Source organism: Bariatricus sp. HCP28S3_A7 (assembly GCF_052066375.1).
Taxonomy (GTDB): Bacteria; Bacillota; Clostridia; order Lachnospirales; family Lachnospiraceae; genus Allocoprococcus.
On the sequence record NZ_JBQHSG010000002.1, the window covers coordinates 1 to 230,686 of the forward strand.

Annotated in this window: 207 protein-coding genes, 3 tRNA genes, 1 other RNA gene, 2 pseudogenes, 1 riboswitch and 2 other annotated features; of the genes and pseudogenes, 37 read left to right on the plus strand and 176 right to left on the minus strand. The window is 45.2% G+C overall.

Annotation, left to right across the window (positions count from 1 at the left end):
• Positions 1–248: 248 nt before the first annotated feature.
• Positions 249–506 carry a hypothetical protein gene (locus ACTNA4_RS01370; protein WP_441017743.1) on the minus strand — a complete coding sequence of 86 codons (258 nt, stop codon included), beginning with the start codon at positions 504–506 and terminating at the stop codon, positions 249–251.
• 314 nt (positions 507–820) lie between these two features.
• On the opposite strand from ACTNA4_RS01370, the gene ACTNA4_RS01375 reads away from it, so the two are divergent.
• The gene (locus tag ACTNA4_RS01375) at positions 821–1,378 is read left to right on the plus strand and encodes an ECF transporter S component (protein WP_441017745.1); all 558 of its coding nucleotides are present in this window, start codon (positions 821–823) and stop codon (positions 1,376–1,378) included.
• Positions 1,379–1,534: 156 nt separating this feature from the next.
• Here ACTNA4_RS01375 and ACTNA4_RS01380 read toward each other — a convergent pair whose 3' ends face one another.
• The 10 genes from ACTNA4_RS01380 to ACTNA4_RS01425 all read right to left on the minus strand — a co-directional run bounded on the left by ACTNA4_RS01380 (position 1,535) and on the right by ACTNA4_RS01425 (position 10,336).
• The gene (locus ACTNA4_RS01380) at positions 1,535–1,687 is read right to left on the minus strand and encodes a hypothetical protein (protein WP_427819853.1); all 153 of its coding nucleotides are present in this window, start codon (positions 1,685–1,687) and stop codon (positions 1,535–1,537) included.
• Positions 1,688–1,830: 143 nt separating this feature from the next.
• A complete protein-coding gene (locus tag ACTNA4_RS01385) occupies positions 1,831–2,841 on the minus strand; it encodes a GGGtGRT protein (protein ID WP_427807183.1) in 1,011 nt (336 codons plus the stop codon).
• Between the two features lie 75 nt (positions 2,842–2,916).
• The gene (locus ACTNA4_RS01390; RefSeq protein ID WP_427807182.1) at positions 2,917–3,609 is read right to left on the minus strand and encodes an iron-sulfur cluster assembly scaffold protein; all 693 of its coding nucleotides are present in this window, start codon (positions 3,607–3,609) and stop codon (positions 2,917–2,919) included.
• 110 nt (positions 3,610–3,719) lie between these two features.
• Positions 3,720–5,150: a GNAT family N-acetyltransferase gene (locus ACTNA4_RS01395; protein ID WP_441028231.1), complete on the minus strand. Its 1,431-nt coding sequence runs from the start codon at positions 5,148–5,150 to the stop codon at positions 3,720–3,722.
• 18 nt (positions 5,151–5,168) lie between these two features.
• Complete coding sequence (locus ACTNA4_RS01400; protein WP_427819855.1) at positions 5,169–6,431, minus strand: competence/damage-inducible protein A; 1,263 nt, start codon at positions 6,429–6,431, stop codon at positions 5,169–5,171.
• Position 6,432: 1 nt separating this feature from the next.
• The gene (gene pgsA / locus ACTNA4_RS01405) at positions 6,433–6,975 is read right to left on the minus strand and encodes a CDP-diacylglycerol--glycerol-3-phosphate 3-phosphatidyltransferase (protein WP_427807179.1); all 543 of its coding nucleotides are present in this window, start codon (positions 6,973–6,975) and stop codon (positions 6,433–6,435) included.
• Positions 6,972–8,312 carry a 30S ribosomal protein S12 methylthiotransferase RimO gene (gene rimO / locus ACTNA4_RS01410; RefSeq protein ID WP_427807178.1) on the minus strand — a complete coding sequence of 447 codons (1,341 nt, stop codon included), beginning with the start codon at positions 8,310–8,312 and terminating at the stop codon, positions 6,972–6,974. The genes pgsA and rimO overlap by 4 nt, the downstream gene beginning before the upstream one ends.
• A 155-nt stretch (positions 8,313–8,467) precedes the next feature.
• Positions 8,468–8,710 carry a DNA-directed RNA polymerase subunit omega gene (rpoZ, locus tag ACTNA4_RS01415; protein ID WP_427807177.1) on the minus strand — a complete coding sequence of 81 codons (243 nt, stop codon included), beginning with the start codon at positions 8,708–8,710 and terminating at the stop codon, positions 8,468–8,470.
• 50 nt (positions 8,711–8,760) lie between these two features.
• Complete coding sequence (gmk, locus tag ACTNA4_RS01420; protein WP_427807176.1) at positions 8,761–9,384, minus strand: guanylate kinase; 624 nt, start codon at positions 9,382–9,384, stop codon at positions 8,761–8,763.
• A gap of 73 nt (positions 9,385–9,457) precedes the next feature.
• Positions 9,458–10,336: a YicC/YloC family endoribonuclease gene (locus ACTNA4_RS01425; protein WP_427807175.1), complete on the minus strand. Its 879-nt coding sequence runs from the start codon at positions 10,334–10,336 to the stop codon at positions 9,458–9,460.
• 270 nt (positions 10,337–10,606) lie between these two features.
• Here ACTNA4_RS01425 and ACTNA4_RS01430 point away from each other — a divergent pair, with 270 nt between their 5' ends.
• Complete coding sequence (locus ACTNA4_RS01430; RefSeq protein WP_427807174.1) at positions 10,607–12,346, plus strand: Rqc2 family fibronectin-binding protein; 1,740 nt, start codon at positions 10,607–10,609, stop codon at positions 12,344–12,346.
• An 18-nt stretch (positions 12,347–12,364) separates the two neighbouring features.
• Here the strand turns inward: ACTNA4_RS01430 and ACTNA4_RS01435 are convergent, their stop codons facing one another.
• Genes ACTNA4_RS01435 through ACTNA4_RS01445 form a run of 3 tightly spaced genes read right to left on the minus strand, consistent with a single transcriptional unit; the run spans position 12,365 to position 15,213 of the window.
• Positions 12,365–13,501 carry a M23 family metallopeptidase gene (locus ACTNA4_RS01435; RefSeq protein WP_441028233.1) on the minus strand — a complete coding sequence of 379 codons (1,137 nt, stop codon included), beginning with the start codon at positions 13,499–13,501 and terminating at the stop codon, positions 12,365–12,367.
• A 57-nt stretch (positions 13,502–13,558) separates the two neighbouring features.
• On the minus strand, positions 13,559–14,350 hold the full coding sequence (gene murI / locus ACTNA4_RS01440) for a glutamate racemase (protein WP_427807172.1): 792 nt from the start codon (positions 14,348–14,350) through the stop codon (positions 13,559–13,561).
• A complete protein-coding gene (locus ACTNA4_RS01445; protein ID WP_427807170.1) occupies positions 14,347–15,213 on the minus strand; it encodes a 4Fe-4S binding protein in 867 nt (288 codons plus the stop codon). Before ACTNA4_RS01445 ends, murI begins: the two co-directional genes overlap by 4 nt.
• Positions 15,214–15,427: 214 nt before the next feature.
• Here ACTNA4_RS01445 and ACTNA4_RS01450 point away from each other — a divergent pair, with 214 nt between their 5' ends.
• From ACTNA4_RS01450 to ACTNA4_RS01460, 3 genes are all read left to right on the plus strand, one after another.
• Positions 15,428–16,258, plus strand: a complete 831-nt coding sequence (locus tag ACTNA4_RS01450) for a transporter substrate-binding domain-containing protein (RefSeq protein ID WP_427807168.1) — start codon at positions 15,428–15,430, stop codon at positions 16,256–16,258.
• A 109-nt stretch (positions 16,259–16,367) separates the two neighbouring features.
• Positions 16,368–17,054, plus strand: a complete 687-nt coding sequence (locus ACTNA4_RS01455; RefSeq protein WP_427807167.1) for an amino acid ABC transporter permease — start codon at positions 16,368–16,370, stop codon at positions 17,052–17,054.
• Positions 17,055–17,069: 15 nt separating this feature from the next.
• A complete protein-coding gene (locus ACTNA4_RS01460; protein WP_427807165.1) occupies positions 17,070–17,855 on the plus strand; it encodes an amino acid ABC transporter ATP-binding protein in 786 nt (261 codons plus the stop codon).
• An 89-nt stretch (positions 17,856–17,944) separates the two neighbouring features.
• Here ACTNA4_RS01460 and ACTNA4_RS01465 read toward each other — a convergent pair whose 3' ends face one another.
• From ACTNA4_RS01465 to ACTNA4_RS01520, 12 genes and pseudogenes are all read right to left on the minus strand, one after another.
• Complete coding sequence (locus tag ACTNA4_RS01465; RefSeq protein ID WP_427807164.1) at positions 17,945–18,229, minus strand: DUF5685 family protein; 285 nt, start codon at positions 18,227–18,229, stop codon at positions 17,945–17,947.
• A gap of 130 nt (positions 18,230–18,359) precedes the next feature.
• Positions 18,360–18,533 (minus strand): annotated as a pseudogene (locus ACTNA4_RS01470) (ATP-binding protein); the annotation flags it as partial.
• Positions 18,455–19,033 carry a response regulator gene (locus ACTNA4_RS01475; RefSeq protein ID WP_441028235.1) on the minus strand — a complete coding sequence of 193 codons (579 nt, stop codon included), beginning with the start codon at positions 19,031–19,033 and terminating at the stop codon, positions 18,455–18,457. The pseudogene ACTNA4_RS01470 and the gene ACTNA4_RS01475, both read right to left, overlap by 79 nt.
• Positions 19,034–19,197: 164 nt before the next feature.
• Entirely contained in the window at positions 19,198–19,467 is a 270-nt protein-coding gene (locus ACTNA4_RS01480) for an acylphosphatase (RefSeq protein WP_427807161.1), read from the minus strand.
• Between the two features lie 9 nt (positions 19,468–19,476).
• On the minus strand, positions 19,477–20,112 hold the full coding sequence (locus ACTNA4_RS01485) for a lactate utilization protein (protein ID WP_427807160.1): 636 nt from the start codon (positions 20,110–20,112) through the stop codon (positions 19,477–19,479).
• Positions 20,112–21,137: a branched-chain amino acid aminotransferase gene (locus ACTNA4_RS01490; RefSeq protein ID WP_441024714.1), complete on the minus strand. Its 1,026-nt coding sequence runs from the start codon at positions 21,135–21,137 to the stop codon at positions 20,112–20,114. Before ACTNA4_RS01490 ends, ACTNA4_RS01485 begins: the two co-directional genes overlap by 1 nt.
• Before the next feature lie 159 nt (positions 21,138–21,296).
• Positions 21,297–21,806 carry an acetolactate synthase small subunit gene (gene ilvN, locus ACTNA4_RS01495; RefSeq protein ID WP_427807158.1) on the minus strand — a complete coding sequence of 170 codons (510 nt, stop codon included), beginning with the start codon at positions 21,804–21,806 and terminating at the stop codon, positions 21,297–21,299.
• Positions 21,807–21,818: 12 nt separating this feature from the next.
• Complete coding sequence (gene ilvB, locus ACTNA4_RS01500; protein ID WP_441028237.1) at positions 21,819–23,549, minus strand: biosynthetic-type acetolactate synthase large subunit; 1,731 nt, start codon at positions 23,547–23,549, stop codon at positions 21,819–21,821.
• 53 nt (positions 23,550–23,602) lie between these two features.
• Positions 23,603–23,859: a binding site (T-box leader), on the minus strand.
• A 98-nt stretch (positions 23,860–23,957) separates the two neighbouring features.
• Positions 23,958–24,443, minus strand: coding sequence for a dihydrofolate reductase (locus ACTNA4_RS01505; RefSeq protein WP_441028239.1), 486 nt, complete (start codon positions 24,441–24,443; stop codon positions 23,958–23,960).
• A 33-nt stretch (positions 24,444–24,476) separates the two neighbouring features.
• Positions 24,477–25,325, minus strand: a complete 849-nt coding sequence (thyA, locus tag ACTNA4_RS01510) for a thymidylate synthase (protein ID WP_427807155.1) — start codon at positions 25,323–25,325, stop codon at positions 24,477–24,479.
• A 36-nt stretch (positions 25,326–25,361) separates the two neighbouring features.
• Positions 25,362–25,793: a MarR family winged helix-turn-helix transcriptional regulator gene (locus ACTNA4_RS01515; RefSeq protein ID WP_427807154.1), complete on the minus strand. Its 432-nt coding sequence runs from the start codon at positions 25,791–25,793 to the stop codon at positions 25,362–25,364.
• 28 nt (positions 25,794–25,821) lie between these two features.
• A complete protein-coding gene (locus ACTNA4_RS01520) occupies positions 25,822–27,105 on the minus strand; it encodes a homoserine dehydrogenase (RefSeq protein WP_427819870.1) in 1,284 nt (427 codons plus the stop codon).
• 168 nt (positions 27,106–27,273) lie between these two features.
• Here ACTNA4_RS01520 and ACTNA4_RS01525 point away from each other — a divergent pair, with 168 nt between their 5' ends.
• On the plus strand, positions 27,274–28,161 hold the full coding sequence (locus tag ACTNA4_RS01525) for a hypothetical protein (RefSeq protein ID WP_441028241.1): 888 nt from the start codon (positions 27,274–27,276) through the stop codon (positions 28,159–28,161).
• A 102-nt stretch (positions 28,162–28,263) separates the two neighbouring features.
• Here the strand turns inward: ACTNA4_RS01525 and ACTNA4_RS01530 are convergent, their stop codons facing one another.
• The 4 genes from ACTNA4_RS01530 to ACTNA4_RS01545 form a co-directional block, all read right to left on the minus strand.
• Positions 28,264–28,395, minus strand: coding sequence for a hypothetical protein (locus tag ACTNA4_RS01530; RefSeq protein ID WP_441028243.1), 132 nt, complete (start codon positions 28,393–28,395; stop codon positions 28,264–28,266).
• Positions 28,392–28,769 carry a CarD family transcriptional regulator gene (locus ACTNA4_RS01535; RefSeq protein WP_441028245.1) on the minus strand — a complete coding sequence of 126 codons (378 nt, stop codon included), beginning with the start codon at positions 28,767–28,769 and terminating at the stop codon, positions 28,392–28,394. Before ACTNA4_RS01535 ends, ACTNA4_RS01530 begins: the two co-directional genes overlap by 4 nt.
• Positions 28,770–28,850: 81 nt before the next feature.
• Positions 28,851–29,306 (minus strand): hypothetical protein, encoded by a 456-nt coding sequence (locus tag ACTNA4_RS01540; RefSeq protein WP_441028247.1) that lies wholly within the window; start codon positions 29,304–29,306, stop codon positions 28,851–28,853.
• A gap of 26 nt (positions 29,307–29,332) precedes the next feature.
• Positions 29,333–29,405 (minus strand) — tRNA-Gly (locus ACTNA4_RS01545).
• Between the two features lie 232 nt (positions 29,406–29,637).
• Here ACTNA4_RS01545 and ACTNA4_RS01550 point away from each other — a divergent pair.
• Positions 29,638–29,710, plus strand: a tRNA-Gly gene (locus tag ACTNA4_RS01550).
• A gap of 142 nt (positions 29,711–29,852) precedes the next feature.
• On the opposite strand, the gene aspS is transcribed toward ACTNA4_RS01550, so the two are convergent.
• From aspS to ACTNA4_RS01630, 16 genes are all read right to left on the minus strand, one after another.
• Complete coding sequence (aspS, locus tag ACTNA4_RS01555; protein WP_441028249.1) at positions 29,853–31,658, minus strand: aspartate--tRNA ligase; 1,806 nt, start codon at positions 31,656–31,658, stop codon at positions 29,853–29,855.
• Between the two features lie 26 nt (positions 31,659–31,684).
• Positions 31,685–32,956, minus strand: coding sequence for a histidine--tRNA ligase (gene hisS, locus ACTNA4_RS01560; protein WP_427819874.1), 1,272 nt, complete (start codon positions 32,954–32,956; stop codon positions 31,685–31,687).
• A complete protein-coding gene (gene hemZ, locus ACTNA4_RS01565; RefSeq protein WP_441028251.1) occupies positions 32,941–34,485 on the minus strand; it encodes a coproporphyrinogen dehydrogenase HemZ in 1,545 nt (514 codons plus the stop codon). The genes hisS and hemZ overlap by 16 nt, the downstream gene beginning before the upstream one ends.
• 46 nt (positions 34,486–34,531) lie before the next feature.
• Complete coding sequence (locus ACTNA4_RS01570; protein ID WP_427807147.1) at positions 34,532–35,155, minus strand: MBL fold metallo-hydrolase; 624 nt, start codon at positions 35,153–35,155, stop codon at positions 34,532–34,534.
• Between the two features lie 33 nt (positions 35,156–35,188).
• Entirely contained in the window at positions 35,189–37,513 is a 2,325-nt protein-coding gene (locus ACTNA4_RS01575) for a RelA/SpoT family protein (RefSeq protein WP_427819876.1), read from the minus strand.
• Positions 37,514–37,532: 19 nt separating this feature from the next.
• Entirely contained in the window at positions 37,533–38,057 is a 525-nt protein-coding gene (locus tag ACTNA4_RS01580; RefSeq protein WP_427807145.1) for an adenine phosphoribosyltransferase, read from the minus strand.
• A gap of 71 nt (positions 38,058–38,128) precedes the next feature.
• Positions 38,129–39,910: a single-stranded-DNA-specific exonuclease RecJ gene (gene recJ / locus ACTNA4_RS01585; protein ID WP_441028253.1), complete on the minus strand. Its 1,782-nt coding sequence runs from the start codon at positions 39,908–39,910 to the stop codon at positions 38,129–38,131.
• Positions 39,911–40,000: 90 nt separating this feature from the next.
• Complete coding sequence (secD, locus tag ACTNA4_RS01590) at positions 40,001–42,175, minus strand: protein translocase subunit SecD (RefSeq protein WP_441017771.1); 2,175 nt, start codon at positions 42,173–42,175, stop codon at positions 40,001–40,003.
• A gap of 3 nt (positions 42,176–42,178) precedes the next feature.
• Positions 42,179–43,579 (minus strand): thioether cross-link-forming SCIFF peptide maturase, encoded by a 1,401-nt coding sequence (gene scfB, locus ACTNA4_RS01595; protein WP_441028255.1) that lies wholly within the window; start codon positions 43,577–43,579, stop codon positions 42,179–42,181.
• A 90-nt stretch (positions 43,580–43,669) separates the two neighbouring features.
• Positions 43,670–43,813 carry a six-cysteine ranthipeptide SCIFF gene (gene scfA / locus ACTNA4_RS01600; RefSeq protein WP_008369659.1) on the minus strand — a complete coding sequence of 48 codons (144 nt, stop codon included), beginning with the start codon at positions 43,811–43,813 and terminating at the stop codon, positions 43,670–43,672.
• Positions 43,814–43,902: 89 nt separating this feature from the next.
• Complete coding sequence (locus tag ACTNA4_RS01605) at positions 43,903–44,274, minus strand: TIGR04086 family membrane protein (protein WP_427807141.1); 372 nt, start codon at positions 44,272–44,274, stop codon at positions 43,903–43,905.
• Positions 44,275–44,666: 392 nt separating this feature from the next.
• Positions 44,667–45,311: a pyroglutamyl-peptidase I gene (pcp, locus tag ACTNA4_RS01610; RefSeq protein ID WP_441028257.1), complete on the minus strand. Its 645-nt coding sequence runs from the start codon at positions 45,309–45,311 to the stop codon at positions 44,667–44,669.
• A 78-nt stretch (positions 45,312–45,389) separates the two neighbouring features.
• Entirely contained in the window at positions 45,390–46,379 is a 990-nt protein-coding gene (locus ACTNA4_RS01615; RefSeq protein WP_441028259.1) for a peptidase, read from the minus strand.
• 27 nt (positions 46,380–46,406) lie between these two features.
• Positions 46,407–47,360: a DUF979 domain-containing protein gene (locus tag ACTNA4_RS01620; RefSeq protein WP_427807138.1), complete on the minus strand. Its 954-nt coding sequence runs from the start codon at positions 47,358–47,360 to the stop codon at positions 46,407–46,409.
• 13 nt (positions 47,361–47,373) lie between these two features.
• A complete protein-coding gene (locus ACTNA4_RS01625) occupies positions 47,374–48,069 on the minus strand; it encodes a 5-oxoproline transporter, DUF969 family subunit (protein ID WP_441028261.1) in 696 nt (231 codons plus the stop codon).
• Between the two features lie 26 nt (positions 48,070–48,095).
• Positions 48,096–51,359, minus strand: coding sequence for a M14 family metallopeptidase (locus tag ACTNA4_RS01630; RefSeq protein WP_441028263.1), 3,264 nt, complete (start codon positions 51,357–51,359; stop codon positions 48,096–48,098).
• A gap of 234 nt (positions 51,360–51,593) precedes the next feature.
• Between ACTNA4_RS01630 and ACTNA4_RS01635 the strand changes: the two genes are divergently transcribed.
• Positions 51,594–52,181, plus strand: a complete 588-nt coding sequence (locus ACTNA4_RS01635) for a TetR/AcrR family transcriptional regulator (protein WP_441028265.1) — start codon at positions 51,594–51,596, stop codon at positions 52,179–52,181.
• An 80-nt stretch (positions 52,182–52,261) separates the two neighbouring features.
• On the opposite strand, the gene ACTNA4_RS01640 is transcribed toward ACTNA4_RS01635, so the two are convergent.
• Together ACTNA4_RS01640 and ACTNA4_RS01645 are read right to left on the minus strand one after the other, a co-directional pair.
• Positions 52,262–54,016: an ABC transporter ATP-binding protein gene (locus ACTNA4_RS01640; protein ID WP_441028267.1), complete on the minus strand. Its 1,755-nt coding sequence runs from the start codon at positions 54,014–54,016 to the stop codon at positions 52,262–52,264.
• A 4-nt stretch (positions 54,017–54,020) separates the two neighbouring features.
• Complete coding sequence (locus tag ACTNA4_RS01645; RefSeq protein ID WP_441028269.1) at positions 54,021–55,757, minus strand: ABC transporter ATP-binding protein; 1,737 nt, start codon at positions 55,755–55,757, stop codon at positions 54,021–54,023.
• Between the two features lie 384 nt (positions 55,758–56,141).
• On the opposite strand from ACTNA4_RS01645, the gene ACTNA4_RS01650 reads away from it, so the two are divergent.
• From ACTNA4_RS01650 to spoVT, 3 genes are all read left to right on the plus strand, one after another.
• Complete coding sequence (locus ACTNA4_RS01650; protein WP_441028271.1) at positions 56,142–56,963, plus strand: hypothetical protein; 822 nt, start codon at positions 56,142–56,144, stop codon at positions 56,961–56,963.
• On the plus strand, positions 56,941–57,756 hold the full coding sequence (locus ACTNA4_RS01655) for a hypothetical protein (protein ID WP_441028273.1): 816 nt from the start codon (positions 56,941–56,943) through the stop codon (positions 57,754–57,756). The genes ACTNA4_RS01650 and ACTNA4_RS01655 overlap by 23 nt, the downstream gene beginning before the upstream one ends.
• A gap of 152 nt (positions 57,757–57,908) precedes the next feature.
• Entirely contained in the window at positions 57,909–58,457 is a 549-nt protein-coding gene (spoVT, locus tag ACTNA4_RS01660; protein ID WP_441028275.1) for a stage V sporulation protein T, read from the plus strand.
• A 21-nt stretch (positions 58,458–58,478) separates the two neighbouring features.
• Here the strand turns inward: spoVT and ACTNA4_RS01665 are convergent, their stop codons facing one another.
• The 5 genes from ACTNA4_RS01665 to glsA are packed head-to-tail and all read right to left on the minus strand — an operon-like array spanning position 58,479 to position 62,609.
• Complete coding sequence (locus ACTNA4_RS01665) at positions 58,479–58,721, minus strand: hypothetical protein (protein ID WP_441028277.1); 243 nt, start codon at positions 58,719–58,721, stop codon at positions 58,479–58,481.
• A gap of 17 nt (positions 58,722–58,738) precedes the next feature.
• On the minus strand, positions 58,739–60,094 hold the full coding sequence (locus ACTNA4_RS01670) for a CapA family protein (RefSeq protein WP_441028279.1): 1,356 nt from the start codon (positions 60,092–60,094) through the stop codon (positions 58,739–58,741).
• A gap of 2 nt (positions 60,095–60,096) precedes the next feature.
• Positions 60,097–60,753 (minus strand): YkgJ family cysteine cluster protein, encoded by a 657-nt coding sequence (locus ACTNA4_RS01675; RefSeq protein WP_427807122.1) that lies wholly within the window; start codon positions 60,751–60,753, stop codon positions 60,097–60,099.
• A gap of 7 nt (positions 60,754–60,760) precedes the next feature.
• Positions 60,761–61,654 carry a radical SAM protein gene (locus ACTNA4_RS01680; RefSeq protein WP_427807121.1) on the minus strand — a complete coding sequence of 298 codons (894 nt, stop codon included), beginning with the start codon at positions 61,652–61,654 and terminating at the stop codon, positions 60,761–60,763.
• Between the two features lie 31 nt (positions 61,655–61,685).
• Positions 61,686–62,609, minus strand: coding sequence for a glutaminase A (gene glsA / locus ACTNA4_RS01685; protein WP_427807119.1), 924 nt, complete (start codon positions 62,607–62,609; stop codon positions 61,686–61,688).
• A 213-nt stretch (positions 62,610–62,822) separates the two neighbouring features.
• Between glsA and ACTNA4_RS01690 the strand changes: the two genes are divergently transcribed.
• Complete coding sequence (locus ACTNA4_RS01690; protein WP_427807118.1) at positions 62,823–63,269, plus strand: GatB/YqeY domain-containing protein; 447 nt, start codon at positions 62,823–62,825, stop codon at positions 63,267–63,269.
• Between the two features lie 76 nt (positions 63,270–63,345).
• Here ACTNA4_RS01690 and ACTNA4_RS01695 read toward each other — a convergent pair whose 3' ends face one another.
• The gene (locus ACTNA4_RS01695; protein ID WP_441028281.1) at positions 63,346–67,260 is read right to left on the minus strand and encodes an efflux RND transporter permease subunit; all 3,915 of its coding nucleotides are present in this window, start codon (positions 67,258–67,260) and stop codon (positions 63,346–63,348) included.
• A gap of 214 nt (positions 67,261–67,474) precedes the next feature.
• Here ACTNA4_RS01695 and ACTNA4_RS01700 point away from each other — a divergent pair, with 214 nt between their 5' ends.
• Positions 67,475–68,626 (plus strand): DUF4317 domain-containing protein, encoded by a 1,152-nt coding sequence (locus ACTNA4_RS01700; protein WP_441016712.1) that lies wholly within the window; start codon positions 67,475–67,477, stop codon positions 68,624–68,626.
• A 42-nt stretch (positions 68,627–68,668) separates the two neighbouring features.
• Here ACTNA4_RS01700 and ACTNA4_RS01705 read toward each other — a convergent pair whose 3' ends face one another.
• From ACTNA4_RS01705 to ACTNA4_RS01735, 7 genes are all read right to left on the minus strand, one after another.
• A complete protein-coding gene (locus ACTNA4_RS01705) occupies positions 68,669–71,047 on the minus strand; it encodes a transglutaminase domain-containing protein (protein WP_441028283.1) in 2,379 nt (792 codons plus the stop codon).
• A gap of 22 nt (positions 71,048–71,069) precedes the next feature.
• Positions 71,070–72,242, minus strand: coding sequence for a DUF58 domain-containing protein (locus ACTNA4_RS01710; RefSeq protein WP_441028285.1), 1,173 nt, complete (start codon positions 72,240–72,242; stop codon positions 71,070–71,072).
• 33 nt (positions 72,243–72,275) lie between these two features.
• Complete coding sequence (locus tag ACTNA4_RS01715) at positions 72,276–73,223, minus strand: AAA family ATPase (protein ID WP_427807265.1); 948 nt, start codon at positions 73,221–73,223, stop codon at positions 72,276–72,278.
• Positions 73,224–73,243: 20 nt separating this feature from the next.
• Positions 73,244–73,948: a site-2 protease family protein gene (locus ACTNA4_RS01720; RefSeq protein WP_441024688.1), complete on the minus strand. Its 705-nt coding sequence runs from the start codon at positions 73,946–73,948 to the stop codon at positions 73,244–73,246.
• 298 nt (positions 73,949–74,246) lie between these two features.
• Entirely contained in the window at positions 74,247–74,555 is a 309-nt protein-coding gene (locus ACTNA4_RS01725) for an RpiB/LacA/LacB family sugar-phosphate isomerase (RefSeq protein WP_441016858.1), read from the minus strand.
• Positions 74,534–74,683: a hypothetical protein gene (locus ACTNA4_RS01730; RefSeq protein WP_427807263.1), complete on the minus strand. Its 150-nt coding sequence runs from the start codon at positions 74,681–74,683 to the stop codon at positions 74,534–74,536. Before ACTNA4_RS01730 ends, ACTNA4_RS01725 begins: the two co-directional genes overlap by 22 nt.
• Before the next feature lie 114 nt (positions 74,684–74,797).
• Complete coding sequence (locus tag ACTNA4_RS01735) at positions 74,798–75,559, minus strand: SseB family protein (protein ID WP_441028287.1); 762 nt, start codon at positions 75,557–75,559, stop codon at positions 74,798–74,800.
• A gap of 366 nt (positions 75,560–75,925) precedes the next feature.
• Here ACTNA4_RS01735 and ACTNA4_RS01740 point away from each other — a divergent pair, with 366 nt between their 5' ends.
• On the plus strand, positions 75,926–76,621 hold the full coding sequence (locus ACTNA4_RS01740; RefSeq protein WP_441028289.1) for an MBL fold metallo-hydrolase: 696 nt from the start codon (positions 75,926–75,928) through the stop codon (positions 76,619–76,621).
• A 60-nt stretch (positions 76,622–76,681) separates the two neighbouring features.
• On the plus strand, positions 76,682–77,044 hold the full coding sequence (locus ACTNA4_RS01745; protein ID WP_441028291.1) for a VOC family protein: 363 nt from the start codon (positions 76,682–76,684) through the stop codon (positions 77,042–77,044).
• A gap of 169 nt (positions 77,045–77,213) precedes the next feature.
• Here ACTNA4_RS01745 and ACTNA4_RS01750 read toward each other — a convergent pair.
• From ACTNA4_RS01750 to ACTNA4_RS01765, 4 genes and pseudogenes are all read right to left on the minus strand, one after another.
• Positions 77,214–77,609 (minus strand): annotated as a pseudogene (locus ACTNA4_RS01750) (group II intron maturase-specific domain-containing protein); the annotation flags it as partial.
• A gap of 225 nt (positions 77,610–77,834) precedes the next feature.
• A complete protein-coding gene (locus tag ACTNA4_RS01755) occupies positions 77,835–79,481 on the minus strand; it encodes a glycoside hydrolase family 43 protein (protein WP_441028293.1) in 1,647 nt (548 codons plus the stop codon).
• 23 nt (positions 79,482–79,504) lie between these two features.
• Positions 79,505–81,160 (minus strand): glycoside hydrolase family 5 protein, encoded by a 1,656-nt coding sequence (locus tag ACTNA4_RS01760; protein ID WP_441028295.1) that lies wholly within the window; start codon positions 81,158–81,160, stop codon positions 79,505–79,507.
• 20 nt (positions 81,161–81,180) lie between these two features.
• Positions 81,181–82,536 (minus strand): MFS transporter, encoded by a 1,356-nt coding sequence (locus ACTNA4_RS01765; RefSeq protein ID WP_441028297.1) that lies wholly within the window; start codon positions 82,534–82,536, stop codon positions 81,181–81,183.
• A gap of 191 nt (positions 82,537–82,727) precedes the next feature.
• On the opposite strand from ACTNA4_RS01765, the gene ACTNA4_RS01770 reads away from it, so the two are divergent.
• The gene (locus tag ACTNA4_RS01770; RefSeq protein ID WP_441028299.1) at positions 82,728–83,621 is read left to right on the plus strand and encodes an AraC family transcriptional regulator; all 894 of its coding nucleotides are present in this window, start codon (positions 82,728–82,730) and stop codon (positions 83,619–83,621) included.
• 20 nt (positions 83,622–83,641) lie between these two features.
• Here the strand turns inward: ACTNA4_RS01770 and ACTNA4_RS01775 are convergent, their stop codons facing one another.
• Complete coding sequence (locus ACTNA4_RS01775; protein ID WP_441028301.1) at positions 83,642–85,654, minus strand: beta-galactosidase; 2,013 nt, start codon at positions 85,652–85,654, stop codon at positions 83,642–83,644.
• A gap of 485 nt (positions 85,655–86,139) precedes the next feature.
• Between ACTNA4_RS01775 and ACTNA4_RS01780 the strand changes: the two genes are divergently transcribed.
• Positions 86,140–86,709 carry a peptidylprolyl isomerase gene (locus tag ACTNA4_RS01780; protein WP_441028303.1) on the plus strand — a complete coding sequence of 190 codons (570 nt, stop codon included), beginning with the start codon at positions 86,140–86,142 and terminating at the stop codon, positions 86,707–86,709.
• Between the two features lie 256 nt (positions 86,710–86,965).
• Here ACTNA4_RS01780 and ACTNA4_RS01785 read toward each other — a convergent pair whose 3' ends face one another.
• The 5 genes from ACTNA4_RS01785 to ACTNA4_RS01805 form a co-directional block, all read right to left on the minus strand.
• On the minus strand, positions 86,966–87,517 hold the full coding sequence (locus tag ACTNA4_RS01785) for a M48 family metallopeptidase (protein ID WP_441024682.1): 552 nt from the start codon (positions 87,515–87,517) through the stop codon (positions 86,966–86,968).
• Positions 87,517–87,918: a type II toxin-antitoxin system HicB family antitoxin gene (locus tag ACTNA4_RS01790; RefSeq protein ID WP_441028305.1), complete on the minus strand. Its 402-nt coding sequence runs from the start codon at positions 87,916–87,918 to the stop codon at positions 87,517–87,519. Before ACTNA4_RS01790 ends, ACTNA4_RS01785 begins: the two co-directional genes overlap by 1 nt.
• A gap of 162 nt (positions 87,919–88,080) precedes the next feature.
• Positions 88,081–89,919: a DNA helicase RecQ gene (recQ, locus tag ACTNA4_RS01795; protein ID WP_441028307.1), complete on the minus strand. Its 1,839-nt coding sequence runs from the start codon at positions 89,917–89,919 to the stop codon at positions 88,081–88,083.
• A gap of 11 nt (positions 89,920–89,930) precedes the next feature.
• Complete coding sequence (locus ACTNA4_RS01800; RefSeq protein ID WP_427807253.1) at positions 89,931–90,869, minus strand: TIGR03943 family putative permease subunit; 939 nt, start codon at positions 90,867–90,869, stop codon at positions 89,931–89,933.
• Between the two features lie 16 nt (positions 90,870–90,885).
• Positions 90,886–91,983, minus strand: coding sequence for a CobW family GTP-binding protein (locus ACTNA4_RS01805; protein ID WP_427819906.1), 1,098 nt, complete (start codon positions 91,981–91,983; stop codon positions 90,886–90,888).
• 172 nt (positions 91,984–92,155) lie between these two features.
• On the opposite strand from ACTNA4_RS01805, the gene ACTNA4_RS01810 reads away from it, so the two are divergent.
• Positions 92,156–92,578 carry a hypothetical protein gene (locus ACTNA4_RS01810; protein WP_441028309.1) on the plus strand — a complete coding sequence of 141 codons (423 nt, stop codon included), beginning with the start codon at positions 92,156–92,158 and terminating at the stop codon, positions 92,576–92,578.
• A 110-nt stretch (positions 92,579–92,688) separates the two neighbouring features.
• On the opposite strand, the gene ACTNA4_RS01815 is transcribed toward ACTNA4_RS01810, so the two are convergent.
• The 4 genes from ACTNA4_RS01815 to ACTNA4_RS01830 form a co-directional block, all read right to left on the minus strand.
• The gene (locus ACTNA4_RS01815) at positions 92,689–94,296 is read right to left on the minus strand and encodes a CvpA family protein (RefSeq protein WP_427807249.1); all 1,608 of its coding nucleotides are present in this window, start codon (positions 94,294–94,296) and stop codon (positions 92,689–92,691) included.
• Between the two features lie 11 nt (positions 94,297–94,307).
• Positions 94,308–95,753, minus strand: a complete 1,446-nt coding sequence (locus ACTNA4_RS01820) for a TrkH family potassium uptake protein (protein ID WP_441028311.1) — start codon at positions 95,751–95,753, stop codon at positions 94,308–94,310.
• Positions 95,754–95,769: 16 nt separating this feature from the next.
• Positions 95,770–97,125, minus strand: a complete 1,356-nt coding sequence (gene trkA / locus ACTNA4_RS01825; protein ID WP_427807247.1) for a Trk system potassium transporter TrkA — start codon at positions 97,123–97,125, stop codon at positions 95,770–95,772.
• 157 nt (positions 97,126–97,282) lie between these two features.
• Entirely contained in the window at positions 97,283–99,361 is a 2,079-nt protein-coding gene (locus tag ACTNA4_RS01830; protein WP_427807246.1) for an elongation factor G, read from the minus strand.
• Positions 99,362–99,555: 194 nt separating this feature from the next.
• On the opposite strand from ACTNA4_RS01830, the gene ACTNA4_RS01835 reads away from it, so the two are divergent.
• Complete coding sequence (locus ACTNA4_RS01835) at positions 99,556–100,653, plus strand: prephenate dehydrogenase/arogenate dehydrogenase family protein (RefSeq protein WP_441016744.1); 1,098 nt, start codon at positions 99,556–99,558, stop codon at positions 100,651–100,653.
• Positions 100,654–100,686: 33 nt separating this feature from the next.
• A complete protein-coding gene (aroA, locus tag ACTNA4_RS01840; RefSeq protein ID WP_277647229.1) occupies positions 100,687–102,000 on the plus strand; it encodes a 3-phosphoshikimate 1-carboxyvinyltransferase in 1,314 nt (437 codons plus the stop codon).
• A gap of 49 nt (positions 102,001–102,049) precedes the next feature.
• On the opposite strand, the gene ACTNA4_RS01845 is transcribed toward aroA, so the two are convergent.
• From ACTNA4_RS01845 to cbiD, 25 genes are all read right to left on the minus strand, one after another.
• Positions 102,050–106,387 (minus strand): SNF2-related protein, encoded by a 4,338-nt coding sequence (locus tag ACTNA4_RS01845; protein ID WP_441028313.1) that lies wholly within the window; start codon positions 106,385–106,387, stop codon positions 102,050–102,052.
• 219 nt (positions 106,388–106,606) lie between these two features.
• Positions 106,607–107,803 carry a glycine C-acetyltransferase gene (locus ACTNA4_RS01850; RefSeq protein ID WP_427807242.1) on the minus strand — a complete coding sequence of 399 codons (1,197 nt, stop codon included), beginning with the start codon at positions 107,801–107,803 and terminating at the stop codon, positions 106,607–106,609.
• A 20-nt stretch (positions 107,804–107,823) separates the two neighbouring features.
• Positions 107,824–108,876 carry an L-threonine 3-dehydrogenase gene (tdh, locus tag ACTNA4_RS01855; RefSeq protein WP_427807241.1) on the minus strand — a complete coding sequence of 351 codons (1,053 nt, stop codon included), beginning with the start codon at positions 108,874–108,876 and terminating at the stop codon, positions 107,824–107,826.
• 270 nt (positions 108,877–109,146) lie between these two features.
• Positions 109,147–109,599: a precorrin-2 dehydrogenase/sirohydrochlorin ferrochelatase family protein gene (locus ACTNA4_RS01860; protein ID WP_427807240.1), complete on the minus strand. Its 453-nt coding sequence runs from the start codon at positions 109,597–109,599 to the stop codon at positions 109,147–109,149.
• Between the two features lie 3 nt (positions 109,600–109,602).
• A complete protein-coding gene (locus tag ACTNA4_RS01865) occupies positions 109,603–110,244 on the minus strand; it encodes a precorrin-8X methylmutase (RefSeq protein ID WP_427807239.1) in 642 nt (213 codons plus the stop codon).
• Positions 110,241–110,630, minus strand: coding sequence for a bifunctional adenosylcobinamide kinase/adenosylcobinamide-phosphate guanylyltransferase (locus ACTNA4_RS01870; RefSeq protein ID WP_441028315.1), 390 nt, complete (start codon positions 110,628–110,630; stop codon positions 110,241–110,243). The genes ACTNA4_RS01865 and ACTNA4_RS01870 overlap by 4 nt, the downstream gene beginning before the upstream one ends.
• Entirely contained in the window at positions 110,627–111,178 is a 552-nt protein-coding gene (locus ACTNA4_RS01875) for a bifunctional adenosylcobinamide kinase/adenosylcobinamide-phosphate guanylyltransferase (RefSeq protein ID WP_427807236.1), read from the minus strand. The genes ACTNA4_RS01870 and ACTNA4_RS01875 overlap by 4 nt, the downstream gene beginning before the upstream one ends.
• A 4-nt stretch (positions 111,179–111,182) precedes the next feature.
• Complete coding sequence (locus ACTNA4_RS01880; RefSeq protein ID WP_441028317.1) at positions 111,183–112,790, minus strand: peptide ABC transporter substrate-binding protein; 1,608 nt, start codon at positions 112,788–112,790, stop codon at positions 111,183–111,185.
• Between the two features lie 17 nt (positions 112,791–112,807).
• Complete coding sequence (locus ACTNA4_RS01885; RefSeq protein WP_441028319.1) at positions 112,808–114,589, minus strand: dipeptide ABC transporter ATP-binding protein; 1,782 nt, start codon at positions 114,587–114,589, stop codon at positions 112,808–112,810.
• Between the two features lie 3 nt (positions 114,590–114,592).
• The gene (locus tag ACTNA4_RS01890) at positions 114,593–115,381 is read right to left on the minus strand and encodes an ABC transporter permease (RefSeq protein WP_427807233.1); all 789 of its coding nucleotides are present in this window, start codon (positions 115,379–115,381) and stop codon (positions 114,593–114,595) included.
• The gene (locus ACTNA4_RS01895; RefSeq protein WP_427807232.1) at positions 115,378–116,295 is read right to left on the minus strand and encodes an ABC transporter permease; all 918 of its coding nucleotides are present in this window, start codon (positions 116,293–116,295) and stop codon (positions 115,378–115,380) included. The genes ACTNA4_RS01890 and ACTNA4_RS01895 overlap by 4 nt, the downstream gene beginning before the upstream one ends.
• Before the next feature lie 2 nt (positions 116,296–116,297).
• The gene (cobA, locus tag ACTNA4_RS01900) at positions 116,298–117,902 is read right to left on the minus strand and encodes a uroporphyrinogen-III C-methyltransferase (protein WP_427807231.1); all 1,605 of its coding nucleotides are present in this window, start codon (positions 117,900–117,902) and stop codon (positions 116,298–116,300) included.
• Complete coding sequence (hemC, locus tag ACTNA4_RS01905) at positions 117,892–118,779, minus strand: hydroxymethylbilane synthase (protein WP_427807230.1); 888 nt, start codon at positions 118,777–118,779, stop codon at positions 117,892–117,894. The genes cobA and hemC overlap by 11 nt, the downstream gene beginning before the upstream one ends.
• Positions 118,767–120,293, minus strand: coding sequence for a cobyric acid synthase (locus ACTNA4_RS01910; protein WP_441016756.1), 1,527 nt, complete (start codon positions 120,291–120,293; stop codon positions 118,767–118,769). Before ACTNA4_RS01910 ends, hemC begins: the two co-directional genes overlap by 13 nt.
• Positions 120,256–121,362 (minus strand): pyridoxal phosphate-dependent aminotransferase, encoded by a 1,107-nt coding sequence (locus ACTNA4_RS01915; RefSeq protein WP_441028321.1) that lies wholly within the window; start codon positions 121,360–121,362, stop codon positions 120,256–120,258. The genes ACTNA4_RS01910 and ACTNA4_RS01915 overlap by 38 nt, the downstream gene beginning before the upstream one ends.
• A gap of 44 nt (positions 121,363–121,406) precedes the next feature.
• Complete coding sequence (gene cbiB, locus ACTNA4_RS01920) at positions 121,407–122,363, minus strand: adenosylcobinamide-phosphate synthase CbiB (RefSeq protein ID WP_427807227.1); 957 nt, start codon at positions 122,361–122,363, stop codon at positions 121,407–121,409.
• Positions 122,360–122,941: a histidine phosphatase family protein gene (locus tag ACTNA4_RS01925; protein WP_441028323.1), complete on the minus strand. Its 582-nt coding sequence runs from the start codon at positions 122,939–122,941 to the stop codon at positions 122,360–122,362. The genes cbiB and ACTNA4_RS01925 overlap by 4 nt, the downstream gene beginning before the upstream one ends.
• Entirely contained in the window at positions 122,932–123,693 is a 762-nt protein-coding gene (locus ACTNA4_RS01930; protein ID WP_427807225.1) for an adenosylcobinamide-GDP ribazoletransferase, read from the minus strand. The genes ACTNA4_RS01925 and ACTNA4_RS01930 overlap by 10 nt, the downstream gene beginning before the upstream one ends.
• A gap of 18 nt (positions 123,694–123,711) precedes the next feature.
• Complete coding sequence (gene cobT / locus ACTNA4_RS01935) at positions 123,712–124,797, minus strand: nicotinate-nucleotide--dimethylbenzimidazole phosphoribosyltransferase (RefSeq protein ID WP_441024663.1); 1,086 nt, start codon at positions 124,795–124,797, stop codon at positions 123,712–123,714.
• On the minus strand, positions 124,782–126,185 hold the full coding sequence (locus tag ACTNA4_RS01940; protein ID WP_427807223.1) for a cobyrinate a,c-diamide synthase: 1,404 nt from the start codon (positions 126,183–126,185) through the stop codon (positions 124,782–124,784). Before ACTNA4_RS01940 ends, cobT begins: the two co-directional genes overlap by 16 nt.
• Positions 126,186–127,403 carry a precorrin-6y C5,15-methyltransferase (decarboxylating) subunit CbiE gene (gene cbiE, locus ACTNA4_RS01945; RefSeq protein ID WP_441028325.1) on the minus strand — a complete coding sequence of 406 codons (1,218 nt, stop codon included), beginning with the start codon at positions 127,401–127,403 and terminating at the stop codon, positions 126,186–126,188.
• Positions 127,396–128,127 carry a precorrin-3B C(17)-methyltransferase gene (gene cobJ, locus ACTNA4_RS01950; protein ID WP_427807221.1) on the minus strand — a complete coding sequence of 244 codons (732 nt, stop codon included), beginning with the start codon at positions 128,125–128,127 and terminating at the stop codon, positions 127,396–127,398. Before cobJ ends, cbiE begins: the two co-directional genes overlap by 8 nt.
• A gap of 9 nt (positions 128,128–128,136) precedes the next feature.
• Entirely contained in the window at positions 128,137–128,895 is a 759-nt protein-coding gene (gene cobM / locus ACTNA4_RS01955) for a precorrin-4 C(11)-methyltransferase (protein WP_427807270.1), read from the minus strand.
• Positions 128,895–129,641 (minus strand): precorrin-2 C(20)-methyltransferase, encoded by a 747-nt coding sequence (gene cobI, locus ACTNA4_RS01960; protein ID WP_441028327.1) that lies wholly within the window; start codon positions 129,639–129,641, stop codon positions 128,895–128,897. Before cobI ends, cobM begins: the two co-directional genes overlap by 1 nt.
• 18 nt (positions 129,642–129,659) lie before the next feature.
• Positions 129,660–130,799, minus strand: coding sequence for a cobalt-precorrin-5B (C(1))-methyltransferase CbiD (gene cbiD / locus ACTNA4_RS01965; protein WP_441028405.1), 1,140 nt, complete (start codon positions 130,797–130,799; stop codon positions 129,660–129,662).
• A 186-nt stretch (positions 130,800–130,985) separates the two neighbouring features.
• Here cbiD and ACTNA4_RS01970 point away from each other — a divergent pair, with 186 nt between their 5' ends.
• The gene (locus ACTNA4_RS01970) at positions 130,986–132,290 is read left to right on the plus strand and encodes a glycosyltransferase family 2 protein (RefSeq protein ID WP_441028329.1); all 1,305 of its coding nucleotides are present in this window, start codon (positions 130,986–130,988) and stop codon (positions 132,288–132,290) included.
• A 118-nt stretch (positions 132,291–132,408) separates the two neighbouring features.
• Here ACTNA4_RS01970 and ACTNA4_RS01975 read toward each other — a convergent pair whose 3' ends face one another.
• From ACTNA4_RS01975 to ACTNA4_RS02000, 6 genes are all read right to left on the minus strand, one after another.
• Positions 132,409–132,933, minus strand: coding sequence for a hypothetical protein (locus ACTNA4_RS01975; protein ID WP_427807216.1), 525 nt, complete (start codon positions 132,931–132,933; stop codon positions 132,409–132,411).
• 488 nt (positions 132,934–133,421) lie between these two features.
• The gene (yfcE, locus tag ACTNA4_RS01980) at positions 133,422–133,976 is read right to left on the minus strand and encodes a phosphodiesterase (RefSeq protein WP_427807215.1); all 555 of its coding nucleotides are present in this window, start codon (positions 133,974–133,976) and stop codon (positions 133,422–133,424) included.
• Between the two features lie 59 nt (positions 133,977–134,035).
• Positions 134,036–134,563: a cob(I)yrinic acid a,c-diamide adenosyltransferase gene (locus ACTNA4_RS01985; protein ID WP_427807214.1), complete on the minus strand. Its 528-nt coding sequence runs from the start codon at positions 134,561–134,563 to the stop codon at positions 134,036–134,038.
• On the minus strand, positions 134,548–135,678 hold the full coding sequence (locus ACTNA4_RS01990) for an ABC transporter ATP-binding protein (protein ID WP_441028407.1): 1,131 nt from the start codon (positions 135,676–135,678) through the stop codon (positions 134,548–134,550). Before ACTNA4_RS01990 ends, ACTNA4_RS01985 begins: the two co-directional genes overlap by 16 nt.
• On the minus strand, positions 135,678–136,730 hold the full coding sequence (locus ACTNA4_RS01995) for a FecCD family ABC transporter permease (protein ID WP_427820597.1): 1,053 nt from the start codon (positions 136,728–136,730) through the stop codon (positions 135,678–135,680). The genes ACTNA4_RS01990 and ACTNA4_RS01995 overlap by 1 nt, the downstream gene beginning before the upstream one ends.
• 30 nt (positions 136,731–136,760) lie before the next feature.
• Positions 136,761–137,969 carry an ABC transporter substrate-binding protein gene (locus tag ACTNA4_RS02000; RefSeq protein ID WP_441024655.1) on the minus strand — a complete coding sequence of 403 codons (1,209 nt, stop codon included), beginning with the start codon at positions 137,967–137,969 and terminating at the stop codon, positions 136,761–136,763.
• Between the two features lie 128 nt (positions 137,970–138,097).
• Positions 138,098–138,296: riboswitch (cobalamin riboswitch) on the minus strand.
• 147 nt (positions 138,297–138,443) lie between these two features.
• On the opposite strand from ACTNA4_RS02000, the gene ACTNA4_RS02005 reads away from it, so the two are divergent.
• Positions 138,444–140,000 (plus strand): ABC-F family ATP-binding cassette domain-containing protein, encoded by a 1,557-nt coding sequence (locus tag ACTNA4_RS02005; RefSeq protein WP_441028330.1) that lies wholly within the window; start codon positions 138,444–138,446, stop codon positions 139,998–140,000.
• A 52-nt stretch (positions 140,001–140,052) separates the two neighbouring features.
• Here the strand turns inward: ACTNA4_RS02005 and cobK are convergent, their stop codons facing one another.
• The 13 genes from cobK to ACTNA4_RS02070 all read right to left on the minus strand — a co-directional run bounded on the left by cobK (position 140,053) and on the right by ACTNA4_RS02070 (position 152,195).
• On the minus strand, positions 140,053–140,835 hold the full coding sequence (gene cobK / locus ACTNA4_RS02010) for a precorrin-6A reductase (RefSeq protein ID WP_427807209.1): 783 nt from the start codon (positions 140,833–140,835) through the stop codon (positions 140,053–140,055).
• Positions 140,836–140,870: 35 nt separating this feature from the next.
• Complete coding sequence (locus ACTNA4_RS02015; RefSeq protein WP_427807208.1) at positions 140,871–141,308, minus strand: zinc ribbon domain-containing protein; 438 nt, start codon at positions 141,306–141,308, stop codon at positions 140,871–140,873.
• 216 nt (positions 141,309–141,524) lie between these two features.
• Positions 141,525–142,604, minus strand: a complete 1,080-nt coding sequence (locus ACTNA4_RS02020) for a cobalt-precorrin 5A hydrolase (protein ID WP_427807206.1) — start codon at positions 142,602–142,604, stop codon at positions 141,525–141,527.
• Complete coding sequence (locus ACTNA4_RS02025; protein WP_441028332.1) at positions 142,604–142,942, minus strand: cyclic-di-AMP receptor; 339 nt, start codon at positions 142,940–142,942, stop codon at positions 142,604–142,606. The genes ACTNA4_RS02020 and ACTNA4_RS02025 overlap by 1 nt, the downstream gene beginning before the upstream one ends.
• A 530-nt stretch (positions 142,943–143,472) precedes the next feature.
• On the minus strand, positions 143,473–143,652 hold the full coding sequence (locus ACTNA4_RS02030; RefSeq protein ID WP_441028333.1) for a hypothetical protein: 180 nt from the start codon (positions 143,650–143,652) through the stop codon (positions 143,473–143,475).
• A 126-nt stretch (positions 143,653–143,778) separates the two neighbouring features.
• Entirely contained in the window at positions 143,779–146,304 is a 2,526-nt protein-coding gene (locus ACTNA4_RS02035) for a heavy metal translocating P-type ATPase (protein ID WP_441028335.1), read from the minus strand.
• Between the two features lie 76 nt (positions 146,305–146,380).
• Positions 146,381–146,686, minus strand: a complete 306-nt coding sequence (locus ACTNA4_RS02040) for a metal-sensing transcriptional repressor (protein WP_427807200.1) — start codon at positions 146,684–146,686, stop codon at positions 146,381–146,383.
• Between the two features lie 147 nt (positions 146,687–146,833).
• Entirely contained in the window at positions 146,834–147,454 is a 621-nt protein-coding gene (locus ACTNA4_RS02045) for an AAA family ATPase (RefSeq protein ID WP_427807199.1), read from the minus strand.
• Positions 147,455–147,465: 11 nt separating this feature from the next.
• A complete protein-coding gene (locus ACTNA4_RS02050) occupies positions 147,466–148,176 on the minus strand; it encodes an ABC transporter ATP-binding protein (RefSeq protein WP_441028337.1) in 711 nt (236 codons plus the stop codon).
• Between the two features lie 14 nt (positions 148,177–148,190).
• Positions 148,191–148,949 carry an ABC transporter ATP-binding protein gene (locus ACTNA4_RS02055; protein ID WP_427807197.1) on the minus strand — a complete coding sequence of 253 codons (759 nt, stop codon included), beginning with the start codon at positions 148,947–148,949 and terminating at the stop codon, positions 148,191–148,193.
• Between the two features lie 2 nt (positions 148,950–148,951).
• On the minus strand, positions 148,952–150,031 hold the full coding sequence (locus tag ACTNA4_RS02060; RefSeq protein ID WP_427807267.1) for a branched-chain amino acid ABC transporter permease: 1,080 nt from the start codon (positions 150,029–150,031) through the stop codon (positions 148,952–148,954).
• Between the two features lie 9 nt (positions 150,032–150,040).
• The gene (locus ACTNA4_RS02065; RefSeq protein ID WP_427807196.1) at positions 150,041–150,925 is read right to left on the minus strand and encodes a branched-chain amino acid ABC transporter permease; all 885 of its coding nucleotides are present in this window, start codon (positions 150,923–150,925) and stop codon (positions 150,041–150,043) included.
• 91 nt (positions 150,926–151,016) lie between these two features.
• On the minus strand, positions 151,017–152,195 hold the full coding sequence (locus ACTNA4_RS02070) for an ABC transporter substrate-binding protein (protein WP_427807195.1): 1,179 nt from the start codon (positions 152,193–152,195) through the stop codon (positions 151,017–151,019).
• A gap of 265 nt (positions 152,196–152,460) precedes the next feature.
• Between ACTNA4_RS02070 and ACTNA4_RS02075 the strand changes: the two genes are divergently transcribed.
• A complete protein-coding gene (locus ACTNA4_RS02075) occupies positions 152,461–153,081 on the plus strand; it encodes an HAD family hydrolase (protein WP_441028339.1) in 621 nt (206 codons plus the stop codon).
• Here the strand turns inward: ACTNA4_RS02075 and ACTNA4_RS02080 are convergent.
• The 9 genes from ACTNA4_RS02080 to thrC all read right to left on the minus strand — a co-directional run bounded on the left by ACTNA4_RS02080 (position 153,078) and on the right by thrC (position 163,251).
• Positions 153,078–154,433 carry an MATE family efflux transporter gene (locus tag ACTNA4_RS02080; RefSeq protein ID WP_427820830.1) on the minus strand — a complete coding sequence of 452 codons (1,356 nt, stop codon included), beginning with the start codon at positions 154,431–154,433 and terminating at the stop codon, positions 153,078–153,080. The two genes, ACTNA4_RS02075 and ACTNA4_RS02080, sit on opposite strands and share 4 nt — an antisense overlap.
• A 25-nt stretch (positions 154,434–154,458) precedes the next feature.
• A complete protein-coding gene (gene queA, locus ACTNA4_RS02085) occupies positions 154,459–155,484 on the minus strand; it encodes a tRNA preQ1(34) S-adenosylmethionine ribosyltransferase-isomerase QueA (RefSeq protein WP_441028341.1) in 1,026 nt (341 codons plus the stop codon).
• 82 nt (positions 155,485–155,566) lie between these two features.
• Positions 155,567–157,987 (minus strand): phenylalanine--tRNA ligase subunit beta, encoded by a 2,421-nt coding sequence (pheT, locus tag ACTNA4_RS02090; protein WP_441016800.1) that lies wholly within the window; start codon positions 157,985–157,987, stop codon positions 155,567–155,569.
• Positions 157,988–158,349: 362 nt separating this feature from the next.
• A complete protein-coding gene (gene pheS, locus ACTNA4_RS02095) occupies positions 158,350–159,369 on the minus strand; it encodes a phenylalanine--tRNA ligase subunit alpha (protein ID WP_441028343.1) in 1,020 nt (339 codons plus the stop codon).
• 78 nt (positions 159,370–159,447) lie between these two features.
• Positions 159,448–159,666: a binding site (T-box leader), on the minus strand.
• A gap of 39 nt (positions 159,667–159,705) precedes the next feature.
• Complete coding sequence (locus ACTNA4_RS02100; protein WP_427820197.1) at positions 159,706–160,539, minus strand: YihY/virulence factor BrkB family protein; 834 nt, start codon at positions 160,537–160,539, stop codon at positions 159,706–159,708.
• A 67-nt stretch (positions 160,540–160,606) separates the two neighbouring features.
• A non-coding RNA gene (ssrS, locus tag ACTNA4_RS02105) (6S RNA) lies at positions 160,607–160,786 on the minus strand.
• A 72-nt stretch (positions 160,787–160,858) separates the two neighbouring features.
• Positions 160,859–161,371: a cyclic pyranopterin monophosphate synthase MoaC gene (moaC, locus tag ACTNA4_RS02110; protein WP_427808566.1), complete on the minus strand. Its 513-nt coding sequence runs from the start codon at positions 161,369–161,371 to the stop codon at positions 160,859–160,861.
• A 13-nt stretch (positions 161,372–161,384) separates the two neighbouring features.
• Complete coding sequence (locus tag ACTNA4_RS02115; protein ID WP_427808568.1) at positions 161,385–161,738, minus strand: hypothetical protein; 354 nt, start codon at positions 161,736–161,738, stop codon at positions 161,385–161,387.
• Between the two features lie 22 nt (positions 161,739–161,760).
• Positions 161,761–163,251 (minus strand): threonine synthase, encoded by a 1,491-nt coding sequence (gene thrC, locus ACTNA4_RS02120; protein WP_441028345.1) that lies wholly within the window; start codon positions 163,249–163,251, stop codon positions 161,761–161,763.
• Between the two features lie 215 nt (positions 163,252–163,466).
• On the opposite strand from thrC, the gene ACTNA4_RS02125 reads away from it, so the two are divergent.
• Together ACTNA4_RS02125 and ACTNA4_RS02130 are read left to right on the plus strand one after the other, a co-directional pair.
• A complete protein-coding gene (locus ACTNA4_RS02125) occupies positions 163,467–163,979 on the plus strand; it encodes a DUF6512 family protein (RefSeq protein ID WP_441024643.1) in 513 nt (170 codons plus the stop codon).
• A 114-nt stretch (positions 163,980–164,093) separates the two neighbouring features.
• Positions 164,094–164,447: a sporulation initiation factor Spo0A C-terminal domain-containing protein gene (locus ACTNA4_RS02130; RefSeq protein ID WP_427808574.1), complete on the plus strand. Its 354-nt coding sequence runs from the start codon at positions 164,094–164,096 to the stop codon at positions 164,445–164,447.
• Between the two features lie 33 nt (positions 164,448–164,480).
• Here the strand turns inward: ACTNA4_RS02130 and ACTNA4_RS02135 are convergent, their stop codons facing one another.
• The 20 genes from ACTNA4_RS02135 to ACTNA4_RS02230 form a co-directional block, all read right to left on the minus strand.
• A complete protein-coding gene (locus ACTNA4_RS02135) occupies positions 164,481–166,553 on the minus strand; it encodes an ABC transporter permease (protein WP_441028347.1) in 2,073 nt (690 codons plus the stop codon).
• Positions 166,543–167,310 (minus strand): ABC transporter ATP-binding protein, encoded by a 768-nt coding sequence (locus ACTNA4_RS02140; RefSeq protein ID WP_441028349.1) that lies wholly within the window; start codon positions 167,308–167,310, stop codon positions 166,543–166,545. Before ACTNA4_RS02140 ends, ACTNA4_RS02135 begins: the two co-directional genes overlap by 11 nt.
• 101 nt (positions 167,311–167,411) lie before the next feature.
• On the minus strand, positions 167,412–168,425 hold the full coding sequence (locus ACTNA4_RS02145) for an ATP-binding protein (RefSeq protein ID WP_441028351.1): 1,014 nt from the start codon (positions 168,423–168,425) through the stop codon (positions 167,412–167,414).
• Between the two features lie 31 nt (positions 168,426–168,456).
• Positions 168,457–169,128 carry a response regulator transcription factor gene (locus ACTNA4_RS02150; RefSeq protein WP_427808582.1) on the minus strand — a complete coding sequence of 224 codons (672 nt, stop codon included), beginning with the start codon at positions 169,126–169,128 and terminating at the stop codon, positions 168,457–168,459.
• Between the two features lie 4 nt (positions 169,129–169,132).
• Complete coding sequence (locus ACTNA4_RS02155) at positions 169,133–169,897, minus strand: hypothetical protein (RefSeq protein ID WP_427820200.1); 765 nt, start codon at positions 169,895–169,897, stop codon at positions 169,133–169,135.
• 250 nt (positions 169,898–170,147) lie between these two features.
• Positions 170,148–170,218: transfer RNA gene (locus tag ACTNA4_RS02160), tRNA-Gly, on the minus strand.
• Positions 170,219–170,378: 160 nt separating this feature from the next.
• Complete coding sequence (locus tag ACTNA4_RS02165) at positions 170,379–170,546, minus strand: hypothetical protein (RefSeq protein WP_427808586.1); 168 nt, start codon at positions 170,544–170,546, stop codon at positions 170,379–170,381.
• 38 nt (positions 170,547–170,584) lie between these two features.
• Positions 170,585–171,199, minus strand: a complete 615-nt coding sequence (locus ACTNA4_RS02170; RefSeq protein WP_441028353.1) for a tocopherol cyclase family protein — start codon at positions 171,197–171,199, stop codon at positions 170,585–170,587.
• A gap of 365 nt (positions 171,200–171,564) precedes the next feature.
• Complete coding sequence (locus ACTNA4_RS02175) at positions 171,565–172,167, minus strand: hypothetical protein (protein ID WP_441028355.1); 603 nt, start codon at positions 172,165–172,167, stop codon at positions 171,565–171,567.
• A complete protein-coding gene (locus ACTNA4_RS02180) occupies positions 172,125–172,316 on the minus strand; it encodes a hypothetical protein (protein WP_427808592.1) in 192 nt (63 codons plus the stop codon). Before ACTNA4_RS02180 ends, ACTNA4_RS02175 begins: the two co-directional genes overlap by 43 nt.
• A 496-nt stretch (positions 172,317–172,812) precedes the next feature.
• Positions 172,813–172,950: a hypothetical protein gene (locus ACTNA4_RS02185; protein WP_427808594.1), complete on the minus strand. Its 138-nt coding sequence runs from the start codon at positions 172,948–172,950 to the stop codon at positions 172,813–172,815.
• A 626-nt stretch (positions 172,951–173,576) separates the two neighbouring features.
• On the minus strand, positions 173,577–174,587 hold the full coding sequence (locus ACTNA4_RS02190) for a glycosyl hydrolase 53 family protein (RefSeq protein WP_441028358.1): 1,011 nt from the start codon (positions 174,585–174,587) through the stop codon (positions 173,577–173,579).
• A gap of 32 nt (positions 174,588–174,619) precedes the next feature.
• A complete protein-coding gene (locus ACTNA4_RS02195; protein ID WP_441028360.1) occupies positions 174,620–174,838 on the minus strand; it encodes a hypothetical protein in 219 nt (72 codons plus the stop codon).
• Complete coding sequence (locus ACTNA4_RS02200; protein WP_441028362.1) at positions 174,811–176,643, minus strand: hypothetical protein; 1,833 nt, start codon at positions 176,641–176,643, stop codon at positions 174,811–174,813. Before ACTNA4_RS02200 ends, ACTNA4_RS02195 begins: the two co-directional genes overlap by 28 nt.
• A gap of 58 nt (positions 176,644–176,701) precedes the next feature.
• Complete coding sequence (locus ACTNA4_RS02205) at positions 176,702–177,508, minus strand: carbohydrate ABC transporter permease (RefSeq protein WP_427808612.1); 807 nt, start codon at positions 177,506–177,508, stop codon at positions 176,702–176,704.
• 16 nt (positions 177,509–177,524) lie between these two features.
• Positions 177,525–178,424: a carbohydrate ABC transporter permease gene (locus ACTNA4_RS02210; RefSeq protein ID WP_427808600.1), complete on the minus strand. Its 900-nt coding sequence runs from the start codon at positions 178,422–178,424 to the stop codon at positions 177,525–177,527.
• Positions 178,425–178,509: 85 nt separating this feature from the next.
• A complete protein-coding gene (locus tag ACTNA4_RS02215) occupies positions 178,510–179,817 on the minus strand; it encodes an ABC transporter substrate-binding protein (protein WP_441028364.1) in 1,308 nt (435 codons plus the stop codon).
• 217 nt (positions 179,818–180,034) lie between these two features.
• On the minus strand, positions 180,035–180,544 hold the full coding sequence (locus ACTNA4_RS02220) for a hypothetical protein (protein WP_441016847.1): 510 nt from the start codon (positions 180,542–180,544) through the stop codon (positions 180,035–180,037).
• Between the two features lie 4 nt (positions 180,545–180,548).
• Positions 180,549–181,481 carry an AraC family transcriptional regulator gene (locus tag ACTNA4_RS02225; RefSeq protein ID WP_441016850.1) on the minus strand — a complete coding sequence of 311 codons (933 nt, stop codon included), beginning with the start codon at positions 181,479–181,481 and terminating at the stop codon, positions 180,549–180,551.
• A gap of 23 nt (positions 181,482–181,504) precedes the next feature.
• Positions 181,505–182,332, minus strand: coding sequence for an AraC family transcriptional regulator (locus ACTNA4_RS02230; protein WP_441016853.1), 828 nt, complete (start codon positions 182,330–182,332; stop codon positions 181,505–181,507).
• A 205-nt stretch (positions 182,333–182,537) separates the two neighbouring features.
• Here ACTNA4_RS02230 and ACTNA4_RS02235 point away from each other — a divergent pair, with 205 nt between their 5' ends.
• Entirely contained in the window at positions 182,538–185,636 is a 3,099-nt protein-coding gene (locus ACTNA4_RS02235; RefSeq protein ID WP_441028365.1) for a glycoside hydrolase family 2 TIM barrel-domain containing protein, read from the plus strand.
• Between the two features lie 134 nt (positions 185,637–185,770).
• Here ACTNA4_RS02235 and ACTNA4_RS02240 read toward each other — a convergent pair whose 3' ends face one another.
• Both ACTNA4_RS02240 and ACTNA4_RS02245 read right to left on the minus strand, forming a co-directional pair.
• The gene (locus tag ACTNA4_RS02240) at positions 185,771–186,349 is read right to left on the minus strand and encodes an N-acetyltransferase family protein (protein WP_441028367.1); all 579 of its coding nucleotides are present in this window, start codon (positions 186,347–186,349) and stop codon (positions 185,771–185,773) included.
• A 21-nt stretch (positions 186,350–186,370) separates the two neighbouring features.
• Positions 186,371–187,270, minus strand: coding sequence for an N-acetylmuramoyl-L-alanine amidase family protein (locus tag ACTNA4_RS02245; protein ID WP_441028369.1), 900 nt, complete (start codon positions 187,268–187,270; stop codon positions 186,371–186,373).
• A gap of 199 nt (positions 187,271–187,469) precedes the next feature.
• Between ACTNA4_RS02245 and ACTNA4_RS02250 the strand changes: the two genes are divergently transcribed.
• Positions 187,470–188,030, plus strand: a complete 561-nt coding sequence (locus ACTNA4_RS02250) for a TetR/AcrR family transcriptional regulator C-terminal domain-containing protein (RefSeq protein WP_441028370.1) — start codon at positions 187,470–187,472, stop codon at positions 188,028–188,030.
• A gap of 48 nt (positions 188,031–188,078) precedes the next feature.
• On the opposite strand, the gene ACTNA4_RS02255 is transcribed toward ACTNA4_RS02250, so the two are convergent.
• Together ACTNA4_RS02255 and ACTNA4_RS02260 are read right to left on the minus strand one after the other, a co-directional pair.
• Positions 188,079–188,501 (minus strand): hypothetical protein, encoded by a 423-nt coding sequence (locus ACTNA4_RS02255; RefSeq protein WP_441028372.1) that lies wholly within the window; start codon positions 188,499–188,501, stop codon positions 188,079–188,081.
• Positions 188,501–189,820: an MATE family efflux transporter gene (locus ACTNA4_RS02260; RefSeq protein ID WP_441028409.1), complete on the minus strand. Its 1,320-nt coding sequence runs from the start codon at positions 189,818–189,820 to the stop codon at positions 188,501–188,503. Before ACTNA4_RS02260 ends, ACTNA4_RS02255 begins: the two co-directional genes overlap by 1 nt.
• A gap of 230 nt (positions 189,821–190,050) precedes the next feature.
• Between ACTNA4_RS02260 and fucO the strand changes: the two genes are divergently transcribed.
• Together fucO and ACTNA4_RS02270 are read left to right on the plus strand one after the other, a co-directional pair.
• Complete coding sequence (gene fucO, locus ACTNA4_RS02265) at positions 190,051–191,196, plus strand: lactaldehyde reductase (protein ID WP_427807347.1); 1,146 nt, start codon at positions 190,051–190,053, stop codon at positions 191,194–191,196.
• 297 nt (positions 191,197–191,493) lie between these two features.
• Positions 191,494–191,724 carry a hypothetical protein gene (locus ACTNA4_RS02270; RefSeq protein ID WP_441025705.1) on the plus strand — a complete coding sequence of 77 codons (231 nt, stop codon included), beginning with the start codon at positions 191,494–191,496 and terminating at the stop codon, positions 191,722–191,724.
• Positions 191,725–192,008: 284 nt separating this feature from the next.
• Here ACTNA4_RS02270 and yihA read toward each other — a convergent pair whose 3' ends face one another.
• The 7 genes from yihA to ACTNA4_RS02305 form a co-directional block, all read right to left on the minus strand.
• On the minus strand, positions 192,009–192,599 hold the full coding sequence (gene yihA / locus ACTNA4_RS02275) for a ribosome biogenesis GTP-binding protein YihA/YsxC (protein ID WP_441018077.1): 591 nt from the start codon (positions 192,597–192,599) through the stop codon (positions 192,009–192,011).
• Positions 192,600–192,614: 15 nt separating this feature from the next.
• A complete protein-coding gene (gene lon / locus ACTNA4_RS02280; RefSeq protein ID WP_441028374.1) occupies positions 192,615–195,005 on the minus strand; it encodes an endopeptidase La in 2,391 nt (796 codons plus the stop codon).
• Between the two features lie 105 nt (positions 195,006–195,110).
• Complete coding sequence (clpX, locus tag ACTNA4_RS02285) at positions 195,111–196,361, minus strand: ATP-dependent Clp protease ATP-binding subunit ClpX (protein ID WP_427807354.1); 1,251 nt, start codon at positions 196,359–196,361, stop codon at positions 195,111–195,113.
• 116 nt (positions 196,362–196,477) lie between these two features.
• The gene (gene clpP, locus ACTNA4_RS02290) at positions 196,478–197,059 is read right to left on the minus strand and encodes an ATP-dependent Clp endopeptidase proteolytic subunit ClpP (RefSeq protein ID WP_427807356.1); all 582 of its coding nucleotides are present in this window, start codon (positions 197,057–197,059) and stop codon (positions 196,478–196,480) included.
• A 67-nt stretch (positions 197,060–197,126) separates the two neighbouring features.
• Positions 197,127–198,413 carry a trigger factor gene (gene tig / locus ACTNA4_RS02295; RefSeq protein WP_427820209.1) on the minus strand — a complete coding sequence of 429 codons (1,287 nt, stop codon included), beginning with the start codon at positions 198,411–198,413 and terminating at the stop codon, positions 197,127–197,129.
• An 83-nt stretch (positions 198,414–198,496) separates the two neighbouring features.
• Positions 198,497–199,168, minus strand: a complete 672-nt coding sequence (locus tag ACTNA4_RS02300; protein WP_427807359.1) for a hypothetical protein — start codon at positions 199,166–199,168, stop codon at positions 198,497–198,499.
• Positions 199,169–199,726: a DJ-1 family glyoxalase III gene (locus ACTNA4_RS02305; protein WP_427807361.1), complete on the minus strand. Its 558-nt coding sequence runs from the start codon at positions 199,724–199,726 to the stop codon at positions 199,169–199,171.
• 185 nt (positions 199,727–199,911) lie between these two features.
• Here ACTNA4_RS02305 and ACTNA4_RS02310 point away from each other — a divergent pair, with 185 nt between their 5' ends.
• Complete coding sequence (locus ACTNA4_RS02310; RefSeq protein WP_427807363.1) at positions 199,912–200,373, plus strand: CYTH domain-containing protein; 462 nt, start codon at positions 199,912–199,914, stop codon at positions 200,371–200,373.
• Positions 200,374–200,492: 119 nt separating this feature from the next.
• A complete protein-coding gene (locus tag ACTNA4_RS02315; RefSeq protein WP_441025698.1) occupies positions 200,493–200,876 on the plus strand; it encodes a helix-turn-helix domain-containing protein in 384 nt (127 codons plus the stop codon).
• Positions 200,877–200,962: 86 nt separating this feature from the next.
• On the opposite strand, the gene ACTNA4_RS02320 is transcribed toward ACTNA4_RS02315, so the two are convergent.
• From ACTNA4_RS02320 to ACTNA4_RS02375, 12 genes are all read right to left on the minus strand, one after another.
• Entirely contained in the window at positions 200,963–202,171 is a 1,209-nt protein-coding gene (locus ACTNA4_RS02320) for an aspartate kinase (RefSeq protein WP_427807367.1), read from the minus strand.
• Between the two features lie 9 nt (positions 202,172–202,180).
• Positions 202,181–203,383, minus strand: coding sequence for a cofactor-independent phosphoglycerate mutase (locus ACTNA4_RS02325; protein ID WP_427807369.1), 1,203 nt, complete (start codon positions 203,381–203,383; stop codon positions 202,181–202,183).
• A gap of 26 nt (positions 203,384–203,409) precedes the next feature.
• Entirely contained in the window at positions 203,410–204,624 is a 1,215-nt protein-coding gene (locus ACTNA4_RS02330) for a homoserine dehydrogenase (protein WP_441018085.1), read from the minus strand.
• 7 nt (positions 204,625–204,631) lie between these two features.
• Positions 204,632–205,075 carry an ACT domain-containing protein gene (locus tag ACTNA4_RS02335; RefSeq protein WP_441028411.1) on the minus strand — a complete coding sequence of 148 codons (444 nt, stop codon included), beginning with the start codon at positions 205,073–205,075 and terminating at the stop codon, positions 204,632–204,634.
• Positions 205,065–206,175, minus strand: a protein-coding gene (prfB, locus tag ACTNA4_RS02340) for a peptide chain release factor 2 (RefSeq protein ID WP_427807372.1) whose coding sequence is annotated in 2 segments (ribosomal slippage) — positions 205,065–206,099 and positions 206,101–206,175 — 1,110 coding nt in all. Because the reading frame shifts where the segments join, the coding sequence is not laid out codon by codon here. The genes ACTNA4_RS02335 and prfB overlap by 11 nt, the downstream gene beginning before the upstream one ends.
• 37 nt (positions 206,176–206,212) lie before the next feature.
• Positions 206,213–208,780 carry a preprotein translocase subunit SecA gene (secA, locus tag ACTNA4_RS02345; RefSeq protein ID WP_427820212.1) on the minus strand — a complete coding sequence of 856 codons (2,568 nt, stop codon included), beginning with the start codon at positions 208,778–208,780 and terminating at the stop codon, positions 206,213–206,215.
• 121 nt (positions 208,781–208,901) lie between these two features.
• Positions 208,902–209,675 (minus strand): phosphoribosylformimino-5-aminoimidazole carboxamide ribotide isomerase, encoded by a 774-nt coding sequence (gene hisA, locus ACTNA4_RS02350; RefSeq protein WP_427807376.1) that lies wholly within the window; start codon positions 209,673–209,675, stop codon positions 208,902–208,904.
• Between the two features lie 198 nt (positions 209,676–209,873).
• Positions 209,874–210,260 carry a hypothetical protein gene (locus tag ACTNA4_RS02355; protein ID WP_427807377.1) on the minus strand — a complete coding sequence of 129 codons (387 nt, stop codon included), beginning with the start codon at positions 210,258–210,260 and terminating at the stop codon, positions 209,874–209,876.
• 85 nt (positions 210,261–210,345) lie between these two features.
• Positions 210,346–212,298, minus strand: coding sequence for a fructose-1,6-bisphosphatase (locus ACTNA4_RS02360; protein ID WP_427807379.1), 1,953 nt, complete (start codon positions 212,296–212,298; stop codon positions 210,346–210,348).
• A gap of 27 nt (positions 212,299–212,325) precedes the next feature.
• Positions 212,326–213,084, minus strand: coding sequence for a 4-hydroxy-tetrahydrodipicolinate reductase (dapB, locus tag ACTNA4_RS02365; RefSeq protein WP_427807381.1), 759 nt, complete (start codon positions 213,082–213,084; stop codon positions 212,326–212,328).
• A 139-nt stretch (positions 213,085–213,223) separates the two neighbouring features.
• Positions 213,224–214,114: a 4-hydroxy-tetrahydrodipicolinate synthase gene (gene dapA, locus ACTNA4_RS02370; RefSeq protein ID WP_427807383.1), complete on the minus strand. Its 891-nt coding sequence runs from the start codon at positions 214,112–214,114 to the stop codon at positions 213,224–213,226.
• A gap of 98 nt (positions 214,115–214,212) precedes the next feature.
• Positions 214,213–214,839 carry a single-stranded DNA-binding protein gene (locus ACTNA4_RS02375; RefSeq protein WP_427807385.1) on the minus strand — a complete coding sequence of 209 codons (627 nt, stop codon included), beginning with the start codon at positions 214,837–214,839 and terminating at the stop codon, positions 214,213–214,215.
• A gap of 230 nt (positions 214,840–215,069) precedes the next feature.
• Here ACTNA4_RS02375 and typA point away from each other — a divergent pair, with 230 nt between their 5' ends.
• From typA to hpf, 4 genes are all read left to right on the plus strand, one after another.
• The gene (typA, locus tag ACTNA4_RS02380; RefSeq protein WP_427807387.1) at positions 215,070–216,893 is read left to right on the plus strand and encodes a translational GTPase TypA; all 1,824 of its coding nucleotides are present in this window, start codon (positions 215,070–215,072) and stop codon (positions 216,891–216,893) included.
• Positions 216,893–217,789, plus strand: a complete 897-nt coding sequence (locus tag ACTNA4_RS02385; protein ID WP_427820215.1) for a phosphatase PAP2 family protein — start codon at positions 216,893–216,895, stop codon at positions 217,787–217,789. The genes typA and ACTNA4_RS02385 overlap by 1 nt, the downstream gene beginning before the upstream one ends.
• Positions 217,790–217,913: 124 nt before the next feature.
• Positions 217,914–218,525, plus strand: coding sequence for a transporter (locus ACTNA4_RS02390; RefSeq protein ID WP_441028376.1), 612 nt, complete (start codon positions 217,914–217,916; stop codon positions 218,523–218,525).
• 153 nt (positions 218,526–218,678) lie between these two features.
• Positions 218,679–219,218: a ribosome hibernation-promoting factor, HPF/YfiA family gene (gene hpf, locus ACTNA4_RS02395; RefSeq protein WP_427807392.1), complete on the plus strand. Its 540-nt coding sequence runs from the start codon at positions 218,679–218,681 to the stop codon at positions 219,216–219,218.
• An 83-nt stretch (positions 219,219–219,301) separates the two neighbouring features.
• On the opposite strand, the gene ACTNA4_RS02400 is transcribed toward hpf, so the two are convergent.
• Entirely contained in the window at positions 219,302–219,961 is a 660-nt protein-coding gene (locus tag ACTNA4_RS02400; protein WP_427807394.1) for a YigZ family protein, read from the minus strand.
• Positions 219,962–220,186: 225 nt separating this feature from the next.
• On the opposite strand from ACTNA4_RS02400, the gene ACTNA4_RS02405 reads away from it, so the two are divergent.
• Positions 220,187–222,775, plus strand: coding sequence for a transglycosylase domain-containing protein (locus ACTNA4_RS02405; RefSeq protein WP_441028378.1), 2,589 nt, complete (start codon positions 220,187–220,189; stop codon positions 222,773–222,775).
• Between the two features lie 99 nt (positions 222,776–222,874).
• Here the strand turns inward: ACTNA4_RS02405 and ACTNA4_RS02410 are convergent, their stop codons facing one another.
• The 4 genes from ACTNA4_RS02410 to ftsH all read right to left on the minus strand — a co-directional run bounded on the left by ACTNA4_RS02410 (position 222,875) and on the right by ftsH (position 228,852).
• Entirely contained in the window at positions 222,875–223,810 is a 936-nt protein-coding gene (locus tag ACTNA4_RS02410) for an ROK family glucokinase (protein WP_427820218.1), read from the minus strand.
• Positions 223,811–223,831: 21 nt separating this feature from the next.
• Positions 223,832–224,755: an HPr(Ser) kinase/phosphatase gene (gene hprK / locus ACTNA4_RS02415; protein ID WP_441028380.1), complete on the minus strand. Its 924-nt coding sequence runs from the start codon at positions 224,753–224,755 to the stop codon at positions 223,832–223,834.
• 19 nt (positions 224,756–224,774) lie between these two features.
• A complete protein-coding gene (gene uvrC / locus ACTNA4_RS02420) occupies positions 224,775–226,664 on the minus strand; it encodes an excinuclease ABC subunit UvrC (RefSeq protein WP_427807402.1) in 1,890 nt (629 codons plus the stop codon).
• 91 nt (positions 226,665–226,755) lie between these two features.
• Positions 226,756–228,852, minus strand: a complete 2,097-nt coding sequence (ftsH, locus tag ACTNA4_RS02425) for an ATP-dependent zinc metalloprotease FtsH (RefSeq protein WP_441028383.1) — start codon at positions 228,850–228,852, stop codon at positions 226,756–226,758.
• 151 nt (positions 228,853–229,003) lie between these two features.
• Between ftsH and ACTNA4_RS02430 the strand changes: the two genes are divergently transcribed.
• A complete protein-coding gene (locus tag ACTNA4_RS02430) occupies positions 229,004–230,482 on the plus strand; it encodes a DUF1846 domain-containing protein (protein WP_427807406.1) in 1,479 nt (492 codons plus the stop codon).
• Positions 230,483–230,686 lie beyond the last annotated feature (204 nt).

Sequence of the window (230,686 nt, forward strand, 5' to 3'; positions counted from 1 at the left end):
CTTTGCCGTTACTATAAGTATACAGAACGGCATAAACAAACTCAATACCTTCCGGCTTACACAGTTTCATTTATGGTGGTGCCAAGTGTGCGGGCATGGGAGTTTAGGGTAAAACAGCATTTTTACCGCAATATAGTTTGTACAATATCCGATGACTGCCCCAATAAGAGGTCCTGCCAATTTTTCCAGTATCATCCCTCAGTTCCTCCGATACATTTCATTTTCCTATTTTTTCACATCAAGAAGATCTATTCAGCCAACTGAACATTTCTTAGATCGATCCATCCAAATCCATCTTTTAATCTTCCCCAGAGAACATTTCCCTTACCGCGTCGGATTTCTTCCAAGTCAACCGGAATCTTCTTGTCCTGTATACTCCACAAATCAACATATTCTTCACCCGGACCAGTATAAGTCTTTTTTGAATCGCAGAATAAGTTTACTTTACATGGTGCCCCATGTTCTTCAATTGTGTCCCACATCTTTTCATCATCAGTCAGTGCCATTTCAATTTCCTCCATTTCACTTTTTTATGAATCGGTTTTTATTTCGTTTTTAAATTATTTACAATTAAATTATTATAGCATTAATTATATGCTTGTCAAGTAGTAATGTAAGGAGAAATCATTGTATTTTGAAAGAGAAATGACCAATCTCAGTCGGACAGAAATAACCTGAGCGGGTGACTATGTACACGCCCCCCAATCACCCAAAACTGGACTGTAAAAATTACATAAAATTGGCTATTCTTATTTATATACTTTCCATGTATAATATTTTTCATTATTTTATAAAGGAAATCAACCGGGAGGTATATAGAATGGTTACGAATAAAGTAAAGGAATTAGTTATCACAGCATTTTTCGCTGCAATTACATTCCTTGGAATACAAGCATTTCGAATTCCGCTGCCGGCAGCGATAGGCACACCCTTTGTACATTTTGGTCATGTTTTCGTAGTGATGGGTGTTCTTCTGCAGAACGGTAAAAAAGGCGCTGTATCGGGAACGCTTGGACTTATCATCTTTGATATCCTAAATGGATATATGCAGGATGTTCCTCAGGTATTTATCGAAACAGTTGTCAAATGTCTGATCATCGGAGTGATATTTGCTTCTCTTAAGAAAAAAGCGAACGGCGATAAGAAAAAAGAATACACAGGTGCAATTATCAGTGCAGTCATCTACGGATGTATGAATGTTCTGATCGAGCTGGTCATGGGTACTGTAAAGATGATGATCCTGGGAAATGGACTCGCAGCTGCAATTGCAGGCTCTGTAATCTCAATTCCTGCAACTGTCATCAATGCTGTATTTATGGTTATTGCAATTGCAATATTATATCAGCCTGTGAAAAAAGTATATGGGAGAATCAGTTAATTACAGGATTCAAATCATTCTGTATCCTCAGATTTGTTATGTATGTTCTATTTATTACTTCTATCTATTGACGCGCCAACATCAATAAATATGTTAGTAGCCAGAATTAGAACTGTATATTCTGACCGTTTCTATCATGTTATACACATAACCCTCCTACTGATGCTTCTTCATATGCTTAGAATCATCTACCCATTTTACAGTACCGCCTTTAAATTTAATCTCAGGCTGATAAATTACTGAACGCCCTATCTGAGTAACGACACCATTTTTAGTCACTACTGCAAACTCTGCCGTCTGTTTTTTCATGATATTCACCTCCATTCTACAGATTGAACACGTCATATGACGTGAGCCTATATTTTAAGGTGAAAAAAAATAGACACGTCACAGAGCTTTTTGTTCTTATGACGTGTCTAATATTATATTTTATGAAATTGTGCTAAAACCGCTTAAAAACGCCCAGCCTTCTTAGCTTCCTCAATGGAAACTGCAACTGCAACTGTCATACCAACCATCGGGTTGTTACCTGCTCCGATAAGTCCCATCATTTCTACATGAGCCGGTACGGAAGAAGATCCTGCGAACTGTGCGTCAGAGTGCATACGTCCGAGTGTATCCGTCATACCATAGGAAGCCGGTCCTGCTGCCATGTTGTCCGGGTGAAGGGTACGTCCTGTACCGCCGCCTGAAGCAACTGAGAAGTATTTCTTGCCCTGTTCGATACATTCTTTCTTGTATGTACCTGCAACCGGATGCTGGAAACGTGTCGGGTTTGTAGAGTTACCTGTGATAGAAACGTCTACGCCTTCTTTGTGCATGATTGCAACACCTTCACGTACATCGTTTGCTCCGTAGCAGTTTACTTTAGAACGAAGTCCGTCAGAGTAAGCGATTCTCTGAACTTCTTTCAGTTCTCCTGTATAATAATCGTATTCTGTCTGAACGTATGTGAATCCGTTAATTCTGGAAATGATCTTTGCAGCGTCTTTTCCGAGACCGTTCAGGATAACACGAAGCGGTTTTTTACGAACTTTGTTTGCTTTTTCAGCGATACCGATTGCGCCTTCAGCTGCTGCGAATGATTCATGACCAGCAAGGAATGCGAAGCAGTCTGTATCTTCTTCCAGAAGCATCTTTCCAAGGTTACCGTGTCCGAGACCTACTTTTCTCTGGTCTGCTACAGAACCCGGGATACAGAAAGCCTGAAGGCCTTCACCGATTGCTGCTGCAGCTTCTGCTGCTGTGTCAACATTTTTCTTAATTGCGATTGCTGCACCTGTGATATATGCCCAGCATGCATTTTCAAAACAGATCGGCTGAATAGCCTTAACCTGATTATAAACATCAAGTCCGGCATCCTTTGTAATCTTTTCTGCTTCTTCCAAAGAAGCAATGCCATAGCTGTTTAATACTTCATTGATTTTATCAATTCTTCTTTCATATGATTCAAATAAAGCCATTTACTTGTCCTCCTGATTTATTTTAAGTTACCTGATATGTACAAGCGGCACCAATTCTTAAGGCGACACTAATGATTAAGCTTTACGTGGGTCGATGATCTTAACAGCGTCAGCTACACGGCCATACTGTCCCTGAGCTTTCTCCCATGCTACGTTTGGTTCGTCTCCGCCTTTGATGAAATCTGTGAATTTGCCAAGGCTTACGAATTTGTAACCGATGATCTCATCATGCTCGTCCAGTGCGATACCTGTAACATATCCTTCTGCCATTTCAAGATAACGAGGACCTTTTGCAAGTGTTCCATACATTGTACCAACCTGAGAACGAAGTCCTTTACCAAGGTCTTCCAGACCTGCGCCGATCGGAAGTCCGTCTTCAGAGAATGCACTCTGAGTTCTTCCGTAAACGATCTGTAAGAATAACTCTCTCATTGCTGTATTGATAGCATCACATACAAGGTCTGTATTCAGTGCTTCCAGAATTGTCTTGCCCGGAAGAATTTCAGATGCCATAGCTGCGGAATGAGTCATTCCTGAACATCCGATCGTCTCAACCAGTGCTTCCTGGATAATACCATCTTTAACATTCAAAGTCAGTTTGCATGCTCCCTGCTGCGGTGCACACCAGCCAATTCCGTGTGTCAGACCAGAAATATCCTTTACTTCTTTTGCTTTAACCCATTTCGCTTCTTCCGGAATCGGAGCCGGTCCGTGATTTGCACCCTGAGCTACCGGACACATCATTTCTACTTCATGTGAATAAATCATGTTAAAACTCCTTTCAAATGTAAATGATTTCTTCCTATAGTGTGTTTGACATATTTTTAACACCCCATATATGTCTTTATTTTCGCATAATTTTCGACATTCGTCAATCATTAGTTTGTACAAAGATTCCAAAAATCACTGTCTGTTTTGTAGGCTTTTATCTCCTCCATTGTAAATGGTGCGGTGATCCAGCCACGCTCTTCCTTCTGCTGTTCATCATCCCGATAATGATAGGTCATACCGATTTCAATACCGTCCTTGTCCACGAAGAAATTGTCATAATAACGGTTATCAAGGATCTCTCCGCTCAGGATTTTCCGATACTGTGACGTCTTCAGCGCATCTACTACGATCGAATTCGGTGCTTCTTCTTTCATCCGTTTCTTCCATTCTTTTATAAATTCCGTATCTACATTGATGATTTCACTCGTTTCATAGATTTTTCCGTCTGACAGGCGGATGTTTCTCGTTCTTAGATCCTGATATCTTGCATTTTTGTTTCCTGCATAATAATCATCCGAGAAGACTACGCTGATAAAATCTTCTCCCGCGTATGTCACACGATAAGTCACCTTACTTGCGAGGATCGGAGAGTCTTCTTTCATCACCGCCGCTTTCATATCATCGCTGGCCTTAAGATACAGCGCATTGACCGTACTCATCGCACAGTTTTTCAGTTCCTCATTGACCTTCGCAATCTGTTCTCCTTCCAGCCCCTGGATCTGCGGATACTTCACATCGAACTGAGATGTGATGCTTCCCTCACTTTTCGAGGATTCATAAGAATAAGACTCCTCCGTAATCGTGTAGGGCAGGTTCTCCGCCTGGTAACATTCGATTCCATCAATTCCTTCCCCGGTCTCTTTTTTCATCTCTTTCTCCGTTTGATCCGTTTGCCCCCCATCGCTTAGGAATGGATTTTTCATTCCTCCGCCATCCATAATTCCATCCTGAACCATCGTAAATACTCTATACGCTGTCGTTCCGACACCTATTCCCAGAAGTACCACAAGAGCCAGGATAGCCAGCATCAGGAATTTTCCTCTGCGTTTTGCTTTTTTCTGAAGCCGGATTTCTTCCGCACTCATCGCTCTTTCCATCGGAACGTAACGGACTTGGTTTTTCACCTGCTCCGGAGCCACTTCATGGAATCCAAGCCGCCTGTAAAATCCTTCGGCCTGAGGCGCCGCATGAACCGTCATCTTCGTTATTCCAAATGCCACAATACAGAACTGCTGCAGGGCAACAAAGAGCAGCCTTCCGATTCCCCGTCTCTGCCAGTTCTTCCCGACAAACAGAAGCGCAATGTGCCCGTCAGTCTGCACAGCACCGACTCCGCAGAGCTCCTGTCCTTCCATTGCTCCGAACACAATCAGTTGTCCGCTCTGCACCTTCGGCATAAAATTCTCATATTTAATAAATTTCTGAAATTCTTCTACACCTTCCCTCGAATACGTCGGTGCAATATCAGCAGCAAACACATCCCATACCAGATGCAGTCCTTCCAGTATTTCCTCATTTTCCAGTCTTTTAATTATCATACGCTTTACCTCTTTATGTTATTTCTGCTGCTGTCCTGCCGCCAGCAATTCCTCCCTCAAAAGTGTAAGCGCCCGCACAACCGCATAATCCCGATTTTTCTCCCGGTTTCCGGTGAAATGACATTCCCGGGTCGTCACGCGTCCGTTCACCGCACATCCGATATAGACCAGTCCGACCGGCTTTTCCTTGGTCCCGCCGCCCGGTCCCGCGATTCCGGTCACACTCAGAGCCGCATCAGCCTCTGCTGCCTTTGCCGCACCTCGCGCCATTTCTTCGGCTGTCTGTGCACTTACCGCGCCGAATTCTTCCAGTGTCTCATGCTTCACACCCAGAATCTTTTCCTTGGATGCATTTGCATAAGTAATATACCCTTCATTGAACACCTCAGAAGCTCCGGCCGCATTCAGAAGCCGTCCGGCCAGCTTGCCCCCGGTACAGGATTCTGCGGTCGAAAGTGTCATGCCCTTTTCTTTCAAAAGTGCCACAAGATTCTCTTCCAGTGTCTCCTGCTCATTGATCGTATACACCGCATCGCCGAAGCGTCGATACATTTCCTCGATCATCGGCTTCATGAGCTCTTCTGCCTCTTCCTCGGATTTCGCCTTCGCAGTCACCCGGAAATGAACTTCTCCCGTCTTTGCATAAGGTGCCAGCGTCGGATTCGTCTGTGCGTCCATGAGATCCGCCACCATCGTTTCGGCCCGGCTCTCTCCGATACCACATATTTTCACCATATGAGAATAAATTCCTTCCGGCTGCAGTTTATTCAGGTACGGAGCAATGTCCTGTTCGAACATGGGTTTCATCTCATTCGGTGGTCCCGGAATCAGAATCGCTGTCTTTCCCTTTTCCGGATCTTCAATGATCAGTCCAGGAGCGGTGCCGTTATGGTTATCGATCACGATCGCACCTTCCGGAACCAACGCCTGTTTCCAGTTGTTCTCCGTAATCCGGCTGCTCCCTATCCGATCGAAATACGCTTCGATCCGCTCTTTAGAATGCTCATCCAGATACAGTTCTCTTCCGAATACACGTGCAGTCACTTCTTTCGTCAAATCATCCTTCGTAGGTCCAAGTCCCCCTGTCAGGATCACGATATCCGAGCGGTCAAGTGCCTGACGTATCGCGTCCTCCATACGCTCCTCATTATCGCCCACCACCGTCTGATGATATAAAGAACAACCTAGCAGAGCGCATTTCTCTGCTAGGTAAGCCGCATTCGTATTTACAATATTTCCAAGTAAAATTTCAGTTCCTACGGAAATCAGTTCCACAACCATGTTACATGCCTCCCTGTGTCAATACCTGCTTGTTCTTCGCTATATAATCCACCAGTGATACAACGGTCAGAATCAGTGCCACCCAGACAAGCACATTGCCGATCATTTCGAACACGCCTCCCAGATCCATAATCAACACGATGACCATCGCCATCTGGGACACCGTTTTAAATTTGCCCCAGTAACTCGCCGCAATGACGATTCCGTTGTCGGAAGCCACCAGCCGGAACCCGCTGATGATAAATTCTCTTGCAATAATAACCAGAACGACGATCACGTTCAACTTGTCCATGGAAACCAGACAGATCATCGCGGTACACACCAGAAGCTTATCTGCAAGCGGATCCATAAACTTTCCGAAATTCGTCACCAGATTGTATTTTCTCGCGATCTTTCCATCCAGCATATCTGTCAGGCTGGCCGCACAGAAAATGGCAAGTGCGATCCATTTATCTGCCGCGCCTGTGATGTCAAACAGCAAAAATGCCACAAAAAACGGAATCATAACCACACGAAGTACAGTCAGTTTATTTGGTAAATTCATAATAATTCTCCTATCAAATCATAATCCATAGCCCCGGTCACTTTCACTTTCGCGAAATCCCCGGAAACCAGTTCCTCATCTGTATTTACAAAGATCAGTCCGTCCACGTTCGGCGCATCGCGGTAGGTTCTTCCCACATACGCGTTCTCATCGGCTACCTTTCCCTCGATCATGACGAGCATTTCTTCTCCGATCAGATCTTCATTCCGATCGAACACGATGTCCTGCTGAAGCTCCATCAGTTCAGCCTGACGATCCTGCTTGATTTCTTCTGAAATCTGATCCGGCATCTCGGCTGCCGGCGTATCCTCCTCCGGTGAGTAAGTAAAGACACCCAGGCGTTCGAATTCCATCTGATCCACAAAATCCATCAGCTCTTCATGCTGTTCGTCCGTCTCTCCCGGGAATCCCGTAATCAACGTTGTCCGAAGAGTGATGTCCGGAATCTCTTCCCGAAGTTTTCCGATAATGGAAATGAGCTGTTCCTTCGATGTTTTTCTTCCCATCCGCTTCAGGATTGCATCGCTTGCATGCTGGATCGGAAGATCCAGATAATGGCAGATCTTGGGTTCTTCCTTGATTACCTGGATCAGCTCATCCGTGATTTCCTCCGGATAACAGTAGAGAATGCGAATCCACCGAAGTCCCTGAATCTTACAGAGCGCTTTCAAAAGACGCGGGAGCGACTTCTCTCCGTAAATGTCTTTGCCGTAAAGGGTGGTCTCCTGGGCTACCAGAATCAGTTCTTTAACCCCCTGATCGGCAAGCTCTTTTGCCTCATCAATCAGTTCCTCCATCGGTACACTGCGGAAATTTCCGCGGATCTTCGGAATGATACAGTACGTGCAATGCTTATCGCACCCTTCCGCGATCTTCAGATAGGCAAAATGTCCGCCGGTCGTAACCAGCCTTCCCTTTTGCGTCTCGGGAAGATAATCCACATCCTTCATGATCATTCTGGCATCCGCCCGTTCCATCGGGCTGTCACTGAACAGTCCGTCGATCACTTCCGCGATCTCATCGTAGGATGTGGTTCCGAGCACCGCATCCACTTCCGGGATTTCCTCCAGGATCTCCTCTTTATAACGTTGTGCCAGACAGCCTGTCACGATCAGTTTCTTAAGGACAGCCGTCTCTTTAAGCTGAGCCATTTCCAGAATAGTCTGAATACTCTCTTCCTTGGCATCGTGGATAAAACAGCAGGTATTAACGATCACAATATCCGCCTGCGTCTCATCATCGATCATCTGATGCCCCTTCTTTGCCAGAAGTCCCAGCATCACTTCCGTATCCACCAGATTCTTATCGCAGCCCAGTGAAACAAATAAAATGTTCATGGCATGTTCTCCTCGTATCAATAATTTCCAAGCCGCCAAAGGCAGCTCCTGTCGCCTTATTCTCTTCCCAAATAAAGCTCAGCAAGGCAGACACAGTCGCCTGCTTCTGCCTTGGGATTCAAGTACGCCCCGGCGTACTTGCTGCATCGTTCTTTTTACTCTTCCGTATCCTCTGCAATGATCTTCAGCTTTGCGTTGTTCAGCTCATCGATTGCAATGGAAAGCGGCTTCTCGCCCGGCTTCGTGTCAACAAGAGGCATCTCACCGTCGATCAGCTGTCTTGCACGCTTTGCAGTGGCAAGCACGATGGAATAACGGCTGTTAACGATCTTGGTTGCTCCCTCTTCCACATCCTGGTTTACTACTTTCATCAAATCGCTATAAGATGGATGTAACATAAATTCTGCTCCTTTCAGTCTCTCTTCGTATCTTATCTGCATCCCGAACTTTATAATTCTTCCAGTTCTTTTCTGATCCTGCCGATAAATTCTTCATTCCGGCATACGCGATCATGTTCCGCACGGATGATCCGGTGCATTTCCTTCACGCAGGTGTCAAGGTCATCATTGATGACCAGGTAATCGTACTGATCCATGCCTTCCGACTCCTCCACCGCACGCTTCATCCGGCTTTCGATCACTTCCATGGTCTCCGTACCTCTTCCAACCAGACGCTCTTTCAATTCCCTGGCTCCCGGCGGTGTGACGAACAGAAGCAGGGTGTCCGGATACTTCTCCTTAACCTTCAGTGCTCCCTGGATCTCGATCTCAAGGATCACATCTTTCCCTTCTTCAAGCTGCTGCATCACATATTCTTTCGGCGTACCATAGTAGTTGTTAACATATTTAGCATACTCGATCAACTCATCCTGTGCAATCATTTTTTCAAATTCCTCAACGGACTTGAAAAAATATTCTCTTCCGTCTTCTTCTCCCGGACGGGGACTTCTGGTAGTTGCCGAAACAGAAAGTGCATAATCATCATAATCTTCCAGCAGTCTCTTCATCAGCGTTCCTTTTCCGGCACCGGAAAAGCCGGAAACTACAATAAGTATTCCCTTTTTTTTACTCATAATCAGCTCTCCTGCCATTTTCTATATAAGCAAATATTTATTTTACCATAAAACCGAAGATTTTTCAAAGCTTTTATTCAATATTCTGAATCTGTTCCCGAACCTTCTCAATCTCAGTCTTCAGATCAATGGCATGATTGGAAACTTCCAGGTCATTTGCCTTGGAAAGTATGGTATTTGCCTCCCGGTTCATCTCCTGGGCAATGAAATCCAGCTTGCGTCCGATTCCATCTGCAGATTCCAGCGTTTCTTTCATATGCTTGATATGGCTCTTCAGGCGGACTACTTCTTCATCCGTACAGATTTTATCCGCAAAGATCACGACCTCTGCCGCGATTCTCCCCTCATCCATCTGTGTATCTGCGAGAAGCTCCTTCACCTTCGTCTCCAGCTTCTCACGGTATTCCGCCACGATCTGCGGCGAACGTTCTTCGATGCATGCCACCGTCTCCAGCATACCGTCCAGTTTTGCGATGATATCCTTCTTCAGATTCTCGCCCTCTGCCGTTCTCGTCTCAACAAACTGTCTGCAGGCTCCCTCCAGCGCCTTGGAAAGTCCGTTCCAGAGCTCCTCTTCATCCACGACCTGTTCTTCCATTGTGAGCACTTCCGGACATCTGGAAAGTGTAGATACACGGATGTCATTGTCCAGATGAAAATCCTCTTCCATCTTTTTGAAATAGTCCATATATTCACTTGCCAGCTTCTGATTATATTTTAAAGTAACCTGAGCCTCTGACATATCTTCATATGTAATAAACAGATCCACCTTGCCGCGCTGGATATATTTCTTCAATAAGTTGCGGATCGATGTCTCGAAGAAGTTCAGCTTTTTCGGCATCCGGATTCCCACGTCCAGATAACGATGATTGACTCCTTTCATTTCTACCGTAAACTTGCGTTCTGCCTCGGATACCTCACAGCGTCCGAAACCTGTCATACTCTTTATCATCTGATTTTCCCTCTTCTTACCGGCCGCTCTGCGACCAAATTTCGCTACGTTATATTATAGCCCTTTCCCCTTTGGCATGTCAACCTTTCTAAGTCAGTTCAGCCGCTCATCCGAGTTTCTTTATAACTATGCAGAACCGTTCCCCGTACATTTGCAAATCGCGCGGGAGCATGGTATGATGGTACAAGGGTCATAATCCGGGCGGTTCATTTTCCACCCGCACCGGTCTTTACCTTATGATCCTTTAAAACTTCAAAACGAGGTGTAACTATGGCTTTTGACGGCATTACAATCGCAAATATAGTAAAAGAACTGAATCAAACCATTTTAGACGGAAGAATCTATAAAATCGCCCAGCCGGAAACCGACGAGCTTCTGCTCACAATCAAGACTCCGAAAGGACAGAAAAGGCTCTGCATTTCCGCAAGCGCCTCCCTTCCTCTGATCTATCTGACGGAAGAAAATAAACCAAGTCCCATGACGGCACCGAATTTCTGTATGCTGCTCAGAAAATATGTAGGAAACGGAAGGATCGTGTCGATCAGTCAGCCGAAGCTGGAACGGATCATCCATTTCGATATTGAGCATCTGGATGAGATGGGTGACCTTTGCAGGAAGACGCTGATCGTAGAAATCATGGGCAAACACAGCAACATCATTTTCTGTAATGACAAGGGCATGATCCTGGACAGTATCAAGCATGTCTCCGCCCAGATGAGTTCTGTGCGTGAAGTCCTTCCCGGAAGAGACTATTTTATCCCTGACACGATGAGCAAGCTGGATCCGCTGGATGTAACGGAATCGGTGTTCCGTGACGGACTTATTTCCAAACCGATGCCTCTCGCAAAGGCGATCTATAACAGTTTTACCGGCGTCAGCCCGGTCGCTGCCGAGGAGATCTGCCATCTTGCGGGTGTTGACTCTGCGCTCCCACCACGGGAACTCTCCGAGGATGTGCTGGCACATCTGTACCGGCAGTTCACCTATTTCTTCGAGCAGGTGGCAAACGGAGACTTCTCCCCTCAGATTTATTATGAAGGAGATGACCCGGTGGAATTTTCATCCATCCCGCTTACTCATCTGGAAAATTACCGTGTCCGGACCTTCGACTCTATTTCCGAGGTGATACGGACCTATTATGCTTCCCGCGACACGATCACCCGGATCCGCCAGAAATCGTCGGATCTAAGGCGCGTGGTCCAGACGGCTCTGGAACGGAACCGGAAGAAATACGATCTGCAGCAGCGCCAGTTACGGGACACACAGAACCGGGACAAATTCAAAGTTTACGGGGAACTGATCCATACCTACGGCTACAATTTGGAGGAAGGCGCTAAAAAGCTGGAAGCGCTCAACTATTACACCAATGAAATGGTTACGATTCCGCTGGATCCGCAGAAGACTCCACAGGAAAATGCAGCCCGCTATTTTGAGAAATACAACAAGCAGAAGAGGACCTATGAAGCACTGACCGGTCTGATTCAGGAGACTCACGACGAGATCACCTATCTGGAATCCATCGTAAATGCACTGGAAATGGCACGCGGGGAGGACGACCTGACGCAGCTCAAGGAAGAGCTGGTCTCTACCGGATACATCCGGCGCAAATTTACCAAAAAGAAAGTCAAGATCACCAGTAAGCCACTCCACTATATTTCTTCGGACGGCTATCACATGTATGTCGGGAAGAATAATCTCCAGAACGATGAACTGACTTTCCACTTTGCCACAGGGAACGACTGGTGGTTCCACGCCAAAGGAGCGCCCGGCTCCCACGTTATCGTAAAGACCGGCGGAGACGAAATGCCGGACCGCACTTTCGAGGAGGCGGCCCGCCTGGCTGCCCATTACTCCAAGAATGCGAAATCCGAAAAGGTGGAGATCGACTATGTGGAGAAAAAACATGTCAAAAAACCAAATGGAAGTAAACCGGGATTCGTGGTGTATTATACCAACTATTCCATGATGATTGATTCGGATATTTCCGGAATTCAAGAGGTGCAGGGATAACCCCTGCACCTCTTATATTTATTCACTATGTGTCTTCTGATGCTCCTTCAGATACGCTTCTGCAGCCGGATCAACGAAAGCATATTTTCTCGTCCATTCTTTTGTCGCGTCATTTCTGACCGCTTCCGAGCGGTTCATGGAGAGGAACCGCACAAGTTCATATCCGCTGACCCAGATCTCATGATTTCCTTCTCTCTGTGATTCGTCAAAAATAAGCTGCAGCCCAAAATGAAGATGATATTCATCAATATTGTTGACATTTTCTTCCGAGCTGTATCCGGTGCGGCCGAGATAGCCGATCACATCCCCCGCCTGCACCACATCTCCTTCTTTCAGCCCTTCGGCATACGGACGGTTCTGCCTTAGATGTGCGTAATAGTAATATCTCTTTTTATCAAAACTGTCGATTCCGATCCTCCAGCCGCCATACTGGTTCCATCCGAGCGCTGAAATCACGCCGGATTCTACTGCTATAACCGGTGTCCCCACCTGTCCCATCATATCATGTCCCAGATGATTTCTGCGGTATCCGTAGCTTCTGGAAACTCCGAAATCGTCATAATCCGAATATGAAAATCCTTTCGCGATCGGGTTAAATGCCTTGAGCCCATAAAAACTTTTCATACTCCCATCGGACTGTTCCAGACGGTACTCTCCCACCATCCCGTCCAGAACCGCCCCATAAGCTTCACGGTAATATGCAAAGTACTCCATCGTGTCTTCCAGTTCTTTCACCGATAACTCACCCATCTGCAGCTTTTCAGCCGTTTCGGCAAGATCCGAGCTTCGGTAACGGGAGAAATCTCCCCCGTATTTTGCTCCCAGGTATGCAAGAAGATCGACCCAGTTCAGGTGAACATCGCCGTCATATGTATCCAAATCATATTGATATGCCTGCTTCATTGCCTCTGATGTCACATGAAATTCCACCCACTTGATGTAATCCTTTTCATCCCCGTTTTCTTCTGCATTTTCTTCGGGTTCCTCTTCAAGAAGATAGGCCGTAAAGGTATCCTGTACCAGACTTTCTGCTGCATGACCGGTGTTTCCTCCTACGTTTACGGTTTGCTCACTCCAATATGCGGTTCCAAGAATACAGGCTGCTACTGCGGTTGTTATCACAAATCCTTCCGGCGAAATTTTCTGTTTTCCCATGCATGATCTCCTGCTGCGCCTTCATCACATTCTATGCGGATCGACCAGAGGAAATGTCTATACTATGTCGTACATCTCGTCCAGGCGTTTCATGCAGCGTTCCACCAATTCTATCTGCGCGTCGTCTGCCGGTACTCCCGAAAAAAAGTATTGTACAGAAGCCGAGTTTTCTTCCTTTTGATCGGTCAGATCCCCCGGCAGAACGCGAAGAAGCTGCCGGAGCGTCCCTTCATTACCGTCCACGAAATGAATCTCTTCCGGGAAAACATTTCGAAAGTTCTGTTTAAAATAATTAAAATGGGTACAGCCCAGTACGACTGCCGCATAATCTTCCAGGTCGAATTTGGAAAGTTCTTCGCATAGATATGCTTCGATCCCTCCGGATGTAAAATCACCTTTTTCCGCGAATCGCACCAATTTCGGAAGCGGGAGCAGATCTACATCATGCTCCTTATCCACCCGCTCAAGGAGATTATGAAGCTTATCCGAGGCAATCGTAATCGGTGTTGCCGCCACAAGGATCCGTTTCCCGGTGTCACAATACTGCTCCACTGCTTTCTTGACCGCCGGTTCCATCCCCACGATTGGCACCGGAAAGCCGGCGCGAAATTCCTTCGTGGCAACACTCGTAGCTGTATTGCAGGCGATCACGACCGCATCTACCCCCTGATCGATCAGGAAATTCAGATTATGTTCGTCAAATTCCCGAATCTGCTGCACCGTCTTTTCTCCGTATGGCACATGCTCGGTGTCCGCATAATAGACAAAACTCACGTTCGGCATCATTTTCATCGCGCGGTGAAGAACGGATAATCCGCCGATTCCCGAATCAAAAATTCCAATTTTCATATGTATAACCTCGAATCCACCGTTTTCTTTTCCGGTATCCTGCTCTCGCAGGGTACACCGGTCTGGCATTTTCCGCAGCCAAGGCGCGGGGCAAAATCTCTCTTCGTCTGCATCAGTTTCTGATGACACAGCGGATGCTTCTTTCCTTCTTCGAAGGAGATCGCCTGCACCGGACAGCGCCTGATACATGCACCGCAGAAAATGCAGTAATCATAAAGTCCGGAATACTTCCGCACATCCGGCTCCGCCTCCATCACCGTAACCAGACTGCCGAAGCGCCCTGCCATTCCTTTTTCTGTAATGATCCCTTTGGAAAGCCCGAACGTTCCCAGACCACACACATAAGCCGCATGTCGTTCCGACCATCTGCTTCCGTAGGTCTTCTCATTGATATTCTCGTATCCGGTAATTCCCTGGCCTCCCATAACACTTTGGAACCGCTCGTCCTGCGCCGGTACAAGAGTTGGTACATTCTGTTCGTTCATCCATGCAGCCAGCTCACGCATTGTATCGGCCAGAAAGGCCTGCCCTTCGATCCTTCCATGAAGCCATTCAGCTGAGGGCTCTCCTTCCGTCTCCCGGTTGCTTCTTCGCACTTCTTCTGTAAACGGGAAAAAAACAGAAACCACTGTATTGGCTTCCGGCATCCATTCTTTCGGACTGAGATGCCACGGTCCGATCACACCCTCTTTTTTATACTCATCAAACAGAGGATCCTCTGCACTTCCGATTCCCACCAACGGCTCATCAAAAAAGTGAACCCCTACAAGCTCTGGCCTGATAGCAAAATCTGCCGAAATCACATTGCCCGGATGATCCTTCATGCGGTTCCCCAGCCAGTTTTCTATCCTTTCCTTCGTCATATTCTGCCTCCATTTCCTCAATGTAATTTCTATTCCCATTATAATGTTGAAACCAATGGATTTCAACCCTGCCTTTTAAGCACACACGACTCGATCTGCCGAATTGGCTCACTTTCTTTACTTTTATTCGTTTTTCGCTTGACTTTACTTTAGTAAATTGATAATATTGTGAAGTAAATCGCATTACATATTTAATATAAGGAGAGAATTAAGCATGAAAAAGTTAATTTCAATGGGCCTTACTCTTGCCATGATTCTTTCGCTTGCAGCCTGCGGCGGTTCCGGATCGAAGACAGAGGAAAATAAGGAAACAAAGACAGAAAATACTTCCAGTGAACAGACCGATATGGAATATGTGAAAGAAAAAGGAACTCTGGTTGTTGGTATCACCGATTTCGAGCCGATGGACTATAAAGATGAGAACGATGAATGGATCGGTTTCGATGCTGATATGGCAAAAGCTTTTGCAGAAAGCCTGGGTGTTGATGTTGAATTCGTCGAGATCGACTGGGATAACAAGATCATGGAGCTTGACGGAAAGACGATCGATTGTGTATGGAACGGTATGACTCTTACAGATGAAGTAACAAGTTCTATGGAATGTTCCAACGCTTACTGCAACAATGCACAGGTTGTCATTGTTCCAGCTGACAAGAAAGACCAGTATCAGGATGCAGACAGTATTTCCGGACTTACGTTCGCAGTAGAATCAGGAAGTGCCGGCGAAGCCGCAATCAGCGACCTTGGAATCAATTACACATCCGTAAAATCTCAGGCTGACGCACTGATGGAAGTTGCTGCAGGAACATCAGATGCTGCCGTGATCGACTCTCTGATGGCAGCTGCCATGGTCGGTGAGGGAACCGGATATGAGAACCTGGCCTACACATTCGGACTGAACAGCGAAGAATACGGCGTTGGATTCCGTAAGGGTTCTGACCTTGCCAAGGCTCTGAACGATTTCTTCTCATCCAGCTATGCGGATGGCAGCATGATGGAATGTGCTGAGAAATACGGTGTTCAGGCAGCACTTATTGAACAGTAATGATTTTCCGGATAGAGAGCGGTTCCTCCGCTCTCTATTCATTTACATTCCACTTACGTATCATAATGCGTAAAATACAATCTATTTTTGGAGAAAGCAGGGTATCCCTATGAATCAGATTATGGAACAGATGCCGATTGTCATCAACGCTTTGAATGTCGGCTTTTTACAAACATTAAAACTTTTCTTTGTGACACTGATCGGCGCATTTCCGCTCGGACTTATCATCGCCTTCGGTTCCATGTCACGTTTTAAACCACTTAGCTATTTGACCAAGCTTTTCGTCTGGATTATCCGTGGTACTCCTCTGATGATCCAGCTTCTCATTATCTTTTACTTTCCGGGGCTGGTCCTTCACAATCCTATCTGGGGCGGCGGTGAAGGAGGACGTTTCCTGGCAGCTTCCGTTGCGTTCATTATCAACTATGCATGCTATTTTTCGGAAATCTACCGCGGCGGGATCCAGGGTGTTCCGGTAGGTCAGGAAGAAGCCGGACTGGTACTTGGTATGACAAAAAGTCAGATTTTCTTCAAAGTAACGCTTCTCCAGATGATCAAACGTATCGTTCCTCCGATGTCCAATGAGATCATCACCCTTGTAAAAGATACTTCTCTTGCCCGCATTATCGCACTGCAGGAGATCATCTGGGCCGGTCAGGCGTTCATGAAAGGATCCCACGGTATTTCCGGTCAGATCTGGCCGCTGTTCTTTACAGCTGTTTATTACCTTATATTCAACGGTATTGTAACGGTACTGTTGGGCCGCTTAGAGAAAAAGCTGGATTATTTCAGATAAAGGAGAAAGAAAACAATGGCAATCTTAGAAGTAGAACACATTGGTAAAACGTTTAATCATACAGAAGTTCTGAAGGATATCAGTTTCTCTCTCGAAAAAGGGAAAGTCGTATCCATCATCGGTTCTTCCGGAAGCGGTAAGACGACTCTTTTGCGCTGTCTCAATTTTCTGGAAAAACCGGATGAAGGCGTCATCCGCGTAAATGGTGAAACGCTTTTTGATTCCGCAGATCCTTCGACCTGGCAGGAATCCTCTGTTCGGAAGAAACGTCTGCATTTCGGTCTCGTCTTCCAGTCATTTAACCTGTTTCCGCAGTATACTGCTCTGGAAAATGTCATGCTGGCGAAGGAACTCCTTGCCAAAGAACAGCCGGATTACAAGTCACGCAAAAAGGAGATCCACGACGAGATCCGCCTGCTGGCGGAAGATCTTCTTGCACAGATGGGACTTTCAAACAGGATGAACAATTATCCGCACCAGCTTTCAGGCGGTCAGTGTCAGAGGGTCGCAATCGCCCGTGCTCTTGCGCTGAAACCGGATATTCTTTGTTTTGATGAGCCCACTTCCGCACTGGATCCGGAACTGACCGGTGAAGTGCTGAAGGTAATCAAAGAACTCGCCGACAAAGAAACCACAATGGTGATCGTAACGCATGAAATGGCCTTTGCAAGGGATGTCGCACATCAGGTCATTTTCATGGATGACGGATATATTGTAGAACAGGGTGATCCGAAGGAAGTGTTTGAAAATCCGAAAGAAGAACGGACCAGACAATTCCTTTCACGATTTAATCAGGGATAAATTTCAGCGTGCCTTTTATAAGCATCTAATTAGCGGCACGCAGAAAAAACAGGACGATAAGCGTTGTGGCGCCTGTCGTCCTGTTTGTATTAAAGCAGTCTTTCAACCTCTTCTTTTGCACATTTCAGTTTATTGATATCTTCCTGTGTTACTTTATCTACGCGGAGCCTGGACAGACATTTCTGGAGCGCCGCATTTGCACTCTTCAGCTGCTTCTTGACAGCTTTGTCCATCTGCTTTCCTTCTTCTTTTAATTTCTTCTGTGCCTGGATGACGATCTGATTTGCTTCGTCTTTCCAGTCATCCTTGCATTTATAGTAAGCAAGAAGAATCGTCATATCTGCAGCATAGTCTATATATTGATTTTCAAACATCCTTTATGTCCTTTCGTAAATTTCAAGATAAATATCAATTCTTCCGAATCTTCCACTCATCATATCGGAGAAATCTAAACTGAAACGAAACTCAATTGCCATTTCACAAAAATTTCATAAACGCATATCACTACCTGGCGTCTTTCGGAAGTTCCACATAGAAGGTTGTGATCCCGTTTCTGCATTCTGCATCGATATCACCATAATGCAGCTCGACCACGCGCTTCACGATCGCATGCCCGATCCCGTTTCCTTCGGAAGAATGTGATTCATCAGCCTGATAAAATTTGTCAAATATCTTCTTCTGACTTTCCGGCGGTATCTCCGGTCCTTCATTCGCAATAGAAATCTGGTAATTCTCTCCTTCGTCCATGCATTCTCAAGGAGCAGAACGCTGGAACGAATCTGCTCGGACAGATTGAATTTGGTAATATCAGTCAGAATCGTCTGATTCTCCACCTTTGTCATGTTCATGACATTGGTTGCCATCGCCGAAAGGCGCAGTGCCTCCTCCTCTATAATATCCAGATATTCTTTCTTTTTGTCTTCCGGAAGATGCTTCGCAGAAACCATCAGGATCGGAAGCGTATTCTGTGATTCCCTGAGTACTTTAGTAAACTCATATCCGTCCATTTTCGGCATCATGACATCCAGTACAACAAGATCAATGTGCTCCCGATCCATCAATCCAAGCGCTTCCTCCCCATTCTCAGCCGTGTACACCGTATAATTCTCACTTTCCAGTACCGCTTTATATAAACGACGCGTATTCTTATCATCGTCGACAACAAGTATATGAACCATTTTCTGCCTCCTCAAATATTCTGTTATGATTATATAATAATAGCCGGAAAAACTAAACTGAGTCTAAACATTCTTTCATTTTTCATCCCTATTACACCATTAAAAGAAAAAAAGCACTCTGCATGTTTCCCATACAAAGTGCTCTCTTTCATCTCACTATATTATCATCTCACATGAAATCCCAGTTCTTCCACCAACGGAATTTCCAACTCCGCCGCATAATCGATCCGGATAAAATTCCGTGTTCTGAGCTTCTGCACCAGAAGATCAAGCTGTTCTCTCGTTCCCTGCGCTTCCATTACCACGGTGCCGTCCCATTCATTTTTCACCCAGCCGGTCACGCCGATCGCCTGCGCAAGATACTGGGCGCTGTACCGGAAACCGACTCCCTGTACATGGCCGGTAAATGTATACTGTTTTCTGATCTTTTCCATCTGAAAATCCTAGAATCCAAGTTCTTCATTAACCAGAATGATCTTGATTCTCTTCGGAATCTGACTGAATCTGGTAATCATCGTCTGACAGCAGATGCATCCCGGAGACTTGCAGTCGGAGCATTGTCCGGTAACGGTACAAGGTGTCTTTCCGAAACGCTGTGCGTTGACCGGCGCCGCAATATGTTTTGCGCGCGCTCTGGCATCTTCCTCGGAACGCACGACCTTATTCATTCCGATGATCATAAGTACATTCTTCGGTCCGTATGCAATGGCAGCTACACGGTTGGCATATCCGTCAATATTGACCAGGATTCCGTCTTCCGTGATCGCATTGGAGCTTGCCAGGAAGAAATCGCTGAAAAATGCCTTTTTGGTAATCTCGGTTCTTTCTTCCGGAGTCTTTGCCAGATCCCGGTCATAGACTTCGTAATTTCTTTCATGAACAGCCTTGATAAGACCGATTTCCTTTACACTCATGGAACCGCCCCATGCAACAGAGCTTCCTTCCGGCATGAGCTCCAGAGCCTTACAAAGCGCTTCTTCTTTATTTTCCGCATAATAAGCTTCCATATTGCGGGATTCCAGTGCTTTTATCATCTGCTGTGCCAGCAGTTCATTTCTCTTTTTTGCATTCTGATCCATTATTCAACCACCTTGATCCATCCTTCCGGTGCTTCCAGATGTCCCATCTGAATTCCGGTCAGGGTTTCATACAGCTTCTTGGTAACAGGTCCCATCTCGTCCATTCCGCTCGGGAAGCAGATCTCTTTGCCGTGATCCACGATCTTGCCTACCGGTGAGATAACTGCTGCGGTTCCGCAGAGTCCGCATTCTGCGAAATCTTTCACTTCGTCAAAGAATACTTCTCTCTCTTCTACTTCCAGTCCGAGATATTCTTTTGCCACATGCAGGATCGAACGTCTTGTGATAGACGGCAGGATACTGTCTGACTTCGGTGTAACGACTTTATTGTCCTTTGTTACAAAGATAAAGTTTGCTCCGCCGGTCTCTTCCACTTTCGTTCTGGTCGCAGCGTCCAGATACATATTCTCTGCAAATCCTTCTTCATGAGCGGTCACGATTGCATGAAGGCTCATCGCATAATTCAATCCGGCTTTGATGTGTCCTGTTCCGTGCGGTGCTGCACGGTCAAAATCGGAAACCTTGATCGTAATCGGCTTTGCACCGCCTTTGAAATACGGACCTACCGGTGTTGTAAATACACGGAACTGATATTCATCCGCCGGCTTTACACCGATAACCGGATTGGTTCCGAACATATACGGACGTACATATAAGGTTGCTCCTGAACCATACGGAGGTACATAAGCTGCATTTGCCTTTACAGTCTGTGCAACTGCCTCAATAAATCTGTCTTCCGGGAAAACCGGCATTTCCAGTCTTCTTGCGGAATCTGCCATACGTTTTGCATTCAGATCCGGACGAAACATTACAATATGTCCATCTTCTGTTGTATACGCCTTCAGGCCTTCAAATACAGTCTGTGCATACTGAAGCACTCCTGCGCACTCATTCAACACTACATTCGCATCCGGTGTAAGTTCACCTTCATCCCACTTGCCGTCCTTAAAATTAGAAACATAACGCATGTCAGTCTGTACGTATCCAAACCCGAGATTTGACCAGTCAATCTGTTTCTTTTCCATTGTAATTCCTCCATTCCGCTGTCCTTCGGCAGTTGTATTTTTATTATTTTTACTTATTTAATGCTATGGATTTCACACTCTCGAAATCTAAACTTCATTATAATACGACTCCGCCTAAAATTCAAGAGTGCGCTCTGTTTTTTGTTTTGATCTGTTTTCCTATCTCTTCGGCATGGTAATCGCTTCGATTCCCACAGTTCCGCCTCTTACCACTTCGATTGACTGGAACTCCGAACGAAGGAACTGAATGATCGCACTGTTTTTGTGCGCCGTGTGAACAAATTCCAAAAGCACACTGTCTTTTCCGTAATCGCGTACCTTTGCCTGATAGGTTTGTGCAATCTGGAACAGTTCCGTTTTATCTTCCGGCGTGCAGTTCTTTACTTTGACAAACATAAGCTCCTGCATGACTACAGAAATCTCCGTGAAATCAATGACTTTGATCACTTCTACCATTCGGTTCAGCTGTTTCTTGATCTGTTCGTATGTTTCTTCATCACTGATCGTTTCGATCGTCATACGGGAGATCGTCGGATCCTCCGTCTTTCCTACAGTCAGGCTCTCCAGATTGTAGCATTTTCCCGAAAACAGGCCGGAAATCTTGGACAGGACACCCACCTGATTTTCTACATATAATGAAATCCATCTTTTCTTCATTGTATTATCCATGTCTGCTCCTCCTTAATTATCCAGAATCATCTCTTCCAATGTTCCGCCCGGCTGTACCATCGGATAGACCTGATCTTCCGGATCCAGAATGAATTCGATCAGTGTCGGTACCTTAAGAGCGCGGTTTCTCTTTGCTTCTTCAAATGCCGGCTTCATTTCTTCCGGACAGGTTACACGGATTCCCTTTGCTCCGTAACTTTCAGCCAGTTTCACAAAATCAGGCGTATATTTCACCGGAGGTTCTTCCCCTCTTCTGGTCGCCGCACCGGAGCGGAGATCCGTCATGGAATAACGTTTGCCATAGAATAATTTCTGCCACTGGCGAACCATTCCCAGATATGTGTTGTTAAATACACAAAGGATCAGCGGCAGCTCCTCCAAAACTGCAGTTGCAAATTCCTGAATATTCATCTGCATTCCTCCGTCACCGGAAATTGCAATCACGGTGCTGTCCGGATTGCCGATTTGTGCGCCGACTGCACCAGGCAGTCCATATCCCATTGTACCAAGTCCGCCTGACATATACATTCTTGTTTTTTCATTGACTTCCAAATATTGGGAAGTGAACATCTGATGCTGTCCTACATCCGTCACAACGATTGTATCATCCTCTTTAAATACTTCATTGATCGTTTCGATAATATCCTGAGCCTGCATCACGCCGTATTTTGGTTTCATCTTCAGCGGATGCTCCTGTTTCCACTCTCCGATTCTTTCCAACCATGCCGCATTGTCGCCCGGTTCCACATACTCAAGAAGCTTTTCGATGGCCTCCTTCGCATCGGCGACAATCGGGACATCTACTTTGATATTTCTGGAAATCGACGCCGTATCAATGTCAATATGCACGATCTGCGCGTTCGGTGCAAATGCATGCAATTTTCCGGTAATACGGTCATTAAATCGGGTACCGATGGAGAAAAGGAGATCGCATTCACCCACAGCCATATTGGAAGCATAGGAACCGTGCATTCCGAGATTGCCGATAAAGAGCGGGTGATCGGTCGGAATCGCACCTCGTCCCATAATCGTTGTCACCACCGGAACATTTGTGATCTCAGCAAGTTTACGAAAGCATGCATTGGCTCCGGAAATATTAACACCTCCGCCCGCAAGGAGCAACGGGCGTTTTGCTTTACCGAGCATCTTGATTGCCCTCTTAAGCTGGCCGATATGTACACCTGTGCTCGGTTTATACCCACGGATATTCACAGTCTGCGGATATTCCGGACTTCCCAGCTCTGCCATCACATCTTTCGGGAGATCCACAAGTACCGGACCCGGGCGTCCTGTTCTTGCAATATAAAACGCTTCTTTGATGATGCGCCCGAGATCCTCTCTCCTGCTTACCGTCACACCGTATTTGGTAATACTTCTTGTGATTCCTACAATATCAACTTCCTGAAAGGCATCATTTCCGATCAGAGCTCTGGCCACCTGACCGGTAAAGCATACCAGAGGAACACTGTCATAGTTGGCTGTTGCAAGTCCTGTTACCAGATTCGTCGCACCCGGGCCGCTGGTTACAAGACATACGCCTACTTTCCCTGTCGATCTCGCATAGGCATCTGCCGCATGAACCAGTGCCTGTTCATGTCTTGGAAGGATCACCTTTGTATGGTTCTGCTTATAAAGTTCATCGCTGATATCGATCGTGCAGGCGCCCGGATATCCGAACATGACCTCTACTCCTTCTTCTTTCAGCGCTTTTACCAATAATTTGTTCCCCGAAATTTTCTTCATGTAACTACCTCCTTTGTTCTATAAAGCAAAAAAACCGCCCCAAACTATTACTAGCTTAGGGCGAATCATCATCCGTGTTACCACCTAAATTCAGGAACCGCAGTTCCTGCACTCTGTCAGTACGGGACATTTCTCCTGTCCGATACCGTTCCCATGTAACGTCGGAATCACGTCGAAGTCTACTGAGGCATCAGCCCGTTGGGTTCGCTGCTCGAAGGCTACTTCCATAATTCCATCCCGAAAGCTTACACCGACCGCTTTCTCTCTATGCATCCGGAAATTATGTACTCCTCCTTGTCATTGCATTTCACATATTCTTGCTTGTTTCTTTACTGATTGAATCTATTATACTTACCATTACCAGTCTTTGTCAATGATAGTTCTTGCATATTTTCTTGATGTTTTTTGTTATTTGCGTTCATATCTGGTAAAGGCATACTCCAGATCAAAACAGGTCTGTTCTTCCCCTTCATCTGTCAGCTCCCACTCTTCATCCTCATCCAGATTCGGGAACCAGGTATCGGCTTCGTAAGCATAATCGATCCGCGTCACGAGCGCCGTATCACAATAAGGAAGCATTGCCCGGTAAATGCTCTCCCCGCCGATCACAAATACGTCTCCGTCATATTTCCTGCTCTCCTCAATTGCTTCCTCCACACTGTGAACGACGACCGCATCCTTGACTTTGTAGGACGGATTTCTCGTAATTACAATATTTACCCTGTTCTTCAGGGGCTGTCCCTGCGGAAAGCTTTCCAGTGTCTTTCTTCCCATGATCACAACTTTTCCCTGTGTCGTCTCACGGAAGAATTTCATATCAGCCGGAATACTCCACATCAATTTATTGTTTTTCCCAATGGCCCAATTTCTATCAGCCGCTACAATCAGTTTCATATTTGCTTCTCTCCTTTATCCCGTATTTCGCCTCTACACAGCGATTGGTATATCCTTGATCTGAGGTCCCGTTACATAGTTATCAAGACGGACATCATCTTTTGTAAATGCATAGAAATCTTTAATTTCCGGATTCAGCCAGAACGTCGGTGCCGGATGCGTCTCTCTGGTGATCAGTTCCTCGATCAGCGGGATATGACGATCGTAAATGTGCGCATCCGCAATCACATGTACGAACTCTCCAACCTGCATATCGCAGACCTGCGCCAGCATATGCAGAAGAACCGCGTACTGGCAGACATTCCAATTGTTTGCCGCAAGCACATCCTGAGAACGCTGATTCAGAATCCCGTTCAAGGTAAGTTTGTCACTTCCTTTTTCCTTCGTCACATTAAACGTCATGCTGTACGCACACGGATAAAGATTCATCTCATGAAGATCCTGATGCACATAGATATTGGTCATGATTCTCCGACTGTACGGATTGTTCTTCAGATCGTAAATCACCCGGTCCACCTGATCCATCATTCCTTCTTTATACTGATGCTTGACGCTCATCTGATAACCGTAGGCTTTCCCGATGGATCCGTCCTCATCCGCCCAACTGTCCCAGATATGGCTGCTTAGATCATGAATATTATTCGACTTTTTCTGCCAGATCCATAACAGTTCATCGGTACAGCTCTTGATCGCTGTCTTTCTGAGCGTGATTGCCGGGAATTCCTTACGCAGGTCATAGCGGTTCACAACACCGAATTTTTTGATCGTGTATGCCGGTGTTCCGTCCTCCCATCTCGGACGAACCTTCTCCCCTTCCGTGCTGGTTCCGTGATCAATAATGTCCCGGCACATATCTATAAAAACTTTGTCTGCATAACTCATGTCTCTTTCTCCTTTACCACTTAGAATCTGTCCGATTTACGGTTCAGAAATATTATATAGTACTTTTTCCAGCGCTTTTTTGAGCGCCTGTACTTCTTTCTGTGTCATTCCCATCGTAAGCTGCCTGTCACTCTTCTTCCTGCTTGCCTCCATCTTCTTCTGAATATCGTAGGCCTTCTCAGTCAGATAAATGTTCTTGCAACGTTTATCCGTCGTACTGGGCACGGATAAAATGAATCCCTTCTCATCCAGCCGTTTCAAAAGACCTGTCACCGTCGGATTCTTCAGACTTAAGTGCCGTTCGATATCACGCTGTGTGATCTCTTCCTTGCTGCTGTGAAATAAATAATCCAGTACCGCGCACTGTGAGGAAGTGATGCCGATCGACTTCAGCATCCGGTTGAAATCTTTTTCATAAATATTATTAATCTGTTTCACCAAAAAGCCTATCGTCGTACGCTCACGCATTGCTCCACTTCCTTTCTCTATGATTCCCTTAATATTCCCGGATGATACTGCTGATTTCTTTTACGATCGGCATTTCCTTAAGAGCATCCACTGCATCCTTCATATGATATTCCTTAACTGCCGCGGTTCCGATAACCAGTTCGGCATGCATTTTCTTCGCTTCTCTTTGTACGACCCGTTCGATGCTGACCTTGTGATCGCCAAATACTTTCGCGATTTGCGCAAGAACGCCCGGCTCATTCGTTACCTGCATTCTCAGGAAAAAGCGGTTCTTGACTTCTCCAAACTCTTTGACCGGCAGTTCTTTATAACATCCGCATCCGATTCTTCCCATGCAGCCGTATTGCATATTCCTTGCCACATCCAGAATATCTCCTACTACCGCGCTTGCCGTAGGCATCTCACCTGCTCCTCTTCCATAGAACATGGTGTCTCCTACCGCGTCTCCATGCACGAACACTGCATTGAAGGATTCTCTTACCGTAGCCAGAGGATGATTCTTATCAATGATCATCGGATAGACACCGACTTCGATACCCTCTGGCGTATTTCTTGCTACCCCAAGCAGCTTGATAACACAGTCAAATTCTCTGGCATATGCGACATCTCTTGCTGAGATCTTTGTAATTCCTTCCGTATACACATCGTCGAATACGACTCTGGAATGGAATGCAGCGGAAGCCATGATCGCCATTTTACGTCCTGCATCCAGGCCCTCGACATCTGCGGTCGGATCCGCCTCCGCATAGCCCAGCTCCTGCGCCTGTGCCAGAGCCTCACCGAAGTCCATTCCCTCTTCAAACATTTTCGTTAAAATATAGTTTGTCGTTCCGTTTACGATTCCGACGACTTCATCAATCTCATTTGCCGCAAGACATTGTTTCAACGGCCGGATAATCGGAATTCCTCCGGCAACCGCCGCTTCAAAGAGAAGATCTACCTTATGTTCCCTGGCGGCTTCCAACAGCTCTCTTCCATGTTCCGCAATCAGATCCTTATTCGCCGTAACCACACTTTTACCTGCTGCAATCGCCTCCAGAATCATCGTTCTGGCCGGTTCAATTCCTCCCATCGCTTCAATGACGATCCGAATTTCTTCATTTCCGATAATATCCTCCCAACGGTCCGTCAGAAGGCTCTGTTCGATTCCATGGCGTGTCTTTTTCAAATTATGTACAAGAATCTTCTCGATCTCAAGATTTGCTCCAATCTTCTGTTCCATCTCATCACTGCGGCGTCCAATCAACTTATACACACCTGTTCCGACTGTCCCCAGTCCAAGCAGTCCGATTTTAATCACCTTATTGTCCATCGTATTTTAATCCTTTCCTGTATCTCGAGTAAATAGTCATTAATTGGTTCTATTCTATCACTTTTTTGAATACGTGCAAAGAAGTTTCTTGACTTCTTTTCCAGAAGTGATAACATTATATATGTATGGACATTAAGACTATGAAAAGCCAAAGAGGAGAGATAACGAATGAAATGCCCCATTTGTAACAAAGAACTTGAGATCAGAAACAAGAAAGTCGGTGAGACTGCAGACGGTGAGGCTATCTACAACGAATTTGCCATTTGCCACGATTGCAAGAAACAGTGGAATTTAGATAAACAACGTGCCAAGAAGGAAGTTGATACAGAAACGCCAAAGCCAAAGCGCAAAAAACGCCCGGTGAATCCGAATCCTGTTCCGGGAAATGAAAACCCGGTGAGAAAGGCACCTGTCTCCGAGTCTTCTGCCAAACCGGCAGCCCCTGCCAGGAAAAAGAAACCTGTTCCTTCCGGGTCTGAGGCAAACACCCAGGAACTCCCACAGGCAAAGGCTGCAGCGACTGAGAAGAAGGCAGCTCCGAAGAAGAGACCTGTTTCTCCGGAAGCTAAAGAAGCAACACCCAGAAAGAAACCTGCTGCTCCGGTAAAAGAGAAAACTATGCCTGAGAAGAAAACCGTTCCTGCCAAAAAGAAAAAAGCAGCTCTGGATGAGACTGTTGCAATTGAACGTCCAGGCTTTGATGAAGAAGCACCGCGTCCGAAGAAAAAACCACGTCCGGTAAAACCGGCACCGCGCGCAATGGAAGATCCGATCGAGGAATTTTCCGATGCACTGGACAGTGCCTTTGAGGATCAGCCGAAACCGGTCAGACGCAAACAGATCGATAACAGAAAGTCAGAACAGACTTACTCCAACATTCCGCCGAAGCATGTGCGTGAATCCCGTGAAAAAGAAATGCGTGAGAATTACCAGAATATGCTTGATGAAGATGACGAGGATGAAGGCGGACGTTTTCCGGTCGTACTGGTCGTGATTCTTGTCATTCTGATCCTTGCTGCAGCTGCATTTGCCGGATACTGGTTCTTCCTCCGGTAATCGGATTTTGCTTTTCGTATATTTTAGTGAATGAAATTCATTACATAAAAGAGGAGTCTGCCTCAGCCATTAACCGGCAATGCAGACTCCTTTTTTCTGATTCTATTTTTTCTTTCGTTTTACCGACTCTTCAATAATCCGGCACACTTCATCCTTGTTTTTCCCGAGTGCAAAACCAAGTTCTGAATACAGGCTCTGTTCCGCCTTTTGAAAATAGCGCTCATCTACCATCATCGTTTTTTGCCCTGGGCCATTCTTTTCTGATTGCGCAAGTATATCATTTTAATAATACTGATCAGAGATTCCGGATCGCCGCTTCGAACCGCTTCCTTATATCGCTGCTCCCTCATTTTTTCATTGTCCACCCACATTTCCTCAATCTCGGGTATTTTGTCGATCAGTTTCAAAGCTTCCTCTTCCGTCATAGCCTTTCTGATATTGGTTTTTGTGTCGACAGGGACATATATTTTTTCGGCCTTCTCTCCAACCGGTATCAATAAATAGTACTCTTTCTTGCAATCAACTCCAGACATGTTCAAATGCAGGATGTCTTCCACTTTGCATACACCATCTGTAGATTTTACAATGTAATCTCCAATTTGATACACAATCATACCTCCTTCATTCTCCGCTCGATATTCGCTGTGTCTACTTCGATTTCTACAACCGACACATTCCAAAACAGCACCTTATAATATATGATACCATTTTTTTCGTCCAAATTTCAAAGGTATAAATTCACAAAAAATAAAAAGTATCCGTGCACACAGAATCGTGACAGGAATCATTACAAGAATCAGAATACCGGCCAAACCGGTAGACGCAATCCCCATGACAGTCAGGATTGATATCAAAACAGCAGGAACAACCATGATGAGCAGTTTATTCTTTACATATGTAGGTCCATTTCCACATCCGATCATACCGAGTGTCATACATCCGAAAAGTGCCGGTAAGAGGTAATTACTGGCTGTTGAAAAATACTCATTCTGAAGGATTCCTTTCAATGGTGCAATCAATAATACACCGACAAACAGAACGATCAGTGTTACGATTCTTGCGCGCTTATCTTCGTTGTTAACAATAAATGTCCAGAAAACTTTACTAGCATTACTTCTGAGCAAAGAATTACATAAAAAAAACAATGGAGCATAAACCCCATTGTTTCCAGAGCGACAGACGGGACTCGAACCCGCGACCTCCACCTTGGCAAGGTGGCGTACTACCAGCTGTACTACTATCGCATGTATGAATTTGCGTTCCTCTGAACAAAATATAGTATACCCTATATGCATGCACTTCGTCAACCCTTTTTTTCGTTTTGCATGTATGACTTTTCATTTGTTTCAAACGAATTGTCAGCAAAATATCCACAAATCCTCAAAAAGTTGAACATGCATTTCTTCACAAATCAGTTGACAAATGTTCATTCATAAGGTATAGTATATATTGTTCTGAGGAACGACAATTACACATGCGATAGTAGTACAGTTGGTAGTACGCCACCTTGCCAAGGTGGAGGTCGCGGGTTCGAGTCCCGTCTGTCGCTCTTTAACCACTGAGATATCCCAGTGGTTTTCTTTTATACAATTTTTTTTGCAAGTCTAGATTATTCGTCATGGAAGTGAAGTTTTCTATAGAAAAAAGCACGTCATCCATTTTCTGGACAACGTGCTTCTCGTTTTTTATTCTTATTCTTCTTCCTTCTCTTCCTTCGTGCCCGCAAGTTCCAGTCCCAGCTCTTCCAGCTGTTTTTTGTCAACTGCTGCCGGAGCCTCGGTCATCAAATCAGATGCATCCTTCACCTTCGGGAATGCGATTACGTCGCGGATGCTGTCCTGTTTTGCCATCAGCATAACCAGACGATCCAGTCCGTAAGCAAGTCCTGCGTGCGGCGGTACACCGTATTTAAACGCATTCAATAAGAATCCAAACTGTTCTTCGGCCTGCTCGGGTGTGAAACCGAGCACTTCAAACATCTTACTCTGGATTTCCTGATTGAAGATACGCACACTTCCTCCTCCGATCTCGTTTCCGTTCAGAACGATATCGTATGCTTTGGCACGTACTCTTCCCGGATCAGAATCGATGTACTGAAGGTCTTCTTCCATCGGCATGGTGAACGGATGATGCATCGCTGTGAAACGATTCTGCTCTTCACTCCACTCAAGAAGCGGGAATTCCGTTACCCAGAGGAATTTGTATTCGTTTTTATCCAGAAGTTCCATCTGTCGTGCGAGCTCCAGGCGGAGTGCTCCGAGGACATCCCATACCACTTTATTCTTATCAGCAGCAAAGAGAAGCAGGTCGCCGTTTTCTCCTCCCATAGCCTCGATCAATGCTTTCTGTTGTTCTTCATTCATGAATTTAGCAAAGGAAGATTTCACGGTACCGTCTTCCTGGATTGCAATGTAGGCCAGTCCTTTTGCACCATAGTCCTTTGCGAAATCAACCAGCTTGTCAATTTTCTTTCTCGGCATCGCGCCCTGTCCTTTTGCGTTAATGCCACGGACAGTTCCGCCTTTTTCAATCGCATTCTTAAAGACTACAAAATCAAAATCTTTTACAACTTCTGTCACATTCTGAAGTTCCATACCGAAACGAATGTCCGGTTTGTCGGATCCGAAGCGGTCCATGGCCTCCTGCCAGGTCATTCTCTGGATCGGAAGCTCAACATCGATATCCAGCACTTCTTTGAACAGCTTTGCAAGAAGACGTTCATTGACATCGATCACATCGTCTACATCAACAAAAGACAATTCCATATCGATCTGTGTAAATTCCGGCTGACGGTCAGCACGGAGATCCTCGTCACGGAAACACTTTACGATCTGGAAATAACGGTCATATCCGGAACACATCAAAAGCTGTTTGAAAATCTGCGGTGACTGCGGAAGTGCATAGAAATTTCCCGGATGAACACGGCTCGGAACAAGATAATCTCTTGCGCCTTCCGGTGTACTCTTGATCAGGAAAGGAGTCTCAATCTCAAGAAATCCTTCTTCTGCAAGGAACTGACGAGTCAGCGTTGCCACACGGCTTCTCATCATCAGATTTCTCTGAATATCCGGTCTTCGAAGATCAAGGAAACGATATTTCAAACGCAGATCTTCCTTTGTCTTGGAATTCTCTTCAATCGGGAACGGAGGTGTCTCGGATTCGGACAACACCCTGAGTTCTTCCGGTTTGATCTCGATGGCACCGGTTGCCAGATTTTCATTGACCGCACCGGAACGAGCTTCTACTTTTCCTACAACCGCAATGACAAATTCACTTCTCAGCTTCGCAGCCTTTTCAATAATCTCCGGAGCTGTGCTTCCCTCTTCACATACGACCTGAATGATTCCTGAACGGTCACGCACATCGACGAAAACCAGTCCTCCTTTATTTCTGTTCTTCTGAACCCATCCCATGATGGTCACTCTCTCACCAATATTTGCCTCGGAAAGTTCCGCACAACGGTGCGTTCTTTTCAGGCCCATCATTGATTCTGCCATGATTTCTTCCTCCTGTTTTTATCTATTTACAGTTCCATTACGGAATCTTTATAGCAATCCGTAATATCCTCATACCCATCCGCGATCAGCTGATCCTTCTGGAATTTTTTATTCTTCTTCATGTTGGCGATCAGAACCTGCTTTCCGTTTGCACGGTCTTCTTTCGCCATAGCAAGTACTTTCAGAATTCCTTCCTGATGCATGCCTTTCTCCAGAAGGTATGCCTTCTTCTGACGCTTTGACGGGATCTCATATCCATTCTCCAGAAGAAGCATAACAATACGCTCAAATCCAATCGAGAATCCACATGCCGGGGTGTCCTGGCCGGTAAATTTACCGATCATCTTATCATAACGCCCGCCTCCGGCGACTGCACCGCCAAACTCATCCATCGTAACCTCGAAAATAGTTCCGGTATAATAAGACTGTCCGCGCACCAGAGTCGGATTAAATTTCACTTTAAAATCTGCCTCCTTAGCACTTTCCACGCAGGAAATGATCGTTTCCATGCTGTCTGCCACCTTCTCATCCAGGAATCCTGCCAGCTTCTTGCGGCAGAAACGGATTCCTTCCACATCCGGGCTGATCTCATCAAAAAGCCCCAGATAGGTGTCAACATTTTCTTTGGTATACCCCATCTCCTGGAGTTCAGCTCCGACACCTTCAGCTCCGATCTTATCCATCTTATCCAGAATAATAAAAACTTCATCGAAATCTTCTTCTTTAAAGCCGCTGTATGCTGCCATGGCTTTCAGAATATTCCGGTCATTAATATTGACGGTGAAATTATGGAAATCCATCTTCCCAAGCATCGTTGTGGTCGCCAGAATCAGCTCGATCTCGGCCAGATTGCCCGGTTCTCCGAGAATATCGATATCACACTGCATGAACTGGCGGAACCGGCCTCTCTGCGGACGGTCAGCACGCCATACATTTCCGATCTGAAGCGCCTTAAATGGAGACGGTAGTTCATTTGCATGGTTTGCGTAATATCTTGCGAGCGGTACAGTCAGATCATAGCGGAGTCCTCCGTCCACCAGATCCGCCTCTTCTTTCGCCTCATCGATCTTAAGCTTCTCACCACGTTTCAAAATCTTGAAGATCAGTTTTTCGTTATCTCCACCCTGTTTACTGCAGAGATTCTCAATATGTTCCACACATGGAGTCTCCATGGAGGTAAACCCGAAAGTTTTGTAAGTGTCTTTGATCATCTGGATTACGTAATCCCGGATCTCCATCTCCTTCGGGAGCATGTCCTTCATACCGGTAACCGGTTTCTTCTTTAACGCCATAGCCATTCTCCTTTTCGTTCTATCATCTCATGGACTCGTGAAATATACTCTCCCACGTCCCTGACATTTTCTATTCTGATCAGATTCGTCATTCTGCCGTTCCTGCTGCCCGGCGCCGGAATCTCATAGGGAAGTACGATCTTGGTGGAAGCACCCGCCCCCGCTGCAATGATCGATTGTTTTTCCTCCATAATTAGTATATTGTAAATTCCGGCTTTGTCAACCTTTGCATAGCCCACATTTTCAAAATTTCCGGCGATATTCTTCTGCCGATACAGATAATACGGATGCAGATCCATCTCTCTCGCAGCCACAGACGCCATATCGATCATTTCTTCCAGCTCACGGGCCATCTGTGCATTCTTCATCTGCTCCTCTCCCGCGTTTCCGCCGCCCGTCTGCTGGGCCTTCTCCCTTGTAAGCCGGGAACCATGCTTCATTGCAAGCGCATGTACAGTCAGGCTGTCCGGCTCCAGCTGCCGTATCTGACGCAGTGTGTCTTCCATATCACAGGGATGCTCTCCCGGGAGACCGGCAATGAGATCCATATTGATGTTGTCAAATCCGATTTCGCGGGCCATTTGATAGACGCGTACGATATCTTCTACTGTGTGATGACGTCCGATCGCATCCAGAGTCCTCTGCTGCATCGTCTGTGGATTGATGGAAATCCGCCCAACGTTGTGCCGGTATATAACTTCCAGTTTTTCCTTCGTGATACTGTCCGGACGCCCTGCCTCGATTGTAAACTCTTTCAGCTCTTCATAGCTGAATTTTTCTTCCAGATGGGTAAGCACCCGATCCATCTGCTCTGCGCTCAGCGTCGTAGGCGTTCCTCCTCCCATATAGATCGTGTTCAAATTTTTATTGCGTGACATTTCGGCAATGCCGGTCAGTTCCTCCAGAAGCGCATCCACATACTCATCCGTACGTTTTTCCCATTTTGCGATCGGATAAGACGTGAAGGAACAATAACTGCAGGTCGTGGGGCAAAACGGAATTCCGATATAGAGGCTGTATCCATTTTCATAATCCAGCTTTCCAAGCTGTTCCTTCTCCCGTTTTGCGATTTCGATACCGAGGCGTGCCTTCTTCTCACCTACCACATAAGTATCTGCCATAAATCTGACGATTTCGTCATCAGAAAATCCTTCCTCCAGCTTCTCCATGAGCATTTTCGTCGGACGTACTCCTGTCATATCCCCCCATGCATGGCTTTCTCCTGTGAGTTCTGACAACCATATATATAATTTTTTATTGATATATCTCTTTTTTTTCCTTTTATCTGCAATCGGATCCGTTTCAGACGGTTCAACCGTAAAGATTCCCGGTTCGTTACTACCTAAAAAGGTTCCGCGAACCTCTTCGTCGTTTGCTTGGCAACAAAAACAAGAATCACCATCCACTCTGATCTGAATCAGTGATTCTTGTTCTGCATCCACCGTCTGGTTTATCACGGCATCCGGAAAGAACGATTTTACGATATGATACATGTCGTAGGTATACCGCTCATTCTGACATATAATCTGAATCATGCCTTATTAAACCTCTTCTGCCTGTGTTTTTCTATCCATTTTCATGTTACACATAAGGATTATTTACCTTTTCATTCCCGATCGTTGTTGCACCCATATGTCCCGGATACACGATCGTCTCGTCCGGGAGAAGGAACAGCTTCTCCTTAATCGAACGGATCAGATCCGAAGTACTGCTCGTCGCGAAATCAGATCTTCCCACGGAGCAGCAGAACAGCGTGTCTCCGCTGAAAAGTACATTTGCATCTTTCACATAATAACAGACACCTCCTGCCGTATGTCCCGGTGTATGAATCACCTGAAATTCATATCCGATCAACGACAGCACATCTTTGTCATGAATCACCTCACCGCCTGCATAGCTGTATCCCGCCGTATAGGTCGTAGATTCGTTCAGTTCCGCTTTGTGAAGGAGGTCCAGATCATTTTCTTCCACATAAACCGGGATTTCCCCAAACATGGCTATAATCTTATCAATTCCCATAATATGATCAAAATGCGCATGCGTCAGAAGGATGGCTTTGGGTTTTAATTGTTCCTCTTCCATATAACTCACCATTTTCCGTGAAAGATTCGCCGGATCAACGATGACCGCTTCCTTCGTGTCTTCATTTGACAGAATATAACAATTGGTACTGATAATACCTGTTACAAACTTCTCTATTTTCATATTCATATCCTCTTCTTACGATATATTTTCTATTTAACCGACTGCACGTTCAATATCCAGCACACCTTGAAGCTGACGGAGCTTTTCAATCACTTTCGCCAGTTCCTCACGCCCATGTACGACAAAACCTGCTTCGATCGTTGCCGTTCCCTGCTTGCTGGTGCGCACATTCATAGACTTCACATCAATATTCATTTCCGTCAGGACTTTGGACATATCCATCAGCAATCCCTGACGATCATTTGCATACATCTTGATTTCGGCCAGATAACTTCCGTTGCCTTCACCGTCCGCCGGTTTTTCCCACTCAGCCGGTATTAGTCGTGCACGTTCCGGCTCTGATAAATGAATCATATTCACACAATCCGTCCGATGGATCGACATGCCGCGGCCTCGAGTGATAAATCCGACGATCTCGTCACCCGGAACAGGATTACAGCATCTGGAAAAGCGCACTGCCATATCGTCAATTCCCTTAACAACGATTCCACTTTTCGATTTTGCAATGTGAACCTTATTCTTGGATGCCTCCGCGATCTTTTCCATTACGATCTCGTCGGTGATCTCTTTTTTGTGATCCTTGCCGTATTCTTCAACAAGACGGTTGATCACCTGACCTTCTTTCAGGCCGCCGTGTCCGACCGCCGCCAGAATAGAATCCCAGTCACGAAATCCGTATTTTTCCTGCACGATCTGCATGTATTTCGGCTTCAAAAGATCAGCCAGTACAAATCCTTTCGCCTTGCTGTAGGCCAGCATCATTTCTTTTCCGCGTACAATATTTTCTTCGCGGAACTCTTTCTTGAACCACTGATTGATCTTATTCTTCGCCTGTGTACTTTTGACGATATTCAGCCAGTCCCGGCTGGGACCTTTGGAATTCTGTGAAGTCAGGATCTCGATCCTGTCACCGTTTTGTATCTTATAATCAATATTGACCAGCTTACCGTTCACACGCGCACCGACCATTTTATTGCCGACTGCAGTGTGGATCGCATAGGCAAAGTCAATCGGCGTAGAACCATTCGGAAGGTTCTTCACGTCTCCGTTCGGGGTAAAGCAATATACATCCTCCGCAAACAGGTCCAGATCTCCTTTGAGGAGGTTCATAAATTCCCGGTTGTCGGACATATCTTTCTGCCACTCCAGGATCTGTCTGAGCCAACTCAGCTTCTCCTCTTCCTTCGCTTCTACGCTCTTCTTACCGTCATTTGATTCCTTATATTTCCAGTGTGCGGCAATACCATATTCTGCCGTTTTGTGCATTTCTTTGGTTCGGATCTGAATTTCAAACGGCTGGCCGACCGAGCTCATCAAAGTCGTGTGAAGCGACTGATACATATTTGCCTTCGGCATAGCAATATAATCCTTGAATCTTCCCGGAACCGGTGTGTACATCTCGTGAATGACTCCCAGCGCAGCGTAACAGTCTTTCACAGAATCTACAATGATCCGGACTGCGAACAGATCATAGATCTGATCCACGGTTTTATCCTGGTTGACCATCTTTTTATATATACTGAAGAAATGTTTCACTCGACCGTTGACTTCCGCCTCAATGTTCGCATTTTCCATATGAGCGGAGACCTCATCCACGATCTGCTGAACGAACTCCTCTCTCTCTGTCTTTCTCGCATTGATCTGTTTCACCAGATCATAGAATACTTCCGGTTGAGAGTATTTCAGTGCCAGGTCATCCAACTCTGTCTTTATTTTAGAAATACCAAGCCTCTGCGCGATCGGCGCGTAGATGTCCATGGTCTCTTTCGCCTTTTCCTTCTGCTTCTCCGGCCGCATATACTGCAGAGTCCGCATATTATGCAGACGGTCTGCAAGTTTAATAATGATAACGCGGATATCTTTTGCCATAGCAAGGAACATTTTCCTAAGGTTCTCCGCCTGAACATCCAGCTTATCCGCCGAATAGGATAACTGTCCCAGCTTCGTCACACCGTCCACCAGAAGTGCGACTTCGTCTCCGAATTCTTCCTTGATCTCATCATACGTCATGACCGTATCTTCCACAACATCGTGAAGGATTCCTGCTGTGATCGTCTCCTTATCCATCTCCAGCTGCGCCAGAATGATTCCAACCCAGAGCGGATGAATGATATAGGCTTCCCCGGACTTTCTCTTCTGACCTTCATGCGCGTTTTTCGCGATACAATATGCTTTTTCGACCATTGAGATGTCCGCCGACGGATGATATTTCTGAATCCGCGCAATTAAACTATTATACAATTCATCCGGGTTCTGATAGTCTGCAGGTGCCTTTACCGCATGGCCATCGACGATATCCAGTTTTTTATTACTCGCTTCAATCAGCGGCTCCTGACTGATGTCCCATCCATCTGCCATATCTTCCCCCTCCTTTTCCTTAGTTTCCGGGATATTGGATTACGGACTCAACCGGATAACCTTCCAGTTTGCTCCGTCCCTTCAATCCTTCCAGCTCAATCAGACAAAGAAAGCCTACAACTTCTCCGCCCAGTTCCTCGACCAGCTTAATGATTGCTTCTGCGGTTCCTCCTGTTGCAAGAAGATCATCCACTATGATCACTTTATCTCCCGGCTTGATGGAGCGCTTGTGAATCTCGATTTCCGCGGTGCCGTACTCCAGCTCATAGGAAGCAGATATCGTCTCACATGGAAGTTTTCCCTTCTTTCGCACCGGCACAAATGCCTTGTGATGGTTGTACGCGATCGGCATTCCGAAAATGAAACCTCTGGATTCCGGTCCGACAATCACATCAAATTCTCTGTCACCTATTTTTTCTTCCAGACCATCAATTGCAAGATGAAGTCCATCCGCATTTTCCAATACACTTGTCACGTCTCTGAAAATAATTCCCTCCTGCGGGAAATCCGGAATACTTACTACATAATCTTCTAACTTTTTCATGAAACCTTCCACCCTTTGTACGCATAATAAAATATTATTAATTATATCACAAAATTCTGAATTTTCAAAATCTATTTATAATTTTGAATCACAATCTGTGGAGTTTTTATTCCCTGGTATTCATTGATATCGGGATAATATGTAAATGCCATTTCGATTCCCTTCTCTGCGCGGTTTCTTGGCACATTCATGCCGCTCAGCATATCCTGATATGCCCGATCCCCGAACTTCTGTTTTATATAATTCAAAAAGCCTTCTATATCACCGAAATACATTGCATCGATCCCGGTTCCGTTCGTATCTTCCACGCGAAGTTTCAACACATTCCGATTTTTTCCCAGGATCCGCGCTCCAAGAACATGTACTTTTCGTTCTGCAAACAGCGGCTTCGCGTTAGCCTTTCCGAATGGTTCCAGAACCTTTATATCTCCGACAAATTTCTCCGTCACCGCAGAAAAAGGAAGCTGCATATCAATCTGTATCTTTTCCACGAGGTCTTCCTCTGATAGCTGTGATTTCCGGTTGATCTCCTGGCGGAACTGCTCCAGATTCTCTTCCGGAAGCGAGAGACCTGCCGCCATCTTATGTCCGCCAAACCGCGTCAGAAGATGCGCACAGCGATTCAATCCTTCATACATGTGCCATGTCTCAATTGATCGACCGGATCCTTTCAGCCCTTCCTGAGCGCGGGTCAGGACAAACACCGGTCGGTAATATTTCTCCCTGACTCTTCCTGCCACGATTCCCGCAAGACTCTCATGACACTGCGGAAGATAGATTACCAGAACATCATCATCCCGGATCTCCGTATTCTCAACCTGAATAAACGCTTCCTCCACCGCCTGGGCCGTCATGTCCTTTCTGCTGTCATTCAAAGCCTTCAAATCCCCTGCCAGCACATCTGCCTCTTTCTGCGTTCTTGCTTCCAAAAGCTCCAGCGCCCGCTTCGCTGTATCCAGACGGCCGCTTGCATTCATGCACGGTCCCAGGACAAATCCAATATGATAGGTATTCAGGTTCGCAGCATTGACTCCTGTACATTCAATCAGCGCTTTTAATCCCTTATTCTTCGTACGCTTCAGCATTTCCAGGCCCTGCTTTACGAAAATACGATTTTCATCCACGAGATCCACCACATCTCCAACCGTGGCAATGGCGACATTTTCCATCAAATAATCCAACTCACATACATCACTGTCCATTGCTTCTGCCAATGCTTCCACAAGCTTATAGGCGACTGCAGCTCCGCAGAGACCTTTAAATGGATACAGACAATCCGCTCTTTTGGGATCAACAACCGCATCCGCCTCCGGGAGAAGATATGCTCTTTCGCCTTCCTCTTCGCGATAAGGTACTTCATGATGATCTGTCACAACCACCGTCATCCCCATGCTTTTTGCATAAGCTATTTCTTCTGCCGCCGCAATCCCATTGTCGCAGGTCACAATGGTGTCAACATCCGCGTCAAGTGCCCGGTCGATCAGGTGGCGATTTAATCCATATCCGTCTTTCATTCGATCCGGAATATCACTGTCCACATCAGCTCCCAGATAACGGAACCCTTCCAGGAGAATGTAGGTCGACTGTATTCCGTCTATGTCATAATCCCCGATAACACGGATACGCTTTCCTGCCCGGATCCGCTCCACAAGGACATTGACAGCCTTATCCATATCCTTCATCAGCATTCCATCATAGAGATCCGCAATCGTTCCGTTCAAATATTTCGCAATCGCCTCATCCCCGATGACATCTCTGTTTCGAATCAGTGAAGCGATTCGCGGACTGATATGAAATTTCTCACTGATATGTGCAAAATCCGCACCTTTTCTCAAAAGTACCCAGTTTTCCATCTTATCGTTTCCTTTCAATCTTATCCTGATATATGGAAAAGGTGTCGGAAAACTCCAACACCTTTTCTCTATCAAATTTCATAATACAATTTATTTTTTCTTCTTTCCGCCTGCCGGAACTTCTTTCTTCTTCCATTTGGTCTTCATCATATACCACAGGGCTCCTGTGATGCATACAGAAGAATATCCGCCGCATACGATACCTACCATCAGAGGGCTTGCGAATTCCTTAATCGAACTTACGCCCAGGATGTAGATCACTGCAACCATGACAAAGGTAGTGAGTGAAGTATAAATACTTCTGGTAAGTGTATTGGTGATACTCTTATTTACTACGTCTGCCAGGCTTTCATCCCGTTTCTTCAAATGTATTTCTTCACGGATACGGTCGAATATAACGATCGTCGCATTGATGGAGTATCCGACAATAGTAAGCATACATGCGATGAATGTATTTCCTACGGAGACTCTTGCCACTGCGTAGAAAGCCAGTACTACAAGAACATCGTGCAAAAGTGCAATAACCGCGCTGGTTGCGAAACGGATGTCTTTGAAACGGAACCAGATGTAGATCAGCATACAGATCGTAGCGATAATTACCGCGATGATCGCATCCGTTCTCATCTCTTTGCTGACAGTAGAACTGATATTTTCTGCTGTAATCAGAGATTCATCTACTCCGAATTTATCTACAAGTGCCTGATTCAACGCTTCTCTCTGTTCCAGATCCAATGTCGTAGTCTTAATGATCACCTGTGTGCTGTCTTTCACCTTCTGCGTCTGAACATTCTTATCGCCGGTCACCTCTTCTACAACCGGTACGATGAGAGAATCAATTTCCTTGATATCATAATCTTCATTGAAGGTCACATTGGTAGCCGTACCACCCTTAAATTCCAAGCTGTAATTCAGAGCGCCGTTTCCGCCTGCTGACTGCACACCCATTGTAATCAGGCCAACCGCAATGACTGCAATCGAAATTGCGAAACAAAGATTCTTTTTGCCAAGGAAATTGAATACCTTTGTCTCTTTCTTCTTTTTTGCATAGAATTTCTCATCACGGATTCCAATTGCATAGAAGGAAAATACAATTACTCGAGTGATCACAAGTGCTGTGAACATGGAAATCACGATACCAAGAGCAAGTGTCTGAGCAAATCCTTTGACAGAACCGGAGCCCTTAAGTCCCAGTACGATTGCCGCGATCAAAGTAGTCACGTTACCATCCACGATCGCGGACATTGCCTTCTTAAATCCGTTTCTGAGTGATGATCTCACACTCACTCCGGCAGCAATCTCTTCCCTCACACGCGCGAAGATAATAACATTCGCATCAACTGCCATACCGATACCGAGGATAATACCCGCGATTCCAGGAAGAGTCAGTGTAATGTCAAATGCGTTCAAAAGTACAATGACCAGTCCTGTATAAATGAGAAGTGCAAGTCCTGCAGCAAAACCAGGAAGCAGGTATACAATACACATGAAGATAAAGACTAACGCAAGACCGATCGCTCCTGCTTTCAAGCTTGTACTGATTGCTTCCTCACCAAGCTGTGCCCCCACTACATTGGAACGGAGTTCTTCCAGTTCCAGCTTCAGTCCACCGATTCGGATCGTTGAAGCAAGTGTGTCAGCTTCCTCATAATCTGCCATACCTTCGATGACAGCCTGTCCATTTTCAATCACAGAATTAACCACCGGTGCACTGATCGTTTCGCCATCATAAACAATGGCGATCTGCTTTCCAAGATTTTCTTCCGTTGCCTTTGCAAATTTCTCTGCGCCTTCGTCCGTAAGCTCCAGAGCCACAACATACTCATTATTCTTTGTCGTGCTGTTCTGCTGAGTCTGTGCCTGAGCACTCTTCACATCAGAACCACTTAATACGACTTCTCCGTTCGGATCCTGGAATTCCAGTGAGCCCGGTTTTCCGAGTTCTTCCAGAACAGTATTTGCATCGGAAACACCCGGAATCTCAATGCTGATCCGGTCATCGCCTTCCTGATAAACAGAAGCCTCTGTACTGTACTGTTCCACACGTTTCTGTAATTTGTAGATGGTATCTGCCATCTCTTCTTTGGTCGGATTCTTGTCCTTTGCCTGATAGGTAATGCTGACACCGCCGGCAAGATCAAGACCCAGGTTAATGTTCTTTGCTGCACCGGAATGTGAGGATCCGAATCCCTGAGCACAGGTAAATCCAAGCAGTCCCATAAGTGCAGCGATCAGAACAAGGCTGATAATCCCTTTACTTTTCTTCATGTCCTACTTCCTTTCTTCTGCCAAAGCAGCCTTTATCATGATTGCACATTCTACCCGCTTACGCTCCATCTCGCATCCGATGTCATAGGAGTCGTTCAGACCGCCTGCATATTTATATGCATTCGCCATACAGCCTCCGCTGCAATAGAATCTGGCAAAACATTTCTTGCATTTTTCCTTGGTATATACATTACAGCACCGGAATGCGTCCGCAATCTCCGGTTTTGTAATTCCTTCATCCACATTTCCCATCAGGAAATCTTCATCTCCGACAAACTGATGGCACGGATAGAGATCGCCCCACGGAGTTACCGACAAATACTCTGTTCCGGATCCGCATCCGGACAATCTCTTATACAGGCACGGTCCGCCTTCCAGATCGATCATAAAATGGAAGAAATTAAAGCCTTCGCCCTTTCTTTCCTTCTCAATCACGAACTGCGCCAGCTTATCATATTCTTCAAAAATCTTCGGCAGATCCTCTTCACGGATCGCATACGGATCCGAAGCATCCCCGACAACCGGTTCGATGGACATCTGTTTGAACCCAAGCTCTGCAAAATGCTTTACATCCTCGGAGAAGTCCAGATTATTTCTGGTAAATGTTCCCCGGATATAGTAACGCTCCTGATTTCTGGAATCCGCAAGTTTCTGGAATTTCGGCACGATCAGATCATAACTGCCCTTCCCGTTTCGGAACGGTCTCATACGGTCATTGACTTCTTTTCTTCCGTCGAGACTCATGACCACGTTATCCATCTCTTTATTGATAAACTCCTGGATCTCATCATTCAGCAGAACACCATTCGTCGTCACTGTAAAACGAAAATGCTTATTATGTATCTTCTCCTGTTCTCTTCCGTATGCAACAAGCTCCTTGACAACCTGCCAGTTCATCAGCGGTTCCCCGCCGAAGAAATCCACTTCCAGATTACGTCTGCTGCCCGAATTGGCAATCAGGAAATCCAGGGCTTTCTTTCCCACTTCAAAGCTCATCATGGCTCTTCTTCCATGATATTCTCCTTCTTCTGCAAAGCAGTATCTGCATGCCAGATTGCAGTCATGCGCAATATGCAGGCACATTGCCTTCACAACCGTCTTGCGTTTCACGACCTCACCGATGAGCGGCTCATAAGTATCCTTCACAAATAACTGCCCCGACTCCGTGAGTTCTGTCACATCCTCTAATATTTCTCTTAATTCTTCTTCCGGATATTTATCCTTCAGCTCCGCTTTCACTGCCTCCCAGGTCTCATCCTGACGAAGCGTCTCGGCTGTCTGGTTCTCATTCCTTGCATTCAGACATGCAATCACGTCATATGCTGCCTGATCCACCGTATGAACGCATCCGCTGTTGATATCCATCACGATCAAATATCCGTTATTCTGGTACTGATGAATCACAACCGGTACCCCTTTCTAATTTGTTTTCCATAACGCCAATAGACAGCGGCTTTTAGCCGCTGCCTTGATTCATACTAAGATAAAATTCTCTTATTTGCTGTGCTCACAAGTCTGATTTCCTACGGTACAGGATGTCTTACAAGCAGACTGGCAAGATGTCTGGCATTCTCCACATCCGCCTTTTTTTACTGTATTGTTCAGAGTCTGTGTATTCAATGTCTTAATATGCTTCATTGCAATCTCCTCCTTACTTTTCACTATGCACTATAGTATATCACAACACCCTTGACAGCGTCAACGTCAAAGTGTTACAAGTTTTCTTCTCATGAGAGCATACCTCCCAGCATCCCCCCCGCCACACAAAGTGCAAATGAAACCAGCATACTGCTTCCTCCCTGGATTGTGCGGTATACACCGATTGAAATCATGAGAAGCAGTGCAAAATACAGGATTCCGATCAGAGTCCCCCACAGGAACCGCCTCGTTCCTGCCAGCTTGCCTGCTATCATTCCTCCGATAAAAGCAGATACCAGATACACGATCAGGATTCCGATCTCTACTTTCTTCTCATCCAGTCCAAACTTATACAGCAAAAACGTCAGAAGCAAAAGAAGCAGGGCTGTCACGATATAAGAAGCAAGCAATGCCTTCAGTATTTGAATCGGTTTGATCACAGAATTCACTTTCTTTTCCATGTTCTGTTCCTCCTTATCTAAAACATGTGTATGCAGATAAGTTTAAAATCAGAACGAAAAGCTGTTTCTAATCGTACAGGAACTTTACATAAATGATGGATTGTTGTCGGAGCAGACATATCACAGAACACACCGTTGAGCATCTCTCTTTTTTCCGTTTTATTATCCCTTTTAGGGTTCTTCAATATTTATTACAAATGTTTACCTGGGTATTTGGGCAATAATACCGGATAATAGTTCTGCCTTGCGAGTGAACTATGGCAATTAGTATTATCATAAATCAAGTTTAGAATAAGGTCAGCTGCAGTCTTTCCCTATGTAAAAAGGAATGCCCACCATCCGGTAAGCATTCCTCTGATAATTCCATATTTTCTGCCAGAATGATTCTTTTCCTAATGGGTCGTTCCCATTGCTTCTTCAATGTCTTCTGTATTGTTTACAGTAGCCTCAATCGCATATTCAAGGCACTTCGCAATCATTTCCAGAGACATGAACGGAGTTCCGTTCGGCTTATCGACCACCTGCTCAGTAGCAAATGGTACATGAATAAATCCGGCACGAATGTTGGTATATTTTGTTGCTGCCATATGAAGTACGTTATACATCACACAGTTGCATACATAGGTTCCTGCTGTATAGGAAATATGGCAGGGGATTCCATGATCACGGATGTTCTTTACAATTGCCTTCACCGGAATCGTCGCAAAATATGCCGGTGCGCCGTCCACCTGAAGCGGTTCATCCATAGGCTGCTCTCCGGCATTATCCGGAATACGCGCTTCTGCAAGGTTCACTCCCACCTGTTCGATGGTAACACAAGAGCGACCGCCTGCCTGTCCGACATTGATGACAACGTCCGGCTGATATTTCTGGATCCCTGCTTCTACAGCCGGACCACTCTTTGAAAACACCGTCGGAATCTCCAGTTTAATGATCTCTGCCCCCGCGATCGTATCCGGCAATAATTTTACTGCCTCATATGCAGGATTTACTTTTTCTCCCCCAAACGGGTCAAAACCTGTTACTAATACCTTCATGTTCGTTTCCTCCTTACGACTTTTTCTGACCATTGACAAAAAGTTCCGCATGCGGAACTTTTTGTACCACCGCCGGCACTAATATACCACCGGTTCTGGTATGATAATCTTCCCTTGCTGCATAATCTGTCTATTATCAGTATAAATGTCCGGTTCCAGACACACAAGGTCAAAATGACCATTTGCGTTCTGCTTGCCTCCCAGCGCCAGATTCCTTCCCAGGCCAATATGAAAAGTTCCGTATGCCGATTCGTCTTCGATATAACAATTTCCCAGACACCGGGAATAAGAATTCAGACCAATCCCAAATTCTCCTCCGATATAGATTCTCGGATCCCTGTATTCTTCCATATAGTCTTTCAGTTTTATGCCGGTATGCGTTTCTTCTATATCTGTTATCCGCCCCTCGTGAAACAGAATCCGGGTCGGCTCATTTGCACGCCCTATATAACCGAGAGAACCGTCCAGCATCATAACGCCTTCTGTCTTCGTCTCCTCGATCGGAACGTATACCTCAATGCTGGCAGAAGAATATCCTTTTCCATCTTTGATCACACCGTTGAAGAAGCCCGGATTCCGGTTTTCTTTATACATGACCAGATCCGTTCCCGCCGATGTCGTCACATGGATTTTTTCAGAACTGCGAAGGTATTTCATGATCACCTTCGCCATCAGACGGCTTTTCTTCGTATCCATCGTCATGAAATCATATTCCAGCATGGATCTGCCATCATTTGTAGAAAGCGGGAGGGACAGGAACTTCTTGTGCTTCTGAATCGCACGTTTTGCCGCTTTTGTGGTCACAAGTGAATAATCGGTCGCAGCGATTATGGCCGTATACGGGTCGAACACTTCCTCATTCGTGTCAAAAAATACCCCTACCAGCCTTCCTGCATCTTCCACAGTCAGCGTATTGACCGATCTTGCTCTTCCGATCGCACATTTCCGCAGCATTCTCGCTTCCGGCAAATGCTCTCTTGTCGTCACGATCAGCAGCTTGTCCCACGGCTTTACCCGGACCCAGTCACAAATCACAATTTGGGCTCCCCGCTCCATATCCCGATTCATCTTTCCATCATCCTTTTTCGTAAATGCTTATTTGAATAAGATCATATAGCAGATCTGGAATACCAGCATGATCATAGCTATAAGAACCTGATTCTTAATAACACCCCAGCGATCCTTCATATTCAGAATAGCAACCGGAACGATATTGAAGTTTGCAGCCATAGGTGTACAGAGCGTTCCACAATATCCGCATGTAAGAGCAAGCATACCGATTATAACCGGATTTGCTCCATAAGCAAGTACGAACGGTGCGCCGATACCAACTGTCATAACTGTGATCGCTGCAAATGCGTTACCCATGATCATAGTAAATAATACCATACCTACTGCATATACAATAATACCTAAATTTACATTTCCCTTCGGAACGATATTTTCTACGATACCCGCAATCACTTCGCCGACACCTGCTGCAGTGAACACGCCACCCAGACATCCAAGAAGCTGAGGAAGCATACAGAGAGGTCCCATCAGAGAAAGGAAACGCTCTGATTCTTTCAAAAATACATCCGGTTTGTTTTCAGACGGATTGTAAACCATCAGAATGATAACAGCTACTAATGTACCGAGTGTTACTGCAAGCATGGAACTGATATTGGTAAACAAAGCCATGCAAAGTGAGAAGATACCAACGCAGACAGCCGGGAAGAAGATCTTCATACCAACTTTCTTGTACTGCTTCTGTGTATATTCTTTGGTCGGAACTTCTGCTTTTCCGACTTTTACCTTCTTGAAGATCGGCGGGATACACATGATAATAACCAGTGCACCGGAAACCTTCGCCGGCAGCCATGTACCAAATGCACACACGATACCGAATGAACACCAGAAAACGGCTGTTCCGATTCTGGAAGGATTTTCTTTGTCAAGTAAGTTCTTAATACCTGCGTAAATTGTAACAAGTCCGATTATGATCCAAACGATATTAACCAGATTTGTGTTTAAAGTAGGGTCAATCTGAATAAATTTTAAAGCACTCATTTATGTCTCCTCCCTATTTCTTTGTTGTCTTTGCTGAATTGCCATAGTATTTCTGCTGCATTTTCTTATCCTTGATCACTACAAATGCACATGCAAGGATCAAAGCAAAGATTGCAACCGGAATTTCTGTTACAGCAAGATCGATCAGTTCTACTTCGTATCCGAGTCCGGCTAATGTAGTCTGTACAAGAATACCGCCGGCTCCACCTACAAAGAGCACCTGGAAGAAGAACCATGTAACGTTTTCCATTGCAGATGCCATACCTTTTACCTCTTCAATATGTTCCTCTGTTGCTTTGTTTCCGCCATTTTCAATCGCAGCTTCTGCCATTGGAAGAACAACCGGACGGATGAATCCGGCAACACCACCGAATCCTACGTTGAACGCTCCGAAGATACCACGCATGATACCGTATGCAGCAACAACCTTACCTGCAGTAACACCTTTCACCTTCTTAATCAGGTCTGCAGCTGCCTCACGTAGTCCGTTTCTCTCCAGTACACCGGTTACCAGAAGAATCATGATGAAAATTGCCATACTTCTGTTGGCAACAAAGTTTGTTCCAATTGTTTCCAAAAGTCCACCGATTCCAAGACCTCCCACAAGACCTGTTGTGATCAGTGCAAGGAAAATAATGAGGATTGAATCCAATTTCAGCGCAAATCCTACAATTACGATTAAAACGCCAAGTAATTTGATGAGTTCCATAGAAATCTCCTCCTTTAGAATATATTTTATTTATTTTTTCCAGATCCGCCGACAATCATTGGCCGTAATCGACAGTATCTGGCAAAAACCGCATTGTCACGTAAGCCGCAATCACAGTCGAAGACATTCTCTGCCTTCATAAGCATCTGCAGTGTCGCTTCGTCATGAGCCACATGAGCCCGGGCGCATAAATTCAAGTATTCTCCCTGTGCCGTCTCATCCGCCACTTCACTTGTGTAAGCAACCGTGGTGATCCATGGGAAACGGATCGACGGATACCGATGAGTCGGATCCGACGCAAACGGGATCCAGTAATTGATCATATTTTTATAGTAATTTGCCGGGAAAAGCTTCGGCATCCATGCATGTGCATATTTTTCAAACTGCGCACTCCACTCGAGATTCCATCTCGTCATCTCTTCATCCTCGGCAATCTTGTCTGCGATCACATCTTCCATCTCTTTGTTCACTGGATAATTATCCTTGTATTCCGGATTGGTAACATACCAGAAATATCCATACAGCAGAGATCTCGGAAGCCAGAATCCTTTGTAGGAAGGTGAAGTATAACCTGAAAACTGCTGTTCCCACTCATGGCTCGGTACACCGTGATTATCTACGATCATATCCGGCACAAATTTTTCAAACAACCGTGTCAGTCCCATCGCTTCACTATGTATCGTATCCGGGCGGAAACTCTCATAATAAAATTCTTTACCAATTGAATTAAATCTTGCCACATGCAGTTTCCAGTTTGGATGTTCCTTCTGAAGCTCGTAATGAATTGCAGCGCCATCCACATTTTCCATCGGAACAAGTACCAGGTTCAGCTTCTCGGGAAGATCCCTGTAAATATCTTCCGTCAACAGTTTCTTCAAAAGAATCAGGGAAGCATTCGTACTGGACACCTCGTTTGCATGATGGCGGGCATTGATAACCTCACTCGGGCATCTGGTCAGCCGCTTCGTCATAGACAGATATCCCTTGTACTCTGGTTTAAGCCAGATCGCATATACTTCTCTTCCGGCATAAGATGCCGCTGTACGGAACACATCGATTCCTTCTACCTGCTTTAATTCTTCAATAATCTCACAATAGGTATCATAACCAATCAGTTCCTGTTCATGCAGGTCAATCTCGGTAATCTTCTTCACCGGGCGGTCTTTTTTTTCAGGGACTGCCGCTTCGTAGCTGTGTCCGTTTTCATCCCGGAGTACAATACAATAACATGGATCCAAACGATTCGCAAGATCAAGAATGCCTTTATCAAAAAGCTCGGCATAAGCAGAAAGTACCATTTCCGGAACGCCTTCTGTTCGAATCAAAAGTTCCAACCGGTCTCCGCACATCCGTATACGTTCTGCCCATACCTGTACATCTTCTCTGTTCTTCTGTGAAACCACTTCATTACCTTCACACAGAATGCAAGCCGATTCCCGCAGCTGCTCATAAAGCGTCACTTTAAATACCGGTGCTCCTTCCCGGTTATGGATCTCAGGAAGGATCAGTCCCGGTGCATCCAGCATGACATCTGCTCTTTGTACGCCGTAATTCTTAAAATAGTCACTTCCGACAAAATACATATCTTCATGCAGCGCATCCAGAGAGGAAATCAGATCTTCTCTGCTCCCGGTTCTGTAATCCGGCTCACTTACCGTAACATCCAGCGAAAGTTTATGGAAGAACGGCTGCAGATCAGAACGGATTTCTCCGCCAGTCTTCTTCTCGATATATCTGCGGCAGTCAGGCAGCACTTCTGCCTGATAGATATCCCAAACTTCTTCCAGATCTGTCTTGATCTCTTCGGAAAGCTTTTCTTCTCCATTTACCCACACCCGGACATAACCGGTCGCCGGATGAACCTTTCCCATCTGCGGATATTCATCCATATACGGACGTTCCTCATAATGTACCAGATACCGGAATTCACGACTTTCTTCTCCCGCAGCAACACGGCAGAGATAGGTGATATTCTCATCACCTTCGTACGGAAGGAACACCACATCCTCACATGCGATTCCCAGTTTTTCTGTGATGATATCCTCAATCGGATAAAGCTCCTGCAAATAGCGGATCGGAAGGTCATACCATTTATCCGGATTATCGGCCTTCAAATTATGATAAGACGGTGTTGCACCGTTCTCATCAAGCCACTCGGTCTGCCCTTCCGGAAGAAACGGTTTGAAATAAATCTCAACCTTTGTCGTATCTACCTTTGCAGCTTCCGGAATGACAACTTCTTCCATCCACGAAAATCCCTGCTTGTAAGCACAGATCAGCTGCGCCTGTTCCAGCACTGCTCCTTTTTCTTCAAGATGTTTCGCTACATCTGCAACGATCCTGCTGCGCACTTTTTTGTCCTCACTGAGCGCGCCTTCGATTCTGACCCGATCTCCGCATCCGATGCATGGATAGATCTTCTCTTCCAGAACCTTTGTAAATGTATCCACTTCCCACGGAAGCTCATATACTTTTTCATAGACCTTGCGGCCGGATTTATAATTGTAAAATACAGAATCCGGGAATTGTTCTTTCTGTTGATCGGTAATCTCCGGAGATCCATACAGTTCATATGCTCCCGGCTCCGTCTGCTCATACGCGCTCAGATAGGCGAGCTGTCCGTCTGCATTTCTCAAAGCGAAATCATCCGCCATATCCATCAGCACATCCCGCCAGCTTCTCCATGCATCGACAACCGGGAATTTCTCACAGACAAGGGCGGACAGCTTCTCCAGTTCTTCGCCGCGTCCTCTTACATACAGGCGAACCGCATTCTCTTCCTGCTCCACTGCCATCTCTGCACTCTTGGCATCTTCAAACACGATCGCATTCCCCTGATAGGTCTCATCTGCAAGGATCTTGCCCTCATAGGCAGTGGTCTCCATTCCCAGACGAAATGCAATGTTACACGCCGCCGTGATCATAGACAGATCCGCTTCCTTGGGCAGGATTATCCGAACATCCAACTTGTCCGGCAGAAAGTCATAATCCTCATCTTTCAGGAACTCCCCGGTTCCAAACAGAGTCTCAAGACCTTTCTTCTTTCGGAAATCAGTATCAAAAATCGGTCCTTCTTTCTTTGCCGGCAGATATCCTTCCGGTGCTGCTTTGGCTTCCAGTCTCCATAAAGCGGTCAGTTCGTCTTCGGTTCCCGGAACCTCGATTTCTCCGTCCAGTGCCGCTATCGGAAATTCTGCTGTCTCCGTCTGGAATCCATAAAGCAATGCTGCCTCAATGGCTAGCTGTTTCTCCTTCCATTCCATGGAATGCTCCAACCTCAATCTCTTCATCCCGCAACCTCCTCGCAGTCAAAATAGTACCGAATTCCGTACTGCGTTCTCTTTTTTGATTTTATCATTGTAACAGAGATATGAAATTAAGTCAAGTAAAGCCTTTTTTTACCACTGTTTTTGTGCATTTTTGCCAATTAGCTTGAAATTTGCGTTTTTACTATGTTATGATATGGAAGCTAATATTTTTACTTTCGAATTAGCATCCAATTCTTTACAAAAGAGAGACGTATTATGAGAAAACCGTACAAAAGTAAAACAAAAGAAAAAATTATGCAGGCTGCGTGGGAGCTTTTCTATGAACAGGGCTACGAAGAAACAACCATTTCACAGATTATCGAGAAATCCGGGACCTCACGCAGCGCCTTTTATCATCACTTTCACGGAAAAGAAGAACTTCTTTTTTCGGTCGCTTATACTTATGACATAATCTACGAAGACTGGCAGAAGCAAAATCTGGATTCCTCTCTTCATTCCGTGGAAAAACTGAAAATATTTAATGTATTCGTTATGCGTTCCGTTGAGGATTCCCCATATCGAAGTTTTTATCCTACCCTTTACGGACTCCAGGTCATGACAAGTGGAATGCGCCATATTCTGAATCCTGACAGAAAATATTATCAGATCATGCGTTCCCTGGTGAAAGACGGACTGGAATCCGGCGAGATCACCTCGCCCCATTCTTATACCACTCTGGCAGACATGATCTGTGGTTTCCAGATCGGTCTTACCTATAACTGGTGTCTTCAGCAGCAGCGTTATTCCCTTCTGGAATATGCACAGACGATCATGGATCCATTTTTCGAATCACTGATATCCTGATTCATTTGATTTATTATGCATAGAAACAAAAAGAGGAAACCTCCGCTCACAACTTGCGTGTTTCCCCTTTTTTATTTCTTCTATACACCTGCAAACTGACTGTAATACAGCTGATGATAGAATCCGCCTTTCCGGATCAGTTCTTCATGATTTCCCTGTTCCACGATCTTACCGTCTCTCATGACCAGGATTACATCCGCTTCACGGATCGTGGATAATCGGTGTGCAACGATGAAACTGGTCCTTCCCTCCATCAGACGTGCAAATGCCTTCTGGATCTGCACTTCGGTTCTGGTATCAATGGAAGAAGTCGCCTCATCCAGAATCAGCATCGGCGGTCTGCAGAGCATAACACGGGTGATGCAGAGCAGCTGCTTCTGTCCCTGCGACAGGCTTCCGCCGTCCTCCGTGATCCAGGTATCATACCCCTTCGGAAGACGTTTGATAAAACTGTGCGCATGGGATGCTTTGGCTGCCTCGATGATCTCTTCCTCCGTCGTATCCGGCTTCCCCATAATAATATTGTCGCGAATCGTGCCGGTCTTCAGCCAGGTATCCTGAAGCACCATACCGTATCCTGCGCGAAGACTTCTTCTGGTCACTTCCCGGATATCTTCTCCTTCCACACAGATTTTTCCTCCGGTCACATCATAGAAACGCATCAGCAGGTTGATCAGCGTGGTTTTCCCGCACCCGGTCGGTCCCACAATTGCTACTTTTTGTCCCGGTCTTACTTTCAGGCTGAAATGTTCGATCAGCTTCTGTTCCGGTACATAAGAGAATGACACATCCTCAAGACGGACATTTCCTTTGATATCTGTCAACACTTCTGCATGTTCTTTTTCCGGAATCTGTGGTTCTTCCTCAATGAGATCAAAGATTCTCTGCGCACAGGCAATCGCATTCTGCAGTTCTGTGATCACTCCGGATATCTCATTGAACGGTTTCGTATACTGGTTCGCATAACTGAGGAAGCAGGATAACTGACCAACAGTCAGCGACCCGTTCAGTACCGCAAATGCTCCCGTAATTCCCACACCGGTATACACCAGGCTGTTAACAAATCTGGTGGCCGGATTCGTGATGGATGAGAAAAATGTTGCCTTCAACGAGCAGTCTTTCAGTCTTTCGTTGATCTCGTCGAACTGTTCGACCACCTTATCGCCCTGTCCAAAAGCCTGCACCACTTTCTGATTCCCGATCATCTCATCGATCAGCCCCGTCTGTTCTCCTCTTGTCTCAGACTGAAGCTTGAACATGGTAAATGTACGACTCGCGATAAAGTTTGCCACCAGGAAAGATACCGGCGTGATCAGCACAACCACCAACGTGATCTTCACATTTACAGAAAGCATAAATCCCAGCGTCCCGACGATCGTTGCCACTCCGGTAAACAACTGTGTGAATCCCATCAAAAGCCCATCTGCAAATTGATCCACATCGGCAATAACACGGCTCACGATTTCACCGTAAGCATGCCCATCAATATATTTCAGTGGTAGAATCTCTATTTTCTTAAATGCTTCATTTCGAATATCCTGGACTACCTGATAGGTCATCTTATTATTGCAGATACTCATGATCCACTGTGCCAGTGCCGTGATCAATACGCAGACACCGATCTGCAGCATCACCAGGAAAACTCCTGTAAAATTAACCTGCCCCTTGGTTATGATATAGTCCACCGCCTTACCCGATAGCTTCGGAATATACAAAGTCAGTGCGACGGTCAAGGCAGCAAGGAAAATGGAGATCACAACAAAAATCCGGTATTTTCCAAGATAACGAAATACTTTTTTCAATGTTTCCGACTGTTTTTTCTTCTTATCTTCCACCTGCTTACGCCTCCTTCTCTTTCGGGAACTGTGAATAATAGATTTCCTGATAAGCAGGACAATTCTCCAGAAGCTCCCTGTGGGTTCCGACGCCTGCCAGCTCTCCGTCATCCAGCACCAGAATCTGATCCGCATACTGGATGGAAGACGCTCTCTGGGATACGATGAACACCGTAGGCTGCTCTTTCATTTCCCGGATCGCCTTTCTTAATTTTGCATCCGTCGCAAAATCCAGTGCCGATGCACTGTCGTCCAAAATCAAAATCTCCGGCTTCTTCACCAGTGCTCTGGCAATCGTCAGACGCTGTTTCTGTCCGCCGGAAAGGTTCCGCCCGCTCTGCTCGATTTTAAAATTTAAACCTTCTTTTTTCGAATCCACAAATTCCTTCGCCTGCGAAATCTCAAGCGCTTCTTCAATCTCCGCATCGGTTGCATCTTCTTTTCCCCAACGGATGTTCGCTCCGATCGTACCTTTGAACAGAACAGCTTTCTGAAGGACCATACCGACCCGTTCCCGCAGGGAATCCATCTGATACTCTTTTACATTCCGGCCGTCGATGCGGATCTCCCCCCGGGTCGCATCATAAAACCGCGGAATCAGATTTACCAGAGACGATTTCCCGGAACCGGTACCTCCGATAATTCCGATCGTCTGTCCCTGATATGCTTTAAAAGAAATATCGCTTAAAGACTCCGCACCTGCACCCTGGTACGTAAGCGAAACATGCTCAAATTCCACTCTCGGGATCTGTTTTTCATCCGAATCCGCCTTCCACACAAGCGTTCCGTCCTGCATATCCGGCTTTTCTTCAAACACGCTCTGGATCCGGTTCGCACACGCCAGTGCTTTCGTGATCGAAATGATCAGATTCGCAAGCTTCACCAGTTCCACCAGAATCTGGGACATATAGTTGAGCAGCGCCACAACCTGACCCTGCGTCAGTTCCCCGATATTGACCCGGACCGCACCGGTGTATATAAGCACGATCACCGCCCCGTTGATCACAATATAAGTAAGCGGATTCATCAGTCCCGAAATACTTCCGACAAACTTCTGTGCCCTGGTGAGAAGCTGATTATTCTCCTCAAACCGGCGTTTTTCATCCTCTTCTTTGTTAAATGCCCGAATCACTCTCGCCCCCGTCAGATTCTCTCTCGTCACCAGAAGGACCTGATCCAGATGCGCCTGCACCTTCTTATAGAGCGGCATCGTCATCAGCATGATGGAAAATACGATCACAGCAAGCAGCGGAATCGCTACTACAAACACAAGAGCCGCTTTGATATCGATCATAAACGCCATGATCATCGCCCCAAAAACAATGAACGGGGAACGAAGCAGCAGACGAAGCGTCAGATTCAGCCCGGACTGCACCTGATTCAAGTCACTCGTCATCCGGGTGATAAGGGTCGATGTCCCAATCGTATCCATCTCCGAAAATGTAAACTTCTGCACATGCGCAAATAGCGCATGTCTCACCTCCGCCGCAAATCCGGTTGCCGCCTTCGCCGCAAAATACTGCGCCGTGATCGAACAGGTCAGTCCGATGATTCCAAGCGCGATCAGAAGCAGGCACATCCGCACGATGTAGCTCTGATCACTTCTGGCGATTCCTTTGTCGATCACCGCCGCCATGACAAGCGGCACAAACAAATCAAATAACGCTTCCAGCATCTTAAACAAAGGCGCCAGAACCGTTTCCTTCTTATAGTTTTTCAAATATATCATAAGAGATCTCATAGTCTTCTCTCCTCTCAACCTCATTTTCTCCAGATTTTGTATTGATTATATTCTGTTTCTTTAAATCCGTGTTCTATGATACCACAAACCGGGCGAGATAGGAATGGGCATTTTGATTTGATTGTCAAATGCATTTGCTCAATCCTGCTGAAGAATGTACAGAGATTTATTTCTAAACAGGAGAAGGCACAAAACTGATACTGAGGGGGAAAAAAGAATCTACCAGTAATTGGGAAAGTCCCGAGTAGTAATCATAAAAAAACTGATTTTATTTATAATTTCCCGAAAATGAATAATACTATTATTAACAAATTATTTTTATTTGACGTGCGTCAAATAAAAATATATAATAATACTAAAATACTGAATTTGGAGATGACGAGCATGCAGCAAAAAGTAATTGTAGAGAAGCAAGATCTTACATATCTCAAATGGTCCCATGCAAGAAATTCCAGTGGTACAGCCGGAACATTTTTAAAATCCCAATCAGTGGTATCCGGAGAAAAAATATACTATAAATTATCAGGTTTTGACAGTGAAAAGGGAATTGTTGGTCATGAATGCGTGAATGAAATCATTGTAGATCGTTTGCTTACCATTTTAGGGGTAGAACATTTAGAATATCAGCTTATACATGCTGATATAGAGATAGATGGAAAAGTCTATGATACATGGTTATGTGCATCAAAAGATTTTAAAAAACGAGGAGAAACAAAATCTGCACTGGATAATTTCTATCAAATTAATAAAATATCTAATGAATCTCATTATGAATTTTGTGTTAATAATGGATGGAAAAAATACATTGATACTATGTTAGCGATAGATTATCTGATATTAAACCGAGATCGTCATGGTGCTAATATAGAAGTACTACGAAATGGACGTAAACATACGATAAGGATTGCACCGCTATTTGACCACGGCTTATCCTTCTTATGTTCCTGTTACAGTGATGAGGAAATAGAAAAGTTTGATATATTGGATGATAAACCATGTCAGAATTTCATTGGCAGCCGTTCAACTTTTGAAAACTTAAGTTATATTACAAATAAAAATACTATATTTAAATCAAAATTAAAACCACAGGACAAAGAAATATTATTCTCAGATTTGTCATCTGTACTTTCCGAGACACATTTGAAAAAGATATGGGATATGCTCTGGGCAAGGTGGTGTGTATATGAAAAGTTATGCAATTTATGATGGAGATCTGGATAGGGGATCTGCTATTGGTTATCTGTTTTATTATGAAAAATCACAAAGCTTTATAATAGAATTATGTGAGGATTTAGGCGAATGGGATGCCCCCTTACTGTTTCAGGGGTTAGTCAGGAAAAAAATATATACAGTTTCTGAAGACATCAGTCTTATGTGGGTAAAGGAAAGAGTGATTCCAAGTGGAAGACAAAATATTGGAAGCATTCTGAAGAATTACAAATTGAAAGAATATAGCGAGATGGCTCTTTTAAGTTTGTCAAAGGGAAGATGCTCTCAGGATAACTGCTATATTGAGGAAATCTCAGAAACAGATATTCCAGAAAATATCAAAGAAAGAATGCGCAAGAATGTACGGGAATGCTTTCCGACAGAAGACAAACAGCTCGTATGCATGTTTAATGACAATACTGTAAGAAAAGTGGATCTGACAAAGCTTGTTGATAAATATATGGATATTTCATATGTCTTAAAGAATAGAAAATTGCTTGACAGTGTGAAAGTGGGTGTTGGTGGTTACAGCGTTGTTTTCAATGAGTCTATTAAAATACAAGTTTCCGATTTGAGAGCAATCGGTCTGTTATTGCCCTTGACAGCAAATGATTTTCATAATTTTGTATATAGGAATGTAGTAAATACAACGAAAGCCTGTGATACATTACAGTGTTCGAGACAAAATTTGTCTTATTTGGTTAAAGAAGAAAAAATAAAGCCGGTTATTTGCGGAAGTAAAGAAAAACTATATCTTAAAGGGGAAATTGAAAGGGTTCTGAATGATTAAAAACCGACCATGCACATGACAGAATCAGAGTTCTTTCACTTTCTTCAAACGCCTTCATTTTTTACAAGCGCATAAAATTCCTCCTATTTACAAATACTATGGAAAGAAACGGAAAGTAAATTCAAAAGATACTGTTAATGGAGGATTTTATTATGAAAGCAACCGGAATTGTAAGACGAATTGATGACCTCGGTCGTGTTGTAATTCCCAAAGAAATCCGCCGCACTCTAAGAATTCGGGAATGCGACCCTTTGGAAATATTTACAGACCGCAAAGGTGAGATTATTTTAAAAAAATATTCTCCAATCGGAGAACTTAGTACATTTGCAAAACAATATGCGGAAAGTCTGGCACAGACGCTGGGATACCTTGTATGTGTAACTGATATGGATCAGGTGATTGCTGCCGGAGGACCGGGAAAAAAGGAATTTCTTGAGCAATCGATTACCCGTCAGCTAAGTGAGGCAATTGCAAAACGCCAGCAGTTTCTCTCCTTCGCAGGAGAAAAGAATTTTACAAGAATTATAACGGCACAGCCGGAGGAATACGATAGTCAGGTCATCAGCCCGATCATTTGTGAAGGAGATGCCATCGGATCGATCGCCATCCTTGCCAAAGAAGGGAAAAAAAAATTGGGTGACACGGAATTAAAAATGGCGCAATGCGCGGCCGGGTTTTTGGGAAGACAGATGGAGCAATAATAAAATTGCTCCATCTTCCTTCTATTTTATATCGTCTTCATCAAATTCACACACCACATAGAACCCCCGCGGAGTCTCCTTCACATCCACAACTTTTCCTTTCTTTGACTGAAGTCGTTCCCAGGATCTGAAGTTGGCGCTCATCGCCACAGCCGGTTCGATTGTATAATAAAAATAGGCTGCGACCTTTCCTTCCGTGACATCCACCTCCTGCCCTGCTTCCACAAGTCCGGGACGTTCCATTTTGAATTCCATTTGTCTCATAGACATCACTCCTCTTTCTATTTTGCCGCAATCGGGAGGGCTGCCTCAATCTTTGCCGCTCCTTCTCCAATGATTGCATTAGTCCGCGCCAGGGATTGCTTCGCCTCTGTCTCGATTCCCAGATCTGCCGTCTCTTTCAGCAAAGTCTCCATATCATTCAATGGTAAGATATAATAATTCGGATTATCGCTGCTGCCTGACTTGTACACCCACGTCGGTATAAACTCCATGCCCGTAAGGGAAACCTGACCATAGTCTGATTTTTCAAGTATCAGTTCCACCATCAGCCCGTCTTCTGTATGTCCCTCGGGAGCAAAATCAATCCGTTCTTTTCTCTGGTCTGATAAATGATTTCCCAGAGAGTAGACGCATACCATCTGATGGGTTCCTGCTTCATTTGTGAGAAGATCTACCGGCTGTACCACATGCGGATGCCCGCCGATCAGCGCATCGATTCCCAGTTCACAAAGCTCTTTTGCAATATTTTGCTGACGTTCATTTTCCGTTGTTTCGTACTCTGTTCCCCAGTGCAGATAGGCGATTGTGTATTCTACGCCTTGCGTTTCCAGTTCTTGGAGGCCTTCTTCGATCTCGCTGTAAAGATAATGTTCCAACCCTCCGTAATTAAAGGTATTGATCCGCTGCGCATCTTCATCGCTGACCGGAATCGAGTTGATGGATATCTCCTGACCATCAACGCTTCCTGAATCAAATACATAGTTAAAGATTCCGATTTTAATTCCGTCAATTTCTGTTACATAATAGTTTTTTTCAGAAGTATCTTTGCGCACTCCGGTGTAAAGCAGATGATTCTCTTCCATCGCCTGAATGGTTTGCATCAATCCTGTCGTCTGATTATCATAAATATGGTTATTCGCCAACAGGCACAAATCAACATAATTATCAGAAAGTGCTGTTGCAATCGCCTCCGGAGATTTGAATCTTGGGTAGGCCGTGTAGTCGCCATCCGCAATTGTTGTCTCGAAATTCACAACTGCAAGATCCGCCGCCTCATACTCACCGGCTATATATTTGAAAACGGAATGGTAATCATATGTGCCGTCTTCATGCAGATACTGATTCGATACCAGCATTGGATCATGCATCATGATATCACCCGACGTCAGAATCGTGGAAGACTCTTTTTGAATGACCTCTTCTGATACGACAGGCTGGCTTTCCTGATTTTCTTTTGTGTCCTCTCGAAAGAAAAGGAACCGAACGAGACTGACCGCTCCGACAATAAGCAGGATGAAGATCAGAAGCATTCCGGCCAGTACCCCGAGCCGGATCATTTTTTTGATCCGCCGGCGGCGTCTTCGCTGCTTACGCTGCTCTATTTTCTTTCTTCTCATGTATTCTTCTTTTGTCATATCTACTCCAATCCCAGTTCTTCATAACCTCTGGCCAGCCTTTTTGCAAACTGTGTATAGAAATTCTCAGCCTCCTCATATGGAGAAAGATAAAATTGCTGCAGTATGTACATACTGACCGCCTTTTGCTCTTCCGGATTCTCGGAAACATATTTTTCAAGTGCAAGAAGAAAATTATGCCAGTCATTTACGAATGCTTCATACGATTTCAGATCCGGTGTATCGATCCATTTTTTCACTTTGACCTTGGAACGGTTTTCCTTGCGGCATTCGTTCACCTGAAGAAAATACCTGAATCCTCCGTTTTCATAATAACGCCCGAGCGGGAACAGCCGGCAGATTCCCGGACGGATGGGATGAATGCAGCAGCGCCCCTCTTCGTTCAGAAAGCCGCATTTTTCTTCCACCATTTTCAGATTTGGAAGAATCAGGCCGTCCACGACATTCAACTCCACGTTTTCGGACAGCAGTTCCTCGAACGTCATCTGAAGTCCACATGCAAGACGATTGACATCCAACGGGTCCAGTACGATCGATGTCCCCATGCCCCTGCAGCAAGCCGAACATCCCTCACAATCGCCGCAATCTGCCTTTACCATATCATTGCTCCCGTACAATTTCCCATCGGAAATTTCGTTCATATTCACTTGCCTTTTCATCTTTCTTTTATACCCCTTCCAGTGTAAATGGAGGGATGAAGCTTTCTTTTGCCGTCTCTCCCTCCTGAATAAATGCCTGTTCAATCCCCAGCGAGATCGCATAATCCACCAGCCGTTCATAAGCATGATCCGGCACCTTCCGCGCCAGTTCCGGATAGCGTTCCTGATCCAGTGCCTCCACCGGAGTATACTGATTCATCAGACTGAGATAAATCCGGTTCCCATAAGTCTGATACAGATATTCCACGATCCGCTTTGCATCCGCAAGACATCCCGGCAGGAGCAGATGGCGCACAATCACGCCCTTTCTCATGATCCCCCGCTCATCAAACTCAGGGGAGCCTGCCTGTCTTACCATCTCGGCAACTGCTGCCTTCGCCACGTCCGGATAGTCTTCCGCCATCGAATATTTCTTCGCATGCAATGGATTTAAATACTTAAAATCCGGCAGAAACACGTCTACATAACCTTCCAGCATTTTCAGTGTCTCCTGCCGCTCATACCCGCCGGAATTCCACACAATGGGAAGCTTCATCCCCTCATTCTTGGCTAGATCCAGTGCCCGGATGATCTGCGGCGCGAAATGTCCCGGCGTCACGAGATTGATATTATTTGCTCCCTTCTCATTCAGCTCATGAAAAATGTCCGCCAGCCTTCTTACAGATATGATCTTTCCCACCTCTCCATCGGAAATGACGTGGTTCTGGCAGAACACACACCGGAGCGTGCAGCCGGTAAAAAAAACCGTTCCGGAACCATTTTCTCCGGAAATGCACGGTTCTTCCCACATATGAAGCGCCGCCCGCGCGACTCTGATTTCTGACGTTTCACCGCAGAAACCCTTTATTCCATTTTCCCTGTCCGCCCCGCATCTTCTGGGACAAAGTTCACACACTGCCATAATTCCTTATCCTATATTCCACTTTTTGCGCTTATACCAAATGATTCGCCTCAAACATATGAAGCCTTAGTTTCTCCGATATTTCTCTGAGCACATACTGCCCCGCGACACTGTTTCCTTTCTCATCAAGTGCAGGTCCGAATATTCCGATTCCCATCCGCTTATCCGCAACCGACAGAATTCCGCCGCCAACTCCGCTTTTGGACGGTACGCCTACTTCCACAGCAAATTTCCCGGAACCGTCATACATCCCACAAGTCAGCATGATCGTTTTCACTGTCCTCACTACATTGCTGGCGAGCAGCCTTTTCCCTGTGACAGGATGAATCCCATCTGATGCCAATACAAGGCCGAAGCCTGCCAGACTTGCCGCTGTTACACTCAGCGAACACATTTTCACATAAAAGTCTATTGTCTCCTCAACACTGTTTTCCAGAATTCCTTTGCTTTCAAGCAAATATGCGATTGCTTTATTTCTTGAAATATGATTCATCTCTGACTGATATACCTTCTCATCCAGCACAATCTTATCGTCCAGACAAAGTATCTTTGTAAAATCAAGCATTTCTTCAAAGTTCACAAGGGAAACCAGATAATTCGTAACCGCAATCGCTCCGGAATTGATCATCGGATTAAAAGGATGATCACTCGTCAGATCCAATTTTATCAGTGAATTGAATGCGTCCCCCGACGGTTCCATCCCGACACGTGCAAAAACTTTCTCGAATCCGCATTTCTCCAATGCAACTGCGAGTGTAATAACCTTTGATATACTCTGGATCGTAAATCTTACATCTGAATCTCCGCTCTGCCAACGTTTTCCTTCTTTTGTAAATACACATACCCCAAGATAATCCTTATTGACTCTTCCCAATTCAGGAATATAATCCGCCGTCTTCCCCATCGACGTCAGATCTCTGCCTTCCCGAACGGCATCATCCAGTATCTTCTGCATTTTGTTTTCCTCTCTTTATACATTATTTTAGAAGCTTCTGTGATTGCTTCAGACATACCTTATCATGGAACATTTTCCCTCCTACATTATATTAGTTGTAATGCCCGGGTGTCAATCATCTCCAAATGATTTGATTATCGCGCATATTTCCTCTGGTATTTTTTTCACATTCATGTATAATAATGGTTATATAATAAATGGAGGGATCGTAACATGAGCAAAATTGACGAAGTAAGAAGCGCAATGGTCGCTGCAATGAAAGCAAAAGACAAAGACACCAAGGAAACCTTATCTGCTCTTCTGGCTGCTCTTAAGAACAAAGCGATCGACAAACGTGCCGATTTGACTGAAGAAGAAGAGGTTCAGGTAATCCTCAAAGAGATCAAACAGGTGAAAGAAACTCTGGAGATGACTCCGGAAGACCGTACCGATATCAAGGAAGAATGTGAGAAACGCCTTGCTGTTCTGGAACAGTATGCACCGAAGATGATGGACGAAGCCGAGATCAAAGAAGTGATCGCTTCTGTTCTTTCCGAACTTGGAATTGCAGAGCCGACCGGTAAAGATAAAGGCAAGATCATGAAAGAGCTGATGCCGAGAGTGAAAGGAAAAGCGGACGGCAAGCTTGTCAACCAGGTATTGATGGGAATGCTGAAATAATACTTGAATATCATAAAGAGAGATGCCGTTTTTTATCCGGCATCCCTCTTTTTCAGTATACCTTTTTAGCCGCGTTTTATATTACAGCGGATTCTGCATCCAGATCCACATCTGAATCCACATCGATTTCTTTCAGTTCTCTGCGGAAGAAAATATCATACATCACCGGTACAATATAAAGGGTCATCAGGGTTGCATAGGCCAAACCGCCGATCGTTACGGTTGCCATTCCCTTTCCGATTGCAGAGGCCATATCCCGCGAGAATGCCATGGTTGACATTGCAAGGATCGTCGTCATCGCCGTCATCAGAATCGGGCGCATACGGGTCTTGCCGGTCATCACCAGTGCTTCTTTCTTCTCCATACCGGAGAGACGAAGCTGGTTCACATAATCCACAAACACGATACCATTATTTACAACCACACCTGCCAGCACGAGGAAACCGATCATCGCAACCATGGAAAGAGTCTGTCCGGTTCCCCAGAGTGCCAAAAGTCCTCCGGTAAATGCCAGCGGGATCGTGAAGATTACGATGAACGGTGACAACAGACTCTGGAACTGTGCAACCATGATCATATAAATGAACACAACCGCCAGCGCAATCATCTGGATCAGATCCGTCATGGTATCCTGTACACTGACTACTTCACCTGCCATCTCTACGATATATCCTTCCGGCACATCGTACTCGTCCAGAAGCTTCTGGACTTTTCTTCCGATCAGGGATGTATTATAGCCATCCTGCGTCACTGCACTGACCGAAATCTGTCTTGCCTGATTTTCTCTGTGGATCGAAGCAATGCTGTTCGCATCTTCCTTTTTGGCAAACTCGCTCAGCTTGTGCTCCTCGGTCACATCATTTCCCTCTTCATCCTTCGAAGTCGTTTCAAAGGTGTAGTCCATCAGATTTTCCGCCGTCAGCATATCCGATTCATCGACAATGATCACACTGTACTCATTTCCCTCCAGAGTCAGGGAAGTTGCCGTTTTCTCCGTAGTCAGCGCCGATGCTAGTTCGGAATAGATCTGTGCAACCGTCAACCCGTTTCTCATGGCAGCATCCTTGTCCAGAGCGATCTTGATACCCGGATCCTGCTCCTCCTGACCATTCGTAATCTCCTCCAGGCCCTCGACCTGTTCCAGCATGCCTTTCACATCCTCACTAATGGCAAGGAGTGTATCCAGATCCTGTCCTTGAATATCGATTTCGATTCCGCTTCCTCCGAGAGAGGACATATCCATTCCGGACGAAGAGACCTCCATCTCATATTTTTCTTCCTGACCGCTTCCAAGCTCTGCGATCTGTTTACCGATCGCATCACCGTCATTTTCATGCTCTTCGTCCAAAAGTGCATAGAACGTGAACTGCGTTTGTTTTTCTCCGGTCGAAGTGCCACTCAGCGACATAACACTCATGGCAGTTCCTCCCGACATGGCGCCGACTGTTTCTACGCCCTCGATATCTGCAATTTGTGCTGTCAGTTCATCGACGTTCCGATAAATGGTATCCTGATCCATTTCCTCATTCATTGCCAGAGAAACGCTGATCGTATTGCTGCTCATATTCGGGATCAGCTCCAGTCCCATTTTCGTGGTTCCATATACGGCGCCGACCAAGAGTGCAATCGCAAGGCCAAGCGGAACAATTTTCCATTTCAGACAGAAACGAAGTGATTTATCATAAAGGATCATCACTTTATCAAACAGTGGGTGCTTTTTCGCAGTACTCTTCTTCAGCACGGTCGAACTCATGGCCGGCACAACGGTAAGTGCCACGATCAGGCTGGCGATCAGCGAATAAGCAATGGTAAGCCCCATATCCGTAAATAGTTCCCGAGTCATACCTTTTGTAAATACGATCGGAAGAAAGACACAGATAGTGGTCAAAGTTGAAGCAAAAATTGCACCGGACACCTGTTTTGCTCCCTGAACCGCGGCTTTCGGGGCCGGAACTCCCATACTTCTGAGCCGGTAAATATTTTCAATCACGACGATCGAGTTATCCACCAGCATTCCGACTCCAAGCGCCAACCCGGACAGAGAAATAATATTCAGTGTTACATTTGAGAAATACATCAATACAATCGCAAATAATACACTGAGCGGAATACTGAACGCAACCACGATCGTCGGCTTCACATCCTTCAAGAACAATACCAGCACAATGATTGCCAGAATCGCACCGTAGATCAGATTCTTTAAAACAGACTGAATGATCAGTTTAATATAATCTCCCTGGTCCATCAATGAAGTGATATGTAGTCCCTCATACGTTTCTTCCAGTTCCTTTATCACATCATTCAGATTGTTGGAAACATCCGAGGTCCCTGCCGTGGATGATTTCATGATACTCAGCATAACCGCATCATTTCCGTTGATCCTTGCATAACTTTCGCCGGAATTATCGATCATCGTCACATCCGCCACGTCCGACAGCCTGACATCACCGATTCCGTCCAGACCGCACAGAAGGGTATTCTTGAGTTCATCCAGCGTGTCGAAATTGTCACCGATTTTCAGAAGGAATTGTTTCTCGCCTTCCTTTATGTAGCCTGCCGGCATTTCGAAATTCTGCGCATAGATCAGTCCGGACAAAGTATCCATATCTACAAGCGCATCAATATTGGCGTTCTTCATCGCCGTCTCTCTTGCCGTCTTATACTGCTCTCTTGCCTCATCAAGCTGAGCCTGTGCCGATGCAAGCTGGCTCTCTCCCGCCGAAAGCTGTGCGGAAGCCGCGCCAAATGCAGCTGCAGCGGAAAGCTTTCCTTTCTCCACGGAAGCGTAATTGTTCTTTGCTTCAGCGACCTGACTGTTCACCTGAGCAAGCACGGCCTGCGCCGCAGCGATCTCGGTATCCAGATTGGCAAGCTCCGTATCGATCTGCGGAAGCCGTACCGTTACCTTCTCTTCCATCATGGAAAGATTCTCCCATGTGAAATTCTCTACCATCGTCTGAAGCTCCGGATTATCCGGCTGCATCTGTGCCATATTTGCCAGAGTCATCTTCACCTGCTGATAGGTTGTCTGGCTCTCATCGGCAAGAATCGCAGAAATACTGAGATCCGGAACTCCCATCATGGCACCAACCTGCGCCAACACTTCATTCAGTTGATTATATACCGGGACGACCTGCTCATGATAAGCATCCTTTTCTGCCGAAAGCGCCGCCTGGCTGGTCTGAAGTCCGGTCACCTGCGCCTGATAGGCAGACGCTGTTGCCATCGCTTCATCCATCAGCTGGCTGTATTTTGCCAGTTCATCATAGGTGGAATCCTGCTGGCTCTCCAACTCTTTCTTACCGCTGGCGATCTCACCCTTCGCTGCGTTTAATTCACTCTCTTTTTCATCCAGCGTCGCCTTAGCCTCGGCAAAAGTACTGTCCATTTTCGCCAGAAGGCGGTCATTTACTTGATCGATCTTTGCCTGGTTCAGACGGATCTCTACTTTTTCCTCGGTAAGCCCCGTGCTGTTCACGCTCGCCACGCCGTCCTGACGTTCCAGATAAGGAATCAATGCGTCCTCCGCGAACTTGCTGAGTTCTTTCACATCCATTCCATCATAATCAAGGCTCACCGTCATCGTAGGGATCATATCCGGCGACAGTTCCATCAGCATCGGCGTTCCCGCTTCGTCCGGGAGGACGCTGCTCAGCTGTTCCACGGCAGTTGACAGCTTGACCATCGCGCTGTCCATATTCGTATCCTCTTCGAATTCCAGTATGACCAGACTGTAATTCTCCGCGGAATTACTGGTCACATTCTTTACACCATTCACCGTACCGAGCGAACTCTCCAATGGTTCTGTCACAGAGTTTTCCACCTTTTCCGGCGTCGCCCCCGGGTAAGTCGTTATCGCCATAACATAGGGCAACGTGATGCTCGGCAGCAGATCGGTCGTGATCCTGGTGAAACTGATAAATCCCAGAACAAGCACCATCACGATACCTACCAATACGGTATATGGCTTTTTTACACAAAATTTCGACATCTTGTCTAGTCCTCCTGTCGTCTCTATTAACCCCTCAATTCTGCAGATGATTTCTGCCTATTGTTTTATTTTATTCTTAGAGAAATCAAGAATCAATGAAGAATTTTCTCTTTTAATCAATTTAATAAATATTTTATATTTGTCTATCTACCCGATTTGCGCTATACTATTAATCACGCTGACAAAATTCTTTTGACAAAGGAGAAATCTACATATGAATAAAAAAGAAGTGACTGAAATCAAGAAACAATTCACCCCACATAACTGCGCGATCACCCGGATCTGCGGATGTTATGTAGACGGGGAAAAAGAGAAAAAAACGGAACTGAAAGAAGCATTCCTTTCCCTTCCCGAGGAGGAAATGTTTAAATATTTTGATATTTTCCGCAAAAGCCTCTCCGGAACTATCGGAAAGAACCTGTTAAACATGGAATTCCCGCTTGAGACAGAATCCGAAGGCGGCACACAGGAATTTCTCCTGAAACTGCGTAACAGCCGTCTTACCGACGATGACCTTCTCACGGAATTCTACAACCGGGTGATTGATTCCTATGATTTCCCGGAAAATTATCTGATTTTGCTGATACACGCTGTTTATGATATTCCCGGAAAAGCTTCAGACGGAACAGAAATGTTTGACGCATCGGATGAAGTCTTTGACTACATCCTCTGCTGCTTCTGTCCGGTCAAACTCTCCAAACCGGCGCTCAGCTATCACGCCGATGAAAACAGTTTCCATGAAAGGATCCGCGACTGGATCGTGGAAATGCCGGATGCCGGATTTTTATTCCCGGCATTTAACGACCGAAGCACCGATATCCACAGTCTCCTGTATTATTCCAAGAATGCAGAGAACCTTTCCAACGGCCTCACCGATGTCCTGCTCGGCTGCGTACCTCCGCTCACAGCCGGAAGCCAGAAGGAAACCTTCAAAGCTCTGATCGAGGAAACACTTGGTGACGACTGCGAATATGAAGTAGTCAAAAATATCCATGAGAACCTGAACGAACTGATCGAACAGAACGCAGAAAATCCGGAACCGCTTGAACTCGATAAAGCCGAGGTGAAATATCTGCTCGCCAAAAGCGGCGTGGAAGAAGCAAAACTGGAAACATTCGACGAACACTTTGATGCTGCCGCCGGTGAAAACACTTCTCTTCTTGCCGCAAATGTAGCGAACACGAAGAAATTCGAGATCAAGACACCGGACATCACCATTCAGGTGAACCCGGAATGCGCCGATCTGGTCGAGACCCGCATCATCGACGGCCGAAAATGCCTGGTCATCGCAGTCGACGACCGTGTTGAGATCAACGGCATCAGTGCCAGAACCGCAACGACCAAAACAGAGCCATCAAAAGAATAGAACAATACCGGGCGGCGCTCTGCCGACCCGGTATTTTTACATCTACAATCCTTTCCTATATAAGAACCAGAATTTCTTTTTTCTGTTCAACGTCTTCAGGTATGCCCTGCGGAATTTCTGGTACAACCGGAACATCTGCTTCTGTTCCTCTTTATCGATCTGTTCACCAGAGAACGCAGCTCTTTCCGCGCACAGATACATCCATTCCCACTCTTCCCCGGAAAGCTGGGAAAAATGTGCTTTCATCCTCTCCAGAGTCATCCTCTCATCTTGCTGATCCGGCTCCATGCCGTCAAACAGACAAATTTCATATACGGCCTGATACAGGTTGGCGATTCCCCGATTCTCTTTTCTCCTTCGGAAACCGGCATATCGTTTCTGCCTTACAAGACCTCCAAATACCATGAAAATGCACAGCACCAGAATGATCACTCCCAACGTCGTTGCTGCGACAACTGCCGTTATCTTTCCGATTGTCTGAATAATCCCCGGCTTATTTTCTCTTTCTCCGTTATCAGTCTTTCCCCCGTCATCCGTCTTCTGATCTGCCACATTTCCCCCTTTATTTTCTTCCGTCTCCGGTTGTGTCGTCAGATCTTCTTCCTCTTCCTGAGCTGTGTGATCCGCTTCTTCATGTTCCACAATATCCGGTGTTTCGTCTTCCCGGTCATCAGGAGTACCTGCCGCATCAGTCTCTTCCATATACGACGGCGTGTGTTCCCTCACCACCCAGCCGGTCTTCTCATCAAACGTCTCACACCATGCATGTGCCATATCATCCGTCACCACAGCACGGTACGTTCCGTCATCTAATCGTACAAATTCATTGGAAGGGACTGCATATCCTTCCACAAACCGTGATGAATAGCCACACATCCTGTAGATAAGCGCTGAGGCTGACGCAAAATGGACACAGAATCCTTTCCGGTTCTCTGTCAAAAAGTATTCCGTAAATTCTTCACCTTCCGGAACCTCTCCCGGTGTCTTACTATAACGAAGTCCCAGTGTATCTTCAAAAAGCCGGTTGATCTCATTTGACACCTGTTCCACATTTCCTTGATCCATCGAACGGGTTAATGCTTTCAATTGATTCAGTCCGTCCGGAGCCGTACTGTACTCTTCCTTAACAAATGTCCTGTATTCATTCCAGATATCCGACTCTTTGGCAAGCTCTCCCGATGAGATGTTCTTGACCTCTGCCGCCGAAAAGTAACTATACTCCTGATCCTTCGTCCATCGTCCTTTCACCCAGGCATCCAGATAGATTTTGCCATCCTGATTCACTTTCGCAAAATACGGTATATAAGAAAACTCAGAGGAAGCTCCTTCTCTGCGGATCCGGATCTTCTGTTGTTCCAAACCGGCCGCCCCGTCACTGATCCTTGTAAATGGTTCATTCATCAGTGCTCTGCGGCCGGACTCTCCGAAAATGGACGGCACGCCTTGCCGGAACGCCAAAACCGTCTCTTTCTCCCATGCCCTTCCGGTATAGTTCACCCCGGTATATGCTCTTAGATACAGTGTTTCCCTGGGTTTTTCCGTCACTATGACTTCCAGTGCTTTCTCGCCGGTGGGCTTGAATTCACTCAGATGTTCCAGATTTCCTTTTCCGATCCCTCCTCCCGAGTAAGATCCCTCTTTGCCAAAACGGGCTTCCAGAATCCCCTGCATATCGATCTGCTGCATCTGGGTCAGTCTGTCATAGATCTCAATCAGGCGATCCTCATGCTCCAGTTTATATGTCCGGATATACGGCATGCATGCCTGCGTACACCCAAACAGAACGCCCAGCATCATAAGGATTCCGGCTGCTTCTCTTAGTGGCACACATTTGCATATTTTCCATCTCATGTAAAAGAGCGTTCCGCCAAGCAGACACCAGGAAGCGGCTGTCGAAGGCATTTTCCCGACCGTGGCGGCCATTGCCACCGGCAGAACGATTACCAGCAGCACCAGAACATTCCCTCGTGCCCCATGCTTACACTTACCCGCCAGTTGCAGAAGAAGAGCCAGAATAATCTGGATTCCAAACAGAGCTGCCAGAATATCTGCCGAAATCTCATTCACCTTAAGAAGCGGCTGGCTCCCCCCATAGAACTCATTATTCAGCCGGATATAGGCATTAGCCAAAACAGAAATCCCATTTAAGAAATTCCAGGGCGTTAGCACAAGCATTGCCGAAGCAGCCACTGTCAGAATCGGGATCCATTTCCTTCTCCCCCATCTCCCCGCCCAGACTGCGATTCCTGCTGCCGGTAAAGGCAGAAGAAAAAGTGCCGCGATCGGGTTATGGACCTCAAAGACAGAAAAATATGCGGCAAAAACCAGCACCAGCATTCCGTACATTGCTGCCGCTTCTTTTACCGCATATCCTGCTGTCTGTTCTCTATTTGAACGGTCAATAATCTCTAATCCATTCATCTTGTCCCCTCATGAACCAGAACTATACAATCAGATACATCTCTTCCCATGCGATCTTTTCCTCGTCTAACGGAACAACGCACCTTTTCTCCCCATGTATCAGCAACGTACCGTCTGAACATAATTCCGCATTCGTACTGAACAGTTCTCCGCAGAAGGCTTCTTCATACAAAGCTTCCACTTCATCTGCATTATCGTATTCCTCCACAAAAATCAGCCGGTTCATCAGCTCATAAACATGTTCCATCCGGCTGATCCTCTTTTTACAGATTCTCTGATTGGCCTTCTCATACCATGCTGCCATATGCACACACTCTGCTTCCACCAGGGAGAATGAAATCGAGGCTGCCGTCTCCAGAACCCCAGAGGCGATCCGTTTCTCTTTTCTGGAGTCTTTGTTCCGGCGCGTTCTCCTTTGCCCGGGTTTCTTTTCCAGATTCAGCCAGAGCAAGACCACACAGCCAAGCGGTCTTCCATGTTCCTTGACCAGAAGCTCATCGGCTTTTGCCGACAGTTTCCAGTGAATATCATGAATCGAATCCTGCTCCCTATACGCTCGGATCTGATACGTCTCTGACGGATCGTCTCCGCTCTCCCGCTCCGAGTACTCATCTGCATCCGCGGGAAATTCCCGTGTGCGTCTCGTCACCTCCACCGGAATCAGATGGCAATCGGGAAGAATTCCCACCGACTGCCGCTGTACCGCCATCTCCCGGCGTCGCCGAAACGCAGCTCTTCTCCCGTTTAGCAAAGCTGCCCTCAATATTCCCAGGCTGTCATAGAGCCAGCACTTTTCCAGTCTGATGATCAGATTTCCACATCTGGACGAACGTAGCAGAAGTACTTCCTTCTCTTCCTGCCCCGCCTTCACCGTCCCGCTCACTTCATGCCGGAACGCTTCCCCGGTAAATTCATTTTCCACGGACAGTTCAATTCGATACCGCGCCACAGCCCAGGATGAAGCATTTTTCATGCTCAGCCGAACCGGAATTTCCTGATTCTTTTCCGCAATTGGCAGAACGTCATCCAGACCGACAATGATCTTCCTCTTCTGCAGCATCAGATACCCGAACGCCAGCGGAAAATAGATCAATTCGGCCACCAGCATGGCCGCCACGATTTCATCCTCATACAGGAAAAAACAATATAATGTCAGCAATACCGCCGCCATATAAATACATGCACGTTTGATCATAGTCTCCCCATGCTCCCCGCTTTTATCGAAACATTATCTCTTCCTTACATTCGGTTCCTTCACCTGCATTAAGACCTGCTCCAGGATCTCCTCAGGCCTTGCATGTCCCACTTTCGCTTTGGTATTCAGGCGGATCCGGTGAAGCGCAACGCTTCCAAATACCGTTTGGATATCTCCCGGCAGAACATAATTTCTCCCTTTCAGCCATGCTCTTGCCCTCCCCATCGCCGCCAGTGCCACTGTTCCTCTCGGGCTGAGTCCGGCAGTCAGAAGCTCATGTTCTCTGGTTGCCTTTGCAAGATTGGCGATATATTCAAACACGGAATCGTGGATAAACACCTGAGATGCCTCTTCCTGCATCCAGAGGATCTGCTCCGCTCCCGTCACATTCTGCACTTCATTCACCGGGTTGCCCATCTGACGGCGCTTTAGAATCTCTACCTCTTCCTCTACCGTCGGATACCCCATCCGGATACAGATCATAAAGCGGTCCAGCTGCGATTCCGGCAGAAGCTGTGTCCCCGCCGACCCCTCCGGATTCTCGGTCGCAATAACTACGAACGGCCTTCCGGTGCTTCGCGTCACACCGTCCACCGTCACACATCCTTCCTCCATAACTTCCAGAAGCGCTGACTGCGTCTTCGGAGAAGTACGGTTGATCTCATCCGCCAGAAAAAGATTGCACATCACAGCTCCCGGCTGGTAAACAAATCTTCCGGTTTCCTTTTGATACATGGAAAAACCGGTCAGATCCGCCGGCATCACATCCGGCGTAAACTGTACTCTCTTTTCCTGAATTCCCATCGCTTTGGAAAATGCCAGTGCCATCGTCGTTTTCCCGACCCCCGGCATATCCTCGATCAGAATGTGGCCGCCTCCTATGATCGCAGTCATGATCTGCTCGATCACATCATCCTTTCCGACAACAGCTTTCTTGACTTCGCGGATGATCTCCACTGCATGATTCTGTAATTCCCCCATCTTCACTCCCCCTTAGTCCACTATAAAATGGTTCCTCCGCCGCTTCCCACAACAACGCCGATCCGCAGTATGAACCATACCACATTCTTCAGCACACTCAGTATCGCACTCATCAGCGCTTCCATCGGAACATACAGCACTCTTGTTCCGAGAAGAAGCAGCAGAATCAGCCATCCATATTGCCGGAAACGGCTGTAAAATCTGTTAACCGCAGGCACGATCTCTGCCAGAATATTTGCCCCGTCAAGCGGCGGCACCGGAATCAGGTTGAATACCCCAAGTCCCACATTCAGCTGTGCCCCATAATAACTCAACACATATAGATAATTCAAGAGCACTCCGCTGGTTCCGAATTTGTAGATCAGACCGTAAAGCAGCATGAACAGAAACGCCAGAATAAAATTCATCAGAGGCCCCGCTGCTGCCACCAGAATCATATCTCTTCGTTTATTTTTATAATTCCGTGTATTGACCCGGATCGGCTTTGCCCATCCGACATGAAAAACCAGCAGGCACAAGGTTCCCCATACATCCAGATGACGGAACGGATTCAGTGTCAGCCTTCCGTCCATCTTCGGTGTCGGATCCCCAAGAAGATAAGACATATATCCATGTGCGAATTCATGCATGGAAATTGCAATCAGGAGTGCAGGCACTACATAGATCAATGTTTGAAAAAAAGTATAAATTGCTTTCACAATCATTCCATAAGCGCTAAAAAACATAAAAAAATCTCCATTTCTATACTCTAATATGCACATTATAGAACCTGCGCCCCAGATATTCAATAACAGGATTGTAAACTTTTAATTAAAAAAGGTCCACTGGACCTTTTTGACATATTCATGGCAATTAAAAAAGATCCACTGGACATCTTTGACATATGCATGGCAATTAAAAAAATGGTCCACTGGACAGCTTTGGCATATGCATGGCAATGAAAATACCGCCGGAAAAGTTTTCTGCTTCGCTCGATGCTTATCTTTTACGACGGTATTCTCTGATTATTATCTCTTATTTTTCTTATTTTTCATTCTCGTACTCTGTAATTCTTGCTACTTTCGGGGCAGAACGTGAATTCGGATCATAAGATACACTTAAGTACTCTTTAACCAGACATTTTGCAAGTTCAATTCCGGTAACCTGTGCGCCCATCGTGATGATGTTTGCATTGTTACTAAGCTGGGCTCTCTGTGCCTGATATACATTATTCACTAGTGCTGCATATGCTCCTTTTACTTTATTTGCAGCGATACATACACCGATACCCGTTCCGCAGATGAGAATTCCCCGTTCACACTCCCCTGCAGCTACAGCCTCAGCCAGACGGATTCAGTATTTGCATAAATCGGATCATCACTTCCGAAATCTACACATTCATGTCCGAGACTTTCGATGAACGGTGTTAAGATTGTTTTGTACTCTGTTGCATTTGGATCACAGCCGATTGCAATTTTCATTGTTTTACCCTCCATTTGAGTTGTATTTTGATATCGTATCCATTATACAATACTTTTGCGAAAATTATAAGTCCTTTTTTGATTATTTTTTATTTTTACTTTCGTTTTCTTTTATTATTGTTTCTTTTGTATTTTCATCTGAAGATTTATACCAAAAGGATTCACCGCTACGCCCTCGGCTCCCGGCACCAGTATTTCAATCAGTTTTCCCGCTTCTACGATTCCGGTCTGCAGCTTCTCCTTACGGTGTACACTCAGGAATTTTCCAAGCTCCTGCACGTCTGTAAAGATCGGCTGAAATACTTTTCCATCTTTCTGTTTGAGAATCACCATCTCTTTTCCTTCTTTAGATACAACAAAATACTTTCCTTTCTGGAAATGTGCCATCATCTCTTCGCTCAGTTCGCGCAGTTCTTCACTTTCCAGAACCTTTTCCTGCGGAAGTCTCCGCGCCTCCTGCATATAGTAAAGTGCCGTCAGTTGAAATTCGGAATTTTCGATTCGTTCCTGTCCGTTCGGCATCTTCCCGTCGTTCTTCCTGGTCACCAGATCCGCCAGCTGTATTCTTATCTCTTTCGGCAATCCCAGATCATATACGATCTCATTTACCCCCATCGGATAAAGGCTGACATAAAACTCGAGGAAACTCCGATTTTCGATTTTAACGATTTTTACCGGAATTTTTTCATTCATAAGTTGTCTTACTTTGTTTTTGCATTCGTCTACATTGAAATAGATGAGAATTTCATCGTCATATGTTTTCGGATCACACACTACATACGGCATTTTCGTACATTCCGAAAAAATCACATACATCTCCTTCTGACTGCGGACCGTCTGAAGTACTTTCTGATCTTTTACTCTGCTGTTTTCCATAATTATCTGCCTTTCCGGGCACTTGCCCTCTCTTATTTTCTGTCTGACCTGCTCTTTTGATCAGAGTGCTTTCCTGATCTGTTCCTCCAATGGAATGTTTCTCTTCGTATTATACCAATCCTGCATAGAAATAGCAATGTACACCTTCTTGTAAAAAACCTCTCAATATTGTAAAATGTAACTGTTCAGAGCCAAGCAGATTTGTCAAAAAAGGGCGTTGAATGCTTGCATTCATGAGCACTTTTTTGTACAAATCTATTTGGCGGATACGCCACACTGAGGAAACACGAAGTGTTTTCGAGGTTGGCTCTGAACAGTTACTATAAATAAACCGGTAGATCAAAATCTGACAGAAAGGAAATGCTTATGAAAGTGACCTATATTCACCACAGTTGTTTTCTGACAGAAACCGAAAGCTGCTATTATCTGTTTGATTATTTTAAGGGAGAACTCCCGGAACTGGATCCGCAGAAACCCATTCTGGTACTGGCCAGCCACAAACACGCAGATCATTATCATCCTTCCGTATTCTCTTTACTGAAGGACATGGGAATGGAACAGATTCATGCCGTTTTGTCGCGTGACATTTCAGGGAGAACGGTCCCCAAGGACATCCCTCTCCTATCTGTTTCGTCCCGCCGCACCTACAGCCTGCCACAGGGACAGACACTGTCAACCTTTCTTTCTACGGATAAAGGAGTGGCATTTCTCATTCGCGACAAGGAAGAATGCTTCTACCACGCAGGTGATCTGAACGACTGGGTATGGGAAGAAGAATCCGACTCCTACAACCGGCAGATGACCGGAAGCTACCGGAAAGAGATCGATACACTGGCTCAGGATCTTGACGGCTCGGCACTGACTGCAGCTTTCGTTGTTCTGGATCCAAGACAGGAGAACGATTATGCCCGGGGCATGTTATATTTTTTGAAGAAAATATCCTGCGACCGCATTTATCCCATGCATTATTGGGAACAGCCTGAGATCATTACACGTTTTCTTGCAGAATATCCGCAGTATGAGAACCGGATTATTCTGACAGAAACCGCAGATGCCAAATAATCGGTATCCCCATTTATTCTACTATCAATCATGCGCATCCGCGCGGAAAAGAGGACCTTTATGAAATTTCAAATGTATCATGAAAATTACAATGTAACAGATTTGGACAAATCTCTGGCCTTTTATGAGAAAGCTCTGGGACTCAAAGAGAAACGCCGTGTGAACGGTGAAGATTTCGTCATTGCATATCTGGGAAATGACGAGAGCGATTTTGAACTGGAGCTGACCTGGCTTCAGGATCATCCACAGCCGTATGATCTCGGTGAATGTGAATTCCACCTTGCTTTCCGGACAGATGACTACGAAGCCGCCCATAAACTGCATGAAGAAATGGGCTGCATCTGCTTTGAAAATCCTGCCATGGGAATCTACTTTATTGAAGATCCGGACGGATACTGGCTGGAGATCGTTCCACGCAAATAATAGACGTTCCTTTCAGCTTAAACTGAATCGATTCCGTGAACTAAAAAAGGTTCACCGAACCTTTTTGGCGTATGCATGGCAACCGAGTAGGAGGAATTTCTCTTAATTGAGAAATTCCGACCTCTCACACCGTGCGTACCGTTCGGTACACGGCGGTTCAATCAACTTATCAAGCAACACACCTCTCGGTGTAATAGTCCAACATTGAAATAAGCCCAAATTGTTTAAGTCTCTTGGGACTTATTGCTCTTTGTATATCCGTCTTTGAGCATACTCTCGCTATGGCTTTCCCATTATATGCAGTTCTGTATGCCGCCCATTTTGGTATTCCTAGCTTAATAAGGTTCTTTGCTCTGTTTTGTGGCGTCTTCCAATGTTTCCATATGCACATACGCAATTTGTATCTGATATTTCTATCAAGTTCAGCGCATAAAGATTTCATACTACCTATCTTAAAATAGTTAACCAAACCTCTGATGAGCTGATTAAGTTTCTCAACCTTATAACTGCTGCTTACGCCCCAACTTCGACAAGTGAGTTCTTTCATTCGCTTCTTGAACTTTGCATAATAACTTACTTTTCATAACCTACAGCTTCCTTCAGATTCCACTTCACGATGAACACCTTGCTGTTCAGCTATACACTTCCCACTACCCGGGCATGTTCGGGACTTGCACCCGTTAGTGCGCGCCCATGGCGCGCAAACATAACAGAAGCCGGTGAGATTTCCTTCACCGGCTTCCTGTTTCTATCTGGTTTTCTTTTCTACACTTCAAGACGGCATTTTTGATTAGTCCACCATCTTTGTTTCATCTGCAATGTATTCAAAAAAATCAAAGTCCGCATAATGCTGATGCTTTACTCTGTCTGCACAAGTAATCCCTACCATAGTACCTGTAAATTCACCATATTTACAGTATTCGTCAGAGAACTTTGTAGTATCAAATACACGCCCAATTTTTTGATATTTCTCATTATCATAACTCCATTCAAACCAGGATTTTCTTCCTTCTATATAAAGCCGCAGATAAACCGGTCTGTCCTCCACAGGAATTCTTGTGTTTAAAAATTCTGTTTTTTCACCGTTTTCAAGATGAATAACAGAAAGTGCACATTGCCCTAAAGTTTCACTGTAATACTTTCTCAGATTAATATAATTCATGTTGTCGTAATATAAAATCAATCCGGCACTATGTTGATGAACCTCAGGTTCAAATTCCATTTTCGTGGTGATTCGCGCATACACACTGGTCAACTTTCGAGCTAAAATGCTTACCTGGTTTAAAGAAGTTCTGGATTCCTGTCCACGGATTCTAACATACCCTGGTCTTGCTTTTACATCTGCAAACCTCTGAGGCATAATTCGGGGGGCATAATAATACATTCCAAGTTCCTCCTGATCAAAATCGTCAAAGTCAGGAAGCCCCGGCATAGGCGTTTCAGGAAGAGAACTCTCCGGCACTTCCATTTTAGCCAGATTTCCCCCATCTTCCATACGAAGCCAATTATCCTCTGTCCACCTCATCTTCTGGATGGCTGTTTCCCTCCCAAGGGTACATCGTAGTTCCGGTACAAACGGGCGTGCTGTGAGATGAACCAAATAAACTTCGCCATCTGGTGTTTCCACATAACTTCCATGTCCAGATTTCTGCAGAACAGATTCTGGATTGTAATATTTTGGCTTCAGATGATCCGGATCCTGCCGCTCATTGGAGTATCCCGGAACAGAAGTTACAATCGGATTCTGTGGATCTTTTTCATATGGTCCCCATACTTCTCTGGCGCGTCCCATCGTCACACAATGATTATACCCCGTACCGCCTTCTGCACACATAATGTAATAGTATTTACCGTGCTTTGTTAAGTGCGGTGCCTCAATACATCCTCGATCCGTACCGCCGCACCAGATTCTTTTGGGATATCCTACAATTTCTTTTTTTTCCGGAGAATATTCTGCCATGCAGATAGCTCCCGGTTTTTCATACCCTTCTCTTGTTTCCCACTCCAAAGAAACAACATACTTCCTGCCGTCATCATCATGTAGAATCGATGCGTCAAAACCCGCAGAGTGCAGATAAACCGGCTCACTCCACGGGCCCCTGATATCCTTCGCTGTAATCAGAAAATTATCTATATCAAAATATCTTGCATTCATAGAATTCATGACGCCATATACAATATAAAATAACTCTTCTTTCGCACAGTAAGTCAGGCACGGAGCCCAAATTCCTTTCGCACTTGGCAGCTTTTTCAGGTCTACCTTCTCATCATCTGTCAAAACATGAGTATACAACTCCCAGTTCTTCAAGTCTCTGGAATGATAGACCGGAATTCCAGGAAACCATTCAAAAGTTGAAACTGCCAAATAGTAATCATCCCCTTTTCTGCAGATACAGGGATCCGGGTTAAATCCCGGTAAAATAGGATTATATATCATAATATTCTCCTTCGCATAATTTGTTACAGCTTGCGAACAATAATTGTATGGAGTATTATTTCCCCTTCCATACACTCTATCTTAACAGCTGCGTTTTCTCCTGAAGAAATGATACCAATCGGAATAGTTGTCAGCACTTCACTGGCCGATGCCTTGACGGTGAAAATCTTTTCCCGGGCTGTCACTTTGATTTCACACTCCTGCTCAGCCCTGTATGTAATAAAAATTTCTGCGTCCTGTTTTATTTCTCTAATGGTATAACATGCAAAATCCTCTTCTTCAAGCATGAGTTCTAAATGCATCCAGTCTCCGTACTTTGGCTTTCTCTCCACAGATGCAAAAGCATAGTCGGGACTTTCAAATGGTGTGAAGTCCGGCTCATTCACGATACGCATTCTGTCTTCGCGACGATAGCCGCTGAATACACAGTATGGATATGTTCCTTTGAAGGATTTTCCAACACCCGGCATCATATCATAACCGATCGCAGGAATTCTCACATCTGGTCTTCTTAGAACAGCATCTGCCCGGTCAACATGTAACTTGCAATTTTCAAATTTTATATTCTCCAACAATTGATCAAATATTTGAATTGCTTTGTCATATCCCGGCTTCGCACCTCCTTTCTGGGCATAATCACGAATTAAACCGAAACTCTCAGGTAATACAAATGTACACAGCAATGCCGCATCTGCATGTTCTTCCCCTTTATGGCACCAGACATTGACGCCGATATGATTCTCATATAACATCTCATATAACACCGTCATATATTCGTTATTCCCGCCTGTCTCTCCCATCCATACCGGCACATTCAACTCACTTGATACTGCTAAGATTGGTCCAAGGGAACCGAGATCGGGCAAAACTTCATACATATGCATAGCCATTACCCAGTTATGGTATTCCGGATCATAATTATGTCTGTAAATATCTGTTCTGGAAGCAAAACGGTGTCCCTGGAGGAATATGATATGTTTCTTATCAATCCTCCGGATTCTCTCAATGGCTTCATCATAAAACCGAATCAACGCCTGCAGGTATTTATTCCATGTCGGAAGTGCCAATGGCTCATTTAATAATTCAAAGCCGGCTACCACAGCCCTGTCTGCATATCGTTTTGCTATTTTTTCCCATAAGAGCATGGTTCTTTCCCAGCCCTCTTCATCGATAAACAAATGTGGAATATTGTCGACTCCATCATCACAAAGAATAGCACTCTGTCCGGCAACCGCCGCATGCATATCCAAAATTACATAGATTCCGTAATACTCGCACCAGTCAATGATCTGATCCATTGTCTGAAACACTTCTTCATCATAAACGACTCCGGGACATTCCTTCATCAGCGCTCTTGCATTCAGCGGAAGCCTTACAGAATTGAATCCAAGTTCTTCCATATTTTTAATATCTGCCTCTGCCAAATAGTTGCGATAATACTTTTTCCAGAAAATATCCGCATAATCTCTTCCACACACTTCTATGATCGTCTGATTGATCGAGCGCCCGCGATCCATCTCACCGGCCCGTATAAACGGTTTAAACTCTGGGTTAAATTCATGTGAACCAAATAAAAAACCCTCCTGATTCATCCAGTTTCCTGCTCCAAATCCTTTCAAAATGATTTCCTGGCCGCTTTCATTGATGATGATCCGGCCACTGGTTCTTAAAAACTCCATACTGATTCTCCCTGTATATTCTATTTATTCACCTTTTTCTCAATATCAAAGGCCAGAGATAAGACAACCCCTACAATACTGCAAATAATCGGAATCCCGGCAATCATTATCCTCATTGCCAGAATAGTGGTATCATTCTGAACTGCTGCTGAGGCAACATAACCGCCCCATGCAAGAAGCCATCCAACCAAAGCCGCGCCAAGCCCACTGCCTGCTTTAACGCCAAAGGTTGCTGTGCTGTTAAAAAGCCCTGCAAGACGAAGTCCTGAGCATCGTTCTTCATATTCAATGATATCACCAATCATCGGGATCAACAAAGAAGCGATCGGAGCAAGACCAACACCTTTTATTACTAGCCCTGCAATCAGCATCGGCAGGTTTGTTCCGGCAACATATACAATCACAAATCCAATAGCCTGCAAAACATATCCTAATATCAGTGTATTCTTCTTACCCAACTTGTTGCCGACATAAGGAACTGTTGTTGTAAGCAGAATAGTCGGCAGCATGCCGGCAATCGTCATCAGACCAAAAAGATTCCCATTTCCAAGAATATACATTGCATAATATACACCGCCGGCATTAAACGTATTAATAGTAATATAATTTGAAATTGAAAGAATCAATACAATGTAAAAATACTTATTTCTCAACAGAACCGGAAATCCCTGACGGAATGTTATTTTTGTTTCCTTTCCGTTTTCTTCAGGCATCTCTACCAGACATCTTCTTTCCTTACACACAATGCCTGTAATGAAAAGAATTACCATACTGATCAGTGCATATAATACAGCCATTCCCTTCCATCCAAATTTTCCTACCAGATTAATTGTGATCATATTAACTCCAATAATTGACACAAAACCAAAAATCTGATACGGTGCATTCAGTCCCATCCTCTCTTTTGTATCTCCAGTCATCAGTGACTGCATGGATACTGCCGCCAGACTGTTCACGGTATAGCAGATTACCCCTGCAAAAATATATGTAACATACATATACACTGTTTTGCCTAGTGTACTCATACCGTCTGGTACGGCAAAGACCAGAATCGTACTGAGTACAAATGGAATAATACTAAGTATAAACCAAGGTCTTGCCTGTCCCCATTTTGTGTCAGTTTTGTCAATAATGGTTCCCATGACAATGTCGGAAACAGCATCAAATATTCTTGCAATTAACAGCATTGTTCCAACGGTTGCCGCCGCTATTCCTACACTATCCGTATAATACAGCGTAATAAACGAGGCAATCGCTGTATTACAAATATTCCCTCCCATGTTTGACATTCCATAGGCCAGCTTTTCAAACATACTTATTTTTTGATGATTAAAGCTATCCAAGGTCATTTTCTGGTTTTCTGTGTTCATTCCCATCATCATCTTCCTCCTTTTAAATTTTAATAGCATAAACACTTTCTTTTTGATAATAGGATTATATATAATTTTTTCTTTGTATATCAGACTGCTAATTATCAATTTTTATATCAAATATTATCTTTTTATGTTATACTATAAGCAACTTGAAATAATGTAACGGGAAACAAAAGATGCAGGAGGAATATGCCATGAATCAATCTGAAATCAGAAAATATGAAATGTCTGCCACTATGGAAAGATCAGATGTATTCTTTATGAAAATTACAGAAAGCAGATACTCCATCCCATTTCACTGGCATAATGGAATCGAGATTATCTGCAATCTATCTGGGAAAGTATGGGTTTCTTTAAAAGACCGCACCATTGAATTAAACGAAGGCGAATTTTTTCTGGTCAATATTGGTACTCTTCATGCAACGAAAAGTACACCGGGTAATATCGGTATTCTTGTGGAATTTCCCAACGAATTTCTTAAAAAGTATATTCCTGACATTGAAGCCTGTTACTACGACATCAATCCACATACTACCGATCGGAAAATACAGACAAAACTTCAAATTTTTTTTAAAATACTTACAGACATGGATATTATCATCAGCATTAAACCCGAAGATTATATGCTTCGTTTCAACAGCCTGGTTTTTGAAATGCTGTTCCAACTCCAGCATAATTTTCGTATTCCCATGCCTGAAAGAAAAACCAAGACTCAGAAAAAGCATGAACAGCGCCTGTCCATGCTTATTGAATATGTATATTCTCATTACCGTGACCCGATTTCCATTCAGGAAGCTGCAAATTATGTACATTTACAGCCGCAGTATTTCTGCCGGTTTTTCAAAGAAAACATGGGAATATCCTTTCTGACCTTTGTCAATGATGTACGCCTATATTATGTTTATCAGGAACTCATGTCCACCAATCTTCCCATAGGTCAGATTATTGCGGAAAACGGCTTTACAAACTATGCCACTTTCCGCAAGTTATTTGATGCCAAATTCCACTGTACTCCAAAAGAACTCCGCAATTCTCACCCGGATGTTAAAATGGACTTTCTTATAACGGATAATAATACTGTACTATAACCACAATTGTCAATGATGATCTAACGTTCCTCAATGATCTTTACGTCCCAGGCCGGTATCTCCAGCATTTCCTGTGCTCCGATCCGGCTTCCGGATAACAGTTCCACTCCATCTTCATAAGTATATGACACCTTCTTTGCTTCAGCGGAGTAGTTTAAGAAATATTTGACTTTTTTACCGAAATCATTCGTTCCCTTTCGTACAATGATCGGATAAGCATATTCCGGCAAATCAACTTTCTGCTCCCGAAGCACATCTTGCATCACTGCCTTCAACGTTCCATTGTCAGTCATACATCCAAGATATACTGCGGTTCCTTTTCCGTAATGATTTTTTGTGACAGCAGCGTAGTCTTTCCAGTTATAATGCTTGTAAGAAGCCAGAACGTCTGCCCCTTCCGGTATCAAGAGTTCCATAAATACTTTTGCCTCCGCATCGGAAGCCTCTCTGATGATCGGTCCGGATAACCCAACATTCTTCGGAAATGTAAACTGACTGTATGTTACTCCCAGACACTGTTGGAGAATATGCGGCTGTATTTCATGGCTCACCTTTACATTTTCATTTGCAAACGCTGTTTTAAATGTCGCGACCAGACTTCCACCGTCCGCAACATATTGATTCAGTTTTTCCAGCAGCGCATCCGGTGCTGCATAAAGAGCCGGTACAAATATTACTTTATATTGACCGATATTTTCTGATTCCGGCCATATAAAATCACACTCCACATTCATCTGGTATAACGCATCGTAGATCCAGCGTACAACATCGTTGTATCCTATGCCATCATTACTTGCTGCAGTGGCCTGAATCCCGAACCATTTTAACGCGGTCAGTGCCTCATTGCTGACAAGAATCGCCACTTCATTCTTCTTTTTAAGATTCACCAGATGGCTTCCCAGCTCTGCAAATTCCCGTCCGATCACGCAAGCCTCACGATAAGTATCATTTTCCTGAAAATCATGGCTTAGCAGCCCCTTCCAGTAAGTTTCCAGCGAATTATGAATCGAATGCCAGTGCCAATACATCACGCTGTTAGCCCCTGAAGCCAGATGACTGTATGCCTGCAGTCTGAGCTGCCCTTTGTATGGCGTCCAGCCCGGAAACCCTTGTGCTTCCGTTTCAAGAAGAAGATAATTACTATTCTTAAGAGAACGTGCAATATCTCCACCGAATGCGATTTCAGTCCCCGTAAGATCATCCTGAGACGGGTGATAAATATCAGCACCTGCAATCGTCAAATGCTGTGCAGTTTTGTACTGATCGACATCCGGCTGTACTCCATAGGAGTATCCCCTCCATTCATAGTCAAAATTATGCGTAATAAACTGATCATTTCTCCGGTACTCATTTATAATATCCGCCTGCCAGCCCAGAAACTCATCCACCAGTGTTCTCTGAAATTTTTCAAACTCTGCTCCGAGACTTCCATTAATCGTCCCCCGTACATCCGGAAAATCTTCCCATGCATTGACCCGGTTGCTCCAGTAATCCAGTCCAAATTCCCGATTCATTGCATCCAGGTCATCATGAAATTTCCTGCGCAGATATTTTACGAATTTTTCCTGTACATTTTTGCCTGCTGTCCCATAATACTTCGTTTCATTATCTACCTGAAAGCCGATAACACATTTTCTGTGTGCCGTACATTTCATCAGTTCACGGATGACACGTTCTGCATAATAGCGGTATGCAGGATGGGTAATGTCCATAATCTGACGTGCCCCGTATATTTGTCTTCCGTTCACTGTGTCTGCCATAACTTCCGGGTGGGATTTGACCATCCATGTCGGCACCGCATAGGTAGGCGTTCCGATGATCACATGAATCCCGGCCTCCTCCATTGCATCCATGACTCTTTCCACATGCGAGAAATCAAATACATCCTCCTGCGGTTCACAGGTACTCCACGTGGATTCTGCTATTCTCACCGTATTAATACCGGCCTTTTTCATCATGGCGATATCCTGCTCCAACCGATCATATGGCATATACTCCTCATAATATGCTGCTCCAAAAAGAAGTTCATTCATTCTCTCATACCTCTCTAAAATCATTACTTTAAAGTAACCATTATTTCTTTAACCGCTTTATACATCTGCTCTCTGCTTTCTAACGGGAATACATTGTGCTCATCCGGATCACATCCAATCAAAATCTCTGTTGGCTCAACCTGTAAATCCACATAATATTGCTTATACTTTCCCTGAATACCACTATATTTGTAATCCGGAAGCCAGTCAATATATATGTCTGGTTATACATATAATCTGATAATAAAACATCAAACGGTGAGAACTCAGCATTCGCCATATTTTTCTCATTAAGATAGTTGATAACCTTCTTTTTCTTCGTTTGAAACATTCCAAATTCACTCCTTTATGCTAAATTTTCCCTTTCCGGATTTTATCCAATGTTATCATTATACCAGTTGTTCTCAATAAAGTCATTTTTTAAATTTCATTATTTTGAGTTCTGTAGTATAATAAGATCAGAATAAATGAACGAGGTGACTTTGATGAATCATCCAATTGCAAAAATATATACGAATCAGGGTATTATTACCGCCGAACTCTATCCTGAATACGCGCCAAACACTGTAAATAGTTTTATTTGGTGCATAACGCAAGGTATGTACACTAATCGGCTCATTTCTCGTGTTGTTCCGGGCTTTGTCATACAGTCAACTTATGATTTTTCAAAAGAACCTGACTGCGACCTGGTACTTAACGGGGAGTTCGCTTCTAATGGATTTAACAATCCAATTCAATTTGGAAAAGGAGTTCTGGGCATGGCCGGTGACGCAAGCAAAGAAGCGCATGGTTGCGGATTCTTTATTACATTATCCGACGATGTTAAGGAAAGACTCCAAGGCAAATTTGCTGCTTTCGGACGGGTTATCGATGGGTTTGAGGAAATAGAACGTATTGAAAATGTTCCTCTTCGTGACATTACCGATCATTCAGAAGGGCCTGATATTGTAATTAAGCAGCCTATTACAGATGAATTTATTAAGAAAATTGAGATTGAAACTTTTGGGGTGGAATATCCGAAGCCGGAAATCTTAAGATGGGGGTACGATTGCTAGTACACTAGTGTAACGAGCGATAATAAGTGGATCAATCACAATCTCTCAAAGTAACAAACAGGTGATTGATCCAGTTATATTTAATTCAGCCTTTCCTCATGTCTCCCATTTCTTATTACAATCCAGTATACAATTGTATAAAACATTCTTTCTCTTCTTCTGACTCAAACAACTGTAACCAGCTGCAGATTTCAACTGCACTGTCAATAAATGCCGTTCCCAGGGCAGTTATCACATTTTCCAAAAATCCTTTCAATCAATACCTGTGAAGTCCTCTCCCATTCTCCTTCAGCCACTTCTGATACTTCCTGTATTCCGGCATGGTATCTTCCACAACCTTCCAGAAGCGTGGAGAATGATTCATTTCCTTCCGATGAGCGAGCTCATGCACCACTACATAATCCAGCACTCCCGCCGGGGCAAATATCAGCCTCCAATTGAAGTTCAGATTTCCTTCGCCACTGCAGCTTCCCCATCTGGTCTTCTGGTCGCGAATCGCAATTCTTCCGTAACTGACACCCATCATTTGGGCATAATAGGAAACCTTCTGTTCAAAAATTTCTCTCGCTTTATCTCTATACAATCTTTGCTCCGCTTCACTGAGCGGCTGGATTTTCATCGAATCCGCTTCTTTCTCCTTCTGTTCCTCCACTTTGGCAAGAACCCATGCTTGTTTCTCTTTTAGAAATGTGTCAATTCTGGACTGTGGACAATTCCGCGGAGCGCGTACCAGGACAGAACCGTCCTGGCGCACTTCCACTGCTATTGTTTTCCTTGAAGACTTAATTATCTCATACGTGATGTACATTATCCTCTTCCCTTTGCTTGAATTCTCTGAATCAAAGCTTCCTGAAGGACTTGTGAAAAATTAATTTCCAACGCCATAGCTTCTTCATTTAACCACTCAGGGATGCTCAATGTCTTTTTAACGGCTTTTGAATTATGCTTTTTCTGATATTCCATCATGTCAAAACTAATTACAACCAACACACCATCTTCTACATGAATGTTTTCCGGACTTGATGGTTCAGGAATCATTTCTTTTTCCGTTTTCCTGCTAACAAGTGCAAGCCCCAGTGCTTCCACTGCCATTTCATAAGCATGTTTCATATCATTCCCCTCTGTATAACACTCCGGCAAATCTGGAAAGGACACCCAGAATCCACCTTCTTCCTGATGAAAGATCGCAGGATAAAACATTTTGCCCATAAAGACACCTCCATTTTTATACTATCTATCTGTTATCCCCGCCTGTTTTAGGATTGCCTGTTCCATTCTTTTTGAGAAGTCTTATCATCTCCTTGGGAGTTATCGGCATTCTTATGTAGCTCCTTTCTTTACTTGCAATTATACTACGTATTATTACGTGTGTCAATTCAATATCACTTCTAGAAAGCTCTCCCCATACTTCTGATACTTAAATTCCCCAACACCGCTTACCTTAAGCATCTGCGCTTTATTTTCCGGCCTCACCTGGCACATATGTACCAGGGTCTTATCCGAGAACACAATATATGGCGGCACTTTTTCTTCTTTCGCGATTTCCATCCGGAGCTGACGCAGCTTCTCAAAGAGTACCTCCTGTTCATTCGAAAGCAGTACTCCGGCCGTTCTTTTCTTCTTTTTCACCGTAGTCTTTTCCGGCTTTTCCTGTTCCTTCGCCATTTTCATGGAGATCTGGACTTCTCCTTCCAGTAAAGAATCTGATTTTCCAGTCAGCTTCACCAGCATATATTCGTCACTTGTTGTCGTCAGATACTCTTCCAACAATAGGTGATTGAAAATCTGGCGGAGCCTCCATACCGGTACTTTCGCCAGAGTCCCGTAACATGGATTTTTATCCATTTTGTATTGTCTGATCTTTGCGGTGTTCGCACCGTGTACGGTATCCAGAATCACATTGATTCCATACCTCTGTCTGCTTGTCTTCACGCATTCTGTAATCTTTTCCGCCTCGACGGTCACATCGACCGTTTCAAACTGACTCAGGCAGTTGGAACAATTTCCACAGTAATTCGATCCATACTCACCGAAATAACGAAGGATATAGTCTCGCAGGCACTCATTTGTAAAACAATAATACGTCATTTTCTTCAGTCTTTCACGGTCACGCTCCATCACGATTGCCCGGGTAAAATCATCCAGTTCTTCATTATCCTGATTGTATTCAATAAACCGCTGATTTGTAACCACATCCTGCCCGCAGTAAAATAATATGCATTCTCCGGGCTCTCCATCCCGCGCACATCGTCCGACTTCCTGATAATAGGATTCCAGATTTTTCGGCATATTATAATGCACGACATAACGGACGTTGGATTTATCGATGCCCATACCAAATGCATTAGTCGCAACAATGATCTGCTTCCGGTCATAGATAAAATCGTCCTGATTCTCACGTCTTTCCTTATCGGAAAGTCCCGCATGATAACGGGTCACCGAAAATCCGTCGTCCTCCAGGCGGACACACACTTCCTCCACCAGCTTTCTGGTCAGACAGTAAATGATCCCGCACTGTCCCGGATGCATTTCCACAAATTGTTTCAGGGCACTGTATTTATCCTTTGGTGTCTGTACCCCGAGATAAAGATTCGGCCGGTCGTAACCTGTTGTCACCAGTACCGGATCCCTCAGCATCAGAATATCGATCATATCCTCACGGACTTCTTTCGTCGCAGTAGCGGTAAATGCACTGATGACCGGGCGCACCGGAAGCTTGTCCACAAAATCGGTGATCTTAAAATAACTGGGCCTGAAATCCTGTCCCCACTGGGATACGCAGTGTGCTTCATCCACAGCCACCATTGAAATCTTTGCATGCAGTGCAAAACTTAAAAACTCTGCAGTCTCCAGCCTTTCCGGTGCTACATAGATAATCTTATATCGTCCTTCTGCCGCAAACGCGAGTGCTTTTTGATATTGTCCATATGTAAGGGAACTGTTGAGGAATGCTGCATGAATTCCGACTTGATTAAGAGATGCCACCTGATCCTTCATAAGTGAGATCAGCGGCGAGATTACAAGAGTGATTCCTTCCATAATAAGTGCCGGAATCTGGAAGCAAAGTGATTTTCCTGCTCCGGTTGGAAGGATTCCGAGCACATCCCGCCCGGACAGGATGCTGTCGATCAGCTTCTCCTGTCCGGGGCGGAAATCTTCATATCCAAAATATTGTTTTAAAATCTGATATTTTTCTTCTGTTTTTATCATTTTCACCTCAGTTAAAGATAGACTACTACTTCTTCCGGCTTTTGAGCTTTTTCCATCTCCAACAGATAAAGTACCGGCTGTTTCGGAGCAAATCTTCGTACAGATTCATATTCAAAACGCGCCTTGATCCGAGCCCATCCTCTCTGTTCAAACTGCAGTTTTCCGGATATTTTGCACGGATACCCATAAAATCTCACATCGTCCGCACAGCAGGTCATGATCTGTCTTCCCGGAATCATTAGGTTATCCGGCATTCCTTTCGGTCGGAACGTCTGCGCCAGAAATGTGATCTCTTTGTGCAGATAATGCTCTGGATGCTCATACGCATCCACATACCAGGTTCCGAAATCCACATCATCGACCTCAATCTCATCCGCTTTGATATCAAATGGAAGGTCTTCTTCCGTCTGGGGGATGATCTGTCCGTCTTCATCCTCAAAGATCAGCTGTGCCTGCGGGTTCTGGATCTTCAGTGCTCTTCGAAATGCAGACCGGTCTGTCCCTTCTCCACAGCGGTTGATGACGATCAGCTCCGATTCGGTGAGCTGGCTCATCAGCATATTGCGCATATTTTTCAGATACATATCCAGCGTTTCGCCATTTACCGTAGAATAAACGCCCTGGATTTCCCAGTTTTCCGGATATTCCTCGTCCATGATCTCCTGAAGATCCCATGTACCATTGTACTCAATGACAACCTGCGCCGGGTGATACGTGCGTTCACAATTATCAAAGAAATCCCCGTTCAATTGCTCCCGTTCCTCTATTTCAAGGAGAAACATACCATTTTCATCCAGATAACTCTCTGAGTACTCTTCTTCACCCTCTTCACACTGTAAAAGAAGTGTCGGCCCATCTTCGATCCATTCCTGCTTCATGAGGGTATCCTTCACGAAAGTCGTTTTGCCGCTGTCCAGAAATCCTGTACAGATATAAACCGGTGTCATCATCTTTCCCACCTCCGGTCTAAATATGGAACAGCTTCATAAGCTCGTCTTCCTTCAGATCTGTTCCAATCACGCAAAGGCGGCCTGTATAATCAGCCTGTCCTGCACGGATCTCAAATTCCTCCGGAACCATATCAAACTGCTTCCATGAACCGTCTTCCATCTGAATAATGCCTTTTGCGCGAAGAATCGTTCCGTAAGCTTCCGTCTCTGTCAATGCTTTCAGGATAAAATCAAGTTCATCCTCGGTATATTTGTGAGCTGTTTCTTTGCCCCAGCTTGTAAATACTTCATCCGCATGGTGATGTCCATGGTGATCATGATGATCGTGGCATCCGCAAGTGCAATCCGGACCATGGTCATGATGATGGTCATGGTCACAACACTCCTCATCGTGATGATGGTGATGATGCTCGTGATCACAGCATTCCTCCTCTTCATGATGGTGGTGATGATGCTCGTGATCGCAACATTCTTCCTCTTCATGGTGATGGTGTTCTTCCAGAATGCCTTCAATCTCGGCACCATGCTCCAATGCGCGCTGTACTGCTTCTTTTCCAAGTTCTTCCCACGGTGTTGAAATAATGGCCGCATCCGGATTCTTCTCTCTCAAAATATGAACACATTCTTCAATCTTTTCATCCTTCATCATCTGTGTTCTGCTGATTACGATCGTGGATGCATGCTCCACCTGATTTTCGAAGAATTCTCCGAAATTCTTCATATAAATCTTTGCCTTTTTCCCGTCCACAACCGTGATCCGGCCATCGATCTCAATATCTGCCTCTTCTTTGACACCTTCAATAGCCTTTACTACGTCAGACAGTTTTCCGACTCCGGATGGTTCGATGATCACTCTGTCCGGCTGATACTCTGTAAGAACTTTCTGAAGTGCTTTGCTGAAATCCCCGACCAGTGTACAACAGATGCATCCTGAATTCATTTCTGTGATCTCAACTCCTGCATCTTTAAGAAAACCGCCGTCGATACCGATCTCGCCGAATTCGTTTTCAATCAGAACCAGCTTCTCTCCGGGAAACACCTCCTCGATCAGCTTTTTTATAAATGTTGTTTTACCTGCACCTAAAAAACCTGAAATAATATCTACTTTTGTCATTTTTCATCCTCTTTTCAATCGATCTTTACGTCTGCATGGCTAATTGTATCACACTTCCTAAAAAGTTGCAAATAAATGGGGTTGTTTATCCTTTGTGATTAGTGTATAATGGTTCCAAGAGAAAGAGTACCATTTTTAGTACAAAATATACGTAAAAAGGAGACTTGTAGATATGGTAAATTTATTAACAGGCCCAAAGGGTAGTGGAAAAACACAGCAGATGATCGAGCGTGCGAATGAACTGGTGAAAGGTTGCGACGGACATGTATTTTTTATCAAGAAGAGCCATCGCGATACATACAGCTTATCTTTCAACATCCGCGCTATCTGCATGGATGATTACGATGTAATCACGAACATCGATGAATACCTGGGATTCATTTACGGTATGACAAGTGCAGACCACGATATTCAGGCAATTTTCATTGACGGTATTTTAAAACATGCTAATATCGCTCTTGAAAATATTCCTACTTTTATTGAAAAACTGAAAAAGATTTCTAAAGACAACAATATCGATTTCTATATCAGCATCAGCGCTACAAATGAACAGCTCGGTGATGTGAACATGGAAGGCTGCCAGATTCTGAATTAAGATTGAAAATAAACAAGGGAAAGGACGTAACATATAAATGCTGCGTCCTTTTTTGTTCCTATACATAGACAAATATCTGCCGACATTCTCGCCGGCAGATATCCATTTCTTTATTTTTCCAGAGACAAAACCGTGTTCGTCTTCTCTCCTTTTTTATATTCTACAGTTACTTCATCACCAATTTCATATCGGATGATATCAATATAGTCCACAACAGACACATCAAAAATATCTTCCGAGCCTTCGATCATGATATAATAATGCGATGTTCCGTCAATGACCGCCTGTGCAATTTTAGTGATCTTTCCTTTGATTTCCAGAACTTCTCTTTCATCTTTTTCTGCTTCTTTCACTCCATTGGTAAGGAGAAGTTCATTATACTCCTGCTCACATTTGCTGACCGTATCACCAATCGCAACCAACTGGTACTTCTGGACGTTTACCATCGCATATTTCTTGACCAGACCGGCATCATCTTTCAGTGCGATGAAATACGTCGGCTCGCCCGAGATATTCAGAAGCAGCGGGAACGTAGCCACATAATGCAGATTCTGCACCTGACCTTCAGCTGAATCCATGGCAGAGTCCTCAATCGCACCTTCGACTGCATAGTATTTTGTCTCCATCGTTCGCTGATTCATCAGCACGAACCCGACGTTGGACTGATCGCTGTTTACAGAAGTTACACCTGTATAAACCCATACGTCATCATCGATTGCAAGATAATTATAGCCGTTCGTCGTCTTCAGGCAGTCTTTCTGACTCAGTATGCTGTTCAGAAAACCATGCTTTAACGAGCCATAATAATCATATAATTCTATCAGAAGATCTGCTGAATACGCACGGTCAATCCACTCCGGTACTTCATCGATCTTATAGTCTTCCATTTCACCGGTAATGGCATTACACAAAACCACACGTCCTACGGTTACCCCGCCAAACAGACCGATATTGTATTTCATTACCGGTGCGATCCAGTATGGAACTCCGTCATCGTCAATCTCAAAACTGAGATCCCCATAAATATAAGTCGGATGCGCAAACCTCAGATGACGATAAATATTCCTTCCAAAGTACTCACTGGTCGAATACTTCATACCTTCGTCCAGCTTTACCATTTCCGTTGTCTGGCTGGCCATGTCGATCCGGATATAAGCCGGGATTCCTTCTTTGCGGTTTGTAAACCATTTAATCAGACTGGCATACCGAAGCGGAGATACCCTGACCGGACGGTTTTTGTAGTTGATCTGGCTGTAAATATCATCGACTTCAAACTGCGAAACCATGTCAGACATACTTCCCATCTTGCGGTTACCCAGAATCTGTGCCGAATCCCTGTCGAGAAGCGGAATCTGATCAAAGGACAGTTCTTCAATATCCTGTGTAAATTCTCCGTCCTCCACCTTAAGAAGCTGCTGATATTTCTTTGCGTTGATCACCGGTGAAGAAAGAAAGCTTCCAATCAGGTATACCAGCAGAAGAACAATGAACAGTCCGATGATCACCTTCAAAAACTTGGAATCACTGATCTCCTTTCTTCTTGAAATTCCTCTTTTCAGGGCATAAATAATTCCAACAACGGCAACCAGTACAAGAATAAAGTACCATACATCCGCCGAATGAATATTAAATGCTGGGAGCGCCAGATAATAGTAGATTCCTGCCAAAATCAAAAAAATAACAACTCCCAGAATAGTTCCTTTCTTTTTCACATTCATTTCCTCCTCTTTTAAAATTTTTTATTCCAAAGTGTTGGTGTAAACAACATCAGAAATGGAAATATCTCCAGTCTTCCGATCAGCATATCAAAGCAAAGTACCAGTTTTGAAAAGCTATTGAATTTAGCAAAATTCTCCACCGGACCGACCAGTCCCAGCCCCGGTCCAACATTGTTCAGAGTCGTAAGTACCGCCGTAAAGGATGTCTCAAAATTATAATTGTTCGCAGAAACAAGCAAAACAGAAAGAGCAAGAATAATAATATATGCACTGATATAAACATATACGCCCCGCATGGTCTCTTCTTTCACCCTTTTTCCGTTTACCTTTACAATGGATACTCCCTTCGGGTGCAGCATCGACTTCAATTCCCGTCCGATACTCTTGATCAGGATCAGAAATCTGGAAACCTTGATACCACCACCCGTCGACCCTGCACACGCACCAATGATCATCAAAATCAGAAGCACCATTTTCGAAAGTTCCGGCCACAGATTAAAATCCACAGTCACGAAACCCGTCGTTGTTATGATTGCCGCCACCTGAAAAGAAGCATAGCGAAATGCTTTCCCAACAGAGTGATACATTGGAGTGATATTCACCACTATCATCACGACAGCGACTGCGATAATTCCCAGGTAAGCACGAAGTTCTTCATTTTTCAGAACATTTTTAACATCTTTCATTAACAGGAGGAAATACATGTTAAAATTAATCCCGAACAAAATCATGAAAACAGTGATCACACCATCAATATAAGCGCTGTTAAAATGTGCCACACTGTTATTGTAGGAATTAAATCCTCCGGTTCCGGCTATGCTGAATGCATGCGTCACACTGTCAAAAAGGCTCATCCCTCCGCAAAGGAGCAGGATGATTTCCAATACAGTCAGAATGAAATACATACCATACAACAGTTGCGCCGTTCCCCTTGCCTTTGGGACCAGTTTGTCTGCTTCCGGACCCGGAACTTCCGCACGCATCAGATGCATGGAATTCTTTTCATCAAGGGATGTCAGCACCATTACAAACACCAGCACACCCATACCACCGATCCAATGCGTCAGTGCACGCCAGAAATTCATACATTTGGGCATACTTTCGATATCCATAAGTATAGTCGATCCCGTCGTGGTGAAGCCTGAAACAGTCTCAAAAAACGCGTCGATAAAATTCGGTATACACCCGGACAGAAAAAATGGAAGCGCTCCGAACAGTGACCAGAAGATCCATGCCGTCGCCACGATGATCAGCCCTTCTTTCGTGTAAATCATCGTATCTTCGGGTTCTTTTCTCCCCCATATGAAATAGCAGACGCAAAGGAGTGTCGACGCCACAAGAAAATATGCCGACTCCTTCTCACTGTACATAAGCCCTACCATCATCGGAATTAAAAGCAGAATCGCCTCAACCCCAAGCATTTTTCCAATGATATATTTTGTCATTTTCTTATTCATTGCTTACATTCTCCTGCTAAAGCATTATATCAGTGATATCCTGTACTTTTTTTTCTGTCGTTACCATCACTACACTATCCCCGACCTTCATACATTCATCACCATCCGGAATGATCACCTGACGTCCCCGCCCAATGCAAGCAATCAGGTTGTTCGCTTTAAAACTAAGTTCTTTCAACGGAATATTGGTATAATTTGTCTCTTCTTTGATAATAAACTCGAGAGCCACTACTCTTCCGCCGACAAGCTGATACATGGATTCAACATTGACGCTGCGAAGCGAATTCTGACGAGCACGCACATAACTCATAATCGCGTCAGCAGTCGCTGTTTTCGTGGAAACCAAAGCATCAATATCCAGTTCCTGCACCAATTGTGCTCTGCTGTCTTCATTGACCTTAGCCACTATCTTATCCACACCCTTGGTTCTTCCAAACAATGCAAGTATAATATTCTCCTCATCCACATTAGTAAGATTGATCATGGCATCTGCTTCTTCAATGCCCTCTTCAATCAGCAGATCATGATCTGCTGCATCTCCGCATATAATAGTCGCCTTCGGAAGCTCTTCACAGAGTGACTCACACTTTTTCAGATCTTTTTCAATGATCTTCACCTGCATTCCAAGAGCAATCAGCTGTTTTGCAAGATAATATGCCACTCGGCTGCCTCCGCAGATCATGACTTTCTTTACTTTTCTTTTTCTTCCGACAAATCGGAAAAACTCTTCGATATATTTATGGGAAGCGACCAAGTGAAGTCTGTCCCCGACCTTTACCAGAAAATCTCCATCCGGAATAATCACATCATTCCCTCTTCGCACCGCACAGATAAGCAGTTTAATCTGATACTTCTGATAAATATCAGAAAGCTTCATCCCGTCCAGCCTGCTCTGTTCTTTTACAATATATTCTACGAGTTCAGCTTTTCCTTTCATAAATGTCTCAACCTTTGCGGTATCGGGAAGAAGAATCGCCCGTGAGATTTCAAATGCTACCGCAAGTTCCGGATTCACTGCCATACTTAGTCTGAGATCCTCTTTCAAAAGATCAATTTGCTGATAGTAGATAGGATTTCTCACACGTGCAATGGTGTGCTTTGCTCCCAGTTTTCTTGCCAGAAGGCAGCTTACCATATTCAATTCATCTGTAGACGCACAGGCTATAACCAGATCTGCATTCGGAACTCCCGCCTGTCTCTGGATTTGAGCATCTGCTCCATCCCCGTTGATGCACATAATATCCAAATTATTGATTGCTTCTTTCAGTTTCCCTTCATTTCGATCAATCAGTACGACATCGTAATTTTCTTCGGATAATTGTGTCGTCAATTTATGTCCAACTTTTCCGTCCCCAATAATTACAATTTTCATTTAAGGCTACCCTTCATTTTTCTTTAGATTTACCTACGTAGCATACCACTTTTATGTCAAAAGTACAATAGCGAGGTCTGTAATTTAAAACGAATTAGTGTTGTTAAAGAAAGCCGGACAAAATGCCCGGCTTTTCTCTTGTTCTATCAAATTGAATTTACGCCTCTTCTGCAGCGCGTTTTGCGATTTCCTTCTCCTGAACATCATTCGGTGCCTGCTCATAACGGGCAAATTCATAAGAATATGTACCACGTCCGCCCGTCATGGAACGAAGCGTTGTACAATATCCAAACATACCTGTCATCGGCACATCCGCCTCAATCACCTGATATCCGCCTGCAACCGGATTCATTCCTAAAACTCTTCCACGACGTTTATTCAGATCTCCCATTACATCTCCGGTATAATCATCCGGAACCGTAACCTTAACGGATGCAATTGGTTCCAGAAGAACAGGACCTGCTTCCATGAAACCTTTCTTAAATGCCTGGCATGTTGCAGTCTTAAATGCCATTTCTGAGGAATCTACCGGATGGTAAGATCCATCGTAAAGAGTTGCTTTTACGCCAACAACCGGATATCCTGCCAGAGGTCCCTTAACAACAGAATCCTGAAGTCCCTTCTCAACAGCCGGGAAGTAGTTCTTCGGAACAGCTCCTCCCACAACCTCTTCTTCGAATACATACGGTGTCTCCAGATCTCCGGACGGTTCAAATCTCATCTTAACATGTCCGTACTGTCCATGTCCGCCGGACTGTTTCTTATACTTGGTATCCACATCGGAATTCTTGCGGATCGTCTCACGGAATGCAACTTTCGGAGTCTCAAGTGTAATACCAACTTTATAACGTTCTGCCAACTTGCTTGCCACAACTTCCAGATGCTGATCGCCCATACCATAGATAAGAGACTGACGGTTCTCACTGTCATTCACCACTTTCAGTGTTACATCTTCTGCCATCATTCTTGCAAGTGCCTGGGAAACTTTATCTTCATCACCTTTATTATTTACTACATATTTCATATATGTATATGGTTTGGAGTATTCGGTTCTTCCAAAAGAAACCGGAGTATTCTTTGTAGAGAGCGTATCACCGGTTCTTGTTGTACCAAGTTTTGCGATTGCTCCGATATCTCCGGCAAAAAGCTCGCTCACTTCTACCGGTTTATTTCCGTTCAGGGTGTAGATTTTACCAAGCTTTGCTTCTGCATCTGTCTCTGCATTATAAAGGATATCATCGCCTTTCAGTACGCCCGAACATACTTTCACAAAAGAGTATTTTCCGATAAACGGATCAACCATAGTCTTAAATACATATGCACTCTTCGGCTGTGCAAAGTCATAATTTGCCTCAAAGATCTCATTTGTCTTACGGTTGATTCCTGCACACTCACGATATTCCGGACTCGGGAAGAAACGTACAATATCAGAAAGGAGATTGGTTACGCCCTGCGCCTGAATATTGGAGCCCATCGCTACCGGAACGATCGAGCCGTCCATAACTTCGCTTCTCATAGCAGAACGAATCTCTTCTACAGAGAATTCATCTCCTTCGAAATAACGTTCCATAAAGGCTTCACTCGTCTCAGCCACTGCTTCAAGAAGTTTCTCACGGTAAATCTGCAGATTCTCCTTTGAATATTCCGGAATTTCACATTCTTCTTTCTGTCCGAGACCTGTATATCTTCTTGCCGCATTCTTAATAACGTTTACATAGCCAACCAGCTTCTCGTTCTCACGAATCGGCATGAAATGAGGTGCGATTACTTTTCCGTATCTTGCTGTCAGATCTTCCACTACCTGACGGAAACTTGCATCATCCACATCCATCTCTGTTACATAAATCATTCGCGGAAGTTTATACTTGTTGCAGAGTTCCCATGCTTTCTCGGTTCCGACCTGAACACCAGCCTTACCAGAAACAACGATCACCGCTGCATCCGCCGCACTTACAGCTTCCTCTACTTCACCTACAAAGTCGAAATATCCAGGAGTGTCCAGAATATTGATCTTTGCTTTTTCCCACTCTATCGGAATCAGACTTGTGCTGATTGAGAACTTTCTCTTCTGCTCCTCTTTATCGAAATCACTGATCGTATTTCCTCCGTCAATGCTGCCCAGACGGTTCGTTGCTCCTGAAACATAAGCCATTGCCTCTGCAAGACTTGTCTTTCCACATCCCCCATGTCCCAAAAGAACAACGTTTCTTATTTCATCCGTTCTGTAAACCTTCATGCTGCTGCCTCCTTGTAAAAAGTTTCTCATGGGTACATTGTACTAAATATTGTTCAAAGTTACAACTATTTTATTTATTTTTAACAAAAATATCGCAGCTCCTATTGCTTTTTCACTTTAAAGCGTTGCATTATTGACAGAATTCGTTTTATCATTTAAAATGAAAGTTAATGTTTAGAAAGGATTCTTTAGCTATGAAACAGAAGAAAATCGGATTTATTGGTCTCGGACTGATCGGCGGGTCCATTGCCCGGGCCATCCGCCGTTACTATCCGGATTACGAGATAATTGCATTCGATAATAATAAAGAAACACTGGCACTTGCAACACAGGAATCGGTCATTCATGTAGCCTGCACGTCGATCGATGACAATTTCCGCGACTGCGACTACATTTTCCTCTGTGCCCCTGTGGCATTTAATACCGAATACCTGAAGATGATGACGCCCTATCTCCATGACGGACTGATTCTCACTGACGTTGGGAGTGTAAAAACTCCGATGCATGAGGAGATTGAACGTCTGGGACTGGGAAAATACTTCATAGGCGGTCACCCGATGGCCGGTTCTGAGAAAAGCGGATTTGCAAATTCCAAACCGCTTTTAATTGAAAACGCTTATTTCATCCTTACTCCTTCTCCGGAAGTTTCCAAAGAAAAAATACAGAGCTATTCCGAGTTCGTGGAGGCTCTCCATTCCATTCCTGTCGTGCTTGATTATCAGATCCATGATCAGATTACCGGCACGATCAGTCATCTTCCGCATATTATCGCCGCATCCCTGGTTAATTTTGTGCGGGATACCGATACTCCGGATGAACTGATGAAGAATCTTGCGGCGGGCGGTTTTAAGGATATCACAAGGATTGCTTCTTCTTCACCGACGATGTGGCAGCATATCTGCCTTCAGAACGGAAAGAATATTTCCCGGATTCTGGATGAATATATTCAGATGCTGACTCAGGCTAAATCACTGATCGATGCAGGCGATTCTCAGGCAATTTATGATATGTTTGACCATTCCAGAAATTACAGGAATTCGATCCCTGACGGTTCATCGGGACCGATCCGGAAGACGTTCGCCATCTACTGCGACATACCGGATGAGACCGGCGGCATTGCAACAATCGCTACGATCCTTGCGTGCGGCGGTGTCAATATCAAGAATATCGGAATTGTAAATAACCGCGAATTTGAAGAAGGCGTTCTTAGAATTGAATTCTACGACGGCAATTCCTGCGATAAAGCTTCCGCTCTGCTCAGAAAGCATCGGTATATCATATATGAAAGATAACGAATCTACAATCAGAAAGGAATATACATAATTATGGAAATTCATACTTCCCACGGACTTCACGGTGAGATTGAAATCCCCGGAGACAAGTCCATTTCCCATCGTTCCGTTATGTTCGGGGCACTGGCCAAAGGTACAACTGAGATTACTCATTTTCTTCAGGGAGCGGACTGTCTGTCTACGATCGGATGTTTCCGCGCTATGGGGATCGAAATTGAGAATACGCCGGAAAAGATACTGGTTCACGGCAGGGGGCTTCATGGTCTGACCGCTCCGGCCGGAACGCTGGATGTCGGGAACAGCGGTACAACCACCCGCCTGATCTCCGGAATCCTCTCCGGGCAGCCCTTTGCCACCACTTTATCGGGAGATGCCTCTCTGAATTCGCGCCCCATGAAACGGATTATGGAACCGCTGTCCCTTATGGGTGCCGATATTCAAAGTCAGAACGGTAATGGCTGTGCGCCGCTTCAGATCAACCATCACCTGAATCCCGGATCACACCCGGAGCTGAAACATATTCACTATCGTTCCAGAGTGGCATCCGCGCAGGTCAAATCCGCCGTTCTTCTCGCAGGACTTTATGCCGACGGTGTGACTGAAGTTACAGAGCCTACGCTGTCCCGCAATCATACGGAGCTGATGCTGAATGGATTTGGGGCAAATGTAATAACCATCAATCATGACGACGGAAGCGCCACGGCCTCCATTCAGCCATGCGAAGAACTTTTTGCCCGGCAGATTCAGGTTCCCGGTGACATTTCTTCCGCGGCATATTTCATTGCCGCCGGACTTCTGGTGCCGAACTCTGAACTGCTCATCCGAAATGTCGGGATCAACCCGACCCGCGCCGGACTTCTCGAAGTATGCCGCGCTATGGGCGCTGATATCACTTATGTAAACCAGACCAGTGCCAGCGGAGAACCGACCGCCGATCTGCTTGTAAGATCCAGTTCACTTCACGGTACGACGGTAGAAGGTGCGATCATCCCGACTCTCATTGACGAGATTCCAATGATCGCTGTAATGGCAGCTTTCGCAGAAGGAACAACTGTGATCAAAGATGCCGCTGAACTCAAAGTGAAGGAAACCGACCGGATCAAAACAACAACGGAAGCTCTGCTTGCCATGGGCGCAGACGTGGTTCCGACCGAAGACGGCATGATCATCCACGGTGGAAATCCTCTCCACGGCACGGACATCAACAGCTATCTGGATCACCGCATCGCAATGGCATTTTCCATCGCCGGACTTGCTGCTGCGGGAACGACCACAATACAGGACAGCCGGTGTGTCGATGTCTCTTACCCGGAATTCTATGAGTCTCTGGGCGCATTGAATCAGTAATTGAAATGCAAATGTTTTAAAAGGGAACGCAAAACTGCGTTCCCCTTTTTTATGCCTGATTGGAATCCAGAAGTTCCAGCAATTCATCTCGGTTCATACTTCCCAAATATCCATTCTCTCCACTTAAGATCTGGGTAGCAAGATCAGTTTTCTTCTCTTGCAGCTTTTGAATCTTCTCCTCAATCGTGTTCTTCGCCAGGAGTTTATACACTGTCACTTTCCGCGTCTGACCGATTCGGTGCGCACGGTCTGTCGCCTGATTCTGAACCGCCTGATTCCACCATGGATCATAATGGATGACCACATCTGCACCGGTAAGATTAAGTCCGACTCCACCTGCTTTCAATGAAATCAAAAATACCGGCGTATCTCCTTCGTTAAATTCCCTGACAAGCTCAAGACGTTTTTCTTTTGCGGTGCTTCCCGTTATCAGGAAATACGGGATTCCCGCCTTATCAAAATTCTCCTTCAAAATATCCAGCATAGAAGTAAACTGTGAAAACAGCAGGATACGATGTCCGCCATCCATCGCACTCTGCACCAGATCCAGACATGCATCAACCTTCGCGGCTTCTCCGCGATAGTGTTCAAAACAAAGCGAAGGATCGCAACAAATCTGCCGAAGCTTCGTGATTTCCGCTAATACCTGCAGCTTATTCTTATTAAACTCCTGATTGTCCTGCTCGGAAATTACCTGTTTCAAATGCAGTACCTGTCCATCATATAACTTCTGCTGTGTATCTTCAAACTTGACATACCTGATTTCTTCCATTTTCTCCGGAAGGTCTTTCAAAACATTCTCTTTCAGCCTTCTCAGGATGAAAGGAGCCGTCATCTTCTGTAGTCTTCTTGTAGCAGCCTCATCCCGATTCTTTGCAATCGGAATCTCAAGTTCTTTTCGGAAAGCTTCGTAAGAATATAAGAATCCCGGCATGAGATAATCGAAGATGCTCCAAAGCTCACTTAAGCGATTCTCGATCGGAGTTCCCGTCAGAGCATACCTGGTTTTGCTTTGTATCACCTTAACTGCTTTGGCTGCAGCTGTTGAATGATTTTTTATATACTGCGCTTCATCAATGATCTCATAGAGAAATGTTTTTTCGTCATAAAACCCAATATCACGTTTGAGCAGGTCATAAGACGTAATCAGCACATCCACATCCTTCCAGTTTTCAACAATATTCCGGCGCTCATTCTGCGTACCGGCAACCACATTTACCCGAAGTTCCGATGCAAAGCGGCTGAACTCTTCCTGCCAGTTGAAGACCAGAGAAGCCGGCGCTATGATTAGAGACGTTCCTTCTTTTCCTTCTTGTTTTGCAGAAAGAAGCACAGCAATCGCCTGCAGCGTCTTCCCAAGTCCCATATCATCCGCAAGGATTCCGCCAAATCCCCACTCCTCCAGTGTTCGCAGCCACTTAAATCCATCTTTCTGGTAAGGACGCATCACTTTGCTTAAACTCTCTGGCTCTTCAAAGTCCGCTTCCTTTACCGTCTTAAATCCTTTAATGATCTTACGGAAATGACTGTCTCTGTTACTGTAAATGCTCTCGTTTTCTTCCAGCAGTTTATCCAGATAAAGCGTCCGATACATCGGAAGATGTAGTTTGCCTTTCAGGAACTCTTTCGGCTTCACATGCAGTCCCTGAATCATCTCATTTAAAGCTTCCAGTGGAGAATTCTCCAGATCAACGAAGGAGCCATCCTTTAACCGGTAATATTTTTTCTTTGTGCGATAACTCTGCAGAAGTTCCAACAGTTCCTGCATCGGTACATCCGTAGTCGAAATTTCCAGATTCAGCATTCCCTCGGAGACAGATACCCCCGCAGATACACGAACTCTATTGATCGTACGGTATCCCAGGAAGCTTTTCGTGCATCTCACTTCGCCCAGCTCCAGCATCTTATCCAGCCCGTTCTTCATCAGATTATAGATTCGTTCCTCATCTTTTCCACAACTGAAGCTTTCACTTTCCCAATTAATTTCGGGGAAATACTGAAACAGATATGCTATGGTTTCCTGTTCTCTCTCATAATCACGAAAGGCAGCCATGTTTTCAATTAATTCATCATCAAAATAGTCAGTCAGAGAGAACTCCTGTTCTCCGTAACACGCCAGTGCACGGCATACGACATCCTGCTCCGGTGCATCCAGATCAAATCGAAACTGTACTTCCGGCGGCAGATACGAACGGAATTTTTCCGGTTCCGCTTCCGTAATATCTGCTACTTCACGTAATTGTGGAAGAGTACGGTAAAAAAACTCTGCCATATGATTGCGTCCTACCAAGAAGGCAATTGAGCCACCATCAGCCGCTCTTGTCAGAGGTTCCATTTTGCCAAGAAATTCTGGTTCCACTTTCATAAAATGAGTACCACTGATATAGTAGGCTGTATCTACTCCATAGAATAATTCCGGCAAGTTTCCTCTGACTCTCACTCCATGGAATTCCTTGTGCGTCCCCAGTGTATCCGCACTGATTCTCATCTGGATCTTCGGTTCACCGATTCCCGGTTCCAGATAAATCTTTTTCACCGGTGACTTGTCGCGGTTTTCGTACTCGACAGGCTCTCCTCCCATCTGATTATAGAATTCGTCCAGCCTCCATCCATAGAGATCAACAGAACCTCCCACATCCTGCTTCTGGTAAGAATAATAGTTTCTTGATTCCATCATTCTCCGCGCAAATGCATTCTCATCCCGGACAATCTGATTAATAAAATGGATCCATTTCCGGCTTTCTTCTGTGAAATTCTCAATATTATGATTAATATTCGTACTGCTTCCATACACTGCCGTTGAAGCATTCTTAACATTCTCACAGAATTCATTCAATTTTTTTACTACAAACAGTTTGTTCTCTCCCACCTTGAAAGTCAGTGTCAGTTTTCCATCCTTCATGACCAGTCTCGGAACCAGACGCAGATTCTTCGGTTCTGCTTCCATATCCGACACAAATTTCGTCATTCGTTTATTGGAAAAAGAGGAAAGGACCCGTTTTCCACTGTAGTCCGTTGCATCTCCGATGTTCTGATCCTTTAAAATCCTTTCTGTCTCAAGTAAGGCTCCCGCCTTATACTTGCAAAACTGATTCTTCGAATAATACCAGCCATAATAATTCATCCGGCACTCAGGGCAATGACACTGAAGAGACAACAGTTCATCTCTGGCAAACTGGACATAAACCGGAAATTCGATCCCGTCTTCCTCACAACTGAAACTGATCTGTCCCAGTATTTCTCTTGTCATCTGATTATAACCGGTTCCTACCTCATCTAATCTGAGTTTGCCGTTTCTGATCACTTTCTCAGCTTCACTCTGCACTGCCTTCGAAAATTTCATCGCATTTCTGATAACCTCGGGTCTGAAGTAAGAATAGTTCTCTAATGCATTCATTCTCTTTTGAGCCTTTTCTGAATCCATTTCTTCTGAGTCATCATGCCATGGATTTTCCAAAGTCTCATAATCCTTTTTCAGCATCTGTCTTCTTGCTCTTTCCTGCTGACGCTTCTTTACTTCAGACAGCATTCTCTCCTCGGCCAGCCGCTGTTCTTCTTTTCGGCGCAGTTCCTCTGCAATCCGTTCTTCTTCTGCCTTCCTGAGTTTCTCAGCCTTGCGCTTTTCTTCCTCTTTTTTCAGTTCTTCAGCTCTGCGTTTTCCTTCTTCCTCCAGACGCCGTTTTTCTTCTCGCCTTTTCGCTTCTTCCTTTTTCTTATTTCGGATTTCTTCCTTCCTGGCCTCTTCCGCACGGATTCTCTCCGCCTCTTTTTCGCGGCGCTGTTCTGCTATTTTCTTTCGTTCCTCATCCTGCCGTGCTTTTTTCGCTTTTCTCTGCTCTCTGGCAAGCTTCTTTGCAGCTTTTTCTTCTTCCTGACGTTTCTTTTCTTCCACAGCTTTTTCTTCTTCGATTCGTCTCTTTTCGCGTGCCGCTTCTTCCTCCTCCAGGCGTTTCTTTTCTTCCACAGCTCTTTCTTCTTCACGACGCTTCAGTTCTTCTTTTTCATATGCTGTTCTTCTCCTTTTTATCTGAAGCTTCGATTTTTTTTGCTCTTCTGCTGCATGCTTTTCTTCGTTCTCCCTCCATAGCTTCATGAGTTCCTCTTCATTTTTTCGACTCTGTTCTGCCTCTTTTCTCATGTCAATCGCATAGAGTACTGCCGCCATGTGCCTGCAGTTTTTCCCACTTTTCGCGATTGCGCACTGGCAGTTCATACGTGAAATGTCATCATCCGTCATTTTGATAACAACCTCTGCTCGTTGTCTCTCTAATACTGCTGCCGAATACCCTTTCTCTGTCCTGGTCAAATCAACAACCTTTCTGTTCAAGCATGCCTTTTTGCCCCATTCCAGTGATGTTTCATCGAATCTTTCTTTCCATTCTTTCATTTGTAATGCTCCATCATATCTATTACGCAATTACTGCCATTCGCCTTCAAAAGCAAATCTCTGGCTTTGAATATATTCTTTTCCAGTATATCAGTTCCTTTCGTTGTTTACAACTGAACATTCTTCATCATTGACAACTATTCTCCCCTTTATCCGAAACACATAAAAAAGAGGACATCTCCTTCCCCCAAAGAGACATCCTCCAAAATCTATCTATAATTATCTTCCGATTTCTTCTCTAACTTCCTTGAAGCATTTTACAATGAAATCGATATCTTCTTTTGTATGGCTTGCGCAAACCTGTGTACGGATTCTTGCTTTTCCCTTCGGTACGACCGGATAAGAGAAGGCTACTACGTATACACCTTTTTCCATCATTTTCTTTGCATATTCGCCTGCCAGTCTTTCGTCATACAGCATAACCGGTACGCATGGGTGGGTTCCCGGAATGATGTCGAAGCCGTTATCAACGAGCTGTTTGCGGTAGTAAGCAGTCACTTCTTCCAAGTGATCGCGAAGCTCTGTGCTTTCTTCCAGCATGTTGAACATCTCTATGCTTGCGCCTGCGATTGCCGGTGCAAGAGAATTGGAGAACAGGTACGGACGGCTTCTCTGACGAAGAAGATCGATGATTTCCTTACGTCCGCTCGTATATCCGCCGGAAGCTCCGCCAAGTGCTTTTCCAAGTGTTCCGGTAATGATATCAACACGTCCTTCTACACCGCAGTACTCTGCAGTTCCGCGTCCATGTTTTCCTACAAAGCCAACGGCATGGCTGTCATCAACCATAACCAGCGCATTGTATTTATCAGCAAGATCACATACACCTTTCAGATTGCAGATGATTCCGTCCATAGAGAACACACCGTCTGTTGCGATCAGTTTGATTCTTGCGCCTGCTTCATCTGCAGCTTTCAGCTGTGCTTCCAGGTCTTCCATATTGTTGTTTTTATAACGGAAACGTTTTGCTTTGCAGAGACGTACTCCGTCGATGATGGATGCATGATTCAGTTCATCACTGATCACTGCGTCTTCTGCCGTCAGGATCGTCTCAAAAAGACCACCGTTTGCATCAAAGCAGGAAGAGTACAGAATCGTGTCATCGGTTCCGAGGAAGCTGGATATCTTCTTCTCGAGCTGTTTATGAATATCCTGTGTTCCACAGATAAAACGGACAGATGCAACTCCGTATCCCTTTTCATCATATGTTTTCTTTGCTGCTTCAATCAGACGCGGGCTGTCTCCCAGTCCAAGATAGTTATTTGCACACATGCAAAGCAACTCTCTGCCGTCTTCCATCTTTACTCTAGCTCCCTGCGGAGAAACGAACGGAGCCTCGCCTTTAAAAAGTCCTGCTTCCTTAATGTCCTCTACTTCTTTTGTATAAATACTTAAAATATCATTCTTACGTGCCATTTACTGCGGTCCCCTTTCTATTAATCGTTGATATGTGCCCAGTCAAGAATTACTTTTCCTGATTCTCCGGAAATCATTGCTGCAAATCCCTTTTCGTAATCTCTGATGTCAAAACGATGCGTGATGATCGGAGAGATATCCAGTCCGGCCTGAACCATAGTAGACATCTTGTACCATGTATCCCATACTTTTCTTCCGTAAATACCGCGGATATTCAATCCGTTGAAGATTACGGTCTCCAGATCTACCGTAGCATCTGTTCTCTGAAGACCCAGAAGTGCGATATTTCCACCATGTTTCATGTTGTGGATCATATCATGAAGAGCCACCTGGCTTCCGGACATTTCAAGACCCACGTCAAATCCTTCTGTCATTCCGATTTCCTTCATGACATCCGGCAGTTTTTCCTGTGTCAGATTGACCGTTCTTGTTGCTCCGAGTTTCTTCGCAAGATCCAGACGATACTGGTTCATATCTGTAATAACAACATGTCTTGCTCCTGAGAATTTTGCGATTGCTGCTGCCATAATACCGATCGGGCCGGCACCTGCAATCAGAACGTCTTCGCCAAGCATATCATAAGAAAGTGCTGTATGTGTTGCATTTCCAAACGGATCAAAGATTGCATAGAGTTCCTCATCGATAGCCGGGTTGCATGGCCATACATTGGATGCCGGAATTACCAGATACTCAGCAAACGCACCGTTTCTGTTTACGCCAACGCCCTTTGCATCTTTACAGTTCTCCTTGTGTCCTTCCAGACAGTTACGGCATTTGCCGCAGGTGATATGTCCTTCACCGGATACCAGATCGCCCGGTTTGAATCCCTGTACACCGGCTCCGACTTCTACAACTTCGCCTACATACTCGTGTCCGGCTGTAAGTCCGATCGGGATCGTGTGCTGTGCCCAGTCATTCCACTGATAAATGTGTACGTCCGTACCACAAATTGCATTTTTGTGGATCTTGATCTTCACATCATTTGGTCCAACCTCCGGGATCGGTACTCTCTTCATCCAAAGTCCCTGTTCCGGTTTTTCTTTCACCAGTGCCCACATCATATTATCATTCATGTTTTCAACCTCCGTGCTTGAAATATTTCCCTTAACCGTTACTTATATCATAAGGAAAATCAGCCGGATTTTCAACACTTTTTTCCGTGTATTGCGCACATTCTACAAGTTTATGTTTTTGTGCCACGCACATAAACAAACGTTTTTCACTGAAGAACACATTTATGCACAAAGTACAAACCCAATCCCGTATTTTTATATATTTTTACCAAATACGCTGCAACAATTTGCACAAACCTCATATTTTTGTCTTTGTACAGCGTACACCGTTCACTCCAACATCCCTTCAATTCTTTCTCTGACAGATTTTACTTTTCCGGGATCCGTCCCACCGGAGCCAATTCCGATCACGATTTCGTCTTTTATAACAATAGATGGAAAATAAAAATCGCACAGTTCTTTCTGATCACAAGTATTGACCGGGATTCCATGTGCATTACAGTAACACACGATCTGCCTGTTCAATCTGTGATTGTTAGTGGCTGCGAACACGATGTCCGCCCCCGCAAGATCCTGCTCTTCGAACTTTTTTCTGATACAATGAACCTTCTGTTCTTCTTTCAGTCTCAGGACCTCTTCACATATCTCAGATGCTATGACATGAATGTTCCCTGAAAATGCCAAAAGGGTCCGTATACGCCGTGCCGCGATCACGCCTGCCCCGATCACAACGATCTTTTTCTCCGAAATATCCACAAACATAGGGAAATAAGACTTTCGCATGGTTTACGCCTCCTGATCCAGCATATAAAGAAGGGCATTGCAGATACATGCTGCGATATTGCTTCCTCCTTTTCTTCCCTTTGCGACGATATAAGGTGTATCCTTCAGTCCAAGGATCAGCTCTTTGGACTGTACCACATTCACAAATCCCACCGGCACTCCGATGATCAGCTCGGGATTTATTTTACCTTCTTTAATTAATTCATACAATCTCACCAGCGCTGTCGGCGCGTTACCGATTGCGAAAATCAGCTTCTCGCTTAACCCGGCCGCTTTGTCCATGCTGGCCTGGGCACGGGTTGTTCCTCCCTTTTTTGCGGCCTCTGCCACGTCCTCATCGGACATAAAGCAGTACACGTGTCCTCCGTATTCAGCCAGCTTCTTTTTGTTGATCCCTGATTTTCCCATCTGAGTGTCCGTCACGATCGACGCACCGCCGCGCAGGGCTTTAAGCGCCCTTTCCACAACATGATCCGAAAAAACCAGATTGTCGACATAATCAAAATCAGCGCTGGTATGGATACATCGCTTTACGATCGGCTCCGTCCCCGGAATGAGGATCGTATCTCCCAGTTCCTCTGTAATAATCTCAAAACTTCTCTTTTCTATCTCCGCAGGCTTTACCTGCTCCAATTCTATTTTCATCGCACATCTCCTCCTTTGATTGGCAGTCCGATACCACACACCACCCGGTCCACCCGATCGGAAAATGCTGCAAGCCTGGTGCAGATCCGTCCTGTCTCTTCACGATATCTGCGCTCGAAAGCATCGATCGGGACGAGTCCGTATCCAATTTCATCTGTTATGATCACAATTTGTGGATTTTCCCGAATGATTCTGTCTGCAAACAGTCTCATCTCTTCATATTTTTCCATTGACTTTCGGATATACAGATGAAAATGATAGACTCCTTCACACTGAAGCAGCTCTTCTTCCGAGCACGCCGCTCCATCCACCCATCTGATCCCGGGATATTCTTTTTGGGCATATTCCATTTTTCCCTGGAATGCCCCGCCAATGATCATTCTCATCTCTTCACCTCCACCGGAATTCCGTAAACCACTTCCGTTACCTGATCTGCCATTCCTGCCATACGGCAGTTGACCGTCCCAAGCACCTCTTTATATACAGTCATCTCGGGGGAATCCGGTACACTTTCGGCAAAAACTTCATTTGTAACGACCACAAGCAGACAGCTGTGATCGACAAGAAAGCGGATTCCTTCCATAATTATTTCAGCCGAATTCTCCCCTGCACCGTTCTCTTCATATAGTTCATTTGCGGCAAGATTCGACATACACTCCAACAAAACCAATGGTTTACATGCTTGTTTTTCTTCATCAAACAGCCCGATAAGCTGTTTTTTCAAATCCAGATAGCATTCAACAGTACAGAACCCTTTTCCTTCTCTCATTTTCCGGTGGCGTTCGATTTTCTGTTTTGTCTCCTCCCCAAAGGGCATCATCGTAGCAAGGTAATACCGTTTTCTCCAGGGCTCTTTTTCTCCAAATTCCATGATCAGCTGTTCTGCGTATTCCGATTTTCCGCTTCCGCTTCCTCCTGTCACCAGATGGAACATACTCCTACCTCCTGTCTGCGTACCGGTATTCCAGTGCACCGGTAGCGGCTATCTGCGTAATCCCGATAATTTCCGGCCGTATCAAATTGCAGCTCTTCATCGAGAATAACGGTATCACATAAAACTGCTTTCCCACCGCAAGCTGTTCCGCCTGATGAAGAAGCTGTGATCGTTTCTCCGGATCCGTCTCAGAGTCCGATGCCTTTACCAGTGCATCATATTCTGCATCCTTCACTCCGCTGCAATTATATGTACTGTTGGTAAGAAGGAGCGACAAATAGGTATATGGATCTGTGAAATCCGCCGTCCAGTTCATCCGGCACAATTCAAAATTTCCTGCATGGCGATCGGAATAATTAACCTGAAGTTCCTGCGCCTTCAGTTCCACGTTGATATTCAGATTTCGTTTCAGCTGTTCCTTCAGAACCTGCGCCGTATCCGAATCCAACTCCAGTGTAGGGTAATTATAAGTCAATGTCGGGAAGCCCTCTCCGTTCGGATAGCCTGCTTCCGCCAGCAGTTCTCTGGCTTCTTCTATATTCTCTTCAAATGGAGGATCCGCTTCTTCCACAAAATAATTGCCGGTAGCCTTATCTTTCATGCGCTTTGCGACAAGATTGACGGTAGGTTCCGTATCATCGCCTACGATTTTACAGAGTTCTTCCCGCTCGATTGCGAGACTCAGTGCTTTCCGGACCCGCACGTCCTGAAGCGGCTCCACATCCAGATTCGGGTAAATGTACCGTGTTGCGATCTGATTTGTCACAACCAGATCTGCTTTTCCCTGATACAGTTCCATAACATAGGATGGGAGAGAAGTCGCCACATCCACTTCTCCCGCCTCATATGCATTCGCCATGGACTGCTGATCTGCAAAAAAGCGGTACGTGATTCTGTTCAATTGGATCTGATCTGCATTCCAGTACCGTTCGTTCTTTTCCAGCACAAAATACTGTTCCGGCACATATTCTTTCAGATAAAAAGGACCGTTTGAGACACTGGTCGATGGATCTTTATCCCAGCCGTTTCCGGTCTCAGTCGCATATTTCTGACAGGATGGCGTATAGACCGGAAGGCGCAGCAGATCCAGGAAATACACACAGGGACTTTCAAGATGAAAAATCAGTGTATACTCATCCGGAGTCTCCACCCCCAGTTCTTCTATCCCTTTTTCCCCATTATAGATTGCCTCTGCATTCCGGATCGGAAAGAGATAGACAGCATATCCGCTCTGGCTCACCGGATCCAGCGCACGCTGCATTGTATTTACAAAGTCAGAAGAAGTGACCGGACTTCCGTCCGACCACACCGCCTCTTCCCGCAGATGAAATGTCCAAATCGTTGAGTCTTCATTCACTTCATAAGATTTAGCTGCGCGGTACTCAATCCTTCCATCAGAGTCATATGTCAGAAGTTCATCCAGTGCAGTTACAGAATACGCGAGGTAGGTCAGCGCGATACTTCCGGCCGGATCCATTGATCCGGTATCTGCACTGATTGCCACTGTAAGCTCCTTCTCTTCATTTCTTATTTCATCTTTCTTTTGGCTACAGCTGCCGCAAATCAAACTGACAGCAAGAAGCACTGTCAATACTGCATATATTCTCTTCATCCTGTCTCTCCTCTTGTTTACCGTTCCGTATATAAAAAACATGCCACTCTTCGTCCATCGATTGAATACATCTTTGGACGTTTTCGATAACAATACGCTCTGACATCCGGACATTTTCCGGCATAAGGACAACCATGTGACTCTTCCTCTCTCATATTTGTATTCTCCAGATTCATATTTTCAGATTCTGAGTTCTGCCTTACACTTTCTGGTTCTGTTCTGTGTCCTGCATTCAGAAGTGCTCTGGTATAGGGATGAAGAGGCTTCCTATAAACCTCATCTGTGTAGCCCTCTTCAACCATCGTTCCCAGATACATCACACACGTTCTCTGGCATAAAAAGTGCACTGCATGTAAATCATGAGAAATAAATAAAATTGTCACTTTCTCTTTTTTCTGTATTTCCTTTAATAGCCTCAGTATCTGTTCCTGCACCGGAAAATCCAGTGCCGATACCGGCTCATCGCAGACCAGGAAGCTGGGATTTCTTAAGAGTGCACGGGCAAGAGCAAGTCTCTGTCTCTGTCCTCCCGAAAATTCATCCGGATATTTCGTCAATACCTCTTCTCCCATTCCAACTCTTTCCAATACTGTTACATAGTGCTCTCTCATTTCTATTTTGTCTGTTTTCCCACCGGCAAAAATCGTCTCCGTCAACATTTGTTCGATTGTTAATGCCGGATTCAAAGCTGTAAGAGGATTCTGGAAAATCATACGTATTCCTTCCTGATGCCGGTTCTTTTTCCATTTTCTTAAAGGCACAATAGGCTTTCCCATATACCGAATTTCTCCCGCATCCGGTCTCAACATTCCGGTTATCATCCGTGCAAGCGTCGTTTTACCACATCCGCTCTCCCCGATTATGCCATAGCATTCTCCTCGAAAAATCGTCAGACTCACATCCTTGACCGCTTCTGTCACTTTGTAAGATTTACTCACATGCTCAAGCTTCAGAATCTCTTCTGCATTTCTTTGGACCTCCCGAAGTTCCCTCTGATCCAGATTTTTCACACATCGCAGCAATTCTCTTGTATATTCGTGTCTGGGTGTTTGGAAAATCTCTTCCACAGAACCTTCTTCTATCAGACTTCCTTCCTTCATAACCAGAACTCTGTCGCAGATAGAAGCGACCGCACTCAGATCATGACTGATCAGCATGACTGCCATGTCATTTTCTTTTGCGATCCGCCGAAGAAGGATCAGAATATCTTCCTGGATGGCTTCATCTAACGCAGTCACCGGCTCATCCGCAATTAAAACAGACGGATGACAGGCAAGCGCAAGTGCGATTGAAACCCTTTGGCACATTCCTCCCGACAGTTCGAACGGATACTGCTTCATTACCTCTTTCTCCCGCGTGATCTCCACCATTTTGAGAAGCTTACCGGCTTCTTGTTCCGCATCTTTCCTTCCACATCGAGCATGCTCTCTTATCGTCTCTGTCAGCTGTTTTCCCACCGTCATTGCAGGATCCAGATACGCCGACGGTTCCTGGAACACCATAGAAATTACATGTCCTCTCAATTTCTTCATCTTTTCCGGACAATCCCCGCCCATTTCGTGGTATCCTCGCAGGATTTCTTCTCCTTCGGCTTCCATATACCCAAAAGAAACCTCTGTCTCTGAAGAAAGCAGTCCCAAGACCGCTCGCATTGCCGTGGTCTTTCCACAACCGGATTCCCCCACCAGTCCAGTGATTTCTCCCTCTCTCAGCTCAAATGAGAAATGGTTTACTACACCGTCTCCTTCCTGCCGTTTATGAAATTTTACACTTAAATCATCTATTTTAAGTAAACTCATAACCTAATTCTCCCTGACGATCAGATTCAGCGAAAAGATCAATAAGACCAGCACCAGTACCGGCCACATCATTTGTGTAGGATAAATCTGCATCTGGCTTCTTGCCTCCTGGATCAGAGTTCCAAGACTTGCAGCCGGTGCAGCAATTCCAACACCCAGAAAGCTCAAAAAAGCCTCTGTGAAAATAGCTTCCGGGACAAGCAGTACTGCGTTCAAAATCACTTTTTCCTTCAGATTCGGAAGCATCTGTTTGATCAGAATCCGCATTGCCCCGGATCCCTCGAGACGGGCCGCAAGAATGTAATCCATCTCTTTTAATCGCAGAATCTCGCCACGAACTACGCGCGCCATCCGTGTCCACCCGGAGATACAGATTCCCAAAATCACCGTTTTTACACTGGCTCCGAAAAGCAGCATGAACAGGATGACATACAAAAGCGATGGAATCGAATCCACAATATCTGCTGCCTGCATCATGATCATATCCGTTTTCTTTCCGGCATATCCGGCAATCCCGCCATACAGAAGTCCCACTATCGATGAGATCAGACTGGCAAGAATGCCCACCTTCATACTGATTTCGGCCCCATACCACACTCTGCTGAAAATATCACGGCCAAATTTATCGGTGCCAAACAAATGCATCAAAGAACTACCTGCATTTCTCAGATCTGCATTCTGCGTAACCGGATCATAAAACGGAAGAAACGGAACCAAAACCGTAAAAAAAGTCAATACCAGCAGTATACAGATTCCCAGACGGCTGTATTTACTTTTCCAGAAAGTCTTCATTTGCTCCTCCTTACCGACGGTTCCAGTATCATGCGCAGGATGTCCATTGCCAGATTAACGATAATAACGACCATTCCCATAAAGATTGTGAGTCCCATGATCATCGTATAATCTCTTCCGGATACCGCATTCACAAATTCTCTTCCAAGTCCCGGGATATTAAATACCGTTTCCGTCACAAAACTTCCGGTAATGAGATAAGCGGCCGCAGGGCCCAGATACCCCAGGATCGAAGTCCACGCATGCCTCAGAATATGACAATACAAAATTTTCTTCTGGCTGATTCCCCTCGCTTTTGCCATGACCACATATTCTTTTGCAGACTCCTCCCGTATGGACTGGTTCATCATTCTAGCCACAACCGTAGTCGGATATAAAGCAAGAGATAAGACCGGGAGCACATAATGCGCCCGGGATAAAAGACCGGAAACCGGGAACCACCCAAGCTTTACTCCAAATATCAGCAAAAGCAAGACTGCCGCCGCAAAATTCGGAATCGCACCTCCAAGTACAGTTCCGATAAAAATTCCTTCTCTTACCAGAGTCTTTCTACTGCACGCCTGACAGATTCCCAGCGCCGTTCCCAAAACAAGCGCCGTCAGGATTGCCAGTCCTCCGACTTTCACCGTATACGGCCAGGCCCTTGCGATTACATCAGAAACCCGTACACCCTGCTTTTTATAAGAAATCCCCATATCTCCCCTTAACAAGCCTGTCAGGTAATTCTTATACTGAACTGCTGCCGGTTCATCCAGTCCATATTCTTTTTCCATCGTTTCTACCATATTGGGTGAAATGTTGCTGCTCTGAAATGGGCTTCCGGGCATACTTCTCGTCAGGAAAAATGTAACCGTGATCAGAACAAACAAAGAAAAAATGCCTGTTAAAATTCTTTTTATAATATAGTTCCCCATATTCATTCTCTTTTCGTATTCTGCAGGAAATGATCACAAATTGTCTGAAGGATTCCTTCTTCTGAGGCTTCTTCTGCCGTCAGAATCTGTAGTGCATTTCTCTCGTCCGATGTCTTCATGCAACGCTCGGCTTCTCTTTTTGTCTGCTCCCCGATACAAACTGCACACATGTTTTCAAATCCACTCTTCTCGAAAGAAGCCACGAACCCTCTTACCGTAGAAGCGCTGGTAAATGTTACGATATCAATTTCTCCATTTTCAAGCAGATGCTTCACTCTTCCGGTCACAGCATCATTTTCTGTATACACCGTAGTATAGAGCGGAATATCTTCAACAGCAAGTCTCTTTCTCGCAAGTGGAGGCAACAATTCGGGAGATCCCTGCTCCGCCCGCACAATGACGATATGACTTCCCGGAGCTGCCTTTTCTGCAATACAAGTTCCCAGACTCTCCGCGTTAAAAATCTCCGGAACCACATCCGCAAAAATGCCTGTTCCTGCAAGCTCCCTTTCTGTTGCAGCACCGATTGCGGCAATTTTTATATCCGCCGGTCCCCCAAGCAGCTGCCGCAGATCGATTTTAAGATGTTTCAGTTCCTGAAAGAATACCCGCACACCGATCACACTGGTAAATACCAGCCATTCCTGATCGGCACATGTTCCGAATTTTTTCATCACTTCACATAGTCTCTCATTCGGCGAGATCACCTTGGTACGTATAGTAGGCATTTCAATGACCTGTGCTCCTAATGTTCTCAGCCACCCAGCCAGATGTCCCGGATTTTCCCTGGGTCTGGTCACTACAATCTGTTTCCCGTTAAGAGGCAGAGCTGCCCTCCAAGCAAACCGTCCTGCCAGTGAACAGACCGACCCGACTACGACCAATGCAGGTGTCCCGATTCCGGAAAGCAGGACTTCGTCTTCCAAATGTTCCAACGTGGAAACCACATTTTTTTGTCCAGCCGTTGTTCCTTTCGCTATGACAGCTGCCATGGTATCTGGATCCATACCTGCATCCATAAGTCCACGACAGATCTTTCCAAGCGAAGTGATCCCCATGAGGAAAACCAATGTCCCCTTTAATGAAACCAACGCCGGATAATCGATCCGGCTGCTTCCGTCTTTTCTCGGATGTCCTGTAATTACATGAAAAGAAGACGTGTAATCGCGATGTGTCACCGGAATTCCTGCATAGGCCGGAACAGCTGCTGCAGATGTAACTCCCGGAACCACTTCAAATAGTATTCCGTGTTCCGCAAGCACTTCTGCCTCCTCTCCTCCTCTTCCAAACACAAATGGATCCCCGCCTTTAAGACGGAGTACCTTTTTTCCTTCCATTGCCTTTTCCAGCAAAATCTGATTGATCTCTTTTTGCGGGACAGGATGATTTCCCTGGCGTTTTCCTACATCAATCATTTCTTTTTCATCCGGAATCAAGCTGAGGATTTCTGTACTGACCAGTGCATCATATACGATTGTATCTGCCTCCTCCATGATTTTTCTTGTTTTTATTGTTAATAGGCCGACATCGCCGGGTCCTGCTCCCGCAAGCCATACCTTTCCTTGCTGCTCCATGTCCGTCTCCCTGATTTTTTTATCAATCACCATATTTCCGTCTCATCTCTTTTGCAAGCAGGGCGCCTGCTTCCTGCGCTTTTTGACAAGTCCCCGCGATCTTTTCCTTAAAAAACCGACCATCCGACTCACGATAATAAAGTCCCGACAGACAGAGTTCTTCCCCTTTCGTCCTCGCGTGTGCCGCAACCGGTGATGTACACCCTCCTCCCAGTTCCGCAATAAACTGCCGTTCAGCAAGCGCTGCTGCTCGCGTCTCTCTGTGATCCAGAATCTCTTCCCAGATCCAGTTTTCTCCTTTTCTTCCCTGCACTGCCAAAATCCCCTGACCCGCTGCCGGGATCATTTCCTCCACATCGAAATATCTTCCGATCCGCGACTCCATCCCCAGCCGTTGAAGTCCTGCTGCCGCCAGTACAAGAGCATCGTATGACTCCGTCTCCAGCTTCTCCAGGCGGGTCCGGATGTTTCCCCGTATTCCTTCAAATCTGCAGTCCCCAAACCGTTCTGCCATCTGGATCTGCCTTCTCCTGCTGCCGGTCCCAATGATCTGTAGCCTTCCCGTTTGCACGGCCTGCTCTGAATAGACCAGCACATCCCGCGGATCTCCTCTTTTCGGAAATGCAAAGACCGGTAACTCCTTCGATATTTCCGAAGGCATATCTTTCAGACTGTGCACTGCCAGATCGATCCTGCCCTCCATGAGTGCATGATCCAGTTCTTTCACAAACAGCCCCTTTCCCCCGATCTTCTCAAGGCTCTGATGCAGGATCTTATCTCCGGTTGTTTTCATCGTTACAATTTCAATTTCCAGTTCCGGATGAAACTGCAAAATCCGTTTTTTTACAATTTCGGCCTGTATCACCGCAAGCTTACTTTTTCTGCTTCCGATTCGAATCACAGACTGCATGGCATCTTCATCCCTTTCTCAATTACTTCATAAATATAATTCATATCCAGATTCTCCCGCAGGGCATCTGCGAGAAGGTCATATTGATTTTCCTTATATCGGTTGTAATCCATCGTCATGACTTGATCCGTATCCACTCCCTTTGCTTTTAAGACAGCCCTTACCAATCCGTCCGACACTTCAGCCGAATCAAAGATTCCATGGATATAACAACCATACACATTTCCCTGCCAGGTGCCATCCACTTTTCCCGTCTCTTCATGCAGTTCTTCCTGAATCTTAAGGAGCGGGTTTCCTTTTCTCAGAGTTGTCCTGCCCATATGGATCTCATATCCTTCCAGATGTGATCCGGAAAGTCCGCTTAGGATTCCTTGTGTATCACCGAAACATCCATGAATTCTGCTCCTTGTCTTTTCCCCCTGAAAAACAGTGCAAACCGGAAGCAGTCCCATTCCCTGAATGCTGCCGCCTTTTTCCACCTGTTCAGGATCAAGAATCTCCTCTCCCAGCATCTGATATCCGCCACAGATCCCGAAAACTAATTTTCCGGAAGACGCATGCCGGAGTATTTTCCCTTCCAGACCATTCTGGCGCATCCACAACAGATCTTCCATCGTATTCTTGCTCCCCGGGATCAGAACCGCATCCGGATTACCAAAATCCCTTGCAGATGAGACATATCGGACAGAAAGTTCTTTCCTGTGTTCCAGCGGTGCAAAATCTGTAAAATTCGAGATTCTCGGAAGCCGTATGACAACAATGTCTGCCAGGCCGGAACCACCTTTTCTTTCAAACCGCTCCGTCAGACTGTCCTCTTCATCAATGTCAAGGTGCAGATACGGTACCACCCCACAGACCGGTATCCCGGTTCTTTCCTCCAACATCGTAAGTCCCGGTTTCAGAATTCCTTTGTCCCCCCGGAATTTGTTGATGATCGTTCCTTTGACCCGCATCCTCTCATGTTCTTCCAGAAGTTCAATCGTCCCCACGATCTGTGCAAACACTCCGCCACGATCTATATCGCCCGCCAGAAGGACCGGCGCATCCACCATATCCGCCAGTCCCATATTGACAATATCATTTTGTTTCAGATTGATCTCGGCCGGACTCCCGGCACCTTCGATCACAATAACATCATACTGTTCTTCCAACCGATGATACGCTTCCAGAATCATCGGTATATATTCTTTCTTTTTTCGAAAATATTCCGATGCAGACATCGTTCGCGTCACTTCACCCCGCACGATTACCTGCGATCCCGTATCCGTGGTCGGTTTCAGCAGGATTGGATTCATATCAACAGACGGCTGAATACCTGCCGCCTCAGCCTGCATCACCTGAGCGCGCCCCATCTCCAGACCTTCCGTGGTGATAAAGGAATTGAGTGCCATATTCTGGGATTTAAACGGTGCTACGCGAAGGCCGTCCTGCTTCAGAATGCGGCATAGCCCTCCGACAAGAATACTCTTGCCCACATTAGACATCGTTCCCTGGATCATGATCGATTTCGCCATCTGTCTCCTCCGTTTCTTCTACCTTCACACTCTTCGAATATATATCATACAATGCTTCCAGCAATCTGTGATTATCCCCGCGCTGCCGGATCGCAATCCTGTAAAATCCTTTCTCGAGTCCCCGGTAATTGCTGCAGTCCCGGATCAGGATCCGATATTCCTTCATCTTCTCAAACAGATCCAGATCACTTTTCAGCAAAATGTAGTTTACTTCCGATGGGAAGAAGGTAACTCCAATCTCCGCCAGCCCTTCTTCCATCCATTTTCTTTCCCTGGTAATAAATTCCCTGGTCGTCTGCACTCTTTTCTTTTCCTTAAGTGCCGCAAGTGATGCCGCCTGAGCAGGGATTGATACATTCCAGGGCTGCCGACATCGTTCCATTTTCTCCAGAATGCTTTCATTTCTACTCACTGCATACCCCGAGCGGAGTCCGGGCATGGCATGCATTTTGGTAAATGCCCGGATCACCATGAGATAACTGCTCTTTGCCGCTTCTTTTATCATTGTCATTTCGGATGCATTCTCCATAAAATCCAGAAAACATTCATCCAACACCATAAAGATCTGTTTTTCTTCACATATTCTCAGTATTTTTCGAAGCAGTCCTTTCGGCACGCTTCTTCCGGACGGATTATCCGGTGAACAAAGGAACACTATATCCACATCATCCCGCAAAAACTCCAGGAAATCCTCACCCAGCGCAAATCCTTCCTCCTCTTTCTTTTCATGATACAGAATTTCACATTTCTCTGTCTGAAGGGCCTGCTCATACTCTGCAAACGTCGGAACACTGATGACTGCCTTCTTCGGACGCACCGCACGAACCACATCGTAAATCAACTCTGCAGCGCCGTTTCCAAAGACGAACTGTTTTCCCGGTATTCCGGTGTCTTTTTCCAACGCCTCTCTCAGCTTCCCGCACCGGCTGTCCGGATAATTACCAATCTCAGCGACTGCCTTTCTCGCCGCTTCCATCACTGCCATACTTGGTCCAAACGGTCCTACATTAACGGAAAAGTCTGTCATTCCCGTGTATGTGTAAATATCTCCGCCATGTATATATTCCAATGTTCTTCCCCTTTCTGTTGATTTGTACACTTCTTCTATTATTTCTAAAGAACCACAATCCGGAGAAGGCCCAGTACGATCAGCGTTAACACCGCTGTTCCGTCCATCAGACGGCCAGCCCGGACAATATCCTCCGCCTCTATTTCTCTGACCGGATCACCGATCGTTTCCTTATGATATAATTTTCCAAAATAATATGCATCTCCCGCCAGCTGTACTCCCAGCGCCCCTGCGCAGACTGCTTCTGTCTGTGCCGAATTGGGACTGGCATGTTTTCTCCGGTCACGCAAATAGATCCGAAGGGCTCCTTTGCCATCCATTCCAAGGCAAAACGCACTCAGTATCATAAAAAATGCGGAAAGCCTTGCCGGAATATAATTGAACAGATCATCCATTTTCGCAGCAAACCTTCCGAAATACAGATACTTGTCATTCTTATATCCTACCATAGAATCCATCGTATTCACAGCTTTATAGAAAAATCCGAGGGGCGCCCCGCCTATCATCAGGTAAAATAGTGGCGCGATCACCCCGTCAGATGTATTTTCAGCCACCGTTTCTACAGCTGCCTTTGTCACACCCTGCTCACTCAGATTTTTCGTGTCCCTTCCGACGATCATGGAGACCGCATATCTCGCTCCAGGAAGATCATGTTCCTTCAAACGATCATACACTTTCCGACTTTCCGTTTTCAGTGATTTCCCCGCAAGAATCTGATAGCACCAGAACATTTCCACGACAAATGCCAGCCACGGATTTACAGAATTTATAAAGTATAAAAGAATTACAGGAATCCCTGTCGAAGCGATAACGACTGCAAACCAGAGAACGATCCCCGCCACGTGCAGCGCCCGGTCTGTTTCTCCGCATATCGCCCGAAGCACCTTTTCCATGATTTCAATCCATTTCCCAATCAGCCGCACCGGATGATACAGCCACACCGGATCCCCCAAAATGGCATCCAGCACAAAACCTGCCACACAGACACAAAGTATTCTCATAGTTTCTCAATCTCCGCAAAATATTTTCTGCCGGACTTCCATGCTTCGTCCGGAATCTTAATTCGAAATCCTTCTCCGTTTGCCGCCTGCCAGTGATAAAATTCTCTGTGTTCCGGATCAAACGTTTCCAGAATTGACATGATTGTTCCTCCGTGAACAACAAAAGCGGCATTTTTACAGGCATCCTTCTCAAGCTGATCCATCATATGCTCAAATCCCTGCACACACCGTTTCCGGAATTCATCATGACTTTCCCCTCCCGGAAATGGCATCGTACCGCCGGAATCAATCCATCCCTGATAAAGCGGATTCGCTGACAATTCTAAATAATTCTTACCTTCAAACTCTCCAAAATCACATTCCCTAAGGCTATCACAGACAGTCTGTGTCTGCCCGGGGAAGAGGATCTCCGCGGTCTGCCTGCAACGTTTCATCGGGCTTACAATTACCCGCTCGGTCTTCAGCTCCTGCATACGCTGTGGTATCGCCATCCGGTCAAGCGGCTCATCCGTTCTTCCGATATATCTTTTTTCCAGATTCCCTTTTGTCTTAAAATGACGGATCAATATCACTTCCATGCCTGCATCACCACCATTCCTGTCAGCATGGCAAGTTCACTGACCTGAAGGAAAAATCCTGCCAGATCCCCTGTCACTCCTCCAAATTGTTTTCTGCAGATCCTGCGATAATAGACCCAGGAACAGAAAACGCCGATGGCCGCTCCTATCGAAGCACGTGCATCCGTCCACAACATCAGCGCAGCTCCCGCAAGCAGCCACAGGACAGACGTAATCTGCACCGTTCTTTTCTGTGCGCGATCCTTAAAGGTCCGCGCAAGCCCGCTGTCTTTCGCCGCAGGAAAAGTGACCACCGAATATCCGCTGAGGGCTCTGGAAATGACATAGATACACGCAGCCGGTGCCAGCATTTCTTCCGTAAGTTCCGACCAGATTCCCAGACTCCACACCAGATAACATCCCATTCCCATGACAGCGAATGCTCCGCTGTGAGAATCCTTCAGAATTTCCAGCTTCTTTTGCCGGTCCCCGCAGGAACCAAGCGCGTCCATCGTATCCATAAATCCATCCAGATGAATTCCGCCGCTTACCACGACAGGGAGTAACGTCATCACCGCCGCGAGCAAAATTCTCCCTACAGAAAGATGGTACATCACGCTTCCGGCAAGATACTGTATACCCCCTGTTACCACGCCTATCAGCGGGAAAAAACACATCGCATACTTCATATTTTTTTCATTCCATTCGATCACCGGCATCGGGATCCTGGAATACATGGAACATGCAATGATCAAAGATTGTATCCAATTCATCGTACTCACTCCACACTGTTATGATAATACCTGATACTGCTCAATATCCATTTCCGAAAATGTTCCCATTTTCCGATACACCTGAAGGCCCATTTCAAGGAGCGGCATCACCGCCACCGCTCCACTTCCTTCACCGAGACACATGTCACAGGTCAAAAGTGGAGACATGCCGAGCGCATCCAGTACAAGCTGCCCGGCAGGTTCCTTTGACACATGAGAAGGCAGAATATATCCGGCCGCCTCCGGCACAAGACGTACCGCGCAAAGTGCCGCCACAGCAGAGATAAACCCGTCGATCACGACTGGAATCCGATACATGGCTCCTCCCAGGAATACCCCCATAAGGCCCGCTATATCCAGGCCGCCCACTTTAGAAAGGGCATCGATCACATCCTGTTGTTCCGGTTTCTGTTTTTCAATTGCTTCCCGGATGACCCGGATCTTCCTCTTCAGTCCATCACTACTAAGTCCGGCTCCTTTTCCTGTTACAGTCTCTGCTTCTTCATTCAAAAGCACCGCTGCCACCGCACTGCTGGTAGTCGTATTTCCGATTCCCATTTCTCCGGTCGCCAGGATGGCATAACCGGCCTCTTTCTTTTCTTTCACCTGACGGATGCCGACCATAGTTGCCTGCAGCACCTGTTCCCGGGTCATTGCCGGTCCTTTGGCCAGATTGGCTGTGCCGTACGCCACCTTATCAGCCGGTTTTGTGACAGAAGCAACATCACATACCATTCCGATATCAACCGGGAAGACATCAACATTTGCTACCTGAGCCATAATACAGGTACTCGCCTGCCCTTTGGTGAAATTATCCGCCACAGCCGCCGTCACATCCTGCCCGGTCTGTGTGACTCCCTCTTCTACCACTCCATTATCGGCACACATGATAATAAGGCCCTTCTTTTTCAATTCATAGTAATCTGTTCCCAGGATCCCCGCAATCTGAATCACTGCTTTCTCCAGCTTCCCCAGACTGAACAGTGGCTTTGCAACGCTCATCCACCTCTTCTTTGCAAGATCCATGCTCTTTTCATCCAGAGGCCGAATCTGCATTTTTATCTCTTCCAGCTGTTCCTGTTCTGTTTTTATTTTCTCCTGCATTCTTTTCGTCTCCTTTGGCATTCTTTCACAAATCTTACGGCAAATTCCGGGTTTGAGCCCCAGTAAAGATGCGGAAATCCCGCAAAAATCCTGTTCTTCATATGGATTTCTCTCCAGCTCCGTCTTCCGTCCGGCTTCTCAGCCAGACAGTCTTCTCCTATTTTTTGGGCTTCCCAATAATGGAATTCATGTCCCCGGATACACTCTCCCTTCCGCAGATAACATCCGTCTGCTTCTGCTCTTACATTCATGTACCCGAAACGGATCAGCCGCTCTTTCTTTTCTGCACTTCCTTCGAGCAATCCTACCATCGGATAAAAGCTTTTGTCCGTTCCCTGAAGCTGTTCCAGAAGATACAGAAACCCTCCGCATTCTGCGATACACGGCATTCCCTGATTCAGCTTTTCTTTCAGATCCTGTCTCATGGATGCATTGGCAGAAAGCTGTCTGGCATAGATTTCCGGATATCCCCCGCCAAGCAGTATCCCATCTGCCTCTTCAGGCATCTTGCTATCCTCCAGAGGACTGAACCAGACCAGCCTACATCCAAGCGTTTTCAGAATTTCCAGATTTTCTTTATAATAAAAGCAAAACGCAGCATCCCGCGCAACAGCAATTGTAACAGGCTCCTTTGCATCCCGGTTTCCCGGTACCACTTCGCTTTCTGCTGAATTCTTTCTTTCTACATCCGAATCCATCAGTGCGAGCACCGCATCCAGATCCACACTTTTCTCAAGGATCTCTGCCGCCTCTTCAATCTGTTTCTTAAGATCAGCAATTTCCTCCGGAAGGATGAGTCCCAGATGACGGCTCTCCAGCTGAAACGCAGGATGTTCCGGCACATATCCCAGCACTTTCACATCATGCCCCATCTCCCGCAGCCCGTGCACGATCATCTCTTTCATTTTCGGATACAGTGACGGTGAAATACGGTTTAGAATGATTCCGCTGATATGGCTGTCGTTCCGGAATTCCAGCATTCCCTTTAGCACAGCCAGAATCGACAGAGCCATTCCGCGGCACGGAAGCACCAGGATCACCGGAACGCCAAGCGTTCGTGCCACATCATAGGAGCTCGCCTCCTCTGTGCCAAGGCCCATCCCGTCATAATATCCCATAACGCCTTCAATGACGGCTGCATCGGCATTTGACGCATGTCGTGTAAAACAAGAGCGCAGCTGCTCTTTTTCGCAGAAAAACAGATCCAGATTTTCCGAATCGATTCCCAGCACGTTCCGGTGAAACATGGGATCAATATAATCCGGACCACATTTGCATGCTGCCACACCTATTCCTTTTTTCACAAGAGCTTCCATCAGAGCACAGGTGACTGCCGTCTTCCCGCTTCCGCTCGCCGTAGCCGCAATCATAATTCCAGGTATTTTCATTTATCCATCTATTCTCCCATCTGATACAATATAAACAGGATTCATTCCCATCATCATGTGATAATCTCCAAGCTTATGCGCTCTTGATGCCGTGATCTGACGGATCTCAGGTTCCTGAAGAAGTCCTTCTTCTGCAGCTTCCATCACTTCTTTCAGTGTTTCCAACGAGATTGCATTGATCACGATCCTTGCGTCCGGATTCTTCCTGCGGACGCATCGCAGGATTTCTTTCAGATTTCCGGAACTTCCTCCGATAAATACATGGGTGGGTATTTCCAGGCCTTCCAGCACCTGCGGTGCCACACCATGAATAACCTCCAGATTGTCCGTCATAAACTTTTTCTTATTTGCCAGAATCAGTTCAATGCCCTCCGCCTTTTTTTCCACAGCATAAACGCGGATCCCCGGCGCCTGAAGTGCCGCTTCGACCGATACAGATCCGGTTCCGGCGCCGACATCATAGAGGACCGCATCCCGGGTGAGCATAAGACTGGCAAGACTTAACGTTCGGATTTCCTCCTTCGTCATCGGCACTTTTCCACGGATAAATGCTTCATCCGGCAAATGCACACAGACTCTCCGTGATGGCTCCGGGTTTTCGATCATCACAACAGAAAGCTCCGCGAAATTCTCCGGTTTCGCGTCCGATGCCTGAACGGTAAGAATCTCTTCCTCCGCATAAGAAAGGCGATTTCCAATATAGAGCTTCAAATTCTGCAGTCCGTAGTATTCCAGTTTTTCACAGATCATCGCGCCGGAATCTTTACCAAGAATCAGAAACGTCTTTCGGTTCTCTCTGACTGCCTGGATAAAATTCTGCTTTCTTCCGTGAATGCTGCAGATCGCAGCATCTTCCCAGCTTGTGTGAAGGCGTGCCGCCAAATACACGATTGAAGAAATCCCCGGCAGAATCTGCACCGCAATCCCACTTTCCTCCAAGACCTTTACCAGTGCTTTTGCCCCGCTGTAAAATCCGGTGTCCCCGGAAAAAAGGACCGCACATTTTTCATATTCTATATGTTCCACCAGATAATCCCGGATCCTCTCCGGCCGGTATTCTATAAACTGCGGCCGTTTCCCATCCGCAAATAATTCCACCATCCTGGCTGCTCCGATGATCAGATCACTTTCTTCAATACATTCCTCTGCTTCCAGCGTCAGAAGCTTTTGATCTCCCACTCCGACTCCGACACAGAAAACCCTGCAATTTCTACACATTCTTGTATCCCCTTGGCGTCACCATTTTATCTCCGATTATTCTGGTCTCTTCATTTCCTACAAATACAGTCGTAAACATATCCACATCCGTCTCAGATAGTTCCTTAAGACTCAGTATCTTCATACATTCGCCTTCCCGACCGATATTTTTTACAATGCCGCACACCGTATCTTCCTTTTTATATTCCATCATACAGAGGCAGGCTTTCTTCAGATAATCCGCTCTTTTCCTGCTGGAAGGATTGTAAATGCAGATTACGAAATCTGCCATTGCAGCCATCCGGAGACGCTTTTCTATTTTTTCCCAGGGCGTCATCAGATCACTGAGACTGATGACTGCAAAATCATGCATCAGCGGCGCTCCAAGTATTGCGGCTCCTCCGGAAGCGGCTGTGATACCTGGAACTACTTCAATCTCCACACCCGAATAATCCGCTGCAAGCTCATACACCAGCCCTGCCATTCCATATATCCCTGCATCTCCACTGCAGACCACTGCTACATTCTGTTCTTTCCCGGCCTCCTCAAGCGCCATCCGGCAACGCTGCACCTCCTGCCTCATCGGAGTAGACAAACAGATCTTGTCCGGATATTCTTCCTTGATCAGATCAATATACACCGTATAACCCACGATTACCTGACATTCGCTTAAAACCTTTGCCGCTCGTACCGTCATCTGGTCCTTCGCACCCGGGCCGATTCCCACTACATATACTTTTCCCATACCTGCTCCTTATTCTGCCTTTCCTTGTCTGAATTCAGTCGTAAACGCCGGATTATAGAGCTCCGAACGCCTGTAATCTCCATTTAAGATGGCTCCCACAACGATCAGCGCCGTTTTACGAATCCCATATTTTTCTGCGGTTTCTTTCAAAGTCCTCACCTCGCAATGATGTACCTCTTCCTCCGGCCAGGTTGCCTTGTACACGATAGCCGCCGGTGTATCTTCCGGATATCCTCCTGCAATCAGCTCTTTTGAAAGTTCACCCAGCATACCGGTACTTAAGAAGATCACCATCGTCGCCTGATGCACTGCAAAACTGCGGATGGATTCGCTGTCCGGCACCGGCGTACGTCCCGCCATTCTGGTAATCACCACCGACTGGGAAATTCCGGGAAGTGTATATTCCGCTTTTAGTGCCGATGCTGCCCCGCAAAAGGAACTGACCCCCGGGCAGACTTCGTAGGAAATCCCTTCGGCATCAAGCGCATCCATCTGCTCCTTGATTGCCCCATACAGACAAGGATCCCCCGTGTGCAGTCTCACTACATGCTTTCCTTCCTTCTCCCCGCGAATCAACACTTCCAGTACTTCCTCCAGTGTCATATATGCGCTGTTGAATATTTCACATGTTTCCTTACACATATCCAGCAGTTTCGGATTCACAAGAGATCCTGCGTAAACCACAATGTCCGCCTCCATGAGCAGCTTCTGCCCCCGAACCGTGATCAGATCTTCTGCCCCCGGTCCTGCTCCTACAAACTGAATCATCATTCTTCCTCCTTCACGATCAACAGGGAATAATAACTTGCCTCATCCGGGATCTCCTCCGCTGATCTGTAGATTCTCTCCTGCTCCATTCCACAATGCTCCACCATACCGATTTCCATACCCCGGGATCTAACTTCTTCTTTGACATCCGGGAGCTTCTTACCCGCTTTCATGAGAATCTTTGTCCCGGGAAGCGACAAGCTCTCCTTCAATCCGTAAGATGCCGGAATGATATGGATTTCCTCCCGGTTTTTCGCGATTTCCATATCAAGCCGGGCAGCAGCAGCACAGAAAGACGGCACTCCCGGAACCATAACGGTATCAAATCCCCATTCTTTGATCCTGTGATGAAGATACATCCCCGTCGAGTACACAGATGGATCCCCGAGTGTAATAAATGCAATCGTTTTTCCTTTCTCCAGCCACCCTGCCGCTGCTTTTGCATCCTCATCATGAATGTTCCGAAGAATATCCTTCTGCTTCATCATCGGCATGGACAAATACAGCTTTGCTTTCTTTTCCAGTTCCGGTACCGCCTGCCGCACGATTTTCCATGCCGCGCAGCGTTCCAGCAGTTCTTCCCTCACAGCTGTTTCCTTCTCTTCTTCATAATAGGTCCCCGAAAAGTCCGCACCCGAAACAGGAATCGCAATGATGTCACTCTCCCTCAGAATCCTGACTGCCTTTATCGTCAGAAGTTCCGGATCCCCCGGTCCCGTTCCTATCACATAAAATTTACCTTTCATGACTTTTTTCTCCCTGCTCTATAACCTTTTTTGTATACTAGCCGCTATCTCATCGACAAGGGGCGTCTTCCCGAGAATCCCGTAAGATGTCTCAAACATGACCGCTGCTGTTTCCACACGATCCCCCACTCTGTGCCTCATATGTTCCTCGATCTTCTCCATGATGCCACGCATCGTCGTTTCCAGAATCCCGGCACTTTTCAGAATATCCAGTGCCTCCGTTGTCGTAATGCACTCCATGATGCTGGCCACATCCTCCCTTTTGGCCCCTGCAACTGCCGCATGAGCCGCCAGCACTTCCATCCGGCAGTCCGCCTGTCTGGAATGTGTGTTCATGACACCGGCGGCCAGTTTCACCAGCTTGCCGACATGCCCAACCAGAAGAATACCCTTCATTTCCAGACAAACCGCATCATCCAGTGCTTCTCCTATATAGTTGCTGCATTTCACAGCCAGATTCCCGTCATAACCAAGACTTTCTCTCAAAAAATCCGTTCCATAATTTCCCGGAACCAGATAACAGTAAGATGCCCCGTTTTCTTTCAGCATCTTCATTTCCATGAAAATGGTATCGGTCAGTGCCCGTTCACTCATAGGCTCCACGATTCCGGTTGTTCCAAGTACAGAAATCCCACCTTCAATGCCAAGTCGGGGATTAAACGTCTGCGCAGCAAGCCTCTTTCCCTCCGGAATGGAAATAACCACTTCCAGGCCTCCGTCATATCCGGCCAGTTTCATCTGCTCTTCAACGCCATTTAATATCATCTGTCTGGGGATCTTATTGATTGCCGCCTCTCCGACCGCCTGCTCCAGACCTTTGCGCGTCACGCGGCCCACACCTTCCCCTCCGTCAAGCGTGATCCGGCCGGACTCATTCTTTGCAACTTTAGCAAATACATAGACTCCGTTCGTCACATCCGGATCATCCCCGCTGTCCTTTTTCACCGCACAGCTGACGAAATCATTCTGTCTCTCAATGTGCTCAATTTCCAGATAGAGCAAAATGCCGGCCGGTGTCATAAGCCTGACATTCTGTATTTCCTCACCGGTTAACAGCATGACAGCAGCGGCCTTCGCAGCAGCGGCGGCACAGCTTCCGGTGGTGTATCCTGTTCTCATCTTCTTCTGATTCTTCCAGACTATTCTGCTGTTTTCCATGATATATGAGTCCTTCTCCAATCCATTTTCCAAAATCACTTCTACTATTATAAGGAATTTTCCCGTTTCCTGCAACCATGCCATTATTCTACACCAGACATTTTTGAGAATCCACTGTATTTTTATGGATAAATGCGATACAATATTTCCAGTACACCAGTTAAAAATAGTTAGGAGTGTGAATTTATGAACCCGACCGTAAGTATTATTGTACCGGTTTATAACGCCGAGGCAACGATTTCCCGGTGTATTGAAAGCATTATCAATCAGGAATACCGGGATTTTGAGCTTTTACTCATCGATGACGGCAGTATCGATTCTTCAGGAACGATCTGTGACCGTTATGCTGCTGAAGATTCCAGAATCCGTTTGATACATAAAGAAAATACCGGAGTTTCCGAAACCAGGAATATGGCGCTGGATCTTGCATGCGGCACTTACCTGCAGTTTCTCGACAGCGATGACTGGATCACTCCGAACGCCACCAGACTGTTTGTCGAAGAAGCAGAGCGCTATCATTGTGATATGGTCATCTCTGATTTCTACCGAGTTGTAGGAAAACGAGTTGCCCAGAAAGGAGATATCGACGATGACTGCGTACTGACTCAGGAAGAATTTTCCGCACATATGCTCCAGAATCCTGCTGATTTCTATTACGGAGTCCTCTGGAACAAGCTCTATCGACGTGACATCGTTGAAAAATACCATCTTCGAATGAACCCTCAGATCAGCTGGTGTGAAGATTTTATGTTTAATCTTGAGTATATCAGGCATGCAGAAGTTTTCTATGCACTGCAGGTTCCGGTTTATTACTATGTGAAGACAAAAGGTTCCCTCGCAAGCCAGGGAATGAGTATCAGCAAAACCATTAAAATGAAACTGATGGTATTTGAATACTATAATAATTTTTACAAACATGTCCTCGATGAGGAAGATTATGAGAAGAACCGTCTGCAGGTTTATCGCTTTCTGGTGGACGCGGCAGGCGACGGAGCTGTACCACCTTCTTTCTTCTCCGGCTCCAAAAAGCTTGGGGAAGAACGCAACAGCGTCAGTCAGGAAGTTGTTGCAGGAGAAGGCATTCTTATGGATGACTATCGTGACCGTAAGCTTCTGGATTACTATCTGGAACCGATTGCCCAGAAGAACAATCTCACTTTGGGCGAAGTGCGTCTGCTTTTATGTCTCAGCCAGCTCAGGCATATCGGAACCAGAAAGGAAATTGCAGACTTTGCCGGAATCACCGTGCGCAGTCTCTCACTTTTACTTCAACGGCTTTCCTTAAAAAACATGCTGAAATATGAAGAAAATCGCACCACAAAAGAGCTGAAGATCACATTCCTTCCGCTTGCATCTCCGATTCAAAATGAGATCGCCGCTGCCCAGAGTAATTTCGAGCAGGCCAAATATGCAGGTTTTACAGAAGATGAACTGATCCAGTATGCCGCACTCACAGAAAAGATCAAAAACAACATACAGAAAATACTATAAGAAAATGCTATATAAAAGGATTGCGATGCCACCCGTACACCGCAATCCTTTTTCTCTTTCACATTTTTACAGAGGACAACGCAATAATCATCACCGTCGTTTGCACACGGCTTAAGTACTACGAATGGATTGCATTACAGCTGATGCGCTCTTCTTCAGACCACGCACTGTAAGTCTCATTCTCACCATACGCGCGCACTCTGACCGTCGCACACTCAACACCGTTTTCCGTCTTTTGTTTCGGACATTCTGTGATAAAGTCATCACTTCCTTCTTTCACACTGAGATAAGCATTTGTTGTCTCATAAGTCTTTTTGGTTCCATCCGGTTTGGTAATCTCCACTTTGTAAGAAGTCGCACCTTCTACTTCTCCCCATTCAATCTTGAGGAATGAATATGTGCCATATATTTTCCCTTTATGGCGATACGTAGTTGAAGTCAACTCCGGTTTGTCCAGAATCATCTTTTCAATCTGCTTCTTTGCAGCCTGATTGACAGCTTCCTTCACACTGTCGGATAACTCAACATGGATCTGCGGAATCTTTGGCATACTGATAGAATATTTGGGTGTCGCGGCAAATACCGGCAATGAAGAGCTTGCACATAAAACGAGTGCAGTTACAAATGATACCATTTTTTTCATAATTTTTTACCTTCCTTTTCTTTAGATGTGAGGAATGAGCCTGCCATACCGGCAATCAATATGGTAATGATGTGATTATTTGTGTAATTATCGAACAATTACGACTGATTATTTTTTCAAAACTGGTAAATTTTGAAGCTCTTAAAAAAGAGCCAGAACGCTTTTGAAAACAAAATACATGATAAGCACATGTATCCATGATAATAAATTGATAGTAATAATAGATTTTTGTCCTTGAAAGATATAACAACTGTCTGATTAGGTCAATTCCTTAAATATCCATGACGATCACCCTCCTTCGTATAAATCTGACGTTCCGTGAGCATATCACATTTCCATAAATCATATTCATGCTCCAATCCTCTTGTCATGCAGAAGTGTCGGTTTCAGATAATAACTCCTCGTCTTCCGCCACCTCTTTCGGACAAGTATTATTATAACAGATGTTTCGTTCCCTGTCATTGAAGTTGTAGTTTAATTTTACATGTTCATTTTACATGTTCATTTTTCCACCGCATTATTTCAGTTCCATCCAGATCTTTCCAAACAAATTCATCCTGCTCCAGAATCATATATCCATGATGGCTTTCCTCTTTCGGAATGGAAACGGAACCCGGATTCATATAAACATACTCCTCATGCTGCGTGCATTTCGGCACATGAGTGTGTCCGTTCAGAAGGATATCTCCTTTCTGAATCGGAGGCAAATTCTTTTCGTTATAAACGTGTCCATGTGTCGCATAGATCGTCGTTTTTCCATCGCATACAATACAATAATCCGCCAGAACCGGGAACTTCAGCACCATCTGATCTACTTCTGTATCACAGTTTCCTCTCACGCAGAGAATCTGATCCTTCCGCGCGTTCAACAGTTCTATAACTGCCTTCGGTGCATAATCTCTCGGCAGATCATTTCGCGGCCCATGATACAGGACATCGCCGAGAAGCAATAACTTCCCCGCCTTTTCTCTGTCATATGCCTCCAGCATTTTTTTACAATAATATTCCGACCCGTGAATGTCGGATGCGATCATCCATTTCATTTTTCTTTCCTCATCTTTCTGTCTTTTTTCCACTAAACCAATTCCAACAGAATCTTGTTTTAATACTCGATCCCGCGCCGGGCATAAATTCCCTGATCGAATGGGTGCTTTCTTTTTGTAATCTCAGAGATATAATCCGCCAGTTCCAGAAGCTCCGGTTCCGGATTTCTTCCGGTCAGAACGACCTCCAAGCCTTTCGGCCGTTCTTTCAGAAACGTTACAGCCGCTTCGTGGTCGATCATTCCGTATTGATAAGCCGCCATAAACTCATCCATGACCAGCATATCATAAGGCTCTTCCTGTATTTTCCGGATTGCGTCATCCCACAGCTTCGCATAGGCGCTTCGTGCCTCTTCCTGCTCTTTTGCGTCAAGCGTCTTAAAGAAACCGAAGCTTTTTGTCATATGCATCACTTCGATTTCCGGTATGATATCCAGAATCCGCAGTTCTCCAGAATTCTCATTTTTCAGAAAACGTACGAACAGCACCTTAAGTCCACAGCCAGCCGCACGGACGGCAAGTCCTGTTGCCGCTGTCGTTTTCCCTTTTCCGTCTCCGCAATAAATATGAATCATTCCGCTTTCCATCCACCGCTCCCTTCCTTCCATTCACAGATTTTGCCACTCTTTTTGGCAGCATGCAGAAGTTCTGCTATCCGCCGGTTTCCCTCTCCGATCGTAACGCCTGCGTTGATAACGTACTGGCAGGAATCGATCGTTGCTTTTGCCTCCTGATATGCCTCATCACGGATACTGCAAAATGGTTCTTCTTCGATCACCTTTGCCGCAAGCCTTTTCGCCACATGATAGTCCACGTCATTGCGGTATAGTATTCCGGCAACAAACGGAATATTTTCTTTCTGCAGTTTCCTGTATACCGGAATGCCTGTTCCGCAGGCGGAGATTACAAAAACACGCGGCTCTCCCTCCGGTCTCGGAAGCTCGACACTTCCAAAGCACGGGTCATAGGATCCGTTGTCGAGTCCGTAGAGTTCCCGGATTACTTCTTCTTTGAATACTTCTTCCGGTTTCCCATAGCAGAAAATCCGGTCACCCCTGACGCAGAGAATCTTATCCGATATTTTCTGTGCCAGATCGATCTCGTGAAGCGACATGACGACCGTGATTTTTTTCTCCTTTGCCAGTTTCCGGAGCATCGACAGAAGTTCGAGTTTATAATGAATATCCAGATAGGAAGTCGGTTCATCCAGGATCAGAACCTCCGGCTCCTGGCAGATCGCACGCGCAAGCATGATCCGCTGTCTCTGCCCGTCACTGATCGCCTGAAAGCTTTGATTTTCAAGCTCACGGACATGCACCGCTTCCATTGCCTCATCTACGATTTCTTTATCTTTCTTCGTGAGGATCCCCAGCCTTCCGGTATACGGATACCGACCGGTTTCCACCACATCGCGGCAGGTCATCAGTTCCGTCTTCATCCGCTCCGTCAGCACCACCGCCATTTTCCTGGCAAGAATAGCATTTTCCATAGCATCGATCCTCTCATCCGCAATGGAGACATTTCCTCCAAGCGTTTTGATCTGTCGGGTGATACTTTTTAAAATGGTCGATTTTCCAGCACCATTTGGACCGATCAGTGTTACGATCTCCCCTTTTTGAATCTCCGTGCAAATATCGCGGATCAGGGGTTTCCCATGATAGCCTACCGTCAGATCCTGCAACTTTACATATGCATTTTCCATCATTCTCTTCCCTTCTGTCTGTGCAGCATCATAAAGATGACGACCGGTGCTCCGAAAATGGAAGTGACCGTACTGATATTGAGTTCCAGCGGTGCAAATGCCATCCGTGCAATAAGATCACACCCCATACAGAACACCGCTCCTCCCAGAAATGTTCCCGGGATCACGATCAGCGGTTTCGCCGTATTCAGCATCCTCTTTACCAGAAACGGAACCGCGATCCCAACAAAAGAAACCGGTCCGGCAAATGCGGTCACACAGCCCGACAGCATACTGGAGAGCAGGATCAGAAGCACACGAAAAACTCGGATATTGACTCCTGCGCTTCTCGCATAGGCTTCGCCAAGCTGGTACGCACCGATTGGCTTGGAATAGAGGAAGGTAATCACAACGGTGACAGCAATCAATACAAAAGCAACCTTCACGTTGCTCCAGCTCATCCCAGAAAAGCTTCCCTGAGACCAGCCGTGCAAATTCACGATATCCGAGTCCTCCGCAAATGTAACCACAAAATCCGTAACCGCCGAACAGATATAGCCGATCATGATTCCGGCCACCAGAAGGGTTGCCATATGATTGATCTTTCTTGACATCAGAAGGATGAATCCGGTCGCAATCAGTGAACCTATAAATGCCGCTATAATGAGCGTATACGAAGAGACTCTGCTGAAGTACTTCAGAAATACGATCATCGTCAGGGCGACCACCATTTTCGCGCCCGAGGAAATGCCAAGCACAAAGGGGCCTGCAATCGGATTGGCAAAAAAAGTCTGAAGCAGGAACCCGGACAGAGAAAGGGCACCTCCGAGAAGGGCTGCCATCAGAACTCTTGGCAGACGAATTTTCCAGATGATACTGTAATTCGCATCCTGCTTTGCCTGTCCGAATAGAATATTCAGAATCTCAGAAACAGAAATATGTACATTTCCCGTATTAATATTCAGCACAATAATCACACAAAATGCAGCCAGAAGTCCGGCAAACACCAGCAAATACCGGATCCGTCTTCTCATCTCTTCCATTCGTACCGGCTTATTCTTCCTTTTCTCCATGGTTCCTCACTTTCTCATATCCTGATATCGTCATGACACTTTATATAAAAATGTCATCTCCTCCGTTTTTCCATCGGTAAGCATCAGATGAATGTCTGTAATCAGATTTCCGACAATGTCTGTCGCCTGATACAGGTACTTTCCGGTACACCACACATTTCCTTCCTGCACCGCTTTAAAATCTGCAAACAGCTCACTTTTCGCCAGAAGATCCTCCATCGATTCCACCGGATTATCGATCGATGAATTGTAGATCAGATAGTCCGCGTCGGCTGCAGATGCAAAGAATTCTTCCATAGAAATGCTGATCGACGCACTGTTATTTTCCGTATTTTCAAGATCATCGAAAACATAACGTCCACCCGCAATCTCGATCATTTTCGGAATGTAATCTTCGGACTTTCTGACCACGACGGTTCCATCGGTACTCACATAGAAAAAGGCGACCGTCTGCTCTGTATTTTCAAAGTCCTTCAGTTCTTCGATTACTTTGGACTGTTCCTTGAAAAATGTCTCTGCCTGTTCTTCTTTGTCCAGCATCGCGGCATAGACCTTGATCCACTCCGTTCTTCCAAGCGGATGCGTCTCATAACTGGACCGGTCGATAAATACCGGAATCTCAAGCATCTCAAGCATCTCCTGCACCTTCGGAGTATGCAGGATCATCGTGGATTCAATAGCCAGATCACATTCCTCATCGATCAGGAGTTCATAATCCGGCTCACTGTATTTTCCGGCATAAAGGATGGCGCCATCTTCCATAGCCTGCACCGCATTTTCAATGTACCAGCCGGATTTTTGTGTCCCGCTCAGGCGAATCGCATCCAATGCATCAAGCGAATCAAATAATGCCATCACCGATGTTGCCGCAAGATAAATACGGTCCAGCGGCTGATGTAAAATCACGATGTCTTCTTCCAGATCCGACGGAATATTCCTGCCCTCCGGAACAAGAAGATAGTCTTCCCCGTCCCGGATCCGGATCAGCTTATATCCATCCTGATAATAATATACCCCGAACCCTTTTGCATAATCAAGTTCCATCGCAGATTCATAAGTAAGTCCCTTGATTTCCATTGGTCCCGGCGTTTCTTTCGCCTCTTCCCGCTGTGGTTCAGATGTCATCTTATTTTCTTCCGTTTCCGGCATCGTTTTCTCTTCCGAACCACATCCCGGAATTCCGAAAATCAGTACCGCAATCAGTATCATACACAGGAACCGTGCTGCTCTCTTTTTCATCGTATCCCTCTTTCCACTTTCGATCCGATCCGCAAAGCACAAATTTCCCATTCAAAAAAGCCCGCTTTTCCTGTACGAAAGCAGACTTCCCCCTGAAATATTCTGCAAATCTATGCTTTCATCGGAAGCTATTCACATTCTTCTCAGCAGGTCTCCTGACTTACAGCTCATCGCCCGGTTATGCCTTCTCGCGCTGGATACGCAATGACTTATCTATAACCTCGCTCCCTGTTTACAGTGGCCGGACCGCTCAGGATTTGCACCTGATTCCCTTTTAACCCGGCAGATCTGAATCATCTGCCCGGCACTGAAAAGCCCAATATAGAACACCCTCACTATAACATATCCCCGCCTGTATGGCAACCGCATTTTTCCCTTGAAATCCTTTCGAAATCCATTGCCTTTTATCCGGTAGATATAATATAATAAGCAGGACACTGTCACTTGTTACCACATAACAAAGGAGAATCGAAAATGAGCATTTTAAATGTTGAACATCTTTCCCACGGCTTCGGTGACCGCGCCATTTTTCATGATGTGTCCTTCCGTCTTCTGAAAGGCGAACACATTGGACTTGTCGGAGCCAACGGAGAAGGGAAATCTACTTTTTTTAATATTGTTACAGGAAAACTCCAGCCGGACGAAGGGAAAATCGAATGGGCAAAAAATGTCCGTGTCGGTTATCTCGATCAGCACACTGTACTTGAAAAGGGCATGACGATCCGCGAAGTGCTGAAATCCGCCTTTTCCTGGCTTTTTGAACTGGAAACGAAGATGAACGAGATCTGTGACCGCCTCGGGGACGTGGATGAAGATACTATGATGACACTTATGGAAGAGCTTGGGACCATCCAGGACACACTGACCATGCACGATTTCTATGTGATCGATGCAAAGGTCGAAGAAGTCGCACGCGCGCTGGGGCTTCTGGATCTTGGACTGGACAAGGATGTCACCGACTTAAGCGGCGGCCAGCGCACCCGTATCCTGCTCGGCAAACTCCTTCTGGAAAAGCCGGACATCCTGCTTCTGGACGAGCCAACCAACTATCTGGACGAAGAACATATCAACTGGCTGAAACGTTATCTCACCGAATATGAAAATGCGTTCGTCCTGATTTCCCATGACATTCCGTTTCTGAATGAAGTGGTGAACATCATTTATCATATGGAAAATCAGGAACTGAACCGCTACGTCGGAGATTATGACAATTTCCAGAAAATCTACGAAGTGAAGAAAGCCCAGCTTGAGGCTGCCTACAAGAAGCAGCAGCAGGAAATCAGTCAACTCAAGGATTTTGTGGCACGCAATAAAGCGCGCGTCTCCACCCGCAACATGGCCATGTCCCGTCAGAAAAAGCTGGATAAGATGGATGTCATAGAGCTCGCCGCCGAGCGTCCGAAGCCGGAATTCCATTTCCGCCTCGGCCGGACACCGGGTAAATACATCTTTGAGACCAAAGATTTCGTCATCGGTTACGACGAACCCCTTTCACGGCCTCTGAACCTCACGCTGGAGCGTGGCCAGAAAATTGCGCTGACCGGTGCAAACGGAATCGGAAAGACTACGCTGATCAAGAGTATTCTCGGTCTGGTTCCTCCGCTTTCCGGTAAATGTGAGCTGGGCGAGAATCTGCTGACCGGCTATTTTGAACAGGAGGCAGGCCACAACAACCGAACCACCTGCATCGATGAGATCTGGGAAGAATTCCCTTCCTACACTCAGTATGAAGTACGCTCCGCGCTCGCCAAATGCGGACTTACGACCAAACACATCGAAAGCCAGATTCGCGTCTTGAGCGGCGGGGAACAGGCAAAAGTGCGCCTGTGCAAGATCCTGAACAAAGAAACCAATGTGCTGATGCTGGACGAACCTACCAATCATCTGGATGTAGATGCCAAGGATTCACTGAAAAAGGCACTTCAGGAATACCGCGGGACCCTGCTCCTCATCTGCCATGAGCCGGAATTCTACCAGGATATTGTAAATGCGGTGTGGGACTGCTCCAAATGGACGACAAAGATTGTGTAATTGTTATTCACACAAAAACAATTTCAGGGGTTGACTGATATTATGTTATCAATCACCCCCTGTTCTTATCCCCGTATCTTCTCTTTAATTCATCAAATACCTCTTCCAGCGCAAGTCCTTCTTCCTCCGGTCTTCCCACCACAACCAGCACAGTCCCGGCCTCCTTTGCAGCCTTAACTTTTTCCGGGAATCCCCCCGCTTTGCCGGACTCTTTCGTGACAAAATATTTTGCATCCACATGCCGGAGCATTGCCAGATTCATTTCCTCCGAAAACGGTCCCTGCATAGCAATCAGATGTTTCCCCTCAAACCCAAGCCGGATACTGTCCTCCACCGCTTTCCCCGTCGACAGAACCCTAGCAAAACATCGCTCTTTATAATTGGGGATGGAAGCATACTTTTCCAGTTCCTTACTTCCCGTCGCAATCAGAATATTCCCCTCCGTTTTCTCCAGATATTCCACCGCCTGCTTCACAGTACTCGTCCAAACGATCTCTCCGGTCTCTACCGTGAATGCCTCTTCACACTCCCTCCGCAGACACCTCAAATACTCCGTCCCCGTATTCTCACATGCTTTACGAATATTCCGTGTCACAAGAACCGCAAACGGATGAGTCGCATCAATCACAAGCTCAACCTTTTCTTTCCTAATAAACGCTTCAATCTGCCCCTCATCCATTCTTCCAACAAAAGTCTGTATATTATCACAATCATCCAGACACGTTTTACCATATTCCGTTGCCACACTTACGAGAGCCTGAACCTTTAATCCCCCAGCAAATTCTGCCAGTTCCCTGCCCTCCGTCGTTCCTGCAAAAATCAAAATCTTCTCCATTTTTTCTCCCTGTCGTTGGGGACGGTTCTTCCCAGTTATTTCCAATGATTCAGTTTCGGAACCACTGCTTCCATATGCGCTCGCACCTGTTCTGCAGGCCAATTCTCATTTGCCAAATGTTCTACACAAAAATCGATCAGCTGTTCTTTACTCGTATACTTGAATTCGCCATCCGAATAGCACCACTTACAGTATTCTTCATTGAAATCGCCATTCGGCTCTTTGCTGATTGTGGAATCGTCAAGCGGCATTCCACAGCATTGGCATATCAACTGTCTCGGTGCACCCAAGAGGGTATTAATTGAAACATCAAATACCCTGGATAACAGTTTTAATGTGTCAGTATTAGGTACAGTCTCACCGTTTTCCCAACGAGACACAGCCTGTCTTGTAACCATTACTTTTTGTGCAAGTTCTTCCTGCGATAGTCCGCTTTTTCTGCGGAGTTCTAAAATAATATCTTTTGTCTCCATTGTTTTATCCTCCATAAGAAAAATATAACAATTTTTTATTTTTCATGCAAGCAACCCGCTGTTGCTGCAGATAAATTGATCTGTTCTGGGAAATGGAATCTGCAATTCTTATATCATTCATCAGCGGTACCGGAACTTCATCACAAGTGTGATGATAGACAAATCCCGCATGACCATTCAGTTTAAGTTCAATGGCTCCAATCAAATATCAGTACACTAATATGACAATTTCATTTTCCGACAAACAACTGCAAATGTCATCTGTTCCAGACTCGACTTCGGAAGAATCAGTTCCCCGTCCGGGCAAAAATATTTCACAGCCCTCTCACACACATTATCTACACCGGTAATACGACTCACGAATTCAGAACTTGTGCTTACCGATTTTACTGTCTTTAGCTCCTCCGCTGAAAATGTGTAAAATGGTATCTTCCATTCATCGGTCATTTCCAGAATGCCAGCTTCTTCTTTCTTCAGGTCAATACTCACAACGGCTTCTACCTGCTCCCGTTTCAGCCTCAGATCCTGCAAAATCTTATCCATACCTTCCTTCAGTTGCTCTGCAGGCACACCTTTCCGGCACCCTATTCCGACGATTACATTCTTCGGATAAAGGAACAGCGTATTCACATTTTTCTCATCACAAGAATCATAAAACTGCCTGACAGCGATCCGGAAATTTGCGGCTCTCTTATCCTTCCGATCCTCTGTCTCCATCTTTTCACCACTTGAAAGCGACAATTCCTCCGGCACATCCCCTTCTATCGGAAACTCACACTCGAATTCGATTTTCTCCCCTCGAAGCACGGACGCCGAGATCTGCTTTGCCTTCTCCCGGTCCGAGATCAAAAGATGGTTCTTTACCGCAAATACATCGACTGCGAATTTCTTCTGCACATCCGTCGCTGTTGTGATCACAGGTATTGCTCCTGTCACTTCTGCAATATCATGTGCGATCTGTACCGCTCCTCCCACATGTCCTGAAAGCAATGGTATGATATATGTCCCTTTCTCATCCATCACAAGTACCGGAGAATCTGTAAATTTATCCTTCACCCACGGTGCAATCATCCGCACAGCAATGCCCGCCGCGCCGATAAATAAAAACGCAGCATTCCCCCAGTTTTCTCCAATCCATTCCGATATATCCTTATCTAATGTCTTCAAATCTGCACACTTGGCATATTTTGATGGTGCATAACCCTCACAAAAATATCCCATTTGCGACATTTGCAGACAGAGCTGCCTGTTCAGATGGCTCCCTTTTTCTGTAAAACTCAACACCAACAGTCTCATCAGAACTTCTCCATCTGTTCCACATTCAGTACAAACACCGTACTTCCTCCTACCTGGATATTGATTGGTACTGTCGGCGCTGCACCCAGACTTCCCTGTCCGGAAACCAATGCCGGATTCGCATAAGTAATCGTCTTACGTTCTCCGGAGTTCGCGCGGATTATTTCCAGAACTTCCGGAACCTTTTCATCCTCTACAACGGTCATGATCGTCGTATTTTTACCTTTCAGAAATCCTCCCGAAGTTGCCAGCTTCGTCACAAAATATCCTTCTGTATTCAGCTCATCTATCGTCTGTAACTCATCATTTTTCTGTAAAATTGCCATAATCATCTTCATAGACTCATACCCCCTGACGGTTTTGTTGGATATCGGAGTATAAATGGTACTCCATAGTAATATCTAGTATATTACCACAAAAAAAGAGACTTGTCATCGTAAGCTAAACATGTTAAGATATATAAAATTATTTTTCAAAGCATTCGAAATAATTTCTATAATTATCTGGCATTTAATTGTGCTGTTGCTGCTTTCGGATTTCTGCTGCAAAAACAATCCAAATCTTTCTCATATCACCACCGCCTCCCGGGAATTCTGAATCAGGTACATCAGAATATCTTCGAGCTTCAAATCTTCCTGACTTTGCCCACGTAATTCTTCAAATATTTTTTTCAGCTTTTGTTAAGTGTTCTGCTACGATCTTGTTCTCATACTTTTTTTCCATACCTATTCCTCTTTTCCGAAAATATTTTCCACAACTGTCTGTTCCTTTTTCCATAGCCACAGACTTCCAAGTCCGGCATAAATTCCTCCCAGCAGAAGGATTCTCCATATAAGATATCTATTATCTATAAAGCTTTTCTGATGTATCACCACATTCCTGAACAGCTCCACAGCCGGTGTAAGTGGAAAAATCTGCGCAAATCTCTGCACCCATTCCGGCAGGTACTGGATCGGAAATGCAATTCCGTGATCAGTGCTCTTCCGACATTCCTAAGTGTCGATACCGCCAGAACATTTATTGCCGATCCAAGAACCACATAGGTCATGTAATCCGCTCCTCCTGTATACTGATAATACTGAGCGTTCAAATTCCCTTTCAGGAAATAATGGTAAATAAAAAACGGATGAACGTTTTCCCGCTCATCCGTTTCAAAGAAATCAAATCTTACATTTTACTCCACAGAGATCACCTGATAGTCCTGATCTTCCACCGTCTTTCTCAGTACGTCATCAGAAATCTCTGCATTCAGCTTCACCACTGCCGTTCCTGCCTCATGGCTGACTTCTGCCACATCTACTTCCGGAAGTTTCTCCAGACATTTTTTCACTCTCGCCTCACAGTGTCCGCACATCATGCCTTCGATTTTCATTGTTTTTTCCATTGATTTTTCCTCCACTTTTTTCGTTTTTTTCTTTTTGATTTTCTTATCTTTTCCCGCATCATACATACGGAATAAGTTCAGCCGCAATGCATTTGTCACGACGCAGAAGCTGGAAAGGCTCATCGCCGCAGCGCCGAACATCGGATTCAGTTTCAGGCCAAAGACCGGAATCCATACCCCCGCCGCAAGCGGAATCCCGACTGTATTATAAAAGAATGCCCAGAACAAATTTTCATGGATATTTTTCAGAGTCGCACGGCTTAACCGGATCGCTGCCGGTACATCAGTAAGACGGCTCTTCATCAGAACCACATCCGCCGCATCAATCGCAATATCCGTACCTGCTCCGATGGCAATTCCCATGTCTGCACGGGTCAGCGCCGGTGCATCGTTGATTCCGTCACCGACCATGGCAACTTTTCCCTGCTTCTTAAGTCTGCGGATCACAGCTTCTTTTCCTTCCGGACGTACCCCCGCGATCACTTCATCCACACCGGCCTGCCTTCCGATCGCCTTCGCCGTACGCTCGTTGTCTCCGGTCAGCATAACCACATGAATTCCCATATTCTGCAGTTCTTTTACCGCCTGCCGGCTCTCTTCTTTCATCACATCTGCCACGGCGATGATACCGGCAAGCTTTTCATCCTTTGCAAAGAACAGCGGAGTCTTTCCTTCCTCTGCCAGAACCTCAGACCGCTTTTTCATTTCTGCGGAAATTTCTGCCCTGCTCCGGATAAATTCATAGTTTCCGCCATTCAACCTGTTTTCTCCGCATAAAGCTGTGAGCCCATTTCCCGGAAGTGCCTGAAACTCTTTGACTTCCACCGCTTTCATTTCCTTCTGGGAAGCATATGCTATGATCGCTTTTGCCAGCGGATGCTCACTTGGTTTCTCCAACGCATATGCCATCCGAAGAAGCTCATCTGCTGTAATACCCTCTGCCGGTATAATGTCCGTTACCCTCGGGTCTCCATTCGTGATCGTGCCGGTCTTATCCAGTGCGACGATCTCCATTTTCCCGGTCTCCTCCAGCGACACAGCGGTCTTAAACATGATTCCGTGTTTCGCCCCCATACCGTTTCCGACCATGATTGCAACTGGAGTGGCAAGTCCCAGCGCACACGGACAACTGATTACCAGCACTGAGATTCCTCTTGCAAGGGCAAATCCAATGCTTTCACCTGCGAGCAGCCAGACAATAGTTGTAATCACAGCAATGGTGATGACCGCCGGTACAAACACACCGGAAACCTTATCTGCCACTTTGGCGATCGGTGCTTTCGTCGCAGCCGCATCACTTACCATCTGAATGATCTGCGACAATGTCGTATCTTCTCCTACCCGCGTAGCTTCGCATTTCATAAAACCGGACTGATTCAATGTCGCCGCCGACACCATATCCCCGGCAGCCTTGTCGACCGGAATACTCTCTCCTGTGAGCGCCGCCTCATTGACTGCACTCATTCCTTCCAGCACGATGCCGTCAACCGGAATATTCTCACCCGGCCTGACCACAAAAATGTCTCCCTTTTTGACCTGTTCGATGGAAACCTCTGTTTCTTTTCCGTCTCGTTCTACTACAGCAGTCTTCGGTGCCAGCTTCATCAGGCTTTTCAGCGCATCCGTCGTCTTCCCTTTCGAGCGGGCCTCCAGCATTTTGCCAACCGTGATCAACGTTAAAATCATCGCCGCCGATTCGAAATAGAATTCATCCATATAGTACATGACTGCTTCCATATCACCTCTGACATGCGCATCGGTCATCGCGAACAGCGCATATGTGCTGTAGATAAAGGCTGCCGCCGAGCCAAGTGCAACCAAAGTATCCATATTAGGCGCTCTATGGCAGAGGCTTTTAAACCCACTTATAAAAAACTTTTGATTGATCACCATAATGCTGATCGTAAGCAGCATCTGCAAAAGCCCCATCGCAACATGGTTTCCCTCGAAAAACGGGGGAAGCGGCCAGTTCCACATCATGTGCCCCATAGAAAAATACATAAGTACGATGAGAAATCCAAGGGATGCGACCAGCCTTTTTTTCAAAATCGGTGTCTCATGATCTCTCAGCATCTCCTCCGCTTCCATACTCCTGCTCTTTCCGGATTGCACAGTCTCTCCTTTTCTGGACGCCCCATAACCGGCTTCTTCCACCGCCTTTATGATAGCGGCAGAGGAAGCAGTTCCTTCCACGCCCATTGAATTCGTCAGAAGGCTCACCGAACAGGACGTGACTCCCTCCACTTTCGATACCGCCTTTTCCACACGGGCACTGCACGCCGCACAGCTCATTCCCGTAACTGTATATTGTTCCATTTATGTCTCCTTTTCGTTTTCTCTTATTCTTTACTACATAAAAACGAATCATTCTTAGAAATTCAAGTATGCTTTCCTACTTCATCAGCTTCTGAAGTACCGCGACCAGTTCATCCACCGTCTCTTCCTTACCTGCCCGGATGTCGTTTGTCACACAGGTCTTTATATGATTCGCAAGAAGCACTTTATTAAAACTGTTCAGTGCGGCATTGACTGCCGATACCTGGATCAGGATATCCGTACAATATGCATTCCGCTCTACCATTCCTTTGATTCCGCGTACCTGTCCTTCGATCCGGTTCAGGCGATTGAGCAGATCTTTATACTCTTTTTCAGAACGTTCCTTTGTCTTATGGCACGCACATTCTACTCGCTCCTCCATCTTCTTTTACACCTCCTTTTTCGCTTATTATATACCCCATATGGGTATATTTCAACTATTATTTCACAAAATTTCTAAATTTCTAAATAGTAAAAACCCGGAAAGAATGACACACTCATCATTCTTTCCGGGTTCTTTTCCCGATTCTTATTCAAATCTGACTTTAATGTATGCCTTGATTTCTTCCACACATTTCTCAAATCCCAGCTTTCCGCTGTTCAGACAGAGATCATAGTTTCTCGCATCGGTCCACTCACGTCCGGTATAGTGCCTGTAGTAATCCGCACGATATTTATCGGTCTTTGCAATGAACTTCTGCATCTCACTTTCTGTCATGCTGTTGCGTTCCATCGCTCTCGCAAGATTGAATTCTTCCGATGCATGGACGAACACACTGACTACATTCGGATAGTCCTTCAGGACAAAATCCGCCGCACGCCCGATGATCACACAGCTTTCGGTTTCCGCCAGCCGTTTCATGATTTTCGCCTGATAATTAAACAGATTCTTCGCCGAAACGAAATCACTGCTGGACGGCGGGATCACATCGCCTGTGTAGACGTCCGTCGTCATGCGGAGGATCGGACTGTTCTGCAGCTTTTCATCCAACTGCCGGAACAGATGCTCAGCAATTCCGCTTTCTTCAGATGCCATCTCAAGCAGATTGCTTCCGTAGCAGGGAATCCCCATTTCCTTTGCAAACATCTCTCCGATCGTCTTTCCGCCGCTTCCATACTGTCTCGCAACCGTAATTACAATGTTTTCCATTTGCACTCCTCCTATTCACCAAGATATGCTTTTTTAATAGAATCATCGTTCATCAATACTTTTGCATCGCCCTCCAGAACAATTCTACCTGTCTCAAGTACATATGCCCTGTCCGCAATAGAAAGTGCTTTTTTTGCATTCTGCTCCACCAGAAGCACCGTCGTTCCGCTCTTGCTTACTTCCTGAATAATATCAAAGATCTCATTTACCAGAATCGGAGAAAGTCCCATGGAAGGTTCATCCATTACAATAATCTTCGGATGAGACATCAGTGCACGCCCCATCGCCAGCATCTGCTGCTCGCCGCCGCTTAAGGTCCCTGCGAGCTGATTCTTTCTCTCTTCCAGACGCGGGAAACGCTTGTAGACCATTTCCAGCGTCTTCTCGATCTCATCCTTGTCTTTTCTTGTATAAGCGCCCATCTTCAGGTTCTCATATACGGTCAATTCCGCAAAGACTCTTCGTCCTTCCGGTACATGTGCGATTCCCAGAGACACGATCTTATGTGCCGGAACCTTTGTAATATCTTTTCCTTCGAAGATTACAGAGCCTTTCTTTGGTGACAGAAGACCTGTGATCGTGTGCAGGGTCGTCGTCTTTCCCGCACCGTTGGCACCGATCAGAGCGATGACTTCCCCTTCATTGACCTCGAAGGAAATGCCCTTGATTGCCTGAATCATGCCGTAATATACTTCAATATCCTTAATTTCAAGCATTGCCATGTCCGTCATCCCTCCTATTCGCCCAGATATGCCTTGATTACTTCCGGATTATTCAGCACTTCACTGGTTTCACCCTCAGCAAGCACCTGTCCAAAGTTCAGCACAGTCAGTTTTTCACAGATTCCGGATACCAGCTTCATGTCGTGTTCGATGAGAAGGATCGTCATGTCAAATTTGTCTCTTACAAAACGGATCGTGTTCATCAGATCCTGTGTCTCGTTCGGGTTCATACCTGCCGCCGGCTCATCCAGAAGAAGCAGCTTCGGTTCTGTTGCCAGTGCTCTTGTGATCTCAAGCTCTCTCTGCTTGCCGTATGGGAGGTTTGCGGCAAGCGTATCGGCATATTTATCAAGTCCGAACACGCTAAGAAGCTCCAGCGCTTTTTCATCCATTTCTTTTTCCACTTTATAATATTTCGGCAGACGGAGGATTCCTTCAATTGTCGAATATTTATGATGATTATGAAGCCCTACCTTGACATTGTCCAGTACAGACAGTCCCTTGAACAGACGAATATTCTGGAACGTTCTGGCAATTCCGGCCTTGTTGATATCAATCGTTTTCTTTCCTACGATATTCTCTCCATCCAGTGTAATGATTCCTTCTGTCGGTTTATATACTCCGGTAAGAAGGTTAAATACCGTCGTTTTTCCGGCCCCATTCGGTCCGATCAGCCCATACAGGCACCCTTTTTCAATTTCCATATGAAATTCATTTACCGCGCGAAGACCGCCAAAGGAGATTCCGAGATTCTTCACTTCCAATAATGCCATAACTATGCAGCCTCCTTTGTATTTTTCTTCCTGCCGGCTTTAAGTTTAGCCGCTAATTTTTCTCTCATTTCAATCGCTTTCGGCGCCCAGTTGAATAACATCATCACGATCATAACGATTGCATAGATCAGCATACGATAGTCCTGCAGACCTCTCAGAAGCTCCGGCAGAAGCGTCAGAACGATTGCCGCAATGATCGAACCTCTGATATTACCGATACCGCCAAGAACAACGAATACAAGAATCATGATTGACATGTTGTAACCGAAGTTTTTGCTTGTAGCTGTCAGCGTCGCAAGGTTGTGGGAATACATAACTCCTGCAACTCCCGCAAGTGCGGCAGAAATCGCAAATGCCATCAACTTGTATTTTGTAATATTGATTCCGACTGATTCTGCCGCAATACGGTTATCACGGATCGCCATGATTGCACGGCCGCTGCGTGAATGAATCAGATTCAGAACAATGAACAGCGTCAGAAGAATCAGAAGTACACCGATCGTGAATGTAGAATCCTTAGGTGTTCCTGTAATTCCCTGCGGTCCGTTGATGATAACCTTGCCGCCTTCTTCCAGTCCAAGGGATATGGAATCCTTCGTAGAAAAATGAAGTCCGTTCGAATCTTTTCCGATGAAAAGGATATTGGCAATATTTTTAATAATCTCACCAAACGCCAGCGTTACAATCGCAAGATAGTCGCCCTTCAGCCGAAGCACCGGAATACCGATTAAGATTCCACAAATTCCCGCTGTAGCCGCTCCGATCAAAAGTGCCAGAAAAAATCTGATTCCGGAAGATGGAATCACATCCACCATGCATTTTGAAAAGAATGCACTAGTAAATGCTCCCACACACATAAATCCGGCATGTCCCAGGCTCAGTTCACCCAGAATACCAACCGTAAGGTTAAGAGAGACAGCCAGAATAATGTATGCACAGAGCGGCACCAGAAGTCCCTGAAGAAGACTGGACACATTTCCTGTAGCCACTAAAATCTGTACAACCGCATAAATCGCAATGACCATCAGGTATGTAAGCAAATTGCTCTTTGTCGTTTTGTTCATTTTCTTTATATTTTTCATCATTGCCACCTACACTTTCTCCTGAATATTCTTGCCAAGAAGCCCTGTAGGTTTCACGATCAGAACCACGATCAGCACTGCAAACACGATTGCATCTGCCATCTGTGAAGAAATATATGCTTTACCGAATATTTCAATCACACCAAGAAGGATCCCGCCGATCATAGCACCCGGAATCGATCCGATTCCGCCGAATACCGCCGCAACGAAAGCCTTGATACCGGGCATAGATCCGGTATACGGAGTAAGAGTCGGATATGCAGAGCAAAGAAGAACACCTGCGATTGCCGCGAGTGCAGATCCGATTGCAAATGTCAGCGCAATCGTTCCATTTACATTCACACCCATCAGCTGTGCAGCCCCCTTATCCTCCGAAACTGCTCTCATTGCCTGTCCTGCTTTTGTCTTCTTGATAAAAAGCTGCATACCGGTCATAATCACAACACAAGAAAGAATCGTAACGATCGTTTCTCCTGAAATTGTCAGTTTACCACCTGCAAGCACCAATGAAGGTACCTTGACTACAGATGTAAAAGACTTCGTGTTAGCTCCGAAAATCAAGAGTGCCAGATTCTGAAGCAGGTAGCTGACACCAATTGCCGTAATCAGCACAGCAAGTGAAGAAGATGCATTTAAAAGCGGTCGGTATGCAATTGTCTCGATCAATATACCAAGTACTGTACAAAAAACAATTCCAATGAGAACTGCCGCTGCCGGAGGAAGCCCTGCCCCCGTAATCACAGTCAGCACCACATAAGCACCGATCATTATGACATCCCCGTGAGCAAAGTTCAGCATTTTAGCAATACCATAAACCATTGTATAGCCAAGCGCTATAATAGCATAAACACTGCCCAGACTTATGCCATTAATGAGATAAGATATAAAACTCATATAATTCTCACATTCCTTTCCTTTTTGAAATATATTATAACATGTACAAAAACAGAAGGCTACCATAAGATAGCCTTCCATAAAATGAATCCTATTCTACAACAGCGTAGTCACCATTTTCAATCTTAACAACCATTGGTTCCTTGCTCGGTTCTCCGCTTGCTTCCCATGTAAGACCTTTTGCAGTAACACCATCAATTTCGATTTCAACCATTGCAGATTTCAGGCCATCACACACATCGGATGAAGCCATTCCCGGTTTCACATCTGCTTTTTCCATTGCAGCCTTCATTGCATAAATTCCGTCGTAAGCATCTGCTGCAAACTGGTTCGGAGTATCGCCGTATTTATCTTTGAAAGCTGTTACAAATTTCTGAATTGCTTCATCTGTAGAAGTTGGTGTAAACGGACTTAAGAACATCAGGTTATTAGCCAGGTTCGCATCAAATCCTTCTACTGCAAGAATTCCGTCCATACCGTCACATCCAAAGAAGATCGGGTTGTAGTTCATTCCTGCTGCCTGTTTCAATACCAGAGAAGCCTCTGAGTAGTAGAATGGCAGGAATACAAGTTCTGCTCCGGAGTCTTTTGCTTTCTGAAGCTGAACAGAGAAGTCTGTCTTGCTTTCTGATGTAAATGCTTCTGCAGCAACTACTTCGAAATCCTGATTAGCTGCTTCTTTTACGAATGCTTCGTAGATACCGGTTGAATAAACATCAGAGCTGTCATAGATCACAGCTACTTTTGAAGCAAGGCCGTTTTCTCCGATATATTTTGCTGATTCAAGTCCCTGCATCGGGTCAGAGAAACATACACGGAATGCATTGTCATACTGTACACATTCTACTGCTGTTCCTGACGGTGTAAGAAGGAACATATTGTCCTGATTTGCAACCTCACCTACAGCAACACACGGTGCTGAAGTTACGGTTCCGAGGAGTGCCTGCATTCCCCAGTCTTTCAGGTTATTGTATGCATTAACTGCTTTCTCTGCATCATGCTCATCATCTTCGAATTTGAATTCAACCTGTGCTCCGTTGATACCGCCGGCTGCATTGATCTCTTCAACTGCCAGTTCAGCACCATTCTTAACAGCCTGTCCATAAACAGCTGCTGCACCGGTAACCGGTCCGATTGCACCGATCTTGATTACTTCACTGTCTGAGCCGCTGCTTTTTTCTCCTTCACTTTTTGAGCCACAGCCTGCTGCCATCGATACGGTCATCGCGGCAACCATAGCAACGGCTAACCATTTTTTCACATTTCTCATATTCTTTTTCCTCCCAACAAACAGAGCGCACTCTGTTTAAAATTATGTTTGAAATCTTACACCAAATCCTCCTGTTTGTCAATAGAAAAAACACCATATTTTGATGCATTAGGAAATATGCACAAATTCAACTTCATTTTTTTCTATAACGCGTCTTTATTTTTTACATTTTTACAGAAACAATCCTGATTCAAATTTTGACGCATGTTTTCTTCTATGTTATAATAGTACAAATTTTACAAACTATTTCCGGAGGATATTAAAAATGGATGGAATTATTTTTGATGTAGACGGAACACTTTGGGATTCGACTGAAGTCGTCGCCCGTTCCTGGAACCAGGCCATAAATGAAAATTCAGATCTTCCCGCCGATCTGACTGCCGCAAAGATCAAATCTTTATTCGGCAAAACCATGAACGAAATCACAGCCGCACTCTTTCCTTCCTTCTCAGAGGAAGATCGCAGCCGCCTTGGAGATCTCTGCTTTGCATACGAAAACCGGCTGCTCGCCACAGAGCCAGGAACCCTTTATCCCGGTGTGCGGGAAGCTTTCCAGGCACTGTCCGAGAAATTTGATCTCTATATCGTCAGCAATTGTCAATGTGGATACATTGAAGTTTTTCTTGAAGGAACGAACCTGGGTCCTTTTGTAAAAGATACACTCTGCTTCGGCCAGACAGGACGGCCCAAGAATGAGAGCATCCGCATTTTAATGGGAAAAAACCATTTAAAAGACGTCTGCTATATCGGTGACACCATGGGAGATTATGATGCCTGCCAAAAAGCCGGTGTTCCGTTCATCTTTGCGGAATACGGTTTTGGCGAGGTTCCGGAAGCCGAAGTACGGATTCAGAATATACGGGAATTGGAACAGCTTCTCCTTTAGAAGCTGTTCTTTTCTTTATTCATTTTCTTCATCCACGGACTCTTTCTGTAAAACAAGACTGAAAGCAGCATTCCCGAAGTCCATCCCACCGGCCACGACAGCCAGATTCCGACGGGACCAAGGCCGATCACCTTTGAAAATACGATCGAAAGTGCTACTCTGAGAATCAGATCCGCAAAAGTGGCAATCATAAATTGTTTCATCATTCCTGCTCCTCGCAGAATACCGTCAGCAACCAGTTTCACTGATACCACAAAATAGAACGGTGCCACGATCCTCAGGAACTGATTCCCGGTCGCCAGTGCCGTCACCGAATCCTGATTCATAAAAAGGAGCAGAAGCATTTTGCCCGCCAGAAGGTATAATAACACCAGCGGTACACACAGGCCCCATACCATCTTGATCCCGGCACGCATTCCCTCCCGGATTCTGTCCGGTTTCTTTGCCCCGAGATTTTGGGCTGTGTAATTGGAAATTCCATTTCCCAGAGTCGTAAACGATGTGATAACCAGATTGTTGAGCTTGATTGCCGCAGAATAACCGGCAATCACTCCCGCTCCGAAACTGTTGATCACACTCTGTATGATAATATTCCCTACAGAAACAAAGCTTTGCTGTAGAATACTCGGCACGGCGATAACCGCAATTTTCTTAAAAAGTTTCCAGGAAAACACATCCAGATTCCCTTCCGTATGAATACCGGCAAGTCTCCGGAACACCACGATCATTGCAAGCACACAGCTCACCCCCTGGCACAGAAAAGTCGCCCATGCCACTCCGGCAATTCCCATCTTCAACACTGTGACAAACAGAATATCAACCGCAATATTTGACGTAGATGATAAAGCCAGAAACACAAACGGTGTCTTCGAATCTCCCAAAGCCGAAAAAATACCATTTGCAATATTATAGAAAAACATAAATGGCAATCCCCAGATATAAATGTCCAGATAGAGTTTGGAATCTGCAAGTATATTCTCCGGTGTATGGATAAGCTGCAACAATTGCCCTCCTAACAGGAGTCCTCCAAGCATCAGCATTGCACATAATACACCACTTGAAATCAGCGCCGTATAGATTGCCGTTTTCATATCATTGTATTTTTTCGCCCCAAAAAGCTGAGAGGCGATCACCGAGCACCCAATGTTACATCCGAATGCAAACGCGATGAATATCAAAGTGATCTCATAACTGTTCCCCACTGCCGCCAACGCATTCTCTCCGACAAATTTTCCTGCTACAAGACTGTCCGCAATATTATAAAGCTGTTGAAAAACAACACTTCCGAACAATGGCAGGCAAAACCTCCAAAGCACACTCTCCGGTCTTCCGACCGTCAAATCCTTTACCATTTTCCCTTTCCTTTTCCTTACTACATTATCGTATGAACATCGCATCCCCGAAACTGAAGAAACGGTATCTTTCCCGAATTGCTTCCTCATATGCAGCCAGAACGTGTTCTCTTCCTGCCAGTGCAGAAACCAGCATGATCAGGGTCGATTCCGGCAGATGGAAATTCGTGATCAGCGCATCCAGAACTTTGAATTTGTATCCCGGATAAATAAAGATTTCTGTCCATCCACTGCATTCTCGCAATCGTCCATTTTCGTCTGCTGCGGATTCCACTGTCCTGCAGCTCGTTGTTCCCACGCAGATAACCCGGTGTCCTTCCCCTTTTGCCCGATTGATCTTATCTGCTTCGCTCTGCTCGATCCGGTAAAATTCGGAATGCATATGATGCTCCTGAATATTCTCGACTTTTACCGGGCGAAATGTGCCAAGTCCCACATGCAGGGTCACATGGGCAATCTCCACGCCTTTCTCCTTGATCTCATCCAATAGCTCCGGTGTAAAATGCAGCCCCGCTGTCGGCGCTGCCGCAGAACCGGAATGCTTTGCGTATACGGTCTGATAGCGGTTTTTATCCTCCAACTGGTGCGTGATATACGGCGGAAGTGGCATCTGTCCCAGCTGATCCAGGATTTCTTCAAAAATCCCCTCATATTCGAATCGGATCAGACGGTTTCCTTCTTCTACCACCCCGATCACTTCCGCTTTCAGAAGCCCGTTTCCAAAAACCAGACGTGCTCCCGGTTTCATCTTTCTTCCCGGCTTCACCAGTGTTTCCCAGATATCATTCTCTTTCCGTTTCAGAAGAAGTACTTCCACCTTTGCACCGGTTCCTTCCTTCTCTCCGATCAGACGCGCCGGAATAACCTTTGTATCATTGATCACAAGGCAGTCTCCCGGGTTCAGGTAGTTTACGATTTCACGGAAAATATGGTGCTCCGTCTCACCGGTTTCCTTATCCAGAACCAGAAGCCGTGAACCGGAACGATCTTCAAGCGGATCCTGTGCGATCAGTTCCTCCGGCAGATCAAAATAAAAATCCTCTTTCTTCATTCTGTTTTCCTTTCTGCATATACGTCATTAAAGAGACCGTATACAAGATACGGTCTCCTCATTTCTCTGATTATTACTCTTATTATTGTCTCAATTCAATTCCCATTTCTTCCAAAGCTTTCAGGATCTTCTTCATAGCTGCAGATACATCGGCTTCCTCCAGGGTTCTGTCTTTTGCACGGAAGGTAATTGAGTATGCAACAGATTTAAATCCCGGTTTGATCTGTGCTCCCTCATAGAGGTCGAAGAGTTTGTAGCTTTCCAGATAAGCGCCGCCCTTCTTCTCGATCACCTCTTCAATCTGTCCGACAAGAATCTCCTTTGGAACAACCATACTGATATCACGACTTACCGCCGGATATTTTGCAATGCCTTCGTATTTTCTGTCAAATGTAGCGAGTTCCACGATTTCAGGCATATCAATCACTGCAACATAGGCACGTTCTCCGATTCCGTAATTATCTGCCACCTGCGGATGAACCTCGCCCAGATATCCTACAACTCTTCCTTCGTAAATGATGTTAGCCTGACGTCCCGGGTGCAGGAAGTTCTTTCCGGCATTCGGATCGTAGGTCTCTTTCTTATGAAGACCTACTTTTTCGAAGAACTCTTCTACGATTCCCTTCATACTGAAGAAATCGCCTTCTCCGTACATTCCAAGTGTAAACTGCATACGCTCGTCCGGAAGTTCCGTAAGCGGAAGGCTTTTCGGAAGATAAATATTTCCCATTTCGTACAGGCGTACATTTTTATTTCTTCTGTTATAATTAGTTGCCAGAGAAGTCAGCATACCATTGAGAGAAATCGTTCTCATAATACTGTAATCTTCCCCAAGCGGATTCATGATCGGAATTGCCTGACGAAGCACATCATCCTCATCAAGGAGTAATTTATCAAATACCTTCGGGCTTTCAAAGGAATAGGTCATTCCCTGACTGAAACCACAGAATTCAGCAATATCCTTTGCAACATCTTCCACTCGATTCTTGAAGGAAAGCTTACCGGTAGTAGCTTCGCCGCTTGGGAGAGTAGTCGGAATGTTATCATATCCGTAGAATCTTGCAACCTCTTCTGCAAGATCGGCAAGGCGGAATAAGTCATGACGGAATGTCGGTGCAATCACTTCCTTCGCGTCAGCGTCATATTCCAGTCCGATTTTTTCAAAATATCCGAGCATATCCGCTTCCGGAATATCGGTTCCCAGAAGTGCATTGATTGCATCTGCGTCAAACGGTACTCTTACCGGCTCTTTCTTCTTGCCATAAACATCTACCATTCCTCCGACGACCTCACCTGCTCCCATTTCTTCAACCAACTGGCATGCGCGGTCGATGGCTGCCTGAGCATTGTTCGGATCCAGACCTTTTTCGAATTTTCCGGAAGCATCGGTACGAAGTCCGACTTTTTTGCTTGATTTACGGATATTGGTTCCGTCAAAGCAGGCTGCTTCAAATAACATGGTCTGAACATGATCGGTGATCATGGAGTTCTCGCCACCCATGATACCGGCAATACCTACTGCCTTTTCCCCGTCACAGATCATCAGAACGGAATCGTCCATTTCACGTTCCTGTCCATCCAGTGTGACAAATTTCTCTCCCTTTTCAGCATTACGAACTACAATCTGATGTCCGGCAATCGTATCCAGATCGTATGCATGCATCGGCTGTCCATATTCTTCCATAACATAGTTGGTGATATCAACCAGGTTGTTGATCGGGCGGATTCCAACGGAAGCCAGTCTTCTCTGCATCCATTTCGGAGACGGGCCAATCTTAATATTCTTAACAACTCTTGCGCAGTAACGCGGGCAAAGATCTGTATTTTCCACACGCACTTTGATATAATCGTTAACGTCCTCATCGTTTCCGGTCGGAGTCACTACCGGCGGGTGAAATTCTTTGCCAAATGTCGCTGCCGCTTCTCTTGCAATTCCCACCACACTGAAACAATCTACACGGTTGGATGTGATTTCATATTCAAATACTACATCGTCCAGTCCCAGTGCCTTGATTGCGCTCTCTCCTACAACCGCATCGTCACCGAAGATATAGATTCCATATTCCGGTGCTTCCGGATACATATTTCTGTCAGAGCCGAGTTCTTCGATCGAGCACATCATACCGCAGCTCTCTACTCCGCGGAGTTTTCCTTTCTTGATCTTGATTCCTCCGGCAACTCTCTGTCCCGGCTCATGTCCACCGGCAACGCGTCCGCCGTCCAGAACGACCGGAACTTTGTCTCCTTCTTTTACGTTCGGTGCTCCGGTAACGATCTGTACTGTCTCTGTTCCCACATTGACCTGACAGATAATCAGTTTGTCGGCATCCGGATGTTTTTCAATTTTTTCAATCTGACCGATTACAATTTTATCTAAATCTGCATCCAGCTTTTCATAACCTTCTACTTTGGTTCCTGAAAGCGTCATTGCATCTGTATATTCCTGGGCGGTCACATCGAGGTCAGGAACATACGCTTTAATCCATGATAATGAAGTATTCATACTTTTTCTCCTCTTTATTTGTTTGTGTCTGGTAAGCTCGATTCGCTTCGCTCTCTCGCTGAATGTTTTTCTCCGCAGTGCTAAGCTCGATTCGCTTCGCTCTCTCGCTGAATGTTTTTCTCTGCAGTGCTAAGCTCGATTCCGCTTCGCTCTCTCGCTGAATGTTTTTCTCCGCAGTGCTAAGCTCGATTCCGCTTCGCTCTCTCGCTGAATGTTTTTCTCCGCAGTGCTAAGCTCGATTCCGCTTCGCTCCTTCTCGCTTTACGGGCTTCGCCCTATGAAAAAAGCCGGATAAGCATTCGCTTGTGTGCAAGCACCCGCGTATGCTTATCAGTCTTTTTTCGCACTGCTCATTGCCAGCGCTAAAATTGTCTCAAAAATCTAATATCATTTTCATACAGCAGCCGCATATCATCGATTTCGTATTTCAGCAGTGCGATACGTTCGAGACCTACGCCGAATGCGAAGCCGGTGTATTCTTTGGGGTCAATGCCGCACATTTCGAGGACATGTGGGTGTACCATTCCACATCCGAGGATTTCGATCCAACCGGAGCCTTTGCAGAAACGGCATCCTTTGCCGCCGCATTTGAAGCAGGAAACGTCTACTTCGGCGCTTGGTTCGGTGAATGGGAAGTGGTGCGGGCGGAACTTAGTCTTGGTTTCGGGTCCGAAAAGTTCTTTTGCGAATACTTCCAATGTCCCTTTCAGGTCAGCGAAGGAAATGTTCTTATCAATGACAAGTCCTTCGATCTGATGGAAGGATGGTGAATGGGTTGCATCTACTTCGTCGGAACGGAAAACGCGTCCCGGGGAAATCATACGGATCGGAAGTTTGCCCTGTTCCATTACACGTGCCTGAACCGGGGAGGTCTGGGTACGCAGTACGATTTCTTTATTGATATAGAAGGTATCTTGTTCGTCTTTTGCCGGATGATCTGCCGGAATGTTTAATTTTTCGAAATTGTATTCGTCATATTCGATCTCCGGTCCTTCGATCACTTCGTATCCCATTCCGATGAAGATACGTTCTACTTCTTCTAAGGCGATCGTATTCGGATGGCGATGTCCTACCATATTCTTTTTGGAAGGAAGTGTGACATCGATTACTTCCTGTTTTAATTTTTCTTCACGGATCGCAGCATCCATCTTCTTCTTGGTTTCTTCAAGGAGCTCTTCGATTGCTGCTCGGGTCTCATTGACAAGCTGTCCTACCTTCGGACGCTCCTCCGGTGCTACATCCTTCATTCCTTTTAAAACTGCGGTGAGTTCTCCCTTTTTTCCAAGAAATCTCACACGTACATCATTCAGTTTTTCCGGTACATCAGAAGCCTGAATCTGTCTGATCGCCTCTTGTTTGATGCTCTCAAGTCTTTCTTTCATAATTTCCTCCTTTTGACAACTAAATAAAGGTCAGCCGGACCTTTTTGACATTTGCATGGCAAAAAAAACTCGTCCCCTGATAGGGACGAGAAACTCGCGGTACCACCCTGTTTCCTGCTCAAATGAACAAGCACTCGGACTGCGTAACGTGCAGGGACGTCGTTCTCTACTGATACTTTCAAAAACGCAGCTCGCGTGGGAAATTCGATTCCTGTCTGAACCCGAGGGAACTTACAGCCGGAGATCCCCTCTCTCTGTTGGAAAACAGTGCTCTACTTACACGGTCTAAGCCTTTTCAACATATACCTAATTATTGTAACATATGTTTTTTTTATGTCAAGCTGTTTCCCCACTCTTTTTCTTATTTTCCTGCCATATACAATTAAGCAAGCCACCAAGAAGTATCGCATACATGCAGAAATACAGCCACAGCATAACAAGAATGATTGCCGTCATACTTCCGTATAATCCGCTGAACCCCTGGAATATAGTCAGGTACATCGAAAAGATGAACGAAATCACCTGCCATCCCACTGCGGTAAAGACTGCACCGGGAATCTGTTCTCTAACCCGGACCTTGTGGTTCGGAAGAAACCGATAGATCATAAGAGAAAATCCCAGCAGGATTGCAAACGTTATAAATGTACGCATCTCAAGAATCGACTCCGTTGTCTCTTTCATAAATGGAAACCGGGTATTGATAAACAGGCTTATGCTATTTCCAAACACAGACAGTACCAGTCCGAGTACGATCGCAATAATAAACAATATGGTATAAAAAGATGCCCGGATCCTCATAAACACATAATTTCTTGTTTCTCGAATCTCATAACTATAGTTCAATCCGTTGCTCATCGCAAGTACGCCTTTTCCTGCCGACCAGAGTGCAACAACTGCAGTGACCGGAATAACAGTCCGTGATTGATTATAAACCTGATTCACAATGCCTATAATAAAATCCTGCATATTCTTTTCCGGGAAGACCATTACCATTGCCGTCATTACGTCCGCTTTCGTAACCGGAGTATACTGTACGATCGTAAGTAGAAGCAGAATGATCGGAATCAGACTTAAAATAAAGAAATAAGCTGACTGAGCTGCATATGCACCGGTATGATTCCTGCCGATTCGATTTGATAGTGCCATTGCCCGTTTTATATATTTTTTCATATAACCACTCCATTATCGCGCACATATTTAAAAGGCAGCCGCCTTAGCAGCTGCCTTTTTCTCTTTTGTTTCCCCCGAAATGCCGTTGACCGTTTTTTGACTCCTAGCCATAGCTAGGTGGGCGACCGCATCTGCTTTTCTGCCTTCCCCTGCGCGATGAGGGCTTGACATATTACAGAGATATAGGAATCCCGTTTAAAGTTTTGTAGGTTCAAAAATACGGATATATCGAACACCCCAGGTTTCTAAAAACAATTATAGCGTATTATTTATTTTTTTTCAACTCTAATACTGTAAATCTATCTTTTCCTTTTATTTTTTATATGACATCTTCGTTTCCGTCAGGTTTATCCTCTCTTGGTGAAACGAACAGCCCGCTCTTACCACCGCTTTTACGACATAGATAGATTTCCCCGATTTCCATCGATTTATCCACAGCTTTACACATGTCATAAATTGTCAGCAGGGCAACGCTTACTCCGGTCAAGGCCTCCATTTCCACACCGGTCTTTCCGACAGTGCGTGCCGTACAGGCTGCAATAATCGAGCAAGTATCCTCATGGAGTTCAAAATCAATTTCCACCTTACTCAGATTAAGAATATGGCAAAGCGGTATCAGATCCGATGTTTTCTTCGTTCCCATGATGCCGGCAACACGGGCAACCTGAAGCACATCCCCTTTCTTCATCTGACCATCCCGCACTTTTTGAAAGCATTCCTTGTTCATCAGAATCCTTCCCCGGGCAGTTGCTTCTCGTAAGGTATCCTTTTTTTCACTCACATCAACCATAATGGCATCACCGTGAGTGTTAAAATGTGTAAATTCCGCCATTTTTATTCTCCTCTTACGAATCCTGGAAATATTTCTTATTCAGACGGGAAATCGTAACTCCAAACCAGATCAGAACGACAAAAGGAAGTATCATAAAAACTGCAAGTAAAGCGCCGACTTCCACGACATATGTATTTACAAGCTCAATCACACCATATGCGGTGATGACGGTTCCAAACAGCAGCATCTTCGGAAATACTTCTTTAATATACCCCACCTTGTCACGGCACTTGTCCGGGTCGATTGATTTCGGAAGCAGAATGCTTGTATTAATCAGCCCTTTTACCTTCAATTGAAAGCAGGCATAGAAAACATAGATTCCGCAAGCCAGCCCGATTACTCCGAAAACCACATTGATATCACTCATCGTTCTTCGTCACTCCTTTTAATTAAACTACACCGAGTACAGCTTTTACGGATGCTTCCATCTGATCGATATCACATTCCGTAGTGTGACGAATCTCTGCATTTCTTATTTCTTCAATCGCATTCGGTATATCCATCTGTGAAACTTTATGAAGCTCATCGATCAGTTCAAATTCCTCCATGGCATCATAGGACGCGTCAATTGCAGTCATAACACTTCTTGCAAATTTATAAGGACTTGCCGTAGAAGCAATCACCGTCTTTGTCGTATCTCCGGTATTCTTTCTGTATTCATTGTATACGGATGCAGCAACTGCTGTATGGGTATCGATCACATACCCCGTATCCGTGTAAAGATCATGAATCGTCTGTTTTACCTGTTCTTCAGTAGCATACCCTGCCTCAAAATCCGCCAGATTCTTTTTCATCTCTTCCGTAATCGCATACACTCCTTTTGATTTGAAGTCGTTCATCAGCTCCTGATCCTTCTTTGCGTCTCCACCCGCGATCTGGTAAATCAGACGCTCCAGATTGCTTGAAATCAGAATATCCATGGACGGTGAAGTCGTCAGAATAAACTCTCTGTTTTTATCATAAGTACCGGTTTGGAAGAAATCATAGAGTACTTTATTCTCATTCGATGCACAGATCAGTTTCGCAATCGGAAGTCCCATATTCTTCGCATAATATGCAGCAAGAATATTTCCGAAATTACCGGTCGGTACGACAACATTGATTTCTTCACCTTCCTCAATTTCTCCATTCTGCAGCAGTTTACCATATGCATACACATAATAAACGATCTGCGGCACCAGACGTCCGATATTGATCGAATTAGCGGAAGAAAACTGATATCCCGCCTGATCCAGCTCTTTCGCCAGCTTTTTGTTCTCAAACATCGCTTTCACACCGCTTTGCGCATTATCAAAATTTCCATGGATCGCAATGACAGATGTATTGTCACCTTTCTGTGTGACCATCTGAAGCTCCTGAACCTTGCTCACGCCATTCTTCGGATAGAACACGATGATCTTCGTTCCTTCCACATTCGCGAAACCGGCCAGCGCTGCCTTCCCTGTATCTCCGGAAGTAGCAGTCAGAATCACGATCTCATTTTTCACCTGATTCTTCTTTGCAGAAGTTGTAAGAAGATGCGGAAGAATGGAGAGTGCCATATCTTTAAACGCAATCGTTGCCCCATGATACAATTCCAGGAAATACGCGTCATGTGCCTTTGCAAGCGGCGCAATATCCTCTGTATCGAATTTACTGTCATATGCTTTTGTAATACAGTTTCTAAGCTCTTCCTCTGTAAAATCGGTCAGGAACTCTTTCATGACTGCATATGCTGTTTCCTGATAGTTCATATTCTTAAGTTCCCCAAGGCTCACCGGAAGTTTTGGAATTGAAGCCGGGACGAATAATCCTCCGTCTTCTGCAAGCCCTTTCAGGATTGCCTGGGAAGCTGTTACTGTCTTTTCAGAATTTCTGGTGCTCTTATAAAGTAGATTCATGATTCTTCACCCTTCTTATGTTTTCTTTATTATCGCACAATTATATCATACCAAAACCATTTTAGCAAATTCAAATTCATCTTTTACAAACATTTGTCTTTTCTGTACACACACTCTATAATCGACATCTTATCGGACGACATCATTTTCGTGTATTATTTTTCATTTTTCTCATATAATATTTGCAAATATCAAAGAAGCCTTGGGGGACTCTTATGAACAGACATCTTTACCACTACACCATTGCCGGGATTCTTTTTACGGCGATTGCCGGAACACTCCTTCATTTTGCATATGAATACAGTATGGAAAATCCACTCGTTGCTATGTTTGCTCCGGTAAATGAATCCACATGGGAACATATGAAGCTTGTGTTTTTTCCTTCTTTTCTCTATATGATTGCAGGATGGCCATTCTTCATGCGCTCCTATCCTTCCTATTTTCAGGCATATATGACCGGCCTCTTTACCGGTACAATATCCATGGTCATCATTTTCTATACCTACACGGGAATCTGGGGGAACCATTGTCTGATTCTGGATATCCTTACTTTCCTTGCCAGCGTGATCATTACCTTCTCTCTTAGCTATCAGCTTGTCATTCAAAACTGTCATCTGCTTCCTCTGCCCTTATTGATCTTTCTGGTCGTTCTTTTCATGATCTGTTTCTTTAGTTTCACCTTTTCTCCCCCTGAAATTGCAATTTTCGACACGTTTCGTGCCAAATAAGAAAAAATATTTATCGAAATTTATCTATTTTTATCGAAAATTGTATTTTGTAATAATTTTAAAGTATTGTATAAATAGTTCATTTAGTCGGGAGGTGCACGGAGGAGGAATTTTATGGAAACAGCTTTACTACTGTTAAGAAAAATTGGAATGCGCTCCAGCTATGCCGGTTTTAACTATCTTGCATGTGCAGTAGCTCTTGTTTTCGAGCACCAGGAATATCTGAGAAAAGTTACCAAGAACCTTTATGTTATGGTCGGTAAAGAATATGGCGTTTCCAATGTCTGTGTAGAAGCAGCTATCCGCACTTTAATCACCAGTTACTGGAACCAGAATGAAGATAAAATACTGGCACCCATTCTGGGATATCCTCTGTTTGAAAAACCAACTTCCAGTGAATTCATCTCCATATTAGCCGACTTTCTACGTGACCATCCCGATTTCGGTGAGCAGGCAAAAACATATTAACAACAGAAAGGCAGAGACCCGCTCTGCCTTTCCTTATGCTTCTCTTATAATGTTTTTGCTCTCCATATAGGTTGCAAGGAAATATCCCCCATAAACCAGGATCAGAAATACTGCAGTTGCAATAACCGACGGGAGCATTTCCCTCGTTTCCACCTGAACAGCTACAATCTTTAACGCAAACTGGATCCCGAATATGGAATGAACGACTGCCAGGATCAAAGGTGCCATAAAGAAAATACCGATCTGCCGAAACAGCGTCTGATGAATCATCTTTTCATCCATTCCGATTTTTCTCAGAATCGTATAACGGTGGCGATTATCGGAGTTCTCTGTAAGTTCCTTGAGTGCCAGTATCGCAGAGCTTGCGATCAGGAAAATGATCCCCAGATAAATAGCGATAAAACTGATGATGGTCGATAGCCCTTTGCTGGATTCGATGATCGAAATTTTGGATACCCCGTCCAGCCGGATCTGTTTCTCTTCCAGATTTCCCATAAGCTCATGATCCCCGTCGCCGTAATTTGTGAACATCGCTTCGGTCTGATATTTCTCTTCTTTTGTATCCGCATTGTAATCTGCCATGAGATAATATCTTTCCTTCATATCTTCATTGAGGGGACAGCTGTCCGGTACAACCATCAGGCCGGTATTAGTATGACTAGTGGAGATCACAAGATAGCCTTCCTGGCATTCCGGATATCTGGAATGATATACCTTTCCGCCAATCGCAACTTCACTGCCGTTTTTCAGCGCCATGTCTCTCAGATTCTTCATATTATCAAAATCACACAGCACGAGATATTCATCTTCCGCCAGTTCATATTCCCTGTTGCCATAGAGCCGTGCGATCTTGTTATAATCGGACAATTTTATGATTTCCTCCGCCGTGTCATACATAAGCATCGGATAGTTCTCTTTTGCACTTTCTATCACGCTCTGAAGTGAAGTCTCCCATGTCCACTCCGTCGACGTGTAAGTAGCAACTTCCGTCACATCCTTCAGTACCTTCATATCCAGCCCGTTTTCCTTCAGTGTGTCACTGATCGGTTTTTGGGAATCCTCGATCTGTAGCTGTGTGTAATCTCCATTGTCCGGAAGATTCGCTGTTTTATACAGATTAAGGTCTACCGGTGTCATCTCCTCCAGATCCTGCGTCAAAACCCGGTTCAGCGAAAGCGCAGTTGAGAGGACCGTAATCGTCATAAACAGCAAAAGACAGATGATCGTCATGCTGACGACCGTCGTATTGATCCGGTTGTGAATCTGCCTCAGCACGAAAATATTCGAATCCTTCAGATACAGCTCTTTTCTCATCTGTACCACCTTCAGGGCAAGTCCCGATACCGACCAGAAAATCAGGAAGGTCGATACGATTCCCATGAGAATCGGAATAACCAGCTGATTCATATGATCCAGCTGTGTAAGTCCGCCCGTCACCATATAATATGCAGTTCCCAGTGTGACAGCCGCCGCCAGAAACACCAGCACACAGATCACCGGATTCTTCATCCGAACCTTTTCGTTCTTCTTCTCCGCACTGATCAGATCGATCAGTTTGTATCGAGAAATGATAACGATATTCAAAACCATCGAAGCCGCATACATCACGCCAAAATATGCACAAGTCTTCCAGCAGGCCGCCTCGGAAAATACAAACTGATATTCACTCATATCCGCCTGGAACAGTTTCGCAACCAGAATTGACATCAGCTGAGATCCGAACACGCCAATCACCAGCCCCACCACAAGCGAGATCAGACCGATCAGAAACGTTTCCCCGAGAAGGATCCCCGAAATCTGCCTTTTCCCCATTCCAAGCGTCATGTAAAGTCCGAATTCCCGCTTTCTTCTCTTAATCAGGAAATTATTGGCATACACGATCAGAAATCCCAGGATCACCGCCACAAATACAGACACATAATTGATCATCCCCACCATCAGTTTCACGATCTGGCGCGTTGAGCTGTTGACCACAAGCATGGCCTCCTGGCTGTCCAGTGAATTGAACATATAGAAGATCGCCACGCCAAGGATCAGGGTCAGAAAATAAATGGTATAATCTTTGATACTCTTCCGGATGTTTTTTACCGACATCTTAAATAACATCGTTCAATTCACCTCCCAGAAGCGTGACAACCTCAATGATCTTTTCAAAAAACTCTTTACGTCCTCCCGTTCCTTTCATGATCTCATTGAAAATCCTGCCGTCCTTGATAAAAAGGATCCGATCCGCATAACTTGCAGTAAATGCATCATGCGTGACCATCAGGATTGTCGCATCCATCGAGCGGTTCAAAAGCTCCATATTTTCCAGAAGCTGTCTCGCCGCCTTGGAGTCCAGCGCGCCGGTCGGCTCATCCGCCAGGATCAGCTGCGGATTTGTGACGATCGCTCTCGCCGCCGCGATCCGTTGTTTCTGTCCACCGGACACCTGATAGGGATATTTCTTCAGGATATCCGTGATTCCAAGCTGCATGGCTATCTGATTCACCCGTTCTTCGATCTCCACAGGTTTCACTCTCTGAATCGTTAGCGCCAGCGCAATATTCTCATAAGCCGTGAGCGTGTCGAGAAGATTAAAATCCTGGAAAATAAATCCCAGCTCTTCTCTGCGGAATTTGTTCAGTCCATTTCCCTTTAAACGGGTGATATCCATCCCATTGATGAAAATGTGCCCTGCCGTCACCCTGTCGATCGTGGAAATGCAGTTAAGCAGCGTCGTCTTTCCGCTTCCGCCGGCTCCCATGATCCCCACAAATTCACCCTTATCCACCGAAAAACTGATCTGATCAATGGCCTTTGTAAGATTGGATTTATTTCCATAATATTTTTCGATTTCCTTTACTTCTAATATGTGTTTCATATGATGTGTTCCTCCTTTTCGTAACTCCATCATAAGCTTTTCCTCTCTTACCAGCCATCGATACAGCTTACGAAAACCTTACGGAATCGTAAGCTTTCTTCTTATTCGGTCAATGAAAAGCTGCTCTTCGGGAAAATCAGTTTCACCAGACATCCGTTTCCTTCTTCCGATGTAAGCGTAATTCCAAGCCCCAGCTTATCGCAAAGTTTCTTGCAAAGATACAGTCCTATTCCGGTCGATTTCTTTCGGCTCCGCCCGTTGCTCCCGGTAAATCCTTTTTCAAATACTCTTCCGATCTCCTCCGGTCGGATTCCAATGCCGTTATCCCAAATGCCGAGAATGGTCTGCTCTTTTCGTTCTTCTGCCGAGAAGCGTATCACAGCACCTTCCTCTTTCCGGTATTTCATACTGTTTGAAATGATCTGATTCAGGATAAACTGACACCATTTTGCATCTGTGAACACGGTTTGATCGGAAATATCGATCTCAATCCGGATCTTTTGCCGGATCAGACTCTGCCGATTCTGCTTCACCGCTTCATTTACAATCTGCTTCAGCTTACATTCTGCCACAAAATAGTCTTTATTCGCGTGACTGCTCCTTGCATAATAAAGTGCCTGTTCCACATACTGTTCAATCTCCGTCAGTTCTTCCTCGATACTTCTCGTCACCTCACTGCGGTTGTTCTCGATAATCATCTTCGAAGTCGCGATCGGAAGCTTAATCTCATGGATCCACAGTTCAATATACTCCTTGTACTCTTCCTGGATCCGCTTGTAAACATTCACATTTTCCGCCATCGACTTCCCCGCATCCTGCAGGATCTCCCGAAGCTGCTCCTCCTCCACACAGGATGTCTCGGGAAGCATCTCCATGATCAGATATTTTTCCCGAAGTTTCTCCATTTTCTCTGCAGTTTCCAGATAAAATTCCTTTTTGGAACGGAATTCCAGATATGTACCCAACAAAAATAAAAGCAGGATACTCACTCCCAGATACAGTCGTATCACCCAGTGCACCGGATAAATCAGAAGGAAAATCTCTCCGGTTGCCACCGCGAAGATCAAGAGCACAAGCGTCTTCCACCTATCTTTTAAATACCTTCCAAAGCTCATGTTATCGCCGCCTCCCGTTTTCTATATTTTCTTATACGGATAAAAGATATCCCTGCCCTCTCTTTGTCACAATGACATCCTTCATTCCGATTTCTTCCATCTTCTTGCGTATTCTCGTCATATTTACGGTCAGGGTATTGTCATCGATAAATGCCTCATTGTCCCACAGTTCATTCATGATATCTTCTCTGGACACGATACTGCCCTTGGACCGGATCAGACATTTCATGATCTTCAGTTCATTTGCAGTGAGCTCTACTGCCTTCCCATCTTTCTCCACCTGACTCTTCGACAGATTCAGTACAAAACTTCCACAGCTAATCCGATCCTGCATAGCCAGATTTCCGGTTCTTTTCAAGATACCCCTGATCTTCGCAAGAAGGATCTGCGTGTTAAATGGCTTCGTCACATAATGGTCCGCCCCATAATGCAGGGATAAAAGTTCATCCATCTCACTGTTTCGGCTGGTGATCATAATGACCGGAACATCCGACGCCTTCCTGACCTCTTTCAGCAGATACTCCCCGTCAACATTCGGAAGGTTGATATCCAGCAGGATCAGATTCGCATCCGCGCCGAGAATCTCCTCCAGCGTCCGTTCGAAATTCTCCAGTCCAAATGCCTCATACCCATTTCGCTGTAGGAATATCTCCAGCTCATGTCTTAATTTTTCATCATCTTCAACAATCAATATTTTCTGCATAACATCACTCCAATTTTGTCAGATTCAGATTCGCCCCGAACAGCATTTTGATAATCCATACAAAAAACAGAATCACAAGTATCGGGATAATGCAGGAAGTCACCAGCATGATCGCAAGCGATTCCAGGAACTGATTCAACATCTGCTCAGCCTGTTCGGTAATTCCGGACACCCCGTCTTTGATCTTCGAGAAAATCCCCGTTGAGCTTTCCTCTTCTTCCGCACTCTCCTCCAATTCTTCCGCCGTTTCTCTCGCCGAATCAATGGTCTCGTTGATGGAAGACTGGTATGTTGCTTCAATCAGATTTGACACCTTGACACTTGCAGGGATAATCAGAACGATCGCACACGCAAAAGCCAGCAGTTTATTTGCCATCCTCCTGCATGCCCTTCCTTTCACAAAAACGCTGGACGAATACAGCACACACGCGGCGGGAATCAAAACCACGAACGCCGCATATCCCGTAATAGTGACCAGATACTTTTCCAGATAAATCGCACAGAGAACGATGAGGAAATAGCCGCTGAGATCGGCAAGCTTCTCCGCGATCGGCGTCGCTGTATCGCCCGGAATCAGAGTAATCGCCGCCGAAGTTGCCGTTGAAGCCGCAGTGAGCTCCATGACCGTCGTTTTCTTCTCATCCAATGACCGGATCGTATTCGCATGTAGCTCCGGGGAAGCTGCATATTTTGCTAACACAAAGATCGAAATGCAGGCGATTAAAAGCGGAATCACGAATTTTAAAATTTTTGTCGTCGTATTTTTCATTTTGTTTGTTCCTTTCTGAGATGAATTTGTTCCTTGCCAATTTGATCTTGATAAAGATTTTGTCTTTGAATTTATTCTATAACAGAACTGTAGCCTGTGGCAACCGGTTCTTTGTGAACACTCTTATCTACTCATCCCGCCACCTATAGAGATAGGAGATTTCCTGCTATATCTTGTTAAAGATAATTAAGAATCAGAATAAAAAAACGTAAGGACTTCTTAAAATAGAAGTTCTTACGTCATCATAATAAGCAGATAACGGGAGTCGAACCCGCCTTTCCAGCTTGGGAAGCTGGCGTTCTACCGATGAACAATATCTGCATGCTATTAGTATAGCATTTTGAGGAAAAATTTCAAGCATTCTTTTAAAATGATTAGAAAATAATACATGTTGTCATAAAGCTCATACTTAACACCCTACCACACATCCGAGCCCATCATGAACCATATCGTCCCACTCAAACATTCCTTGCACAGTCCCTCATTTTTCTTTTCTCCTGTCGTAGCATATTATATTGTGAAATGCCATAGATTTGCGTTCATCTTCCGGTTCCTCTTCCTCAGCATTTTCCATATACCGCTTCCAGCAGGCCCGGCATACCATCGTTCCCTCCGGCACATACTCTCCACAACATACACAATAATCCAAACCATTCACCTCCGGTATAAAGTATATGCCGAATAGGATTATGAATATTCATATTCAAAGGATGCCCGTTCCGTCTCGAAAGCAAATACAGATTCCCCCTGAATGTGTAATCGGTAAAATGCACGACAAGATGCGCTTTCATGAATAGTCCGCACCATATTTCCCAGCTCCGGCGCTTTCAAAGGATAACCACCGGTTTCCAGAAGTCTTACTTCCAGCTCCATCCCTTTTTGTACAACCCGAAGTCTGCCATCTGCATTTTCAACCACTCTCGCACCCAGATACGTCGCAAATCGAAATTCTTTTCCACGCCACCAAACAATTCCTATAACACCAGTAAAAGAAATGCTTTTCCCTATGAAAGGAAATCCCAGTACCGGAATTTCCGCCACAGACAGCATCAACGAACCTCCCCGAAAGAAGCAATGGGTCCAGACATATTTCTTCGGAAATGAATAGCCGCGGTCTCCCTCCCAATACCCCAATGCATGGTCAAATTCATAACTCTCACCATTCAGCATGATCCTTCCAAAAACCGAATGCTGCATACTCCAGACACTGTGGCAGCACTCCATAAACGGAGCCAAAGAAAACGGCCCCATAATATCATATTTCAGCGGAGTCAAAGCACCATAACTCAGCCTGCCCTCCACAGCCAGTTCCTCAGTATGAATCGAGAGTTCCATACCATAAAGGCTAAAATGATTCCGACCAATATCAATGCACTTATTTTTTCTATTGAATTTCTCAGCGGGAAATGTCTCAATCCATACCTGACTGTCCGTTATAAGCTGAATAGAACACGTAACTTTTCCTCCGACCTGATGTTATGCGTCTGGTTCTGGTTCTCCGGTTCCTTTTTGTGGGTTATACTGTTGAACTCGTTCAGGTTCTTTTGTCGGTTTTGTCTTTCCATCTCTTTTTTATTTGTGTTCAAAATAATCACCTCAAAGGATAGTTTGAACATTTTTTTTAGAAATATACAAAAGGGGTGGCTGGGGGACGGGTTCATAGTCACTTAACAGCTACACATCCTTTCTTCCATTAACTTCTCAACAATCTTCTTCTCGTCATAATCGGCAGTATCTTCTATCACATCACATATTCTCTTTATTTCAGGAAGTTCCCTCTCCAGCTGATCAGCTATTGTCTCTGGAGTAAGTCCTCTTTTGATCTTCCTGCATACTAGGCTTACTAAAAGAACCAGTTCGCCCTTTTTCTCGCCTTCTAATTCTCCCTCTTCTCTCGCATAAGCCAGTTCTTCCCACTTCTGCATAAGCTTCACTCCTACCTTTTCCGATCCCTTAACTGTTCGGACTCTGTCATGAATCTTCTTTATTTTCTCACTCTTTACCTTTTCGGCTACTTCATCTGTCGTATGATTGATGTATTCCATCAATTCCAGAAATTCTTCTGTAAAGCCTTCCGGATTCTTTCCTTTCGTGTTTATGAAAATGCGTCTCGCGCCATCATCCAGCCTCAGTTCCGGCACTTCTACGCATCTCTCTTCAAACGTATAGCGATACAATTCATACCCGAATATGTCAAACGGCGATATCAGTATTGTCGTAAGATCTTTCAGTTTATTGAAATCCGTACTCCCCGGTTCCAACAAAGACACATCGATCTGTCCCTGATAATAACGGCTTCTTTTCCGCAGATTATTTCCAATTCCTCTACGGTCTCATCAAACAAAAACCGGTCTGTCAAATTCATCGCGTCTAATTTTGTCTTTACCTCTGCCGGTGCAGTAATATTTTGTCCTTGCATGTGTTTTCCTCCTTCTGCAATTGTCTTACAGGAAAACATATCACTTCCAGGTATAGTCTCTTCTTTGATATGAAATCCTGCAATATTTTATGGTAGTTTCAAGCAGGATTTTCAGAAAAGAAGTAGACGGAACTGAGTCCATAGACAGCGGTAATACCGCAAAGATAATCCTTTATGAAATTCGCATGCTTTGTTATTATCTTAGCATGTGCAACGTTTGTTTTCAATTATCATTCTCTAAAAAATATAGAAACAGATCATTCACTTTTTCACCTTCCAGTGTGCCAGATTTATGAAGTGGATAATTCCTCCGATTAGTCAGACCAGAGTATTGAAAATTACACTATCAGTCTCAATCCTTCCCATACCTAAAGTAAACTGGATTTCTTCAATAACGATATTTTATCCCATACTGAAAATGCACTTGCTTCATTTTTATAAGACACTGTTGTCAGCATATAAAATAACCGCTATTCCAGCTAAATAATCAAATTATCTATATCTCTATGGCAAGCGCTTCAAAAATAAAAGCAAATAACATAATAATAACCGTTATGCCCAGAAAAAGTCTGTAAGCCCTTGCAATATCTTTCTTTTTACATTGTTCCTTCAAGCTTTTACCTTTTTGTTCCATTCGTATTTTTTTCTTGCATTTAAGAAATAAAACAACGATTATGAATGTTGCCACACCCCCAATTACAGTTGTTACACTTTGCTTTGTTCCATAATTTACAGATTTCAGCCACAGCAAATTCGTAAGTGTGTATGCATTTAAGATCAAAAACAATCCTATTAATATTTTTTACTCGATGGGATATATATTTTTTTATCAAGATCATTCAGTAGCTCTAATAGACAAACTAATTCGAAGCATAAAGCCATCGTAAAATAGCTCAGAAATGCATGTTTAATATATAAAAACTCTGCATATTTAACCAACTGTGCCATTACTGCAAAAATGAAATCAATGTAGCTCAGATTGACCGGATCTATCTCGTCTTCTAAAAAAATTGATAACTTCATACTCTGATTTAATCTGTTCTTTCAGTCGGTATAATTCCGTTGACTTTTCAGAGCCACGATGCCCCATAAATAAAATCTTCATATATGGGTTATTGCTATAGCACAGATTTAATTTGACTTTTTCAATTGCATTTGACCCGTCCAAACCACCAAAAAAAAGCGAAAGACCTACCGTCACCCGGCAGAATCTTTCGCTTGATAAAACGAGTCAATTTAATTTACCAAATCCAATTAATATCATTCAGCCGCCTGCATATCATCCCGATAAGCCGTCAATGCTTTATTATACTTAAGCCTCTTATCCCCGACAAGCTTTGCTGCGCTCAGAGGATAGTGATCCGGCAGGATCGCAGATGTCGCCTCCGGTTCCCAGTAGAAGATGCATATCTCCTCCTGGTCTTCCATCTCCTTCATCGCTTCGATGGCATCTTTCACAATTTTGTAACTTTCTTCTTCATCCTGATCCGGACCGCCGACTTCGGCGATCAGAACCGGTTTGTGGTATTTCTCAGAATACATTTTCAGCCATCCTGCGAGTTTTTCCTTGCTGCTTTCTATTTTTTGCCAGTAAGGATAGTAGGAAAATCCCAGGATATCGGTCTTCCCGTTTTGAGCGAAGAAATTATCCAGGAAGGGAACGCATTGTTCTTCTTCGACGACAGCGGCAAGATGTGTGACAACCTGGCTGTCCGGACATACTTCTTTTACAGCATCATATCCTGCGTTCAGGAAACGTACCAGTTGTTCCGGGGCCTTTTTCAGGTTTCCGTGGGGCCACATGATTCCATTGTTGATCTCATTGCCGACTTCGACCCATTCCGGATACACGCCACTCTCTTTAAATAAGGAAAGTACTTCTCTCGTATGTGCTGCAACGCGTTCGATGAGCTGTTCGTCTGTATCGTGTTCCCACGCCTTCGGCGGATCCTGAATTTCCGGATCTGCGAAATGGTCGCTGTAGTGGAAATCGATCATGAGCTTCATGCCCTGAGCTTTTACGCGCTTTGCCATATCAAGCGTGTTTTTTGCATCACAGAATCCCAGCATACAGGTTTCATTTTCTCTTTTCTGCCAGTATGCCGATTCCGGCGGGTTCACAAATACGCGTAAGCGCACGGCATTGACTCCCAGTTCTTTTGAGGCTGCAAGAATATCGGTTTCTTCTCCGTTTTCATTCAGCCATCGGTATCCCATGGATTCCAACTGTGATGCCCAGCCGAGATCCACTCCATAGACCATTTTCTTCATAATAAAGCTTTCCTCCTTATGTCAGCAGATGACTAATCGAAATCATATTTCGTAAATCTTTTATGCATTGCTTTATATTTGGTTCTGACCATCTCATTTCCTGCGAGAACATCTTCTTCTTTCCCGGTAAACTGACACCGCAGACAATAATATTCGTCCTTCTCTTTATCGTAGAACATATCAATATCCAGATCTCTCATGAAACAAGACGGACATCTGTAATTTAATTTGCCTTTTCCAGCTTGAGCCATGTCGTAAAGACCTCCTTATCTGCAACTTTCTTCTTATAACCAAGAGTAAACATTGGAGAAAAAGCATATCCTTCACGAACATAACCTTCTCCGCCTTTTGATGCCTCCATAGATACTTTCGTCTCGATTGCAGGAATCACCGCAGATACTGCATCTGCATCCGCAAGGCTTTCTTCTCTGCATTTATACGCATAGATGATTTCTTTCGGATCCTCGCCCTCACAGCGGAGAACAATTCCATTCATATCCTCCGGATACTCGGTCGTTCCATAGCATGCTACCATATATTCGTTGATTTCTACCTGTGCATCCGGATTGCTCATTTCAAGGATCTCCCGTTCAATTCGAATGGTTCCGGTTCCTTCTTCAAAATACAGTCTGCTCTGAAGCTTCAGTGTCAGATCGCTGAATTCAATTTCTACCGGATCCAGTGTCAGAATTCTGGTATTACCTTCCTGTGAGAAATGTGCTTTCGTACGGCACAGACACAAGTCTACTTCTTCACCCTGATAGCAGATCTTTGCGCTTCGGATCGTTCCTTCTCCCGCATAATGTGTAAAGTAACCTGCGCGGTACTTTTCCTGGATCAGGAATGGATAAGAAGCATCCTGCACATGTTTGGTTCCGATGCCGACTTCCCATTTCAGTTTGGCAGCATACGGTCTGAGGTCCACGATTGCCCCGCCTTGGTCCATATTGACACCAACTCGCATATATGGGTCTGTATACCAGAACAACTGCTTGTCAGAACCATAAAGGATGTCCCTCCAAAGAGCACATTCCGGCTCGGTGTAGGTCTTCTTCTCGCGGTAATAGTCAGCAAATTCAGACATGGTCATGTCGATCAGTTTGCCCTGTTTTTTCAGCTCGCCATAATATTTACAGCCATCGGAATAAGATTTCAGAAGCAACTCATACGGAGCTTCCCATCTTCCCATCTTATTCATCCAGCCAGGTCCGACGAACATCATGTTATACGCATAACCGTTGTTATACTTTTCCTGCGCACGATACTGATCGATCAGATTATACAGATATGGATATTCCCATGTCTTGGAATCATAAATCATACCGCGCAGCACGTTCTGCGGATGTGTACCGAAATTGGATCCGTTTCCGTCGTAGCATGCCAGAAGGTCTCTGGAAAGATGCGGGATCGCAACGATTCCACTGTCCTCCGCCTCATTGGCCGCCGGTGCATGTGTGTTCTGTTTGGAAGGAATCCATGGCGCCCACGGACCACCGTCAAACAGTGTGTACCAGGAATTGTTACAGGTATGGTATGCTTTCGGACCTTCTTCCCAGCAGGTAGCGATCGCACATTTTACAGAAGGATATGCTTCCTTAATGTAGTTTGTAAGATCCGCATCCATATAATAAGATCCTGTTGATTCCGGATAGAAGCCGAATCTTTCGTGGAATTTTTCAAAGACATCATCCACGATCTTCTTCTTGTCTTCCATTGAAAACATCCAGATACAGAAATCTTTTGTTTTATATTTTTCTCGGAACTGTTCACACGGAAGTCCGAGCAGCGAGAGTGCGATCTCGTCTCCATATTTCTCATGATCGTCTTTTGCAATCTGAACTGCTTCATCATTGAAAAGCGATGCATAGGTCATGTGGATCGTGACCTTCAGGCCATTTTCATGTGCCAGTCTTTGCTGTGTCTTGAAGATGTCCAGAGATTCTGTCAGAAGCTTTTTATCCCCGATATCTTCTTCTTTTCCATGACCGGTCACCGTAGCGGAATACTCCGGAACCATCTCAGGCCTGTGGATTACATTCAGAATGAATTCACCCATTTTTATTCCCTCCTAATCTAGTTATATCGAAATGTTGAAATAAGAATTTTTTCATGGTTTATTTTACCGCTCCGGTCAAACCTTCAGCGAACTGTTTCTGCAGAATGAAGAAGATTACCATCGTAGGAACTGAACAGAACAATACGCCGAGCATCAATACGCCGTAATCGGTCGTGTATCCGGATGCCAGGTTTGCAATCAGCATCGGCATCGTCTGCGCATTTGTGTCTGTCATGATTACCTTCGGCCACAGGTAGGAGTTCCATGCATTCATGAATGTTACTACTGCTGCTGCAGCGTAGGTTGACTTCATCATCGGCATATACATGCGGAAGAAAATCTGAATTTCTCTAAGGCCGTCGATTCTGGCCGCCTCCATAACATCGACCGGGAAGTTACGCGAGTTATTTCGGAACATCATGATCAAAAACGGAGTCGATATGGCCGGAAGGATGAAGCCCCATACAGAGTTCAACAGTCCCATTTTTGAAACCATCCGGAATAATGGAATCATCGTTGCCACACCCGGAATCATCATGGCAAGCAGAAGGATCGTAAATACAATATCTTTCTTCTTGTCATGATATAATTCAAAACCAAATCCTGCCAGTGAGCAGATGAGAAGCGCCAGAATCGTCTGCACGAATGCATAGATAAAGGAGTTCCACATCGTTCCCCAAAGGTCTCGCCCGGCTGTAAGATTTGCAAAGTTTGTTGCAAGATAGGTTCCCGGAAGCAGGCGTCCCTGCGCCACATCGAAGGATGTATTTGTTGCTGCGGAAATCATCCAGTAGAACGGGAACACCGAAATAAATGATACAATTATGAGGAAAACATAGGTCGGAATCAACCGGCGCTGGATCATACTTCTGTTCTTTTTCTCAGTCACGTGTATCACCTACTTTCATGTTAATTAATGCCAGAATACCTACCATAATAAATACGAAGAATGCCATAGCTGTTGCATAACCGAAGTTGGCAACACCGGTACCGAACGTATTATTGTAAATATAATGTGACATTGTGATGGTCGAATTTGCAGGGCCACCGTTTGTAAGGTTTACAGACTCATCGAAGAGCTGCAGTGTACCGTTGATTGACATAATGAATGTCATGATGATTGTCGGTTTCAGAAGCGGAACCGTAATTCCCCAGAATGTCTTCCAGCCGTTTGCGCCGTCGATCTTTGCCGCTTCATATACCGAATATTCAATGTTCTGCAGGCCTGCCAGATAGAACACCATATTGTAACCGGTCCATCTCCAGATCAACGCGATAATGATAACCGCCTTGGCGCTGGTCGGATTTCCCAGGAAATTGTAGTTCTGTGACAGGATTCCCAGATTCACGAGAATCGTATTGATAAGACCTTCTGTAGCAAATAAAGATTTAAAAATCAAAGAGTAAGATACCAGCGCTGTTGCACATGGCAGGAAAACGCATGTACGGAAGAATCCTTTGAATTTCAGATCTCTGTTGTTCAAAAGCTGTGCCAGAAGAATCGCAAGTACCAGCATGATCGGAACCTGGATGATCAGATATAAAAATGTGTTTCCTACAGAACGAAGAAACAGTTTATCCGAAAACATTCTCACATAGTTGTTAAATATCGGCTGATTCCACTGCATGTTCGCACTGGAACCGGTCTTCAGTGACATCAGAAATGCACTGATCATTGGCCAGAAACTCATCACTGCAATCAATACAGTTGCAGGAGTAAGGAAAATCCATCCTGCTCTGGACTGTTTCTGAAGTAAAGTTAATCCTCTCTTCTTTTCCACTTTATGTCCCCCTATCGGTAAGAAAAGAGGGGAAAACGGAAATCGTTTTCCCCGTTTGCCTTAGCTCAATCCTAATATCTTTGAATTAGTTGCCCATTTCGTGATTCAACTGATCCTCAGCAAGCTGAAGTTCATCATCAATATTTCCGCCGTTGATAATGTTGATGATTGCAGCTGCGATCTGTGTACGGCAGGTATAGTGATAATCACTCTGTTCAATTGTCTGAACATGAGTTCCCATTTCTACGATTTTTGCATAGATTGGCTGATCGTTGAAGAATGCAACGCCCTGATTGTATACATCAGACTCACCTGCCGGAGCATAACAAGAAATTACACCGCCGTCTGTAAGAGCCTTGTCATATGTAGCGGTGCTTCCGCCAAATGTGTATGCAAGGAAGTCTTTTGCAAGTTCTGTCTTCTTGCAGTTTGCTGTAATGTAAAGAGAAGCGCCACCGTTAGAAGCATATCCCTCTGCACCTGTCAGAGTCGGCATCGTTGTGATCTCCCATTTACCGCTGTTAGCTTCAACCTTTTCCATGGTCGGAATGATCCAGTTACCGTTCATAACGCCTGCAACCTGATCACCCTGGATTGCCTGGTCTGTGTAATCTGACCAGCTGTTGGAAAGAAGGAGCACGCCTTCTTGAGCCATTTTCACGATTGTCTGAACAACTTCCTTCAGAGTATCATTTCCAACAATGTACGGTTTTCCGTCTTTGAACTGAGATACACCCTCTGCCTGAAGCATCAGATATACAAGGTCATTGCCGTCACCGTCCATACACATCAGATATTTTCCTGTCTTTTCTTTTACTACTTTACCGATCTCAATGAATTCATCCCATGTAATTCCGGTCATGTCATCGATGGTATATCCACATTCTTCCAGAAGGTCAACACGATAAGCAGTGATAACTGCACCGTTGTCTACCGGCATACCGAAATGCTTGCCATCAATTGTAGAATACCCCAGCTTTTCCTGTGAGAAATCATCCCATTTTACATCTGCATCGTTGATGTCCTGCCATGCATCCGGGTAGTTTGTATAGTAGTTTGCAAACCAGTGATCCTGGAACAGAACCATGTCCGGCAATGTCTCATAATTGCCTGCTGATGCAGCGGTTGTGATCGCCGTCTCAATGTCAGCTGAGCCGGACTGTTCTTTGATTTCAAGAACGAAATCCGGATTCACATTCGCCTTGTAATCCTCGGCTGCAGCCTGAAGAGCAGGGATGTTGAATGACGGATCCCATGCCGCAACCGTCAAAGTGTTTTCATCACTGCTTGTTGCCTCTGAAGACTCTTCAGAGCTTTTGCCGCCTCCGCATGCTGCCAGAGAAAGCACCATGGTACCGGCGAGAAACAATGCCATCAATTTCTTTTTTTTCATACTGAATCCTCCTTTTTCTTTGAAATGCATTTGTGCACATCGCTTAATTTCCGCATTTCTTTTTGTGTTTCTCTAGGCACAATTATACTTGCCCATATTATTTAATTGCGGATATATTCAATTAAAAAAGAGGCATTTTCAATCATTTATTCGCCTTTCATTCGACGTTTTACACAAAAAAGACCAGCATCCCGAAGGATAACTGGTCATTTTACCGTCATGAAAGGAAAACTTTTTGTGGATACATACGTTTTATAGCAGCAATCATATCATCTTCCAGGTCCAGGAGTAATTTGATTTTCTTTCTGTTTTCCATAATAATCATAGTATAATAAGGTATTTCCGGCTCATAGGAAGTATAGTCGAATTTCGGAAGTATTTCTGTCCCCCCGTTTTTCCGGTATTTTGCCACCGCATCATGCCAGTTCGGCGCGAGCACTTCCATATCTTTCAGATTCAGCACATGTACTTCCCTCCGATGCCGTTTTGCCTGTATAACAGAAATTGTAAATTGATTGCCTTCCATCACATATTCATAATCTTTCACGGCATATGTATCATATAAAAAATACATCCCCGCTGTCAAAAGTGCCAGAAACAGCATCCCTCTGTCAAATATGATGCCCATAAGCACAAAAAGCACACAGAGGACGATCATCACATTCTTCAATACTTTTGTGGAAGTCTTGATCCTCTTATGCACCTGTTTCACCATTCTGTAATCCATGTTGCTACCATCCTTTCAATGCACTGATATTAAAATCCATCATCTGTCCGGCATAATTTTCCGGCGATTTTTTCCACTGATACGGTGACATGCCTATGATTCGCTTAAAATTACGGTTAAAAGTAGACACATTGCCATAACCGACCCGGTAAGCAATTTCGTCCATCGTTGCATGTTTCTTAAGAAGAAGATTGCATGCCTCGTGAATCCGTATGGCATTGACATAATCATTGGGCGTCATATTCATGCACTCCTGAAAAATCCTTCGGAAATGACTTTCACTGATATTGCACACATCCGCAAGGTCCTGTATACGGATGTTTTCATCATTATAATGAGCTTTCACATAATTCAGTGCCGGCACGATCTGAATATTCCGCGGATTCTTTCTGGACATCTTACTGTTTACATTATGGATCCGGATCAATTCTACTGTAAAAGACTGAAGAAGTCCACGAACCTTCTCATGATACATATATTCTTTTCGGTAATTCTCCTCGCGGATCTCCATAATAATATTGGATAATGTCTGATATTCTTCTTTCTGGTAGAACAGTGGTTCCGAATAAATCATATTCAACAGCTTTTCCGTATCAAGCTTATTGTGCGACATTTCATTCATATCCTTTATCACATTGTCCATGTCAAAATACATCCACTCCCAGTAGGCAACGGTTCCTTTATCACTTGTATTATTGTGTGGATAATTCGGGGGAATGATCAGAATACTGTCCTTCTGAAATGTACAGTTCTTGTCACGCAGCGTACATTCCCCATGTCCGTTGTAGCATACTCCGATCTCCATATAATTATGGAAATGAAGATCCACGATATCCTGCCCGTAAGGACGGATCCAGTCTTCCCCAAGCAGTGCGAGAACCTGTGTATTTGGTCCCATCTCATAAAACCGGAACTGCATTTTAGCTTTCTTTTTCATCACCATTTCTCCCTGTCACGAACTCATTTCATGCATCTGTATTCCGACGGTGTACAGTTCTTATATTTCTTAAACACCTTCGAAAAATACAAATTATCCTCAAACCCCACTGAATGTGCAATGCTTCCCACCGGAAGTTCTGTTTGATTCAGTAGCTGGCACGCCTGCCTGATCCGGTACTCCAGAAGATATTCTTTCGGAGACTGCTTCATCATCGTGCGAAACAGACGAAAAAGATAACTTCTGCTGATTCCCGTATAAACTGCGACATCTTCCACCGTGATCGGATATGAATACTGTTCCGCGATATACTGTCTGGCCCGCTCCACATAATGCTGCTGAAGATTGTCTGCTTTTTCTTCTCCCTTCGAATGCTGCATCAGATATCCCATCAGCGAGTAGAGTGCCCCCGTCATGGCAACCGCGTCACGAAATGTATTTCCATTCGCATTGTACACTGCCTGGATCTTCCGGAACAGCTCGTCGCTGATCAGTCTCTGATCCAGAACCGGATTCTTCTTTGAAAAATCGGTATTTGCAATCATAGAATAGGCATCCGTGCCCGCAAATCCTACCCACGCATACTCCCACGGTTCCTCCTCATCCGCGCGATAACTGGCTTCTACATTTGGAAACAAAAGGAACGTATCACCGGCATTCAGATGATACATTCTTCCCTCAAGCACATAACTCCCCTTTCCGCGAATAACATGATGGATCAGATAGTGATCCCGGATTCCGGGGCCCCACTGATAACCCGGATGGCATTTTTCATAACCGGTATTGTATACAGACAACGAATTCAGGAGTTTGTCGGTAGCATAATATTCATATTTGTATGTATCTGCCATATTCCCCTCCTCTGTTTTCGCAGCCATCTTACGATACGATTGTTTCTTTTCTTTTTTTAGTATAATGTATATAAAGTCGAAATACAACATTTTTCCATATACTGGAACCAAATTTATATTGCACAATTCGACTCTGTTGCTCATAATGAAAGTAATATCAACGAACAAGAATCAATCCGATGCGAGATTCTACAGGAGGTTTACCATGTTTGATTACAACAAATTAAAAGACAGCACCTTTTTCAAAGAAAATGTTCTCCCGGCTCACTCCGACCATGAATATTTTCCGGATGAAGAACATTTAAGAAACAAAGAAAATCCATTTCGCTTTTCACTGAATGGTATCTGGAAATTTTCCTACGGCCGGAATCTTTCTGATACAGTCAAAGATTTTGAATCTTTAGAACATGACTGCAGAAACTGGAGTGATATCCGTGTACCTGCCCATATTCAGATGGAAGGCTACGATATTCCTGCATACGTTAACACCCAGTATCCATGGGACGGTCGTGAAGACATCTGGGACGGGGAGATCCCGACCGAATTTAATCCGACTGCAAGCTATGTGAAATACTTCCGTGTACCGGAGCACATGAAGGGCCAGCCGTTATTCATTTCCTTCCAGGGTGTGGAAAGTGGAATGGCGCTCTGGCTGAACGGACACTATGTCGGATACAGTGAAGACAGCTTCACTCCTTCTGATTTCGAGCTGACGCCTTATCTGACGGAAGGCGAAAATAAATTAGCCGTCCAGGTATACAAATGGACCAGCGGAAGCTGGGCGGAGGATCAGGACTTCTACCGTTTCTCCGGCATTTTCCGGGATGTTTTTCTCTACACCAAACCGGCTGTACATATTGATGATCTGAAAATCCGTACCCTGCTGGATGACACCTGTTCCACAGGAGAACTTTTGATCGATGTCCGGTCTCTTGGAAATGGAACCGTGAAAGCCAGACTGACCAGACTGCCTTTATACCATTTTCCGGGCAGCACAGCTGACGATCCGGGCGATGAAGCGGCGGACAAATTTGCCGAAGCCGAATTTACCCTCTCTGACGGTGAAGGCCATCTCAGCCTTTCTCTCCAAGGCTTCCGGCTCTGGAGCGCCGAAGTGCCGAACCTGTATGAACTTCTTCTGACCGTTGAGGATGAAGCAGGAAAGATTACAGAAGTGATCGCAGAAGGCGTCGGTTTCCGCCGTTTTGAACTGAAGGACAGCCTCATGCTCCTGAATGGAAAGAGAATCGTATTCAAAGGCGCCAACCGCCATGAATTCAGCACATTTGCAGGCCGCGTTCCGCAGCCGGAAGAGCTTGTTCAGGATGTGGTTACCATGAAACGCCACAACATCAACGCGATCCGTACCTGCCACTATCCGAACGATTCCAGACTTTATAAGTTGTGTGACGTATACGGTCTCTACCTGATCGACGAAAACAATATGGAAACCCACGGTTCCTGGGATGTTGTGATCCGCGGAGGCGATTATGAATATGCGATTCCGGGGGACAAACCGCACTGGGAAGCACCACTTCTTGACCGTGTCAATTCCATTTACCAAAGAGACAAGAACCATCCGTCTGTTCTGATCTGGTCCTGCGGAAATGAGTCCTACGGAGGAAGCGTGATCAAAAAAATGTCCGATAAATTCCGGGAACTGGATTCGACCCGCCTTGTGCACTACGAAGGAGTCTTCCAGGATCGCCGCTACAACGATACAAGCGATATGGAAAGCCAGATGTATCCTTCGGCTGCCAGAATTCAGGCCTTCTTAAACGAGCACAGGGACAAACCGTTCATCTGCTGTGAATACACGCACGCCATGGGAAATTCCTGCGGCGCCATGCATAAATACACAGATCTGACGGACACAGAACCACTCTATCAGGGAGGATTCATCTGGGATTATGTAGACCAGACGATTACCAAAAAAGACCGTTACGGACAAGAATTCCAGGCATACGGCGGTGACTTCGGCGAACGTCCGACCGACTACAACTTCAGCGCCAACGGAATCGTATACGGCGGCGACCGTACTCCGTCTCCGAAGATGCAGGAAGTCAAATTCAATTATCAGAACATTACCGCAGAAGTAAGCCGTGATAAGGTTCTTGTCATCAACAAAAACCTGTTCACCAACACCGACACCTTCCGCTGCATCGTCACACTGGCCAAAGACGGAAAGCAGATCCGCAAAGCCACACTTGCAACAGACGTTGCACCGTTATCCAGCCGGGAATACGATCTGCCGATCCCTGAACAGACAAAAGCCGGTGAGTATACCGTAACCGTATCCTTCCATTTAATAGAGGATACCCTATGGGCTCCGGCCGGTCATGAAGTTGCATTCGGACAATTTGTATACACCGTTTCAGAATCTGACCGTGCGCTTTCTTATTCCTGTGAAAAACCGGTCAAAATCATCAGAGGAAAAGTCAACATCGGCGTAAAAGGCGAAAACTTTGATGCACTCTTCTCCTATCTGACCGGTGGACTGGTATCCTACCGGTATGCAGGTGTGGAAATGATCGAGAGCATTCCAAAACCGAACTTCTGGCGCGCCCCGGTAGATAACGACGAAGGAAACGGAATGCCGATGTTCTACGGCCAGTGGAAGCTCGCAAGCCTTTATCTGTCGCACAAAGATTTCCTTTCTTCTGCTTCCGGACCTGTGAAATCCTATGACCCGGTGCTTCAGGAAAACGAGAACAGTGCAACCATCACATTTACCTATGTACTGCCGACGAAACCGGTCGCAGACTGCAAGGTAGCCTACACCGTATATGGGGACGGAACCATCGAGACAACCTTATCCTGCGATATCCCGGAAGGTCTGGGCTCCATGCCGGAATTCGGAATGATCATGAAGATCAATGCCGATTACAATCAGCTGGAATGGTACGGAATGGGACCGGAAGAAACTTACGCAGACCGGTGTAAAGGCGGCAAACTCGGCATCTACAAGAATCAGGTTGCCGATAACGTTGCACGCTATATCGTTCCGCAGGAGACCGGAAATAAGACCGGTGTCCGCTGGGCAAAGGTGACAAACAAGCGGAACCGTGGACTGTTATTTACCGGCGACGGTATGAATTTCTCTGCCCTCCCATGGACACCGCATGAGATGGAAAATGCCCGCCATCCATACGAACTGCCAGCTGTACATTACACGGTGATCCGTACTTCCCTGGCACAGATGGGAATTGCCGGAGACGACAGCTGGGGTGCGAAAACACACCCGGAATACCTGCTTCCGGCAGACGGACATATGGAATTTACATTCCGGTTTAGAGGAATTTAATTAAGAGAGAGAGACATGGGGACAGGTTCAGTGACTCACAAGTGAGTCACTGAACCTGTCCCCATGTCTCTCGGTTTTTTTGACTATTTTCTTCTCTGGGTCCGTAACCCCCCCCCAGACACATGAACAATAATTTATCCGCCATGCCGGACAGAACCAAAATCAACCACTTCCGGCTGATTCTCCAGATGTTCCCCGATATGCTTCTCCATCCACACCATGTCATACCAACGGTGAAACTTATATCCACACTTATGAAATCTTCCCACCATCTGATATCCCATTCTTTCATGAAATCTCACACTATCGTCGGTCAGATAGCGGTCTTCGGATGCCGGGTACGCGATGCAGGCATTCACATTTACGATGTTCATCTTCTTCAGTTCGCTCTCCAGTGCCTGATACAATTTCCGTCCGATTCCAAGCTTCCGTTTGTCCCGTTTCACATAAACAGATACTTCGACCGCCCAGTCATATGCTTTCCTTTCATGAAACGGTGACGCATAGGTATAACCGACAATTTCCTCTCCCTGTATCGCCACCAGATATGGATAACGGCACAGAGTTTTCCGGATTCTTGCAGTAAATTCTTCCACTTCCGGCACTTTATATTCAAAAGTGACTGCCGTTTCTCTGACGTAAGGTTCGTAGATTTTCAACAATTCCTCTGCATCCTCTTCCCGCGCTGTGCGGATCGTAATACTATTTTCCATAATACTGTTCCTTTTTCTTCCTTACTGGATTCCAAAATAACGGTCCATTCCATTCGCGACACCGGTCACGATCTGATACTGATATTCATCTGTTGCCATCCGTTTATCTTCCTCCGGATTCGTCATATACCCCATCTCGAAGATCGTAGTCGGCACTTCAGCCCAGTTGATCCCGCTCATCGTGTCCGTCTCCCAGACCCGTTCGATTCTTGCACCGGTCGCCTCGACGGCGCAGTTCAGAATACAATCCGCCAGATTCCTGCTCTGTGAATAAAGTGCTCCGTTATACGGGTTTTCCGGAGTCTGGCAGATCGTCATCATCCCCTGTGCACTACCGGAATCAGAACCGTTTGCATGAATACGAATAAAGGCATCCGCCCCGTCCTCATTTGCCATCTTTGCGCGCTCAGCATTGGAAATGTTTACGTCGTTCGTCTCGCGGATCATCAGCACCCGATACCCACGGTTTAAAAGCTCATCCCTGAGTTTCAGAGAAACCTGCAACGTCAGTTCGTACTCAGGAATTCCTGTTACAATGCCGCTTGTTCCGCCTGCAACCTTTGCCTTGGTCTGGGAGGCTCCCGGCCCGACCGGCTCCTGCTCACTGTTTCCCTGCCTCTGATGCCCGGCATCAATAGCGATCAGATATCCGTTCCTCGGATTAGTTTCCGGTGATTCCACATCTGCCTGCCCGCTGTCTTCTCCGGGCTCCGGCTCAGTTTCCGGTTCAGAGTCCTTCCCGGAGTCTTCCCCTTCTCCTGCCTGCGGATTCTCTGTGCTTTCTTCCTCTTCTATTTTCTCTTCTGTAATTCTCTGCTCCGTTTTCTCACTTTCAGGCTCATTTCCTGTGTCTGTCTTTTGGCAGCCGGCGCCAAGCAAGGTAAGTGCCAGCGCCAGAATCAATAATTTCTTCCCTTTCATTCTTGTCTGCTTCCTTTTACATGTTATATGACATCCGTCATTTCACATTTTGATATTCTTTGATTATTTTCATAATCTCCTTCCATCATAAATTGCTTTTCTTCTTCTGTCAATTCCATATCTTCGGTTGACGGAAGGGACTGAAATAGTATATATTTTTATTAATGGAGTTAATGAAAAACGCTGAGGAGACATGAACATGGCAAAATCAGAAACTACGAAATACCGACTGGCCGAATCCATCAAACAATGTATGAAGACCACCTCTGTCGATGACATTACTATTCGTCAGATCGTGGAGAACTGCGGGCTGACACGCCAGACCTTTTACCGCAATTTTCTTGACAAATATGACCTGATCAACTGGTATTTTGATAAGCTTCTTCTGAAATCCTTTGAACATATGGGAAGCGGCGAGACGATATTTGAAGGACTGAAACGAAAATTCGATTACATACAGGAGGAGCGGGTATTTTTCGCTGCTGCTTTCCGGTCCGATGCGCAAAATTCTCTGAAAGAACATGATTTCGAACTGATTTTAGAATTCTATTCCGATCTGATCCGAATAAAGACCGGTCATGCTCCGGACAGCGAGATCCGTTTTCTTCTGGAAATGTACTGTCAGAGCTCCATTTACATGACGGTCAAATGGGTGCTGAGCGGCATGAAATCAAGCTCCGAAGAACTGGCACGCATGCTGGTAAAAGCCATGCCCGCCAGACTTGAGAAACTGTTTACAGAGCTGGATGTTTTATCATAACATACTGTTTTCAGAGACTTTCTGAAAAATAAATTACAGAAAGTCTGCCTACTGATTGGAGGAGTAAAACTCTATCCACGCATCGTACATTTGCTCTGCATTTTCACATTGCCCCAGCTCCTCGGCAGCTGTATTTCCTGAAATATCCCAGACTAAATACATAGCAAGATAATCAATCAGACCACTGTACTGTCCATTATGATGTCCTTCAAGCAGCACAGGGATTGCATCTTCTCCCAGAGACTTTATATTTTCATAGTATTCATTATCCATATAGTCAAAAGGATTACTGCTGGTGGCATCACCCGTACTTACGCAGCCCTGCAAATTTTCCATAATCAATCCTTCTAATTCATTTTCACAGATGTCCTCACCGGCTGTTTCTATATTTTCTATCGAACTCTTGGCATTTCCGCATCCTGATAAAAGCGTAACTGCACTAACCAATATGATTATAAAAAACTTTTTCATTATTTCTCATGCACCTTTCTCCTGACGATGAAAAAGCACACTACCTGCATGGCAATCGTCAGAATCCACGATACAGGATAAGAGATAAACAGCACCGAAAGGGACCTGTAACGTGGGAAAATGCCAAATATCCACACAATTCGGGTTCCTACAGTTCCAACGATAGAAAGCATCATCGGCGCTGCGGAAAATCCCATGCCGCGCATGGCTCCCGGAAACAGATCCATAAATCCGCACAGAAAATAAGTAAGTGTTGTATACGAAAGGATCTCCATTCCACAGCGGATCACTTCTTCATTCTCCGTATAAATTCTTAGAATCTGACTGCCAAATATGTAAGATCCTCCTCCAAGTACCAACGCAACAATCATACTCAGAATCATACAGTCCACCAGAATCTTATCCATTCGCTTCCATTTTCTGACTCCGTAATTCTGGCTTGTGAAACTCATGCATGCCTGCGTCACCGAATTGACCGACACAAAAAGGAATCCCAGAATATTATTGGCCGCCGTATAACCTGCCATTGCGATCGAACCGAACGAATTCACCGAGGACTGCAGAAGCACATTGGAGAAATTGATGACCGTACTCTGTATCCCGGCCGGCACACCTACCTGGAATATCTGTTTCAAATAGCAGCCCTTCAGCATGAGTTTGGAGAAGCGGAACTGATAGCTTCCTTCTGACCGATATAGACAGCGCAACACCAAAATACAGGAAATCATCTGGGAAAACACGGTCGCAATCGCCACCCCTGCAACGGACAGATGGAAAACAATGACCAGGATCATATTCAAAACCGCATTGATCACGCCGGATATGATCAGGAAAATCAATGGGCGCTTTGTATCACCGACCGCACGCAAAATGGCTGCCCCGTAATTATATAACATAAAAAAAGGCATCCCCAGAAAATAGATACGCATATAAAGTGAGGACTGCTCGATAACGTCTGCCGGTGTCGCCATCAGCTCAAGTGCAAATTTTGAAAAAAATATTCCCACAAAGACCATCACGATTCCGCTGATTGCGGCAAATGCGATCGAAGTATGAACCGTTTCCGACATCTGCCGGTCTTTTCCCGCGGCAAAAAACCTGGCAGCCAGTACATTTGTCCCAAGTGAAATCCCCATAAACAGATTCACGAACATATTGATCAGCGCTGTGGTCGAGCCGACCGCCGCCAGTGCCTGACTTCCCGCGAATCTCCCCACCACAATGACATCTACCGCATTAAACATCAGCTGCAGAATCCCGGAAAGCATAAGCGGCAATGAAAAAGAAACCAATTTATCCATAATGGTGCCATTACACATATCAATCTCATATTTATTCTTATTCAAATCCTCATCCCCCTTTACCACTAATCACTATAAGTCAATTCTTCGGAAATGTCAATTTTCCCGGAAGCCCTTTCGGCTTCATTTCAGAATTTTTCAAGATAATTATTTGTCAAAAGTTACAGATTCTTCATTCTGTAACTTTCTTTCGGAGCCAAATATTGTTAAAATAATATCAGAAATAAAAAGTAAAGGAGAAATTAAAAATGGCAAACAGAATTATGTTGAATGAAACTTCTTATCATGGTGCAGGTGCTATCGCTGAAATCGCAACAGAAGCAAAGGCACACGGATTCAAAAAAGCATTCGTATGCTCAGATCCGGACCTGATCAAATTCAACGTTACTTCCAAAGTAACAGATATTCTTGACAAAGAAGGACTTGCTTATGAGATCTATTCTGACATCAAGGCAAACCCGACCATCGAGAATGTTCAGCATGGTGTTGCAGCTTTCAAGGCATCCGAGGCAGACTACATCGTTGCAATCGGCGGCGGTTCTTCTATGGATACTGCAAAAGCAATCGGCATCATCATCGCTAACCCGGAATTTGAAGATGTAAGAAGTCTGGAAGGCGTTGCTCCTACCACAAAACCATGTGTACCGATCATCGCAGTTCCTACAACAGCAGGTACCGCTGCAGAAGTAACCATCAACTACGTTATCACAGATGTTGAGAGAAAGCGTAAATTCGTTTGCGTAGACCCACACGATATGCCAATCATCGCAATCGTTGACCCGGATATGATGTCTTCTATGCCGAAGGGACTGACCGCATCAACCGGTATGGACGCTCTGACACATGCAATCGAAGGTTATACCACCAAAGGCGCATGGGAAATGACTGATATGTTCCATCTCAAAGCAATCGAGATCATTTCCAAATCGCTCCGCGGCGCTGTTGCCAACACCAAAGAAGGCCGCGAAGGAATGGCACTCGGCCAGTACATCGCAGGTATGGGATTCTCAAATGTTGGTCTTGGAATCGCTCATTCTATGGCTCACACTCTGGGCGCTGTTTATGACACTCCGCATGGTGTTGCCTGCGCAATGATGCTCCCGATCGTTATGGAATACAACCAGGAATGCACCGGCGAGAAATATCGTGAAATTGCTCGCGCTATGGGCGTAAAAGGTGTAGACGAAATGTCCGAAGCAGAATACAGAAAAGCTGCGATCGATGCAGTACGTCAGCTCTCTGAAGATGTTGGAATCCCAGCTAAACTGGAAGCCATCAAAGAAGAAGATCTTGACTTCCTGGCCAAGTCCGCTCATGCAGATGCATGCGCACCTGGGAATCCGAAGGATGCTTCTGTAGAAGATCTGAAAGGATTGTTCCGGAAGGTTATGTAGGGGTTTTAGTCCGCCGCAGGGAGGGTGTGAAAGGAGTCGCTCCGAGGCTCTACTCCCTGCGACTTGTGAACTCGAAGATGTAAACAGAATCCCGGTGTAGTCGGCAAATGTGCCTCCTGCACCGGGATTCTGACATCTTCGGTTCCCAATTCTCCGGTCGTGCCGCTTAACCTCCGCTCCTTCCTTTCACACCCTCCCTACGGCTCACTCAAACTTCCTATACATCGAATAGGGGCGATGGGGGACGCCTTTGCTGCGCTCGGCTGGGATTGGGAGTTTTATGGGGAGAAGCTTCAGGTGCTTAGGAAGAAGAGGAATCTGACTCAGGAGCAGTTGTTTGTATCGCGGGCGGCGATTTCGAAATGGGAAAATGGACGGGGCTTTGCTGTTCTGGGATTATGCCAGCTGATTCGCAGGAAAAGTCTGTTCAAAGTGGATCAAGACATCCTGGCCGGTCTCCTCCTCTCCGCAACCCTGGTCAGCCTCTATCACGATCTCTTAGAACTATCATCTCAAACCAAACATTAACCCTCCCCCATACAATTCCCAGTGACAGGCAGCCCTCCCAGGCTGCCTGAATGCGTCCCTTCCACACCCACCAAGTTCTCCCATCTTGAACCTACCAGGAATCAGGCATACTCTGAATGCAGAGGTTAAGCAGAGGAGGCGGAAAACGCAAATCCTACAGCATGTAAAAAAAACTGAGATGCGAGCCACACTTGGCGAACATCTCAGTTTTTACTACATGCTGTTGATTTGCGGTTGCAGCCTCCGGCGCGTCGGCGCATTCAGAGTATGCCTGATTCCGTCCCTCAAGACAAAGAACAAACCTCCTCTGCCAGCTCCCATATCTCTTCCCGTCCCTGCTTCGTCTCCGCAGAAAACGGAATCACAACCGTCCCCGGCTGAAGCTTAAGTCCTTCCTTGATTGCTTTCACCTGCTTCTGGATCTGACTTCTCTTGATCTTATCCAGCTTTGTCGCAATAATGATCGGGTTGTATCCCTGCGCCACGATCCAATCGTACATCATCTTATCATTCGCTGAAGGATCATGCCGGATATCAATCAGCAGAAAGACCGCTTTCAACTGTTTTGATCCGTGCAGATACCGTTCGATCAGCTGTCCCCACTGGATTTTTTCCTGTTCCGATACTTTCGCGTATCCATATCCCGGCAGATCGACAAGATAAACCGCTTCATTGATATTATAGAAATTGATCGTCTGCGTTTTTCCCGGTTTCGCTGAAATACGCGCATACGATTTCCGGTTCATCAGTGCGTTGATGAGGGAGGACTTTCCTACATTTGACTTCCCGGCAAATGCGATCTCAGGCAGCGTATTGTCCGGCAGTTTACTGGTGATTCCGCATACTGTCTCCAGATTTACATTCTTAATAACCACTCTCCATTCACCTCCCTATTCCGCACAGATTTCCGACCCTGCGCAAACATCCTTCTCATAACAGTCTTCTACTCCTTCGCAGGCATCCTTTTCCACACAAATCGCGTGTTCCAGCACTTCCCTCATATGGGCCACCGGTATGATTTCCAGTCCTTTTGTAATCTCTGAGGAAATCTCTTCCACATCTTTCGTATTTTCCTTCGGCACGAGAACCGTATGGATTCCTGCGTTCTTGGCCGCCAGAAGTTTCTCCTTGAGCCCGCCGATCGGTAATACACGACCACGCAGTGTAATTTCACCGGTCATCGCAAGATCTGCGCACACTTTCTTCCCGGTGATGGCGGAGAACATCGCCGTGGCCATGGTAATTCCGGCTGACGGTCCGTCCTTCGGAACAGCGCCCTCTGGTATATGAATGTGAATATCATGTTTTTCAAAGAAATCCGCCGGTACATTCTGAGCCTCGCTGATGGAACGAATATAACTGATTCCGGTCCGGGCAGATTCTTTCATAACATCGCCGAGCTGTCCGGTCAGCATGATCTCGCCTTTCCCCGGCATTACATTGACTTCGATCTGAAGGGTATCACCGCCCACACTGGTCCAGGCAAGTCCACGAACGATACCGACTTCATCCTCTGCATTTGCCATCTGATAGGTATATTTCTCCTTGCCTAGGTATTTCACCAGATTCCTCTCCGTCACCTGGATTCGTTTCTTATCGTGTTCAAATATCTCTTTTGCTGCCTTTCTGCAAATATTTCCGATCTCACGTTCCAACTGACGCACGCCCGCGTCTTTCGTATAATTTCTTGCCATTTTCCAGACAACACCCTTGCTGATCGTAAGCTGGTCTTTGGTGAGTCCGTGTCTCTCCAACTGCTTCGGAATCAGATGTTCTTCTGCGATATGAAGCTTCTCGTTCTCTGTATAACTGCTGATCTCGATCACTTCCATACGGTCCAGAAGCGGCCTTGGAATCGTCTGCAGTGTGTTCGCGGTCGTCACGAATGTCACTTCGGAAAGATCCAGCGGAACTTCAAGGTAATGATCCCGGAACTTATTGTTCTGCTCACTGTCCAGCACTTCCAGCAGTGCAGAAAACGTATCACCTTTATAGTCTGTGCTGACTTTATCAATTTCATCCAGAAGCAGCAGCGGATTTTTCACACCGGCCGCCTTGATTCCGTTTGCGATTCTTCCCGGCATCGCGCCCACATAAGTCTTCCTGTGCCCGCGGATCTCCGCTTCATCGCGCACACCACCCAGCGAAATGCGGACATACGGCTTTTTCAGCGCTTTTGCAAGAGATCTTGCGATCGATGTTTTTCCGGTTCCCGGAGGGCCGACCAGGCAGAGAATCGGACTGTCTCCTTTTTTCGTAAGTGCACGCACCGCAAGAAATTCCAGCACACGCTCTTTTACTTCTTCCAGTCCGTAATGTTCTTCTTCCAGAAGATTCTTCGCATAGGTTAAATCCGTAAAGTCCTCCGCTCTTTTATCCCATGGCATTTCCAGCATCGTTTCAATATAAGTACGGACAACACCGGCTTCCGCTGGACTTTGCAGTGAGTTCTTAAATCTCCTTACTTCCTTGCGAAGTTTCTCTTTTACCTCTTCCGGCGCCTCCAGTGCCTCCACAGCATTTGCAAATTCCTCCGCATCCGAGAGTGTCGTATCATCGCCCAGTTCTTCGCGGATCAGCTTCAGTTCTTCCCGAAGTATATACTCTCTCTGATGCTTGTCAACACGCTCTTTGACTTTATTCTGTATCTCGTCGCGGATATTCATGATCTGAACCTCGTTGACCAGTTTAAATACCAGAAGCTCGTACTGTTTCATAAAATCGGTTTCTTCCAGAATTTCCTGAAGATCCGTGTAAGCAATCGGCAAATTCGCCGCCACCTGATTTACCATTTTACGGAGATCTGTGATCTGCTGAATCTGGTTCACCATATCCTTAGTGATCTTCGGATTGCGCATCGCATATTCCACATACATTTCCCGAAGTCCCCGAACCATCGCTTCTTTATTCAGTTCACCGGTCAGAAGCGGGGTCTCTTCATCCAGAATCTTGATGTAGCCGCGCATATATGGATCACTGACCTCCAGATGTTCCAGAACCGCCCGCTCTTCTCCGGATACGAGAACCCTGATGATCTGCTTCGGCAGTTTAAGGATCTGCTTCACAGTCGCAACCGTTCCGACGCGATACAGATCCTTCATCTCCGGATTATCCACCTCAATATCTCTTTGAGCGATCAGGAAAATCTTCTGGTCTCCTGCCATGGCTTCCTGCACTGCCTCGATGGAACGTTTCCTGCTGATATCGAAATGTACCACCATTTCCGGCATGATCGTCATTCCACGAAGAGCAACCATGGGCATACTTGCCATTCTATTCATGTATTTCTTCTCTCCCTTTTATATACATTCAAACTGTTTGTAAAAAGGGTGCTTCAGGTTTCCCCGTCAGCACCCATATGTTCCGTATTTTTTGCATACGTACTGCTATGCACTTTCTGATTTTCTTTCTTCCTGCTGAAGCAGTGGTGTGTTCTTTCCAAGCACCGCTTCTTTCGTAATTCTGCAGTATTTCAGACTTTCATCGGATGGTGCATGATACATGGTATCCATCATCACATTCTCCATAATCGCACGCAGTCCTCTCGCTCCGGTATTACGCTTCAGTGAAGTATCTGCGATTGCCTCCAGCGCATCCTGGTCAAATTCCAGATCCACACCATCCAGTTCCAGCAGTTTCTGATACTGTTTTACAATCGCATTTTTCGGCTCTGTTAGTATCCGGATCAGCGCCTCGCGATCCAGCGACTCAAGCGCAACCGTAACCGGAACACGTCCTACCAGCTCCGGTATCAGACCGAATTTCACAAGATCCTGCGGAAGGATCTGTCCGAGAAGACGATCGATATTATATTCATGCTTTCCTGCGATTTCCGCACCGAAACCAATCGATTTCTTATCCAGTCTCTTTTCAATGATCTTATCAATTCCTTCAAACGCACCACCACAGATGAACAGGATATTGGTCGTATCGATCTGGATCAGTTCCTGATGTGGATGCTTTCTTCCGCCCTGCGGCGGAACATTGGCGATCGTGCCTTCCAGAATCTTAAGGAGCGCCTGCTGAACGCCTTCACCGGAAACATCCCTTGTGATGGAAGGATTCTCCGATTTTCTCGTAATCTTATCAATCTCATCAATATAAATGATTCCATGCTCCGCACGTTCGATATCACCGTCCGCAGCCTGGATAATTTTCAAAAGAATATTTTCTACGTCTTCGCCGACGTATCCAGCTTCAGTAAGAGCCGTTGCGTCAGCTATGGCAAATGGTACATTCAGGATCTTTGCCAGTGACTGTGCAAGAAATGTCTTTCCGCATCCTGTCGGACCTACCATAAGAATGTTACTCTTCTGCAGTTCCACGCCCAGGTCCTTCTCTGCCATAATTCTTTTATAATGATTATAAACAGACACAGACAGAACCTTTTTAGCTTCCTCCTGTCCGATCACATAGTCGTCAAGAAATTCTTTGATTTCTTCCGGCTTCAATAAATTGATATCTTCGTATTTTTCGCCTTCGTCATACTCCAGCTCTTCCTCAATGATCTCGGCACAGACATCCACACACCTGTCACAAATATACACTCCGTTCGGTCCGGCAATCATTTTGCGCACCTGAGCCTGTGTTTTATTACAGAAGGAACATCTTACGACATCATCATATCTGCCTGCCATATTTTCACCTCACACAATTCATACAAATCTCATATCCTGCCCCTAATCGGGCAAACTCTCCCGGTTTTTAAATTTAGAAATGGGAATGCCCGGTTCTGCGAACATTCCCACTTTCACTACCGGCTTGTCACAACCTTATCAATCAGTCCGTAAGCCACAGCTTCTTCTGCAGTCTTCCAGTTATCTCTCTCTGTATCTGCTGCAATCGTCTCATAGCTCTGGCCTGTATTCGCTGCCATCAGCCTGTTCATTCTTTCTCTGATCTGCAAAATATGCTTTGCATTAATCTCAATCTCAGTTGCCTGACCCTGTGCTCCGCCTGACGGCTGATGAATCATAATCTCGGCGTTCGGAAGAGCAAAACGTTTGCCTTTGGTTCCTCCTGCAAGAAGAAATGCTCCCATACTTGCCGCCATTCCCATGCACATTGTGGACACATCACATTTCACATAATTCATTGTATCATAGATGGCCATTCCGGCTGAAATAGAGCCGCCCGGGCTGTTAATATAGAACTGAATATCTTTGTCCGGATCCTCCGCTTCCAGGAAAAGCATCTGTGCAACGATCACGCTTGCGGATGCATCATTTACTTCAGTGTCAAGGAAAATAATTCTTTCCTTTAAAAGTCTTGAATAAATGTCGTAAGAACGTTCTCCACGGCTTGTCTGTTCAATGACATAAGGTACTAAACTCATGTACACGCCTCCTGATTCTTCATTACCACTGCCGGTCGCAAGATGCAGCCAGCATTATAATACTCATTTATTTTACTACGGCATTCTCTACAACGAATGTAATCGCATCCTGAACTGCCATATCCAGTTTCATCTGTTCTTTTTCTCTGTCGCCCATGTATTCTTTCAGCTTATCAACTTCCATTCCGTAAGCTTCTGCCATCTTGGCAACTTCCTCATCCAGTCTCTCATCGGAAACTTCGATGTTCTCAGCACTTACGATTGCTTCGAGAACCAGTCTTGTCTTGATTCTCTTCTCAGCCTGCGGACGCATCTCTTCTGTCATCTTATCAACAGTCATTCCTGTGAACTGCATATACTGTTCAAAGGTAAGTCCCTGCTGCTGCAGTCTCTGAGCGAAATTATCAAGCATCTGTCTTGCTTCAGTCTCGATCATTGCTTCCGGAAGGTCCATCTCAGCATTTGCGATAATCGCATTCACTGCCTGGTCTTCCTGAGCTCTCTTGCCTGTGCTTTCTTTTTCTTCTCTCAACTTCTTCTCAACGTCAGCCTTGTATTCTTCCAGTGTATCAAATTCAGAAACTTCAGATGCAAATTCATCATCCAGTTCCGGAAGTTCTTTTGCTTTGATCTCATGAACGGTACATTTGAATACTGCATCTTTGCCCTTCAGATCTTCTGCATGGTAATCTTCCGGGAAGGTTACCTTAACTTCTACTTCCTGTTCCGGTTCAACGCCGATCAGCTGCTCTTCAAATCCCGGAATGAAAGAACCGGAACCGATGGTCAGAGGATAGTTCTCTCCTTTTCCGCCTTCAAATGCAACACCGTCAACAAATCCTTCAAAATCAAGAACTACTTCATCCTTATCCTGAACCGGACGTCCTTCTACTGTAATGGTTCTTGCATTCTTGTTCTGTTCTTCTGCCAGCTTCGCTTCTACTTCTTCAGCTGACACTTCTGTTGAGAAGCTGTCTACTTCGATTCCCTTGTACTGTCCAAGCGTTACTTCCGGCTTAACAGCTACTTCTGCGGTGAAGATAAATGCTTTGCCTTTCTCGATCTGTGTTACATCGATCTTCGGCTGAGAAACAATATCCAGTCCGCTTTCATCATATGCTTTTGCATATGCTTCCGGAATCAGTGCATTGGCTGCATCATCATAGAAGATCTCCGGTCCGTACATTTTCTCAACCAGCTGACGCGGAACTTTGCCTTTACGGAATCCAGGAATGCTGATCTTTCCTTTCTGCTTCTGATAAGCTTTCTGAAGTGCTCCTTCCAGTTCTTCTGCGGAAACTTCAATCGTAAGCTTTGCCATATTGTGTTCTAATCTTTCAACTTGTAAACTCATTACCATTTCCTCCTAATATATATATGTGAAAAGTCGGACAGACTTATCTACATTACACTCATTTTGATAGTATAGCATGTATTCTACAGTTTATCAAGTGCTAAAATCCTTACGATAAAGGTATTTATCTCATCTTCATCCATGGAAAGAGAGTCTCTCCCTTCTTTCGTGACGGTAAATGTATAAGTCTCCTTTTCCAGATAATCCATTTCGATATAAGATTCCTTCAGCAGCTCATATGAATTTATCAGATATTCACTCATCATCGCCTGCTGAATCTCCTCATCGGTTCCCTCATACTTTCCATTTTTTGCAGCCTGTTCGATCCGATCTGTCTCCTGCTGCAGTTTCGGAATAAATGTCGTAAATACATCGACCGGTTCATACTGTACTTCGACCTCAAATATGCTTCCGTTTTTTTTCTTTCCCTCGCCAACCTGATAACGCATCGCACGAAAAATCTCTTTTACAAGATAAGCATACGATTCCGTAAGTGTCTGCTGCGAGTCATCTGTCCCGGTCAAATAGTTCTCCACAAATGCCGTGATACCGTTTTCATACATTTCTTCAAGCTCCTTGTCGGAAGCTTCAATGAACTGTTTTGCGCCTTCCTTCTCTCCCTGAAAAATGAGATCCAGATCAGCCTGCACATAAGCCGACGCATCCTCTGCATTTTGAGAGCATCCTGTCATTCCCGAAGCCAGTACACAGATCAGCATAATCACAGCCAGACATCTGCGTTTGTAGCCTTTCATCTATTTCCTTCCTTCATATACGATCTGCTTCGCAATTTCATCCGCCTTCTCACGCCCACGAAGTACCTCCACAAGTGCAAATGCGAAATCCAAAGAAGCGCCCATTCCACGTCCCGTAATCACATTTCCATCGATCACTGCGCCCTCGGCAACCGTCTCTGCCCCCACAAGCCCATCTTCCATAGATGGATAGCATGTAGCTTTCTTTCCCTTCAGCAATCCCATTCCTCCGAGAATCGTCGGGGCAGCACAGATCGCGGCAAGATACTTTCCTTCCCGGGCAAATTGCACGATCAGTTTTGCCAGTTCCTTATGCGCTCCAAGATTTCTGGTGCCCGTAAGACCACCGGGAAGTACCAACATTTTTGTCTCAGAAAAATCTGCTTTTTCAAATTTCTTGTCTGCCTTCACAAGAATTTTATGAGAACCTGTTATCTTCTTTTTTTCCATAACAGAAACTGTCTCTACACTGATTCCGGCTCTGCGCAGGACATCCACAACAGTCAGACCTTCAATTTCTTCAAATCCATCTGCGAGAAATACACAAACTTCACTCATCTTTTAAACCATCCTTTCCGGAAATAACACTCATAATTCATACTCAACACTTAGATTCTAACAGACGCCTTCAAAAAAAGCAATTCCTGCTCTTGTAAAGTTCCTCATATTTCTTTATACTATTATTAAGCATCATGTGACGGGATCTGATCCGCCGCACGATCAGCAAAGGAGTTTGATCTGTTATGGAAATCGAAAGAAAATATCTGGTCAGAGAACTTCCCGATGATTATGAGCGCTACCCACATCGCTCACTGGAACAGGGATATCTCTGTACAGATCCGGTTGTTCGTGCCCGCAGGGACGGGGATGATTACATCTTGACCTACAAGTCCAAAGGCTTCATGGTCCGCGAGGAATACAACCTCCCACTTACCAGGGAGTCCTACTTACACCTTATTTCGAAGGCTGACGGCCGCCTCATTTCAAAAGAGCGCTATCGTATTCCTTTTGACGAGTCACTTACGATTGAGCTGGATGTCTTTAAAGGTGATCTTGCGCCTCTTATTCTTGCAGAAGTAGAATTTCCGGATGAAGCTTCCGCGAATTCTTTTGTACCACCTGCATGGTTTAGCGAAGATGTGACATTCCGGAAAGAGTATCATAACAGCTTTTTAAGCAGTCAAGATAAAGCGCAAATTATGTAATATAAATGTTACATATCAATTTTCGTTACATTTTGTTGCTTACCACCATTTTCAGTATAAAAACTGATATACTTTTGAGTATGAGCGGGGATTTCAGGGGAACGGAGGTAAATCTGGCAATGCCTAACATTCAACTTTCTAAGAATTTGCGGACGCTTCGCAAAGCACATCATTTGACACAGACACATCTAAGCGAAATACTGAATATTTCGAGACAGGCCTACTCTAATTACGAAAACAATAAACGTACTCCCGATTTGGATTCTTTGATACATCTGTCTCAACTTTATCAGGTGAGTCTGGATCAGCTTGTGAATTTTAATATTGGCAGCAAAATAAAAAAAGGCATAATACCTGTTGTTTCTGCCATGGATATAGCAGCCAAAAATACATTGTATCTGACTGATTCAGAAACAAATCTGGTTATGAAATTTCGTGACCTTCCTTTTAACAGTCAGAAAGTGGTGCTCGGTTTTCTCGATTCGCAAGTGGCACATAAGTAGAAGAGGCTCTGAGCCAAAAAGCTCAGAGCCTCTTATTCTTTTCTTTATACGATTCAATCTTATATTCGGTGATACCCCGGAATAAATTAGTCTTCCAGACCAAATCCGTCATGAACGGCGATCAGCGCTTTATCCGCATCTTTTTCATCAATCAAAACGGTAATCCGGATCTCTGATGTAGAGATCATGTTGATATTGATATTGGAATTACAGAGTGCTTCAAACATGGTCGCTGCCACACCCGGATTGCTGAGCATACCTGCACCGACAATTGAAATCTTTGCTACCTTCTCATTATGTGTAATCTCCTGAATCGTCAAGGCTTCTTTTCTCGCTTCCAGAACTTCCAGCGTCTCCTTCAGATCATCCTGTGAAACCGTAAAGGAAATATCCTTCGTTCCTTCCCGTCCTACAGACTGCAGAATAATATCGACATTGATATTATGTCTAGCCAGTAAATTAAAAATTTTAAATGCAGTTCCAGGTTTGTCTTCAATTCCGATCACTGAAACGCGTGCTGTATTTTTATCCGCCGCAACGCCGGTAATTAACATTTTTTCCACTTTCACTACCTCCTTGACCACGGTTCCCTCTTCTGTATTCAGGCTGGACCGTACTACCAGTTCTACACCGTATTTTTTCGCCATCTCCACCGAACGGTTATGCAGGACCTTAGCTCCTGAAGTAGCAAGCTCCAGCATCTCATCGTATGTAATCTCTTCAATCTTTCTGGCATTTGGAACCACTCTCGGATCCGCTGTATAGACACCGTCAACATCTGTATAAATCTCACATTTATCCGCATGCATCGCTGCCGCCAGGGCAACGGCCGTTGTGTCGGATCCTCCTCTTCCGAGCGTGGTATAGTCATCGTATTTATTCACACCCTGGAATCCGGTCACGATCACGACCTTCCGGTTCTCCAGTTCGTGGCGGATGCGATCCGTGTCGATTCGTTTAAATCTTGCATTACCGTTTCTTGAAGTGGTATGCATCTGCACCTGAAATGCATTCAGTGAAATAGCCGGAACCTGCAGGAACTGCAGCGCCATTGCCATCAATGATACCGATACCTGCTCCCCTGTAGTGAGAAGCATATCCAGCTCTCGTTTTGACGGGTACGGGTTGATCTCGGCTGCCTTCTCCAAAAGTTCATCCGTCGTATCTCCCATTGCAGAAAGTACCACAATGACATCATTACCCATCTGATACTCTTCTGCGCAGCGTCTGGCAACATTAAAAATACGCTCTTTATCAGCGACTGAGCTGCCACCAAATTTCTTTACTACCAGCATAATTTCCTCCTACTCTCCCAGCAAGTGATCGATCAGCCGGAAACCTTCTTCCCATACGATTCCACTTACCCTGGCATTCTTCTCATTATATGTATCCAATCCGTTTACTTCTTTCGTGCTGTCATATAGCAAATACGGAACCGGATCTCCTGTGTGTGTCCGAACTCGGATCGGTGTCGGATGATCCGGGAGAATCAACAGACGGAAATCTTCTCCGGCTTTTTCAAGCCCTCTTACGATTACATCAATGACGTTCTGATCCAGATTTTCAATGGACTGGATCTTTTTCTCCATGCTGCCCTGGTGTCCCATTTCATCCGGGGCTTCCACATGAACATAAGCGAAATCATATCCATCTTCTGTAAGTGCCTTCACCGCTGCCTGCGCTTTACCCACATAATTCGTGTTCAGACCGCCGTTCGCACCTTCTACGATGACACGGTCCATACCGGCACCCACGGCAATTCCTTTCAACAGATCCACCGCAGAGATCATCACGCCTTTTTTACCGGTCTTTCCTTCAAAAGAAGTCAGTGCCGGACGTGTTCCTGCTCCCCAGAACCAGGCAGAGTTGGCCGGGTTCAGCCCTCTCTTTCTGCGTTCCACATTCAACGGATGGTTTTCCAGAATGTCATAACTTTTCTTCATCATTTCACGGAGGATCTCTTCTTTCGGAAGATACTCGCCGATCTTTCTGGTCAACACATCATGTGGCGGAGTGAGTTCCACAACTCTGCCCTGCTTCCAGATCAGCAGATGACGATAGCTGGTTCCGACATAGAATTCAAACCCTTCTTTTTTCAGCCCTTCCTTTACAGCCTCCAGAAGGATGGCCGCATCGGCCGTACTGATCTCATCGGAGCTGTGATCCAGAATGGTACGATTCTCGTATTCGGTATCCTCCTCGGAAAGTGTTACAAGATTACAGCGGAACGCCACATCATCCGGCTCCATGTCCACGCCAATGCTGAGTGCTTCCAGCGGCGATCTGCCTGTGTAATATTTCCTCGGGTCATATCCCGCCACTGCAAGATTCGCCGTATCGCTTCCGGGTGCCATTCCAACCGGAACCATTCTCGCAATCCCCTGCTCGGACTTCGGCGCAAGCGCGTCCATTCTCGGCGTTCTCGCAGCTTCCAGCGTCGTTTTCTGCTGCAGTTCTTCCAGCGGTTCACCCGCCATACCATCACCTAATACAATCACGTATTTCATATCTAGCCCACCTCTCCAAAGTTGTCTTATTCTCCTACTCGTATCATATGCAGAATTTCTTCATAAGAATCTGCTTTCCTCTCATAGCATCCTTCTGTCATAACCGGTGTCACAAATCCAAACTCACCTGTCAGGCCTTCCGGCTGTACAAAAGTTACATCACCGAAATCTGCCAGGATTCGATTCTGAAGCTCCTCTTTATTTCCTGCCATTCTTACAAGAAATCTTCTGGATGTATCCCTGCGGTCTTCAAGCTCAAGCTTCTCTCCGGTCCAGAAGTTCATCACATCCTTATCCTGGTTCAAAGCAGCCGCAATCACATCCGCAACTACTGCACTTGCTGTTGGGAGCTTTCCTGCGCCGCTACCGTAGAACATCGCATCTCCAAGCATATTACCTTTTACAAATACAGCATTAAACACATCATTCACACTGTAAAGCGGATGCTCTGCCGGAAGCATCACCGGTGCCACACATGCCGACAAACGGTCTCCTTCTCTCTTGCATTCCGCAATCAGCTTGATCGTCATTTTCATTGCCTTTGCATACAGCATATCTTCCACTGTAATCTTGCTGATTCCTTCTGTGTAAATCTCTTCAAAATCAACCTGTTTCCCGGAAATAATGGAAGACAGGATCGCAATCTTACGGCATGCATCGTACCCTTCTACATCAGCGGTTGGATCTGCCTCTGCATATCCATTCGCCTGAGCTTCTTTAAGAACAGTTTCATAATCGGCTCCCTCGTAGAACATCTTAGTCATCATATAGTTAGTCGTACCATTTAAGATTCCTGCAATTTCTTCAATCTCATCAGCTGTAAGTGAGGATCCGAGCGCTCTTAGGATCGGAATACCGCCTCCTACACTTGCCTCAAAAAGGAAATTAACATGATTCTTACGCGCTGTGGCGAGAAGCTCCGATCCATGCTTTGCCACTAAAGCTTTGTTTGAAGTAACGACACTCTTTTGGGCCTGAAGAGCCTTGCTTACAAATGTATTGGCAGGTTCCACTCCTCCCATCACTTCCACAACAATCTCAATTTCCGGATCATTCAGGATTACATTGTAATCATGTATGATTTTTTCCTGAATCTTCTGTCCCGGGAAATCCCTGAGATCCAGGACATATTTCACATCGATCTCTCTGCCTGCTCTCCTGGTGATCAGATCCCGGTTCACTTCCAGGACTTCCACAACGCCTGAGCCGACAGTACCATAACCTAATACTGCTATTTTCATATCCACTCTACTCCCTGCCAACAATTTTCAAATAATGCACGCCTTCGTGCTGTTCCAGCTCATCCACCATGTCCGACATATTACCGGTACCGGCCAGCACCTCCACGCTGAGCGTAATTGTCGCCACCCCGTTGATCGGAATACTCTGATGAATCGTCAGGATATTCGCTTTATACTCTGCCACCTTCTGAAGCAGTTCCGCCATTGCCCCCGGTGTATCATCAAGCTGGATGACCATCGTGACCGTCTGGCCCTTTTCATTCTCATGAAAGGGGAAAATATCATCTTTGTACTTATAAAATGAGCTCCTGCTGATTCCGATCTCATCGGTGGCCTCCTGAATGGTCATTCCCCGATTCGTGGCGAGAAGTCGTTTGGTCTCCACCACTTTCAGAAGGACTTCCGGAATTGCTTTTTTCTTCACCACAAAGTATTTTGTCTTATCCATGATTGCTCCTTTGCTTCAGATATGCATTGATAAACGGATCAAGTTCTCCGTCAAGGACTGCATTTACATTTCCGTTTTCTTCTCCGGTCCTGTGATCTTTCACAAGTGTGTACGGCTGCATAATATATGACCGTATCTGACTTCCGAAATTAATGTCTCTTACTTCTCCCCGGATGTCAGACATTTTCTCTTCCTGCTCCTGCTTTTTCAACAGATACAGTTTTGCCTTTAACATCTGCATGGCTTTGTCCTTATTGAAAAGCTGTGATCTCTCATTCTGACACTGAACCACGATTCCTGTCGGAAGATGTGTGATTCTCACAGCCGATGATGTCTTATTGATATGCTGTCCACCCGCACCGCTCGAACGGTAGGTATCGATCTTTAAATCATCATCATTGATCTCAATATCTATATCATCTTCAATATCCGGTATCACATCGCAGGATGCAAAAGAAGTCTGTCTTTTGCCCGCAGAATTGAAAGGAGAAATTCTCACCAGACGGTGTACCCCTTTCTCCGATTGAAAATACCCATAAGCATTTTCGCCATTCACCTCAAACGTAATACCCTTTAATCCGGTAATATCACCGTCCTGATAATCCAATACCGTGATGCTGAACCCCTTGTCCTGAGCATATCGGGTATACATTCTGTACATCATATTTGCCCAGTCACAGCTGTCTGTTCCGCCGGCTCCCGCATGCAGTGTCACGATCGCATTGCAGCGGTCATATTCTCCGGACAGCAGCGTCCGGATCCGAAATGCTTCAAATCCTTTTTCAAACGCTTCCAGATCTTTCCGGATCACAGGAATCATCTCGGCATCCTCCTCTTCGTCTGCCATTTCCATCAGCATGACAATGTCATCATAAGATGCCGACATCGCTTCTGCTTCTTTGACAAATTCCTGGAGTGATTTCAATTCTTTCATAACCTTCTGAGACTCTTCTGCATGATCCCAGAACCCCGGTTCTTCTATCTTTCGTTCCAGTTCTTCGACCCTCTGCTTCTTTCCAGGCAGGTCAAAGTGAATCCCTCATTTCCTTCAGCGGTTCCTCATACGCATTTAATACGGTTTTAAATCCGTCTAATTCAACCACAATTTCACCTCTATTCTATATGTTCATGCCACGTCTTCTATTTTCTTCCACAGCACTGTTTATATTTCTTACCGCTTCCACACGGGCACGGATCATTCGGATAAATCTTCTTCTCTGTCCGAACCTTCGGCCCTTTTGCAACAGAATCATCCTTATTCGTTCCGGTCACTTTCGCAACCTGTTCTCTCTCGACTTTCTGTTCTACCTTAACATGGCAGAGCAGACGTACCGTATCTGTTGTGATCGCTCTTGTCATCTCGCCAAACATATCATATCCAAGCATCTTATATTCAACCAGTGGATCTCTCTGTCCATAAGCCTGAAGACCGATTCCCTGACGAAGCTGATCCATATCATCAATATGATCCATCCATTTTGCATCAATGACTCTGAGCAGGAATACCCTCTCCACTTCACGAAGATGTTCTGCTTCCGGGAATTCCGCTTCTTTCGCTTCGTATGCCTTGGCTGCACGTTCTTTCAGAAGATGCTTAAGCTGCTTCATTTCTTTGCCCTTCACGTCTTCTTCTGTAACTGTCTGGATCATCGGGATCACATCCTGAAGTTCTCTGTTCAGTGTGCCGATATCCCAGTCCTCATAATCCTGATCCGGGGAAATATTCGCATCTACTGTATTTTCAACGAAATCGGTGATCATATTGAAAATAGAATCGCGCATATTCTCTCCATCCAGAACGCGGCGTCTTTCTTCGTAAATGATCTCCCTCTGTTCATTCATAACCTGGTCATATTCAAGCAGGTTCTTACGAATACCGAAGTTGTTATTTTCAATCTTCTTCTGTGCTTTTTCAATCGCACTGGAAAGCATCTTATGTTCAATCTGCTCACCCTCTTCTACACCAAGCGTGGTGAAGACGCCCATCAGCTTTTCAGAACCGAACAGACGCATCAGATCATCTTCAAGCGAAATGTAGAATCTGGATTCACCCGGATCTCCCTGACGTCCGGCACGCCCACGCAACTGATTATCAATACGGCGTGACTCGTGACGCTCTGTACCGATGATCTTAAGCCCGCCCGCCTTTCTTGCTTCATCGTCCAACTTGATATCGGTACCACGACCGGCCATATTGGTTGCGATCGTTACTGCTCCGTGTTGTCCGGCCTGCGCAACGATTTCTGCTTCCATTTCATGGAATTTTGCGTTCAATACATTATGCTTTACACCTCGTTTAGAAAGCATCTTGCTGAGGAGTTCGGATGTCTCAATGGTAATCGTACCCACCAGAACCGGCTGGCCTTTGGCATGTGCCTCACAGATCGCATCAATAACTGCATTGAATTTTTCTCTCTTTGTCTTGTATACCACATCCTCCATATCAATTCTCTGAACCGGGAGGTTGGTCGGGATTTCAATGACATCCAGTCCGTAGATGTCACGGAATTCCTTTTCCTCTGTAAGAGCGGTACCGGTCATACCACTTTTCTTCTCATATTTATTAAACAGATTCTGGAATGTGATCGTAGCCAGTGTCTTGCTCTCTCTTCTGACTTTCACATGTTCTTTTGCTTCGATCGCCTGATGAAGTCCGTCTGAGTAACGGCGTCCCGGCATAATACGTCCGGTAAACTCATCTACGATCAACACTTCATTATCTTTTACCACATAATCCTGATCCCGGAACATCATGTAATGTGCACGAAGTGCCAGAATAATGTTGTGCTGGATCTCCAGATTTTCCGGATCCGCAAGGTTCTCAATATGGAAGAACTTCTCAACCTTCTTCACACCTTCTTCGGTCAGGTTGACGTTCCGTTCTTTCTCATTCACAATGAAATCACCGGTCTCTTCAATGTCCTCACCAAGGATGGCATTCATCTTGGAAAATTCACCGCTCGCTTCACCTTTCTGAAGCTGACGGGCAAGTGTATCACACGCCTCGTATAACCGGGTTGACTTTCCGCTTTGACCGGAAATGATCAGAGGTGTTCTTGCCTCATCGATCAGAACCGAGTCCACCTCATCAATAATGGCAAATTTCATGCCACGCTGTACGAGCTGTTCTTTATAGATCACCATATTATCTCTCAGATAATCAAAGCCCAGTTCGTTGTTCGTCACATAAGTAATATCACAGTTATAAGCTGCACGTCTTTCATTATTGTCCATGGAATTCAGCACCACGCCGACAGTAAGTCCCAGGAATTCATGTACTTTTCCCATCCACTCGGCATCACGCTTCGCCAGATAATCGTTGACCGTGACAATATGAACCCCTTCTCCGGTCAGCGCATTCAGGTATGCCGGAAGTGTAGACACGAGGGTCTTACCTTCACCGGTTCTCATCTCGGCAATTCGTCCCTGATGCAGGATAATACCACCAATCAGCTGCACCCGGTAATGACGCATTCCCAATGTTCTCACAGATGCTTCACGTACAACGGCAAATGCCTCCGGCAGGATATCATCCAGCGTCTCCCCTTTTCCCAGTCTCTCCCGGAATTCGCGGGTCTTCGCCTTCAGCTCTGCATCGGACAGCTTCTGCATCTCCGGTTCCAGTGCTTCGATATGATCTACAATCGGATAAATATGCTTTAATTCATTTTCACTGTGTGTACCAAATATCTTTTCAAATATACCCATTCTAATAACTCCTTATGCTAAATTCACTTCTGATTCAAGGACAAAAAAAGCTCTGTTTTTCATTTTATCACTATTTTCCTTATACTTCAATCTATTTATAAACTGTTCACAAACTCTTTTCTCAAAGTTCACACCTTATCATATCCGCATAAGGGATACTTCCACCGAATAGATCCAACGCACTTCCGATCGTGAAATCCAGTTTTCCGCCGCTAAGAGATCGGAATTCCTCCAGATCCTCTCTGCTTCCGATTCCTCCCGCATAAGTCACAGGACATCCGTCCCACTCTGCCAGAAGACGGACCAGCTCTTTCGCCACACCGGAAGCCTTTCCTTCCACATCCACACCGTGAACAAGAAATTCTGCACAAGAATCTGAAAGCTCATCCAACACTTCCCAGGACAACTTCACATTTGTAAAATTCTGCCAGCGGTTCGTCACAATATAATATCCGTCCTCTTTCTTCCGGCAGCTCAAATCCAGAACCACCTGCTCTTTTCCGACTGTATCCACAAGTTTTTTCAGATTATCCCTTCGGATTTCTCCATCACGGAACACATAGGACGTTACGATTACATGGCTCGCACCGGCCTCCAGATATTCCCGGGCATTCTCGGCAGTGATGCCTCCTCCTATCTGAAGGCCGCCCGGATATGCCTCGAGTGCTTTCATCGCCTGCTGTCGGGTCCTCTCATAATATTCCGACGACGGCGGATTCAGAAGAATAATATGTCCTCCCTCTAATCCGTCTCGCCGGTACATTCTTGCATAATGATCCGCCTCATAATGTGAGACAAAATTCGTTTTCGCCTGATCTCCTTCGTCCCTCAGACTACCTCCCACGATCTGTTTCACTTCTCCGTTATGTATATCAATGCATGGCCGAAACTTCATCGTTTCTATGCTCCTTTCCCATCTGTCATATGTACACTTGTACGCTGTACCCGCACATTGTTCTTATGCGAATATACCATTTCCCTTCTGAACTTGCAAGCATCCATCTGTTATTTATCCTGCTTTTTCAAAATTTTCCCACTCCCAAACGGAAAAAAGACTGCACTTTCGCACAATCTTTTCTCCTGACATCTCTTATTATTTTCCTGAATTGTCCGACTGGCTGCGGCTGGTATTATTGGTGTTGTTCGTTGTGTTATTCGTTGTATTGTTATTTCCATCGTTTCCCAACACATCATTTACACCATTCGCTACGCCGTCTGTCACATCGTCCACCGCATCCGCCGCATCGTTCACAAGATTATTTCCGTCACGATTATCTGCGTTTCCACTGGTCGCGTCGTTCACATTCGTCCCGTTTCCCGTTCCAGTTCCGTCAGTACTGCCGTTTGTGGTTCCATTTCCATTCGTATCGCCAAATTCATTGTTGGTTCCATCGGTCGCATTGTTGTTTCCACAGGCCGTGACAGATCCCATAGCAAATATGCAGATTCCAATCAGTAGTATTTTCTTAAAAAGCTTCATATTCAATTCTTCCTTTCTGTAAATGTAAAATTCAGGTTACTACTACTATTTACAGAAGCGAAAAAAATATGTATGAAAAATAATTTTAAATTTTTTCGATGATCTTACCGCTGCGGTATGCCTTAAGCAGTTCCTCCAGATCGGCAATCCGCTCACGGATACTATTTCCCACATCCGTATCTCCGACCGTCTTTCTGGAAACAACACGATTGATGATCACACTGTCCGAATGAATATCACGCTCCTTCTCAATAGCTGCCTCGGTTGATTCAAACGGCTCATGTGCCGCAAGGATCAGTCCATAAGAATTGTAGATAAGCGTATATCCTGCAATTCCGGTCTCTTTCTGGTAAGCCTTGGAAAATCCTCCGTCGATAACCATCACCTTACCTCCGCATTTCACCGGATTTTCTCCATTCTTTGTCTTCACAGGTACGTGACCGTTGATGATTCTCGATTTCTTTGTATCCATACCGAATTCCATGAGAACACGATCCATCACTTCTTCATTTTCCAGGAATGTATAATACGGATTTTTATGTTCCTTGTGCAGTTCTACTTCATTCAGAAAATACCGTTCAAATGTAGCCATCTTATCTTTTGCAAACAAAGGTGAATTCTCACCCTGCCAGATATACCACATCAGATCCCGCCCTTTTGCACGTTCCTTCGGATCAATTGCAAAAAATCCTTTTCTCACATAGGAATCCATAAAATCATACAACGCTTTTCCTTTATAGGTCTTGCCATAAATCGTTACTTCTTTCAGATTTCCGTCTTCTGTAAGCGGCACACATCCATGATACAGAAGATTTGAATTGTAGATCTTGTACAGCGATCCTTTGCTAAGAAGAAATCGCATATGCCGCTGGAGTTTCTCACAGTTCTGGAAAGCTGAAACAAGACGTTCCATGATTTCCTCCTCTTCCGGCGACAACGCATACGGGTCAGCCGGATCGATCGTCGGGAAATAATCATCCAGCATGGTGTATTCCTTATCTTCAATTACAATCGTTCCCTTTTCATAATTGATCTTATGCAGGAAATTCCGTTTTTCAAATCCAAATTCCGGATATACTTTAGACATCTGTCCTTCAATCTTGAACTGAATAATTGAAATCGCTTTATGAAGCTTCATATTCAATTCCATTTCCTGAGCGCCGTCGGCACCGCTTCCTTTCAATTTAAAACACTCACACGGATCTTTCGCATATTTTTTCCACGCAAAAGTCGCAAGCGGAAGTAAATTGATTCCATATCCATCTTCCAGGATATCCAGATTACCGTATCTTGCACAGATTCGGATTACATTTGCAATACAGCATTTCTGCCCAGCTGCCGCTCCCATCCAGAGGACGTCATGATTCCCCCACTGGATATCTACCGAATGATGTTCCATCAGCTTGTCCATAATCAGATGCGGTCCCGGACCTCTGTCGTAAATATCACCGACAATATGAAGATGATCCACAACAAGCCTCTGAATCAGTTCACAAAGTGCTACAATAAACTCCTCTGCTCTTCCGATGCGGATAATGGTACTGATAATGGACGCATAATAAGATTCCTTATCTGCCAGTCCCTGCTTTTCTGTAATCAATTCTTCAATTACATAAGAGAAATCCTTCGGAAGCGCCTTTCTCACTTTGGAGCGGGTATACTTGCTTGCCGCTCTCTTACTGATCTCGATCAAACGGTAGAGCGTAATCTTATACCAGTCATCCATATTCGGTTCTGTCTCACGGATCTTTTCCATCTTCTCCCGTGGATAGTAGATCAGTGTTGCCAGTGTCTGCTTATCTCTCGCACTCATCGTGTTTGCAAACACATCATCGATCTTCCGCTTTACAGAACCCGATCCGTTTTTGAGGACATGATTGAACGCCTCATATTCACCATGCACATCCGTTATAAAATGCTCCGTCCCCTTTGGAAGATTCAGAATCGCCTGAAGATTGATGATTTCGGTTGAGGCAGCTGCAATGGTAGGAAATAATTCCGCCAGACGTTCCAGATATTTTTCTTTTAATCCACTCATTTTCATATTCTCCCTGATATTCTTTTTCTAAAACTGAATCACATCACTCATATCATAATGACCTGCCGGCTTCCCTGCAAGGAACTTTGCAGCTTCCACTGCGCCCTTCCCAAAAACAGCTTTGGAGTAAGCCGTATGCTGGAACTCAATGACCTCATCCGCCCCCGCAAAGATGACATCATGCTGTCCCACAATCGTTCCGCCACGCACAGCCACGATTCCGATCTCATTCTTTTCACGTTTTTTGCGTTCCTTGCTTCTGTCATAATTATAGGTATACTTTTCATCCAGTGCTTCATTGATCGAATCCGCAAGTGCAATCGCGGTTCCGCTCGGTGCGTCCACCTTCTGATTATGATGCTTTTCCACCAGTTCGATATCAAACCCTGCCGGTGAGAGGACTTTCGCTGCTTCCTTCAATAATTTCATCAACAAATTGATTCCCAGCGACATGTTCGCTGACCGAAGCACTGCTGTTGACTCCGATGCCTTGTCTACTTTTGCGAGCTGTTCCTCGGAAAGCCCTGTCGTACAGAGTACAACCGGAAGTTTTCTTGCAACACACTCGTCGAGAAGTGCGTTCACAGCCGATGCATTGGAAAAATCGATGACTACATCCGCCTCCACATCGCATTCTGCAAGAGTCTTAAATGTCGGATATGTATTTTCAATTCCTAAATACGCATCCACTCCTGCTACGATTTCAATCTGCTCATCATCCCTGACAAGTCCTGTAATGACCTGTCCCATTTTTCCGTTGCATCCATGCATAATTGCCCTTACCATCAATCCATTCCTCCTTTGGTTCTTTCATAAACATCGTAATTTTTTTCACAATTATCTTTATTTAACAAAAGGGCAGTGCCACCTTCCGGCAGCAAAGCCCTGTCCTATCAATCCCATTTTTACCATTACTGACTTCCAATTAAAGTACAGAAATTCCAAATTTCTTCATCTGTTCAGCTAATTTTGCAGTATTTGCTTCTGTCATCTCCGTGAGTGGCATACGAAGCGGTCCCACTTCCAGCCCCATCAGATTCAATGCCTTTTTTACCGGAATCGGATTGACTTCACAAAACAGCTTCTCGATCAGTGGAAGTGCAGCAAGCTGCATCCGGCAACTTTCTGCCACATTGCCTTTAAAGAAATTCTCACAGATATCATGTGTATAGTCCGGCGCAATATTGGCAAGTACAGAAATCACACCTTTTCCTCCGAGAGAAAGGATCGGAACGATCTGGTCATCATTTCCTGAATACAGATCAATCTTACCGTCCGTCAGATTCATAACTTTCGCAATCTGCGAAATATTTCCCGAAGCTTCTTTGATTCCCACAATGTTATCAACGGTTTTGTAAAGCTCTGCAGCAGTCTCCGGTGCGATATTTACACCGGTACGGCTTGCAACACTGTAAAGAATGATCGGCGCTTTCGCCTCCTTTGCCACCTGAGTGTAATGTGCAACCAGACCTGCCTGTGTACATTTATTATAATACGGAGTTACCAGAAGTAATCCGTCCGCCCCGTCTTCAACCGCTTCTCTCGACATCTGCACCGTTGTATATGTACTGTTGGACCCTGTTCCTGCAATGACCGGAACACGTCCTTTTACACGTTCAATCGTAAAACGGATACAGTCCATATGCTCCTCTTCCGACAAAGTAGAAGACTCTCCTGTAGTCCCACAAATAATAATACTATCTGTTCTATGATTACAGTGAAAATCCAGCAGTTCATCTAATTTATCGTAATTAATACTCTCATCATCATTAAATGGTGTTACGATTGCTACACCAGAACCGGTAAAAATAGACATAATATTCCTCCTGACTTACTTTTCTTGACTATTCACAGTTTATCATTATTTAAAAGCACTGTCAATCAAAGGATTTAGCAAAATATCTCTGCATTCATCTATTCCATACATTCCAGCTTACTTACAGACACCTCATAGGCAACTCTTTTCTCCGTCTCCGTCTCAGACAGTTTCTTCACATATTCCCTGCTCTGGATCCTGCCAAGAACCTGCACATGCTCTCCCACTTCAAATCCGGATGCATACCTTGCATTTCTTCCCCAGCAAATACATGGTATATAATCCGATTTTCCGTATGGTCTATTGACCGCAAGCAGAAGATCTGCAATTTCTCTTCCCAGCGGTGTCTTCCTGTAAATCGGCTCTTTACAGATATATCCATCCAACAGAATACTGTTCGTTTTCGAGCCGTCAGGCTCTTCTTCCATAAAGGAAATCTCCCGCACAAACACGGATAATACCAGACGGTTTTTCTGCTCCTCATGCCGGTTGTAGGACCGGAACTGACCGGATGCCATAATAAATTCTCCTGTATAGTCCTGCGTCACATCGATCAGCCGTTCTGAGACCATCAGAGGAATACGGTCGCAGGAATTGCTGAGCCTTTTCACCAATACCTCCACGATGTAGAATCCTTCACCAAACACCTCGTGACTGAACTCAAATTCGGATGCAACCTGCCCCATAATTGTTACCTGGTTGTTTTCAATAATCTTATCTGACATAGCGTCGTAAATCTCCTTCCTTTTCGTTGGCGTACTTCCGCAGCATTTTTTCCCGGTATAGCTGGCATTTTACCGCACACATTTCACCGGACACATTTATATATCTATGAATCACCCATTTGTTTTAGAACTAAAAATTGAAAATTTTTGATAGTACTTGTAAAATTTCAGAAATGTGATAAACTAAACAAGTTACAACATTATATAGGTAAGAAGAAGGGTAAAAGAACATGAATACAAAGCGTGAAGACATTAGAAATATTGCAATCATCGCCCATGTTGACCACGGTAAAACAACACTGGTGGATGAACTTTTGAAACAGAGCGGTGTATTCCGTGCAAATCAGGAAGTAGCCGAACGTGTCATGGACTCCAACGATATCGAACGTGAGCGCGGCATCACAATTCTTTCCAAAAACACAGCCGTTTTCTATAAAAATACAAAGATCAATATCATTGATACACCCGGCCATGCCGATTTCGGCGGTGAAGTGGAACGAGTTCTCAAAATGGTCAACGGTGTCATTCTTGTTGTTGACGCATTTGAAGGAGCAATGCCTCAGACCAAGTTCGTTCTGAAAAAAGCACTGGCACTGAAGCTTCCGGTCATCGTCTGTATCAATAAGATTGACCGTCCCGAAGCACGGCCGGATGGCGTCATCGATGAAGTACTGGAACTGCTGATTGATCTGGGTGCTTCCGATGATCAGCTTGACTGTCCGTTCATCTATGCATCCGCAAGAGACGGATATGCCACCTACAATGAGGATGATGAACCGAAGGATATGACTCCTCTTTTTGAGACGATCCTGGATTATATTCCTGCACCGGAGGGCGATCCGGATGCCGGCACACAGGTACTGATCAGTACCATCGATTACAACGAGTACGTCGGAAGAATCGGTGTCGGCAAAGTAGACAACGGTACCATCGCCGTGAATCAGGACGTGATCGTTGTCAACCATCACGACCCAGACAAGCAGAAGAAAGTGAAGATCAGCAAACTCTACGAGTTTGACGGACTGAATAAAGTAGAAGTTAAAAAAGCGACTATCGGCTCAATCGTGGCAATTTCCGGTATTGCAGACATTTCCATCGGTGATACGATCTGTTCTGTCGACCAGCCAAGGCCAATCGAATTCCAGAAAATCTCCGAACCTACCATCGCCATGCAGTTCATCGTAAACGACAGTCCATTTGCCGGTCAGGAAGGAAAATTTGTGACTTCCCGCCACATTCGCGAACGTTTATTCCGGGAACTGAATACCGATGTCAGTCTGCGTGTGGAAGAGACCGAGAATACCGACAGCTTCAAAGTTTCCGGAAGAGGTGAACTTCACCTTTCCGTTCTCATCGAAAATATGCGCCGTGAAGGCTATGAATTCGCAGTCAGCAAGGCAGAAGTATTATATAAGACCGATGAAAACGGCAAGAAGCTGGAACCGATGGAGCTTGCTTACATTGATGTTCCGGACGAGTTCACTGGAGTCGTTATCGACAAGCTTAGTCAGAGAAAGGGGGAACTCCGCAATATGGGTATGTCCAACGGCGGTTACACCCGAATGGAATTCTCCATTCCTGCCCGCGGCCTCATCGGATACCGCGGCGATTTTCTGACCGACACCAAAGGAAACGGAATCATGAATACTGCCTTCGACGGCTATGCCCCATATAAAGGTGACATCCAGTACAGAAATCAGGGTTCTCTGATTGCATTTGAAACAGGAGAAGCCGTTGCATATGGTCTTTTCAATGCACAGGATCGCGGTACCCTGTTTATCGGACCGGGCGAAAAGGTATACGCCGGTATGGTTGTCGGTCAGAATGCCAAAACTGACGATATCGAGCTGAACGTCTGCAAGACCAAGCATCTGACAAATACTCGTTCTTCCAGCGCCGACGAAGCACTGAAACTTACACCACCTAAGGTCCTGAGTCTTGAAGAAGCCCTCGATTTCATCGATACCGACGAATTGCTGGAAGTAACTCCGAAATCCTTACGTATCCGCAAAAAGATCCTAGATCCTAAAATGCGTAAACGAGGAATCAGCTAATGAGTTTTTTATGGACACTTTCCGGAATACGTACCCCGCTTCTTGACACGATTTTCCAGCTCATCACGTTTCTCGCGCAGGAGCTGGTCATCATCGCTGTCATCTGTGCACTGTACTGGTGCATCGACAAGAAGCTGGCCGTTCAGATCGGATTCAACTATTTATGCGCAGGACTTCTTGTGCAAAGCCTGAAGATTACGTTCCGGATCCCGCGTCCTTGGGTACTGGATCCGGAATTTAAAGCTGTGGAAAGTGCCATCCCGGCTGCCACAGGGTACTCCTTTCCCAGCGGGCACACACAGAGCGGAACAAGCCTCTTTGCGACACTTGCCATCAACGCCGAAAAATGGTACTGGAAATGTATTTTCGTGCTTACATTTCTTCTGATCGGATTCTCACGGATGTACCTGGGATGCCATACGCCGAAGGACGTGATCACTGCTATGGTGATATCACTCTTCTTTGCCTGGTTTACGCGGAAATACCTGGAACGCTTCACTTCCAATTCGAAATGGACCGGTATCATCACCCTGATCATTATATTGGCAGCCGCACTGGTCTGCATCCAGTCCGCGTACCTTTATAGAAACCAAACGATCGAGTATCGTTACGTGACCGATTGTTTCAAAGCATCCGGCGCCGCACTCGGCTTTGCCGCAGGCTGGTATCTGGAAAATAAAACGCTCCGCTTCTCCCCGAAGGCAAATAACCCTTCCCGGAACGTACTTCTGCTCCGCTATGTGGTCGGGCTTGCACTGACAGTCGTTTTGAAGCTGGTGCTGAAAATCCTTCTTGGGAGCACTCTGATTGGCGAAATGATTCAGTATGGCATTATCATTTTCTGGGTGATTTTCGTATATCCCTGGATATTCAGTCGAAAAATGAAATATTTATAAAAGAAATAAAAGAACTGTAAAAGAGTAAGAACCGGACTAGTTTCCAGTAAATTCTCCTTTACAGTTCTTTGTTTATTCGATAGAATGAAATTATCAATCAATTTATTTCATAAGGGGGAAATGTATGAAAAAGTATGCTACCGCAATTTTAAGGAAAGTGTCTTCATTTCTGGAGATTTTCATCTCGGTCGTGCTTACAGTCAGCATTATACTTGTTGCTGTAAAGCTCGCGATGTCATTGAAAAATATCCCGAATTTTGACATGTATCCGAACTACAGTGATCTTCTGGAAAACTGTCTGAGCCTGATCATTGGTGTCGAAATGATACGAATGCTCTATCAGCAGACACCTTCAACCGTATTTGAAGTTCTGCTTTTTGCCATTGCACGACAAATCATCGTAGAACACTCTAATCCGGTTGCCACCCTGATCGGCGTGATTTCCATCGCGATTCTCTTTGCAACACGTAAATTCCTGTTTGTGGAATTCGATGAATCCGAGCGAGTGATCTTCCGGGCTACCTCAAAGGCAAAACATGTAAACTCCATCATCCATGTACATATTCCATGTGAGGACAATCAGACACTTCGGGATGTACTCCATAAGCGATTTGAGGAAGAACAGACCGAGATTGGAATCGGTGCATGTACCTATTTCGATAATTTTGGGCTCCGTGTGGCAAAGATGCATAACGGCGATATATCCCGGGTCGAAGTAATCCGCTCCATTCATTAAGCCAAAATTTATTCTTTTTTCATTGCATGTCCATAGTGAAATAGAGTATAATATTTATAGATTCATAGAACAGTGATTCTATTCTATGGAATGCTCTTATGAGGTGCGTCCGGCACCCTGCATAGGAAATACAAACAAAAGGAGTTGAGCTGTATGAAATTTATCATTAGCGGAAGAAACATCGAAATCACACCAGGTCTCAGACAGGCCGTAGAACAGAAGCTTGGGAAGCTTGAAAGGTATTTTACTCCTGAAACAGAAATCATCGTAACCTTAAGTGTCGAAAAGGAACGTCAGAAAATCGAGGTCACAATCCCTGTCAAGGGCAACATTATCCGCTCTGAACAGGTAAGCAGTGATATGTACGTATCCATCGATTTAGTAGAAGAGATTATCGAGCGCCAGCTTCGAAAGTATAAAACGAAACTCATTGCCAAACATCAGGGTGGACATGACTTCCGCCAGGAATTCATCGATGAAGAGACCAATGCCGAACCGAATCCGGAAGAAATCCAGATCGTCCGCACAAAGCGCTTCGGAATCAAACCGATGTTCCCGGAAGATGCCTGCATCCAGATGGAACTTCTCGGACACAACTTCTACGTGTTCAGCAACGCAGAGACTGATGAAGTCAATGTTGTATATAAGAGAAAGAATGGTACTTACGGACTGATTGAACCTGAATTTCAATAAACATAATCGAATATAGTATAAAGAATGCTGGTCACTTATGTGACCAGCATTTTACTTCAAAGCAGCGTTATTCAATCTCTTTTTTATCCAATCGGAAATATCTCAATCTTCCCGTCAATATCCGCGAAATAACACATATCACCGGATTCCAGCTTCGCCTGTCCGTTTGTTCCTTCCGTAATCTCAGCCAACACTTCCCGTTCCTCCACCTCCGGAATCAGAACATGAATCTTAACACTGTCCGTATATTCCGTATCTCGCACAAAAAGTTTACGTTGTGCCAGAATGTACTGGATCTTTCCAAGTCCCGTATAATCTGTCCCGATCACATATTCTTTCCCAAGGTATTTTGTAATCACAGTGCTCGCCAACAGACCGGCTTTCGTTGCGGCCTGATAAGCCCTCACCAAACCTCCGGTTCCCAAAAGGGTCCCACCGAAATACCGTGTCACCACGACTGCCGTATCATGAAGCTCTTCTCCCATCAGGACATCCAGCATCGGTTTCCCTGCTGTTCCGCCAGGTTCTCCATCATCACTGCACCGTTGGATCTCGAAATGTTCTCCGATCACATAAGCAAAACAGTTATGCGTTGCATTCCAGTATTTCTTTCTCATCTGCTCGATAAAACCAATCGCCTCTTCCTCACTGTGCACCGGCAAAACCGTAGCAATAAATCTGGACTTTTTTTCCGTAATTTCGCCTTCGCTTCCTTCAAACACTGTCCTATATTTCTTAAGCATCCTTATTCTTTCCCTTCATCTGCAAATTATAATTCCTATGACAAGTATACAAATCCTGATTACCAGATGCAAGACAATTACAAAAATATTACAAATCAACACGATTCGACAAGAATTCGGAAGTTTTTCTTAATTTTCTCATAGGTAATAAGGAAGTTTTTATTTTTCGCTTTATTTAGATTGGTATATTTGCTATAATAAATCAATATGAAGGAGGCAATGTTCATGAATTATGGAAAAAGAAGCGCTTCTAAAAAGCAAAAAAATATTACTTCCAAAGCAAATATGCGAAAGAAAAAAATAGGTGTGCGCCTATTTAAAGGTTTTTTACTCTGTATTGCCGTTGTATGTATCGCAGGCGCAGCAGGTGCCGGGCTTCTGGTAAAACGAATCATTGATAATGCACCGGAGATTACTCCTTCCAGCATCAAACCAGAGGGATATACTTCTGTTGCCTATGCGGATGACAATGCAACGATCATCGAAGATTTCAAGCAGGCCGGTTCCAACCGCGTTTATGTGACAATCGATGAAATTCCGGAAGATCTTCAGCATGCATTTGTTGCTGTCGAAGACTCCCGGTTTTATCAGCACAACGGGATTGACCCCCAGGGAATTCTTCGAGCTGCTGTAGTAGGACTTACAAGAGGACATTTTTCGGAAGGAGCCAGTACAATTACCCAGCAGCTTATTAAGAACAATGTATTTCCAGACTTCATTAATGAAAGTCAGTTGGAAAAGGTTGAACGTAAATTGCAGGAACAGTATCTTGCCCTGCAGCTTGAAAAGCAGCTGAGTAAGGAAGAGATTCTTGAAAGTTATCTCAATACCATTAACCTTGGTCAGAACACATTGGGAGTACAAGCTGCAGCCAAACGTTATTTTGGCAAGGATGTATCCGATCTAACGCTTTCCGAATGCGCAACGATTGCGGCAATTACCAAGAGTCCGGGTGGTTATAACCCAATCACGAACCCAGAGAAAAATGCAGAACGTCGGAAGAAAGTGCTGGACGATATGTTGGAACAAGGGTATATTGATCAAGCTGAACACGATGAGGCACTGGCCGATGATGTTTACTCCCGAATTCAAACGGTGAACACCCAGGTTTTGGAAGAAACGCGTGTTACTTCTTATTTTGTTGATGCACTGATCGACCAGCTGATGGATGATTTGACCTCCGCCGATGGTCTCGGCTATACAGAGACTCAGGCTTACAACGCGATTTACAGCGGCGGTCTCAGCATTTACACAACTCAGAATCTGACGATTCAGGGAATCTGTGACGATGAGCTCAACAACGATGGCAATTTCCCATCGAAAACGACCTGGGATCTAGACTACGCATTGACCGTCACCAGGGCAGATGAAGCGCAGACACAGGAAAACTATTCCGTAGGAAATGTAAAGCAATATAATGGTGTGGATTCCAAGTATTTATATAGTTCAAAAGAGGAAGCTTACCAACACATCGAAGCTTTTAAGGCAAGCATCGCCCAGGAGGGAGATACCTATGATGAATACGTGAATCTCGCTCCGCAGCCACAGGCTTCTGTCTGTATCATTGATCAAAGCAACGGTCATATTAAAGCAATGGTCGGAGGGCGTGGCGAGAAAACCACAAACCGTGGACTGAACCGTGCTTACGGCACGACTCGTCAGGCCGGTTCCTGCTTTAAGATTCTTGCTGTTTACGCACCGGCCCTCGACAGTGCAGGTAAGACTCTTGCAGATGTCGAAGTGGACGAGCCATATTACTATCAATCCAATCCAGACAAGCAGGTTCACAACTGGTGGGGCGATTCCTACCGCGGTGCGGTAACGCTTCGGAAAGCAATTGAACAGTCTATGAACGTTATCGCCGTAAAAGTGATCAACGAAATTTCCGTTTCACTTGGCTATGAATATGTAGAGAAATTCGGTATCACCACTCTTTCGAAAGATAAGGATATGGTAGAATCCCTTGCGCTTGGTGGTGTATCACACGGTGTATACAATTATGAACTGACCGCCGCTTATGCCGCAATCGCCAACGGCGGCGTCTATAATAAGCCGATTCTTTACACAAAAGTACTGGATCATGACGGTAATGTGCTGATTGATAATACCAAAAACGAATCGAAAACCATCATCAAAGATACGACTGCTGCCCTCCTGACACTCGCGATGGAAGATGTTGTAACAAAGGGTACTGCAGCACCGTATGCCCAGCTTGAAAATATGCCGGCAGCCGGAAAATCCGGTACAACTTCTGATAATAAGGATCTATGGTTTGCCGGATATACACCTTATTATACCTGTTCCATCTGGATGGGATATGATAACAACCAATCACTCAGTGACACAAGCTGGTACTACCACGAGCGAATCTGGTCCAATATTATGGATAGAATTAACAGCGCCCTTGGTCTGGCCTATAAAGATTTCACAATGCCATCTTCTCTGGTAAGAAGAACCATCTGTACTGAGACCGGACTACTTGCTTTATCTGATGAATGTCCTTCCATGACAGAATGGTTTGCTCCGGGCACTTATCCGACGGAAACTTGTCCGGGACACGAGCCGGTAGAACCCGAAGAGCCCGAAGAACCGGATGATTCTGAGAATCCGGATGATGGAGGAGGAAGCGGAAACGGCGGAAACAGCGGAAACGGCGGAAATGGAAGTGGAAATGGAGGAAATAGCAGCGGCAATGGCGGTGGAACGACCACCCCAACAGAGCCTACCACTCCGACAGAGCCTACCACTCCGACAGAGCCTACTACTCCGACGGATCCAACCACTCCAACAGACCCAGGCACATCAGATCAATAGAATAATCCAAAATATCAAAAGGGACGTAACACGAATTATCATTGCGTGTTACGTCCCTTTTTAACTATCAAACTTGTTTCTTCTGCTTTCCATATGTACTTATTTAAGGATCATCTTAGCCGCCCCACAGATTCCTGCATCATTTCCGAGCTGTGCAAGAGCAAACTGTGTTTCCCTGTTTGCGAAGAATGCTCTTTCCTTAAATGGCCCCTCGATATAGTCAAAAAGGATTTCTCCGGCTCTTGATACTCCTCCCCCAATTACAATAACTGCAGGATCACATGCTGCCGCAAGATTGGCAAGTGCATATCCCAGATATTTTCCAAACTCTTTTGCGACTTCAATTGCTGCCTTGTCATCTTTTTTTACAGCATCAAACACTTCTTTTGCACTGAGTTCCGTAACATCACGCAGCAAACTCGGCTCCTCGTCTTGCGCAAGACGTTTCCGGGCAAGTCTAACAATCCCCGTCGCTGATGCGTATTGTTCCAGACATCCTCTGTTACCACATCCGCAGGGTTCCGTCTCTTCATAATTCACACAAATGTGTCCTATTTCACCGCCTGCTCCATGCTTTCCTATCACACACTCACCGTTGATAATGACTCCTCCACCTACGCCGGTTCCGAGCGTAACCATGACCATGTTGCGATGTCCCTGGCCTCCACCGAGCCACATTTCTCCCAACGCAGCTACATTGGCATCATTTCCCGTAGCAACATGGATTCCGGTCAGTTCCTCCAACTCACGCTTCACTTCCTTGTATCCCCATCCGAGATTTGCGGTATTCGACACAATCCCGTCTTCTGTGACCGGTGCCGGAATTCCAAGCCCGATTCCGAGAATCTGCTGTTTCTCAAGTCCAAACTCCATCATTTTCTTATTAATTGCTTTTGTAACATCCGGAAGAATTGCTTCCCCTGCGTTCTCCGTTCTGGTCTTGATTTCCCATTTATCAACCATCTTTCCATCAAACTGGAACAATCCCATTTTGATTGTCGTTCCTCCAATGTCAACTCCAAAACAATAATTCATTTTCTTTTCTCCTTCTTTTATCTAATTACTTTTTTGCAGATTTTCCTGAACACGCCGGTATAATTCTTGAGCAGCGTTATACCCCATCTGTTTCTGCCTATGGTTGACAGCTGCCGACTCGACGATAATTGCCAGATTTCTTCCCGGACGAATCGGAATACTATGGCAAACAATGCGGTTGCCCAGGAATTCCGTATATTCTTCTGTAAGTCCAAGACGGTCGTACTCTTTATCCTTATTCCAGTCTTCCAACGTAATCGCCAGATCGATATTCTGTGTTTCTTTCACACTCTGTACACCGAACAAAGTTTTCACATCAATGATTCCGATTCCCCTCAGCTCAATAAAATGTCTTGTAATATTCGGTGCCATTCCGACCAGAGTATCATCACTGACTTTATGGATTTCAACCACATCGTCCGTTACAAGACGATGTCCTCTCTTGATCAGTTCCAGCGCAGCCTCACTCTTTCCAATTCCGCTTTCACCCATAATCAGGACACCGACACCATACACCTCAACCAGAACGCCGTGTATAGAAATGCAAGGTGCAAGTTCTACGTTCAACCAGCGAATGATCTCCGCTGTAAATGCCGAAGTCGGCTTGTCCGTAATAAACACCGGAGTCCCTGTTTCCACTGCTTTCTCAAGAAATACTTTGTCCGGCATCAATTCCCGACAGAAAATGAAGCAAGGAACGCCATAAGACATCAACGTAACATAGATCTTTTCTCTCTGCTCCTCTGACAGTGTCTCCAGATACGTATACTCCACATATCCGATTATCTGCACTCTCTGAGACTCAAAATGATCAAAAAAACCTGCCAGCTGAAGTGCCGGTCTGTTGATATCCGGAATCTTTACTTCACGTTTTGTCAGATCCACTTCCGGTGTCAGATTCTTCAACTTCATTTTTTCCACGATTCTCTGTAACTCAACTCCCATTGTCCGTTCTCCTTTTCCTTTATCTTTTTTCCAGGGATTCATCCTGATCTTTTGTGTCACTCCTAAAGAAATTATACACGCTTCGTGCCGATTTTTCATCCATAGATGGAATTTTTTTCAAATCTTCTATTTCAGCTTTTTTTATTTCATCCAATCCCACAAAATTCTTCATAAGCGCTTTTCTCCTTGCCGGTCCGATACCGGGGATATCATCCAGAATCGAATGAACCTGGCCTTGTCCACGCAGCTTTCTGTGGAATTCAATTGCAAAACGGTGTGCTTCATCCTGGATTCTGGTAATCAGCCGAAAAGCCTCTGAATTTCGATCAATTGGCAGTTCCTCATTATTATAATATAATCCCCTGGTCCGGTGATGGTCATCCTTTACCATGCCGCAGACCGGAATCGCAAGATGCAGTTCATCCAGAACTTCCAGCGCCACATTCACCTGACCTTTTCCTCCGTCCATCAGGATCAGATCCGGAAATACCTGGAAACTTCCAAGTTCCTTCCCACTCTTCTGTTCATCCAGTCCATGAAGGAATCTTCTGGTCAACACTTCTCTCATACTGGCATAATCATCTGCTCCCTGAACTCCTTTGATCTTAAATTTTCTGTAATCATTACGTTTCGGTTTTCCACGCTCATATACTACCATGGATCCCACTGAATCAAATCCATTCGTATTGGAAATATCAAAAGCCTCCATCCTCAAAATATTTTGAAGTCCCAGAATACTCTCAATCTCCTTGACCGCCCCGATCGTTCTTCCCTCTTCTCTCTTCAGCCTTTCCTTATCCTTTGCAAGAACCAGCTGCGCATTCTTTGCGGCAAGTTCCACAAGCTTCTCTTTTTCTCCTTTTTTTGGGATCCGCAAATGCACTTTATGCCCTCTCTTCTGCCCCAACCATTGTTCCAGAATGTCCTGGTCTTCCGGTTCTTCCGGAAGCATCAGCTCTCCCGGTATATAAGGTGTAGCAGCATAAAACTGTTTGATAAAACTGGATAGGATCTCACTTACTCCATCTCCTTTTGCAATTCTGAGATAGAAATGATCACGTCCGATCAGCCTGCCGCTGCGAATAAAAAATACCTGGATCACCGCATCCTCCTGCTCTCTCGCAAGCGCAATAATATCCCGATCTTCTCCTCCTGTATCTGTAATCTTCTGTTTTTGGGCAATCTGTCTAACACTTCCGATCAGTTCCCGGTATTCGATTGCTTTCTCAAATTCCAGATTATCCGATGCCTCCATCATCTTCTGTTCCAGATCTCCCAGTATCTTCTCATAGTTTCCATTCAGGAACTTCAGCACCTCATCTACCGACTTTTTGTATTCTTCCTGAGAAATATACCCCTGACATGGAGCATCGCATTGCTTGATATGGTGGTAAAGGCACGGCCGCTCCTTTCCGATATCCTTGGGAAGGCTTCTGTTGCAGCTTCTCAAATGATACAGCTTCCGTACCAGTTCAATCGTATCCTTCACTGCAGTCACACTCGTATAAGGGCCAAAATATTTAGCCTTATCTTTCTTCATCTGACGGGCCATCATAATTCTCGGGTATGCCTCATTTACCGTAACTTTGATAAAAGGATAGCTTTTGTCATCCATCAGCATGGTATTGTATTTCGGGCGGTATTCCTTGATCAAATTACATTCCAGCACTAACGCTTCCAACTCAGAATCTGTGACAATATACTCGAAACGAGTAATGTGTGTCACCATCTGTTCAATCTTCACACCCTTATTACGGCTACTCTGAAAATACTGCCGGACACGATTCTTCAGGCTGATCGCCTTTCCTACATAAATGATCTCATCCTTTTCATCATGCATCAGATAAACGCCCGGACGTCCGGGCAGTTTCTTTAATTCTTCTTCAATAATAAATGTCTGATTTTCCATAGTCCTATTATACTTGTCCGTAGGGAATAATACAAGTGACAAAACGGCGGTCCGCTAAAATCAAGCTGACCGCCGCAAAATATACTTCTATTTATCTGTTCTTAGGAAGAATGAATCCATCCTCATCTTTTTCAGTTTCATTTTCTGAATTGTTTTCTTGATCCAGAAGTCTCTGTTCCTTCTCTTTTGCAGGAAGTTCTCCTGCTTTTTTCGTCTCATCTTCTTCAGGCTCCGGAATTCCTTCGCATTTTCTGAAGATCTTCATGAATTCTTTTCCGGTAATCGTCTCTTCACGAATCAGGAATTCAGCAATCTGATCCATTGTATCACGATGCTCGGATAACAAACGTTTGGCTTCTGCATAAGCCCCTTTCAGCATTTTCATGACTTCCTGATCAATCTCAGAAGCTGTTGCTTCTCCGCAGTTCATGACCGGACGTCCGTCCAGATAACGATTCTGAACTGATTCCAGACCGATCAAGCCGAATTTCTCTGACATACCATACTGTGTAACCATAGCACGTGCAATTCTGGTTGCCTGCTCAATATCGTTGGACGCTCCAGTCGTTACCGTATCGAACACGATTTCTTCCGCGGCACGGCCCGCGAGCATTCCCACCAGCATCGCTTCCAGTTCTGCCTTGGTATTCAGGAACTTCTCTTCTTCCGGTGTATGCATTACATACCCGAGCGCTCCCATCGTTCTTGGAACGATTGTAATCTTCTGCACCGGTTCAGCGTCCTTCTGCAGAGCACTTACCAGGGCATGTCCCACCTCATGGTAAGACACGATCCGGCGCTCTTTCTGACTCATGATCCGGTCCTTCTTCTCCTTACCTACAAGAACCACTTCCACTGCCTCAAAAAGGTCTGCCTGTGATACAACCTGACGCCCGTTCTTCACTGCATTGATGGCAGCCTCATTGATCATATTTGCAAGATCTGATCCCACCGCTCCTGAAGTTGCAAGCGCAATTTCTTCCAGATTCACGGTCTCATCCATCTTGACATCTTTCGAATGTACCTTGAGGACATCAATTCGTCCTTTCAGATCCGGCTTGTCAACGATGATCCGACGATCAAAACGTCCCGGACGAAGCAACGCCGGATCCAAGATCTCCGGACGGTTCGTAGCTGCAAGAAGCAACAACCCTTTATTTGTATCGAATCCATCCATTTCCGCAAGAAGCTGATTCAACGTCTGCTCACGCTCATCGTTTCCGCCGAGCTGGCTGTCCCTGCTCTTACCGATTGCATCGATCTCATCGATGAAGATGATACACGGAGCCATCTGCTGAGCCTGTTTGAAAAGGTCTCGCACTCTGGAAGCACCTACACCGACATACATCTCAACAAACGCAGAACCGGACAAAGAAAAGAACGGCACATTCGCCTCACCAGCAACCGCTTTCGCAAGAAGAGTCTTACCTGTTCCCGGAGGTCCCACAAGCAGTGCACCTTTCGGAAGTTTCGCACCGATACCGGTATATTTCCCCGGCTTATGAAGGAAATCTACTACTTCCTGCAGAGATTCCTTTGCCTCATCCTGTCCGGCAACATCCTTAAATGTAACACCGGTAGACTTTTCCACATACATCTTGGCATTGCTCTTACCGATTCCCATCACTCCGCCGCCTTTCGACATTCCTCTCATCAGATAGATGGCCATCCCGATCAGAAATACGAACGGAAGCACTGTTGCAAGGAGGTTCATAACAATGTATGGTGTAGAATCCGGTATCTCGTGGCTGAGCTTCACGCCGGCATCCAGCAGTTTCTGTGTAAGGTTCGGATCATCTACAACTCCAGTATAATACTCTTTTTCAGAAGCAAAGATACTCTTTTTATCTTCCTCCTGATTCTCTTTTACAGCACCCTCAACCACTCCGCTCTCATCAGTTGCCTTATCCTTCTCCGCTGCGATCTCACTCTCGCTCTTCGGTTTGATCACGATCCGGTCTGATTCAATCACAACTTCCTTCACTTCTCCGTCCTCAACCATCTCCATAAAACGGTCATAAGAGATTTCCTGCGCATTATCGTCATCACGCATCTGGAAAAAGGAAAACATAAGAACTGCAACAAGAAGAAGTATGAAAATCAGCATATTCATTCCCTGACGATTGTTCTTATTATTAGGGTTTCCGTTTCTATTGTTAGGATTATTCCTGTTATTTTGATTATTCATAAGTATCCTCCTAGTTTTCATCTCTTCTATTATAAGTAGCTCAAAAACATAAATCAATAAAAAGATTATGAAAAGATTGTAAAAATGACATATACTATAGTATACTGTTAAGTGGAATGTCAAAAATACACGCAGAGAGGGATGGTAACCAATGAAAATCGGATTTGACAATGAAAAATATCTTAGCATGCAGTCTTCACATATTCGTGAACGTATCAATAAATTTGACAACAAGCTTTACCTCGAATTCGGTGGAAAGCTTTTTGATGACTACCATGCAGCCAGAGTTCTTCCCGGTTTTATGCCGGACAGCAAGCTCCGCCTTCTTAAAGAACTTTCAGATACTGCCGAGATCGTCATCGTCATAAGCGCTGCCGACATAGAAGCAAACAAAGTACGCGGTGATCTGGGGATCACGTATGACACAGACGTTCTGCGTCTGAAGGACTCCTTTGAAGAAAACGGCCTCTATGTAGGAAGTGTTGTAATCACGCAATATTCCGGTCAGAACAGTGCACATCTGTTCAAAGGACGTCTGGAAAAGATGGGAATTAAAGTTTATATTCATTATATGATAGAAGGGTATCCTTCCAATATACCACTGATCGTCAGTGACGAAGGATACGGTAAGAATGATTATATTGAAACCACTCGCCCCTTGGTTGTTATCACAGCACCAGGACCGGGAAGCGGCAAGATGGCGACATGCCTCTCCCAGCTCTATCACGAACACAAACGCGGAATCCACGCTGGATATGCGAAATTTGAGACATTTCCGATCTGGAACATACCGCTCAAACATCCAGTCAATCTTGCCTATGAGGCTGCGACGGCCGATCTGAACGATGTCAACATGATTGATCCGTTCCATCTGGAAGCATATGGAGAAACCACAGTCAACTACAATCGTGACGTAGAGATTTTTCCGGTACTTTGTGCAATATTTGAGCGCATCTACGGAAGTAGTCCTTACAAATCTCCAACTGATATGGGTGTCAATATGGCCGGGAACTGTATCTGCGACGATGAAGTCTGCCGCGAGGCATCCAAGCAGGAGATCATCCGCCGTTATTATCATACTATGGACCGCTTTCTTGCCGGAAGCTGTCCACGTGAAGAAGCCTATAAAATTGAACTTCTTATGAATCAGGCTGGCGTTACCGTACACGACCGCAAGGTAGTAGATGCCGCACTGGATCTAGCCGCCGAGACCGACGGACCTGCCGCAGCACTGGAGCTTCCGGACGGGAAAATCGTAACCGGTAAGACTTCCAAACTTCTCGGTGCTTCAGCCGCCCTGATTCTGAATGCATTAAAAGAGCTTGCAGGCATTGATCACAGTGTACATGTGATCTCTCCGGCAGCAATCGAGCCGATTCAGAAAGTCAAGACAGAATATCTTGGAAGCCGCAATCCGCGTCTTCACATCGACGAAGTCCTGATCGCACTTTCCATCAGCGCTTCTACTGACCCTGTTGCAGAACTTGCCCTGAATCAGATTCCGAAGCTGAAAGGCTGTCAGGCGCACACCTCTGTCATGCTGGCAAATGTGGATGTCCGCCTGTTTCAGAAGCTTTCTATTCAGACAACTTCTGAGCCGAAATATGAGAAAAAACCAATTTACCAATAAGCACAAATTCACCATTCAAACTTTGTGATTTTTTTACACCCAGTCTGCAAAAAAAGATTGTATTTTCCTGTGGATTGGGTGTATACTTTTAAAGTATTTTATTTCACAATTATATTATTTACCGGTTTCATTTCGAACCGGGTTTGACGAGGAAGCCAAAGATTGATATCTTATGGTTTTTTTCGCTTTTTTTAGAGAAAAAAT

Excerpts from the sequence above, each read along its gene's own strand:
- pheT (WP_441016800.1), bottom strand. The coding sequence starts at position 157,987 with ATGAATACTTCATTATCATGGATTAAAGCGTATGTTCCTGACCTCGAT.
- ACTNA4_RS01625 (WP_441028261.1), bottom strand. The coding sequence starts at position 48,069 with ATGGAACTCATCAAATTACTTGGCGTTTTAATCGTAATTGTAGGATTT.
- ACTNA4_RS02150 (WP_427808582.1), bottom strand. The coding sequence starts at position 169,128 with ATGCAGAAAATATTGATTGTTGAAGATGATGAAAAATTAAGACATGAG.
- ACTNA4_RS01615 (WP_441028259.1), bottom strand. The coding sequence starts at position 46,379 with ATGAATCGGGATATGGAGCGGGGAGCCCAAATTGTGATTTGTGACTGG.
- ACTNA4_RS01580 (WP_427807145.1), bottom strand. The coding sequence starts at position 38,057 with ATGAAAAAGTTAGAAGATTATGTAGTAAGTATTCCGGATTTCCCGCAG.
- cobJ (WP_427807221.1), bottom strand. The coding sequence starts at position 128,127 with ATGGGAAAAGTATATGTAGTGGGAATCGGCCCGGGTGCGAAGGACCAG.
- secA (WP_427820212.1), bottom strand. The coding sequence starts at position 208,780 with ATGGGTATATTTGAAAAGATATTTGGTACACACAGTGAAAATGAATTA.
- ACTNA4_RS02180 (WP_427808592.1), bottom strand. The coding sequence starts at position 172,316 with ATGCAAGGACAAAATATTACTGCACCGGCAGAGGTAAAGACAAAATTA.
- ACTNA4_RS02390 (WP_441028376.1), top strand. The coding sequence starts at position 217,914 with ATGAAAAAGTATGCTACCGCAATTTTAAGGAAAGTGTCTTCATTTCTG.
- ACTNA4_RS01875 (WP_427807236.1), bottom strand. The coding sequence starts at position 111,178 with ATGTTCCATCTGGTGACAGGAGGAAGCGGAAGCGGAAAATCGGAATAC.
- ACTNA4_RS01910 (WP_441016756.1), bottom strand. The coding sequence starts at position 120,293 with ATGGCGAAATCGATCATGATCCAGGGAACGATGTCTAATGTGGGCAAG.
- ACTNA4_RS01665 (WP_441028277.1), bottom strand. The coding sequence starts at position 58,721 with ATGAGACAAATGGAATTCAAAATGGAACGTCCCGGACTTGTGGAAGCA.
- ACTNA4_RS01655 (WP_441028273.1), top strand. The coding sequence starts at position 56,941 with ATGAAAAGTTATGCAATTTATGATGGAGATCTGGATAGGGGATCTGCT.
- ACTNA4_RS01810 (WP_441028309.1), top strand. The coding sequence starts at position 92,156 with ATGGTAAATTTATTAACAGGCCCAAAGGGTAGTGGAAAAACACAGCAG.
- ACTNA4_RS01645 (WP_441028269.1), bottom strand. The coding sequence starts at position 55,757 with ATGAGATCTCTTATGATATATTTGAAAAACTATAAGAAGGAAACGGTT.
- ACTNA4_RS02000 (WP_441024655.1), bottom strand. The coding sequence starts at position 137,969 with ATGAAAAAGAGAGCAGCACGGTTCCTGTGTATGATACTGATTGCGGTA.
- cbiE (WP_441028325.1), bottom strand. The coding sequence starts at position 127,403 with ATGTGTAGAAATTGCAGGGTTTTCTGTGTCGGAGTCGGAGTGGGAGAT.
- murI (WP_427807172.1), bottom strand. The coding sequence starts at position 14,350 with ATGAAAATTGGAATTTTTGATTCGGGAATCGGCGGATTATCCGTTCTT.
- ACTNA4_RS01530 (WP_441028243.1), bottom strand. The coding sequence starts at position 28,395 with ATGATGGTAGATGAGCGCTATTTTCAAAAGGCGGAACAGAGCCTGTAT.
- ACTNA4_RS02300 (WP_427807359.1), bottom strand. The coding sequence starts at position 199,168 with ATGAAAGGCTACAAACGCAGATGTCTGGCTGTGATTATGCTGATCTGT.
- ACTNA4_RS02060 (WP_427807267.1), bottom strand. The coding sequence starts at position 150,031 with ATGAAAAATATAAAGAAAATGAACAAAACGACAAAGAGCAATTTGCTT.
- ACTNA4_RS02360 (WP_427807379.1), bottom strand. The coding sequence starts at position 212,298 with ATGAGTGGATTAAAAGAAAAATATCTGGAACGTCTGGCGGAATTATTT.
- moaC (WP_427808566.1), bottom strand. The coding sequence starts at position 161,371 with ATGGCGGAATTTACACATTTTAACACTCACGGTGATGCCATTATGGTT.
- ACTNA4_RS02020 (WP_427807206.1), bottom strand. The coding sequence starts at position 142,604 with ATGAGACTGTTGGTGTTGAGTTTTACAGAAAAAGGGAGCCATCTGAAC.
- ACTNA4_RS01990 (WP_441028407.1), bottom strand. The coding sequence starts at position 135,678 with ATGGAAAATGCATATGTAAAGTTGCAGGATCTGACGGTAGGCTATCAT.
- ACTNA4_RS01865 (WP_427807239.1), bottom strand. The coding sequence starts at position 110,244 with ATGAAAATAGAATTGGAGCAGGTAAAGCCTGCGGAGATAGAAAAGAGA.
- trkA (WP_427807247.1), bottom strand. The coding sequence starts at position 97,125 with ATGAAAATTGTAATTATTGGGGACGGAAAAGTTGGACATAAATTGACG.
- typA (WP_427807387.1), top strand. The coding sequence starts at position 215,070 with ATGAATACAAAGCGTGAAGACATTAGAAATATTGCAATCATCGCCCAT.
- ACTNA4_RS01870 (WP_441028315.1), bottom strand. The coding sequence starts at position 110,630 with ATGAGAATGATCATTGGCGGGGCATTCCAGGGAAAAATGGAATATGCC.
- ACTNA4_RS01385 (WP_427807183.1), bottom strand. The coding sequence starts at position 2,841 with ATGGCTTTATTTGAATCATATGAAAGAAGAATTGATAAAATCAATGAA.
- ACTNA4_RS01490 (WP_441024714.1), bottom strand. The coding sequence starts at position 21,137 with ATGGAAAAGAAACAGATTGACTGGTCAAATCTCGGGTTTGGATACGTA.
- ACTNA4_RS02325 (WP_427807369.1), bottom strand. The coding sequence starts at position 203,383 with ATGAAATACGTGATTGTATTAGGTGATGGTATGGCGGGTGAACCGCTG.
- ACTNA4_RS02200 (WP_441028362.1), bottom strand. The coding sequence starts at position 176,643 with ATGGGTGAATTCATTCTGAATGTAATCCACAGGCCTGAGATGGTTCCG.
- pgsA (WP_427807179.1), bottom strand. The coding sequence starts at position 6,975 with ATGAATTTACCAAATAAACTGACTGTACTTCGTGTGGTTATGATTCCG.
- ACTNA4_RS01970 (WP_441028329.1), top strand. The coding sequence starts at position 130,986 with ATGAACCCGACCGTAAGTATTATTGTACCGGTTTATAACGCCGAGGCA.
- ACTNA4_RS02220 (WP_441016847.1), bottom strand. The coding sequence starts at position 180,544 with ATGGATTACAGAATGGTGAAACAGGTGCATAAGAGGATCAAGACTTCC.
- ACTNA4_RS01375 (WP_441017745.1), top strand. The coding sequence starts at position 821 with ATGGTTACGAATAAAGTAAAGGAATTAGTTATCACAGCATTTTTCGCT.
- hemC (WP_427807230.1), bottom strand. The coding sequence starts at position 118,779 with ATGCAGTCTGTGATTCGAATCGGAAGCAGAAAAAGTAAGCTTGCGGTG.
- ACTNA4_RS01765 (WP_441028297.1), bottom strand. The coding sequence starts at position 82,536 with ATGGGAATGAACACAGAAAACCAGAAAATGACCTTGGATAGCTTTAAT.
- ACTNA4_RS02185 (WP_427808594.1), bottom strand. The coding sequence starts at position 172,950 with ATGGAACAAAAAGGTAAAAGCTTGAAGGAACAATGTAAAAAGAAAGAT.
- ACTNA4_RS02045 (WP_427807199.1), bottom strand. The coding sequence starts at position 147,454 with ATGGAAAACATTGTAATTACGGTTGCGAGACAGTATGGAAGCGGCGGA.
- secD (WP_441017771.1), bottom strand. The coding sequence starts at position 42,175 with ATGAAGAAAAGTAAAGGGATTATCAGCCTTGTTCTGATCGCTGCACTT.
- thrC (WP_441028345.1), bottom strand. The coding sequence starts at position 163,251 with ATGAATCTACTTTATAAGAGCACCAGAAATTCTGAAAAGACAGTAACA.
- scfA (WP_008369659.1), bottom strand. The coding sequence starts at position 43,813 with ATGAAGCATATTAAGACATTGAATACACAGACTCTGAACAATACAGTA.
- ACTNA4_RS01635 (WP_441028265.1), top strand. The coding sequence starts at position 51,594 with ATGAGAAAACCGTACAAAAGTAAAACAAAAGAAAAAATTATGCAGGCT.
- ACTNA4_RS02080 (WP_427820830.1), bottom strand. The coding sequence starts at position 154,433 with ATGGTAAAGGATTTGACGGTCGGAAGACCGGAGAGTGTGCTTTGGAGG.
- hpf (WP_427807392.1), top strand. The coding sequence starts at position 218,679 with ATGAAATTTATCATTAGCGGAAGAAACATCGAAATCACACCAGGTCTC.
- ACTNA4_RS01430 (WP_427807174.1), top strand. The coding sequence starts at position 10,607 with ATGGCTTTTGACGGCATTACAATCGCAAATATAGTAAAAGAACTGAAT.
- ACTNA4_RS02255 (WP_441028372.1), bottom strand. The coding sequence starts at position 188,501 with ATGAAAAAGTTTTTTATAATCATATTGGTTAGTGCAGTTACGCTTTTA.
- ACTNA4_RS01700 (WP_441016712.1), top strand. The coding sequence starts at position 67,475 with ATGAATAAAAAAGAAGTGACTGAAATCAAGAAACAATTCACCCCACAT.
- ACTNA4_RS01805 (WP_427819906.1), bottom strand. The coding sequence starts at position 91,983 with ATGACAAAAGTAGATATTATTTCAGGTTTTTTAGGTGCAGGTAAAACA.
- recJ (WP_441028253.1), bottom strand. The coding sequence starts at position 39,910 with ATGGAAAACTGGGTACTTTTGAGAAAAGGTGCGGATTTTGCACATATC.
- ACTNA4_RS01745 (WP_441028291.1), top strand. The coding sequence starts at position 76,682 with ATGAAATTTCAAATGTATCATGAAAATTACAATGTAACAGATTTGGAC.
- ACTNA4_RS01445 (WP_427807170.1), bottom strand. The coding sequence starts at position 15,213 with ATGACGAAGGAAAGGATAGAAAACTGGCTGGGGAACCGCATGAAGGAT.
- ACTNA4_RS01850 (WP_427807242.1), bottom strand. The coding sequence starts at position 107,803 with ATGGCACGTAAGAATGATATTTTAAGTATTTATACAAAAGAAGTAGAG.
- ACTNA4_RS01890 (WP_427807233.1), bottom strand. The coding sequence starts at position 115,381 with ATGAAGACTTTCTGGAAAAGTAAATACAGCCGTCTGGGAATCTGTATA.
- ACTNA4_RS02240 (WP_441028367.1), bottom strand. The coding sequence starts at position 186,349 with ATGGAAAATAGTATTACGATCCGCACAGCGCGGGAAGAGGATGCAGAG.
- pheS (WP_441028343.1), bottom strand. The coding sequence starts at position 159,369 with ATGAAAGAAAGACTTGAGAGCATCAAACAAGAGGCGATCAGACAGATT.
- ACTNA4_RS01730 (WP_427807263.1), bottom strand. The coding sequence starts at position 74,683 with ATGAAAATTGCAATCGGCTGTGATCCAAATGCAACAGAGTACAAAACA.
- cobK (WP_427807209.1), bottom strand. The coding sequence starts at position 140,835 with ATGGAGAAGATTTTGATTTTTGCAGGAACGACGGAGGGCAGGGAACTG.
- lon (WP_441028374.1), bottom strand. The coding sequence starts at position 195,005 with ATGAATAGAATGGCAAGTATGCCCATGGTTGCTCTTCGTGGAATGACG.
- ACTNA4_RS02215 (WP_441028364.1), bottom strand. The coding sequence starts at position 179,817 with ATGAAAAAAAAGAAATTGATGGCATTGTTTCTCGCCGGTACCATGGTG.
- dapB (WP_427807381.1), bottom strand. The coding sequence starts at position 213,084 with ATGGTAAGGGCAATTATGCATGGATGCAACGGAAAAATGGGACAGGTC.
- uvrC (WP_427807402.1), bottom strand. The coding sequence starts at position 226,664 with ATGGAAAATCAGACATTTATTATTGAAGAAGAATTAAAGAAACTGCCC.
- gmk (WP_427807176.1), bottom strand. The coding sequence starts at position 9,384 with ATGAGTAAAAAAAAGGGAATACTTATTGTAGTTTCCGGCTTTTCCGGT.
- ACTNA4_RS02245 (WP_441028369.1), bottom strand. The coding sequence starts at position 187,270 with ATGAAAGGGAAGAAATTATTGATTCTGGCGCTGGCACTTACCTTGCTT.
- ACTNA4_RS01575 (WP_427819876.1), bottom strand. The coding sequence starts at position 37,513 with ATGGCAGATGGATGGGACATCAGTCAGGAGCCGCTGATTGAAGCGAGT.
- aspS (WP_441028249.1), bottom strand. The coding sequence starts at position 31,658 with ATGGCAGAATCAATGATGGGCCTGAAAAGAACGCACCGTTGTGCGGAA.
- glsA (WP_427807119.1), bottom strand. The coding sequence starts at position 62,609 with ATGCAGAAGATACTGGATGATGCCGTTCGGGAAGGCAGAGATCTGACG.
- ACTNA4_RS01755 (WP_441028293.1), bottom strand. The coding sequence starts at position 79,481 with ATGATATATAATCCTATTTTACCGGGATTTAACCCGGATCCCTGTATC.
- ACTNA4_RS01770 (WP_441028299.1), top strand. The coding sequence starts at position 82,728 with ATGAATCAATCTGAAATCAGAAAATATGAAATGTCTGCCACTATGGAA.
- ACTNA4_RS01620 (WP_427807138.1), bottom strand. The coding sequence starts at position 47,360 with ATGAGTGCTTTAAAATTTATTCAGATTGACCCTACTTTAAACACAAAT.
- ACTNA4_RS02355 (WP_427807377.1), bottom strand. The coding sequence starts at position 210,260 with ATGAAGCTTTTTAAGAAAATACTACTGATTGGAATCTGCATATTTGCT.
- ACTNA4_RS01785 (WP_441024682.1), bottom strand. The coding sequence starts at position 87,517 with ATGTACATCACGTATGAGATAATTAAGTCTTCAAGGAAAACAATAGCA.
- ACTNA4_RS02070 (WP_427807195.1), bottom strand. The coding sequence starts at position 152,195 with ATGAGAAATGTGAAAAAATGGTTAGCCGTTGCTATGGTTGCCGCGATG.
- ACTNA4_RS01460 (WP_427807165.1), top strand. The coding sequence starts at position 17,070 with ATGGCAATCTTAGAAGTAGAACACATTGGTAAAACGTTTAATCATACA.
- ACTNA4_RS01690 (WP_427807118.1), top strand. The coding sequence starts at position 62,823 with ATGAGCAAAATTGACGAAGTAAGAAGCGCAATGGTCGCTGCAATGAAA.
- ACTNA4_RS02385 (WP_427820215.1), top strand. The coding sequence starts at position 216,893 with ATGAGTTTTTTATGGACACTTTCCGGAATACGTACCCCGCTTCTTGAC.
- ACTNA4_RS01465 (WP_427807164.1), bottom strand. The coding sequence starts at position 18,229 with ATGTTTGAAAATCAATATATAGACTATGCTGCAGATATGACGATTCTT.
- ACTNA4_RS02075 (WP_441028339.1), top strand. The coding sequence starts at position 152,461 with ATGGATGGAATTATTTTTGATGTAGACGGAACACTTTGGGATTCGACT.
- ACTNA4_RS01390 (WP_427807182.1), bottom strand. The coding sequence starts at position 3,609 with ATGATTTATTCACATGAAGTAGAAATGATGTGTCCGGTAGCTCAGGGT.
- ACTNA4_RS02155 (WP_427820200.1), bottom strand. The coding sequence starts at position 169,897 with ATGAAAAATACGACGACAAAAATTTTAAAATTCGTGATTCCGCTTTTA.
- ACTNA4_RS01455 (WP_427807167.1), top strand. The coding sequence starts at position 16,368 with ATGAATCAGATTATGGAACAGATGCCGATTGTCATCAACGCTTTGAAT.
- ACTNA4_RS01775 (WP_441028301.1), bottom strand. The coding sequence starts at position 85,654 with ATGAATGAACTTCTTTTTGGAGCAGCATATTATGAGGAGTATATGCCA.
- ACTNA4_RS01705 (WP_441028283.1), bottom strand. The coding sequence starts at position 71,047 with ATGAATGGATTAGAGATTATTGACCGTTCAAATAGAGAACAGACAGCA.
- ACTNA4_RS02205 (WP_427808612.1), bottom strand. The coding sequence starts at position 177,508 with ATGATCCAGCGCCGGTTGATTCCGACCTATGTTTTCCTCATAATTGTA.
- ACTNA4_RS02260 (WP_441028409.1), bottom strand. The coding sequence starts at position 189,820 with ATGTGTAATGGCACCATTATGGATAAATTGGTTTCTTTTTCATTGCCG.
- ACTNA4_RS01505 (WP_441028239.1), bottom strand. The coding sequence starts at position 24,443 with ATGAAACTGATTGTAGCGGCTGATAGAAATTGGGCCATTGGGAAAAAC.
- ACTNA4_RS01605 (WP_427807141.1), bottom strand. The coding sequence starts at position 44,274 with ATGGAAAAGAAAGTGAATTCTGTGATCAAACCGATTCAAATACTGAAG.
- hemZ (WP_441028251.1), bottom strand. The coding sequence starts at position 34,485 with ATGATTCAGATTATATGTCAGAATGAGCGGTATACCTACGACATGTAT.
- ACTNA4_RS01630 (WP_441028263.1), bottom strand. The coding sequence starts at position 51,359 with ATGAAGAGATTGAGGTTGGAGCATTCCATGGAATGGAAGGAGAAACAG.
- ACTNA4_RS02035 (WP_441028335.1), bottom strand. The coding sequence starts at position 146,304 with ATGGAACAATATACAGTTACGGGAATGAGCTGTGCGGCGTGCAGTGCC.
- ACTNA4_RS01485 (WP_427807160.1), bottom strand. The coding sequence starts at position 20,112 with ATGGATCAGAATGCAAAAAAGAGAAATGAACTGCTGGCACAGCAGATG.
- ACTNA4_RS01895 (WP_427807232.1), bottom strand. The coding sequence starts at position 116,295 with ATGGGGAACTATATTATAAAAAGAATTTTAACAGGCATTTTTTCTTTG.
- ACTNA4_RS01520 (WP_427819870.1), bottom strand. The coding sequence starts at position 27,105 with ATGGACAATAAGGTGATTAAAATCGGACTGCTTGGACTGGGGACAGTC.
- ACTNA4_RS01425 (WP_427807175.1), bottom strand. The coding sequence starts at position 10,336 with ATGATAAAGAGTATGACAGGTTTCGGACGCTGTGAGGTATCCGAGGCA.
- ACTNA4_RS01675 (WP_427807122.1), bottom strand. The coding sequence starts at position 60,753 with ATGAAAAGGCAAGTGAATATGAACGAAATTTCCGATGGGAAATTGTAC.
- ACTNA4_RS01480 (WP_427807161.1), bottom strand. The coding sequence starts at position 19,467 with ATGGAAAAGATCAGAAAACAGTATACATTTACCGGCCATGTACAGGGA.
- ACTNA4_RS02315 (WP_441025698.1), top strand. The coding sequence starts at position 200,493 with ATGCCTAACATTCAACTTTCTAAGAATTTGCGGACGCTTCGCAAAGCA.
- ACTNA4_RS02195 (WP_441028360.1), bottom strand. The coding sequence starts at position 174,838 with ATGGCTCAAGCTGGAAAAGGCAAATTAAATTACAGATGTCCGTCTTGT.
- ACTNA4_RS01835 (WP_441016744.1), top strand. The coding sequence starts at position 99,556 with ATGAAACAGAAGAAAATCGGATTTATTGGTCTCGGACTGATCGGCGGG.
- ACTNA4_RS01885 (WP_441028319.1), bottom strand. The coding sequence starts at position 114,589 with ATGAGTTTACTTAAAATAGATGATTTAAGTGTAAAATTTCATAAACGG.
- recQ (WP_441028307.1), bottom strand. The coding sequence starts at position 89,919 with ATGATAAAAACAGAAGAAAAATATCAGATTTTAAAACAATATTTTGGA.
- ACTNA4_RS01735 (WP_441028287.1), bottom strand. The coding sequence starts at position 75,559 with ATGGAAAACAGCAGAGTAAAAGATCAGAAAGTACTTCAGACGGTCCGC.
- ACTNA4_RS02410 (WP_427820218.1), bottom strand. The coding sequence starts at position 223,810 with ATGAATTATTGTTTTGGAGTTGACATTGGAGGAACGACAATCAAAATG.
- ACTNA4_RS01940 (WP_427807223.1), bottom strand. The coding sequence starts at position 126,185 with ATGAAAATACCTGGAATTATGATTGCGGCTACGGCGAGCGGAAGCGGG.
- ACTNA4_RS02135 (WP_441028347.1), bottom strand. The coding sequence starts at position 166,553 with ATGTTATTTAAGATGTCGGTAAAAAACATCCGGAAGAGTATCAAAGAT.
- ACTNA4_RS01985 (WP_427807214.1), bottom strand. The coding sequence starts at position 134,563 with ATGGAAAGCGGAATGATTCATATTTATTGCGGAGACGGAAAAGGGAAA.
- ACTNA4_RS01710 (WP_441028285.1), bottom strand. The coding sequence starts at position 72,242 with ATGATCAAACGTGCATGTATTTATATGGCGGCGGTATTGCTGACATTA.
- ACTNA4_RS02330 (WP_441018085.1), bottom strand. The coding sequence starts at position 204,624 with ATGAAAATAGCAGTATTAGGTTATGGTACTGTCGGCTCAGGCGTTGTG.
- ACTNA4_RS02230 (WP_441016853.1), bottom strand. The coding sequence starts at position 182,332 with ATGGCAGATACATACAAATATGAATATTATGCTACCGACAAACTCCTG.
- ACTNA4_RS01790 (WP_441028305.1), bottom strand. The coding sequence starts at position 87,918 with ATGGGCAAAATGTTTTATCCTGCGATCTTTCATCAGGAAGAAGGTGGA.
- fucO (WP_427807347.1), top strand. The coding sequence starts at position 190,051 with ATGGCAAACAGAATTATGTTGAATGAAACTTCTTATCATGGTGCAGGT.
- ACTNA4_RS02055 (WP_427807197.1), bottom strand. The coding sequence starts at position 148,949 with ATGGCATTATTGGAAGTGAAGAATCTCGGAATCTCCTTTGGCGGTCTT.
- ftsH (WP_441028383.1), bottom strand. The coding sequence starts at position 228,852 with ATGAATAATCAAAATAACAGGAATAATCCTAACAATAGAAACGGAAAC.
- ACTNA4_RS01525 (WP_441028241.1), top strand. The coding sequence starts at position 27,274 with ATGAAATGCCCCATTTGTAACAAAGAACTTGAGATCAGAAACAAGAAA.
- ACTNA4_RS01400 (WP_427819855.1), bottom strand. The coding sequence starts at position 6,431 with ATGGTTGTGGAACTGATTTCCGTAGGAACTGAAATTTTACTTGGAAAT.
- thyA (WP_427807155.1), bottom strand. The coding sequence starts at position 25,325 with ATGAGTTATGCAGACAAAGTTTTTATAGATATGTGCCGGGACATTATT.
- ACTNA4_RS02310 (WP_427807363.1), top strand. The coding sequence starts at position 199,912 with ATGGAAATCGAAAGAAAATATCTGGTCAGAGAACTTCCCGATGATTAT.
- ACTNA4_RS02025 (WP_441028332.1), bottom strand. The coding sequence starts at position 142,942 with ATGAAGATGATTATGGCAATTTTACAGAAAAATGATGAGTTACAGACG.
- ACTNA4_RS02225 (WP_441016850.1), bottom strand. The coding sequence starts at position 181,481 with ATGAAAAAGAAAGCTAAAATGCAGTTCCGGTTTTATGAGATGGGACCA.
- ACTNA4_RS02050 (WP_441028337.1), bottom strand. The coding sequence starts at position 148,176 with ATGGCAATGCTTGAAATTAAGGATATTGAAGTATATTACGGCATGATT.
- hisA (WP_427807376.1), bottom strand. The coding sequence starts at position 209,675 with ATGAAGTTTCGGCCATGCATTGATATACATAACGGAGAAGTGAAACAG.
- ACTNA4_RS01815 (WP_427807249.1), bottom strand. The coding sequence starts at position 94,296 with ATGAATGTGAAAAAGAAAGGAACTATTCTGGGAGTTGTTATTTTTTTG.
- tig (WP_427820209.1), bottom strand. The coding sequence starts at position 198,413 with ATGAGTTTACAAGTTGAAAGATTAGAACACAATATGGCAAAGCTTACG.
- ACTNA4_RS02040 (WP_427807200.1), bottom strand. The coding sequence starts at position 146,686 with ATGGAGGAGCGAGTAGAATGTGCGTGCCATAAGACAAAGGAACGTTCT.
- ACTNA4_RS01680 (WP_427807121.1), bottom strand. The coding sequence starts at position 61,654 with ATGGCAGTGTGTGAACTTTGTCCCAGAAGATGCGGGGCGGACAGGGAA.
- ACTNA4_RS02320 (WP_427807367.1), bottom strand. The coding sequence starts at position 202,171 with ATGCTGGTAGTAAAGAAATTTGGTGGCAGCTCAGTCGCTGATAAAGAG.
- ACTNA4_RS02005 (WP_441028330.1), top strand. The coding sequence starts at position 138,444 with ATGAGCATTTTAAATGTTGAACATCTTTCCCACGGCTTCGGTGACCGC.
- ACTNA4_RS02065 (WP_427807196.1), bottom strand. The coding sequence starts at position 150,925 with ATGAGTTTTATATCTTATCTCATTAATGGCATAAGTCTGGGCAGTGTT.
- cobT (WP_441024663.1), bottom strand. The coding sequence starts at position 124,797 with ATGCAGGAGAAAATAAAAACAGAACAGGAACAGCTGGAAGAGATAAAA.
- ACTNA4_RS02430 (WP_427807406.1), top strand. The coding sequence starts at position 229,004 with ATGAAAATCGGATTTGACAATGAAAAATATCTTAGCATGCAGTCTTCA.
- ACTNA4_RS01820 (WP_441028311.1), bottom strand. The coding sequence starts at position 95,753 with ATGAATAAGAAAATGACAAAATATATCATTGGAAAAATGCTTGGGGTT.
- ACTNA4_RS01995 (WP_427820597.1), bottom strand. The coding sequence starts at position 136,730 with ATGGAGAAAAGGAAGAATAAGCCGGTACGAATGGAAGAGATGAGAAGA.
- ACTNA4_RS01650 (WP_441028271.1), top strand. The coding sequence starts at position 56,142 with ATGCAGCAAAAAGTAATTGTAGAGAAGCAAGATCTTACATATCTCAAA.
- ACTNA4_RS01695 (WP_441028281.1), bottom strand. The coding sequence starts at position 67,260 with ATGTCGAAATTTTGTGTAAAAAAGCCATATACCGTATTGGTAGGTATC.
- hprK (WP_441028380.1), bottom strand. The coding sequence starts at position 224,755 with ATGGGAGTTGAGTTACAGAGAATCGTGGAAAAAATGAAGTTGAAGAAT.
- pcp (WP_441028257.1), bottom strand. The coding sequence starts at position 45,311 with ATGAAGGTATTAGTAACAGGTTTTGACCCGTTTGGGGGAGAAAAAGTA.
- ACTNA4_RS01670 (WP_441028279.1), bottom strand. The coding sequence starts at position 60,094 with ATGACAAAAGAAGAATACATGAGAAGAAAGAAAATAGAGCAGCGTAAG.
- cobI (WP_441028327.1), bottom strand. The coding sequence starts at position 129,641 with ATGAAAGGTAAATTTTATGTGATAGGAACGGGACCGGGGGATCCGGAA.
- ACTNA4_RS02115 (WP_427808568.1), bottom strand. The coding sequence starts at position 161,738 with ATGAGTGATATCAATGTGGTTTTCGGAGTAATCGGGCTGGCTTGCGGA.
- cbiB (WP_427807227.1), bottom strand. The coding sequence starts at position 122,363 with ATGAGAATACTTTGTGTCTGTGTGGCAGGTTTTGTGCTGGATGCCATT.
- aroA (WP_277647229.1), top strand. The coding sequence starts at position 100,687 with ATGGAAATTCATACTTCCCACGGACTTCACGGTGAGATTGAAATCCCC.
- ACTNA4_RS01515 (WP_427807154.1), bottom strand. The coding sequence starts at position 25,793 with ATGCGTGAGCGTACGACGATAGGCTTTTTGGTGAAACAGATTAATAAT.
- tdh (WP_427807241.1), bottom strand. The coding sequence starts at position 108,876 with ATGAATGATAATATGATGTGGGCACTGGTGAAAGAAAAACCGGAACAG.
- clpX (WP_427807354.1), bottom strand. The coding sequence starts at position 196,361 with ATGGCAGGCAGATATGATGATGTCGTAAGATGTTCCTTCTGTAATAAA.
- queA (WP_441028341.1), bottom strand. The coding sequence starts at position 155,484 with ATGAAGAAAGAGGATTTTTATTTTGATCTGCCGGAGGAACTGATCGCA.
- ACTNA4_RS01720 (WP_441024688.1), bottom strand. The coding sequence starts at position 73,948 with ATGTTTTTTAGCGCTTATGGAATGATTGTGAAAGCAATTTATACTTTT.
- ACTNA4_RS01370 (WP_441017743.1), bottom strand. The coding sequence starts at position 506 with ATGGCACTGACTGATGATGAAAAGATGTGGGACACAATTGAAGAACAT.
- ACTNA4_RS02250 (WP_441028370.1), top strand. The coding sequence starts at position 187,470 with ATGGCAAAATCAGAAACTACGAAATACCGACTGGCCGAATCCATCAAA.
- ACTNA4_RS02235 (WP_441028365.1), top strand. The coding sequence starts at position 182,538 with ATGTTTGATTACAACAAATTAAAAGACAGCACCTTTTTCAAAGAAAAT.
- ACTNA4_RS02375 (WP_427807385.1), bottom strand. The coding sequence starts at position 214,839 with ATGTCAGATAAGATTATTGAAAACAACCAGGTAACAATTATGGGGCAG.
- ACTNA4_RS02100 (WP_427820197.1), bottom strand. The coding sequence starts at position 160,539 with ATGAAAAAATATATAAAACGGGCAATGGCACTATCAAATCGAATCGGC.
- rimO (WP_427807178.1), bottom strand. The coding sequence starts at position 8,312 with ATGAACATTTTATTTGTTTCACTGGGCTGCGATAAGAATCTGGTGGAT.
- ACTNA4_RS01845 (WP_441028313.1), bottom strand. The coding sequence starts at position 106,387 with ATGAAAGAATGGAAAGAAAGATTCGATGAAACATCACTGGAATGGGGC.
- ACTNA4_RS02145 (WP_441028351.1), bottom strand. The coding sequence starts at position 168,425 with ATGAGCTTTGGAAGGTATTTAAAAGATAGGTGGAAGACGCTTGTGCTC.
- cobM (WP_427807270.1), bottom strand. The coding sequence starts at position 128,895 with ATGATTCAGTTTGTAGGAGCAGGACCGGGGGCAGAAGATCTGATCACG.
- ACTNA4_RS02140 (WP_441028349.1), bottom strand. The coding sequence starts at position 167,310 with ATGAAACACATATTAGAAGTAAAGGAAATCGAAAAATATTATGGAAAT.
- ACTNA4_RS02190 (WP_441028358.1), bottom strand. The coding sequence starts at position 174,587 with ATGAAGAAAATGGTCTATGGAGTGGATCTCGGCTGGGCATCACAGTTG.
- ACTNA4_RS02400 (WP_427807394.1), bottom strand. The coding sequence starts at position 219,961 with ATGCTTAAGAAATATAGGACAGTGTTTGAAGGAAGCGAAGGCGAAATT.
- ACTNA4_RS02130 (WP_427808574.1), top strand. The coding sequence starts at position 164,094 with ATGGAAACAGCTTTACTACTGTTAAGAAAAATTGGAATGCGCTCCAGC.
- ACTNA4_RS02030 (WP_441028333.1), bottom strand. The coding sequence starts at position 143,652 with ATGACCTATGTGGTTCTTGGATCGGCAATAAATGTTCTGGCGGTATCG.
- yfcE (WP_427807215.1), bottom strand. The coding sequence starts at position 133,976 with ATGAAATGGATGATCGCATCCGACATTCACGGGTCGGAATATTATTGT.
- ACTNA4_RS01435 (WP_441028233.1), bottom strand. The coding sequence starts at position 13,501 with ATGGGAAAACAGAAAATTTCGCCGGAAGGATTTGTGATAACAACCGCA.
- ACTNA4_RS01475 (WP_441028235.1), bottom strand. The coding sequence starts at position 19,033 with ATGGTTCATATACTTGTTGTCGACGATGATAAGAATACGCGTCGTTTA.
- ACTNA4_RS01570 (WP_427807147.1), bottom strand. The coding sequence starts at position 35,155 with ATGAAAATAGAGAAGTTTGTAACAGGTATTATCAGTACCAATTGTTAT.
- ACTNA4_RS01860 (WP_427807240.1), bottom strand. The coding sequence starts at position 109,599 with ATGCGAAAGTCTTATTTCCCTATGTTTGTGGATATTTCGGAGAAAAAG.
- spoVT (WP_441028275.1), top strand. The coding sequence starts at position 57,909 with ATGAAAGCAACCGGAATTGTAAGACGAATTGATGACCTCGGTCGTGTT.
- ACTNA4_RS01760 (WP_441028295.1), bottom strand. The coding sequence starts at position 81,160 with ATGGAGTTTTTAAGAACCAGTGGCCGGATCATCATCAATGAAAGCGGC.
- clpP (WP_427807356.1), bottom strand. The coding sequence starts at position 197,059 with ATGAGTTTAGTACCTTATGTCATTGAACAGACAAGCCGTGGAGAACGT.
- ACTNA4_RS01780 (WP_441028303.1), top strand. The coding sequence starts at position 86,140 with ATGAATCATCCAATTGCAAAAATATATACGAATCAGGGTATTATTACC.
- ACTNA4_RS02305 (WP_427807361.1), bottom strand. The coding sequence starts at position 199,726 with ATGAGTGAAGTTTGTGTATTTCTCGCAGATGGATTTGAAGAAATTGAA.
- ACTNA4_RS01975 (WP_427807216.1), bottom strand. The coding sequence starts at position 132,933 with ATGAAAAAAATGGTATCATTTGTAACTGCACTCGTTTTATGTGCAAGC.
- ilvB (WP_441028237.1), bottom strand. The coding sequence starts at position 23,549 with ATGAAGAAAATTTCGGGGAACAAATTATTGGTAAAAGCGCTGAAAGAA.
- ACTNA4_RS01395 (WP_441028231.1), bottom strand. The coding sequence starts at position 5,150 with ATGATAATTAAAAGACTGGAAAATGAGGAAATACTGGAAGGACTGCAT.
- hisS (WP_427819874.1), bottom strand. The coding sequence starts at position 32,956 with ATGGCTATGGCGTTAAAGAAGAAACCGGTTACCGGTATGAAGGACATG.
- ACTNA4_RS01380 (WP_427819853.1), bottom strand. The coding sequence starts at position 1,687 with ATGAAAAAACAGACGGCAGAGTTTGCAGTAGTGACTAAAAATGGTGTC.
- ACTNA4_RS01925 (WP_441028323.1), bottom strand. The coding sequence starts at position 122,941 with ATGGAAGTGATATTGATCCGTCATTTTAAGACAAAAGGGAATCTGGAA.
- cbiD (WP_441028405.1), bottom strand. The coding sequence starts at position 130,799 with ATGGAAAACAGCAGAATAGTCTGGAAGAATCAGAAGAAGATGAGAACA.
- ACTNA4_RS01930 (WP_427807225.1), bottom strand. The coding sequence starts at position 123,693 with ATGAATTGGATACAATCTTTGATCATTGCATGTTCCATGTATTCCAGG.
- ilvN (WP_427807158.1), bottom strand. The coding sequence starts at position 21,806 with ATGGATAATACAATGAAGAAAAGATGGATTTCATTATATGTAGAAAAT.
- ACTNA4_RS01880 (WP_441028317.1), bottom strand. The coding sequence starts at position 112,790 with ATGAAGAGAATATATGCAGTATTGACAGTGCTTCTTGCTGTCAGTTTG.
- rpoZ (WP_427807177.1), bottom strand. The coding sequence starts at position 8,710 with ATGTTACATCCATCTTATAGCGATTTGATGAAAGTAGTAAACCAGGAT.
- cobA (WP_427807231.1), bottom strand. The coding sequence starts at position 117,902 with ATGGTGATTGATAAAAAAATCAGGGAGACGGACATGGAGCAGCAAGGA.
- ACTNA4_RS01450 (WP_427807168.1), top strand. The coding sequence starts at position 15,428 with ATGAAAAAGTTAATTTCAATGGGCCTTACTCTTGCCATGATTCTTTCG.
- ACTNA4_RS01715 (WP_427807265.1), bottom strand. The coding sequence starts at position 73,223 with ATGGGGGAATTACAGAATCATGCAGTGGAGATCATCCGCGAAGTCAAG.
- ACTNA4_RS02405 (WP_441028378.1), top strand. The coding sequence starts at position 220,187 with ATGAATTATGGAAAAAGAAGCGCTTCTAAAAAGCAAAAAAATATTACT.
- ACTNA4_RS02125 (WP_441024643.1), top strand. The coding sequence starts at position 163,467 with ATGAACAGACATCTTTACCACTACACCATTGCCGGGATTCTTTTTACG.
- dapA (WP_427807383.1), bottom strand. The coding sequence starts at position 214,114 with ATGTCTATTTTTACCGGTTCTGGTGTAGCAATCGTAACACCATTTAAT.
- ACTNA4_RS01800 (WP_427807253.1), bottom strand. The coding sequence starts at position 90,869 with ATGATGACACCGGTTTATATCTGTACAGGATTTCTGGACAGCGGCAAA.
- ACTNA4_RS01830 (WP_427807246.1), bottom strand. The coding sequence starts at position 99,361 with ATGAAGGTTTACAGAACGGATGAAATAAGAAACGTTGTTCTTTTGGGA.
- ACTNA4_RS01740 (WP_441028289.1), top strand. The coding sequence starts at position 75,926 with ATGAAAGTGACCTATATTCACCACAGTTGTTTTCTGACAGAAACCGAA.
- ACTNA4_RS02015 (WP_427807208.1), bottom strand. The coding sequence starts at position 141,308 with ATGGAGACAAAAGATATTATTTTAGAACTCCGCAGAAAAAGCGGACTA.